Here is a 223,781-nt window from a genome sequence, read left to right on the forward strand (position 1 = left end):
CGGCGACGCCGCGTTCATCGGCTACACCTCCGGCTCCACCGGCCGGCCCAAGGGCGTGGTGCTGAGCCACTCGGCCATCGCGCACTTCATCGCCGGCGGCGGCTACTGCCCCGTCGGCCCCGGGGACCGCGTCGCCCACGTCGCCAGCCCCGCCTTCGACCCCGTCACCTTCGAGGTGTGGAACACCCTGGCGTCCGGAGCGACGGTGGTCGTCCTGCCCGCCGTGGCCGAGGTGCCGTTGGAGGAGTGGACCGACAACCTGGCGAGGCACCGGATCGACGTCATGTTCCTCACCACCGCCCTGGTCGACCTGGTGCACCGCACCGCACCCGGCGCCTTCGCGCCGCTGCGCGTCCTGCTCTTCGGCGGGGAGGCGGTCGACCCGGAGATGGTCCGGGGCCTGTGCGCCGTCCGTCCCCCCGGACAGGTGCTGCACGTCTACGGCCCGACCGAGGCCACCACCTTCACCAGTTCCTTCCGCTGCGACGCCGGGAACCTCGACGGGCTCGACCGGATACCGATCGGCTTCCCGCTCCCGCACACCACCGTCGCGGTGCTCGGCCCCGACCTCGCACCGGTGCCGCCCGGCGAGCCCGGCGAGCTGTGCATCGGCGGCCCCCGCCTCGCGACCGGCTACCTCGGCCAACCCGGGCTCACCGAGGAGAGGTTCGTGCTGCTGCCGGACGGTGAGCGGGTCTACCGCAGCGGGGACCTGGTGCGCCGGCGCGCCGACGGGGCGCTGGAGTTCCTCGGGCGCCGGGACCGTCAGGTCAAACTGCGCGGCTTCCGCATCGAGCCGGAGGAGGTGGAACGCGCCCTGCTGGCCACCGGACTGCTCGACGCGGCCGTGGTCGAGAAGACCGGCGAAGGCCCGGACGCCCGTCTCGTCGGGTTCGTCGTGCCGGCGGGGCGGACGGCCGGGCCGGCCGGGCCCCTCCCGCAGGCGCTCGCCCGGGAACTGCGCCGCCACGTGCCGCACTACATGGTGCCGACCTCCTGGCACGTCGCCGCCGCGCTGCCCGTCACCGCCAACGGCAAGGTCGACCGGGCCGCACTGCTCGCCCGCCTGCGCGACCCCGACCAGGCCGTGGGCGCTCCGCACTGACCGTCCGCCGCACTGAACGGCTGCCGCACTGCCCCTTCGCCGCACCCGACCGCCGCCGACCGCCGCCGCCACCGACCGCTGGAGTCCACCGATGGGCGAGAACATCACCGCCACGTACCTCGAACAGTTCCGCTCGGCCGTCGCCGACCACCCGGGCGTCCTCCCCGTCACGGGGGCGCAGCGCCGCTTCCTGACGATCCGCCGGCTCGCCCGCGACGTTCCGCCGCTGCTGGTCCCGCTGTACTTCCGGTTCCCGCGCGGCACCGTCGACCCGGACCTGCTGCGCTCGGCGGCCGCACGGCTCGCGGCCCGGCACCCGGTGCTGCGCACGCGGTTCGACACCGCGGCCGACCTGCCCGTCCAGCGGCTCACCGAGCCCCGGGGTGCGGTCCACCGGGTGACGGCCGGGCCCGGCGAGACCACCGACGGGGCGCTGCGGCGGGCCCTGCGCAACTGGAGCCCCGACGGCCCGCCGCTGCGGCTGTTCCTGGCCGCCGCGGAGGCCGAACCGGAGCTGGAGACGCTGGCCGTGGTCGTGGACCACGCCGCCTGCGACGAACAGTCGCTGGGGCTGATCACCGAGGGCCTCGGCCGCGCCTACCGGGAGCGGACCGATCCGCGGGAGGTGCTGGCCGCCACCGGCGCGTCGGACGCCGAGGCGTACCGGGACGCGGTGGAACGGCAGCTCGCCGTCGAACGCGCCGCCTCCGGGCCGGGCTCGCTCGCCCACTGGGCGGGCCGGCTGGCGGAGCTGGTGCCCACCGGCGTCGCCGCCCGGCGGGCCGCCGCCGACCCCGGGCGGGCGGACGCCGTCGCCGGGCTGCTCCGGCACCGCAGGCCGGCGCCCGCCGAGGAGGCCGGCATCGCCCTCTTCCCCGCCGTGCTCGGCGCGACGGCCGCGGCGGTCACCGCGGTCACGGGGGGTCGCCGGGGCGGCCGGTGCCCCCGGCGGCGCGACCCCGAGCGTGGGCTACCCGTGGGGCGGTCGGCCCCCGGGCGCCGCCCCCGTCCTGGGCTGCTTCCTCAACACGGTGCTCTGCGTGGCCCCCTGCGGCGCGGACCCGGACGACCTCACCGACCGCTGGTGGGACGACCTCGACCACGCCGACACCCCGCTGGACGAGGTCCTGCGGCTCGCGCGGCTCCGCGGCCCCGCCCGGCACGCGCTGTTCGACGCGCTGGTGGCGCAGGAGGACGCCACCCGGCGCCCGCCGCTGGAACTGGGCGGCGTCGAGGGCCTGGAGACCCACCGGGAGGCCCTGGCCCTCCAGACCCCCCTGGCGGTGGCCGTCACGCGCGGCGCCACCGACCTGCTGGTGCGGCTGGGGTGGCAGCCCGGGCTCGTCGATCGGGCGGCGGCGCACTCCGGCTTCGACGCGCTGCGCAGCACCCTCGCCGCCCACCTGGACCGTTCCCCCGACCCCTGCGCACCCGCGCCCTGAACCGCCGACCGAAACCACCGACCGACCCACCGCCGGCACGATCCGCTCGATCCGAACGACCACAAGGAAGGCACCATGGCACAGCAGAGCACCACGCCACCGGAAGGCCCCGTCTACGCGCTCTCCCCGTCCCAGGAGATCGTGTGGCTGCACGAGCAGCTGCTCCCCGGCAGCCGCGCCTACAACTCCACCGCGGCCATCGAGCTGCGCGGCGAGCTGGACGTCCGGGCGCTGCTGGACAGTTGGGAGGAGGTGCTGCGCCGGCACCCCGGGCTCCGGCTGGAGCTCGTCGACCGGGAGGGCGGTCTGCCGGGCCAGCGGGTCAGCGCGAACAGCGTGCCCCGCTTCCGCGAGGTCGACCTCTCGGCGGCCGAGGACCCGGAGGCCGAGTTCGCCGCCCTGGTCCGCTCGGAGGCCGACACGCCGCTGGACACGTACGCCGCGCCGCTGGTGCGCTGGTGCCTGGTGCGGATGGGCCCGGACCACCACCGGCTGGTCCACGTCGAGCACCACCTCGTGCACGACGGCCGGTCCTGGGTGATCGCGCTGCGCGACCTGTTCACCCTCTACCGCTGCCGGCTGCTCGGCACGGAGCCCGTGCTGCCGCGGCCGCGCGGCTACCAGGAGCACCTCCAGGAGTCGGCCCGCACCGCCGACCTGGCGAAGAGCCTGCAGTACTGGCAGGAGGAACTGCGCGGCGCCGCCCACGAGATCGCCCTCCCCGGCCTCGGCCGGCCCGGGGCCGAGCGCCGCCACCACGGCGCCCAGCTGCGCCAGGCCCTCGACCGGCGGCTCGTGGAACGGCTGCACGACCACTGCGCGACCTCCGGGCACACCGCGTTCACGACGCTGCTCACGCTGTTCGCCGAACTGCTGCGCCGGCACAGCGGCCGGGACGACCTCGTGGTCGGCACGGCCACCGCCAACCGCGGGCCGGGCTGGGAGGAGAGCGTCGGCATGTTCGTGAACACCATCCCGCTGCGCCTGCGGCCGGACCCGGCCGGCCCGGCCGACGAGGCGGTGGACGAGGTCACCGACGTGCTGATGCGCGGCCTGCCCCACCAGGAGGTGCCGGTGCAGGAGCTCACCAAGGCGCTGGGCCTGCACACCGACGGCGCCCGCAACCCGATGTTCAACGTCATGTTCAACGCCCACGACACCCCCCTGCCGGTGATCGACGTGCCGGGCCTGGAGGTGTCGCTCGACGAGGCGTTCACCGCGGGGACCACCCGGAGCTTCGACCTCGACGTGGTCCTGATCCCCCACGAACGCACCATCGGCGCGGACGGTTCCCGCCCGGGGAGCGGGATGACGGCGGTGTGGGACTACGACGCCGACGTGTTCCCCGAGGAGTCGATCCGGCTGCTCGCCGCCAGGTTCGAGGAACTGCTGGAGAGCTATCTGGCCCGCCCCGGCGCCCGGCTGGCCTCGCTGGCCGCCGACTCCACCGCGGCCGCCGTCGCGGCCGCCGCCGGGTCCCGCGCCGTCGGGTCCGCGGACCCCTCGGACGACCGGGTCGCCGCCCTGGACCCGTCCCGGCGGGACGGCACGGCCACCGCGCTCGTCAGCGGGGCACTGACCTGGACGTACGCCGACCTCGACCGCGAGGTGACCGCCCTGGCCGACCGGTTGACCCGCGCGGGCGTCACGGCGGGCCGCCCGGTGGCGGTCGTGCTGCCCCGGGGCGCCGGGAGCGTGGTGGCGCTGCTGGCCTGCCTGCGCACCGGAGCGGTGTACGCGCCGCTGTCGCCGGACGACCCGCGCGACCGGCTGGCCCTGCTGCTCGACCGGCTGCGGCCGGCCCTGGTGCTGGCCACCGCGGACAGCGCCCTCGGCCTGCCCGTCCAGGGCCCGCCGGTGGGCCTGCTGGACGCCGCCGAGTTCCCGGCCGCCGCTCCCGGCCGGTCCGTCGAGGACGCGGCCTACGTCATCCACACCTCCGGCTCGACCGGCACCCCGAAGCCGGTGGCGGTCCCCCGCCGCGCGCTGGACACCTACCTGGCCGGCATGGGCGAGCGGCTCGCCCTCACGGCCGCGGACCGGGTGCTGGTGTTCGCCAGGCCCTCCTTCGACCAGAACCTGGAGGACGTGCTCGTCACCCTCGCTGCCGGCGCGGCGCTCGTCCTCCCGCAGCGCGAGGTGCCCACCGCCGACGAGCTGGTCGCGGTGCTCGCCGGCCGGCGGGTGACCGTCGCCAACCTGCCGGCCAGCTACTTCCTGTCCGTCCGGGGCGAGTTGGCCGCGGCACGGCGCGACGGCAGGTGGCAGCCGACGACCGTGGTGGTCGGCGGCGAACGGCTGCCCGTCGACGCGCTGGCCGACTGGGCGCACCCCGGCACCAGGCTGCTCAACGCCTACGGCGTCACCGAGGCCACCGTCACCTCGGTGACCCACACCGTCACCGCCGACGACCTGGTCCGCGGCGGCGACACCCCGCTGGGCACGGAGATCGACGGCACCCGGGTCCTCGTGCTGGACACCGGCCTCGACCCCCTGCCGGACGGCGCCGTCGGTGAACTGGCCATCGCCGGAGGCACCCTGGCGACCGGCTACCTCGACGACGAGCGGACCACCGCGGAGCGCTTCGTCACCCTGCCGGCCCTGGGCGGGCGACGGGTCTACCGCACCGGGGACCGCGGCTACCGCGACCCGGCCGGGCGGATCCACTTCCTGGGCCGCCGGGACAACCAGGTGAAGCTGCGGGGGCACCGGATCGAACCGGAGGAGATCGAGGCGGCGGCCTCCGCCGAACTGGGCGGCCGCTCCTGCGCCGTCGTCCTGCACGACGACCCGGTGGCCGGCCCCGTCCTGACCGGCTTCGTGGCCACGGACGGCCCGCTCGACGAGCGCGCCCTGCACCGGGCCCTGGCCGGCCGGCTGCCGGCGCCGTTCCTGCCCGCCCGGTGGATCGCCCGGGCCTCCCTGCCCACCCTGCCCGGCGGGAAGCCGGACCGGGCCCGGCTGGCCGCGCTGGCGGCCACGGCCGCGCCGGCCGGGCCCGCCGCCCAGGCCACCGGCACCGGCACCGGCCCCGGCACGCAGGACGGCACCGGCTTCACGGGTCCGGGCGAGTCCCTGCTCGCCGAGGGGTGGCGCGCGGTCCTCGGCCACGACCGGTTCACCGCCGACTCGCACTTCTTCCAGGTCGGCGGGCACTCCCTGCTCGCCGCCCAGCTCGTCGCCTGGCTGGAACCCAGGCTGGGCCATCGGCCGCCGCTGCGCACGGTCTTCCGCAACCCGGTCCTCGCGGACCAGGCCCGGGCCCTGGAGGTGGCCGCGTGATGCCGCAGCCCTCCTCCGTGCTGGAACGCAGGCACCACGAGATCACCGCCAGCTTCGAGTCCTTCGTGCGGCGCGAACTGGTGCCGCTGGCCGCCGAGATCCCCGAACCCGTGGACGGCCCGCCCCGGGACCTGCGCGACTACGTCCGCAGGCGGTCCGCCACCCTGGGCTTCTACGGCGCCGAGTACCCCGAGTCCATGGGCGGCGCCGGGATGCCGGTCACCGCCCTGGTGCAGCTCCACCACGCCGCCGGGGCGAGCGGCTGCCCGCTCGCCCCGTACGCCCTGGCCGGGCCGGACGGCCCCAGCTGGCTGCTGACGCACGGCACCGCCCGGCAGATCGAGGAGTACCTCGTCCCGATGGTGCGCGGGGAGAAGCTGCGCTGCCTCGCGATGACCGAGCCCGGCTCCGGCTCCGACGCGTTCGCGATGTCGACCAAGGCCCGGTGGGACGGCGACGACTGGGTGCTGAACGGGCGCAAGACCTTCGTCAGCAACGCCGGACACGCCGACTACGCCATCGTCGTCGCCGACGTGACGGACGGTCCCACCGGGCACGGCGGCGCCACCGCGTTCGTCATGCCGCTCGACCACCCGGGGCTGCGGCGCGGCCAGCAGTACGCCGGCATGGCCGGGGAACCGCTGTTCGAGCTGGTCCTCGACGAGGCGCGGCTGCCGATGGCCGCGGTGGTCGGCGAGTCGGAGGGCATCGGCTCGGCGGTGGAGTACGCCATGGACAGCCTCGCCTACGGGCGGCTGCTGGTCGCCGCCCAGTGCAACGGCATCGCGGAGTTCGCGCTGCGCGAGGCCGTCGGATTCGCCCGGGAACGGCGGGCGTTCGGCCAGGTCATCGGCGGCTACCAGCACGTGCAGGAGCACCTCGTCACCGCCCGGGCAGGCGTGGAGACCGCCAAGCTGCTCACCCTGGCCTGCGCCGAACTGGTCGACGAGGGACTGGAGAGCGGGGGAGAACGCCGCCCTCGCCAAGCTGGTCGCCACCGAGGTCGCCGTGGACGTCGTCGACCGGGCCCTGCAGGTGCACGGAGCCACCGGCTACGTGCGCGGCCACCCCCTGGAGTACCTGTACCGCCACATCCGCATGATGACGATCATCGAAGGGACCTCCGAGGTCCAGAAGGTGATCATCGCTCGCTCCATGGGGCTGGGATGAACGCCCCCGAGACCGGAGGAACCGTGAACCACCGCACACCGGCGACGCCCCGGCGGGCGACCGCCGACCTCAGCATCGTCACCAGCGACCCGGCCGCCGCCGGGCCGGCGCTCCCCGACGCGGCCGACCCCGTGCTCGCCGCCTTCGACGCCTGGGCGCGGCTCGCCCCGGACACCGTGGCCGTGGACGAGCACGGCACCCGGTGGTCCTACGCGCAGATCGGCGCCGCGGCCACCGAGCTGGCCGACGCCCTGCGGCAGCGGGTGCGCCCCGGCGACGTGGTGGGCATGTGCCTGGAACGCTCCGCGCTGCTGGTGGCCGCCACGGTCGCGCTCGCCCGGCTGGGCGCGGTCCAGGTCCTGCTCGGCCCGCGGCCCGCCCCGGGGCGGCTGACCGCGCTCGCCGGGAGCCTGCGCCTCGGCTGCCTGCTGGGCGACCCGGGGGACGGGCTGCCGGCGGACCGCCGTTCGGTCGAGGTGTCCGGGCCCGGCGGGGACGGCGCCACGCGACGGCTGGACGTACGGGTGCCCGTGCCCGGGCCGGGCCCGGAGCCCGCCACCGGCCCCGCGGACCTCCCGTCCGGCACCGGCCCCGCGGACCTCCCTCCGGGCGCCCGGTACGCCGTGCTGACCTCCGGATCGACCGGGGCGCCGAAGGTCGTGCTGGTCGGCGCCCGGTCCCTCGCCCGGGCCGTCGGCTGGTACCGCGGCCGGTCCGGGCTGCGGCCCGGCGAGCGGCAGGGCCTCTTCATGAGCACCGCCTTCGACGCGCACTTCCTGGAGTTGTGGGGCGGGCTGGCCTCGGGCGCCACCCTGGTGGTGGCCCCCGAGGAGGCGCGCAGCGACCCGGCCGCGCTCACCGACTGGTGGCAGCGGTCCCGGCTCACCGCCGCGCTGCTGCCCACCCCGCTCGCGGAGACCGTGCTCGACCGGCCCTGGCCGCCGGGACTGCCGCTGCGCTACCTGTGCATCGGCGGCGACCGGCTCCGGCGCTGGCCGGGGCCCGACGTGACCGCCAGGGCCGACAACGTCTACGGCCCGTCCGAGACCACCATCGCGGCGACCTTCCACCCGCTCGACGGGGAGCCGGCGGACGACCGGTCCGGTCCGCCGCCGATCGGCCGCCCGCTGGGCGGGGCCCGCGCCTTCGTCACCGACGCGGACGGGACGGTCCTCGGCCGCGGCACACCGGGCGAGTTGTGGATCGCGGGACCGACCCTCGCCCTGGGCTACCTCGACCGGGAGCTCACCGGCCGGCGCTTCCCGGCCGCACCGGAGGAAGCCGGCGGCGGCCGGGCGTACCGGACCGGCGACCGGGCGGTGATGCGCGCGGACGGCGTCCTGGAGTTCCTCGGCCGGGTGGACGACCAGCTCAAGATCAGCGGCGTCCGGATCGAGCCGGCCGAGGTCGAGGGTGCCCTGGAGCGCGACGCGCGGGTGAGCCGGGCCGCCGTCGCCTCGCCCGGCGGCGGACGGCTGCTGGCCTTCGTCCTGCCCGCGCCCGGCGCCCGTCCGGACGAGGCGGAGCTGCTGGCGCTGGCCGCGGAGTGGCTGCCCGCGCAGGCCGTGCCCTCCCGGGTCCGGCTGCTGGACGAACTCCCGTACGACGCCAACGGGAAGGTCGACCGGGCGACGCTGCTGGCCGAGGACGAGCGGCGCTGCGCGGTCGAGGCGGAAGCCGCCGAGGCGGCGGAGCAGCTCCCGGACGACCGGGCGTCGGCCACCCGGCGGCGGGTGCTGGAGCACTGCCGCGCCCTGCTGGGCAATCCGGCGCTGATGCCGCACGACAACTTCATCCGGGCCGGCGGAACCTCGATCGACATCGCCCGGCTGCTCGCGGCCCTGGAGCGGGACACCGGGGTCCGGCTCCGGGCGGCGCGGGTCATGCGCCAGCCGGACCTCGCCGCGGTCGCCGCGATGCTCGACGCCGCCGTGTCCGACGCCGCGTCCGACGCCGGGACCGCCGACCGGGACCGCCGACCGGTCCTGACCGCGACCACCCGTCAGGAAGGGGAAGACCGTGAGTGAGACCAGGCAGGACGTCTGGTACAGCTGGAACGACGCGAGTACGGAACACGGGGCGGAGCACGACGGGCACGAGGAGCACGGCGGCAGCGGTACGGGCCTCGTCTTCGACGAGACCCTCCGGGACGGCCTCCAGGCACCGCACGTCCGCAACCCGACGCCGGAGCAGAAGCTCGGCTTCCTGGAGCACATGGTCCGCTCCGGCATCCGGTGCGCGGACCTCGGGTTCCCCGGCTCGGACCCGGCGGCGGCCGAGGAGTGCACGGCCCTGGCCCGGCACATCGCCACCGCCGGCCTCGACCTGGTCCCCGGCTTCGCGGGGCGCACCCACCCGGCGGACATCGGCGCGATCTGCGAGGTGGGCCAGCGGGCCGGGATCGGCGTCGAGGCGTACGCCTTCATCGGCGTCAGCCCCATCCGGCAGTACGTGGAGGACTGGGACCCCGGGCTGATCGAGCGCGCGATCCGCACGGCGGCCGCCGAATGCGCCCGCGGCGGGGCGGAGTTCGTCCTCGTCCTGGAGGACACCGTCCGCTGCACCCCGCAGGTGCTCGCCGGCGTGTACGACGTCGCCGTGGAGACCGGCGTGCGGCGGCTGACGCTGTGCGACACGGTGGGAGCCGCCGTCCCCCGGGGCACGGCGGCCCTGATCCGCTGGACCCGGCGCTACTTCGCCCAGCGCGGCCACACCGTGGACCTCGAATGGCACGGGCACAACGACCGGGGCCTGGCCCTGGTGAACTCGCTCGTCGCGCTGTCCCTCGGCTGTGCCCGGGTGCACGGCACCGTCCTCGGCGTCGGCGAGCGGGCCGGCAACGCGTCGCTCGACCAGATCATCGTCAACCACCGCCTGGACGACGGGCACCCGTACGACCTGAGGGCGCTGCGCGGGTACGTCGAGCACGCGGCCCCACTGCTCGGCGTCGAGATCCCGCGGAACTACCCGGGCATGGGCCGCGACGTCTTCAAGACCAGCGCCGGGGTGCACGCCTCCGCGATCCTCAAGGCCCACCGCAAGGGCGACGAGGCGCTGAAGGACGGCGTCTACGCGGGCGTCCCGGCCCGGCTGCTCGGCCGGGAGCAGGAGGTGCTGGTGGACGCGGCCTCCGGCGCGAGCAGCGTCAAGTACTGGCTGACCACGCACGGTTACCCGGCGGAGGACTCCGACGTGGTCAAGAGGGTGCTGGAGCTGGCCAAGACGCGCCGCACCCCGCTCACCGACGAAGAGATAGGACGGGTCATTGCGACGGGCCACTGACGGGACGCCGACCGCGTCCCCCCGCACGATCGCGTTGCACGGGAACGTGCTGGTCCTCACCGAGGACCCGGAACTGGTCGCCGGGCAGCTGGCCGGCGAGGGCGGACCGACGCCGCAGCGGCTCCTGCGCGAGCCGCTGCGCAACAACGTCTCGACCGACGAGATCATCCCCGGCTGGTGCTGCTTCTGGTACGACGAACGGCTCGGCGACTTCGCGTACCTGGGCCTGCGGGACCGGCGGTTCGGCGAGGGCGCGGTGAAGGCCTTCGCCCCGCAGATCATCGTCAGCGGGGAGGCCAAGGGCTGCGGATCCTCCCGGGAGCACGCGGTGTACGCGGAGAAGTACGCCGGGACGGAGCTGGTCTTCGCCCGCTCCTTCGAACGGATCTACCAGCAGAACTGCCGCAACGTCGGCATCGTCACCTGCGAGGACTTCGACCTCCTCGCCGCCCTGCTGGCCGGGGAGGAACTGCCGCTGGCGGCCTTCACCGGGAGCGCCAACGACGTCGAGCGCGCCGTCATCGACCTCGGCGGGCTGTTCGGCTTCCACCGCCGGACGGCGGACGGGCACGGCACCGGGCCGCTGCCCGCGTTCGCCGGGAGCCGGCCGCTGAACATCGTCGAGAAGATCCTCCAGAGCCGCCTCGCGCCCCGGAACCCGGCGCCGGCCGGCGGCACCGTCCGAGCCGGCGAGTCGTACTTCGTGCGGACGGACGTCAGGTTCTCCCACGAGTACGTGACGCCGATGGCCGCCGGCATGTTCACCCGGGAGTTCGGGGCGGACGCCCCGCTCGCCGACCCGGACTCCTGCTACTTCTTCCAGGACCACCTGTCGCTCGCGGACCAGGTGGTGGCCCGCCGGCCGGGCGGAGCGGACCTGGTCGGCCGGATCCACGACCTCGGTCGCCGGCAGCTGGAGTTCGCCACGGCCGCCGGCGGCCACTTCGTCGGCCCCGCCGCCACCGGCGGGGGCAGCCGGGCGATCTGCCACAACCACATCGTGGAGCACGTCGCCCGGCCCGGGGACGTGATCATCGGCACGGACAGCCACACCTGCACCGCGGGCGCGGTCGGAGCCCTCGCGTTCGGCGTCGGCGCGACCGACATCGCGAGCGCCTGGTACAGCCGGGAGACCCTGGTGAAGGTGCCGGAGGTCCTGCGGATCGAGCTCACCGGGCGGCTGCCGGAGGGCGTGTGCGCCAAGGACCTCATGCTGGGCCTGCTGGCGCACCCGATGGTCGAGGGCAGCCGGACGCTGGGCAGGGTCCTGCTGTTCACCGGTCCGGGATGCGCCGGGCTGAACACCGACGAGCGCGCCACGCTGTGCAACATGGCCGTGGAGGCCGGCGCGATGACCGCGCTGTTCGAACCGGACGAGGTGACGCGCGAGTTCCTGGCCGGGCGCCCGGGGGCGCCGGTCACCGACGGGGAGGTCCCCGGCGGGCCGGTCCTCGACGGGCCGCTCCTCGCCTCCGACGAGGGGGCCCGCTACAGCGCGGTGGTGGCCGTCGAGCTGGCGGGTATCGAGCCGATGGTGGCGCTGCCCGGGGACCCGCGCAACGCCGTCCCGCTCGGCTCGGTGCGCGAGCCCGTCCCGGTGGACAAGGTGTACGGCGGCTCGTGCACCGGCGGCAAGGCGTACGACATGGACATGTACGCCCAGGTGTTCGCGCTGGCCCGGGACCGGGGACTGACGGTGCCGCCGGGGGTGGAGGCGTACATCCAGGTCGGCAGCGAGTCGGTGATGAGGTACGCCGTCGACCGCGGGTACACCGACCTGTTCGCGGCCGTCGGGGTGCAGGTGCTGCCACCGTCCTGCGGGGCGTGCATCAACGCCGGCCCCGGCGTCTCCGAGCGGGCGGACCAGGTCACCGTCAGCGCCCAGAACCGCAACTTCCCCGGGCGTTCCGGGCCGGGCCGGGTCTACCTCGCGTCGCCGTACGTGGTGGCCGCCACGGCGATCGCCGGACGCCTCAGCTCCGTCGAGGCCCTGTTCGGCGACTCCGTCGGGGCGCAGCTCGGCCCGGAGCCGCGGTCATGAGGATCGCGGTGGTGCCCGGCGACGGGATCGGCAAGGAGGTCGTCCCGGCGACCCTGCCCGCCCTGACGGCGGTCAGCGAGGCGTTCGGCCTCGGCCTCACCTACGACGTCCTCGACTGGGGCGCGGACCGCTGGCTGGCCACCGGCGTCGGCCTGCCGCCCGGGGCGCTCGACCGCCTCTCCCGGGACTACGGCGCCGTCTACCTGGGGGCGCTCGGCGACCCGCGCATCCCCGACATGGCCCACGGCCGGGACATCCTGCTCGGGCTGCGCCGGGGCCTCGACCTCTGCGTCAACCACCGGCCCATCGTGCTGGAGCACGGGGTCGTCGACCTCTACCGCGAGAACACCCAGGGGCTCTACGCGGGCGTCGGCGGGTCGGTCGCCCGCTCGGGGGCCGTCACGGTGGCGATCGACGAGTGCGTCTACACCCGGGAGACCGTCGAGTCGTTCGTCCGCTACTGCCTGGCCCGGCTGCACGCCGCGGGACGGCGCCGGGCCACCCTGGTGCACAAGTCCAACGCGGTGCCGAACACCGGGCGCCTGTGGCAGGACGTCTTCCGCCGGGAGCTCCGCGCCTTCCCCGGCCTGGCCGGCTCCGAGGAGTACGCGGACTCGTTCTGCTACCACCTGGTGCGCGACCCGAGCCGGTACGAGGGGGTGCTCGCTCCCAACCTCTTCGGGGACGTCATCAGCGACATCGGCGCCGCCCTGGCCGGCGGGCTCGGCCTCGCGCCGAGCGCCAGCATCTGCCCGGACACCGGGTTCGCCCTGTTCGAACCCGTCCACGGCAGCGCCCCCGACATCGCCGGGACGGGGACGGCCAACCCGTACGGCGCGGCGATGTCCCTGGTCCTGCTGCTGGAGCACGCCGGCCACCGGGCCGCGGCCGAGGTGTTCCGCTCCTGCCTGGTGGAGGCCGCCGCCGGACCGGCGGCGACGCCCGACCTCGGCGGCGGCGGAACCACCCGGCAGTTCATGGCCGAGGTGACGGCGCTGCTCGAACGGCGCCTGCCGGCCGCACCGCCCGCGGTCGCCGGCCCGGGCACCGACTGAACGACGGAACGACTGAACGACTGAACAACCGGATGACGGAACGACCGTACGACGATCGGAGAGTCATGACACCCCCCTCGGCCCGCGTGCCGCCGCCCGCCCTGGTGGAGCCGCCCGTCCTGGCCGGCGGATCGGCCATCCACGAGGCCCTCGCCCTCACCGGCAGGCCCGACGTGATCTCCTTCGCCGGCGGACTCCCCGCCACGGAACTGATCGACGCCGACAACCTGCGCGCCGCCTACGACCGGGTGCTGAGCGAGTCCCCGGGCCGGGCCCTGCAGTACGCCGGCTCGGACGGCGACCCCGGGCTGCGCGCGGCGATCGCGGCCCGGCTCTCCCGGCAGGGCCTGCCGACCCGCCCGGACGACCTGCTGATCACCACCGGGGCGCAGCAGGCCCTGGCCCTGCTGGCCACCACGCTGCTGCGCCCCGGGGACGTGGTGGCCGTGGAGGACCCCACCTACCTCGCGGCCCTGCAGTGCTTCGCCTACACGGGCGCGAAGGTGGTGCCCGTCCCCTCGGACGACGGGGGGATCGTCGTCGAGGCGCTGGAGCGGGTGGTGGCCACCGCGCGGCCCAAGCTGCTCTACCTCGTCCCCACCTTCCGGAACCCGACGGGGCAGACCATGGCGGGAGGCCGCCGGAGGGAGGTGGCACGCCTCGCGGCGGAGCACGGGTTCCGGATCGTGGAGGACGACCCGTACGGCGAACTGCGCTTCCGCGGCGCCCCGGTGCCGTGGATCGCCGCGCAGCCGGAGGCGGCGGACCGGACCGCTCTGCTGGGCAGCCTGTCCAAGACGATCGCACCGGGCCTGCGGCTGGGCTGGCTCCGCGCACCGGGGACGCTGCGCCGCGCCTGCCTGTTGGCGAAGCAGGCGCTCGACCTGCACTCCTCGACCGTCGACCAGGCCGCCGCCGCGCGGTACCTGGCGGACCACGACCTGGACGCGCACCTGGTGTCGGTCCGCGCGGCGTACCGGGAGCGCTGTGCGACGCTGCTGGCCGCACTCCCGCGGGTGCTGCCCGCGGGCAGCACCTGGAGCCGGCCGGACGGCGGGATGTTCGTCTGGGCCCGGCTGCCGACCGGTCACGACACCGGTGCGCTGCTGCGCGACGCCGTCGCCAAGGGGGTCGCCTACCTGCCGGGCGCACCCTTCCACGCCGGTCCCGCGGACCCGGGGACGATGCGGCTGTCCTTCGCCGCCCACCGCCCAGAGGTGATCGAGGAGGGCGTCGGCCGGCTCGCCGACGTGCTCGCCGGCACGGGCTGAGCCGCGTCCCCGTCCCCGTCCCCGTCCTGTCCCGTCCCGTCCCCGTTCCCTGACCGCGCCCCGCCCGGGCGCCGGAGCCACCGGACCACCGAACCCCCGCTCCCCCACCGCCCGAGTCGCGGCGGGGGGCCGGGGGTTCGGTGTCCGACGCGCGCGGCGTGTGACGCGCGGCGTGTGACGCGCGCTGACGGAGGGCCGTCGTGCCGACTGACGCACCGGCACCCGGGCGGCAGGGAAACGTCACTGTTCGGACACAGGGGGGCTCCTAGTGTGCGGAACACGCGGTGCCGGAGGACGCATCCCGGCACCCGCCCGCCCACCATGTGACAGGGGACCGGAATGACTCACCGACCGACGGCCACCATGACCGGCGAGGCCACCGTGCGCGGCACGGCCCGCCTGCGCCGCGCGACCACCACGACCGTCACGACCACCACGGCCGCCACCGCCACCACCCGCGGCGCGACCGCGACCCGGTCGGACCTCCTCGGCGTGATCATGAGAGAGCACCGGGACGCCCTCCTGGCCTACGCGGAGCGGATGACCGGGGACCACGGGCTCGCCGAGGACATCGTCCAGGAGACCGCCGTGCGCGCCTGGCGGAACATCGACCGCCTCGTCGGCCTGGAGGGTTCGGTGCGCGGGTGGCTCTTCACCGTCACCCGGCACCTGGTGATCGACTCGGTCCGCCGGCCGCACGCCCGTCGGGAGGTGGTGGGCTGCTCGCACGAGGAGCCGTCCGTACGGCGCGAGGCCGCCGACGCGGTGCGCGACGGCACCGAGTCGGTGCACGACGTGCTGCTGGCCCGGCTGTTGCTGCGGCGGCTGTCGCCGGAGCACCGCGCCGTCCTGGTCCACATCTACCTGTGCGACCGCACCATCCAGGAGACCGCCGGCATCCTCGGGGTACCGCTCGGGACGGTGAAGTCCCGTCAGCACCACGCGTTGCGCAAGTTACGGGCCGTGGCCGGGCCCAGGGCCGCCTGAACCGACGCCCGCCGGAGGGTCAGGGCGCCGCGAACCGGGCGCCCGACTCCAGCGCGGTGGTGAGGCGTCGGCGCAGGGCGGCCGCTCCGGGGCCCCCGCCCGCCTCCCGCAGGAGCGCCGCCAGGGCGGGCCGCTCGGCCGCGATCCACCGGGCGGCGCCCGTCCGGTCGTCGAACCGCTGGGGGCGGACCCCGGCCCGCGGGGGCGGCAGCGGCACACCACTGCCGCCGTCCCCGTCGCGGTCGCTGCCGCGGTCACCGTCGCCTTGCGGCACGAGCAGGGCGGCCGCGGCGGCCGCGCTGTGCAGGTAGTACTCGGACAGCCGGGCCCGGGCCTCGGCCAGGGCGTCGTCCCCGTCCACGCAGTGGGCCAGTTCCGCCGCGCGACCGCGCAGCAGCCCGTGGCAGGCGTACCGGCCGGGAACCCGTTCCACCGCCATGCTGCGGTCCACGAGTTCGGCCAGGTGCACCCGGGCCGACCACGGATGAGTACCGGTCAGACTGGTGACGACGGGCAGCGAGAAGTCCGGCCCCGGATACAGGCTGAGCAGCCGGAACAGGGCCGCCGCGCCACTGCTCAGCGTGTCGTAGCTGCGGGAGAAGACGCTGCGGAGGTCGGTGCGGGCGTCGTGGCTGGAGAAGGCCACCAGGCTGTCCCGGTTGTCGCGGAGCTCCTGGGCGAGCGCGCCGAGCGGGAAGTCCGGGCGCGTCAGGGCGCGGGCGGCGACCACGGCCAGGGCCAGCGGGAGCCCGCCGCACAGGCCGACGATCTCCTCCGCCGCCGCCCGCGCCTCCGCGACCCGGTCCGCGCCCAACCGGTGTTCGAGCAGTTCCAGGCCCTCCGGCCCGGTCATCGGAGCCAGCGCCAGCAGCCGGGCGTCGTCGGTGACGGCCAGCCCCTCCAGTCGGCTGCGACTGGTCACGACCGTCAGGGATCCCGGGGCGCCGGACAGCAGCGGACGCACCTGCTCGCAGTCCCTGGCGTCGTCCAGGACGATCAGCAGCCGACGGCCGGCCAGCGTCCGGCGGTAGCGCGCGCCCAGTTCGGCCGTGCTCGCGGGCGCCGGGTCCGGGCGGGCGCCGAGCGCGCCGAGCACCTCGGTCATCGCGGCGGCGGGGGTGAGCGGCGGCTGCGCGCTGTGGTGGCCCCGGAGGTCGACGTGGATCTGCCCGTCGGGGAAGCGCCCGGCGACCAGGTGCGCCCAGTGCAGGGCCAGCGTCGACTTTCCCACGCCGGCCATCCCGCAGACGGCCACGGTGGTGGGCGCCGGGGCCTGTCCGCCCTCCGGGGTGAGCGCCTCCAGGCAGTGGTCCAGGACCGGACGGCGGCCCGCGAAGGGCAGGTGCACCGGGGGCAGTTGGGCGGGCCGCACCACCGGACCGGCGGCCCGCTCCGGCCCGTCCGCCGGCCGTACGGCCTGCCGGCGCAGCACCTGCTGCCGGGCGGCACGCAGACCGGGCCCCGGCTCGACCCCCAGTTCGTCGGCCAGGGTGCGCCGGATGCTCTCGAACTGCTGGAGCGCCTCGACCTGACGGCCGGTCGCGGCCAGCGCGGCGACGATCCGGGAGTGCAGCGCCTCGTCGAAGGGGTGGCAGTCGACGGCCCGGCGCAGCGCCGTCAGGACCTCGTCGGTCAGCGCGGGCGCCGAGGCGAGGACCACGTCGGCGGCCTCCTTGGCGGTCGCGACGTACTCGTGCCCCGCCGCGGTGAACAGCGGGTGCTGCGCCACGGGCGTGCCGGCGGCGATGGTCGGCCCGTGCCACAGGCCCAGTGCCGCCACGAAGTCCTGCGCGCCCCGTTCGGCGGCGCCGGCCCGGACGGCCTGCTGCGCCTGCGCGCGCAGGGCGCGGAAGCGGAGCAGGTCCGAGGCGGAGGTGTCCACCAGCAGCCGGTACCCGTCCGCGGCCCGCACCAGGTGCTCCGCCTCGGTGCGGCTGCGCAGGCCCGGCTCCAGGGTCCTTCGCAGCGCGCCGATGTGACGGTGCACCACGTTGACGGCGCTGGGCGGCGGATCGTCGTCCCAGAGGATGTCCACGGCCTCGCTCAGGGTGATCGGCCCGGGCGCCCGGAGCAGCAGCAGTGCGAGCAGCGCCAGGCGCTTGGGAGGCCCCAGTTCCAGTTCCGTGGTGCCGCGGGTGGCCCGCACGGCGCCGAGGATCGAGTAGCGAACCGGTGCGTCCATCTCGGGTTGACCTCGCAGTCCTTCCGCGTCCCGCCGGGGTGAGCAGCGGCCCCCTCCATAACCATTCTGGGGGGTTATTCATTCGTGACCGTCTCACCCCCCGGTGCCCACTGTCAAGCCGCCCCCGTCGCCGGCGTCCGCCCCGGGCCAACGGCGGAGCGCGCTCGGGGACCCGGGCCGCCGAACCCTCGTTGTTGCGAGGTGCCACGACCGCCGGACGGGCCCGAGGATGGCGGTGGCGGCTCCCGACCGAGTGCCGCCGACCGGAAGAGGGGGAAAGACGTGGGCAACCGCGTTCGCGTCCGGTGGCGGTCCGGGCTACTGGCCGTCGTCCTGGGACTCGTGCTCACGGCGTTCGCCGCCGGAACGGGAACCGCCGCCGGAACGGGAGCCGGAACGGCCGCCGCCCAGCCGGCGCCGCCGCTGTTCCAGATGCCGTTCCCGTGCGGGACGACCTGGGAGCTGGACACCTACGGCGAGGAGCACAGCCCGGCGCTGGACATCGTGGTGGAGCACAACACCGGGTCCGACGGCCTGCCGGTGCTGGCCTCCGCGGCGGGCACGGTGGCCGCCACCTACTGGGACGACGGCTCGGGCAACACCGTCCAGATCAGCCACGGCAACGGCTGGTTCACCGCGTACTACCACCTGATGGACGACCCGGCCACGTTCGTGAAGAAGGGCGATCCGGTGCTGCCCTCGACCCGGATCGGCCGGATCGGCAGCACCGGCGGCACCGACTGGGCGCACCTGCACTACGAGCAGCGCTACGCGGCGACGGGCGACTTCACCTACGAGAAGGACCGGGTGCCGGTGCGCTTCGACGGCGTGGAGTACAGCGGCCTGAACCGGCACTGGCCGAGCGTCACCAGCCGCAACTGCACCGGCGGCCCGGCCCCGGCCTGGCAGGACTGTCCGACCGGCCAGGTCTGCTTCTACTCCGGCCCCGACGGCACCGGCACGGTCTGCCGCTCGGCCGTCGACGATCCCGCCAGCACGTGCGGGCTGCGCCGGTCGTACTTCAACAACGGGACGGAGCAGCCGGGCTACGACCACGTCCAGGTGTCGTTCCGCGAGGGCGGTGGCCAGTGCCTGCACTTCGGCTGGGCGGAGGGCCGGGGCAACTTCCCGGACGGCGGCCGGACGGTCGACGCCTTCCGCTGGCGCGGCGAATGCTGAGCCGGCGCTCCGCCGGCAGGACGCCTCCGTACCGGTGGTGACCGATCGTTACGAGAACGTTTGGTTCCGCTCGCTACCCTTTCCCCGCACCGCAGACGGGGGAAGGGAAGCGGCATGTACAGCATCATCGTGGTGCCCGGGCCCGGCATGGCTCCGGGCGACCGGTTCCACCTGGCACCGGGGCAGACCCTCCGATTCGGCCGGGCCGCCGCGGCGGACGGAGCACCCGGCCTGGGCATCCCGCACAGCGGCGTCTCGCGCACCGCCGGCGAGATCGGCGCCACCGGCACGTACTGGACGCTCAGCAACCTCAGCCGCACCTCCACCTACGTCGTGGAGAACCCGGAGGGCGCGGGCGAGCACATCAAGGTCGCACCGGGCCGGCTGGCCGCGCCCGTCCCGTTCGAGTTCGCCCGGGTGGTCCTGCCCGCCGGGTCCGAGCTGCTCGCCCTCGACGTCTGGGCGCCGCGCCACGACTACGCCGACCGGGACGCGCCGGCCGGGTGGGACACCTCCGGCGGCCTCGGCGGCGAACCCACCCTGCTGGCGTTCCCGCTCGACCACTCCAAGCGGTACTTCCTGGTGCTCACCGCACTCTGCGAGCCCAGGCTGCGCGGCGATCCGCACGCCCCGGCGCCCACCGTCGACCAGGTCGTCGAGCGGCTCCGGCCGCTCTGGCCGTCCGCCAACCGCGCCGCCGTCCAGTGGAACATCGACTACCTGGCCGTCAAGCTGCGCCTCAAACCGGCCCCGGACACCGCGATCTCCGGTCCGCGCCTGGTCGGCAAGAAGGACGCGCTGGCCTCCCTCGCCCTGCGTTTCGACCTGGTCCGCGAGGACGACCTCGCCCTCCTCGCCCCCGGGACCGCGCGGCGAGCCTGCCGCCCGGGCCCTGCGGGGCGCTGACCGTCCCCGAGGGCCACCGGATCGGCGCGTGGCGGGTCGGCCGTCTGCTCGGCAACGGCGCCTTCGGCAGTGTGTACCCGGCCCGCCGGGCCCTCCCGCGAGCCGGCCTGCCGTCGCGCGCCGCGCTCAATTCTGCCCACCGGCGCCTGACGGACCGGCGGGCCCCCCGGGGCGATCGGCCAGGTCGAAGGTCGTGATCGTCCGGAACGCGTGGCTCGGTCCGCGGTACGGGCCCCGGTGGTAGCCGAGGGCCGTCCTCCTGCCGGTCAGCCGTCGGCGGTGACCGTGCCGGTCACCGCCGACGGTGTCGGGCAGCGGCTCGTCGCGCTGCTCACCCAGGGGTCCGGAGCGGTCAGAGGCCCCTGGTGTCGGTCGGTGCCGCCTCACCGAGCACGGCGAGGGTCAGCACCTTGCCGGAGATGCCCCAGCCGCCGTCGGCGACCTCCTCGACCAGCACCATGGTGTTGTTCCGGGCGCGCTCGCCGTAGAGCTCGACGTACAGCTCGGTGACGCGGGTGACGATCTCCTCCTTCTGCTCCGGGGTGAGGGTCTTCTCGGGGACCTTGAAGTTCGCGAAAGGCATGGCCGGCTGTTCCTGCTCTCAAGGGGACGTCATGGAAGGGGATGAGCACCGCTGACTCCAGTGGTGGACGCGGCAGGGCCGCGGTCCCGCCGCCGCCCTGCTGCGACCTCAACGATCGGCCGGTCCCCCGTCCCCAGCCAGGGTGGCGTCCACCCAGGGGGTGCCACCCCCTGGCTACGGCCCGGCGCGCACGCGACCATCAAGGGGTGAACCTTCCAGAACTCGGCGCCTTCCTCCGGACGCGCCGTGACCGCATCCGCCCCGCCGAGGTCGGTCTCTCCCCAGGCCCGCGCCGGCGCGTTCCCGGGCTGCGCCGAGAGGAGGTCGCCCAGCTGGCAGGGCTGTCAGCCGACTACTACACCGAGCTGGAACGCGGTGGTGGAAAGCACCGCGTACAGCCCTCGACCCAGACCCTGGCCGCCCTGGCCCGGGCTCTGCGTCTGAACGGCGACGAGCGCGACCACCTGTTCCGCCTGGCCGAACGGCCGATCCCGCCGTCGGCCCACGGGCCGTCGGCACACGTGCAGCCCGCGTTCCTCGGACTCCTGGACAGGCTGTCCGACACCCCGGCGCGCGTCATCACCGACCTGCACGAAACCCTGGTGGAGAACGACCTGGCGCTGGCCCTGCTCGGCGCGTCCCCGGCACACCGCGGCCCGGCGGCGAGCTTCGTGTACCGCTGGTTCACCGATCCGCAGGCACGCGAGAGGTACCCGCTCGAGGACCACCCGCACCACTCCCGGGTGTTCGTGGCCGACCTCCACGCGGCGGCCGCCCGACGCGGCAGGGACGCGGAGGTCACGAAGATGGTCGCCGTGCTGTGCCACCGGAGCCCGGAGTTCGCGGCCCTCTGGAACACCCGTGACGTCGCGGTGCGCCGCATGGACCACAAGAGGATCGTCCACCCCGCGCTCGGCGTCATCGAACTCGACTGCTACAGCCTCCTCAGCGAGGACGGACGCCAACGCCTGCTGTGGTTCACCGCACCGCCCGGAAGCCGGGGTGCCGAACAGCTGGAACTGCTGTCCGTCATCGGGACCCAGGACCTCGGCGTCACCGGGGACCCGGCCCCGGAGAGGGTGCCCGCGGCCGAGTCCGGACCGCAGCGCTGACCCGCGCCGGAGACAGGGGGCCGTGTCTCGTACTGCGGGTGCGCCGACGTCCCCACCGGTGCATCGGTCATCCCCTGTCAGCGCATGCCTCCGCCTCCGCCAGGTACCGTGCCACCGGCCCCAGCGTCAGCAGCCCGCTCGCCCCGCCCGCGTGTTCGGTGCGGGCGGCGCGCAGGGCTGCGGCCGCGCGGGCGGCGACCGGGCGCTCGCCGAGGCGGGCGGCGGCGTGGGCGGTCAGGCACCAGAGCGCTTCCTGCATGTGGTCGGGGGGTGGTACGGGCGCCGAGGTGAGGGCGGTCCGGGCGTCCTCGGCGCGGTCGCGGGCGAGCAGCACCAGCGGCTGGGTCCAGGAGCGGTAGGGGCCCCAGTCGAGAGCGGGGTCGGTGGGTGCGGGACGGCCGTGCAGGAGGCGAAGGCCCAGGAGGGCGAGGGCGAACAGGCCCCGGTGCAGTCCCGGCATGCCCGCCGTCGCGGCGAGGGCGTCCTCGGCGGCGCGGTAGTGCGCCGCGGCGGTGGCGGCGGTCGGTCCGCCCGGTTCGGTGCTGCGGGCGGCCGTGGCCCGGGCCCGGAACCAGGCGGTGAGGACGGGGACGAGGGAGGCCTCGGTGCTGACGGCGAGCCGCTCGGCGGCCTCGGCGTGTGCGGTCGCGGCGTCGAGGTCGCCGAGGGCGGAGGCGGACTGCAGGCGGATGAGCCGGCCGAGCACGGCGAAGTTCGGCAGTTCGTGCCGGGTGGCCAGGTCGAGGATCTCGGCGCCGGTCACGTCCCGGGCCGCCGCGAGCCCGGGCCGGGTGAAGGACTGGAGGAACACGCCGTTGAGGGCGAACACCAGCAGCGCCGGGTCACTCAGTTCCCGGGCCAGTGCCTCCGCTTCGCGCGCCGCCCGTGCGGCGCGGGTGAGCGCGGTGCCGGACAGATCGGCGCTGCGGCTCTCGACCGCGACGGTGGCCAGCAGGCGGGCGCGCAGTTCGGCGGGGCCGCCGGGGCCGAGCGCGGTGAGCGTGCGCTCGGCCGCCTCCACCACGGCGCGGGACTGCTCGGGGTCGTCGGCCCGGCTCCAGAGGGCGGGCACGTCGTAGGCGCCGATGACGCGGGCGGTCAGGGCGACGTCTCCGGTGCGCTCCGCCGCCTGGACGGCGGCGAGGCGGTCGCGCCGCGAGTGGACGAGGGCGTCGCCCCCCGCCAGGGCCAGGGTGCGGGCCAGCTCGACGGTGGTGCGCGGGCCGAAGCGGGTGGCGGTGGTCCACACGGTGCGCGGGGGCTGGAGCGTCGTGGCCCCGTGGAGGATGTCCGTCTCCAGGCGCCGCAGGTCGGGGCCGGGGTCGAGCCCGAGCTGGTCCACCAGCATCGTGCGGGCGCGGCGGAGGGTGGCCAGCGCGTCCGCCTGACGGCCCGCCCGGTGCAGTGCGCGGGCCAGCAGTCCCCAGGCCGGCTCGCGCCAGGGGTGTTCGGTGACGTGGGCGCCGAGTTCGGCGACGAGCTCGGCCCCTGAACCCGCGTCGAGCAGGAGGAGGGCGCGCACTTCCGTCGCCTCCAGCCGCAGTTCCTCCAAGCGGGTCTGCTCGCGCCGGGCCCACGCGGAGCCGGTGACGTCGGCGTAGGCGGGGCCGCGCCAGGCCCCGAGGGCCGCTTCGAGGTCGGTCAGCGCATCGGGCGCGCTCCTGGCGCGGGCCAGGGCGTCCTCGAACCGGTGGGCGTCCACGTGGTCACGTGGCAGGCGCAGCGCGTAGCCGGGGCCTTCGGTGACGAGGACGCGCGGTGGGGTGCGGGGTGGCCGCTCGGGTTCGAGGGCGCGGCGCAGCGCGGCGACGAACGTGCGCAACGCCCCGACGGCGCGGTCCGGCGGCTCGGCCCACAGGTCGTCGACGAGGGTGTCGGTGGCGACCATCCGTCCCTCGGCGGCGACGAGCCGGGCGAGCACCTCGCGGTGGCGGGGCCCGCCGAGGTCGACCGGGGTGCCGTCGTCGTGGAAGGCCCGCACGGCACCGAGTACGTCGATTCGCATGCCTTCCATCTTCCGCGTCACGGGACCGCGACGTCGACGCGTACTGATCGGCTGCTGATCGCCGTCGCCCATGCTCGTTCCGTCAGTCCTCGGACCGGGGCTTTCGCCGGTCCGACCCCAGGAAGGAACCCTTCATGACGCTCGCCATTCCCGGCTTCGACCGTCTCCGCCTGCCCGGTGCGGACGGCGTGGAGCTCGCCGCCTCCGTCGGCGGCAGCGGCAGCCCGGTCGTGCTGCTGCACGGCTTCCCCCAGACCCACCTGATGTGGCGGCACGTCGCCGAGCGGCTCGCCGAGGAGCACACGGTGATCTGCCCGGACCTGCGCGGCTACGGCGCCAGCGACAAGCCGGCGGCCACCGGACCCGAGGTGTACTCCAAGCGCACCATGGCCGCCGACGTCGTGGCCCTGGCGGCGGCGCTCGGCCACGAGCGCTTCGCCCTCGTCGGCCACGACCGCGGCGCCCTGGTCGCCTTCCGGGCGGGCCTGGACCACCCGGAGACCGTCACCCACCTGGGCATCCTCGACGTCGTGCCGACGCTCGACATGTGGAACGTGCTCCACGGCGTCCCGGCGGCGGTCGGCTACCACCTCTTCCTGATGGCGCAGCCGCCGGGGCTGCCGGAGACGATGATCGCCAACAGCGCGGACGCGTTCTTCGGCTCGTTCCTCGACGCCTGGGCGAACGACCCGGCCGCCGTGCCGGCGGAGGTGCGCGCCGAGTACCTGCGGGCGAGCGCCGCGGCGGTGCCGTCGATCGTCGCGGACTACCGGGCCTCGGCGGGCGTCGACGTCCTGCACGACCAGGCGGACCTGGACGCCGGGTCGCAGCTGGCGATGCCCGTGACCGTGGTCCAGCAGGACTGGGGCGCCCAGCTGGGCTACGACGCCGCCGCGGTGTGGCGGGCGTGGGCGCCGGACCTCGACCACCGGCTGACCCGGGCGGGGCACTTCATGGCCGAGGAGGCGCCTGACGAGATCACGGAGGCGATCCGCGACCTGCTGGTTCGCTGATCCCTCCACCCGGGCCGCGGGAAGCGGCGGGCGAGCCGAGCGCCCCCGGCGCCGGACGGGCACTGGACGGGCGCCGCGATCCGGCGATCCGGGTGGACGAGGGGCCGAGGCGTGGGCGGGGCGGGGCGGCCGGTGGGCGCCCCGCCCCGCCCCGCCCACGCGGTCAGGCCATCTCGACGTAGCGGTGGACCCGGTCGAAGCGCCGGGCCGCCGCGTCCTGGCGGCGGATCACCCAGTGGGCCGTGCCGGAGTCCAGTTCCGTGACGTCGTCGCCGCACCTCCAGGTGGCCAGGAGGCACCAGTCGTCGGCGCCGTCTCCGGGAGCCGTGCCGCCGTGCTCGGAGGGGCCGGCCTCCTGGGGATCACGGGCGTCGTGGACGGGGTCGTTCTGGGGCGAGACCGGATGGCCGCCGATCTGCAGGTCCCAGGGAGGACGGTGGCCGCCGCCGTGCGCCCAGGCGTCGGCGAGCTCGTCGGCGAGTTCGAACTGCTCGTCCTCGGGGAACTCGCCCCATCGGTCGAGGGCGAAGCTCTCCGGCATCGGCGCGCTCGGCTGGTGCCACACGGTGCGGAGTTCCCGCGGCCGGTACGGCCCGCGCGCGCCGTGTTCGCCGTGTTCGACGGGGCTCGGGGCTGTCGGGGTACCGGCGGGGACGTACAGCACCGCGTCGGGCACCTGCCGCCCGATGCCCTGCACCTCCACGCCGGAGAAGAGGAGCAGGTGGCCGTCGGCGGGCAGCGGGAGGCCGGTCGCGCCCGGCGGGAGGGCGGCGAGGTCGACGGAGGCCACGAAGGGCTCGGACGGCCTCGGCACGCCGTGCGGCAGCAGCGGTTCGCCGCCGATCCGGGCCACGACGGGACCGTCACCGCCCTCCGCCAGGTACACCGCCGGACGGGCGATGCGGATCCATTCCTCCACCTCCTCCGACGGCAGGCCGTGGGATGCCGCCTCGGCCCGGAAGCGGTTCGCTCTGTCCATGCTCGCGTCGGTCACCGGGCGGTCCTGACGGGCTTGAGGAGGGGCAGTGGCACGGGTCGAACTCCCTTGCAGACACGGAGGTTTGGCTTCGACAGCCCCGACGGCCCCGATGGCCGCGAGGCGTGGGGCATGGGGCGGGCGGGGCCGCCCGTCGATCATGCAGTGGGGCACCCGTCCGACGCGATAGGGCTTGCCATTCTGGCAAGCTCGCCGGACGAGCGGTGGAGCGGTACGGCCGGAAGGAGCGGGACAGGTGGCAGTCGACGACGTGGACGGCACGCTGGCCACGATGGGGCCCCGGTTGCGGGCCGCGCGCGAGCACCACGGGCTGACGCTCACCGGGGTCAGCCTCACGACCGGCATCTCGGCCAGCACGCTGTCCCGGATCGAGACCGGTCGGCGCAGACCCACCCTGGAGGTGCTGCTGCAGCTGTCGAAGGAGTACGGCGTCTCCCTGGACGAGCTGGCCGGCACCGAGCCCGCTCCGGCGGCCGAGCCGCGCGCCAGGGCGCCGCTGAGCTTCGGCGACGACAAGACGGTGCTGCCGCTGACCCGGTACGTCGGCGGCCTGCACGCCCACAAGCACGTCCTGCCCGCCGTCGAGGGCCCGCCCGCGCGGCCCCGTCAGCTCTCCCACGACGGCCACGAGTGGCTCTGCGTCCTGTACGGGCGGCTGTGGCTCGCCCTCGGCGACCAGGACCTCGTCCTGGTCGCCGGGGACGTCGCGGAGTTCGACACCCGCACCCCGCACGGAGTGGCGAACGCCGGCCCCGGCGGCCCGGTCGAGTACCTGGTCATGTTCGGACCGCAGGGCGAGCGGCTGCGGCAGCGCACCCCACCGGCCCCCGCTCGCTGGACCGGTGACCGGAAGGCGGCTGCGCGGTGACGGCCCGCAGCGCGGTGCGAGCCGGCGGCCGGCGGCGGCGGGCAACGGCCTCCCGGCCCGCCGCCGTGCGGCGCGCGACGGGCCGGGAGGGGCGGCACCGGGCCGACGTCAGTCCTTGTGCCGGAAGGACGCCTTCTCCACGGCCTCGGTGTCGGCGCGGAAGCGGGACCACGTACCGGGGTCGAGTTCGAGGGCGTCGAGGAGGTACGCGGTGACGGCGTCGGCGACGAGGGCGACCCGGTCGGCGTCCGGGTCGGTGGTCTCGCTCACGGCCTCCCCGGCGATGCCGCCCAGGGTGTGCTCTCCGCCGGGGACCACGAGGAGGCGCTTGGGAGCGGGGCTGAGGTCGAAGGCGTCGAGGAACCAGTCCGGTCCCCGCGTGGACATCCTCGACTGGTCCCTGTCGCCCGCGATGACGAGCGCCGGCGTGGTCATGGTGGAGTAGTCCGGCCTCATGAACGGCAGGTGCTCGACGGCGAACGGCGTGAGCGAGTCGCCCGTGCCGGTCGCCGCGATGAGCACGCCCGCCTTCACTCCGCCGTGGGAGAAGTCCTCGCCCGCGACGCCCTGGGCGTCGAACACCCGGGCGCCCAGCAGGGCGCCGACGGTCTGGGCGCCCCAGGAGTGTCCGACGAGGGCGACCCTCGTCCGGTCGGCACGGTCGATCAGGTCGCCCGCCTCGGCCAGGACGGCGTCGAGGTGGTCCAGCACGCCGTGGAGATCGGCGATGCGCACCCGCCAGATTGTGCCGAAACGCGGATCGTCGAAACCTATCGCGTTGCGGCGCGAGTCCAGGTGGGTCGGCTGCACGACGACGAAGCCGGCGGCGGCCCATCGGTCGACCAGCGGCTGGTAGCCGTCCATCGACCACGCGTTGCCGTGGGAGAACACGATGACCGGCAGGTCGCGGCCCTCGGCCGGTGCCGTCACCTTGACCTGCAGGGGCACCGCCCGCTCACCGACGGGGACGGTGACGGGCTTGATCGCGACGGTCTTCTTCGGGTTCTTCGGGGAGTGGGCAGGAGGGAACATGTGCGGACTTCCTGTCGGCGAGGCGCGTGCCGCATACTTGGCGGAACGACGTTCCGCTCACCGTAGCGGAACAATGTTCCGCGAACCAGGGGTGAGATGTGTCCGGACCGACCGGCTCCAGAGCGGCGGGCGCCCAGCGCACCCGTCAGTCCTTGCTCGCGGCCGCCGCGCAGGTGTTCGTCGAGCAGGGCGTCCAGGCGCCCATCCGTGACATCGCCGGCCGGGCCGGAGTGGGCCTGGGCACCGTGTACCGCCACTTCCCCTCCCGGGCGGAGCTGGTCGTCGCCGTCTACCGGCACCAGGTGGACGAGTGCGCCCAGCTCGCCACCGACCTCGCGGGGTCGCCGAGGCCGGGCGAGGCCCTGTCGCGGTGGATGGACGCGTTCGTGGAGTTCCTGGTCACGAAGCACGGACTGGGGGCGGCACTCCAGTCCGAGGACCCCAGCCTGCAGAGCCTGCACTCCCTGATGCTCGACACGCTCGTCCCCGCCTGCGCCTCGCTCCTCGACGCCGCCAAGGCCCGGGGCGAACTGGACCCGGACGTCACCGCGTACACCCTGATGCGAGCGGTCGGCAACCTGTGCATCCTGGGCCCGGGATACGACCGCGAGCACGCCCGGACCATGGTCGCCCGACTCCTCGCCGGCTGCCGGACGGCCCCGCCCCCGGACGGCCCCGCGGCGGCCTGACGACGCAGACCCCTCACTCCGGACGGCCGGCTGCCGACCGCTCGCGGTGGTGTCGGTGATCTGTACGGCGCGCCCACCGACCAGGACCGCCCCGGGGACGCTCGTGCTGCGCTCCTCGCAACCAACCGTGAGTTGTCAGCCTTCTCGGTACCCGTCACCGCCGCACAGCCGGTGCAGGGCCGCGCGGCTCTCGTCGTCCGCGGCGCGGTAGACCAGAAGCCGCAGCTCCGGGTCCTCCAGCGGGAGCAGTACCTCGAAGTCGACGGCGATCGTCCCCACGGCCGGGTGCCGCAGCAGCTTGCGGCCGCGACCGTTGACCCGGACCTCCCGCTCGGCCCGGAGTCGGGCGAACTCCTCGTCCTGCGCGGTGTATTCGGCGATCATCCCGGCCAGCGCCCGGTCCTCCGCCGCGGGTGCCGCCGGAGCCACAACCTCGCCCTGGGCACCCTCACCGAACGCAGCCTCGGCGTGGCCGGGGTGGTCCGGGAGGTGGCCGGCGAGCTGGGGCACACCCCGGCCCAGGTGGCGCTGGCCTGGACGCTGCGGAAGCCGGGCGTGACGAGCACGCTGCTCGGCGCCCGCACGCCCGCCCAGTTGGAGGACAACCCGGGCGCCCTGACGGTCGAGCTGACCGACGCCCAACTGGCCCGGCTCGACGCGGCGGGCGCGATCGCCCCCGGCCAGCCGCACGAGCTGCCGGCGAGCGAGCCCATCCGCCGGGTGACCACGGGCGACCTGCGGATCGAGACCTGCCGCTGAACCGGCCCCGCCGGCGGCGGGAGCCGGAGTCCGGAGCCGCGGTCGGCTCACCGTCCGGGCGAGCCACGTCCGGATCGCTTCCGCGTCGGTGACGGTTGTCAGCTGCCCCAGCACTGCCAGGCGGCCCCGCGGGCGCGGGGAGGACGGGCGGGCTCAGGGCGTGCCGGCGCACAGCGAGTGCTCGACCAGCACCGTGGCCGCCCGCTCCTGCGCCACGATGTGCTCCAGGGAGTCGCCCCGCGCCTCCGACATCGACACCACCGCGCTGCGCCGCCCGTCTCCGGTCACGCCGTTGAGGGTGATGTAGCCGCCGTCGCCGCCCTCGTGGCTCCAGTACGTCCCCTGCTCGACGCCACCGCAGACCAGCGGGATCCCGACCAGACCGAGCCCGTACCGGGTGCCCTTCGGCCACATCGCGGCGGCCTGCGGGTTCCCGGAGACGTCGACGCCGTCCTTCATCGCGGCCAGCTGCCGGGCTGGCAGCAGCCGGCCCGAGAGCAGCGCCCGGAAGAAGGCGTTCTCGTCGCGGGTGGTCGTCACCCAGGACAGCTCGGTGGCCACCGGGACCTGCACGGTGACGTCCTTCTCGGCACCGGGGCCGTAGAACTCGTAGGCCCGGGCGTGCGGGCGGGGCAGGGTGGCGGAGGTGCCCGTCCAGCGGGTGTCACGCAGGCCGAGGGGGCGCAGGATCCGATTCTGGACCTCCTGGTGGGCGGGGCGGCCGGTGGCCCGCTCGACGACCAGGGCAAGCATGACGTAGCCGCTGTTGGAGTAGCTCCAGCCCGTCACCGGCTTCTGGGTCACGGCGCGGTCCACCAACTGCCGCGAGGTGTAGCGGTCGAAGCGCTGCTCCTCGTACTCCTGCGCGGTGCGGTACCCGGGCAGCCCGGCGTCGGAGATGCCGCCGGTGTGCCGGAGCAGGTCGCGCAGGGTGATCCGGGCCGGGTCGTGGCCCTCACCCCAGGCGAGGTACGGCAGCCACCGGGCCACCGGGTCGTCCAGCGACAGCCGGCCCTCGGCCTCCAACTGCAGGACCACAGTGGCGATCAGTGTCTTGGAGGTGCTGGCCATCCGGAAGAAGCCGTCGGGGTGCACCGGGCGCGCGGTGGTCAGGTCAGCGGTCCCGGCGGTGGCCACCGACTCCCGGTCGTCCGGGCCGACCGTACGGGCCTGGACGCCGCTGATGCCCAGGGCGTGGATCGCCGCCACGTCGCGGTTCAACTGCTCCTCTGCGGAAGGGACATGGGTGGGCCGAGCGGTAGCGGCCGTGGCGGTGGCGGCGTTCGCGACGAGCAGGACGGCGGCACCGGCCGCCACCGCCAGACGCCCGCGGCGCTTCGTGCGGAGGTTCGAGGTCATGCCCGCACGCTAACCAGCGCCGACGCCCGACGGGGCGTTCTCGGGTTCACCTCAGGGAGAATTGGGGGTTCTGGCCGCGCGTTCGTGAAAGGCGGTCTGTGGGCGCCGGCGACGAGGACAACGTCGGACTGTTCTGCCTGGCGGATCCGGAGAGGCACCAGCTGGCCGGCGCTTGCGGACCAGGTCCGTGAAGGCCCGCGGCCGCCGGATACCACGACCGTGTCATCCCGTGCTGCACGCTGTGCCGATGCCTTGAGCAGCACCAGCGCCTCGGATCCGGACGGGGCTGCTGGATGAGCTGCTCGACTGCTTCGGGCAGCCGAGGTCCTGTCCGGAGCCGGCCGGACGTTCGCGTCCGGCCGAGCGGCACTCAGCCCGGCCCTGGCCGGCCTGCCGGAGGAGTCGTCGTGCCGCTCGGCCGGACGACGACCACCGGACAGAACGCGTGCTCGACGCACCTGTGGCTCGTCGACCCGAGCAGTCCGCCGGTGAAACCACCGTGCCCGTGACTGCCGACGACGACCAGGTCTGCCTCACGGGACTGCTCCACCAGCACCTCGGCGGCATTGCCCGGCAGCACGGTCTGCCGCACCGGTACCGGCGGCGTGCCGGCGAGCGCCTCCGCGACCGCTCCGGCGAGGGCCTCGCGCGCGGCCTCCTCATGGCCGGCGTCCTTCGCGTGCAGCATCCAGTCGTACATGGTCGCCGGCTGCCAGCAAGCCACCGCGTCCACAGCTCCACCCGTCAGACGCGCCATGCCGATCGCCCAGCTCAGCGCCCGGACCGAGGATGGCGAGCCGTCGACCCCGACGATGATTCGATGTTCTCGATCGGACTGCCCGTCCATCCGTCTCACCACCTGCCGTGCCCGACGCCGGTGCCGGCCCACCCGGGCCGCTCCACTTCCTCCAGTCTCCCCCGACAGCGGCAGGTAGCGCTTCCTCCAGGACCGTGAACGAGTCCGGCCCGCGGCCTTCCGGCACCGGTTCAGCCGTCTTCGGCGTGACGCTCGATGTCTTCGACGCCGCAGGGGCTGCCGGCCCTCACCCAGCGCAGGCACAGGACAGCACCGAGCGACGTGGTGCGATCAGGGAGAGCGCGCCGCTGGGATCTTGGTGTAGCCAGTACCACCTTCAAGACGGAAGCCCGCATGATCGAGCGGCGCGGCGGGGCCGGGCAGGATCGTGCCCGTGAACACCACCTCGAACCGTAGGCGCCGTACCAGCGCCGTCGCCGTCCTGGGTCTCGCCGCATCAGTGGCCGCGACCGGCACCGGACTCGCCGCCACGACCCTGCCGTCCGCCGTCCACACGACCGTCGCCACGGCTGCCACGACGCCCCCGCGGTCCTTCCAGGGCACGCTCCCCGCGCCGACCGGCCCCTATGCCGCCGGCGAGGACGTCATCCACCTCACCGACGCGAGCCGTCCCGACCCGTGGGTGCCGTCTTCCGGCCCCCGCCAACTGACCGTCACGATGGTCTACCCGGCCGTCCCCGGGACCGGGACTCCGGCCCCCTACATGACCCTCGCCGAGGCAGCCGGAATCCTCCGGCGGCAGAACGTGCCGGCGAGCTCCGGCGTCACCCCCCAGGCCCTTGCCGGCGTCACCACCCACGCCTCCGACGGCGCGCGGCCGCGGAGCGGCAAGTATCCGCTGGTGGTCCTCTCACCCGCGTACGAGAACCCGCGCATGACGCTCACCTCGCTCGCGACCGACCTGGCCAGTCACGGCTACGTCGTCGCGCTCGTCGGCCACACCTACGAGGACAGCGGCGAGACGCTGGCGGACGGCCGGACGCCGCCGTGCGCGATCTGCGATGGGCCGGCGGGGCTCGACTTCGACTCCGTCGCCGCCAGCCGTGCGCTGGACGTGTCCTTCGTGATCGACCGGTTGACGCACGGCAGTACCGCGTGGCGCCTGGCACACCTCATCGACAAGCACGGGATCGGCATGGCCGGACACTCCCTCGGCGGAGCGGCGGCCGCCGCCACGATGATCGCCGACCCGCGAGTACGAGCCGGAGTGAACATGGACGGCACCTTCCACCCGGACCCGATGCCCGGCCGGATCAACCGGCCGTTCCTCATGCTGGGTACGGCCGCCAACACCGATTGGGAGCACCCTTGGGCCGCCCTCGGCGGCTACAAGAAGTGGCTGACGGTCGCCGGCGCCGACCACTTCAGCTTCTCCGACCTGGACCTGCTTCAGGAGCAGGCCGGGTTCCCGACACCGCCCCTCTCCTCGGAACGCGGGGTGGTGATCACCCGCAAGTACGTGACAGCTTTCTTCGACCGGACGCTGAAGGGGCTCCGCAGTCCGCTTCTGGACGGCCCCTCGCCGAACGATCCGGAAGTGATCTTCCAGCACTAGCCGGGCGCCGGCGGCAAGGCCTGCTCACCCGACTCCTCGCCGGCTGCCGGACGGAGCGGCCGAGGCAGCCAGGATGAGCGCCACCGAGCGGCGGACGGCCCTGCCTTCCGGGGCATGCGACAACGCGGCACCCTTCGGTTCCGCTCGGCCGCACTCGGTGTGATCCGCCGGCTGCCTCCACCACAGGGCCCGTCGTCACCGCAAAGCCGTTGCCAACAAGCTTCCTGACCAGCTGTCACATATCGCGGCCCTGTCCGGTCAGTCCGGTGGAACGTGGCGAGTGTGCCACGTTGTCCCATCACCGAGGGCACCGGAGGTCTGGACGTTGTGCTGACAAGAACCCGCCGGAGCGGGATCACGAAACCTTTGCTGGCGTTCGTGATCGCCGCTCTCACCGTCGCCGCCACCTGGGTCGGGACGCAACCCGCCGAGGCGGACACCGGGCCCGGCTTCTGGAGGTACCTGCACACCAAGATCATCGCCGACGCCTCGTCGGACATCTCCGGCGAGAGCGAGTACAAGGAGATCGTCAACCTCATCCGCCGGGCGGCGGGGCACCCGTTCGACGGCGACATCCAGGAGATCCAGGAGCACGCGGGCGGGCTCATCGTCCTCGAACTGGAGGGCGACCTGAACGAGCACCGGGGCACGCTGCTCATCAACCCGCACTCGCTCTACATCGCGGGTTTCGCGACCGCCCACAATTACTACTACTACTTCAGGGACGCGGCCCCCACCGTCATCCAGGAGATCCGGGACCTGGCCGTGTCGCAGCACGGCCATGCCGTCGAGCTGCCCATGAACGGCTCGTGGAACGAGTGGGAGCAGCGGATCGCCGACTCGGGCGTCGGGCTGCAACGGAACTTCAACGCCGCGGACTTCGGCAGTGCCGGCTGGCAGCTCTGGCGGTTCCCGCCCGGGCCGGTGCAGAGCCTCGACATCCCGTCGATCGCGGAGTCCATGCGCACCCTGTCCGCCGCCTACGAGCTGGGCGTGCGGTGGACCAGCTTCCGTGACGACGTCGCCCAGGCCATGGGCCGCACGACGTACCAGACCAGGGTCCCGGTCTACGACGAGCGGGCCTTCGAGGTCCGCCGGGCCTGGGCGCGGTGGACCAACTGGGCCGAGCGGTACGCGGTCTGGTGGCGCAACCACCGGGCCGCGCAGGCTTCCACTCCGCTCCCGGAGAGGATCGACATCGGCCCGATCAACGGGACGCTGAACACCCTGGGCGACCTCCACCGGGAGGTCCGGATGACGGTGTACCTCAAGGGGGCCCACTGAGGCGCCGGAGACGGAGCCCGGCCGGAGGCGAACTCGCCTCCGGCCGGGCTCCGTCGCGCCGCGGGCACGCGGCGGCGGGCGGCCGCTACTCCCGCCCCTGGGTGTTCGTGAGGATGCGCAGCGCGGAAGCCAGGTCGGAGACGGTGCGCAGCGTGCCGTTCACGGGCCCCAGGGTGACGGGGAAGGGCAGGGCGTCACCGCCCGCCGTACGGTCGTTCGCCAGGAAGGGGATGTTGGGCAGCGTGTCGTTGCTGATCTTCTCCCAGTTGGCGCGCAGCTCCCGGGTGCGGTTGTCCATGACGACCGCCGAGGAGGTGCTGTTGGCGAGGGCGTCGCCCATCCGGTCACGGAAGAGGGTGTAGTGGGAGGCCTGCGCGTAGGCCGGGCTGAGGGTGAGCAGGTACTGGGCGGTCTGCGGGAGGAAGCGGTCGATGTACTCCGGCTCCGGCGAGCCGCCCAGCGAGGAGGCCGCGTCGCGGAAGGACCGGGTGCCGATGCCGGTGGGGGCGGTCAGGCCACCGCTGGTGGCCGCGGTGTACCAGGCGTCGAACGATCCGGACAGGTGTGTCTGGTAGGTGCGCGAGCCGATGTTCCCGGCGTACCTCTTCATCTCCTCGACCATGGCGGGGTTGGCGTCGCTGAAGTAGAAGACGACCTCGTTGCGGGCGTGGAAGCCGGTGAGGTACCCGCTGTGGGGATTGAGGAACAGGGTGACGAGCCGGGCGCCCGTGTGGTCGCGGAGGTCGATCCCGATGATGCCGTCGGTGTCCGCCTGGCTGAGCCGGATGTCGCCGCGGACCGTCGGGCCGGCCATCCAGTTGCGGATCTGGGTGACCACGGAGAAGTACCGGTCCCGGCCGGCGGATCCGCCGGGGTGGGCGGGGTCGTCGTCGAGTCTGTGGATGACCCAGGTCACCTTGTCCGGAGGGACGGCCGAGGTGGCCGGCGGGGCGCCGGGGGCGGTGAGGGCGAGGGCGGCGGTGAGGGCCGCGGCGGCCGGGCGTACGGTCCGTCGTGTGGTGGGTTTCGGTTTCACATCCAACTGACAGGCCAGAGCCCGTGATTGTGACGGCCGCCGTCGGTGCGGGCTGGGTGCCGGGGCCGCGGTCTGTCACACCGGGCGGCCCTGTCCGGTCATCTGTGTGGTCGCCGGCGGCCGGTGCTCGCGGTGGCCGGCCGCACGCGGCCGGGTCCGGACTTCGAAGGGCCGCCGCCGAACTGACCACGTCCCGGCCCTCCGCCACGGCGGCTGGGCCCTTCCAGCAGGAGGCACCACACCATGCGACGCCGGAACTTCCTGCGGCTCTCGGCCGCCCTGCCCCTCGCCGGCCCCGTGACGGCGGCGGACCGCGCGCTGGCGGCCCCGGCCGACGTGCTGCCCGGCCGGGCCGCGGTCGTGGAGAGCGTGCGCCGGGTCAACGACCACTGGATCAACGGCCACGGCGATCCCGGCGACAACCGCTGGGCCAGGGCCACCTACTTCGGCGGCACCATGGCCGCCTACCGGCTGACCGGCGAGCCGCGCTACCTCGCCTACGCCGAGTCCTGGGCGGAGAAGCACGACTACGGCCTCGCCGGCGGGGTGGCCACCCGGCACGCCGACGACCACAACGCCGGCCAGGTGTACCTGGACATCCACGAGGTGCGCGGCGGGGAGGAGCGGATCGCGGACATCGAGGCCTCCCTGCACCGGATGGTCCACACCGACCGGCCCGAGAAGGACGACGACTGGTGGTGGGTGGACGCCCTGCACATGGCGATGCCCCCGATGGCCCGGCTCGGCGCGCTGCGCGGCGACAGCGCGTACTGGGCGAAGATGTACGCGCTGTACGACCACACCAAGCGGGTGCGGGGCGGCGGGCTGTACGACTACACCCACGAGCTCTGGTACCGCGACGAGACCTGGTCCCCCGGCGGCGGCGGGCGGCTGTCGCCAAACGGCAGGCCGGTGTTCTGGTCCCGGGGCAACGGGTGGGCCTACGCCGCCCACGCCAAGGTGCTGGCCGTCCTGCCGTCCACCGACCGGCGGGCGCCCGAGTACCGGTGGAACATGCAGGGGATGAGCCGCGCCCTGCTGGCCCGGCAGCGCCCGGACGGCTTCTGGAACCCGTCCCTGGCCGACCCCGGGCACCTGCCCGGCCGGGAGTCGAGCGGGACCGCCCTGTTCTGCTTCGGCCTGGCCCACGCCATCCGCACCGGCGTGATCGACCGGGCCACCTATCTGCCCGTCCTCGCCAGGGGCTGGAACGCGCTCGTGCGGGACGCCGTGCACCCGGACGGGAGGCTGGGCTGGGTCCAGGGCATCGGGGACCGCCCCGAGTCGAGCCGGCCGATCACCTACGAGAGCACCGCCGACTTCGGGGTCGGCGCCTTCCTGCTGGCCGGCTCGCAGGTCGCCCGACTGGCCTCGTGACCGCGCCGGGTGGCGGGCCGCGCGGGGCGCCAAGGCGGGCTACCGGGCGGCGGCCGGGGCCAGGAACTCCTCCAGGGAGCCGACGTCGCCGGTCCTGGCCGCCGCGAGGAAGACCTCCAGCAGCCGCCGGTGCTCCCCCGCGTCCGCCCTCCCCCGCCGGCCGGCCGCGAGGCGGCGGCGGGCCCGGCTGGCGATCTGGCGGACGTTGACGGCGCTGAGGCGCAGCATGCCGGCGAGGTCGGTGTAGGTGTACTCGAAGGCCTCGCGCAGGACGTACACCGCCCGCTCGGCGGGCGTGAGCGTCTCCAGGACCAGCAGCAGGGCGAGTTCGACCTCCTCGGCCTGCTGCACGCCGGCCTCGGGGTCGGCCGCGGGGTCGACGCAGTCGGGCAGCCAGGGGCCGATGGAGGTCTGGCGGCGCGAGCGGGCGGACTGGGCCACGTTGATGGCCAGCCGGGTGGTGGCGCGCGACAGGAAGGCCACCGGGCTGACCACGGCCGTGCGGTCGGTGTTCTGCCAGCGCAGCCACACGTCCTGGACCACGTCCTCCGCCTCGGCCGCGCTGCCCAGCATCCGGTAGGCGATGCCGAAGAGGTGCGGCCGCAGGCCCTCGAAGACGGCCGCGGCCTCCTCCAGGGCGCCGTCCCCGGCGGCCGGCCGGGGGGCCGCCCACGTCCCCGACTGCTCTGCGGACTGTTCTTCGCACTCGGTCACCACGGCTCCGTTCGACACCCGGCATCGGTCGATGCCCTGGTGGACACGCTGCCGTCCGGACCCGTCCCGGGGCGCCGGGGAAATCCCCGGTCCACCCCCGGGTGTCCCCCGGGGCCTTCGGCGCCCCGGCCGTCAGGGGCCGGCCAGCACCGCGCGGAGCTTGTTGCGCGAGGTGACGTCGAGCTTGGTGAAGACCTTGCCCAGGTGCCATTCCACGGTGCGCGGGCTGATGAACAGTTCGGCGCCTATCTCCGCGTTCGTCATGCCGTCGGCGGCCAGCCGGGCGATCTGCCCCTCCTGGGCGGTGAGGGCCTCGCGGAGGTCGCCCGCCTCGGCCGGACGGTGCCGTACCGTCTCGCCGGTGGCCAGGAGTTCGCGCCGCGCGCGCTCGGCGAAGGCGCGGGCGCCGAAGCGCTGCAGCATCGCGTGGGCGGTGCGCAGGTGCTCGCGCGCGTCGGCCCGCCGGTTCTCACGGCGCAGCCACTCGCCGTACACCAGGTGGGCGCGGGCGAGGTCGACGGCGATCCGGCCGCGTCCGAGGCGCTCGACGGCCTCCCGGTGCAGCCGTTCGGCGGCCGGGCCCTCGCTCACCAGGGCCCTGGAGCGGGCCAGCACGCCCAGGGCCCAGTCCGTACCGCCGGCCTCGGCGCGTTCCGCCAGCCGGCGCAGGGACGTGCCGGCCGCCTCGGGGGCACCGGCCCGTACGGCCGCCTCGACGTGCTCGGCGAGGGCGGACCCGACGAGCGCCAGGTCCTCGTACGCCACGGCCCGTTCGGCCTGCTCCAGGGCCTCCCGGTAGTGGCCGAGGCCGTTGTACAGCACCGCGAGGAGATAGTGCTCGGCGCCGATCGCCCGCCCCTCGCCCCACGAGGTCGCCTCCGCGACGCCGCTGCGGATCGTCTCCGCGGCCTGCTCGCCCTCGCCGCGCCAGGCCGTGAGCAGGATCGAGGGGTAGCCCACCGGCGAGTGGCCGGTCGCCTCCCCGAGGGTGGCGGCCTCCTCGACGAGCGCCGCGGCGAGGTCGAAGTCGCCGGTGTGCACGGACAGGACGGCCCGGTACCCCAGCGCCAGCGGCAGGAAGTTGAGGGCGCCGCTCTCGCGGGCCGCCCTGACCGCCCGCTCGGTCAGCCGGTGCCACGTCTCGTCGTCCCAGATCTCTCCGGCGACCAGCCAGGTCAGCCAGAGCCAGCGCATGGCGTCGCCGCCCTCGTACGCGGCGGCCTGCCGGAACGCGCCCAGCGCCGACCTCAGCAGTGGCCCCCCGGCGGCGCAGCCGTCGGCGAACCAGGCCACCAGGCCGTCCAGGAGCAGGTCGGTGGGCCGCGCCGGACGTGGTGCGGGCGGTGCCGTGCGGGCGGCCTCGGCGACCTCCCGCACGCCGGTGCGGTCCGCCAGGCGTCCGGCGTAGACCGCCGATCCGATGGCGTCGAGGTAGGCCTCGCGGGCGTGCGCGTCGCCGGTCCGGGCCAGTCGGCCGGCCGCGTCGAGCAGCAGGGGCAGCGCCTCGCCGCCGCGCCTGCGCGCCAGCACCAACTGGGCGCGCAGCCGGGTCAGTCGGGCGTGCTGCGCCTCGTCCGGCCGGCTCAGCTCGGCGGCGGCGAGGAGTTCGAGCGCGGCGTCGGGGGAACCGGCGTCGAACGCGGCCCGGGCAGCGGCCTCGGCCCGGGCTCCGCGCCGGATCGGGTCGGGCGTCAGCTCGGTCGCCCGTCTCAGGAACGCCGCCGCCGCGGCGATCCCGCCGCGGGCCTGGGCCCGGCCGGCCGAGCGCTCCAGCTCGCCCGCCAGGGCCTCGTCGGGTCCGAGGGCCGCGTGGGCGCGGTGCCAGGCCCGGCGGTCGGAGTCGACGTCGGGGTCGGTCGCCTCGGCCAGTGCGCGGTGGACGTCCCGGCGCACGGTGGGGTCGGCGGCGCGGTAGGCCGCCGAGCGCACCAGCGGGTGGTGGAATCGGACCCGGGTGCCGAACTCGACCAGTCCGGCCGCTTCGACGGCTCCCGCGGCGTCCGCGTCGATGCCGAGCCGCTCGGCGACCCGGCGCAGCAGCGGCACGTCGCCCACCGGGTCCGCGGCCGCCGCCAGCAGCAGCCGCTGGGCGGCGGCCGGCAGCGATCCGATGCGCCGCAGGTAGGTCTGCTCGATCTGGCCGGCCAGCGGGCGGGCGTCCGGGCGCCCGAAGCCGCCGGCCAGTTCGGCGGCGGTCAGTCCCCTGGTCAGCTCCAGCAGAGCCAGCGGGTTGCCGCTGGTCTCGGCGACGATGCGGTCCCTGACCCGCTCGTCCAGCCGGCCGGGGACCAGCGATTCCAGCAGCGCCCGTGCGTCGTCCTCGCGCAGCCCCCGGACGACGGTCTCGGGCAGCCCGCGGAAGGGGTCGCCGTCCGCGGCGGGCGCCGAGGCGCGCACCGCGAACACCAGCGCCACCCGCTCGGCGAGCAGCCGACGGGCGACGAAGGCCAGGGTCTGGACGGAGACCCGGTCGAGCCACTGGGCGTCGTCCACGGCACAGACCAGCGGTTCGTCCTCCGCGGCCTCGGCCAGCAGGCTGAGCACCGCCAGGCCGACCAGGAAGCGGTCCGGCGCGCTGCCCGCGCTCAGTCCGAACGCGACGGCCAGGGCGTCGCGTTGCGGGCCGGGGATGCGGTCGAGGCGGTCCGTCAGGGGCACGCACAGCTGGTGCAGTCCGGCGAAGGGCAGCTCCATCTCGGACTCGACGCCGACGACCCGCAGGATCCGGCACCCCGTCGCGCCGCCCACCAGGTGCTCCAGCAGGGCGGACTTGCCGACTCCGGGCTCGCCGCGCAGCACCAGCACCTGGCCCCGGCCCGTCCGGACGCCGGCGATCACCCGGTCCAGCGCTCCGCATTCGCTCCGCCGGCCGCGCAGCGCGGGCAGCCCGCGCGGGTCGCGCGACCCGCGCCGAGGGGCGCCGCCCGCCATCCACCACCACCATGCCGTTCAAGGTTCGGCCCTGATCGGCTCGGGCCGTCCTCATCATGCATCAGCTCGCGTGGACGAACAAACGGTGCGCCGGTTGCTCTGCTGGGGCGGCGCCGTGAGGCACCGTCACCGCGCCGCGAAGGCGTCGGTTCCGGGGGCTCGTCTGCCCGATCCGGGTGCGCCGCCCAGTGCGCCTCGACGGCCGCTACGACCTCGTCCGGCTCCTGCAGTGGCGTCCTCCTCCGGCCGCGTACTCATCCGGCCGGGCGCGGAGCGCGGAGGTGGGCGCGTTGTTCGAGCTCCTCCTCGGAGACGAGTTCGAGCATGGGCTTGCCGGGGGCGCAGAGCATGGTCACCACGAACCGGGTCCGCGCGTCGGCGAGCGCGTTGCCGTCCTGGTAGTGGATGGCGTCGCCGCCCGGCTCCCAGAAGGTGCCGCCGGCCTCCACCACCCGCTCGGGCTCGCCCTCCAGCTCGAAGCGGACCGCGCCCTCGACCACGTACCCGAAGGCGGGGCCGGAGTGGCGGTGCGGCGGGGTGCCCGGGTCGCCCGGCTCCCACTCGATCCGCACGGTCATCGCGGACGCTCCCTCGGGGATGGTCAGCGGCCCTGCGTCCTGCAGCATCCGGGCCGCGGTCGTCCAGCTCGCCGACGACGCCGGGTCGCCTGCCGTGTGCGGGTGTCCTGCGTGGTGGTCCGACACTGTCGTGCGCCTTCCGTCCGTCGCCCGGTACCGGGCGGGGTGCTTCTCCCCCGCCCTTCGGCAGTGTTGACCGGGCACCGTGTGGATGTGTGACACGTGGGGAGCGCCGCGGGTGTCACAGCACCGTAGGGACCACGCGGGCCTGGCCCGGTACGCCGACGGCCGTCACGCTCGCCCGGTGGGCCGTCCGGGCGAGGACGGACGGAGTTCGGAATTCTTCCGGCCTGCCGTCACAACCATCGCGGCAGCCCGGTCTTTACCTGGTGAGGACCCAGAACCGCGAACGTCTCGAGAGGATTCCCCCCATGAAGGTCGTAGTCATCGGCGGCACCGGACTGATCGGATCGAAGCTGGTCGCCGGCCTCGGCGAACAGGGCCACGAGGCGGTGGCGGCCGCGCCGAGCACGGGCGTCGACACGCTGACCGGTGCGGGCCTCGCCGAAGTGCTCGACGGCGCCCGGGTCGTCGTCGACGTGTCCAACTCCCCCTCGTTCGCGGACGACGCCGTGATGGAGTTCTTCCGCACCTCGACGGCCAACCTCCTCAAGGCCGGGGCCGAGGCCGGTGTCGCCCATCACGTCGCCCTGTCGGTGGTCGGCACCGAACGCCTCCAGGCGAGCGGCTACTTCCGGGCCAAGCAGGCGCAGGAGGAGCTGATCGAGGCGTCCGGGCTGCCCTACTCCATCGTGCACGCCACCCAGTTCTTCGAGTTCGTGCGAGGCATCGCCGCCGAGGCCACCGACGGCGACACCGTGCGCCTCGCCCCGGTCGGGATCCGTCCCGTCCTCTCCGACGACGTGGCTGCCGCCGTGGGTCGTACGGCCGTCGGTTCCCCCGTCAACGGCGTGGTCGAGGTGGCCGGTCCCGACACCTTCCGGCTGGACGAACTCGTCCGCGAGACCCTGGCCGCCGACGGCGACCGGCGCACCGTGGTGACCGACCCGCACGCCGAGTACTTCGGCAGCGGGTTGCGGGAGACCACACTGCTGCCCGGCCCCGGCGCGCACATCGCCGGGGCGCGCTTCGCCGACTGGCTCGCCCGGTCCCGGCCGTGACGTCCCCTGACCCCTGCCCCCTGACCCCTGCCCCTCCGGCCCTTCCTGGCCCGCCGACACAGGACGCGTGACGACCACCGTCCCGGGAACCCCGCCCGCCCTCGCGGATCTCCCGTTCCCTCTCTCTGTCCCTCCTCCTCCACGGCCAACGCGCCACCTGACGCACCGCACCGCTACGGCGCACCGCACCGCTACGGCGTGACCGGCCGCCCGAGCAGCCGGCACGCCTCCGTCCGCAGCCGGAACCAGCCGCCGACGAGGACGATCGCGGCCGCGCCGAGTGCCCCGGCGGTGTAGCCGATGAGGGCGAACAGCGGGTGTTCGGCGAGTTCGCCCGTCTTCGGGCTCATCCACATGCCGACCCGCGTGCCGTCCGGATGCGAGTCGCCCGCCAGCCTCCCGGTGCGCTCGTCGCCGTTGAAGGTCCAGTGGTAGAGGCAGGCGACGTGGTCGAAGCCGACGGTGTCGTTTTCGTGGAACGAGCTCTCCGTCCGGCACTCGGTGACGGTCGCGGTGACCGCCTGCGGGGTGCGCACCCAGTCCCGGACCCCGCTCGCGGCTAAGTCGGCCGCCGAGGCGCCGAGCCAGAGCGTGAGGATCAGCAGGGCCGTCCCCACGGTGGGGAGCGGAGTCCCGTCGCCGTCCCGGATCCCGAACGAGGCGGCCACCGCCACCACCAGCCCGACGGCGCCGGTGATCCAGAGCGGGAGGAGGGGCAGTGGTGCCAGCGTCGATCCCCACGACCAGAAGAGCAGTGCCCCGCTGACCGCGCAGGTGAGCGCCGCCCCCACGGTCAGGGCGCGCCAGAACACCTGCCGGCCCCGGGACGTCTCCTCCATCCCGGTGTTGCCGGCCTTGTCCGTCATGTCACCCTCCCCGCTCCGGAACGCCTCGCCCCCTGCCTACCCCGATGTTCCCCGAGCGGCTCCGGTTCCCGGTCAGCGGGAGACCGCCGGCCCGTACCGCACTCCGATCGGCCGCTCGCTCAACTCCCAGAGCCGGCGCCCGGTTCCGTCGTCGGCCGCGGCGGGCGCGAGCTCGACCCGGGCCGGTGCGCCGCCACGCTCGCCGGCCTCACGTCCGCCACCGCGTCGCCGAAACCGCCCACGGCCCCGAAGCTCCTGGAACCGGCCGAACGAACGGCCCGAAACCCCGGCGGATCAGTTGCGTCGGGCGCACGCGGAACCGTCGTTCCGAGACAGAAGTCGGCCCCTGAACCACCACCATGGGACACCACATGGCACCCGGAGAAGAGGACGAGCCGTCGGTGTCGCAGTCAGCCGTGGTGGACGATGACCGCCATGCCCCAACCGACTGCGGCGAGGACCACGGCGAAGCACAGGGCGGCGACGGTACGGCCGATCGGACCGGCGGCGAGGCGTCCTGTGGTCGGCTTGCCCGGCCGGCTCGGCGGGTTGAGGGCACGTACACCGACCGCGAACAGCGCGGGCAGGCCGGCGCCGGCGAGCAGCCCTACCACGATGATCTTCCAGAGTGCGTTCAGATTGATCCAGGAGTTCACCGGGTCACCTCGCCCGTGGGGGTCGCGGGACGACTGAACCCGTCCACGCGGCGTTGACGTTCTCCGGGGTGACGGCCGGATGGCGCGAGGCGGCGTAGAAGGCGATCGAGGCGAGGATCAGCAGGACGAAGATCACCACCACACCGGCGGTGCCTCCGACGCCGTTCGCGATCCAGTAGGCGACGGCGCCGACCACCGCCGCGGCCGGGAGGGTGATCAGCCAGGCCGCCACCATCCGGCGGGCGATGCGCCAGCGCACCTCGGCGCCCTTCTTCCCCACTCCGGAGCCGAGGATCGACCCGGTGGCCACGTGGGTGGTGGAGAGCGAGTAGCCGAAGTCGGTGGAGGCGAGGATGACGGCGGCCGAGGCCGATTCGGAGGCCATCCCCTGCGGTGCCTCGATCTCGACCAGGCCCTTGCCCAGCGCCCGGATGACCCGCCAGCCGCCGGTGTAGGTGCCCAGGGCGATCGCGACGGCGCAGGAGGCGATCACCCAATCCGGGGCCTTCGCTCCGGCGTGCAGCGTGCCGTTGGCGATCAGCGCCAGGGTGATGACACCCATCGTCTTCTGGGCGTCGTTGGTGCCGTGCGCAAGCGAGACCATGCAGGCCGAACCGACCTGGCCCGCCCTGAAGCCGCGCCGGCGCGGACCGTCGGACACGTCGCGGGTGAGGCGGTAGACCAGGTAGGTGCCGAGCGCGGCGATCGCGCCGGCGATGACCGGCGACAGGGCGGCCGGGACGATCACCTTGGCGACCAGGCCGTGCCACTTCACGGCCGAGCCGCCGGCTGCCGCCATGGTCGCACCGACCACGCCACCGATCAGCGCGTGCGAGGAACTGGAGGGGATCCCGAGGAACCAGGTGGTGAGGTTCCACAGGATGCTGCCGGTCAGGCCCACCATGACGACCGTCAGGGTCACCTGGTGGCTGTCGACCAAGCCGCCGGCGATGGTCGCGGCGACCGCGGTCGACAGGAACGCCCCGACCAGGTTCAGCACCGCCGACACCGCGACCGCGACACGCGGTGGGAGGGCCCCGGTCACGATCGAGGTCGCCATCGCGTTACCGGTGTCGTGGAACCCGTTGGTGAAGTCGAATCCCAGCGCGGTGGCGACCACCAGCGCCAGAACCACGTCGTCGCCCATCACGGACCGAACGTAGCCGTCCACCCCGCCCACCCGAGTCCGCGACACTCGCACGGGCCAGCCCTCACGAGGCACCATCCGATCGGACCAGCACCTACCGGACGCCAACGGGATCCCGACCTCCGCGCCGACCCGAACGATGCGATCGTCGCTGACGAGCCGACCGGGCACAGCTCCCGTACAGGCGGGCCGATGACTGCACCAGCAGCCCGCCAAGACCGCCTCCGAGTACGACGGCCCTGGACAGACCGCCGACGCATGTCGCCGAACGGTTGACACCAAGGATGGCCGGGCACGCAGGTGAACACGGGTCCTCCCGGACCGGATCGAGCCCTGCCGATGCCGTGGCCTGCGGCCGGCGCGGACTCCTCGGCTGTCGCGGCGCGGTTCGCCCCGGGCTGGTGGATGGACACGAACCCGTTGTACCGTGTCATCCATACGATGACAATGATCCAGTCAGCGAAAGGGTGACGGCATGGACACCCAGGACACCGGCCCGGCCGGGGTGGGGCCGATCTCGTTCCTGGCCGCCGCCGCCGCGCTGGGCATGATGGACGCCGTCGCCCGCACCGCCCGGCACGCGCCCCCGGACGACACAGGCCAGAGCGATCCACAACAGGCCCTTTCCGCAATCCTGTTGCTGCGTCACCTTCGCGAGGAACTGGCCGGCTGGGAGACCGGCCTGATCGAGACCGCCCGCAGTGCCGGCGCCACCTGGGCCGATCTCGCGGCGCCGCTGGGAGTCCGGAGCCGCCAGGCTGCCGAGCGCCGCTACCTCCGCATGCGGCCCCACACGGATGTCGGCACCGAGGCGGGACGCACCGGCGAGCAACGCGTCCAGGCCACGCGCGACCGGCGCGCCGCCGACCGCGCGGTGACGACGTGGGCCCGGGACAATGCCGCCGACCTGCGCCGCCTCGCCGGACAGATCGGAGCTCTGGACGGCGTCAGCGCGCAGGCGGCCCCCGCTGTGGAGCGGCTCCTGGACGCGCTCGGCCACCACGACCCCGCCCGCCTGCTCGCCCCGCTCGCCGAAACCCGGCCCCTCCTGGAGGCGGAGCACCCGAAGATCGCGGACCGCCTCGATCAGCTCGCCGCGCAAGCCGACCAGCTTCGCACTGACAGTGACCGGCGCCGCCACACGCCCCCCGTCGACCGGTGACCACCCGGGTCGGCCGTGCGACACGACCGTCCGGCCCCCGAAGGCCCGTTCGAACATGTCCCGCCACGTGCACACGAAGGAGACGCATCCCGTGTCCAACCCCGCCCAGACCCTGGAGTTCCAGGCGGAAACCCGCCAGCTGCTGCAGCTGGTGATCCACTCGATCTACTCGAACAAGGACATCTTCCTGCGCGAGCTGATCTCCAACGCCTCCGACGCCCTCGACAAGCTCCGCCTGGAATCCCTCACCGATGCCGACCTCGAAGTCGACACCTCGGACCTCCACATCACGCTGGAGCTCGACCGGGACGCCCGCACCCTGACGGTGCGGGACAACGGCATCGGCATGACGCGTGACGACGTGGTCGACCTGATCGGCACCATCGCCAAGTCCGGCACCGCCAGCCTGCTGGCCAAGATCAAGGAGGCCAAGGACGCGGACGCGGCGCAGAGCCTGATCGGGCAGTTCGGCGTCGGCTTCTACTCGGCGTTCATGGTCGCCGACAAGGTCACCCTGCACACCCGCCGCGCCGGCACCGAGCAGGGCACCGTGTGGGAGTCCGACGGTGAGGGGACCTACACGATCGCGGAGGCCGACGGCCTGCCGGTGGGCACCTCGGTCACGCTGCACCTCAAACCGGCGGACGGCGAGGACGGGGTCGGTGACTACCTCGCGGCGTGGAAGGTCCGCCAGATCGTCAAGCAGTACTCGGACTTCATCCGCTGGCCCATCCGCATGGCGGCCACGACCGTCGGCGCGGACGCCGAACCCGGCGCCGCGGACGGGGCCTCCGGTGAGCCGCAGACGCTGAACTCCATGAAGGCGCTGTGGGCCCGCCCCCGTTCGGAGGTGACCGAGGCCGAGTACAGTGAGTTCTACCAGCAGATCAGCCACGACTGGCAGGCCCCGGTCGAGACCATCCACATGCGCGCCGAGGGCACCTTCGAGTACGAGGCGCTGCTGTTCATCCCGGCCCACGCGCCGTTCGACCTGTTCTCCCGGGACGCCAAGCGGGGCGTGCAGCTGTACGTCAAGCGGGTGTTCATCATGGACGACTGCGACGCGCTGATGCCGAACTACCTGCGCTTCGTCAAGGGCGTCGTCGACGCCCACGACCTCTCCCTCAACGTCTCCCGGGAGATCCTGCAGCACGACCGCCAGATCACCGCGGTGCGCCGGCGCCTGGTCAAGAAGGTGCTCGCCGCTCTCAAGGACATGCAGACCAAGAACGGCGAGACCTACGCGAAGGTGTGGGAGCAGTTCGGCCGGGTCCTCAAGGAGGGCCTGATCGAGGACCGGGACAACACCGACGCGCTGCTGGGACTGGTCAGCGTCGCCTCCACCGCTGACGCGGAGAAGCCGACCACCCTGCACGAGTACGTCGCGCGGATGAAGGACGGCCAGGACGCCATCTACTACCTGACCGGCGAGAACCGCCAGATGGTCGAGAACTCCCCGCACATGGAGGCCTTCACCGCCAAGGGCTACGAGGTCCTGATCCTCACCGACCCCGTCGACGAGGTCTGGACCGACCAGGTCCCCGCCTTCGACGGCCACCGCTTCCAGTCCATCGCGAAGGGCCAGGTCGACCTCGACGACGACGCCGACGGGGAAGGCACTGACGGAACGGAGAAGGCTCAGCGCGAGCAGGACTTCGCCGACCTCACCGCCTGGCTCCAGACCTCGCTGGCCGCGCACGTCAAGCAGGTTCGTCTCTCGTCCCGCCTGACCACCTCCGCGGCGTGTCTGGTCGGCGACGCACAGGACCTGACCCCGACCCTGGAGAAGATGTACCGGGCCATGGGCCAGGAACTCCCGCCCGTGAAGCGGATCCTGGAGCTCAACCCCACCCACCCCCTGATCATCGCCCTGCGCCGGGCACACGGGGCGAACGCCGACGACCCGGCGCTCGCCGAACTCGCCGAACTCGTTCACGGCAGCGCCCTGATCGCGGAAGGCGGTGACCTGCCCGACCCCGCCCGCTTCACCCGCCTGCTGACCGATCGTCTCACCCACGCCCTGTGACCCCCCGCGGGGTGCGTCAGGCCGGGCGCCAACCGTCCGGCCTGACGCACCCCGCACCGCATCCGGCCGTCCCCGCGCGATGCGCCCCCGGGGAGGGCAGGGGGCGACGCCTCCGTGGACGGTGCCGCGCCGGCGAGGTCCGCCGTGCGGCGCGGTGCACGGCCGGCCCGGCCCGGGCAGGGCAGGCGCAGTGCCCGACCCTCATCCGTCGATGTTCCCGAGCGGGCGACCCTGACTCGGTTCAGCGGTGTTCGGGGTTCTCGAAGTCGAAGCGGCAGCCCGCGTCCCACTCGGAGCGCTGGTTGCCGTGGGCGGGGATGCCGCCGGCGTCCTTGAGCATGCGGGCGAGGTGGAGCTGGTTCCAGGTCATGAAGGTGGTGTTGCGGTTGGTGAAGTCGTTCTCCGGCCCGCCCGATCCCTCGTCGAGGTAGGACGGCCCGGGGCCCGCCTCGCCGACCCAGCCCGCGTCGGCCTGCGGCGGGATGGTGTAGCCCAGGTGCTGGAGGCTGTAGAGGACGTTCATCGCGCAGTGCTTGGCGCCGTCCTCGTTACCGGTGATCAGGCAGCCGCCGACGCGGCCGTAGTAGGCGTACTGGCCCTCGGAGTTGAGGATCGACGAGCAGGCGTAGAGCCGCTCGATGACCTTCTTCATCACCGACGAGTTGTCTCCCAGCCACACGGGCCCGGCCAGGGTGAGGATGTCGGCGGCCATCACCTGGGAGTAGATCACCGGCCACTCGTCGGTCTCCCAGCCGTGTTCGGTCATGTCCGGCCAGACGCCCGTCGCGATGTCGAGGTCGACGGCGCGCAGGACGTCGACCGCGACGCCCTGGCGTTCCAGGATGCCGGTGGAGATGTCGATCAGGCCCTGGGTGTGGCTGCGTTCGGGGGAGCGCTTGAGGGTGCAGTTGATCACCAGGGCGCGGAGGTCGCGGTAGGACGGGGCGGTGTCGGGCATCGGTGATGGGGTCCTGGTCCGGGGGTGGGCGCTTGAGGCGGCGGTCAGGCCTGGGGCGCGCGGCGGATGATGAGCATGTCCTGGGTGTGGCCGATGGCGTAGCCGCCGGCGGGGAGGGCGAAGTGGTCCTGGACGTAGGCGGCCAGGGCCGCGCGGGTGGGGCGGGGGTCGAGGGTGGCCAGGTCGGCGACGTTGACCATGAACTCGGCGACGTCCACCGCCTCGGCGAGGTCGGGCGCGCGGTAGTGGAGGTCGAGGGTCTCGAGGGCGTAGTCGTGCTCGGGGTGGCGCTGCCGCAGGTGGTCGGCGAGGGGCCTGAGGTCGTAGCGGGCGCCGGTGAAGTGCGCGGCCATCCGCATGCAGGGGCTCTCCGGGTTCTGGAGCACGACCAGGAGGGTGCCGCCGGGGGCCGTCCAGTCCAGGGCGCGGGACACGGTGGCCGGCCAGTCCGCCTCGGGCACGTAGTAGAGCACGTGGGAGAGGTGGACGAGGTCGCCCTGCTCCGGCGGGTGGACCCGGTCGAGCGGCTCCGGGAGGACGAGTGCGTCGGGGCAGGCGGCGCCGAGCTTCTCGCGCATCGAGGGGCTGGGTTCCACCGCGATCGTGCGGTCGAAGAGGCGGCTCAGGTACGCGGTGGTGCGGCCGTCGCCCGCGCCGAGGTCCAGTAGGACCCTGCGGTGCGGCAGGGCGGCCGCGATCTCGCCCAGCCGGGCGTGGGTGACGGGCTTCTCGTCCGTCCCGGCCAGGAACAGTTCGAACGCCCGGCGGTAGTCGGCGCTCGCCACGTCCAGCACCCGGACCGGGTCCGCGTCCTTCGTCCTGGTCTCCACCGGTGGCCTCCCCTGTTGACGGCGTGTCGGGTCGCGCCATTGCACCGCACGGGCGCGGCGCGGGGGTGCAGGGACGTTCCTGCCCGCGTGTCGTCCGTGCCGCCGTGCGCCCGGAGGCGAGGGCTTCGGAGGCGCGGCGATTAATCGGTGGCCCGGGCTGCGCGACCGCTCCCACAGTGTCCGCCTGATCAAGAACGCCCAGGGAGCCGGACATGCGTGTGCACTACCCCCGGACGCCGCATCTGCCCTGGTCACCGGGCGCGGCGGCGGACGACGTACGGACCGGGGACCTGTCCGCGCTGGCCGGCGCCGAGGTCGTCGTCACCGAGAAGCTGGACGGCGAGAACACCACGCTCTACCGCGACGGCCTGCACGCCCGCTCGCTGGACTCCGCCCACCACCCCTCCCGCGCCTGGGTGAAGGGCCTCCAGGGCCGGATCGCCCCGCGCATCCCCGACGGCTGGCGGATCTGCGGCGAGAACCTGTTCGCCCGGCACTCGATCCCGTACACCGACCTGGAGAGCTGGTTCTACGGCTTCTCGGTCTGGACGGGCGGGCCCGACGGCCAGGACCACTGCCTGGACTGGGACGACACCGTCCGTTTCCTGCGCCGCCTCGGCATCCCCACCCCCCGGGTGCTGTGGCGCGGCCGCTACGACGAACGGGCCCTGCGCGCCCTGCGGTTGGACCTCGACCGGCAGGAGGGGTACGTGGTGCGGACCGTCCGGGGCTTCCCCCGGGCCGGGTTCGGCGAGCGGGTCGCCAAGTGGGTCCGCCCGCGGCACGTGCGCACCGACACCCACTGGATGCACGCCGCGGTGGTGGAGAACGGGCTCGGCCCGAGCGCCGCGCTCTGGGCCGTACGCTCGGGTGCGCTGCCCGAACTCCCGGCCCTCGCGGCCGCCCTGGGTGTTCCCGAACTCACCTGTCCGCCCGAGGAGTTGGCCGAGGTGTCGGCCCGGCTGGACGAGCTGGGCCGGGGCGGGGACGCCCGGCTGGCCGGTGTGCTCGCCACCGCATTGCGCACCGACCGCCGCCAGTCGCTGGCCCCGCGGCTGGCCGGACCGCTCGGCCTGCCGCTCGCCCGGCGGGTCGCCGACCTGGTCGGACTGCACCTCGCCCTCCACCGGCCGTACCCGGACGAGGAGCGCCGCGCCGGACTGGTCCGGCTGTCCGCCGCCGCCGACCTCGGGGTGCTGCACGCCCTCGCCGCGACCACCGCCCCCGGACGGGCGGAGCGCGAGCAGGTCGCCTGGTCGGCGCTGTACGCCGAGGACGCCGGGCTGCTCGACGAGGCGCCGCTCGCCCGGCTGCGGGCCGGGCTGCGCGAAGCCCTGGCCGACCTGGACCGCGACGCCGCCGACCGATGCTGGGCCCAGGCCCGCGAGGCGTACGCGCTCGGCCGGATCGCCACCGCCGAGGAGGCCGTGGCGGCCACCTGGCGCTGGCGCGACGGCCGCTTCCCCCGGCTGGTCCACCTGTGCGGCCCGTCCGGCAGCGGCAAGAGCAGCTTCGCCGCCGGGCTCACCGGCGTGGCCGCCCGGATCAGCCTGGACGACCTGCGCGCCGCCCGGGGCTCGCGCGCCGACCAGCGCGACAACGCCGACGTGCTGCGCCAGGGGCTGGCCCGGCTGGACGCCGCCCTGGCGACCGCCGGCGGCCTCGGAGGTGCGGGCACGGGCACGAGCGGCGCCGGTACCGGCCCCGAAACCCGCACCCGCACCGGCCCCGGCATAGGCACCGGCACAGGCGCCAACCCCGGCACCGTCGTCTGGGACGCCACCTCGCTCAACCGCCAGCAGCGCTCCCACGTCCACGCCGTCGCGCAGGGCCGCGACGCCCTGGTCACCCAGGTGGTGCTGGTGGTCGGCGAGGACGAGCTGCTGCGCCGCAACGCCGTTCGGCCGCACCCGGTGCCCGCCGAGGTGCTCACCGCACAGCTGCACCGCTTCGGCCCGCCCTACCCCGGCCAGGCGCACCGCACCTGGTACGTCGGCCCCGGTGGCACCGTGGAGGACACGGCGGGCACGCTCGACGGAGAGGAGGACTGATGCGCCCCATCGAACAGATCTGCCAGCGCATCCGCTGGGACGCCCGCTTCGACCCGGCCCGGTTCACCCTGGGCGTGCGCCAACGCGACGACCGCACCGAGCGGGTATCCCTGGAAGGCTTCGCGGCCTCCGGCGAGATCCCCTGGCACCGGGTGTACTGGGTCGAGGCCGACGGCGTGCGGGTCTGGGACCGCGCCTCGGGCGTCGACCTGCTCGACAGCACCGAGGCCGGGCGCCGCACCGCACCGCCCCGGCTGCCGGCGCCCTTCTTCACCGCGACCACCCCGTACGCCTGGCACCCTGACGACGGCTGGCGGCCCACCGACACTGCCTCCGCCTCCGCTACCGCCGTCGCCGCCGGCGCCCGGGACGTCCCGACGGCCACCGGCCTGCGCGTGGTCACCTGGAACACCCTGTGGGACCGCTACGACGCCGACCGGATCGCCACCGCCCGGCGCCGCCCGCTGCTGCTCGCCGCGCTGGAGGCCGCCGACGCCGACGTCATCGCGCTCCAGGAGGTCGAGCCCGCCCTGGTCGCCCTGCTGCTGGCCGCCCGCTGGGTCCGCGCCGGGTACACCCTCGGCACCGACCCCCTCGGGCCCGAGGTCGGCGACCACGGCCTGCTGCTGCTCAGCCGGCTGCCGGTGCTGGCGGCCGGGCGGCACGCGCTCGGCCCGCACAAGGCCGTCACCGCGCTCTCGCTACGGACCGCCGGCGCCCCGCTGACCGTCGCCGCCGTCCACCTCAGCAGCGACCACTCGGCGGACGGCGCCGACCGTCGCCGGGCCGAACTCGCCCTGCTGGCTGAGGGGTTGTCGGGAGTCGAGGGCGAGCTGCTGCTGCTCGGGGACTTTAACGACGGCCGTTCCGGCCCGTCCGGCCCGGCCGCCGCACTCGGCCTGCGGGACGCCTGGAGCCAGGCGCACGGACCGGCCGACGACACCCCGACCTTCGACCCGAGGGCCAACCCGCTCGCCGCGGTCTCCTCGCTGACCGGCCGCCCGGGCCGACTGGACCGCGTCCTGCACCGCGCCGACGGCACCCGCGTCACCGCGGCCGCCCTGCTCGGCGACCGCCCGGCCGAGGACGGGCTCTTCCCCTCCGACCACTACGGCGTGGCCGTCGACCTCCTCCTCGACAGCGACGGCACCGACGGCACCGACAGCCTCGCAGGCCTCGCAGACCTCCACGGTGAGGGCCGCATCACCGGAATCCCGGACGCCCTCGACGCCCCACCCACCGCCCGCACCGCCGTCGCCTGGCTGCCGCCCGAGGAGCTGTGGCCGCCGATCCAGCGGCTGCGCGAGGCGTACGACCCGCAGCTGCGCCGCTGGCCCCCGCACGTCAACCTGCTGTTCGGCTTCGTCCCGGAGGCCGAGTTCGACCGCGCCCTGCCACTGCTGGGCGCGGCCGCCGCCGAGGTGGCGCCGTTCACCGCGCGGCTGGACGGCGTCCACACCTTCGGGCACCGCGAGGACGCCACCCTCTGGCTGGACCCGGCCGCCGCCTCCCCCGCGCCCTGGGCGGCGCTGCGGCACGCGCTGGAGCGCCGTTTCCCCCGCTGCCGCGGCTGGGCGGAGGGCTTCACCCCGCATCTGACCCTCGGGCGCAGCGACGACCCCCAGCGTGCGGCCGCCGACTGCGCGACCCGGCTCACCGGGGCCTCCGCCCGGGTCGGCGAGCTGGTGGTGCTCTCCCGCCGGGGCTCCGAGCCGATGCGGCCGCGTGCGGTGGTCTCGCTGGGGACGGGCGAGGTGCGGGCGGTGTCCGAGCCACCGATCACCTCGCCGGCCCCGGAGTCCGCTCAACGCGCCTCTGCCGCGCGGCTGTTGGCTCGGCGCATCGCGGCGGCCCTGCCCGACGGCGTGGTGCACACCGTCGGCTCCCGCCGGCTGGGCTGCCAGCTGGACGGCGCCGACCTGGACCTGGTGGCGGCGCTGCGCGGCCCCGCCGACCTACCCGACGTCCGCGCCCGGCTGGCGGCCGCACTGCCGGAGGCCCGAGGACTGCGCGAGGTGCGCGGCGCCCGGGTGCCGGGGCTGCGGCTGACGGCCGACGGCCTGGCGGTCGACCTCGTGGTGGTCTTCACCGGCACCCTCGACCCGTCCCAAGCCGTGGACCGCCGTGCGGAGTTGGGCGAGGCGGCGGCCGTCGCGCTGAGCGCCGTCACGGACGCCGAGGCGATCCTGACCGCGCTCGGCGACCGGCACGCCCGCTTCGTCCGACTGGCGCGCCAGGTCAAGGCCTGGGCGCGGGCGCACGGCCTGGACTCCGCGCCGTTCGGCCAACTGCCCTCGCTGGCCTGGTCGGTGCTGGCCGCCCGGACCGTCCTGGACGCGACCGGCGTTCCCGAGGAGGACCTCTTCCGGCGGTTCACCGAGACCTGGGCGACCTGGGACTGGCGCCGGCCCGCCGCCCTCTCCGCCGAGCCCGCGGCTCTCCCTTCGGGCCCGCTCACCGTCCTCACCCCTTCCGCCCCGGTCCGCAGCTGCACCACCCAGGTCAGCGCCGACACCCGGGACCTGCTCACCGAGGAGCTCTACCACGCCTGGGAGCTGGCCACCGAGGCCTCGGAAGCCGCCGAGGTCGCCGGGCCCGGTGAGGCCGCCGGATCCCCCTGGCCCGCCCTGCTCGCGGCTCCCCCACTGCACCGTCGGCACGCCGCCTGGGCCGTGGTGAGCACCGACGAGGAGTCACTCGGCGTCGTCCGGGGCCGCATCCGCGCCCTGCTGAGCGCGCTGGAGGACGCCGGGGCCATCCGGCTGCACGCCTGGCCCCACCCGTACCGGACCGCCGACGGCCGCCTCCACCTCCCGATCGGCCTCGGCCCCGCACCGCTCTCCGCCGACCGGCTCGCCCCGCTCGCCAAGGCCTGGTCCCGCACCCTGCCGGGCGTCCGGGTCGAGCACGTCGACGGCGGCGCCGTCCCCACGCCGGCCCGCTGACCCTCCCCTGCCCCCGGCCCCGGCCGGATCACCCCGCCCCGCCGCACCACCCCAAACAGCCGAACCGCCCCGATCAGCCGAACCGCCCCTGCCCATCGGACTCTTCTGGACAATCGCCCCCGAAATTTGCCACGGTGAGGACCAGCGGCCCAGCCATCGATCATGCGGCCGAAGCCCCATGGGAGTTCCCCCGTGCCCTCCGCCGACTTCCCCGTCTTCTACCTCGGGCAGAGCGTGTTCTCCGACCCCGGGGCCCATCTGCCCCGCTATGCCGATCTCCCCAAGGATGCGAGCCAACTCGCCCGGATCGCCCGGAACCTGATCATCCATCGCCTCGAAGGGCGACTGTTCCACCACTCCATCCCCGCGAACCGGCTCCACCACGACGCCGAGACGCGCTACCTCGACGACATCCTGGACCTGATCACCGGCCGCGACCCGGCCCCGCTCCACCATCCGCGGGCGCCCGCCGACCGCTTCGTCGGAGTCTGCCGGGACCTGGCGCTGCTGCACTGCTCCTTCCTCCGCCATGTCGGCATCCCGGCCCGGCTGCGCTGCGGCTTCGCCGACTACCTCGGCCCGGACGGCTTCCACGGCGACCACGTGGCCACCGAGTACTGGGACGACCGGCGCGGCTGGCTGCTCGCCGACCCGCAGCTGGCCGATCCGAGGGTCGCCTCCGCCTGGCGGGTGGACTTCGACCCGATGGACGTCCCGCGCGACCGCTTCCTGGTCGCCGGCCGGGCCTGGCGCACGATCCGCTCCGGCCGGGCCGCCGCCGGCTCCTTCGGCGTCCACCCGCCGGAGGAGGGCCCGCTCAACGGCGAGTGGTTCGTCGCCCACTCCACCCGGCTCGACCTCGCCGCCCTCAACAAGGTCGAGACGCTGCTCTGGGACACCTGGGGCACCGGGTCCACCAACACGCCCCACGCCCCGTACGACGAGGTCGCCCACCTGACCGTCGGCGCGATCGACCTCCCCGCCGTCCGCCGCCTCTTCACCGAGCACGACGCCCTGCGCACCCCGAAGACCGTCCTCTCCCTGGCACCGTTCAACGGCCCCCGCGAAGTCACCCTGCGCTGACGCCCGCCCCGGGCACACAGGCCGTACGGCGCCGGGCCCCGAACCGGCCGCCGACCTGGCCGCTGGACGGCGGCCAGGTCGGCGGCCCGACACCGGGCGTGGAGTCCGTCCGGTCACCGGCAGCTCAGTGGGGACAGTTGCGCGCTACTTGATCAGGTGAAAATCGGGGTGCCGCAACCACGCCTGTAGGAACTCGACGTCTCCGACGTGGCGGACGTACCGCCCTCCGCCGCCGGTGTCATAGGAGACCACGGCGAGATTCCCCGGAAGCGCTGACGCGAATTCGCTCGCCCGGGCCGGCACCGCGTCGGGTCCCGTGCCGCCTCCCACAGGGGGATGACCGCTCAGGAGGCCGTCGAAGTCGATCAGCGCATCGAGACGGCGGGCGAGTGCGAGCGTCAGGTGGCCGAGCAGCATGTGGTTCGTCGGCCCCGAGCAGCCCGCGCCCACCACCACTCCCTGCAAGCCACAGTCCGACCGCCGGTCCCGCCACAGCGCCCCCCAGAGGCTCGTGGCCCAGGTGCCACCGGAGCCGGTTCTACCAGAACCCGGCGGCGGGGCGCCTGGTCATTTCGGGTCACCACCCCGCTGCCCGGACACGGTGGGGTAACTCGTGGTATCCGGGCCCACCCCGCCCACCCGCCTGTCCCCGTAGCACCGCTCCGAGATCCCCCGTCGAGACGTGGGAGCGGGGCCCGTGGCGGCCGCCGCGGCGGTGTGTCAGTAGCCGATGGTGAAGCGGCGTTGGACGAAGCGGGGCAGTTCCGCCTCGTCGACCAGGGCGACGGCGGCGTCCTCCGCGGAGATGCGGCTGCGGCCGTCGGCGTCCCGGACCGCCTGGTCGCCGCCGATCCGGAATCGGCCGGTGCGCTCGCCGGGGGCGATCTCCTCGGCGGGGCTGAAGTAGGTCCAGAGCCGGTTCGACGTGCGCAGGACGTTCAGGCCGTCCCGGGCTCCGCGCGCCGCGGCCGCGTACTCGCGGGGCAGCCCGAGCTGGTCGAGGGTCTCGTGCATCCGGTCGACGTCGTCGGCGAGGACCACTCCGGGCGCCGTCTCCAGACTGCCGGCCCCGCCGATCACGATGAGCCGGGTCCTGGGGTGGCTCTCCAGGGCCTTGACCAGCGCCCGGGCCGCGACGGAATGGACCGTGGGGTCGGCTATGGACCGCCGCACGGTGTCCGCGAGGTCCTTGGCCGCGTTGCCCGGTTGGAACCCGCTGATCAGCACGTCCAGGCCGGGCAGGATCGCGGCGATGCTCGCGGGGTCGAGGACGTCGACGCCGGCCCAGGTGACGTTCGCTCGGCTCTCGTCGATCTGCGAGGCGTCGCGGCTGAGTGCCGTGACGTGGTGCCCGCGGCCGAGCGCCTCCGTGACGACCCGGCTGCCGATGGTGCCGGTGGCACCGATCACTCCGATGTGCATGGTTCTCCCCTTGTTCATGCCCGGACGTACTGGCTGCCGCCATCCTCCTGGACGGCGCGTCAAAACTATATGCCGTATAGTTTAGATACGCCAAGCAATAGCGTGACGCTGTAGACTCCGCGCATGGCGAGCACCGGGACCAGGGGACGGCGTGAGCGGCTTCGGGCCGAGACGACCGCCGAAATCAAGGGCGTGGCACTGGAGTTGATGGCCTCGGGAGGCCCCGGGGCGATCACGCTGCGCGCCATCGCCCGCGAGATGGGCATGACCCCCAACGCCATCTACGGCTACTTCGCCACCCGCGACGACCTGGTCACCACGCTCATCGACGACGTGTACACCTCGCTCGCCGACACGGTGGACGCCGCCTGGGACGCCACTCCCGCCTCGGATCCGGCCGACCGGATCCGGGCGTGGGCGCACGCCTTCCGCGGCTGGGCGCTCGCCAACCCCGAGGGCTTCCGCCTCGTCTACGGCGACCCGGTGCCCGGTTACGTCGCCCCCGAGGGCGGCGCCGCCCCGGATGCCGCACAGCGGGTCTGCACCGCCCTGACCGGCCTCGCCGTCGCGGCCTGGCCGCACGCCGAACGCCTCTACGCGGACAGCGACTTCCAGTGGTCCGACTTCGACGCCGGCCTCCTCGACAAGGTCCGCCCCGCCTTCCCCCACCTCCCCCCGGCCGGCGTGGCCCTGGCCCTGCGCATCTGGGGCCACCTCCACGGCCTGGTGTCGCTGGAGATCTACGGCCACCTGCGCAACCAGACCACCAGCCCGGAGAAGCTCTTCCACGAGGAACTGACCCAGCTCGTCGCCTCGTTGGGCATCGCGCCGAAGCGCTGACAGCCGTCGGCCCCGCCGAGCCGACGGGGCCGTGGATGCCGGGCGGCCGGGGCCGTGGATGCCGGGCGGCCGGGGCCGTGGATGCCGGGCGGCGGCATCGCGGCCGATCCGCGTCATCTCCGCTCGGCGATGACCGAGCCCTCCGGTCAGTCGATGCCTTCGATGATGCGGAAGTCGCGTTCGACTGCGCCGGAGAGGACCACCAGCGCCTTCCGGTACGCCTCGCTCTCGTAGGCCGCGACGGCCTGTTCGAAGCTGTCGAACTCGATCAGAATGACGCGTTGCGTGGTGCCGGCTTCATGGGCGACGACTCGGCCGCCGCGGGACAGGAGCCGCCCACCCCCGGCCCGGACGGCCGGACCGGCCAGCTTGTCGTAGGCACTCAGCCTCTCAGGGTCGGAAACGGCGTGGTAGACGCTGACCCAGTAACCCTTGGGCATGGAACCTCCTGCGTTCGGTCGGACGTGTCCGACGTCGATTCGACCCTCGGATCGCTCGCTCCCGGCGACGGGGCACCGAGCATGGTGAGGCCGTGCTGATGCGGCCTGGTTCGACGCCGCCACCCGCGGCCGCCGGTTCGCTCCTCCGGCAAGGCCTTCCTCAGCACCCCGGGCGCCTTCGCGCCCCCGAGCTGGGACGCGACCTTCGCGGCGAGAGATACATAAAAGATTCATATAAATATCGTATGCTTCACCCATGAGCCGTCAAGATCCCACTCGTGGCGCATCCGCTGCGATCGGGTCGGCCCTCTACGGGCTGGCCACCAGGACCGTGAGACGCCTTCCGCGCGACATGAGCGTCACGTCCGCCGCCACCCTGGCCACCCTGCACCGGACCGGCCCGCGGCGCATCACCGACCTGGCCGCGACCGAGGGTGTCACCCAGCCCGCGATGACCACGCTGGTCCGGGTGATGGAGGAGTCCGGACTGGTCGAGCGGAGGGGCGATCCGTCCGACAGGCGGGTCACCCTGGTGTGCCTGACCGAGGCCGGCGCGTCGTACGTCCGGACGCGGCACCAGGCGGGGGTCGACGCGTTCGCGCGGCTGATCGACGAACTGCCCGACGACGACGTCGAGTCCCTGGTGGCGGCGCTTCCGGCGCTGGCGCACCTGGCGGAGCTGGAAGACCGGGACCGCGGGGGACCGAAGCGGTGACGGGGCGCACCCCGGAGCGCTCCGACGAGCGGTCGCTGAGCGCCGCCCTGCTGTTCGTCGCCCTGGTCGTGGCGGCGGTCGCCAGCCTCGGGGCGCCGCTGATCACCCGCGTGGCGACCACCTTCCACGTCCCGCTCGACGGCGCGCAGTGGACGCTGACCGTCGCCCTGCTGAGCGGCGCCGTCGCCACGCCCGTCCTCGGCCGGCTCGGAGCCGGCCCGCACCGACGGGCCACGATCCTCGCCACGCTGGCGATCGTCGTGGTCGGCAGTGCGCTCACCGTGCTCCCGCTGCCGTTCGCAGGGCTGCTCATCGGCAGGGCGGCCCAGGGCGTCGGGCTCGGTCTGACGGCGCTGATGATGGGCGTGGCCCGGGACCACCTCCCCGAGGAGCGCGGCACGGCGACGATCGCCCTGATCTCGGTGGTCTCGATCATCGGCGCCGGGGTCGGCTACCCGCTCACCGCACTGCTCGCCGAGATCGGCGGCGTACGGGCCGCCTACGGCTTCGGCCTGGTCGTCACCGCGGCCGCCCTCCTGACCGCGTGGCGCTCCATACCCGCGGCTCCCGAGGGCCGCGCCGCCCACGTGACCGTGGCCGGCGCGCTCGTCCTCGCGGGTGGGCTGTCCCTCGTCCTGTTCCTGGCCGGCCAGCGGAGCCCGTGGAGCCGTCACCTCGCCGTGGCGGCGGGCCTCGCCGTCGTCGCCGTGCTGCTGCTGTGCGTCTGGACCGCCTCCGAACTGCGCAGCGAGACGCCCCTGGTCGATGTCCGGGCGGTGCGGCACCCGGCGGTCGCCGGAGCGAACATCGCCATGTTCGTCGGCGGGAGCGGCATGTACCTCCTGCTCACGCTCGTCACCCGGTACGCGCAGACGCCGCACAGCGCCGGCTACGGCTTCGGGCTGACCACCTTCGTCGCCGGACTGGTCCTCGTCCCGTTCTCGGTGCTGGGATTCGTCGCCGGCAGGCTCACGCCCCGGGTTCGGGCGCTGGTCGACGCACCGGTGGTCCTGGCCGGCAGCGCCGTCGTCGTCGGCGGCGGGTTCGTCATCTTCTCCGCGGCCCGGTCGAACCCGGCCGAACTGCTCCTCGCGATGGGTGTGCTGGGCTTCGGCGTCGGCAGTTTCTCAGCCGCCATGCCCGACGTCATCCTGGCCGTCACGCCCGCGAGCGAGACGTCGAGCGCGATGGGCTTCAACTACGTCGTCCGCAACGTCGGGTACTCCCTGGGCAGTGCGACAGGCGGCCTGGTCCTGGCCGGCGGAACCGACACCGGTCATCTCTTCCCGGACGACCACGCCTACACCACCGCCGCGCTGCTCGGCATCGCCGCGATGGCGGTCACCGCCCTGAGCGCCCTCGCCGTCGCCCGCCGACGCCCGCCCGAGAGCAACCCGACCGCGACCACGACCACGACCACGACCACGACCAGCGTGCCGGGTCACGGCCGGTCGAGCCGATGACCGGCTCGCGGGCCAGGGTGACGGCCCGTCGCCCTGGCCCGCGTCGGGGAGACATATCGACGAGTCGACGAGACTGACCCGAAAATCTGAAATTTTTATTGCGCAATTTTTCCTGCGGACCTATCGTCGTCGCATGCCCGAGAGCCCCCGGCCCGACCGGATCACCGACCTGACCCGTCTGAAGGCGTTCACCAACCCCCTGCGGGTGCGGCTCTACCGGCTGCTCTACGCCGCCGGGAGCGCGACCGCCTCGCAGCTCGGCGCCCAGGTCGGCGAGGCTCCGTCGCTGGTCAGCTACCACCTGCGCAAGCTCGCCGAGCAGGGCTTCGTCACCGAGGCCGCCGGCCGGAGCGGCGACGGCCGGGAGCGGTGGTGGCAGGTCTCCTCCGAGGAGGGCTGGGGCTTCCGGGAGTCCGACCTCGCCGGGACGCCCGAGGGCGCGGCCGCCGTCGACGCGGTGACCAGGGGCCTGGTCGAATCCCGCTCCGCCCAGTACCGCGCCTACCTCGACCAGAGCTCCGCCTGGGGCAGGGAGTGGACCGACGCGGCCTTCGGCGCGGAGTGGCTGCTCGACCTCACGGCCACCGAACTCGCCGAGATGGAGCAGGAGTTGCAGGCCCTCTCGCGGCGCTGGCGGGAGCGCGGCAAGGCGGCCAGGGCGGCCGGCGACACCGTGGGCCGCGAGCACGTCTCCGTCCACCTGTACGGGTTCCCCTTCCGCCCCTGACACGGGCACCCCGTGTCCCCGACCGCCGGAGTCCCCAATGGCCCTCGCGGAGCCGACCCTCCCCGACCGCACCGCCACGCCGCCCGCCCACCGCGACGGCAACGTGCTGCGCTGGCTCACCGCCCACACCGCCTCGCTGATCGGCGACGGCGTGTACTTCGCCGCCCTCGGCTGGTCCGCCCAGCGGTCCGCCGGCCCCGCCGAGGTCGGCCTGGTCATGGCCGCCGGCGCCGCCCCGCGCGCCCTGCTCATGCTCGGCGGCGGCGTGCTGGCCGACCGGCTCGACCCGCGCCGGGTGGTCCTCGGCAGCGACGCCGTGCGCTGTCTGCTCATCCTCTCGGTGGCCGCCGCCATCGCCCTGACCGCGCCCGCGCTCTGGCTGCTGGTCGCGGTGGCGCTGGTCTTCGGCGCCGTGGACGCGCTGTTCGTCCCCGCCGTGGGTGCTCTCCCGCCCCGGATCACCACCCCCGACCAACTGGCCCGGGTCACCGGCCTACGCTCGCTGTCGATGCGCCTCGGCCAGATCGCCGGACCGCCGCTCGGCGGCCTGGCCATGGGCCTGGGCGGCCCGGCCGCCGCCTTCGGCGTCGCGGGCCTGCTGTTCGCGCTCTCCCTGCCGCTCCTGTTCTCCGTCCGGATCGGCCCGATCGACCGCACCGCCCAGGACGGCGCCCAGGACGGCACCTCGCACGACGCCCCGCGAAGCGCCCCGCACGACGGCCCGGTACGCCGCCCGGGCACCGCGCGCGCCGACCTCCTCGACGGGCTGCGCTACATCCGCCACCACCGCCTGATCGGCCCGCTGGTCGCGGCCGGGGCGGTCTGCGAACTCGGCCTCACCGGCACCCTCAACGTCGGCATGGTGCTCCTCAACGCCGAACGCGGCTGGGGCCCGTCCGGCTACGGCTGGATCGTCGGCTGCTTCGGCGCCGGGGCCGCCGCGAGTGCCGCGCTGCTCGCCGTCGCCGGGCGGCTGCCCAGGGCCGGCCTCACCATGGCCGGCACCCTGCTGGCCGCCAGCGTCGGCGCGGCGGCCATGGCACTGGTCCCGCAGCTGTGGACCGCCGCCGTCCTCGCCGCCCTGGTCGGGCTGAGCGCGGGCGTCTTCGGCAGCCTGGACAGCACCCTCATCCAGACCGCCGCCGACCCCACCTACCTGGGCCGGGTCACCTCCGTCACGATGCTGACCATGGTCGGCCTCGCCCCGCTCGGCTACCCGCTGGTCGGCGCCGCCGTCGCCACCTGGGGCACCGCCCCGGTCTTCGTCGGCTGCGGCGCCCTCTCCTGCCTCGGCGCCGCGCTCGCGCTCGCCTCCCCCGCCGTGCGCCGCGCCGAACTCCCCCGCGCCGCCGGCAACTGAGCCCCCGCCCGGCAGCCGCGCGGCACGCCGGTCACCAGGCGACCGGGAGCGCCTCGACGCCGTAGACCGTCGAGCCCTCGCGGAAGCGCAGCTCGGCGTCGGGGACGGCGAGCCGCAGGCCGGGGAAGCGCCGCAGCAGCGCCGGCAGGGCGACCTTCAGCTCCAGCCGGGCCAGTTGCTGCCCCAGGCACTGATGGGCGCCGAAGCCGAAGGACAGCTGGGCGACCGGACGGCGGCGCAGGTCGAGGTCGTCCGGGCGCTCGGGGACGAGGCCGGGGTCCCGGTTCGCGGTCAGCGGGGAGAGCAGGACGTGCTCGCCCTCGGCGATCCGGTGGCCGTTGACGTCGACGTCGGCCACGGCCGTGCGCAGCAGCGGTGCGGGGATGGCGAGATGGCGCAGCAGTTCCTCCACGGCCGTGCCGGTGACCTCGGGGTCGTCGCGGAGGGCGGCGAGCTGTTCCGGGTGGCGGAGCAGCGCCAGCACGCTCAGGGCGAGCATGGTCGCGGTGGTCTCGTGCCCGCCGACCAGCAGGGTGGTGCCGAAGCCGATGAGTTCGTCGTCGGTGAGCTCCGCGCCGTGCTGCCGCACCACCGCGCCCAGGACGCCCTCGCCGGGGGTGGCCCGGTTGCGGGCGACGATGTCCGCCATGGCGGTGTTCAACTCGTCTGAGGCGGCGACGAGTTGATCGGCGTCGGCGGTGCCGTCCATGATCACCTGGGAGCAGCGCTGGAACATCGCCCTGGTGCCGTACGGGACGTCGAGCAGTTCGCAGATCGCCAGCGAGGGGATGGGCAGGGCGAACGCCTGGACCAGGTCGACCACCGGGCCCCGCTCCGCCATGGCGTCGAGGTGGTCGGCGACGATCGTCTCGATCGCGGGGCGCAGCCGTTCGACCTGACGGACGGTGAAGCTGCCGGTGAGCATCCGGCGCAGCCGGGTGTGCTCCGGGCCGCTGTAGGCGGGCAGGAAGCCGGGGTGGTTGAACAGGGTGCGCGGCAGCGAGGGGTCGATGCCGTTTCCCGTCACCAGGCGGTCGTCCGCGAAGGCGGCCCGGACGTCGGCGTACCTGGTGAGGACGACGGCCTCGATCCCGCCGTGCACCGGGTGGGAGACCCGCAGCCGCGGCAGGCCGTCCTCCTCGCGCATCCGGCGGAGGTCCGGCGACGGGTCGAACGGGCAGCCGCGGTCCCGTTCGGAGGCGACGAAGGACGCCGAGCGGTGTTCGGGCATGGTGCTGGCTCCTCAGCTGGATCGGTCCCGGGAACGCGGTCATGGTGCGGGCCCGGGAACGCGGTCGTGGTATGGATGCGGGAACGCGGTCGCGGTACGGACGGCGGCGCTCTACCCGTGGTACCGGGTGGAGGCGTGGTGCCAGTCGAAGGCGCCGCGGATGGTGGTCTGCAGCGCCTCCGTGCAGTAGCGCCGCAGCAGGTCGCGCTCGGCCGGGTCCAGGTGGCCCGTCGCCGTGGAGCCGAGCAGGGCCCGGTGGGCGCCGGTGAACAGCTCCAGGGCCTCGCCGCGGCGGCGCGCGGCCCCGGCGACGGCCTCGGGGCGGGAGAGCCCGTGTTCCCGTTCCAGGCAGAGCACCAGGTTGTTCTGCTCCCCCTGGGCCGCGTCCTTCGCCAGGGAGACGATGTCGTTGTCGCAGATGATGAAGGTCTTCGTCATCTCGCGCATGACCGACAGGTGCGGCAGCGCGTACAGGTGGTCCGGCAGGACGCACGAGGACAGCCGCTCGGCGAGGTCGACGACCGGCGCCACCCCGATGGTGTGCCGCCGGACCCTCAGGTAGGCACTCAGCGTCAGGGGCGTGCCGGACCGCCGGCTGCGCGCCTCGTGGACGTGGTGGTCCAGGTAGGACGACCAGTGGGCCGCCGATCGCTGGATCCAGTCCCCGGGCATGTCCTGGCAGCTGCGCCGCCGCATGTCGGCGAAGGCGGCGGCCAGCGGCAGCGGCGACGCCTCGCCGGTGACGCCCTCCTTGACCAGCCCGACGAGGTTGCGGACCCGCTCCGGCTCCCCGCCCCACTGTTCGTCGAGCGCGTCGTCGAACAGGAAGTACCAGCTCTGCTGGTCGACGCCGATGTCCAGTTCGCTCCCGGTCGCGTTCGGGTAGAACATGGCCGCGATCAGCGGGAACTGGCCCTTGAGGTGGTGGGCCCGCTCGGCTTCCGTGGCCAGGAAGCCGAAGGACTCGGGCCAGGCGAGGTGGCGGTCGTGGGCGGCCCGGAAGTCCGGGCTGATCCGGCGCGGGAAGGGCACGGTGTCGAGGGCCGGTGCCTCCGCGTCCTGGGAGAGGGGCTCTGCCGTCGATGTCATGGGGTGGCGCACCTCCGGGGAACGGGGCCGGTTCAGTCGGCAGGCCAGGGTGAGACGCGCATGGGCAGCGCGTTGGGCCGGATCAGCGCGTGGACCACCGGCCGGACCCGGTGCCCCGCGACCGGCCGCGGCCGCCACCGCGAGACGATCGAACGGAGGACGACCAGCATCTCGGTCATCGCGAAGTGGTCCCCGATGCACTTCCGGTTGCCCAGGGCGAACGGGACGTAGGCGCCCGGTGGCAGGTCCTTCTCGGGGCGGTCGAGCCACCGGTCCGGATCGAACCGCAGCGGGTCCGGGTAGTAGGCCGGGTCCCGGTGCATCGTCAGGGCGCTGTAGATCAGTTCGGCTCCGCGCGGCAGGTCGACGCCGCGGACCCGCACCGGTTCCAGGGCCCGCCGCATGAGCAGCCAACTGGGCTGGTGCAGCCGGAGCACCTCCCGGAGGAAGCGTTCGGTGAACGGGAGCGTCGCCGCGGCGGGCAGGGCGCCGACGGGCAGCGCGTCGCACTCGGCCTTGATCCGTTCGGTGAGTTCCGGGCGCCGGCCGATCTCGTGGAGCGCCCAGGCGAGGGTGGTGGACGTGGTCTCGGCGCCGGCCATGAGCAGCGAGAGCAGCTCGTCGCGGGCCTCCACGTCGCTCATCCCCCGCGGGTTGCCCGGGGTGCCGGCGAACATGATCGACAGCAGGTCGCCGTGGCCCGCACCGCCCCGCCGCTCCGGCCCCTCCGACCCCGCCTGTTCGGCCTGCTCGGCCTGCCGGGCCTGCCGGACGGCGGTGTCCGCGAGTTCGCGCAGCGCCGCGGCCGCGGCCAGGTACCTGCGGTGCCCCAGCAGGGGCGAGGACGCGATCGGCGCGGGCAGCACGGTGCCCACGAAGACGCCGCGCATCACCGTGGTCAGCTGCTCGGCGACGCGTTCCCCCAGTTCGGCGACGGCCGCGGCACCGTCCGGGCGTTCGGTGCTGAACAGGGTCGCCACGAGCATGACGGTCATCATCCGGCGCAGCACCAGGTCCATCGGGACCACCTCGCCGGGGCGCCAGGCCGACACCTGCTCCTCGGCGATGTCGGTCATCGTGCCGACGCACCCGGCGATGGTGTCCCGGTGGAAGGCGGGTTGCAGCACGCGCCGTTGGCGGAGGTGGAAATCCCGCTCGGAGGTGATGATGCCGTTCCCGATGAAAGGCCGGGCGACGTCGAACAGCAGTCCTTTGCCGAACTTCCTGCTCTGTGTCAGGAGAACCTCGTGGACGGCCTCCGGAGAGTTCAGGACGTACACCGGGCGATTCCCGAGGAATATCCTGACGATGTCGCCCTGCGCGCGGATGGACTGCAGGAACCCCACCCGCTGGACGGCCAGTCGCGGCAGGTGGCCGAGCAGTGGAATGCGCCCCGGCGCCACGGGCGCCGTCCCGGGAGCGGTGGTGGAACGCATGAGCCCTGCACCTCCCTGAGGTTTCGGATCGAAAACCCGACCGACAATGGAACATTCGCTCGTTCGTGGTGCACGGTGATCATCGTTCGCCACCTCCGGAGAGGTCAAGGGAGCGGCTGAAAATGCACCGCCGGAGTGGTTTTGAGCCGAACGGCGAGAATTCCCCCCACCTCGCCGAGCGTTTCAGGCCACCCGATCCGGATTGGACCGGGACTCCGGCCGGCCCGGCGGATAGCCTCGGGCCCACCGCCCAGTCGATCACCGGAGAAGCGCCATGCACCCCCAACTCGCCGCCGATCTCGGCCGGTTGCCCGAACTGCTGGAGGAGACCCGGCAGCGGGCGCTCGCCTTCCTGGCGGGCCTCGACGAGCGGCCGGTGGTCCATCGGCCCGCCGCCGACGCGGCCGAACCAGCTGCCCCCGTACCCCCCATGCCCGGGCCATCGGCCCTGGTGCCACCCGTCCCCGCACCGCTCCCCGAGGAGGGCGGCGGGATACCGGCCGCCCTGGCGGAGTTCACCGAGCGCTGGGAGCCGCGACTGTCGGCCAGCGCCGGGCCGCGCTACTTCGGGTTCGTGACCGGCGGGGCGACACCGGCGGCGCTCGCGGGCGACTGGCTGACCTCGGTCGTGGACCAGAACTCCAACTCCGCCCTGGACCCTGCCGGTCAGCAGCTGGAGCGGGAGACGGTCGGCTGGCTGCGCGAGTTGTTCGGGCTCTCGGCGGCGCACCACGGCACCTTCGTGAGCGGCGCCACGATGTCCAACACGGTGGGGCTGGCGGTCGCCCGCGAGTGGCTGGGCGAGCGACTCGGCGTGGACGTCGCCGAGGACGGGGTCGGCGCGCTGGGGCGGGTCCGGGTGCTGTCGGGCAGTGCGCACTCCAGCATCGCCAAGGCGCTGTCGGTGCTGGGCCTGGGCCGTACGGCGCTGCGGACGGTGCCCGTCCTGCCGGGCCGGGAGGCGGTGGACGTGGCCGCGCTGGAGCGGGCGCTGGCCGAGGCGGACGGGCCGTGCGTGGTGGTGGCCAACGCCGGGACGGTCAACACCGTCGACTTCGACGACCTGCGCGCGATCGCCGCGCTGCGCGAGCGGTACGGGTTCTGGCTGCACGTGGACGCCGCGTTCGGCGCCTTCGCCGCGCTGTCGCCGGAGCACGAACGGCTGGTGGCGGGCCTGGACCTCGCCGACTCGGTCTGCGTCGACCTGCACAAGTGGCTCAACGTGCCGTACGACAGCGCCGTACAGTTCACCCGCCGGCCGGACCTCCAGGCCAGGGTCTTCCAGAACGCCGCCGCCTACCTCGGCCCGCTGAGCGAGCACCCCGACCTGGTCCACCTCACGCCGGAGAACTCCCACCGGCTGCGCGCCCTCGCGGCCTGGTTCACCCTGCGGGCGTACGGCCGCGCCGGGCACCGGGAGATCGTGGAGCGCTGCGTCTCCGGCGCCCGGACGCTCGGCGGGCACGTCGCCCGGATCGACGGCCTGGAGTTGCTCGCCCCGGTGCGGCTGAACGTGGTCTGCTTCTCGCTGACCGCGGACCCGACCCCGGAGCGGCTGGCCGCGCTCGCCGCCGAGCTGGCCGACGAGGCCTTCCTCACCCCCACCCGCTACGCGGGGCGGCCCGCCCTGCGCGCGGCGTTCAGCAACTGGCGCACCACCGGGGCGGACGTCCGGCGGACGGCGGAGGCGCTGGCCCGGGCCGTCCGGAAGCTGACGGCCTGAGCACCGGGGCGGGGCCGCCGCCGGTCGACTCCGGCCGTGGTCCCCGTTCCCCTGACCCCGACCCCGGCCCGACCCCGGCCCCGGTCGTCGCCCTTCGGCCACTGCCCCGACCGTCCGGGATCACGGGTGCGCGCCGTCCCCGTAGACGCCGCCCGCCCGGTCGGTCAGGCCCGCCATGAACTCCGCGTGGGCGAGGTTCATGAACGGCAGCGGTGGTTTCCCGACGCTCCCGCACCGGCGCGCCCGGCCGTGCCGTCATGCGGGGCCTCCCTCGCCCAACACGCGGGCCGGACCTTGCCCTCACACCGGTGTGAGGGCCGATGATGCTGCCATGACCGCCACTCCTTTCGACCCGTACGCGCTGCTCGAACAGAGCCGGCTCGGCATCCTCGCCACCATCAAGGCGGACGGCCGGCCGCAGCTCTCCCCCGTCATGCCGTTCTACGACCGCGCGGCGAACGCCATCCTGATCTCCACCCGGGACGGGCTGGCCAAGACCGCCAACCTGCGCCGGGACCCGCGGGCCAGCCTGGAGGTGACCGGGCCGGACGGCCGCTCCTGGGCCACCGCCGAGGGCGTGGCCGCCCTGACCGGGCCGGGCACCGACCCCGACGGGCCGGAGGTCGAGGCGCTGGTGGACTACTACCGCCGCGCCGCCGGCGAGCACCCGGACTGGGCGGAGTACCGCGAGGTGATGGTCTCCGACCGCCGGGTGCTCCTCACCATCCCGGTCGACCACGTGTACGGCACCCACATCTGATCGTCGGACCGAACCGGGCCGGCCGGGGCGCAACGGCCCGGCCGCCTTCACGCCCCGGCCCGTCGGCCCGGCCGCCGGTTCCGGGACCGGCGGCCGGGCCTCCGCCTCCGCCTCCGCTCCGGAGGCGAACTCCCGTCGGCAGCGGGGCGGTTCAGCCCAGCGTCGCCGTGACGACGGTGGCGTCCAGGTCCTCGTGCCAGCTCTCCACCGCCGCCAGCCCGGCCTCCCGGGTCACCGCGAGGGCCGTCGGCGCCTGCCGTTCGCTGGTCTCGAACAGCAGCGCCCCGTCGGGCGCCAGCCACTCCGGTGCCTCGGCGACCACCCGCCGCAGCACGTCCAGCCCGTCCGATCCGCCGTCCAGGGCGGGCCGGGCCTCGTGCAGCCGCGCCTCCGGCGGCAGCAGGCCGAGGTCGTCGGTCGGCACGTACGGGACGTTGGCGATCAGCACGTCCACCCGGCCGCGCAGCTCCGCGGGCACGGCGGTGAACAGGTCGCCCTCGAAGACCCCCGCCGCGGCGCCGGCCAGGTTGCGGCGGGCGCAGCGGACGGCGCCGGGATCGATGTCGGCCGCGTAGAGCTCGACCGGGTGCGCGGCCGCGGCGGCCACCGCCGCGCCCAGCGCGCCGCTGCCGCAGCACAGGTCGAGCACCACCGCGCCCGGGGCGGTCAGCGCGGTGGCGGTGGCGGCCAGGAACTCGCTGCGGCGGCGCGGGACGAAGACGCCCGGGTCGACGGCGATCCGCAGCCCGGCGAACTCGGCCCAGCCGACGACGTGTTCGAGCGGCCGGCCGTCGGCGCGGGAGCGGACCATCACGGCCAGGTCGGCGGGCGTGGCGGCGGCGGAGAGCAGGATCCGCGCCTCGTCCTCGGCGAAGACGCACCCGGCGGCGCGCAGCCGGGAGACCACCAAGGAACGGAGGGAAACGGAGGAGAAGACCGACAAGAGAACCCCTTGGGGAAAAGACGGGAAGCTGATGACTCCGTCAGGGCTCCCGCCAGGGCCGGCACCGCGTCGGCGCGCCGTCCGCGCTATGCGCGTGAGGCGCCCACGCGGCCGCGCTCCGGGAGCACCCGCTCGGACATTCCGGTAATGGGTCTCACCTCCCTGAGTCGCGGTCACAATCGGCTCCGGCAACCCTACCGCATCGCCGCCCGGGGACGGCCGGACGGATTTCGATGGGCCCCATGAGCCCGGCGAGCCCCCGGTGCGGCCGGTGGCGCACCGGGGCTCCGGCTCTCCCGCTCCGTCATCGAGCCCTCGACGGACCCACTGACAGTGCCACGTTGACAACGGACCGTAGCGCCCGAGCACGTGATCCCGCCGACCGTCCCGCACGCGCGGGCAGCTCACCGGCACCGCTCCGGTCTCACGCCGCCTGCGCGGCCGGGGGCCGGGTGCGGTACCCGGCGGCCGTGCCCGGGGGCACCAGGCAGGGCAGCAGCCACTCCCAAAGGGCGCCGACCCGGCGGGCGCGTTCCTCGGTGGGGCAGCCGTCGGCGAACACCACCTCCAGCCCGCAGGCGGCGGTCATCACCAGGGTCTCCGGGCCGAGGCCGTCCGAGCGGTCGCGCAGCTCGCCCGCGCGCCGGGCGCCGACCAGCAGGGCGCGCACCTCCCCGGCCCAGACGCCGTGGAAGCCCCGCAGCTCGGCCAGGGCCCGGTGCTCGGGATCGAGCGCGGCGGACCCAGCCACGGCGAGCCCGGCCGCGACCGCCCTGGCCGTACCCGGCGCCTGCCAGCCGGCGTCCTCGCGGCCGAGGCGGAAGGCCGCCCGGATCACCGGGTCCGTCCCGAGCGCGTCGACCAGCCAGTACCCGGCGTCGATCAGCCCCTGGAGCGGGGAGGAGGCGGCCCGCAGCTCCGCGCAGGCCGACCGCAGTGCGCCCTCGGCCTGGCCGGACACCGCCCCGGCCAGATCCTCCTTGGAGGCGAAGTGGAAGTACAGCGCCCCCTTCGTCACCCCGGCGGCCGCGGCGATCTCGCCGAGCGTGGCCCCGGCGTAGCCGCGACGGTCGAACAGCGCCGCCCCCGCCACCACCAGCCGCCCGCGTGTCCGTTCCGACCTCTCCTGAACCACCCGTCCCACCACCCCTCACGACGACAAGCAGGTTCCGACCGGTCCGCGACCGCCCCACGACGGGCGCCGCGGCCTCCGACCGCCGTCCGGGTCCGGTTCCGCCGACGCGGCGCCGACCCGGACGACCGGCCGGTTCAGCCCGCCCGGCTGAGCCTGGCCGCCGCCGATCCGGCGGCCAGCCCGGCGGGTTCGCGCTCCGCGCGCTCCGGCCCGGCGAGCAGGATGGAGCGCTGGAGCCGGCGCAGCGCGACCGAGGGCTCCATGCCCAACTCCCCCACCAGGGTGTTCCGCAGGCGCTGGTAGGCCTGCAGCGCCTCGCCCCGGCGGCCGGAGCGGTGCAGGGCCACCATGTACTGGCCGTGCAGGCTCTCGTGGGTGCGGTAGCGATCCACGAGCACGGTGAGTTCGGCGAGCAGCACCCGGTGCCGCCCCAGCCGCAGGTCGGCCTCGATCCGCTGGTCCAGCGCGCAGAGCCGGGTCTCCTCCAACCGCCTTGCCTCGACGGCCAGTTGGCCGCCGACCGGGACGTCCGCGAAGGCCGGCCCGCGCCACAGCGCGAGCGCCTCGCCGAGCAGCCGGGCGGCCTCCGGATAGTCCTCGCCGTCCATCGCCCGGTAGCCCGTTCCGGCCAGCCGCTCGAACTCCCGCAGGTCCGTCGGTCCGCCGCCGCTGTTGAGCGTGTAGCCGCCCGGCGAGGTCATCAGGACGTCCTTGGCGCCGGACACCCCCCGCGCCGCACCGGCCGCGACCAGCGCCCGGTCGATCAGCTCGCGCACCTGGAGCACGTACGTCTGCACGGTGGTGCGTGCGCTGCGCGGCGGACGGCCGGACCACAGCTCGTCGGCCAGCATCCCGGCCGACACCACCTGGTCCGCCCTCAGCGCCAGGAGTCCCAGCACCTGCCGCGGCTTCGGCGCCGACGGCACCACCGAGACCCCGCACACCCGGACGTCCAGCGCCCCGAGCACCCGAATCTCCACGATGACCACCCCAATCACACGGAACGCCGCAGTCCGTTCGCCGCGGCCGGCACCCGGGCCGACACCCTGGGTCAACTGGCACCCAGTCAAAAACAGGACGCGCGGTTTGTCAATACAAAACCGAACGTGCTGTTTGTTTCTGGCGATGACACAGCTGGTCACCAGGACACGACTTCCACTACCCTCCGTGACCGGTTCCGCGCAAACCAAAGGCGGCGCCGGACCGCCGTGGTCCCGTCGCCGCCCGTCAGCCCTCACCCGCCCGGATTCCCCTGACGGGGAGGGCCGGTAACCCTCCGTCAGCCCACCCCGACCTCCGCCTGCGCCTCGGCGCGCGCGGGACCGCCCGCTCCACCGTCCACGCCGCCGCCCTCCGCGGTCGCCCGCGCCGCCGCGGCCTCGGCCACCACCTCCGCCCCCCGGGTCGGCCCCATCCGCAGCGAACCGAGCACGCCCGGCACCGCGATGCTCGGCATCAGGTGCTGGTAGAGCCCGGACACCCGCGACTCCAGGTCCGCCCGGCCGCAGAGCTTCTGGGACTGGATCTGCACCCCGGTCCACGCGGCGACGAGCAGCCACGCGGTGTCCTCCGGCACGACGTGCGGGAGCAGCTCGCCGCGCTCGCCGGCCGCGACCAGCAGCGCCTCGAACCGGTTGATCCAGCCGGGGATCGCGCCGCCGCCGAGATCGTCGAAGAAGTCCTGGCCGAGCGAGAGCCGGGCGCCCGCGCTGAGCAGCGGGTCACGCGGCATCAGGTACGCCACCACCATCCCGGTGTCCACGAACTCCTGGAGCTTGCAGCTCCGTTCGGGAACTCCGTCCTGGACGAACTGCTCCTCCACCACGCCCTGCGCCAGATCGCGCTTCGAGGCGAAATGGAAATACACCGCACCCCGCGTCACACCGGCCCGGGAGACCACCTCGCCGATGGTCGCGCCCTCGTACCCGAACTCGTCGAAGACCGAGGCTGCCGCCTCCAGGATCAGTCGACGTGTCCGGAGCGCCCGCTCCTGCCGTACCACCGAAAACCACCCGCCCTGAGCTCCCGGAAAACAAAACCAAACACCCCGTATCTTAGCTGCGCCCCACCCGCGACCGACAAGACGATGTCGAGGAATCCCGCCGACCACTCCGCGATCCCACAACCCGTCAAGGCCCATCGCCCCCTTGGCGAGCAATCGCCTCGACCGTCCCGGCGGTTCCGTCTCCGACCGGTCCGCCTTCACCGCCGGAAAACCGAACGAACGGTTTCCTCCAGGCGTTCGTCACCCTACACATCCGACCTCCCGGGCGGGCCGGGCGTTGCACCGGATCGGGCGGGATTCCCCGATGGAAGCGGGTGCGGACGGGCCTCCGGCTGGGCGGGGGGTGCTGACGACGGGCAACCGGCCCGGTTCCGGCCCCGGCTCCCCCTGCGGCGGGGCACGGCGCAGCGGGCGGCCCGACGCCGGACCACCCGCCGATGTTCTGACACCCGGCCTCTGACGCCCGGCACTCGGGAGGACCGGCGCGTGAGAAGTCGGCCGGGCCGACTTCTCACGCAGCGGCCGCCGTCCTCGCCGGGTCGCACCGCGCGGGGCACGTGGCGCGGCCCGGACCGAGGACGCCCGGTCAGGCCGAGATGCCGCAGTACTGCTGCTGCTTGCCGATCGCGCGGTAGACGCAGTCGGCCGTCTCCACCAGCTTCAGGACCGCCTCGCGGTTGCGGCTGGTCTCGCGGCCGATCACCTCGTCGGGCGGGTAGAAGCCGCCGCTGCCGCTCGGGCCGGGGTACATCTCGAAGGTGTAGGCGAAGATCCGCTGGGCGCCCCACAGCCAGTCGTCGATCGCCCCGTCGGTGATGTAGAGGTCGCTCGACTGCTCGGGCGTGTAGCCGTTGGTGGCGGCCATGCCGCGGCCGAGGGCGGCGAAGGTGTTGTACTCGTCGGCGCTCATGCCGGTGGCGGTGTCGGCGGTGGTCCAGCCGAACGGCCAGAGCACCAGTTCGCTGTAGGTGTGGAAGTCGATGGCGGCGGTGATCTGCTGCTTGCCGCCGACGATCCGGCTGCGGACGAAGTCCGCGACCACCTTGGTCTCCTTGGCGGACTCCGGCGCGCTGCCCCGGTAGGTCTCGCTGGAGGTGGAGCCGGAGGAGCCGCCGCAGCAGCCCCACTTGTAGTTCCAGTTGCGGTTGAGGTCGGTGCCGACGCTGTTGCTGCCGGTGTTCGGCTGGCGGTCCTTGCGCCAGCTGCGGTAGCGGCCGGTCGCGATGTCGTACTCGCCGCCGTCCGGGTTGAGGTCGGGGACCACCCAGATCTCGCGGCTGTCGACGGCGTTGGCGATCCGGCTGTCGGTGGCGTACTTGTCACCGAACTCGTGCAGCAGGTAGAGCGACATCTCGACGGTGAGGTGCTCGCGGGCGTGCTGGTGGGCGGTGAACAGCACCTCGGGCTCGTCCTCGTCGGTGCCGACGTTGTCGCTGATCTTCACCGCGGTGATCGGCCGCCCCTCGTACGAGGTGCCGATGACGCGCTTGCTCATGATGTCCGGGTGCGCGGCGACCACCGCGTCGATGTCGGCGGTGGCCTCGGCGAAGTTGTGGTACCCGGAGTCGGCCTGCGGGAAGTCGTACAGCGACCCGACCAGGCCCTCGTCGCCGGCCTCGGCGCCGTAGCGGGGGCCGGGCAGGGCGACCGGCGACCAGCCCAGCACGCGCAGTCGCGCGGCCTCGGCGGGGGTCGCGGTGACCACCACCGCGTCGGGCAGCACGGCGTCGACGGACGCGCCGGTGGCGGCGACGGCGGTGCGCTCGGCGACGGTGCGGGGGCCGTCGAGCCGGTACTGCCGTGCGGAGTCGGAAGCGGTGCCGATGGTGGTGTCGGCGGTGGCGGGCGACGGTGCCGGCGGTCGGTCGGCGGAGGCGGCCTGGGCGGTGAGCGGGGTGGCGAGGGCGAGAGCCAGCAGCACGGCGGTGGCTGCGGCGGGCTTCCCTCGGCGGGGCAGTCGCATGACTGTCCTCCTGTGGTGGTCCGTGGGGGCGGAACGGTGGAGGAGTTGCGGCGCGCGCCAGCTTGATGGTCCGTCAGTGCCATGTGTTCGTCAATACATCGGGGAAGGCGGAGCGCGGCAGCAGGACGGCGCGCACGGCTCAGGAGTCCGGCCCCGTCCCGCAGGTCGCCAGGCTGCACCAGCGCCGCCGGCCGCTCGCGTCCAGAAAGAGCCAGCCGCAGCCGCTGCTGGGGCAGCGCCGGATGGTGAACCGGCGCGGGTCGGCGAGCAGTTCACCGGCCGCGCGGGCGGCGGCGTACAGCGGCAGCCGCAGGCCGGCCGTCGGTGGCAGCCGCCAGTGCGCCAGGCCGTCCCCGCTGCGGGTGAAGACCGCGGACCGGCCGGCCTCCTGCACCACCGCCGCCACCGCGCCGAAGGCGGCGCCGTCCTGCGGGTCGGTCAGGCAGCCGTAGAGGGCCGAGCGGAACGCACGGGCGTCGGCGAGCACCGCGGCGGCCTCCTCGGGCCGTTCGGCCGCCCGGCGGAGCAGCGCCTGGACGACCGGTTCGTCGGCGAGGTCGTGGTGGCCGGCCCAGACCGCGAGCGCCGGGTAGCCGCGCAGCCAGTCCGACCCGGCGGCCGGCGCGGCGCCCCAGCCGGCGTAGGTGTTGCAGAACTCCAGCGCCGGGTGGCCGCCCGCGCTCCACGGCAGCCACTGGTCGCCGACCCGCACCGCGTACAGCGGCGCCGGAGGGCGGTCCAGCCTGGGGTCGGCCCGCAGGATCCGGTCGTGCAGGGCGGCGAGTTCGGCGCCGGGCTCGACGCCGAGGCCGTCGACCAGCACGCGCCGGGTCCGGCGGTAGAGGGCGAGCGCCTCGACCTGCCGGCCGGCCCGGTAGAGGGCGGTCATCAGGGCGAGGACGAGGCGCTCGCGGGAGAGGAGGTCGTCGGCGGGAGAGCCGGTCGGCAGGGAGCCGTCGACGGGAGAGCCGGTCAGCGTGGAGCCGTCGACGGCGGGTGCCCCGGCCCAGGGCGCGGTCAGATCGGCGAGCACCTGCTCGTGCCGGCCCATGGCCAGCAGGATCTCGGCCCGCTGCTCCAGGGCGGACAGCCGCAGCTCGGCCAGTCGACGGCCCAGCCGTCCGCGCAGTTCGTCGTCCACGACGTCCGCGAGCAGCGGCCCGCGCCAGAGCGCGAGCGCCCGGTCGTGGCAGCGCAGCCGTTCGCCGGGGTCTCCGGTGGCGGCCGCCCGGGCGGTCAGTTCGAGGAACTCCCGTACGTCCACGGCGTGTTGGCCGGGCACCAGGGCGTACCCACGGTGCCGGGTCTCGATCACCACCGCGTACGGGCGCAGTCGGGCCCGCAGCCGTCCGACGTAGGTGTGGACGGTGCCGCGGGCCGAGCCGGGCGGGTTGCCGTTCCACAGCAGGTCGATCAGCCGGTCGGTGGTGACGACCCGGCCGTCCTCCAGCAGCAGGACGGCCAGCAGGCACCGCTCCTGGCGGCGGCTGCCGCCGAGGACGGACTCACCCTCGTGGTCGGCCTCGAACGACCCGAGCAGTCGGAACTCCATGGCGGGCCACCCTAGCCAGGGCCCGGGCCTGTCCTCGAACGCGCGTCCGCGGGGCCGCGCCGGGTTCCCGGGCGGCGAGGGCCGGGGCGCGTGGTGAGAATCCGGTCAGGGGTGCCTGCCACGCTGGGCCTCCGCACGCCGCCCGACACCTCACCAGAAGGACCGATCATGCGACGAATCCTGTCCTCCGCCGCGTCCACCGCGCTGGCCGCCGTCACCGCGCTCGCCCTGACCGGCCTGGCGGCCGCCCCGGCGGGCGCCGCGTCCGGCCCGCCCGGCTCCTCCGAAGCGGCCGGGGCAGCCGGGGCGTCCGGAGCGGCCGGGGCCGGCAGCGGTCAGGACGGCTGGGAGCCGTCGCCCACGCCGACGTACGACCTCCCGGCCGGCTCCCGCTGCGACTTCCCCGTGCACATGGCGGCCGTGGTGGACGAGGTGGAGCGGCGGGTCCTGGAGTACGCCCCCGACGGCACCACCGTGCGACGCGCCGCCTTCCGCGGCGCCCTCGTCCTGCGGATCACCAACACCACCACCGGCGCCTGGTACGACGCGGACGCCGGCGGCCGGTCCGTCGTCGACTACCGGCCGGACGGCTCCCAGACCTGGTACGCCCACGGCCCGGTCCTGCTCGGCGTCGGCCCGGGCGCCGGCAACCTGCCGCGCGACCTCTACACCGTCGACGGCGTCTACACCATCGACATCGGTGCCACCGGCTACCGGACGCTGACCATCAAGCACGGCTCCGCCGAACCGCTCTGCGCGAAGATCGCCTGACCACGCCGCGCGTACGGCGGGGACGCACCTCCCGGGCCGTGGGCGCCCCGGCCGCGCCGGGTCGGCCGACTACCCCGTCCGGCGCAGCGCGCCGCGCGGCGCCGGCGGGGGGCTGCGATCTTCGGAGGGCACCCGGCCTCGCCCGACCGCCGGGTCCCGTCGTCCCGAGACCGTGGAGGCCCGGATGTGGCAGACGCCCCCCGCCCCCGTCAGTGGTGAGTGGCTCCCGGTACTGGACATGCCGGCGCCCGGCCCGCAGAACCGCTGGACGGTGCTGCTGCGCGCGCTGCTGCTGATCCCCCAGTTCGTGGTGGTGTGGGTGCTGTCGGTGGTGGCGTTCCTCGTCACCGTCATCGGCTGGTTCGGCGCGCTGGTGCTCGGCCGGCTGCCCGGCTTCGCGGCGGACTACCTCACCGCGTTCGTCCCGTACGAGACCCGCGTCACCGCGTACCTGATGCTCACCGTGGACCGCTACCCGCCGTTCCGCTTCGAGGTGCCCGACCACCCGGTGCGGGTGGGGCTGCGGCCGGGCGAACTGAACCGGCTGGCCGTGCTGTTCCGCGTCTTCCTGGTCATCCCGGCCTCGATCGTGCAGGGCCTGGCGTACGCGGGGTGGTGGCTCGTGTCGTTCGTCCTCTGGCTGGTGGTGCTGGTCCTGGGCCGGATGCCGCGGCCACTGTACGAGGCGACGACCGCGATCCTGCGCTACCGGCTGCGCTACACCGCCTACCTGCTGATGCTCTCGTCCGCCTACCCCAAGCGGCTGTTCGGCGACGAGCCGGGGAGCGAGCCGGGCGGCCCGGTGTCGGCCACCCGCCCGCTGGTCCTGAGCGGCGCCGGGCGCGGTCTGCTCGTGCTCTTCCTGATCCTCGGCCTGGTCTCCTGGGCGACGGGCTCGATCACCGCCTCGGTGAACTCGGACGACGGCGACTACGACTACGACGACACCACCGGCCCGGCCCGGAACGTCGTCGCGCCCCTGGTGCCGGGCCCCGCAGGCCAGGAGACCCGGGGCCCGCTCGGCGGTTCGTGAGGCCCGTCCGGCCGTCGGGGTCGTCCGTACCGGCACCCTCGCCGCCGGCCCGACGCCGTCAGCTGGGAGGATGCCGGTATGACCTCCCCGCTCCGCGTCCGCCACGTCCTCGGTGACCGCCCGTTCGCCGAGGCCGGCCGGCCCGTCCTCGCCGTGCCGGACGAGGGGCGCGGTCTGCTCGCCGTCGCCGGCGAACGCGGGTTCGCCGGGACGGCGACGGTGGGCGTGTACGGCACGGGGGACCTCGGCTGCCGGGCCGTGCTCCGGACGCGTTTCCCGGTGCGCGCGCTGGCCTTCCACCCCGGTGCGCCCCTGGTGGCCGTCGGCACCGGCAGGTACGACGGCGGCTACCTCTTCGAGGGCGAGCTGCTCCTGCTCGACTGGGAGACGGGGGCGACCACCTCGCTCATCGAGGACCACTTCGGCCGCGAGGTCCTCGGGCTGAGCTGGCTCGACGACCGGACCCTGCGCGTGCTGATGGCCCCGCCCGACGACCGCAAGGACCGGAAGGCGCACGTCGAGGGCCACGTCGCCGTGGTGCGGCGGCCCGACTGGCGCGCCGTCGCACCCCGTTCGCTCACCGCCGCCGACCTGGCCGGCCCCCGGGTCCCGGCCCCGCGCCCCGACGGAAGCGACGACGCCCACCGGGCGCTGTCCGCCCTGAGCCCGGACTGGGAGCCCCGGCGGCACGTCCTCGCCGTCGAGGAACTGCCGGACGGCGCGGTCCTGGCCACCCTCGCCCAGGACGAGGACGACCCCGAGCGGCCCGGGTGCACCGCCCTCCCCGACGGCCTGCTGATCGGGCACCGGCCCGTGGACGACGTCGACCCGCAGGACCGTCTGCGGATCCGGCACGCCGGCCGGGACTACGTCACCGAGGCCCCACCGGCCCGCCGGGGCTCGGAGCCGCGCCGGCTCTCGGTGCGCCCAGCCGGGGGCCTGGGCGTCCGGCCCCTGTTCCCGCTCTCCTGGGAGCCCGGGGAGACCCACCTTCCCGGGCCCGGTGCGGAGGCCGACGACGGCGACCTGGTGCACGCCGGCACCGTCCACCACGGCCACGGGCTGCGGCCCGGTGGCTCCTTCGTCGTCCGCCGCTCGGGCACCGACGGGACACCCCGCTGGATCTTCCGGACCGACCACGTCGCCACCGATCTCGACACCGACCCGGACACCGCGTACCTCGGCTACCGCAACGGCGACGTCCTGGCCCTCGACCTGCACACCGGCGCCCCGCGCTGGCGCCACCGGCTGACCGTCGCCGGTGTCCCCGTCATCCCGACGGCCCTGACCGCCACCGGCCCCGGCCGCCTGCTCGTCGGTACGGCCGACGGCCGGGTGCTGGACTGCGCGACCGCGTAGGCCCCGCCGGGGACGGTCGGTGGGGGGTCACTGGGGGCGTCGGTACGGGCGCTGGGGTGTTACGCGAGGGCGGTGTCGGGGATCCAGGAGCCGTGGATCGTGGCGGGCACCCGGCGCGGGAGGTGGACGGTGGCGACCGGCGGGAGGGTGAGGTCGGAGGCGTCGAGGACGAGCAGCTTCGAGGCGTTCAGGTTCAGGTCGCCGACGACGGTGAGCAGCCAGCCGGCGTCCTCGTCGGTGTCCGGGCGGTCGTCGGCGGGGACGAACACTGCCTCGCTGGGCAGCTGCCCGGTGCCGACCGGGCGCAGCCGGCGCTCGCCGGTGCGGCGGTCGTACTTGACCAGGGCGTGGTTGCCGACACCCTGGTCGTCGGGGAAGGACAGCGCGTACTGGTAGCGGTGCTCGCGGCCGAGGAACGCCTCGTTGATGGTCGGGAACTCCACGGTGAGGTCGTCGGTCTGCTCCTCGCGGACCCGCCCGGCCGCCAGGTCCACGATCCAACGGCGGCTGCGCGAGCCGGAGTTGGGCTCGGCGCCGCGGTCGGGGGCGCCGACCCACCAGTTCCACGAGCGCTGCCAGCCGTCCCGGCCGACCGACGGGCCCTCGACGACGATCCGCCCGGCGGCGTCCTCGTAGGCGTTGGCGAGGTGCATCGCGAAGCCGGCCTCGACCGGGAACCAGCGGACCTCGGCGGCCCGGCCCGCGCCGCGCGGCATGACGCCGAGCCGGGCCGGCCGGCCGTCGTCCCAGCCGTACGGGATGCCCGAGTGGTCGGCCGGGTCGAAGGTGACCGATCCCTCCAGGAAGACCACGTGGTGCTCGGTGATCGCGAAGTCGTGCTTGAGCGCGGCGCTCGCGCCGGGCACCTCCTGGCTGGTGAGCACGGTGCCGTCGGGCGAGGAGACGTGGTGGACCAGGTACGGCGGGAACGGCGAGGAGGCGAAGAAGTGCAGTTCGCCGGTGGCCGGGTCCTCCTTGGGGTGGGCGGTCATCGCCGAGGTGAGCCGGCCGTTCCAGTCGTGGGCGCCGACGGTCTCCAACTCGGCGGTGAGCTCGAAGGGGAGGGCGGACTCGCAGAGGGCGAGCAGGCGGCCGCCGTGCTCGATGACGTGGGTGCCGGCGGTGGAGGCGGTCAGGTCGGGACCGTGCTCGGTGAGGTACGGGGCGCCGTCGAGGGCGGGCGTCCTCACCCAGCGGTTGCGGTACCACTCGGCGCGGCCGTCGCGGAGCCGGATGCCGTGCACCATGCCGCTGCCCTTGAACCAGTGGGTGGGGGTGATGCCGGGCTTGGGGTTGTGGCTGTTGCGGATCAGCCGGCCGGTCAGCTCGGGCGGAAGGTGGCCCTCGACGGTCAGTTCGGTGGCGGTGAGCTCGTCGGCGACGGGGGCGTAGTGGCCGGTCAGGTAGGGCTTGGGGGTGGCGTCGGCGCTCATGGGAGGGGTCCTTCCGGGAACGGTTCGGGGTAAGGCCGGGGCGGGGTTCAACGGGCGGGTTCAGCGGGCGGGGCTCGGCGAACCGGGTTCAGCGGGCGCGGGTCAGCCGGCCGGGTTCAGCGGGCGGTGGCCGCGAGGTGCGCGCTCTCGGCGGTGGCCCTGAGGTGGTCCAGCCAGCGCTCCAGGGACTCCCGCAGTGCCTGTTCCAGCGCCTCCGGCATGGCCTCGACGGCCGGTCCGCTCCAGGACTCCTCGGTGCGGACGGTCACCCGGCCGTCGCCGGCGGGCTCGAAGGACCAGACGTGGACCCCCTCGACGCCGTTGGCCGGGCCGCCCCAGACGATCCGGCGGCCGGGGACGAGTTCGCGAACGGTCGAGGTGATGTCCAGGCCGTGGGTGCGCCAGCCGAAGGAGGCGCCGGGGCCGGTGAGCGGGCCGCCGTCGAGGCGGGCCTGCTCGATGTCAGGGTTCCACCGCGGCCAGGCCTCGACGTCGGTGTGCAGGGCCCAGACGAGGGCGGGCGGGGCGTCGACGGTGGTGGCGAGCCGGACGATGACGGGGGCGGTGGTGTCGATGGTCTGGGTGGACATGGAGCGGTCTCCCTGGTGATGGGTCGGGGTGTGGGCGCAACCTTGAAATGATGAGTGGTTAACCACTCACACTCGCGCCCGAAAGAAACGGCGGTGGCGTTCGGCCCGTCGCGTACGCGCGGACCTCCCGCCCCGCCGGGGTGGGTGGGCTGGACAGCGGTGGTCAGTAGTGGGTGATGCCGGCCGCGAGGGTCCGCGTCCACGGTGCGTCGACCTCGTCGGCGCCCATCGAGACCAGCAGGTGGCAGAGCATCCCGGTGGCGAAGAAGCCCTGGACCTGCGACTCCGCCGCGCCCGAGGCGCCCCGCACGTACTCGACCAGCCGGGCGTACCCCTGCCGGACCGCCTCCCGGACGGCCGACTCGGAGACCGCCGCCGCCTGGGCGTGCAGCTGGACCAGCATCAGGTCGTTGTCGGTGATCAGCTTGGCGTAGGCGTCCCCCATGGACTCCAGGACCGCCTCCGGCGAACTCCCCCTCGCCTCCGCCGCACCGCGCTCCAGACTCCCCCGGACCCGCACGAAGCAGTGCTCCACCACCGCCACGAACAGGGCCTCCTTGCTCGGGAAGAGCCGGTACACGTACGCCTGCGAGATGCCGGCGGCCTTCGCCACCTCCGTGGTGGTGGTGCCGAAGTACCCCCGCGCGGCGAACGCCCCGATCGCGGTGCGCAGCACCGTCTCGCGACGCTCCTCGGCGGTGGACAGCTGCCGGGGTCGTTCCTTCTGCATGTGAGTACTCAACCACTCACACCTTGCCGCCGTCAACACCCGCTTGTCCCGAACCATCGACGCGGAGCAGCCGACCGGCGTCACGCGGCAGCGGCCGGGGCGCCGCCGCCGTGGCGGTGGAGGTAAGCCAGGACGGCGCGGACCCGGCGGTGGCCGCTGTCGCCGGCCGAGCTACCAGGCATTCCCCTCGGGCGAACGCGCCGACGTCACCGAGCAGTTCGTCCCCGACCTCGGCGGCTACGTCTCCACCACGGCGGACGTCAACCGTTTCCTCCAGGGGCTGCTGGGCGGCAGGCTGCTGCCCCCGGCGCGCCTGGCCGAGATGCAGGACACCGTCCCGGTCGACCGGCGTGTCGAGGCGTTCTGGCCCGGCGGACGCTACGGCCTCGGCCCGGTCAGCCGCCCGCTGACCTGCGGCGGCAGCCACTGGAGCCACGAGGGAGGCGAAGCCGGCCACCTCACCCCGAACGGCGCCACCGCCGACGGCGGCCGCGCCGTCACCGTCTCCCTGTCCACCACCTCCAGCGACCCCGGAGGTCGTACGCCGCGCGCCTCCCGGCGGCCTCCTCACTTCCCCGAACATTTCCTCAACCGATCGGTTGAATACGGCCGGCGGCCGGCGTAGCGTTGTTCTCAACCGATCGGTTGAATGGGAACAGAGGTGAGCGGTGGCCGTCGACCAGCTGTCCCGGGCGTTCGTCGCGCTGGCGGATCCGACCCGGCGGGACATCGTCGCCCGGCTGGCGATCCGGGACGCGAGCGTCGGCGAACTGGCCGAGTCCTACGCGATGTCCCTGCAGGCCGTCTCCAAGCACCTGAAGGTGCTGGAGGAGGCGGGACTGGTGAGCCGCAGCCGGGACGGACAGCGACGGCCGTGCCATCTGGAGCCGCAGGTGTTCGACTTGATGACGAGCTGGATCGAGCGGTACCGGCGCCAGGCGGAGGAGCGGTTCGGCCGACTGGACGCCCTGCTCGCCGACCTGGGCGACGAGGAACGCGCCGGACCGGCCCCGGACACCGGCCACACCGAAGAGAACCACCGACCCGAGCAGAGCGAAGGAGCCCCGTCATGACCTCCACCACCGGCCCCGAGACCCGCATCGAGGCGGACCCCGAGCTGCCCACCATCCGGATCGTCCGCGAGTTCGACGCGCCGCGGGAGCGGGTGTTCCGGGCCTGGATCGATCCCGAGCTGGTCGTGCGCTGGCTCGGCCCGAAGGACCTCGACATGAAGATCGACACCTGGGACGGGCGGACGGGCGGGCACTACCGCTACTCGGCGCACCGCGACGGCCAGGAGATCGCGGCCTTCTACGGCTCCTTCCACGAGGTCCGGCCGGCCGACCGGCTGGTGCAGACCTTCACCTACGAGGGCGTTCCGGACGGCGTCTCGCTGGAGACCGCCACCTTCGAGCCCGCCGGGGAGGGCCGCACCCGCGTCACCGTGCTGTCGGTGGTCGACAGCCTGGCGGCCCGGGACGCCATCCTGGCCAGCGGCATGGAGCACGGCGTGGTCGAGGGCTACCAGCAGCTGGACGCCCTGCTCGCCGACTCCTGACCGGCCCGACGGAACCGGCCCGGCCCCGCCCGGGCCGGTCCGACGCGGTCCAGTCCGATCGCGCCGAATCCGGGGAAGCGGCACAGCCCCCGTCCCCACCTCGCGCACCGCGGGTCGGTGCTGAGTGGCCGTCAGGCCGCTTACCGGTGAACTCCCTTCCGCCTACGGACCCGTGCGTCCGCGATTCACCGTTGCGGGTGATGGCGGACCGACCCGTCGGAGCGGAATCCTGGTGCGAGCGCCCGGCACCACGCCCCGCGCGCCCGCCCACCTCCAGCACCGGGAGGCACCGCCATGGAGCCCCAACCGTCCGACCGCGACCAGGCCTGCGGAGTCCGTCGGCGCCGCATGCTCGGCCTCGCACTCGGAGCGGGCCTCGTGCCCGCGCTCGGCCCGGCCACCCAGGCGGCGTCCGATTCCGCGCCCGAGCAGGCCCGGTCGCTGCCGGCCGCCGCACTGGGCCGACGGGTCGCCGACGTGGCCGCGAGCCAGCTCGGCGTGCCGTACGCCTGGGGCGGCGGCGACCGGCTGGGCGCGAGCCTCGGCTTCTGCGACGAGGAGAACGGCTGGCTGAACGGCGAGTGCATGGGCGAGAAGACGGTCGGCTTCGACTGCAGCGGCCTGTCGCTCTACTGCTGGTACCGGGCCAGCCACGGCACCGTCGAGCTCGGCCACTACACCGTCGCGCAGTTCAACCTCAGCGCGCCCGTACCGCGCGACGCGCTCGCCCCGGGCGACCTGCTGTTCTTCTCCCGCCCCGACGCTCCGCTGCACCACGTCGGGATCCATGTCGGCGAGGGCGCGATGATCCACGCCGAGCGGACGGGCACCCTGGTCGCCCGGGTCGACAACGTGCTCGACGTCCCGCGCTGGGCGGGCGAGTTCGCCGGTGCCCGCCGCCCGGGGCCACCCCCCGCCTGACACCACGGCCCCGGGGCGGCCCGCCCCCGGGGAGAGCCCCGAACCCGCCCCCGGGGAGAGCTCCGAACCCGCCGCCGGGGGGCGACCGGCCCGCGTACGGTCACAGACCGCCGCGCCACTCCCCCATCCCCCGGTGCACCCGCAGCAGCAGGTCCTGCAGCAGCCGCCGCTCCCGCGCGTCCAGCGGCGCGAGCACCTCGTCCTGCACCGCCCGTGCCTGCGCGTCCAGTTCGGCGAGCAGCGCCCGCCCGGCGTCGGTGACGGAGACCGAGACCCGCCGCCGGTCGGCCTGGTCCCTGGCGCGCTCGACGTACCCGGCGGCGGCGAGCTGGTCGGCGACCTTGGCCAGGTCGCTCGGGTCGATGGCCAGCCGCCGCACCAGGTCCCGCTGGGCCTGCGGGCCGAAGTCGGCGAGCGCGGCCAGCACCGCCATGTCCCAGAGCCGCAGGCCGCGTTCGGCCAACCGCTCGGCGAGCCGGCCGCGCGCCGCCTTGCCGAGCCGGGAGAGCAGGTAGGTGCTGAGGTCCAGCAGGGTCGGGGGAAGCTCAGCGGCGGGCAGCGGCGCCGGGTGCGCGTTCCCCGGGTACGGGTTCTCGGAGGCCATGGCGGCAGTCTAGGGTCTCTCCCTATAGTGGGTGCCGACCCACTAATTCGGAAACCGCCCTTCCCTGCCAGGAGTTCGCTCGTGGACGCCCTGTACTCCCGCCTGCTCGTCACCCGCTTCGCCGAGTGCTTCGCCTTCTACCGCGCCGTCCTCCCGCCACTGACCGGCGCCGCCCTGGCCAAGGGCGCGCCCGAGGGCCCGTACGCCAGTTGGGACCTCGCCGACCAGACCCTCCTGGCGCTCTTCGACCGCTCCGCGATGGCCGCCACCCTCGGCACCGCCGAGCTGCCTGCCTACGCCGCACCCGCCCAGGACGCCGCGATGCTGGTGCTCCGGGTGGACGACGTGGACGCCGCCCTCGACCTCTGCCTGCGCCACGGCGGCACCCCGGCCGGCGCGGCGGCCGACCGCCCGGAGTGGGGCCCCACCCTGCGCAGCGCCCATCTGCGCGACCCGGACGGCCGCTTGGTCGAGCTCCAGTCCTACTGACCGGCCCGCGCCGCACCGGGGCTCGGCGCCCCGGCCTGAGCTACTCCATCGACGGCGAGGGTCGGCCCGGCAACCCCGAGGCCTCGAACCCGCCGCCGCCCTGCGCGAGTCGGTCGACCCGGAAGTCCGACGAGCAGGCCCGCCCGAGCGCCTGCGACGCGGCGTCGGCGCCGGGAACGTGCCCGAGCACCGCGGCGCAGTACTGGACAACGGGGCTGGGTAGCGGGCGCAGCTCGGCCGAGCCGGCCGGAGTGGCGGCCACCGCCCCGGCGAGGGCCAGACAGCAGGCCAGGACGGGAGCGGCGAAGCCGCGGGGGATGCGCATCGGGGGTACCTCCGTACGGGTGGGGACAGCGGGCGGCCGTGGTCCCGGCCGCCCGGCCCATTCGACGGGCGGCCGCCACCCACGGCCCGGCCGACACACCGCGCGCCGCACTAGTCGTACCGACGCCGTCGGCGCGGCGGCCGACGGTCCCGCCGGCCGATCCCGCCGACGGCCGTCCGCGCCGGTGGCGTCGGCCGACCGCTTCCACCGCAGGGCCCGACGTTCAGGCCGCCGGGGAGGCGGCCTCCGCCCACAGCTCCGCGTCGCACGCCGCCACCAGCGCACCGATCCGTTCCCACGCCTCCTCGGCCGGCAGCGGCTCCAGCCGTCGGCCGTCCCGCAGCCGCAGCGCGACCCGGTCGTCCACGGCCTCCTTCGCCCCGATCACCGCCTGGTAGGGCACCAGCCGGGCCTCGCGGATCCGGGCACCGAGACTGCCGTGCTCGGGGCCGGCCACCTCGGCGCGCAGCCCGAGGTCCAGGCAGCGCTGCCGGAACCGTTCGGCCTGCGGCAGCTCGGCGTCCGAAACCGGCAGCAGCACGACCTGGACGGGCGCGAGCCAGGCCGGGAACGCGCCGCCGTACAGCTCGATCAGGTGGGCGACCACCCGCTCGACGCTGCCGATCACGCTGCGGTGCACCATCACCGGCCGGTGCTTGGCGCCGTCCGCGCCGATGTAGTGCAGGTTGAACCGCTCGGGCTGGTGGAAGTCGATCTGCACGGTCGAGAGGGTGAACTCGCGCCCGGCACCGTCGGCGATCTGCACGTCGATCTTGGGACCGTAGAACGCGGCCTCGCCCTCCGCCGCCTCGAACGGCACCCCGGACCGTTCCAGCACCTCGGTGAGCAGCGCGACGGCCCGCTCCCAGAGCGCCGGGTCCGCCACGTACTTGCCGCCCGCGCCGGGCAGCGAGAGGCGGTAGCGGACGGGCACGACGCCCAGCGCCCGGTGCGCCTCGCGGATCAGCTCCAGGGCGGCGACGGCCTCGTCGGCCGCCTGCTCCGGGGTGCAGAAGACGTGGGCGTCGTTCAGCTGGATCGCCCGGACCCTGGTCAGTCCGCCCAGCACCCCGGACAGCTCGGAGCGGTACATACCGCCCAACTCGGCCATGCGCAGCGGGAGTTCCCGGTAGCTGTGCGGGCGGGAGCGGTAGATCAGGGCGTGGTGCGGACAGAGGCTGGGGCGCAGCACCATCTCCTCGGAGCCCAGTTCCATGGGTGGGAACATGTCCTCGCGGTAGTGCGCCCAGTGGCCGGAGATCTCGTACAGCTCGCGCTTGCCGAGGACCGGGGAGTAGACGTGGCGGTAGCCGGCCCGGCGTTCACGGCCGCGGATGAACTCCTCCAGGGAGTGCCGGATCGCGGCGCCGTCGGGGAGCCAGTACGGCAGGCCGGAGCCCATCAGCGGGTCGGTGTCGAACAGGTCGAGTTCGCGGCCGAGCTTGCGGTGGTCGTGCGCCGGGTGGGCCTGCGCCTGGGCGGCGTGGCCGTGCGGCCGGCGGTCGTTCGGCTGGCGGTCGTTCGGCTGATGGTGGTTCGACTGGTGCTCGTGCATGAGGGTGGTCTCCACTCGGTCTGCGGGGCGAGTGGGTCCGGGAACCGCGAAGCCCCGGGGCACTCGGCCCCGGGGCTTCGGACTAGGTCAGCAGTCAGCGCGCCGGGACTCTCTCCGGCGTCGTCGTGGCGAGTGCAGCGCGCTTCATGCGTTCCACGGTAACAGCTCCGCGCCGCCCGCGGTGATCTTTTTCCGGTCCGGAGTCCGGCGGCTCAGTGGAGCGTGACGCACCCGCGTGCGGCGAGCGCCGCCAGCAGCCGGGCCGACGGCCGTACCTCGTTCCACCGCAGGTCCAGCTTCTCCAGTGCGGGCAGCGCGCCCGAGTCGGCCAGCCAGTCGGGCAGTTCGGTGATCCGGTTGCCGCGCAGGTCGAGGCGGCGCAGCCGCGGAAGCCCGGCGAGCACGGCCGGCAGTTCGGTGAGGGCGTTCTCCCGGAGTTCCAGCTCGCGCAGCTCGGCCAGCCGGCTGACGGAGTCCGGCAGGGCGGTCAACTCGTTTCCGCGCAACCACAGTTCGCGCAGCGCGCCGAGCTCGCCGATCGACTCCGGCAGCGCGGCGAGCCGGTTGTGCTGGGCGCGCAGCTCGACCAGCGAGGCCAGGCCGCCGACGGCGGACGGGAGTTCGTTGAGCCGGTTCTCGCCCACGTTGAGGTAGCGCAGCGCGGAGAGCCGTCCGATCGCCTCGGGCAGGGCGGTCAGCTCGTTGTCGTGCAGGTAGAGGAAGTCCCCGAGCCCGGTGAGGCCGCAGAGCTCGACAGGGAGTTCGGCGAGCCGGTTGTGGCCGAGGTCGAGGGTCCGCAGCCCGGTCAACCGGCCGATGCCGGAAGGGAGTTCTCGGATGCCGGTGTCGGCGAGGATGAGCACGGTCAGCTCGGTGCGGTCCCACACCTCGGCCGGCACCTCGTCGAGCGGTCGGCGCCAGAGGTTCAGCGTCACGTCCGCCGTGCTCCGCCCGTCCGCACTTCCCGTCACCTCGGTCATGCCCGCACCCCTCTCCGACGAATGTCCGGATCACCGTACGCACCCGGGCCGCCGGCCGGCACCCCGACACCCGGACGCCCGGGCGCGGTCCGCTCAGCGGGCGCCGGCGTGGAACAGCCCGTCCACGACCTGGTGGAGGAGCTCCTCCGGGAACTCGGCGAGTTCACCGCGGGCCTCCTCGGTCAGCCGCATCGCGGTGGCGCCCTCGTGCAGGATCACCAGCAGCCGGGCGAGGTCGCGCGGACGGACCTTTGAGGTGTGGTCCGGCGTCGCCTCGATCAGCTCCACCAGCCCGTCGACCAGCCGCGCCTCGTGCTCGGCGAGGCTGCGGGCGACCTCCGGGTGGCGGGCCGCGTGCAGGGTGAACTCCATGGAGAGCAGGAACCAGCCCTCGTCCTCCCGCCGCCGCCCGGCCAGCTCGCGCAGCAGCCGGGACGGGACGTCCTGGCCCGGCCCGGCGTCCGCGAAGGCGGCCCGCAGGTCGGCGAGCAGCCGGTCGATCTGCTGGTCGTAGAGGGCGAGGAACAGCTCTTCCTTGTCCTGGTAGTTGGAGTAGAACGCACCGCGGGTCAGCCCGGCGCGGGCGACGATGTCGCGGATCGAGGTGGCGTGGAAGCCGTGTTCGGTGAACAGGGCGAGGGCGCTGTCGTTGAGGGCGGCGACGGTCAGCGGGCGCCGCTTCGTGGGTGACTTGGGCACGAACTGCGGTCCTCGGGTCTCGTTCCTGGCTCGACGGTGCCGCCGGGCGGCCCGGCCCAGTCTACGGGCGGGCCGAGGAGCACGGACACGGCGTCGAAGACGGCACGCACCAGCTCGACGGCGCGCGTCGGGGTCGTGGCGTCGCTCGTCGCCGTGCCGCGCGCGAGCCCTTCGCGCAACCGCAGGCCGGGCGCGAGTCCGGCGGCGAGTCCGGCGGCGAGTAGCCCCTCGGCGACGGCCCGCTCCGACGCCGCCTCAGGCGGCCGCTGCGCCGTCTGCCGGACCGTCCGCCGGGCCGTAGTCGTAGAAACCGCGCCCGGTCTTGACGCCGAGCCGGCCGTCCCCGACGTACTCCGCCAGGAGCTCGCGGGGGCCGGCGGGCAGGCCGGGGCGCTCGGCGGCGTAGTGCTGCTCGATGTCGAGCACGACGTCCAGGCCGACCTGGTCCATCGCGCGGAACGGGCCGCCGCGCAGGCCGGTGTTGACGGACCACATGGCGTCCACCTCCTCGGCCGTGGCGACGCCCTCGGCGACCACGGCGAGGGACTCGCGCTTGATGGCCGCCCAGATGCGGTTGAAGATGAAGCCGGTGCTCTCCTTGCGCGCCTCGAACGGGAAGAGGCCGTGGCGCGGGAGTTCGGCCAGCAGCAGGTCGATGACGGCCCGGTCGGTGCGGCCGCTGGACATCACGTCCACCGCGTTCTGGGTGGGCGGCATGTAGAAGTGGATGTTGACCAGGCGCTCCGGCTCGCGCACGCAGTCGACGAAGCCACTGGTCGGGTAGGACGAGGAGTTGCTGCCGAGGACGGCGTCCGGGTCGGCGGTCCGGTCCAGGTCGGCGAAGACCCGCCGCTTGAGCTCCGGGCGCTCGGGCACCGCCTCGATCACCAGCCAGGCGCCGCGCAGCGCCTCGGCGAGGTCGTCGCTGACGGCGACGGTGCCCGGCTCTCCCCCGCCGACCGCGGCGGCGACGGCGGGCAGCTGCTCCTCGACGTAGTCGCGGGCGGCCGCGAGCTGCTCGGCCGAGGGGTCGTAGATGCGGACCTGCCCGCCGCCGGTGGCGAACATCAGGGCGATGCGGCGCCCGAGGGTGCCGGCTCCGACGACGGCGACGGGCCGGCCGGTGGGGTTGGGAACGGTGAACGGCATCGAGATCACTTCCTTGGCTGTGCTGCGCTCCGAGAGCCGTGTCGCACGGCGGATCCCGCGCGTTTGCACCACGGGCTCCATCGGATGCATGGTGTATCCGATACATATGGTATCCGTTTGAGGAGACCAAGCAACCCGCCGCCGCGAAGGAGCCCCCGATGCGCCCCGACCAGGTCGTCCGCCACGCCACCACCCCGCTGACCGTCCCCCTCTACCCGCCCCGCGCCACCCGCTTCACCGACCGCGAGTACCTGAACGTCGTCTACCGGACCGACCCCGAGGCGCTGCGCGCGGTCGTCCCCGAACCGCTGGAGGTCGACGAGCCGCTGGTCCGCTTCGAGGTCATGCGGATGGGCGAGGTGGACGGCTTCGGGCCGTACGTCGAGGCCGGGCAGGTCGTCCCGGTCCGGTACGGGGACGAGGAGGGCGAGTACCTGCACGCCATGTACCTCGACAACTTCGCCGCCACCGCCGCCGGCCGGGAGCTGAGCGCCTACCCCAAGGTGATGGGCACCCCCCGCCTCTTCACCGAGGCCGGCGCCCTGGTCGGCACCCTCGACCACGGCAGCCAGCGGGTCGCCACCGCGACCATGGCCTACAAGTGGCAACCGCTGGACCCGGCCGAGGCGCGCGAGCAGATCACCGTGCCCACGTACGGGGTGAAGATCGTCCCCGACTACGCCGGCGGCCTGCGGGTCTGCGACCTGGTCCGCACCCGGATCACCGACGTCACCGTCAAGGAGGCCTGGACCGGCCCCGCCCGCCTCCAGCTCTCCGCGCACGTCATGGCGCCGCTGGCGGACCTGCCGGTCCTGGAGGTCGTCTCGGCCAGCCACATCGTCACCGACCTCACCCTCTCCCCCGCCACGCCCGTCCACGACTACCTGGCGGAGCAGCGCCACGCGGCCTGACGCGGCGGCTCGCGAACGACTCCGAACGAAGGGCGGCTGACCGCCGAAACGGCACCGCCCCGGCCCGCCCCCGCGGTCGAGGACCCGCGAAGGACGAACCGGAGCGGTGAAGCCGGCAGAGGGCAGTCGCTCAGCCGAGTTTCGGCGCCACGGCGGCCGGCCCGTGCGCCGCGGCCGCCCCCTGGCCGGCCCCGCAGAAGGCCTGCTCCAGGAAGCCCGCCTCCGCCTGCAACTGCGCCACGATCTGCGTCCCGTCGCCGCGCTGGGTGACCGACAGCGACACCTGCCGGTCGCCCGAGCCCCACAGCTGGGTGCTGTAGCCGGGCACCGAGCCGTCGTGCCCGTAGACCTGGCCGCAGGAGAGCTGCCAGGCGGCCAGCCCGAGCCCGTAGCCCAGCTGTGTCGGCACCCCCTCGACCTCGATCGGGGTGGTCGTGGTCATCTCCTTCAGCAGCGCCGGCGGCAGCAGCCGGCCGCCCAGCAGGGCCTTCTCGAAGCGGTTCAGGTCACCCAGGGTGGAGATCAGCTCGCCGGCCGAGTTCGCCCAGGTGACGCTCGCCACCGTGACGTCCCGGTCGCTGCCGTCCTCCGGGGCCGGGCCCTCGGGCACCGTCCAGTAGCCGTGCGCGTGCGGACCCCGAATGCCGGTGGCGGAGCCCGGGAAGTAGGTGCCGTTCAGGCCGAGCGGGCGCAGGATGCGCGCGGTGATCTCCTGGGCGTAGCCGCGGCCGGTCACCTTCTCGATGATCATGCCGAGCAGGGTGTAGTTGACGTTGGAGTAGCCGAACCCGGCGCCCGGCGGGAAGTTGGGCGCGTGCGCCACCGAGGCGGCCACCACCTGGGCCGGGGTGACGGACCGGGTCAGGCCGCCCTGGTCCAGCCAGTCGCGGAGGGCCGCCGGGTCCTCCAGGTCGGGGAACACCCCGCCCTTCTCGTTGGTGGAGTCCCAGAGTCCGGAGCTGTGGTTGAGCAGCTGGCGGACGGTGATGTGCCCGCCGTTCGGGACCAGTCCGGGCAGGTACCGCTCGATCGCCTCGTCCAGGCCGACCCGCCGCTCCCCGACCAGCTGGAGCACCGTGGTGGCGGTGAACATCTTGGTGACGCTCCCGGCCCGGAACCGTCCGTCCGCGCGGACCGGCGCGCCGGTGGCGAGGTCGGAGACGCCGGACGCCCCGCGCCAGGCCCCGTTCCCGTCCCTGACCTCCGCGATCGCCCCGACCGCTCCGGCCTCGGTCAGCGCCCGCAGCGCCGCCGCCCGCGGATCGCCGGATCCCGGCCGTCCGCCCGCGGCCTCGGCCGCACCCGCCGCGCCGGCCGAGACCACCGACCCGGCCAGTGCCAGACAGACCGCCCCCACCAGCGCGGAAACCGTACGACGTGCCATGCGACCCCACCTTCGCCGTCGGCGAGCAGCTCCTCGCCCGTGCCGCCCAGCCTCGCCGCACCGCTGACGGCCGGTCATCCTCCGCCGGGAGGAGCCGGCCGTACACCCGGCAACGGAGGGCGTCCGCCGGAAGACGGAGGCCCTGCGGCGGGCGCGGCTACCGGGCCGGGGCCGGGCGGACCGGGTGCTTGCTCAGGATGGACACCCGGTTGAAGGCGTTGATGGCGATCGACACCCAGACCACCGCGGAGATCTCCTCGTCGCTCAGCACCGCGCGCGCCACGCCGTACGCGGCCTCCTGGAGCGCCGCGTCCGCCGGGGCGGTGGTCGCCTCGGCCAGCCCGAGCGCGGCCCGCTCGCGGTCGCTGAACACCTCGGTGTCGCGCCAGGCCGGGAGCACGCCCAGGCGCTGGCTGGTCTCGCCCTCGCGGATCGCGGCCCTGGTGTGGACGTGCAGGCAGTAGGCGCAGCCGTTGATCTGCGAGACGCGCAGGTTGACCAGCTCGATCAGCCGGCGGTCCAGCCCGGCCTCGGCCGCGACCTCGCGGGCCGCCTCGGCGGCGGCCAGCAGCGCCTGGTACGCCTTGGGACTCTGCTTGTCGACGAACACCCGCCGGTCCGCCGGAACCACCGTCACGTCACTCACCTGGACTCCTTAGGCTGATCATGCTGTCGCCCGCCACTCTGCCATGGCATGATAGTTGAATATAGAACTAATTAACACCTGGGAGGGCCCACCGTGAGCACCGCCGAGACCGACCTCGTCCCGACGCCCGCCGCCGACCCGCGCGTGGAGGTCCTTCCCGCCCGGGACGTACCGCTCGGCGGCCCGCGCGCGATGACCGTACGCCGTACCCTGCCGCAGCGCTCCCGCAGCATGATCGGCGCCTGGTGCTTCGTCGACCACTACGGACCCGACGACGTCGCGAGCACCGGCGGCATGGACGTCGCCCCGCACCCGCACACCGGGCTGCAGACCGTGAGCTGGCTGTTCACCGGCGAGATCGAGCACCGGGACAGCCTCGGCGTGCACGCCTACGTCCGGCCGGGCGAGGTCAACCTGATGACCTCCGGCCACGGCATCGCCCACTCCGAGGTCTCCACCCCGGCCACCACCGTCCTGCACGGCGTACAGCTGTGGGTCGCCCTCCCCGAGGAGCACCGGCAAACCGCACGCGACTTCCGCCACCACGCGCCCCGCCCGGTCGCCCTCGACGGCGGCGAGGCCCGGGTCTTCCTCGGCACCCTCGCCGGCGACACCTCCCCCGTCCCCACCTTCACCCCGCTGCTCGGCGCCGAACTGACCCTGCGCCCGCGGGCCACCGTCACCCTCGACGTCGACCCCGCCTTCGAACACGGCCTGCTCGTCGACAGCGGCGACGTCCGCCTCCTCGACACCCCGCTGCGCCCCGCCGACCTCGGCTACGTCGCCCCCGGCCGCACCACGCTCACCCTCACCAACACCGGCCCGACCGACGCCCGGCTGGTCCTCCTCGGCGGCACGCCCTTCGAGGAGCAGATCGTCATGTGGTGGAACTTCATCGGGCGCACCCACGAGGACATCGCCCGGGCCCGGGCCGACTGGCAGGCCGCCGACGACCGCTTCGGCGCGGTCGAGGGCTACCCGGGCGACCGCCTCCCCGCCCCGGAGCTCCCCGGCACCCCCCTCAAGCCGCGCGGCAACGCGCGCTGACCTGGCGTTCGCCAATCGGGGGTGCGGCGGCCGGGCCCGCCGCACCCGCGGGCCGGCGCCGCCCTCCGCCCACCCGAAGCGCCCGTGCCGAGCTCGCCGCCCCCGGCCACCCGCTCACCGACACCCTCCGCCGATGCCGTCACCCATGGCCTGCATCCTGGCCAGGACCGAGACGCCCGCGCATGTCGGCGTCTGAAGCGCGGTGCGGGAGATCGGGGTTGAGCAGGCAGGGCCGGATGGCCCCTGTCCGCTCACACCCTTGGGCACCACGCCTTAGCCGCCTGTGGAGGGCGGGCTCATTCCTCGTCCACGAATTCGTGGCTCTGGCGGCGATAGGGGCCGGAAACGGCGGCGAGGCGGTTCGGCGGCCAGAAGTCGGAACGCTCGCTCAGACTCAACTCGCCGTCCTGGCGAACCAGCCAGACGTCTTCGTAGTCGAGGTGCAGGACCGCGTCGCCGGGGACCTGCGCGAGGAGGGCGTCGGCCAGGCGGGCCATGTCGTCCTGCTGGCCGGAGGCGTCGGTGTCCTTGCCCAGTCGGAACGCGACCGAGACGGTCGGGGTGAAGACGCGGCCGCCGATCTGCGGGTCCCCCCACGGGGTGGGCTTGCGGGGGGTGACCCGGACCCAGGTGCCGTACGCCGTGACCGCGCCGTCCCCGACCAGCGCGTCAACGGTTGCGGGGGTGTCGAAGAGCCGCACCGACGGGGCGATGTCGGCGAGCTTCTGGGCGACCTGGGCCGTGGTCCACGGGGTCACCAACTCGAGGCTGTAGGAGATTGCCATGTCTTGTCCTTCTGCTGTTCTACGGGTAGAGGGAGACCACGTTGCCGGACTTGTCGATCACGGTGACCTCCTTCAGTCCCTCAATGGGCCAGTCGTTCAGCTGCTTGCGCATGGCGGCCACGTCGACCTCGCTGTCGGACAGGTTCAGAACGATACGATCCGCCTGTCCTTCGTCCACCTTCTTCTGGATCCCGGTGGCGATGGAGCGGGGGTTCTTCGCGGTGGGCGCGTAGCAGTCCATCACTTCGCCCTCGACCCGGTAGTCGGGGTTCTTGGTCGTACCGGCCACGTTGGGGTTCTGCTCGACCTTGTAGCCGTTCTTCGCCAGGATGTCGGCCGACTCGTTCTCGCGGGTGAACGCGCGCACGGTGGTCGGGTCCGCGTTCTTGGGGATGTTGGTGACCCGGCCCTCGGGCGTGGCGTTCGGGTCGGCGGCCTTGGAGGGCTGGGTCCGCATGTCCGGCGCGCTGCTCCCGCCGCCGCCACCCTCGCCCTCCATGTGGACCCGGTCGGGCCCCATCGCGTCCTGGGCAATCTGGGTCGCGCCGACACCGGCGATGCCGAGGCCGGTGGCGATGACGCCGGCCGAGGCGACGTTGACGGGCACGCCGATGACGGCGCCAACGCCCGTCAGGTCGAGCCCGACGCCCAGCACCTCGCCGCCGGCGCCGAGCGTCGCGAGGGCGAGACCGCCCGCGATCTCCAGGGACGCGCCGGGGTCGTGGAGCATCGCGTTGCCGATGGAGGCCAGGTCCTCGACGGCGACCGTGCCGACGTCCTTGAGGAAGTCCCCGGCGTCGGAGAGGAAGTCACCGACCTTGTCCAGCCAGCCCGGTTCCTCCGGGGCCTTGTCACGACCCTTGGCGATGGTGTCGGCCGTGGTGTCACCCACGGTCTTGACCTGGCTCCTCGCGTTGCTCAGCGTGTGCTGCGCGGCCGACCTGGTGCTGTCGCCGGGATCGGTGAACGGCAGTTCGTGACCGGCGTTCTTCTCCGCCGTCTCGTGGTCGGACTTGGCCTTGGCGCTCGCGGCCTGGCCCTCGTTCCACTGCCGGATCGCGTCCGAGGCCTGCCCCTGGGCCCAGACCAGGGTCGCCTGATACGTGGTGAGGGCGGTGGCGGCGGCGTGGAAGCAGTCGCCCGCCTCCAGCCACTTCTGCGGCTCGCCCTCGAACGCGTCGCGGAACGCGTCACCGGCCTTCCCCGACCATCCCTCGGTGGTGTCGATCCGCTTGAGGCCCTCGCCGGTCGAGTGCAGGGTGTCGCCGTAGCTCTTCAGCCAGGCGGCGGCCGATGCGATCGCGTCCGGGTCACCCGGGACGAGGTCCTTCGGGTCGGACGTCTCTCCGAGTTCCTTCGCCATCACTTCGCCCCCGGGTCTTCGCCGTGGTCGCTGCTGGCGGTGCCGTGCATGTGCCCGGCGAGCTGCCCCTCGAGCTGCGCGTAGGCCTTCACGCTCGCGTTGAGGCGCTGGGACACCTGGGTGGCGTCCTTCCCCAGGTTCTCCACACCGATCTCCCAGCGGGTGCAGAACTTTTCGAGGACGTCGGCCAGATGGTCGTGGCCGATGTCCTCCTTCTTGGGGTCGAGGTCGCTGACCTTCTTGAACTGCAACTTCGCCAAGGTGTTGGTGATGCCCGACGCCGCCTTGTCCAGCGCGCCGAGATCGACCTTGAATCCCTCAGCCATCCGCTATCCCCCATGCCCATTCGATCACGTTCAGATCAATGGACGTCAGGACGGCGGATCCGGTTCTCCATGTCGCAGGTCAGGCCGATCAACCCGATCCAGGTGCGAACTCTTCGAACAACAGTGCTGACCTGCGGCGAACGCGGACGCCATCCAGCAGGAACGACCCTGGTTCCCGCAGGGGGACGGACGTCGTCCCCAGGCCCGCGCCGAGGCATCCCCAAGCGCCGTGCCCCGACCGACCGACATCGACAGCGAGCCAGTTGCCGGGCCGACCAGCCGCCTTCGAGCTCACCGAGTCGCTCGCCGAGCTGACTCAGAGCGTCGATGTGCTGGCCACCATGGCCGGCCTGCCCGACTCCGGCGCGTCCGCCACTCCCGGCGAGACGCCCGGCCTCTGCCTCCAGGCCCTGCTCGCCGCCCCGGACTTCACCGAGGCGTGCATGGAGATCATCAGGGCCCTGACCGAGGACGCCCACGACCTCCTCAAGGAGTCGGTCAGCCTCCTACGCCTCGGCGGCGACGGGCCCGACAGTCTGCCCACCCTGGTCCGTTCCCTCGTCTCCCGGATGGAGACGACCGAGTGAACCCGCACGACGACCAGTACGCGCAGCAGACCCCTCCCATGACCGCCGCCGACGCGGCGCGCGTGAAGAGCGTCCTGCTCCGGACCTCCCCGAGTGGACCACACACGTCGTCCACACGATCGCCAAGTACGGCCCGGAGATGCGCGTACGCGACATCTCCCGCCACCCGGCTCCTCGCCCAGCCGTACGTCAGCAAGCGCCTCGCCGGAACCGGCGGAGAACGGTGGAAATCGAACGAATTCATTGACGGCCGGTCTTTGTATGATCGCTTCGACGGGGCTTCAGCGCTGGACCGAGTCCGACAAGGACGGTTGGTCCCCGATGAGCGCCGGACACGACCGCGCGGCGCAGGCTCGGCCTCGCCGCGGCCGTGTCGCGGAGTCGACGCCCCGCACCGTGTAGTCGTCGATGGGGGAACCAGACGTGAGTACGCCTGCGGCCAACGGGCAGTTCAGTCTCAACGGCCAGGCCATGAACGGTGCGGTGGCGGCGTTGAACGGGATGGCGCTGAACAACCCGACCGTCGGCGGGGTCGCCGACGAGTCGACGAACGCCGCCGCGACGGCGCACAGCGGCTGGGACACCGCGGGGGCGCTGCGGGCGACACTCGCCGAGTGGCACGAGCAGGTCGGCCAGTTGACGGGGCGGCTGCATCAGAACAGTGCGGCGATGGAGCAGACCACCTTGAACTACCACAGCACCAACATCTCCATCGCCGACACGCTGAAGCTGAAGGAGAACTGAGCGGTGCTGGGATACGAGGACGTGCTCAAGGCGGACCCCGGCACGCTCGCCGCCGCGGCGGCCAAGTGGCGCGAGATGGCGCAGAAGTTCCACACCATGGAGAGCGACTTCGACCAGAAGGTGCTCTCGGTGACCCGCAACGGGCTGTGGACCGGCGGCACCGCAAGTATGGCGAACTTCCAACTGGCCATCACCAAGGGGCAGATCACCGCCGCCCAGGTCGAGGCGAACGCCGTCGCGTCGCTGCTCGACGACGCGAAGTCGGACTTCGAGGCCGCCCAGAAGCAGGTCCGCGACGCCGCGGACGGCGCCGTCAAGGACGGCTTCAAGGTCACCGGCACCGGCGTCGCCGTCCTGGACACCAGCACGATGGACAAGGCGACCCTGAACGCCCTGCACCACGACCGCGAGGCCCAGGACGCCTACAACGAAGCCGCGGCCAAGTGGACCAAGGCCATCGAGGCCGGCCTGCAGGCGGCGACCGACGCCGACACGCGGGCCGCGACCGCCCTGCGCAGCGCGTCGAAGGCGGGCAGCCCGGACAACACCTTCAACGGCCAGGCCGTCGGCGGTGGCGACGCCGCCGACGCCCAGCGCGCGGCCGCGCTCGCCACCCGGATCGACGGCCTCGGTCCGCAGGAGCGGGACCAGCTGGCGAACCTCATGAAGGCGAACGCCGACAGCCCGCAGTTCTCCCAGACGCTGCTGGACAAGCTCGGCCCTGGCGGCATGCTGAAGCTCGCGCAGCAGCTCGACTCCCCCGGCGACGACGGAGGGAAGAAGGCCGCCTACCCGAGCCTGCGAACGGACCTGACCCGGGCGCTCGCCTCCGCCACCCGGGACCCGGACAGCGACTTCTACAAGAAGTGGCGCGCGGACATGAAGGGCGCCGGGGACAAGAACTACGGCTCCAACACTCAGCCGGTGTACGGCTACCAGATCCTCACCACCATGATGACCAAGGGCAGTGGGAAGTACTCCACGCCCTTCCTCACCGACCTCGCCGACGACATCACCGCCACCGAGAAGGACCACCAAGGTCTCTGGAGCTACAAGGCCAACCACACCGGCACCGCGCTCGGCGCCGACCCGCTGGACAACGTCCTGACCGTGAGATGCCGGACCCACTGGCGCAGAGCGGCCTGGCCGCCGCGATCGAGGCCGCCACCACCGGCGAGCCGGCCGGCAGCCCCCACGACGGCAAGCACACCGAAGCGCAGGCCCGGGTCATGCACGACACCGTCGTCACCCTGGACGAGGGCCAGGGCGGCGACAAGATCAAGGACACGCTGCGCCGGCCGCTCGCCAACGCCCTCGCCGACTACGTCGGGGACACCCACGAGCTGCTCAACGGGCGCAACGACGTCTACGGTGCCCACACCGGGCACGACTCGGTCTGGAAGGACGGCGAAACCGTGCGGATGGCCGTCGGCCAGGACAGCCTGGTCCGGGTCATGCGCGGGCTCTCGGACGACCCTGCCGCGTACGGTGCGCTGCACCAGGCGGAGACCGGACAGATCGCCCAGGATCTCGCCGCCCTCGGACCGCACCCCGACCGTGACGCGGTGAAGGACGTGATGGGCAAGGGTGCGGCCGCGCTCGGCGTCTACGACGCCATCCGCGCCGATGCGGCGATGGACATGCGCGACGACAAGAACGCGCAGGCGGACTGGAAGGCCAAGATCCTCTACCACACCGTCGGGGCCCCCATCACGCCGATTCCCGGAGTCGGCGACGCCGCGCAGCGCCTGGTCGACACCTGGACCTACGAAGTCAGCCTGAACGAGAAGAACCAGAACAACGCCGAGGCCAACGCCAAGATCTCGGACACCTACCTGGACGGCACCAAGCAGATGTCCGACCTGGTCGGCATCTGGGCCCGTGACCGTGGCATCAGCCCGGAGGACCACATGATCAACGGACTCCAGGACGACGTCCTGAACACCCGCAACCGCAGCAGCGACGTCGCCGGCCGCTACCTCGGTCGAGGCAACGCCTGATGGCGGCCGCCCGCACCTACCGCCGCACCGCCGCCGTCGTCGCCCTGGCGGTGGCGGCCGCGGTCGGCCTGGGCCTCTGGTGGACACTCGGCCGCGACGACCCCGACCGCGACTGCGCCGGTCTGCGCAGTGACGACCGCGTCCGCACGGTGCTCGGCTCCGCCTGGCGGTCCGACATGGCGTGCACCGACCTGGCCGAGGGCCTGCGCCGAGCCACCACGGGTGGCCAGCCGGGTGCCCACACCCTGGAGCAGGCCCGCGCCATGCGCGCTGTCGTCCTCGCGCTGGCCGACAGCAAGGACCACCACGTCCATCCGGACGTCCGCCGCCCCCTCGCCGAAGCCCTCGCCGGCTACGCACCCGACACCCACGCCGTACTGGCGCTGGTCGACGACACGTACAACGCGCACAGGGACGCCTGGCAGGATGATCAGGGTGTCCACTTCTCCGTCCGGCAAAGGGAGTTGGTCCAGGCACTGCGCGGCCTCTCGGAGGACCCGACCGCCTACGCCATCCTGCGCACCGCCGACCTGCGAAGGGCCGCCGCCGGCTTCGCCGCGGTCAAGGCGACCCCGCCCGATGCCGAGCTGGAGAACGCGGTCGGGCTCGCCGCCATGCCCGCCGGAGCGTACGACGCGATCGCCGACGACGTGGTGCGCGAGCGCGGCGCCGACGCCCGACGCGCTTGGGAGAGTGAAGCGCTGAACCGCCTCCGGGCCTCCAAGGCCGACCCGGTGCCGGACTACTCCACCGATCCGGCCGGCCACCTGACGGCTGCCTGCCTCGAAAGGGTCGACCCGACCGGCGCCAGCCTCTTCGTCCAGCTCCAGGACCAGACCGTCCGGTTGCTCAACCGGTGGTCGGCGTCCTCGGGCGCGAACCTCGACCAGCACAAGCTGGGTGTTCTCGGAGACCGGGCGCTGAACACCGCCCACACCGGATCCCAGGAGGCGAAGAAGGCCCTCACGCCGTAGCCTCCCCGACCCCGGTCGTAGATGTCCTGGACGTCTTCGGGGCGGGCGCTGGAGTCGTGGGTGACCTGGGCGATCAGCGTCGGCACGGCATGTGAGTGGAGACGCCGCCCCGGCGATCCCCTCGGCTCCAGCGCCCACCACCTGCCCCCCCGTCCTCGCCCCACGCCCAGAACTCCGGCGTACTGGAGGACTGGTGGCACATGCGGAGAGCGGGTCTGCGGCTGCGCCACCGTGCCACCGACTCCGTCCCGGTCATCACCGCGCTCCTGGACACGCTCGCCGGGACCGGGCTCGTCACGGTCTGGGCCACTGCCGGGCAGGACCTCACCCGACTGGCTCGCGACGGCCGCCTCACCCGCGGACTGCGCGCCGTCCTCGCCCCACCTGTCGCTCCTCCACGTCAACCGCGCCGGACTGTCGATCGATCACCAATCCGCCACCGCAACACGCGCGTTGGAGACCGGTGGGCTACCTCTTCACCCCCGGGCTGTACACCGACGCCCACGCGGCCGGCTGGCGGCGGCTGACGGACGCGGTCCACGCCGAGGGCGGCCGCGTCTTCGTCCAGCTGCAGCACTGCGGACGCGTCTCCCACTCGAGCCTGCTGGACGGGCACCCGCCCGTCGCGCCCTCCGCGCTCGCACCCGCCGGGAGAACAGCGTCAACTCGATGTCCGACTCCGACCCGCAGAGCCACTTCGCGTATTTTCTCGAACAGCTGAGCCCGCGCGGTCTGGCGTACGCGCACGTCCTGGAAGGCGACATGACGGCGACGACCACAGCGCTCGACTACCGCGCACTGCGGGACGGCTTCGCCGGCGCGTTCATCACCGACAACGGCTACGACCTCGCCCGCGCCCAGGCCGCCGTCGACGCCGGGGACGCCGACCTGATCGCCTTCGGCACACCCTTCCTGGCCAACCCGGACCTCGTCCGCCGCTACCGGGAGAACCTGCCGCTCACCGCTCCCGATCCCGCCACCTTCTACGGCGGAGGAGCGGCCGGCTACACGGACTACCCGTTCCACCAGGAAGACGGAGCCCAGGCGTAGCCCTCGCGACTGCGAGCACTCCCAGCCCGGCCCCTCGCCCCCTCAGGACACCGTTGGGCTGCGACGCTCAACGAGGACGACGTCGCGCCAGCGCCCGCCGTGCTTGCCGAGTCGCTCGCGGGTGCCGACCACGCGGAACCCCGCCCTGGCGTGGAGGGCGAGGCTGGCGGTGTTCTCCGGGAAGATGCCGGACTGCACGGTCCAGACGCCTGCCGCGTCGGTGGACGCCAGCAGTGCGATCAGCAGCGCCAGGCCCACGCCCCGGCCACGGGTTCCGGGCCGAACGTAGACGGAGTGCTCGACCACCCCGGCGTACGCGCACCGGTCGGAGACCGGAACCACCGCGGCCCAGCCCAGGACCCGGCCGTCGCCATCGACGGCGACCAGGCGGTGCTCCGGGAGCCGGGACGCGTCGAACGCCTCCCAAGACGGCGCGGTGGTCTCGAAGGTGGCGTCGCCGTCGTCGATCCCGGCCTGATAGATCGCCAGCACCTGCTCGGCGTGCTCGGGGAGCATCCCGATGACGGCCACCTCGTTGGCGGTCATGCGGCGGCCTCGATGCCGAGCTCGGCGAGCAGGCCCCGGATGCGCTGCTCGATCTGGTCGCGGATCGGCCGGACGGCGTCGACGCCCTGGCCGGCCGGGTCCTCCAGGCTCCAGTCCAGGTACCGCTTGCCGGGGAAGTACGGGCAGGCGTCGCCACAGCCCATGGTGATCACCACGTCGGACGCCTGCACCGCCTCGACGGTCAGCACCTTCGGCACCTCGGCGGAGATGTCGATGCCGACCTCGGCCAGGGCCTCGACCACGGCCGGGTTCACCGTGTCGGCCGGGGCGGAGCCGGCCGAGCGGGCCTCGACCCGCTCGCCGCCGAGGCGGGTCAGGAAGGCGGCGGCCATCTGGGAGCGGCCGGCGTTGTGCACGCAGACGAAGAGTACGGACGGGACGGCGGGAGAGCTCACGGGTTCTTCCTTCGGCAGGAGCGAGGCGGTGGTCAGCGGCTGGAGACGGCGGTGGGGTGGTACTCGCCGTGCGGGACCACGACGTCCTCGACGGCGGGCGTGGGACGGCCGAACAACACGGCGACCAGGGCGATGCCGACGGCCAGGCCGACGAGCTGGGCGGCGACGAACGGCAGCACGGAGGTCGGGGCGATGCCGGCGAAGGTGTCGGTGAACGCCCGGCCGATCGTCACGGCCGGGTTGGCGAAGGACGTGCTGGAGGTGAACCAGTAGGCGGCGCCGATGTAGGAGGCGACCGCGACCGGCGTGAAATGCGCGCGGCCGACGCGGGCCAGCCCGAAGATCAGCAGGATCAGCCCGGCGGTGGCCACGATCTCGCCCAACCACAGGTGCGGGGCCCAGCGGGCGTGGGTGGACCAGGCGACGAGCGGCTCGGCGAACATCGCGTCCGCCAGGACCGCCCCGCCGATCGCCCCCGCGATCTGCGCGGGCACGTAGGCGGCGACCTCCCGCGCGGTCGGGCCTTCGCCACCGCGATATCCGGTCCACCAGGCGGCCAGGGTGACGGCCGGGTTGAAGTGCGCGCCGGAGACCGGGCCGAGCAGAGCGATCAGCACGCCGAGGCCGAAGACGGTGGTCAGGGAGTTGGCCAGCAGCTGGACGCCGACGTCCTGGGACAGCTTGGTGGCCTGGATGCCGGAGCCGACCACGACGGCGACCAGCGCGCCGGTCCCGACGAACTCGACCGCCGCCCGTCTCCCGAGCGGAGCCATCTTCGTCATCTCGCGTCTCCCACCGCTGCGGCGGCCGTGTCGGCTGGGGCCTGAAGCAGGGAGGAGAGCTTGGCCAGGGCGGCAGGCAGCACCCAGTAGTAGACCCAGGTGCCGCGCCGCTCGGAGCCGACCAGTCCGGCCTCGCGCAGCACCTTCAGGTGGTGGGAGATCGTCGGCTGGGAGACGTCGAACGGGCCGATCAGGTCGCAGACGCACGCCTCGCCGCCCTCGTGCGAGGCGATCAGTGACAGCAGCCTCAGCCGCACCGGGTCGGACAGCGCCTTGAACACCTTCGCCAGGTCGGCAGCGGCCTTTTCCCCGAGCGGCTCGCGGACCATCGGCGAGCAGCACGCCACCGCCTCGTCCTGGCCGAGCACTGGCACTTCGAGATTCGACATACGTCTATGTTGACAGCCATCTAATCTGCGAGGCAAGCTCACTGTATCGACAGATGTCGAAACAAGACCTCGGATCGGGGAGACCGCCATGTCCCGTGTTCAGCTCGCCCTGCGCGTGGCCGACCTCGAAGGCTCCATCACCTTCTACTCCAAGCTCTTCAACGCCGAGCCCGCCAAGCGCCGCCCCGGCTACGCGAACTTCGCCATCACCGAGCCCCCGCTCAAGCTCGTCCTCATCGAGGGCGAGGCCGGCGAGGACACCCGACTGGACCACCTCGGTGTCGAGGTCGCCTCCACCGAGCACGTCGCCGCCGCCACCACCCGTCTCAAGGACGCGGGCCTCGCCACCTTCGAGGAGAACGACACCTCCTGCTGCTACGCGCTGCAGGACAAGGTGTGGGTCCACGGCCCCGGCAAGGAACCGTGGGAGGTCTACGTCGTGAAGGCCGACGCCGGCACCCTCGCCAAGGCCGACGCCGCGCCGGACGCCTGCTGCGGCACCACCGCCTGCCGCACCCCCGACGAACAGACCATCGATCCCGCCCAGAGCCCGGCTGAAAGAACGTTTCATCCCGGCGAAGGTGTTCGCTGAGCCGATCGTGCCCTGGACGGGCAACGCGGCGGAAGGTGTTGACGGTTCGTGGGTCGAGGTCCATGTGGCGCAGGACAAGTTGACACCGGCCTCCCCCGGACGCCCCGTCACGTCCGGCGCCCGGCACCACCTGGCCTGAGATCCGTGCTCCCGCCGAAGCGGGCGGAGGCATGCAGCCACGGGCGGGCGGCCACGGGCGGCCGGAGGCAGGTCAGGAGTCGAGCCGGAGCACCTGGCCCGGCAGCAGCAGGTCGGGGTCGCCGCCGACCGTGTCACGGTTGAGGGCGTGCAGGGCGGGCCATCCGCCGGGGAAGCCGGCCTCCTCGGCGATGGCACTGAGGGTGTCCCCCTCCTCCACCGTCCAGGTGTCGTCCGAACCCGGGGCGAAGTCCCGGCCACCGCTGCTCCCGGTGCCCGACGGGCGCGCGGGTACGGCGTGGGCGTGCGGGCGGGCCTGCACCGGACGGTGGCCGCGGGCACCGGCCGCGGGACGGCCGGCGGGGCGCTCGGCGCCCCTGGCCAGCCGGGCACCGCATGCCGGCCACGGCGCCAGGCCCCGCCGCTCGGCGAGGTGCTCGGCCACGGCGATCTGCTGTTCCCGCGTCGCCCGGTCCGCGCGCGGCGCGTAGGCGAGCCCGCCGTTGGCACGCCAGGTCGCCGCGTCGAACTGCAGGCCCCCGTAGTAGCCGTTCCCCGTGTTGGCGCCCCACCGGCCGCCGCTCTCGCAGCGGGCCAGCGCGTCCCAGTCCGTACCCGTGCCCGTGCTCCCGCCTGCCGGCGCTCCGGCCGCGGGCGGCGCTCCCAGGGCGCCGAACACCGTGGCGAGGAGGAGGGCGGGCAGGAGGACGGCGAACAGACGGCGCACGGACGCGGGCACGGACGCGGGCACGAAGGACATGGAAGCTCCACAGCTCGGGGACAAGGACCCGGACGCCGAAGCGCCGGCCCGCTATCCCTCCCACCTGAGGACGGTCTGCCCGCCGGCCGGGCCGTTCCTCCTCCGAGCGGCGGCCCGACGCCACTCCAATGCCAGCCGGCGGGGGGAGACGCGCCGAGGAGAGCGACGACGCCCGCGGGCGTGGTGGCGGTGCCGAGGGGGACCGGGCTCCCCCTGCGAGGTGACCGCCGGTAGGCTGCCCGCCATGGGCACGTTCGAGGCAGTCAACGAGGTCGTCCGCGAAGCGGAGAGCCAGCTCACCGAGGGCACCTGGAAACTCGTCCCCAGGGACTCGTCGCTCGCGGCGCAGACCGCCGAAGCCCTGCGGGAGGCCGTCGGTCCCGCCGACGCGCAGCAGCGACTGCCACGGATCGACCGGCTCGCCGCCCTGCGCGAGGCCGTCGCCACCCTCGCCCTGACCGTCGCCCGCACCCACGGCAACCTCGCCTGGTTCCTCGCCCGGTGCGCCAGCGCCCTCACCCCGGTGCTGCACTGGCGCGCCCTCGACGCGCCGGAAGGCCGCACCTTCGGCACGGTCCTGCCCGGTACTGAGGAGCTCGCCGACGCCGAAGCCGCCGTTCGCCGCCTCGCGGCGATGCTCGCCCGCATCGACCAGGCCACCTGACCACTCGACCGGGCCGCGAAGCCGAGAGGTGGTCCGGCCGGCGAAGGCTCCCCCCTTCTCCGGCCGGGTCACCCCGCGGATGCGCCCGGGTCACCTCTCGGACGGGCGGTACGGTCTAGTCAACCCGGTTCAGAGCTTCTCCAGCCTCCGGGCGGCCGCCTTCAACGACCGGCCGCGGCGCAGCTCGCCCGCCCAGGGGTCGTCGCCCTCCAGGCGCTCACCGATGGTGGCGATGGTCCAGCGCTGCGGGGTGAGGTCGGGGTCGTCCAGTTCGCTCCAGCTCAGCGGGGTGGCGATCGGGGCGCCGGGCAGGGCGCGGACGGCGTAGGGGTGACGGCGGTCTGGCCGTAGGCGTTGCGCTGGGTGTCGAGGTAGAGCCGGCCCCTGCGGGCCTGTTTGCGCGCGGCGGTGGTGAGTTCGTCGGGGTGCCGGTCGGCGAGCAGGTCGGCCAGGTCGCGGGCGAAGGTGCGGACGTCGTCGAAGGGGGCGCGGTGGTCGAGCGGGACCAGCACGTGCAGGCCGCGCGAGCCGGTGGTCATCAGGGCAGCGGGCAGGTCGAGTTCGTCGAGCAGCTCGTGCAGCCGGGCGGCGGCCCGCCGGACCGACTCGAAGTCCTCTCCGGAAGGGTCGAGGTCGAGGACCAGCAGGTCGGGGTGGTCGGGCCGGTCGGCCTTCGACAGCCAGCGGTGCGGGGTGATGCACGCCTGGTCGACCAGGTAGAGCAGCGTGGCGAGGTCGTCGCAGACCGGGTAGCCGACGGTGCCGCCCTCCTTGGGCAGTTCGGCGCGGTGGATCCAGTCCGGGAAGTAGTCGGGGGTGTCCTTCTGCATGAAGCGCCCGTCGCCGATGCCGTCGGGGTGGCGCTCCAGCATCAGCGGGCGTCCGCGCAGGTGCGGCAGGATGCGCCGGCCGGCCCGGCGGTAGTAGTCGGCGAGGTCGGCCTTGGTGATGCCGTCCCCGGGGAACAACTCCTTCTCCGCCCGCTTGATCTCGACGGTCCGGCCGCTCACGCGGATGTCGGTGGTGGTCATGGCGTGCCTCGCTCGCGGGTCATCCGTCGCTCTCCTCGGCGGCGACCTGCTTGAGGGTCCGTCCGCTGCGTGCCGAGCGGGCCCGCCGGGGGTCGGTCGTGGCGGCACCTGCGCTGCTGTGTCCGCGCCGGACCAGCAGCCATGCCTCCCGTTGCCCGTCGCCCTCCCGGAACCGGGTGAGCGCCCAGTCGCCGTGCAGCTTGTGGCCGTCCAGCCGGAACGAGGCGTGGCCGTGGGCGAGTGCCTCGGCGAACGGGATCTCGTGTCCGCGCTTGTCCGTGCTGCGGTTCCGGTAGCTGCCCTCGTCCCAGATGATCACGGTGCCGGCGCCGTACTCGCCCTCCGCGATGGTCCCCTCGAAGTCGCGGTACCCCAGGGGGTGGTCCTCGGTGGGCACGGCCAGGCGTTTGTCGTGCGGGTCGCCGGACGGGCCCTTGGGGATCGACCAGGACTTGAGGACGCCGTCGACCTCCAGGCGGAAGTCGAAGTGCATGGTGCTGGCGTCGTGGATCTGCACCACGAAGGCGGGCTCCCCGCCGACCCGGGGGCCGCCCTCGCCGCTGGGCTCACGGGTCTTACGGAAGTCCCGTTTCCGACGGTACTCCGCCAGCGTGTCCGCTCCGGGCATCGCCCTTCCTCCTCCCGGCTCCGCTCCGGCGCCTACCCTGCCGAAGTCGTCCGACACGTTCGACGTGACGGCGCGGATCCGGGACGGCGCAGCCCGGTGGGGCACCCGCCTCCCGCGAGGACCCGACGCCGAAGTCTTCGAACTCCGCGGCGGACAGCGCGAGTTCCGCACCAACCCGCAGCCTCTTCCCCCGCTCCTCGGCGCGTGTCCGGGTGCTCAGGTGACCGGCGCGGGAGCGGGCCCCGGCCCGGGCAGCGGCCCGGGCTCCGGGCGAGGCTCCGGCCTCGGCGCGGGCGGCGGCGGGTCGGGTTCCAGCGGAGGCGGCCCGGGCGGCACCGGATCCGGACCACCGGGCGCGGGTACCGGCCCGGGCAAGGGGCCCGGCGCCGGGCCCGGCCCTGGAACCGGTGTGGGGCTGGGCGGTACCGGATCGTTCGGTGGGGTTCCCACGATCAATGCTCCTCGTGACTTGGACGGGCACGTTCCGGAGGTCCGGCTACCCGGCCTTCGGGAGGCGACACCTCCGGCAGCACACGGCGTCGACCGCCAGACCTGACCGTCAGACCTGGCCGGCCGGCCTGACCGTCAGACCTGACCGACCGGCCTGTCGACCGGGCATCGATTACTACTCAACAAGTTGATTAGTATGCTCCGCAGGTGCAGGCGCCCGCCTCCCCGTCCACTCCTCGTTCTGGAGCCCCCGTGTCCCCAGCTCACCCGTTCGCGGTGCTGCGCAGCCGGCCCTTGTGGGTCGGCACCGGCGCCATCCTCGGCGTCGTCGCGGTGCTGTTCTCGCTCTTCTACGTAGGAGCGAACCTCAATCCCTCCGGGTCGCTGCGCGGCCTGCCGGTCGGGCTGGTCAACGCCGACCGCGGCGCCACCGCCGACGGCCGGCAGGTCAACCTCGGCGAGCAGGCCGTGGCGGCGATCACCGCCGAGGCGCCGGGCCACCGGGAGGTGTCCTGGCAGGTCCTGGACCTGCCGGAGGCCCGGAAGCGGCTCGCGTCCGGCCGGCTCTACGGCGCGCTGGTCGTCCCCGACGGCTTCACCGCGTCCGTCGGGGCGCTCGGCGCGCCTTCGGCGGCACCGGATACCGGGCGGCCTGCGCTGACGGTGCTGACGAACCCGTCGGCGGGCAGCATGGGCTCCAGCATGGCGAGCCGCATCACCCAGCAGGCCGCGCACAACGTCTCGGTGACGGTCGGCTCGCAGCTGGCGCAGCGCGCGCAGGCGCTGGGCGGGCAGCCGGGCGCGGCCGAACGGCTGCTGTGGGCGGACCCGGTGGCGGTGCGGGTGCAGGACGGCCATCCGTTGAAGTCGCACAGCGGCATGGGGCTGAGCGCGTTCTACTACGCGCTGGTGCTGGTGGTGTGCGGGATGCTGGGCGCGAACGTGGTCAACAGCCAGGTCGACGTGGCGCTCGGCTACGCGCACAGCGACGTCGGTCCGTGGCGGCGGCGCCTTCCGCTGCTCCGCTCGTCCCGGGTGCAGACGCTGGCGGTCGGCAGTGTGCTGATCGTCGGATTGTCGGTGGTGACGGCCACGCTGGCGCTGGCCTGCGCGGTCGGTGTCCTGGGGATGGACGCCCCGCACCTGGCGCTGCTGTGGCTGTACTCGGCGGCCACCGTGGCCACCGTGGGGCTGGGGGCCCTCGCGCTGCTGGCCGTGTTCGGGACGCCCGGGATGCTGCTGGTGACGATGGTGTTCATCGCGATGGCGGTGCCGACCGCGGGCGCGTCGACCCCCGTGGAGGCGCTGCCCGGCTTCTACCGGTTCCTGGCCGGGTTCGAGCCGCTGCGGCAGATCACCGGCGGCATGCGCGCGATCCTCTACTACGACGCGCAGGCGGGCGCGGGCCTGGCCCGCGGCTGGGCGATGACGGGGCTCGGCCTGGTCGGGGCGCTGGCCTTCGGGTTCGGCGCGACCCGCTTCTACGACCGGCGGGGCCTGCACCGCGAGCACCCTCCGGCGGCGGGCGAGACGGCGCTCCGGGCGGTGCCGTCGGCGTGAGGCCCGCGGGGCCCGCCCGGCGAACAGACCGAGCGGGCCCCGGGTCGTTCACCGGTGGAGGGCGTCGATCCCGGTACCGGGGCCGGTCACCGCCCGGCCGCCGCCTCGGCCGCGATCCGCTCGAACTGGGCGCCCATCGCCGCGGCCAGCGCCTGCGCGGCGGACAGCGGGCGCACCATCACCGTGAAGTCGTCGATCAGCCCGTCCTCGTCGACGTGCAGGAAGTCGCAGCCCTGGATCTGCTTCCCGTCGACGGTCGCGGTGAACACGAGCGCGTGGTCGCGCCCGCCCGGGTCGGCGATCTCGCGGACGTAGGTGAAGTCCTCGAAGACGCGCATCACGCCGCGCAGGATCGCCGCGGTGATCGCCTTGCCCGGGTACGGCTTGACGGCGACCGGGCTGGTGAAGACCACGTCCTCGGCCAGCAGGGCGGCCATGGCCTCGTGGTCGCGGTCCTCGACGGCCTTGCGGAAGGGGTGCATGGGACGCTCCGTCTATAGCAATGAAGTTGACTAGGTGCGTCGGCGAGTATGCGCGGGGGCGCAGCGGCATGTCCAGAGCCCGCGCACCGATGCTCGAATCAACCCGATCCCAACTTGCGATTAGTCGCTTTGTTGACTAGACAATCAGGTGCTACGTTGACCGCATGGCTCTGCGGAACGCACTGATGGCAGCCCTCCTGGAGGGCGAGGCCTCGGGGTACGACCTGGCGAAGAGCTTCGACGCCTCGGTCGCCAACTTCTGGATGGCCACCCCTCAGCAGCTCTACCGCGAACTCGAGCGCATGGAGGCGGACGGGCTGATCGCCGCCCGCGTCGTCCAGCAGGAGAAGCGCCCCAACAAGCGCCTGTTCTCCCTCACCGACGCCGGCCTCGCCGCGGTCCACGCCTACACCACCGAACTCCCCAGCAAGCCCAGCACCATCCGCGACGAACTCCTCGTCAAGGTCCAGAGCGTCGACGCCGGCGACGCCGCGGCCGTCCGCGCCGCCATCGCCGAACGGATGGACTGGGCCCGCGCCAAACTCGCCCGCTACGAACGCCTCCAGGCCAAACTGCTCGACGGCCGCACCGAGGACCAGCACCTCGCCCGGGCCGAGCACATCGGCCCCTACCTCACCCTCCTGCGCGGCATGGCCTTCGAACGGGAGAACCTCGCCTGGGGCGAGACCGCCCTGCGCACCCTCGACCTGCGGTCAGCCACCAACGGCGACCGCCGCGCCCAGGCGCGCACCCGCTAGGAGCCATGGACGTGAATCGGGAGCCGGTCAGCCGCCGCGAGCGCCCCGCGAAGCCCGCTCTGACCCGGCGCGGCATCGTGGAGTCGGCCGTGCGGATCATGCGCGCCGAGGGGCTGGAGAAGGTGACCATGCGCCGGCTCGCCCAGGAGCTGGACACCGGCCCCGCCTCCTTGTACGTCTACGTGGCCAACACCGCGGAACTGCACGCGGCCGTCCTGGACGCGCTCCTCGGGGAGGTCGACCTGGACGCCCCGGGGGCGGGAGAGGGCTGGCGGGAGCGGCTCCTCGCGGTGCTCGCCTCCTACACCCGCGTCCTGTTCGAGCATCCGCAGCTCGCCCGCTCGGCCCTGGTGGCCCGCCCCAGCGGCGAGAACTATTTGCGCCTGGTCGAACGCGTCCTCGGCCTGCTGTCCGGCAGCGGCGCGCCCCGGGAGCAGGTGGCCTGGGGTGTGGACAACCTGCTGCTGCACGCCACGGCCACCGCCGCCGAGCACGGCACCCAGCAGCGCGACCCCGCCTCGCGCGAGGACTGGAACGCGCTGACGCAGGCCGTGCGCGCCGCGGACGAGACGACCCACCCGATGATCAACGCGCACATGCCGGCCCTGCTCGCCGGGACCGCCGAGGACCGTCTGACCTGGGGCTTCGACGTCCTGGTCAACGGCATCACCCACACTCCCCTACCGCGCACCGCCGACTGAGCACCTCCGTCGGTCCGGCCCCGGGTGCTGCACCCCGGGGCCTTTTCGCATGCGCAGGCGCGACGAACTTGTTCGCGACGAACATGTTCGTTACGTTGGAAGGGCCGGACCGCGGCGTCCGGCGGCGCAGCCGGGCAGGGGCGAAGCCCCCGTCCGGTCAACGCCCGGCACCACGAGTTTCCGGAGGCATCCATGAACAGCCACTTCCCCGTCGCGATCATCGGCGGCGGCCTGGGCGGCCTGACCGCCGCCCGGGTGCTGCACCTCCACGGCATCCAGGCGGCCGTCTTCGATCTGGAGGCGTCCGCCAAAACCCGCACCCAGGGCGGGATGCTCGACATCCACGAGGACAGCGGCCAGCAGGCCCTGCGCGCCGCCGGCCTCCACGACGACTTCCTCAAGCTCGTCCACCCGGGCGGCCAGGCCGTGCGCCTGCTCGGCCCGGACGGCACGGTCCACGTGGCCGAGGAGGACGACGCCACCGGCGGCCGGCCCGAGGTGGACCGCGGCGACCTTCGCGGCCTCCTCCTGGACTCCCTGCCCGACGGCACCGTCCACTGGGGCAGGAAGGTCACGGGCGCCCGCCCGCTGGGCGGCGGACGCCACGAGGTGTCCTTCGCCGACGGCTCCGCCCTCACCACCGACCTGCTGATCGGAGCCGACGGCGCCTGGTCGCGGATCAGGCCGCTGCTCTCCGACGCCACCCCCGCCTACACCGGCATCTCCTTCGTCGAGACCGACCTCTTCGACGCCGACACCCGCCACCCGCGCAGTGCCGCCGTCGTCGGCGGCGGGTTCTTCCTCTGCCTCGGCGGCCGGAGCGGCTTCCTCGCCCACCGGGAGACCGACGGGAGCCTGCACGTCTACACCGCGCTCAGGGCCGCCGAGGACTGGCTGGACACCATCGACTTCGGTGACGGCGACGCCGCCAAGGCCGCCGTGCTGGCCCGCTTCGAGGGCTGGCACGAGGACCTGCGGGCCCTCGTCGCCGACGCCGACACCATCACCCCGCGCCGCATCCACGCCCTGCCGGTCGGACACCGCTGGGACCGCGTCCCCGGTGTGACCCTGCTCGGCGACGCCGCCCACCTGATGTCCCCGTTCGCCGGGGAGGGCGCCAACCTCGCCATGCTCGACGGCGCCGAACTCGCCCGGGCCGTCGCCACCCACCCCGGCGACCCGGAGGCAGCCCTCACCGCCTACGAGAACGCCCTGTTCCCGCGCAGCGAGGCCTCGGCCGCCGAGTCCGCCGCCAGCCTGGACACCATGTTCGGCGACGACGGCCTGGAGAGGATGACCGCCTTCTTCACCACCGCACCGGCCGACGCGTGACCGCCCCTCGCCGCAGCGGGGGTTCCTCGCCGAACAGCGCGGTGGTGGGCGGCCCCTGCGGCTGACAAGCTGGGAACAGGGCATGACGACCGGAATCTCCGGCCGTGTGCGGGGAGGTCCCCCTCCAGCACCACTCGATCGATAGGAAGCCCGATGATCGGCGTGCTCGTGACTTTCACCCGGACCGACAAGTTCGACCTCTCCGCTGTCGCAAAGATCGCCGGCGAACTCCGAGGACCGTTCGAAGGCATGGCCGGCCTTCGCTTCAAGAGCTTCATGCTCGACGAAGACGGCCTCCACGCAAGGAACTTCTACGTATGGGATGACGAGGACAAAGCCCGTTCCTTCTTCACGGAGGAGCTCGTCGACAAGGTGACGGGGATCTACGGCGCCCCGCCCACGATCGAATTCCTCGACATCGTGGCGTTCGTCGACAACTCCGGCACCTGATTCCCGGGGGCGCGTCGTCGCGGACTCGGTCAGCGCCCCAGGACGCTCGGCGGAGCAGATGTCGCGTGCTGGACGTGCGTCGTCCTCCGGCGCGGTCGTCCTCCGGTTCCTTCCGTACGGATCAGGCCGCGACGGGGGTGAGGTCCGCGCGGCCGAACAGGAGCGCGTAGCCGCGGGGGAGGTGGGCGAGGAGGCGCTCGGTGAGGTGGTCGCCGGCGAGGTCGGCGACGGCCGTGAGCGTGCAGGAGGTGTGCCAGCGGGCGCTAGCGAGCGTGGTGTTGAGGTTGTGGGCGACGGCTTCGACGAAGGCCGGGGCGGTGACGGGGCGGTCGAGGGGGATCTGGGCGACGAGCTTCGCGCGGGCGCGTTCGGGCAGGGCGGCGGCGAGGTCGCACCGTTCGTCGCCGGTGAGCTGCGAGCCGAGGATGCCGAGGACGGTGTCGAGGACGCGTTCGGCTTCCCCGTCGTCGGCGTAGCGGCCGAGAACGCGGAGCTGCTGGATCAGGCGGCGGTACCGGGTCATGGCGGGTGGCCTCCGGGACGGGTCGCCGCGCCGCCGCGACTCGCGGGACGCGACGTCGCGGCGGCGCGGGGCGGGGTGATCAGGGGCGTCGGCCGAGGTCGGGGCGGCCGAAGAGGGTGTCGTAGCCGGGCGGCAGCTGGAGCAGAACCTGCTCCATGAGCTCGTCACCGGCGGCGTCGGCGACGGTGGACAGGACGGCACCGATGTCCCACAGCGCCGTGGATTCGGTGGCGCCCTCTATCCAGGCCGCGGTGGCGCGCACGAACCGCTCGGGGGTGAGCGGTTCGGCGGCCTGCAGGGGGTTGAGCAGGACCAGGGCGAGGGTCTCGGGCAGTCGGGCCGCGAGCTGGGCGCGCACGGTGCCGGCCAGATGGGCGCCGAGCAGCGCGAGGATGACGCGGGCACAGCGTTCGGCTTCGGCAGGCGTGTCGTACTCGCCGCGTTCCCGGACCTGGTCCAAGAACGCCTCCCAGCGGATCGCCACAGCGCTCTCCTTTCTCGTGGGACGAGCTTTCTCTCGGGACGAGTCCGGCCGGTGGCCGCCGGCTCACGGGGTCAGGCTGGCGCCGGTGAGCTTGAGGAGTCGGGCCACGGGGTGGCCGATGCCGCGCAGGACGAGGCGTCGGCCCCGGCGCTCGGCCAGCTCGCGGGCCCGGATCACGGCGTTCAGGCCCGCGCAGTCCATGAAGGTGACCTCCGACAGGTCGAGCACCACCTCCCGGTGCCGGGCGAGTGCGCGTTCCACCTCACGGTGGAGGCGCGGGCCGGTGTCGAGGTCGATCTCGCCGCACGCCCGGACCGTGAACGGGTTCACCGTGGTGGCCATCGCAGTGCTCGCTGTCCGTCGGCCCGCGCTGCGGGGCCAGGGGTCACCCGGCTCGCGGCCGGGCCAGGGGTGTACGGGAGGAGCGCGTTCCGTGCCGCCGCCCGGGGGGATCAGCGGCGGCACGGAACGGTCTCGGGGAGGGGTCAGGCCTGGATCTGCTTGCGACCGCCGCTGTGGCTGATCGCGATCTTGCGGGGCTTGGCCTTCTCGGCGACCGGGATCTTCAGGGTCAGCACGCCGGAGTCGTAGTCGGCGCTGATCCCTTCCGGGTCGAGGGTGTCGGAGAGCATGACCTGCCGGGAGAAGACTCCGAGCGGGCGCTCGGAGAGCTCCCACTTCACGCCCTCGCCCTCCTGGCGCGGACGGCGCTCGGCCTTGACGGTCAGCATGTTCCGTTCGACGTCGATGTCGATCGCCTGCGGGTCCACCCCGGGCAGGTCGAAGCAGATCACGTACTCGTCGCCGGTCCGGTAGGCGTCCAGCGGCATCGGGGTCGGCCGCGACCAGGTGCCGGTCGTGTTCAGGAACTGCTGGGTCAGCCGGTCCAGCTCGCGGAACGGGTCAGTGCGCATCAGCATCGCGAAACACCTCCACTGATCGATGGGTGCCAGTGCGCTTCACCTGTCTTTGTTGTAGCACGTCATCCATCCGATGACAAATGCTGCGTGTCATCCGTAGAATGACGCCATGAGTACCAAGCCACCGCCCGCATCCGGTCCCGAGCCGGTCTCCTTCCTGGCCGCCGCCGCGGCGCTCGCCGCCATAGACGACGCGGTCCGCTCCGCCCACGCACCCGGCGCCGCGCCCGACACCTCGCCGTGGGACGCCCCGCAGGACGGGGCCGGGCAGGCGCTGGCCGCCCTGGTGCTCCTGCGCGAGCTGCGCGCGCAGCTCGCGGACTGGGAGGCCCCGCTGGTCGAGGCCGCGCGGGCGGGCGGCGCGACCTGGGCCGATCTCGCCCGCCCCATGGGCGTCGCCAGCCGCCAGGCCGCCGAGAACCGCTACCTGCGCCTGCGACCCGCCCGCAGCACCGCCGACACCGGCGCCGAGCGGGTGAAGGCGGTCCGCGACCGCCGGGCCGCCGACCGAGCCGTCACCGCCTGGGCGCGCGACAACGCCGCCGAACTGCGCGTCCTGGCGGCCCGGATCACCGCTGCCGGCCTCGGCGCCCGCGCCCGGAGCGCCCAGAGCGCCCTGACCACCGCCCTCGGCCGGGCCGACGCCGCCGATCTCATCGAGCCCCTCGCCGACATCCGCCCCCACCTCGGCCCCGACCACGACGACCTCGCCAACGACCTCGATGCCCTCACCCACCGCACCGACCAGCTCCGTGACGCCAGCAACCGCCGACGCGCCTGACGCCGCCGACCAGGACGGGTGGCAGGCGATCCTGGACCGGATCGGCGCCCTCGAAGCGCGCGTCCACGCCGTGGGAAGCGAGGTCACCGCAGCGCTCGACGCGCACCTCGCCCGACTCGACGCCCTGCGCCACCGGCTCGCGCAGCCCAGCTGGCCCGGTACCGGGGAGTAGAGCCCGGAACGGGTCCCTGCCGGGGCCTCGCATCGGCGGGTGGGCGGCGGCACGAAGCGGTCCCACCGCGCCGGTCGGGTGGACGGCGGCCCCGGTCAGGCGACGAAGATCATGGCGACGAGCATGACCGACACGGCCACGGCGATCGCCACGATCACCACCGCGGGCCAGATGCCCCAGGCCGTGCGCAGTTCCTCGGGTTCGGGGTGGGAGATGCCCGACGTGCCGCCCTCGGCCGGTGGGGTGTCCCCGCCGGGCAGGGCGCCGTGCTCGTCCAGCGCCGGAGTGCGGTCCGGGTCGGGGTCAGGTGTGGTCATGGTGCATCCCGGAAAGTGTGGGCTTCGATTGCCGGGCGGCTGCCCCGGGCCGAGGGGCGGAAACGTCACACCCGCCCGCCGTACGGTCGGGCGGTCCCCGTCGGTCGGCGCCGTGCCGTCCGGTCAGTGCGGGCTGACCGCCTCGGCCCGGGCCTGCAGGGCGGCGTCGATGCCGCGCAGGAACTCGTCGAGGTCGCCGGGGTTGCGCGAGGTCACCAGGCGCCAGTCGTTGGTGTCGTCCGTGACCAGCGGCTCGTCCGTCCAGGTGGCGCCCGCGTTGGCGAGGTCCGTGCGCAGCGACGGGTAGGAGGTGAGCCGCTTGCCGTAGGCGACCCCGGCTTCGACCAGGAGCCAGGGGCCGTGGCAGATGGCGGCGACGGGCCGCCCCGAGGTGGTGAAGGCGACCACCGTGTCGACGGCGGGCTGCCGGAGCCGGAGGGTGTCCGCGTTGATGGTGCCGCCCGGGATGAGCAGCAGGTCGTAGCCGGTGGCGTCGACCTCGTCGAGGGTCAGTGTCGGGCGCACCGTCTCGCCGGGGTCCTTGTCCCCGACCAGGGTGCGGATCTCGCCCCGTTCGGGGGCGGCGATGTCGACCTGGATGCCGTTCTCGCGCAGGTGCCGGACGGGGACGAGCAGTTCGTCCTGCTCGACGCCGTAGTTCGTCACGATCGCCAGGACCTTGCCGTGCCGGTTCATGGCTCCTCCTGTTCGGGTCGGTTCGCTCGGGGCGCGCACACGCACCCCGAGCGCTGCGGGTACCCGCCGCGCTCCCGGCCATGCCGGATTCACCGGCCCGATCCGGATCGTCACGGGATGCGAGCGACCGCCGCGCCGGGGCGACGCCCGCCGCATCCCGTCCCCGTCCGCCGCACCGAGCCCGACGAGCAGCCCGACGAGGCCCCGCCGCCGACGCCCGGCCGGGCGCCTCAGGCGGATTCGTCCGGGCCTGTCGTCAGGGCCGGTCGGTCTTCCACTCGCGGGCGAGCGTCGCGTAGACGTACTCGCTCCCCCAGCGCTCGCCGTCGAGGTCGTTCTCGACGAGGTGCGCCTCCCGGCGCATGCCGAGGCGCTCGCACACGCGCACCGACCCGGTGTTGAGTACGTCGAGGCGGGCGAAGAGCCGGTGGACGCCCAGTTCGGCGAAGGCCCGTCCGGCGGTCGCGCGCGCCGCCTCGGTGGCGTAACCCCGGCCGCCGTACGCCGGGTTGAAGGTCCAGCCGATCTCGGCCTGGCGCGCCGCCGTACTCGCGAGCTTCAGGGTGATCTCGCCGACGACCTTCGCCTCGCCGACCGGGCAGACGGCAACCGCCAGGGCGTCGCCGTCCTGGGCCCACTCCGTGCCGGCCGCGCGGCGCTCCAGGCTCTGCACGCACTGGTCCCGGGTGAGCGGAGGCCGGTAGAGGTAGCGGGCGACCTCGGGGAGGCGCTGGAACTCGTACAGGTCGTCGAGGTCGTCCGGCGTGAACAGGCGTAGGAGGAGCCGTTCGGTCTTGATGGGCAGCGAGAGCATGGTCATCGATCCGGTGTTTCTCCCCCGGGGCCACCCGCCGGTCGACGCGACCGGACCGCGGAGCCCCCAACGACTCGTCCTGGACAACAACGCCGTTCTAGACCCTCGCCACCAGCCGCGCAATCGAATTTCACGCGGCCGTGGACCGGAGGCCCCGGGACGGGACCGGGGCCGCTCCGTGCCGCCGGGAAGCCCGAACGGGTCCACGGTCCCGACCCGCCGCGGCGGCTGGCCCCGTCGGGTGATCCCGGAGCGCGGGTGCCGCGTCGGCCGGTCGATGGCTCGCATAGTCGGACCGTCACACCCGCCGATCATGGGACGAGCCGATGATGCGATTCCCGCGCCGAGAGATCCTCACAGCCGCCACCGCCCTGCTGCTCACCCTCGCGGGGTGCGGGGCACCCCGGGCCCGGCAGGCCGTACCGTCGCCGCCGCGGGATCCCGCCACCACGGCCACACCGACCCCGCCGGGGCCGCGGGCGTTCACCCTGGTCGCGACCGGGGACGTGCTGCCGCACACCGAGATCATCCGGCAGGCCCAGGAGGACGCCGGGGGCGACGGCTACGACTTCGCCCGGATGCTCGCCGGGATCAAGCCCGTCGTCGCCGCCGCCGACCTGGCCATCTGCCACATGGAGACGGTGTACGGCGCCGACGGCGGGCCCTTCACCGGCTACCCGTCGTTCAAGTCGCCCCCGCAGGTGGCCCGGGCGCTCAGGGACACCGGCTACACCGCCTGCGACACGGCCTCGAACCACACCCTCGACGACGGGCCGGACGGCATCCGGCGCACGCTCGACGCCATGGACGCCGTCGGCCTGAAGCACACGGGATCCGCCCGCACCCCCGACGAGGCCGGCCGCCCCGCGCTGTTCACGGCAGGCGGCGCCACGGTGGCCCAACTCGCCTACACCTACGGCACCAACGGCATCCCGCTGCCGAAGGAGCGCCCCTGGGCGGTCAACCTCATCGACCGGGAGCGGATCCTCACCGACGCCAGAGCCGCCCGGGAGCAGGGGGCGGACGTGGTGGTGGTCAGCCTCCACTGGGGCACCGAGTGGCAGGACGCCCCGGACGGGCAGCAGCTCCCCCTCGCCCGCGAGCTGGCCGCCGGGCAGGGCCCCGGCCGGCCCGACATCGATCTGGTGATCGGCACCCACGCCCACATCCCGCAGGCCTACGAGAAGATCGACGACACCTGGATCGTCTACGGCCTGGGCGACCAGCTCGCCGGACACATGTTCAACCCCACCGGCGCGGAGGACCCGCGGGGGAACTGGAGCTCCATCGCCCGCTTCACCTTCTCGCCGCCCGCCGGGCCCGGGCAGCGCTGGGCCGTCACCAGGGCCGAGTTCGTCCCCCAGCTGACCGACCTCGGTCCGCCCTACCGCGTCCTCGACCTGACCGAGGCCGTCCGCCGCGAGCCGGGCCGCGGCGACTACGCCCGGGCCGTCGACCACATCCGGTCGGTCGTGCTGAGCCGGGGCGGCGGCGCGGCAGGACTGACCATGGCTCGCTGAGCGCCCGCGGCACGGTTTCCACGACTGCCCGGGCGGAAGCCGAATCCTTTTCCCCCGCCGGTGTCTCTTACAGGTCGGAGTCGTGGGCGGCGCGCCGCCGTCCCGCACCGTCGGCACGCGCCTGCGGGTGCCGCCCGCGCTCCCCCTGTTCCGCGATCGACAGAACACCGAGAGGCCCTCGTGACCATCACCCCGTCCCCGTCCCCGTCCCCCCGTTCGCCCCGAGGAGTGCTGCTGGTGCACGGCGCGTGGCACACCGGCCGTGCCTGGGACGGCGTCGCGGCCGGGCTGCGGGCACGCGGCGTCGCCGTGGCCGTCGCCGAGCTGCACCGCGGGTCGCTGGCGGCCGACATAGCCACGGCCGAGAGCGCGCTGGACCGGCTGACCGACGGCGGCCCCGCCGTCGTGTGCGGCCACTCCTACGGCGGCGCCGTCATCACCGGCCTTCCACCGCACAAGGTCGACCACCTCGTCTACCTCGCCGCGATGATGCCCGACCAGGGCGAGACCGCCCTCGGCCTGCTCGCCAGTGCACCGCCCACCGACCTGACCACCAGCATGGTCGGCGACCTTGCCGGGACCACGACGATCGACCCCGAGGCCGCGGGACGGCTCTTCCACTCCCAACTCGGCGAGGAGGAACGCGCCCGCCACGCCGCCGGACTCGTCCCCCAGCTGATGGCCCCCGCCCACCAGCCGACGACCAGCGCCGCCTGGCACCACCGGCCCAGCAGCTACGTGGTCTGCACCGAGGACCGCGCCATGCACCCGGACCTGCAACGCCGGTTCGCCGCCCGCGCGACCCACGTGCTCACCTGGCACAGCGACCACGGGGTCTTCGCGTCCCACCAGGAGGAGACCGTCGGGCTGCTCCACCGGCTGGCCACCGCCGGCCGCCCCACCCCGGCCGGCGCGCCGAGTGCGTAGGCCCGGGGACACCAGGTGGACTCGACGGGGCCCGAGGACTGGCCCCGACCCCGCTACGGGGCGAGGGTGGCCCGGCGGGGTGCCCGGCGGCGGCCGGCGGCGCCCGGGTTGTCGCGGCCCGCGGCGGACCGCGGGTCGCCCCCGGTGGGGGCGGGGCGGTTGCGGCGGGGGCCGCTCCCGAAGGGGCTGCGGCGCGGCCGCTCGATGACCGGGTCGGGGATCACGGTGGGGATGCCGGTGGGCACCCGGGCGCCGGTGATCCGGGCCAGGTCCTCGTCGCCGGCGCTGACCCTGGTGGTGACGGGCGTGATGGCGGCCGTCGCCATCAGGCGGGTCATCGCGCGGCGCTGGTTGGGCAGCACCAGCGTGACGACGGTGCCGGACTCGCCCGCGCGGGCGGTGCGGCCGCTGCGGTGGAGGTAGTCCTTGTGGTCGGCGGGCGGGTCGAGGTTGACGACCAGGTCGAGGCCGTCGACGTGGATGCCGCGGGCGGCGACGTTGGTCGCGATCAACGCGGTCACCTGACCGGTGCGGAACTGCTCCAGGGTGCGGGTGCGCTGGGGCTGGGACTTGCCGCCGTGCAGGGCCGCGGCCTTCACCCCGTTCGCGAGCAGGTCGTCCACCAGGCGGTCGGCGCCGTCCTTGGTCTCGGTGAACATGATCACCCTGCCGTCGCGGGACGCGATGTGGGCGATCGTGGCGTTCTTGTCGAAGTTCTGCACGTGCAGCACGTGGTGCTCCATGGTGCTGACCGCCCCGGCGGACGGGTCCACCGAGTGGGTGACCGGGTCCTTGAGGAACCGCCGCACCAGGCGGTCGACGTTGCGGTCCAGGGTGGCGGAGAACAGCATGGTCTGGCCGCCCTCGGCGACCTGGTCGAGGAGCTCGGTGACGTGCGGCAGGAAGCCCATGTCGGCCATCTGGTCGGCCTCGTCGAGCACGGTGACGCCGACCCCGTCCAGCTGACAGTCGCCGCGCTGGATCAGGTCCTTGAGCCGGCCGGGGGTGGCGACCACGACCTCCGCCCCGCGGTTCAGCAGCCACGCCTGGCGGCTCATCGACGTCCCGCCCACCACGGTCGCCATCCGCAGGCGCACCGCGTGGGCGAAGGGGCTGAGGGCGTCGGTGACCTGCTGCGCGAGCTCGCGGGTGGGGACCAGCACGAGGGCCAGCGGGCGGCGCGGCTCGGCCCGCTGCCCGGCGGTGCGGGCCAGCACGGCGAGGCCGAACGCGATGGTCTTGCCGGAGCCGGTGCGGCCCCGGCCGAGGACGTCGCGGCCGGCCAGCGAGTTCGGCAGGGTCTCGGCCTGGATGGGGAACGGCGCGGTGACGCCCCGGCGGGCCAGCACCGGCAGCAGCGCCTTCGGCATGTCGAGCTCGTCGAACGACTCGGCGGCCGGCAGGGCCGGGGTGGTGCTCACGGGCATCGCGAACTCGCCCGACGGGGACGGGCCCCGGCCGGCGCCACGGCCGGACGAGCGCCGGCCTCCGGCGGGCCTGGCGCTGTGGAAGGAGTTGCCGCCGGAGTGGGAGCCGGCGTTCCGGTACGGGGAGCGAGTGGGACGGTTCATGCGGGAGACCTTCCTCGGGGCGGCGCGTCACGAGGAAGGCTCCGTGGCGCTGGGCGCCGGCGGAGACCGCAAGGGAACGGGCCGGAAGTGTGACGGTCGGAGCGTGGACGGTGGAACCGTGCGGCACGTCACCTACGGTCGGCGCTCACCGCACCGGGCGGGAGCGGGAGCCTCGAAGCCGTGCGATGTCACGGCAGGGCGCCGGTCCGGACGCGACGCCGTGCGTCTCGCGTGGGGACGGGCGCCGGTGGCGGAGCCGGGGCCTGAACGGCCGGGGGGTGCGCCGTGGCGCAATGCCGAGGGGCCCGCACCAGGCGTGTGTGCGCGGTGCGGGCCCCTCGCTGCTTGGCGGGTGCCGTGGCAGGAATTACAGCGGGCGAATGTTCTCGGCCTGCGGGCCCTTCTGGCCCTGGGTGACGTCGAACTCGACCTTCTGGCCCTCGAGCAGCTCACGGAAGCCGTTGGCGTTGATGTTCGAGTAGTGGGCGAAGACGTCGGGGCCGCCACCGTCCTGCTCGATGAAGCCGAAGCCCTTTTCCGAGTTGAACCACTTCACGGTGCCATTAGCCATTAAGAAATCTCCTTCAAGGGGCTGTCCGACGCGTGCACAGCGCACGCATCGAGTCGCCGCGGGAAGCACCCACCCGGGAAGAGCCGGGAAAGAAAAAATGCGCCTGCGAAATACATCAGCAGGCGCACACAAAGTTCATGGGAACCACTACTGCAACTAAAACGACTCTAGCAGGCCCGAGCACGTTGTGGGCGGATATTTCCGCGCCGGTTTCGGACGAGGCGTCCCCCGGGGCCACCGGCCGGAGCCGTCACGGGCGTCAACGCCGCCTGGCGGCAGGCTGGTTGGCGCGTCGACGGGGTCGGCGCCGCGGGCCCCGAAGGAGGATCCCGTCGGGCCCGGCGCGGCCGGCCCTCACCCCGCCGGAGCAGCGCGGGTGACCACGCCGCGCGCCGGTGCCGTCCAGCGGCGTACCGGCCGGGACCTGCGGCGTTGCGGCCCCGCTCGAACCCGAGTGCGTCGAAGGGGTCCGCTGCGGCGATTTCCGGCCCATACTGGCAGGGATGAAAAATTTCGCAGCAGTCCGCCGCCCCCTGCCGCACAGCCCCTTCAAGGCCCCGCCGGAGGCGCCCCTCAAGCACTTCGCCGTCGGCGACCGGGTCACCCATGACAGGTACGGCCTGGGCCGGGTCATCGGCGTCGAGGGGGACGGCGACACCGCCGTGCTCGTCGACTTCGGCTCGCAGCAGGCCCGCGTCACCCCGCCGTACAGCGCGATGTTCGCGCTCTGACCCGGACGCTCCCGGCTCCTCCGCCCGTGGTGCGCACGCCGCACGGGCGGAGCGGCCGGTGAGTGGCGCGCCTGGTGGCGCCGTCGGGCGGCGGCCGGAGGCCGCCCGGGGAAGTCCGTGCGGGCAGCGTCCGGCGGGCACTATCCTCAAGTCCATGTCGAACCCTGATGGGCTGCTCGTCGACATCGCCGCGATGGTGGAGTCCGAGCACAGCACCCAGATGCCCCTGACCGTGGTCGTCCCCGGGGCGGTCATCACCGGCCGGCTGGCACCGGAGAGCCTGTGGAACGAAAGGGTGGCCGAAGTCCTCGCCACCTCGGACTTCCTGAAGCCCTTCGCCGCACTGTTCGCGGCGCCCGCGAACGCCGCCGGTGGAGCGGCACGCGACGAAGCGGTGCCGCCCGACTCACGGCCGACCCACCTGCACCTGCACGTCGCCCGCATCCTGCAGGGCAGCTACGGCCTGCCCCACACCGGGGGCATGTACCGGATCGCCATTGCCGACATCAGTTGCTGGACGGTGGGAGACCTCAGCTACTCCGACCAGTGACACACCGCCCGTGAAGGGTCGAGCGGGCCGACGGTCCGCTCGACCCCCGCCCCCACGGCGCCCAGGGCCGCTCCTGCCCGAACGCCGGCCGCCACCCCGGCCTCCTGCACTCCCGCTGACGACCTCCGCGCCGCGCACTTCACGTGCGCGGCGCGTCCGTACCCAGGGGTGCGGCACCGGTCCCCCACGGGAAGGGGTGCCCGGCCCCCCGGTGTCAGGCCGCCTCGCCGCTGCGCCGCCGCTCCGAGCCGTCCCCCGTCCATCCGTACGGTCGGCCGGCGACGCGCCGGTCAAGCGCGCGAGCAGCGGGCACCGCCGCCGCACCGACCGGGCGTTAGCATCCACACAGCCGCGGCCGCACGGCCCGGACCACGCGGAACGGAAGGCGGAGACCACCATGGGAATCGAGATCCAGGTCGAACCCCTGGGCGACCACGAGCACCTGGTCCGGGTGCGCGAGGGCGCCGCCGAGGCGGAGACCCGGATCCGGGTCACCGACGGCGTCCTCGACCAGCCGCAGGTCACCGGCGCCGAGGAGACCAGGATCGTCCACGAGACGGTGGCCTTCCTGGTCGAGCGCCAGCCGGTGATCGACATCCCGCCCATGATCGACCTGGACGACCTCGCCGACGCCTACGGCACCTCCTACCTGGACGACCTCGGACGCCGCCTCACCGCGCAGTGAGCCACCGCGGCCGTCAGCCGACCGGTCGGTGCGGCACCCGGCCGGAGTGCCGGGGCCGGATCGGGGCGGCCCGTACGGTCCCGGCCCGTGCTGCCGCCGGCCGGGCCGTCACGGCTGCTCCCCCGCCCGCAGTTCGGTGGCGATCTGACGCCGGCCGGCGACCAGCGTCTCCGCCACCACCCCGAGCCCGACCAGCAGGGCCAGGCCCGCGGTGGGCAGCAGCACCGGCAGCAGCGTGGGGGTGACGCCGTCCCCGACCGGGGCTCCGACCAGCGTCGAGATGTCGAAGGCGCCGCCCAGCAGGACGACCGCCGCGGCCGCGACCAGGCCGCCGCCGACGGCCGCCGCCAGGGTCTGCGGCAGCGACTCGGCGAGGATCAGCGCCAGCCCCTGCCGGGGCCGCAGGCCCATGGTACGCAGCCGGGCGAGCACCGCCGTACGGTCCGGCGCGGCCCGCAGCAGCGTCAGCAGCACGGCGAGCAGGGCGAATCCGGCTCCGGCGGCGGCCGCGTACCAGAACAGCCGCTCGGTGGCGTGCTGCAGCGGGTCGTCGCCGAGCGCGGCGGCGGTCTCCCGGCTGCTGTGCACCTGGTAGCCGGCGGGCAGCCCGTGGGTGTCCTTGCCGACGGCCGTGGCGTCGTCGGCGATCAGCTTGGCCAGTCCGACCGGCCGGGCCCCGCTGGTGTCCCGCAGGACCGTCCTGACCCGGTCGGGGTCGACGTCGCCGAGGGCGAACCACTTGTTCGCCCGCCTGGTGCCCGGCAGTCGTTCCCAGGTGGGGCCGGCGGGGACGACGACGAAGGGCTTGCCCGGATCCGGCAGCGCGGGGGTGGCGGTGACGAGGCCGGCGACGGCGAGGTGCACGTCGTTGCCGTTGGGCGTGCGCACCTCGGCCGGCCCCGCGGCCAGGCGCCCGGCCAGGTCTCGGCTGACCAGGGCGGGCACCGGGGTGTCCCGGCCGCCGGACGTCCCAGCCAGTTTCGCCGGGTCGAACTCGCCGACTCCCAGGGCCCGGGCGATCTCGGCGTACGCCGTCGGCTCGTCCACCACCACCAGGTAGGCCTCGGTGTAGCTCTGGTCGGCGCCGAAGAAGCGGGCCCTGGTCTCGATCCAGGCCCCGGTCGAGGCCCGCACGCCCGGCAGGGCGGCGGCGGCCTCGGTGAACGACTCGGTCAGGGTGGCGTAGTCCGGCAGGGAGACGCCGATGTCCCCGCCCGTGGTGATGCGCGCGGCACGGGTCCGCACGTGGTCGACGCTGTCGAGCACGGTGGCGCCGAAGCCGGTCGTGGTGACGGCGATCAGCAGGGCGAGCAGCGGCAGCACGGCGGGCTTGCGGCGGCCCGAGCCGTCGCGGGCGGCCCGGGCGAGGCCGAGGAAGCCGATCAGGCCGCGGCCCCGGCCGGCGAGGGCGGCCAGCCGGCCGACCGCCACCGGTTCCACCCGGGCCAGCACCAGCCCGCCGGTGACGGCGAGCAGGAGCGGGGCGGCGACCAGCAGCGGGTCCACCCCGGCCCCGTGGCCGATGCCGCGGCGCCGGACCTCCGCCACGGCCGCGACGGTGACCGCCAGGACGGCGAGTTCGCCGACCAGCCGGCGTCGGCCGCCGGCCGGCCGCCGTCGGGACCACTCCCGGGCCGCGCGCACCGGAAAGGCCAGCAGCGCGATCAGGGTCGCGACCAGGGCCGCCGGCACCGCGCGGTCCCACCTGGCCGTGGGCAGCAGCACCAGGGCGAGGGCCGTGCCGAGTACGGCGGCGGGCAGGACGGTGACCGCGCCCTCGGCGGTCAGCCGTAGCACCACCCCGGTGCGGGAGCCGCCGCGAGCCTTGAGCAGCCGGAGCTCGGCGGCGCGCCGGTCGGCGGTGAGCGCGGCGGCCAGCAGCAGCACCACGGTGGCGACGCCCGCGACGCCCGCCGGGCCGATCGCGCTGAGCGGCAGCGAGGCCCGGTAGCGCTCGTCCGCCCGGGTGAGGATCTCGGGCAGGCCCGAGGTGGTGTGCAGGTCGGCGCGTTTGGTCCGGTCGATCAGGGCGGTGGCGTCCTGCCCGGCCAGGACGGAGCTGATGACGCCGCGGGTGCGGTCGAGCCGGTCGGCGTGCAGCGAGGCGGGGTCGACGGGCAGCCGCCAGAAGTTCTCGGCGTTGGGGCCCCAGCGGAGCAGCGCGGGCAGGCTGTCGCCGGCGACGAACCCGCTGGTCGTCCAGTGCTCGTGGTCGGGTCTGGCGTTCAGGCAGGCGCGGGCCGGGCAGCCGAGGTCGTCCCAGAACGGGTCCTGGGGGTCGTTGACCTGGTAGAGGCCGACCACCACGGTGGTCCGCGCGGCGCCGGAGCCCTCGACGCCGTTGTCGATGACGTCGCCGAGCTTGATGCCGATGGTCTCGGCGGCCTTCCCGCTGACCACGATCGGCAGCGGACCGCCGACGGCGCCGGGGGTCGGCCAGGTGCCGGCGGTGAGGGTGGCCCGGGCGGCCAGGTCGTGCAGGTAGAGCAGGCTGAGGGCCGGGTAGGGCTCCTTGTCCGAGATGTGGGCGTACCCCGGATTGGCCATGTGGTGCTCGCCCAGCGCGCGGGCACCGAAGGCCTGGCCCGACGGAGCGAGTGTCAGCCGCCGGCCGACCTGCTCGACGAGCTGCCGCTGCACCTGGTCGAGTCCGTCGGCGGTGTCGTCGTCCCGCGTCCTGGAAGTGGTGTGCAGGCTGGTCGGGTTGACGCCCTTCTGCCGGACGAAGTCCTGAAGCGCGGCGTCCGCGCCCCGGTCCGCGACGCGGGGGAAGGCCGCCGCCAGGAAGACGGTGACGAACGCGAGGACCGCCATGAGCAGTGCGGCCGACGGGTTCGCCCGCAGCCGGGTGCGGACCCAGGGCGCGGGGCGGTGGGCGCGCGCGGGGCCGGACGGGGGCGCCGGCTCGGGGGCGGGCACGCGGGTGCCGGCCTGGGTGGTCACATCTCCTCCACGTGGCGCGGCCGGTCGGCCGCGTCCCGACAGCGGCGCCCTGCGGTGAAGGCCGCCGATCCGATCCGGGCGGACATCGGCCGCGGACGGACCGCACGGGCACACCGGCACAGTGATCACCGGCATTCGATCACCGGATAGCGGACGATGCTGTCAGATTCGAACGGCGGACGGAAGGGATTCGCGCGAATCACCTGAGCGACGGCCGGTATTCCGGGAGCGGCCCCCGGAATACCGTGCACACGTCACAACTTCGGCTCCACTCAACCCCGTTGACCTGGGATCTCGCTTTCCTGAATTCCCCCGCCGGGATGCTGAACCGGGAAGCCGCCGCATCCGTTTGCGCACCGAGCCCGTACCGGCTCGCCGGCGGTTCCGGTCGCCTCCACTCCGCGGCGAGGAGCGCCCCCGCACCCGGGGAGTGCCGGGAGCGGGGGCGCCTGGTGGTGGAGTGCGGCCCGGTCAGCTCCGGGTGGCCACGAGCTGGCTGGAGCCGTCCGGCAGGCCGGCGATGGCGGCGCGCTGGGCCGGGAAGGTGCTCGCGCCGTACGGGCCCTGGACCGCGGCGAAGCCGGACCAGCTGCCGTTGGAGAAGCGGGTCTCGTGGTGGATGTTGCCGTCGTTGGCGATCACCGCCACCTGGGACGAACCGTCCGGCAGACCGGCGATGGCGACCGTCCGCGCGGCCAGGGTGGGCGTGCCGTTGCCGGGGAGCGCGGCGAAACCGGACCAGTTCCCGTCGGCGAAGCGGGACTCGTGGTAGACGTTCGCGTCGCCGCCGATCACCAGGACCTGCGAGGAGCCGCCCGGCAGACCGGCGATGGCCACCCGCTGGCCCGCCATCCGCGGGCTGTTCACCCCGGGCAGCGGGGCGAAGCCGCTCCAACTGCCGTCGGAGAAGCGGGTCTCGTGGTAGACGTTGCCGTCGTTGCCGATCGCGAGGACCTGGGCGGAGCCGTCGGGCATACCGGCGATGGCGACGTCCGCGGCCCCCATGGTCGAGGTGCCGACGCCGGGGAGCGCGCCGTAGCCGGACCAGCTGCCGTCGGCGAAGCGGGTGCGGTGGTAGACGTTGCCGTCGGCGCCGACGGCCAGCACCTGGGAGGAGCCGTCCGGCAGGCCCGCGATGCCGACCCGGCTGGGCCGCGACGCCGGCGTGCCGTCGTCGGGCAGCGCGGCGAAGCCGCTCCAACTGCCGCCCGCGGCGCGGACGCCGTGGTACAGCCGGCCATCCAAGCCGATGCCCAGCTCCTGCGAGGAGCCGCCCGGCAGGCCGGCGATCGCGGCCTCCGAGCCGCGGAACACGCCCGCTCCGCCCGTCAGCGGGCTGAAGCCGGGCCAGGCGCCCGAGCTCTGGCGCACGCCGAGGAAGAACGCGGAGGTCTGGGACGGCGGGGCGGCGGTCAGCTGGATGTCGAGGTAGTCCTGGTCGATCCCGATCGAGTAGCCGCCCCAGGTCTCCGGGTTCTGCGGCGAGGCGTACTGGTGGGCACGCTGGTGGTTGGACCAGTAGCCGGCGGGTATCGCCGGATCCTCGGTGTCCTCCCTGCCGTTCCAGTTGGCGCTGAAGACGGCGTCGGGCATGGTGTAGGCGCTGTTGCCGGCGTTGGCGACCAGGTCCTTGATGCCGGAGGAAGAACTGCTGTAGACGCCGGAGTTGTAGCCCCAGGCGTGCAGTTCGTTGGTCCAGGCGGTGAGGAAGCCGAGGGCCGCGGCCGAGTACTGCGGGGTGGTGTACGCCTCCATGTCGTAGTAGAGGATCGTGCCGGGGCCGAAGCCGAGGGCCTGGGCCTGGCTCACCGCGTCGTCGGCGGCGTTGGCGCCCTCCGTGGCGGGGTAGACGATCTTCGGGGCCTGCACGCCGACGTACAGCGGCATGAAGGCCCAGCCCGCGGCCTGCTGCTGCTGGACCCACGAGGCCGTCAGGTTCGGCTGGGCGCAGGCCCGCTTGGCACCGCCGATGTAGATGCCGATCGCCCGGTACGGGGAGGAGGTCATCCACGCGTTCATCGCGGCGGCGGAGGGCGCGGTGCAGGCGTCGAACCCCTTGCCGGTGTAGTTCGTCGCCGACGCGGGTATCGACGCCACCGCCGAGGGCGCGGCCGGTGCGGCCGGTGCGGCCGGTGCGGCCGGTGCGGTCACGGCCTGGCCGGACGGCGCGGCCGCGGCGGCGGTTCCGGCGGTCGTGGACCGCGGGGCGGGGGCCGCCGGGGATCCGGCGGGTGCCGGCTCCGGACGGTGCGCCGGCGCGGGGGTGAGCCCGGCGCCGGTGACGGTCCGCCGCACCAGCGGCTGGTCCGTCTCGTACGTCCCGGTCACGGCGACGACGCCGTCGTTCGCCCGTATCGTCCGCGCGACGGGGTTGGAGCCCTCCCGGTCCGGTACGGCGCCCGCGGCGGGCTCGACCAGCAGTGCCTCGGTACGGCCGATCAACCGCGGCGGGCAGACCTGCTGTTCGCCCGGGTGGCCGAGGTACACCGCGTGCTGGTCGAAGCGGACGCAGGCCTGCGGGTCCGCGGCCAGGTCCACCACCGGCCAGGCCGCGGGCACCCGGAACACGCGGCCCTGGTACGTCACCGCCTTGGTGTCCTGACCACCGGCGGGAGCTGCTACGGCGGAGCCTGCGGCGGCGGGCGCCGCCACGAGCACGGCCACCGCGACGGCCGCGGCGCTCCGGAGCGCTGTCATTGGGGACTTCACCCAGATCTCTCCTGACGTGACGAAGGCCGCGCGCCGAGGAGTCGGCGCGCGGCGTCGGTCACGATATCCACGCCGCCGACGGGGGCCGCCACGGGCCCCACCACCCCCGGCCGAACAGCCTGACCCATCGTCAACGGTCGCTGCGGGACGGTCCCTGCACCCGCTCACCCCGCCAGCCGCAGCGGCACCCACTGCGCACCTCAGCCGCCCGAGGACCGTCCGCACCGTTGTAGAGCCACCAGGTGGTGCGCCCGTCCGGCAACGGCGCCGGGTCACTGCCATCCGCCAGCACCGCAGCCGGGAAACCCTGCTGGCGCCCGCTCTCGTGAACCCATGGCATGCCGCGCCCCTCGCGCTTCCCCGGAGTACGGCGCCAGGGTTCTCAGCCCGTGACGCACTGCCAAGGTCGCACAACGGCTGCCGCGACCCCCAACTCACGACGGCGCGCAGTCATTCGGATGATCTCCCTCCACCGCTGCTCGGCGGATGCGGCGCAGACGCGAATCCCGATCAGAGCGCCGCCGCCACCGCCGCCGCGACGAACAGCACCTGCAGCGCGGTGCGTGCCGGCAGCGGGGTGACCGGCTTGCCGGCGAGGGTGCCGCCGGTGCGGGCGGCGTACACGTTGGCGGGGAACATCGCCAGCATCAGCAGGGCGAGCCCGACGGCGGCGTAGGGGGCGAGCGGCGGGACGAGCAGCCCGGCGGCGCCGGCCAGTTCCAGGACGCCGGTGAGCGTGACCAGCAGCGCAGGGCGGGGCAGGGCCGGCGGGACCATCGCGACGAAGTCGCGCCGGAAGGCGGGCAGGAAGTGCGGCACGCCGGTGGTGAGGAACATCAGGGCGAGGGCACCGCGGACGGCCGGCTGCCAGGCGTCGAGGGAGTCGACGGCGACAAGTCCGAGCAGGCGGAGGACGGCGAAGCCGCCGAGGAGGGCGATGAGCGGGGCCATGGGGACACTCCAACTTGTCACTGGAAAGATAATCTTGCCACTGACAAGATTCGCGCGGGCAAGCAATCTTGTCAATGCCTAGATATGCTCGTGGGGTCGTCGACGAGAGGGATGAACCATGGGCAGGGCCGAGAGCTACCACCACGGGAACCTGCGCAGGGCGGTGCTGGACGCCGCGCTGGAGGCGATCGCGGAGTCGGGGCCGTCGGGGTGGAGCCTGCGGGAGCTGGCGCGCCGGGCGGAGGTGTCGCACGCCGCTCCGGCGCACCACTTCGGGGACAAGGCGGGGGTGCTGACGGCGGTGGCGGCCGAGGGCTTCGCGCTGTTCGCGGACGCCCTGGAGCGGGCGGCGGGGGATCCGTACGGCTCGGGTGTGGCGTACGTGCGGTTCGCAGTGGACCACCGGGCGTACTTCGAGGTGATGTTCCGCCCGGAGCTCTACCGGGCGGACGACCCGGAGATGGCCGCGGCCCGGGACCGGGCGGGGGCGGTGCTGGCGGCGAGCGGCCGGAAACTGTCACGCGGGAAGGGGACCGACCGGGCGACGACGATCGCCGCGTGGTCGGTCGCGCACGGCTTCGCGAGCCTGTGGCTGAACGGCGCGCTGCCGGAGAGCCGGGACGGCGGAGAGGTGGAGGAACTGGCCCGGGAGGTGCTGCGGGTGATGTTCCGGGGCGCGGAGTAGGAGGTCGGCGGCCTGACCGACTCCTGCCGGTGCGCTCACGACCGGGTCCCTCGCCTCGGCTTCCCACCGCCGTCATCAGCCCCGTTCCGGGCGGCCCCCCGTCCCGCAGCGGCGTTCCAGGAAGCGGCGAACGCGCAGGTCAGGGCCCATTTCGTCGTTCCAACGTCCCGGATCACCCGGCGGCGCTGGCGGGCGGGACGGATGCCGGGGCAGTCTGCGGTCCGGCGGCAGGCTCGCCGCCTCCCCACCGATCCCAGAAGGAAGCCCTCGTATGCGCACCTCGAACCGGCGCCCGCTCGCCGTCCTCGCGGCCACGGTCGGACTGCTCGCCGCGGCGGCCGGCCCGGCCGCCGCCGTCCACGGCGGGTCGGACACCACGACCAGGTCCCACCCCTTCGTCGTGGCCCTGGAGACCGCCTCCGGCGAGCAGTGGTGCACGGGCGCGCTGATCGCGCCGACCAAGGTGCTCACCGCGGGCCACTGCGTCGCCGAGGCGGCCGACCCGCGCTCCCTGCGGGTCATCACCGGGCGGACCGACCTGACCGGCTCCGGCGGCCAGGTCCGCCGGGTGAAGGACTACCGGTTGGACCCGCGGTACACCGCCGGCTTGGAGCACGACTCCGCCGTCCTCACCCTGGACCGGCCGCTGCCGCAGCGGCCGGTCCGGGTGGCGGGGCAGCGGGACGCGGCGCTCTACCGGTACGGCCGCACGGCCACGCTGTTGGGGTTCGGACGCACCGGCTCGGACGGCCCGGGCACCCACCTCAAGCAGGCCGTGCTGACGCTGGCCCCGCCGGCCTCCTGCGACCCGTTCACCTGGCCCGACGACTCGCCCCTGCTCAAGGTCTGCGGCCTCCCCCGGGCCGGCACGACGGACAGCGTCTGCAAGGGGGACTCGGGTGGCCCGCTGCTGGTCGGCGGCGTGGTGATCGGCGTGGTCTCCACCGGCAACAAGTACTGCGACACCCAGCACCCGGTCTCGGTGTTCACCCGGGCCACCGACGTCCCCGCGGAGCTGCTGTCCTGACCAGGGCCTCCCCGTGCCTGCGGCCGCCCGCCGTCAGGGGCGGCCTCCGGCGCGCTCGGCGGGTCCGGCCGGGGAAGCGCAGAGCGCGCCTAGGGTGTCGCGGAGGGTCTGTTCGAAGAAGGGCTCGGGGTCGGCGAGGGTGAAGTCGAGGTGGCCGAAGGCCTCCAGCGCGACGAGGCCGTAGATCCGGGTCCACGCCTGGACGAAGGCGGCCAGCACCGGTAGCGGGACGGGCTCGGCGAGGTGTTCGCGCAGGTCGTCGAACTGGGCCCACCACGACGGGGCCGGGTCCGGGCCGGCCGTCGGGCGGATGACGCCCTCGCGCCACAGCCGGACCATCAGGCCGAGGAAGACCTGGCCGAAGCGCCAGCCGGCGTCGTGGGCGGGGTCCGCGGGCGCGGTGCCGGCATCGGGGACCGGCTTGCCGAAGATCAGGGTGAACTCGGCGCGGTGGGCGAGCGCCCAGTGGCGCAGCGCGCGGGCGGCGTCGGCGAGGCGTTCCGGGGTCGGGGCGTCGGGGCGGTGGTCGCGGGCGGCTTCCAGCCCGGCGGCGAGGTCGAGGTAGAGGTCGGCGACGACGGCCTGGACCAGGGCGCGGTGGTCGGGGAAGTAGCGGCAGACGCCGGGGGCGGTCATGCCGACCGCCCGGGCGGTGGCGCGCAGGGTGAGCGCCGTGGGGCCCTCCTCGGCGAGGAGGGTGCGCGCCGCGGCGACGATCTCGGCGGCGGTCCGCTCGCGCTGGCGCTCGCGTCGGGTGGGCGGCTTCTCGGGCATCCGGTCTCCCCGGCTTGACTTTGTTAACGATGTCAGCTTTAGCTTACACCGTCAGCACTTCGACGGTGGCGCGGCCGGCCCGGCCGCCACCCCGTCGCGACCTCAGGGGGATTCGTCCGATGTACATGATCGTTCTCGGCTACTCGTTCACCACCCGGTGGCTGGCGCTGTCCCGGCCCGAGCGCAACCACCTGCGCGAGACCCACCTCGCCCCGCTGGTCGCGAAGTACGCGGACCGGGTACGGACGCGCTTCTTCGACGCGGAGGCCTTCCAGACCCGCTTCACCGACTTCGCCCTGCTGGAGACCGAGGACCTGACGGCCTACTACCACCTCGTCGAGGAGCTGCGGGACACCCCGCTGATCCACCAGGGCTACCTCGAGTTCAAGGACGTCGTGCTGGGCATCGAGGACGGCTACCAGCACTTCGAGCGTCGCGCCCTGACGGAGCAGGCCGCATGATCACGGACGCCGCCGCGCCCGCGGGCCGTCCGCGACACGGCCGGCGGCCGGTCGCGGCTCCCGCGGGCGCCGACCCGCGGGAGCCGGACCGGGGTGTCAGGAACGATCGAACAGGGTGACCACGCTCCGCGGTGCCTCCGGGCCGAAGAAGACCTCCAGGTTCCGCTCCGAGCGACGGGCGGCGTCGCCGCCGCGCACGAACAGCCGCTCCTCGTAGGCGGCGAGCGCGACCTCGGTATCGGGCTGCCCGACCAACTCGCCCGCCAGGTCCGCGCCGTCGTACATGGCGAGGTTCGCACCCTCGCCGGCGAAGGGCGACATCAGATGCGCGGCGTCGCCGACGAGCGTCACACCGGGCACCCTGTCCCAGGTGAGCCCGACGGGCAGGGCGTAGATGGGTCGGAGCCACGGTTCCGTGTCGCTCTGCGTCACGAAGGCGGTGAGCAGCGGCGACCAGCCGTCGAACTGGTCCGCGAGTCGACGGAGGCCGGCGGACGGGTCGCCGAAGTCGATCGACCTCATCCACTCCTCGGGCTTGTTCAGCGCCACGTATCCGCGCACGCGCCCGTCGGCGTGGCGATGCGCGATGATGCCCCTGCCCGGCGCGACGGCCATCAGCGTGCCACTGCCGGTCTCGGCCACGCTCGCCCGGCCGCCCCGGCCGCCCCGGGCGAAGGCGATCTCGATGAAGCAGGTTCCGCTGTAGACGGGCTCGGCGGGGGTGAGCAGCGGACGCACCTTCGACCAGGCACCGTCCGCGCCGATGACGAGGTCGGCGCGCACGGCGGGACCCTGCGCGAAGGTGAGGTCGTAACCGCCGCCCACCCCGGGCCGGATCGAGGCGAGCTTGTGACCCCACCTGATCGTCCCGGGCGCCAGCGAGTCGATGAGCAGGCGCCGCAGTTCGCCCCGATCCACCTCCGGACGGGCCGAACCGGGGTCCGCGGGCAGGTCGAACAGGATCGTGCCGTGGCGGTCCACCACGCGCTTGGCATCCTCGCCCGGGCGGACCAGCGTGAGGAACTCGTCGTACAGACCGGCTGCGCGGAGCGCGACCTGTCCGGTCTCCACCTGGATGTCGAGCAGGCCGCCCTGCGTTCGGGCCTTCGCCGAAGCCTCACCCTCGTAGATCGTCGCGGCGACGCCGTGGGCCTGGAGCACCCGCGCGAGCGTCAGCCCGCCCAGTCCTGCTCCGACGATCGCGATGGTCTTCCGCATGCTGCGCTCCTCCGTTGGCCGGCACGCGCCGGCGATGGTCAGCGCCGGGAGCGGACGGGACGCCCGCTCTCGGCGAGGAGACGCTCACCGATCAGAACCATCTGCATCGATGTACGAGCGATGTCCGGCGGGTGGTCCGCAGAACATCGGTTTTCGCGACCTCGTGACTATAGCCCGGCCACCAGGGCGACAGCGCGACGCGACCGTGCCGGACGACGGACCCCGGACCAGGCCACCGCGCGGATCACCGGGCGGCTTCACCGGTCGAGCAGCAGGGCCGGCAGCGGACGGGCGGTCGCCTGCGCGGCGGGCCGGGTCAGGTGCAGGGCGGTGTGGAAGAGGCCGTCGGTCTCCTTGCCGCGGGGATCGTCGCCGGCCGCGGCCACCGCGGCGACGGCGTAGCGCTGTTCGTCGGCGTCGGTGAAGCGCCGCTGCGGGTAGGTGCGGGAGGTGTCCCGCTCCGTGGTCAGGCCCAGCGGGGCCAGCCCGTCGGCGATGTCCCGGTAGGAGACCGTACGCAGCACGAAGGCGGCCACCCAAGGCGGTTCCCGCCGGCCTTCCAGCAGCGGGCGGAAGGTGCGGGCGGACAGGAAGCTCGCCCCGCCGGTCAGGGTGATCAGCCGGGTGCCGCGGGTGGCCCGGTACAACTCCGGGCTCGGCGCGTCCGTCTCCAGGTTCTCGACGAACCCCGCGTCGAGCAGGCCGGCGGCGAGGCCGTAGGCGACGGCCGGCGCGGAGATGTCGAGGCCGATGACGGGCACGGCGTCCGGTCGACGGCGCTCTGCGAAGAACTTCCGGTCCGACTCGATCAGTTCGTCGGTCGTCAGCCGGACGATCCGCGGCGAGGTGTAGCGGTCGTAGAGCTCCTCCAGCGTGACCCGGTGGTTGAGCAGGGCCGCGTTGATGCCGTACGAGCAGCAGACGTCCAGGACCGTGGCCCCCGGCTCGTGGTCCTGGCGGCCCGCCGGGCGCCCGGGAGGTCCGGGCAGGCCCGCCAGGGGCAGCAGGCCGCGGAAGACGCTCTGGGCGTGATGGGGTATCTGGTACTCCAGCGCTCCCAGGACGCCGAAGTACGACCGGGGGTCCGGTCGGCCGTAGAGGTCGTCGAACCGGGTCATCCGCATCGGCGTACCCGGGGTGTGCTCGTCGCCGGCCGCGCTCATCAGGACACCTCCTCATTCCGATGGAACATCCATAACGCGCTGTCCGCCGGTTGGGAAGGGTGCCGATCCGGCCACCCGTACGGCCGCCGGGGCGGTCAGCCGGGCAGCGCGGCGTCCCGCTCCGTACCCTCCATCGCGCCGTCCACCGCGTTCTCCACCGGGGCCGGCGCCGGGACCGGTGCCGCCCGCCCGGGCACCCCGCGCCAGGCGCGGGCGGCCAGGAGGCCGGAGGCCAGGGCGAGGGTGCCGAGCGCGGCGGAGGCCGCGGTGAGGCCGAGGGCCGCCCCGAGCCAGCCGGCCAGCGGGTAGGTGAGCAGCCAGCACCCGTGGGAGAGCGAGAACTGGGCGGCGAAGACCGCCGGGAGGTCCTCCCTGGCCACCGAGTCGCGCAGCACGCGGCCGGTCGGGGTGAGGATCAGCGAGCCGACCGCGCCGAAGGCGGCCCAGACGGCGAGCAGGACGGGCCAGTGCCAGGCGCCCGGCCCGGCGGCCGTGAGCGCGGCGAGCAGGGCGAACAGGCCGACGATCCCGAAGGCCGCCGGGATCATCACGATCCGGTCCGGCAGCCGGTCGAGCACCCGGGGCAGCAGCAGGGCCACGGCCATCGACCCGGCCCCGTAGGCGCCGAGCGCGACCGGGACGTCGGTGGCGGGCCGGCCGAGCTGGCCGCGGACGTAGACGACCGTGTTGACGATCACCATGGCACTGCCGGCGGCCGCCGCGAGGTCCAGGGCGAGCATCGCGCGCAGCCGGGGCACGGCGAGGAACAGCCGGGTGCCGCGGACGGACCTGGCGAGCACGCCCCCGCCCGCTTCCACCCGCTCCGGCCGGACCGGTTTGGGCAGGACGGCGGAGAGCACCAGGGCGGCGGAGGCGAGGAACCCGGCGGCGGTGCCCCAGAACAGCCAGTTGTAGCTGATCAGGGCGAGCAGGGCGGCCGCGAGCGCCGGGCTGACCAGGCTCTCGGTGTCGTAGGCGAGCCGGGACAGCGACAGGGCGCGGGTGTACGCCCGCTCCTCGGGCAGCACCTCGGGGATCACCGACTGGAAGGCCGGGGTGAAGGCCGCCGAGGCGCACTGCAGGACGAAGATCAGGACGTAGACCTGCCACACCTCCGCCACGAAGGGCAGGGTGAGGGCGACGGCGGCCCGGATGAGGTCGGAGGCGGCCATCAGGCGCCGGCGCGGGATGCGGTGGGCCAGCGCGGTGACCACCGGCGCGATGCCGACGTACGCGAGCATCTTGATCGCCAGCGCGGTGCCGAGCACCGATCCGGCGTCCGCTCCGGCGAGGTCGTACGCGAGGAGGCCGAGCGCCACCGTGGCGAGGCCGGTGCCCACCAGGGCGACGGTCTGGGCGGCGAACAGGTGCAGGTAGGTGCGGTTGCGCAGCACTGACAGCATGAGGGACCCCCGCTCGGACGGGCGCGGCAGGACGACACGACCAGGATAGGTCAACATGTGCACGCATGTGCACGTGTTGAGGAAAGAACGGCCCGCACCCCGGAGGGCACGGGCCGGGAGGAACGGGTCAGTCGTGCGGCGGGAGTCCGCCGATCTGGTGGTCGGCGACGCTCAGCGCCTCGTCGACCAACCGGCGCAGATGGCCGTGGCGCAGCGCGTAGACGACGCGCCGGCCGTCCTTGCGGGCGGTGACCAGGCCGGCCAGCCGGAGCTTGCCGAGGTGCTGGCTGACCGAGGTCCGGGGGGCTCCGGCCGCCTCGGTGAGCGTGGTCACGTCGGCCTCGCCGGCGCTCAGCCGCTGGAGCAGCGCGAGCCGGGTGCGGTCCGCGAGCAGCGCCAGGATGCCGGCCGCGGCCTCCAGCCGCTCGTCGTCCCGACGCTCCTGCGCATGGTGCGCACCTGATACCTGAAGGCTGCCGCTCATGGCGCCATCGTAGGGCCCCGGCGTCCCGGCGCGCCGTCCGGGCCGTCCGGACCGTGACAGCGCTTCGGCCGGTCCGGCTGACAGACCGGACCGGCCGAAGCGCCGGGCAGCGCCGGCCCGACGCGCCCGGCCGGAGGGGCCGCTGTGGACTCCTCCGGCCGGGTCATCGGATCAGGCGTTCGCGCCCCACAGGGCGCCCGGGACGGCGGTGTGACGCAGAGTCTGCCGCCACTCGTCACCCGGCGGGCAGGGGGTGGGCGGACACGGCGGCGGCGGGCACTCCTGCCGGTCCTCGACCGTGATCGCCACGCACGGGCAGTCCTCGGTCAGCTCGACCGTGCTCACCGCGGGCTGCGACAGCTCGTACCCGGGCGGCGCCGCGGTCTCCTGCCAGTAGTACGTGCCCAGCGGCAGACCCTCCGCGGAGCAGACGCCCGACGCGGGGGTCACGCACGGCGAGCCCACGGCGGTGTCCGGGTTGGCCCCGGTGGTCTGCAGGCCGGCCACGCCGTTGGTCTCGTGCCACAGCTGGAAGGTCGCCCCCGCCAGCGGGTGGCCGGTGTCGGCGTCGACCTTGGTGACGGAGGTGGAGCCGGTCGGAACGACCGTCTTCACGTCCTTGACGGTGACCTGGACGTCCGGCCGGCGTACGTCGAGGATGACGGTGGTCACCGCGGGCCGCGGCAGCTCGTAGCCGGGCGGCGCCGCGGTCTCCTGCCAGTAGTACACGCCCAGCGCGAGGTCGTCGGCGGAGCAGACACCCGTGGCCGGGGTGACGCAGGGCGCGCCGACCTTGGTGTCCGGGACGGCCCCGATGGTCTGCAGGCCGGGGACACCGTTGGTCTCGCGCCACAGCTGGAAGGTCGCCCCCGCCAGCGGGCGGCCGGTCTCGGCGTCGACCTTGGTGACGGAGGTGGAACCGGTCGGAACGACCGACTTCACGTCCTTGACGGTGACCCTGACGTTCTGCCCTTCGGTGTCCAGCACCACGGTCGTCACGTTGACCGCGGGCAGGTCGTAGCCGGACGGAGCGTCGGTCTCCTGCCAGTAGTACGTGCCCAGCGGCAGGCCGCTCGCCGAGCAGACGCCCGACGCCGGGGTCACGCACGGCGAGCCCACGGCCGTGTCCGGGTTGGCCCCGGTGGTCTGCAGACCCGGAACGCCGTTGGTCTCGCGCCACAGCTGGAACGTCGCCCCCGCCAGCGGCTGCCCCGTGACCGAGTCGACCTTGGTGACGGTGGTCGCGGCGACCGGAACGCTGGTCTTGGCATCCTGGACGGTCACCGGGACGTTCTGCCCGTTCGCGTCCAGCACCACGGTGGTCACGTTGACCGCGGGCAGGTCGTACCCGGGCGGCGCCACGGTCTCCTGCCAGTAGTACGTGCCGAGCGGCAGGCCGTCGGCGGAGCACACGCCCGTGGCCGGGGTCACGCACGGCGAGCCCACGGCCGTGTCCGGGTTCGCGCCGGTGGTCTGCAGCCCGGGGACACCGTTGGTCTCGCGCCACAGCTGGAAGACGGCGCCGGCCAGCGGGCGGCCGGTCCCGGCGTCGACCTTGGTGACGGAGGTGGAACCGGTCGGGACGACCGTCCTCACGTCCCTGACGGTGACCCTGACGTTCTGCCCGTTCGTGTCCAGCACCACGGCGGTCACGGGCTGCTGCGGCAGGTCGTACCCGGCCGGAGCGTCGGTCTCCTGCCAGTAGTAGGTGCCCAGCGGCAGGCCCTCAGCGGAGCAGACGCCCGACGCGGGGGTCACGCACGGCGAACCCACGGCGGTGTCCGGGTTCGCCCCTGTGGTCTGCAGACCGGCCACGCCGTTGGTCTCGTGCCACAGCTGGAACGTCGCCCCCGCCAGCGGCTGCCCCGTGACCGAGTCGACCTTGGTGACGGTGGTCGCGGCGACCGGAGCGCTGGTCTTGGTGTCCTGGACGGTGACCGGGACGGTCTCCCCGTTCGCGTCCAGCACCACGGTGGTCACGTTGAGCTCGGGCAGGTCGTAGCCGTTGGGGGCCGAGACCTCCTGCCAGTAGTACGTGCCCAGCGGCAGACCGCTCGCCGAGCAGACGCCCGACGCCGGGGTCACGCACGGCGAACCCACGGCGGTGTCCGGGTTCGCCCCGGTGGTCTGCAGACCGGCCACGCCGTTGGTCTCGTGCCACAGCTGGAAGGTCGCCCCCGCCAGCGGCTGCGAGGTCGCGGAGTCGACCTTCGTCACGCTGGTGGACCCGGTCTCGATCACCGGGCTCAGGGTGTCCCTGACGGTGACCGGCACGTTCTGCCCGCCGGTGCTGAGCACCACGGTCGTCACCGGGGGCTGCGGCAGGTCGTAGCCGGGAGGAGCCGCGGTCTCCTCCCAGTAGTAGGTGCCCAGCGGAAGGTCGGCCACGGAGCAGACGCCGTCCGCCCCGGTGGTGCACGGGGCACCGACCTTGGTGTCCGGGTCGGCCCCCGAGGTCTGCAGGCCGGGGACGTCGTTGGTCTCACGCCACAGCTGGAAGACCGCGCCCGCCAGCGGCTGCGAGGTGACGGAGTCGACCTTCGTCACACTGGTCGAGCCGGTGGGCGCCGGCGGGGTGCCGCACTCCGGGAGGTCGCCGTTGAAGGGATAGGCGTGGAACTCGGTACCGGTCATCCCGGAGCCCGAGTTGTGCAGCAGCGAACCGGTGGTGAAGAACCGTCCGTTCAGGCCGGGCAGGTTCATGGTGGCGGTGCTGGCCGGGTTGCCGACCAGCACGCTGCCCTGGAACTGCCCGGAGCCCGTGAGGGTGACGGTCGTCGCGGTGGGGAAGTTCCACAGCAGGCGCTCGCGCAGCTGGTTCCAGGGGTCGTTGTCCACCAGGCTGCCGCTGTAGGTGTTGATGGTGCGGGCGCCACCCACGAGGTTGACCAGCACCGTGGCGTTCGCGGGGATGCCGGCGAACGCGATGCCCTGGGTGCCGCCTCCGTTCCCGACCAGGTCGAAGTCGACGTTGAAGACCTGGAGGGCGGAGGTGCCGTCACCGGTGAACAGGGTCTGGTAGCCCTGGTTGACGGCGGTCCCGGTGGCGGGGCGTGGCGTGCCGACCCCGGCGTAGCACTCGCTCGCCGTCTGCAGCTGGCCGCGCAGCGGCGTGTAGGCGGCCACGGCCTGCGGGTCCTGGACCTTCGTGCCGGTGATGTTGCCCGTGGCGGTGCCCGCGTAGCGGACCACGCCCCCGTCCGCCAGCAGGGTCTGCCCCGGGGCGATGGTGACGTTGCCGCCGGCGGTGAGGAAGTCGGCGCCGTCCGGCGGGGGGACGCGGGAGCCCACGCCGACGATGCCGATGTTGTACACCGAGCTGACGCCGGCCGCCTTGTTCTGGTCGAAGTTGCCGAGGGTCACCACGTGGCCCTCGGCCTCCGCGGCCGAACCCCTGACGTTGAAGTCGCCGCCGACGAAGATGTTCACGCCGGCGTCGCGTCCGGCGAAGGGGCCGTTGTTGATCGGCGGGAACGTGGCCGGACAGTCCGCGCCCAGGCAGGGACCGAGCCCTCCGGGCAGGCCGGCCGCGTGGGCGGCCGTCGGTGCGACGAGCGACATGCCGAAGGGGACGAGCGCCAGGGCCAGGGCGGAACCCATCGCCCTGCCGAGTCGGCGTCTCCAGGTCACGGCGGTCGCCGGATTCTGACTGGGCTTCACCTCAGTCCTTTCATCTGTGGATGCAGTACGGCCCTCGGAGTGTCCTGGGCCGCAGCGCCGGGCGACGGTGACACGCGAGCGGTTTCGCCTGAACGCCGCGCCGGTGCACCCGGTCGGCGGCACCGGGCCCGGTCCGTGCCCGCCGGGCCCGGTGCCGCCGACCGCCCGGGTCTGTGCACGCCCGCCCGCACCGGGCCGCCGCCGATCTCCTCGGCGGCTATCCGGGGTTCCCGCCCGCGGCGGGGGCGTCGAACTCGGCGAGGGTCTCGCGGGTGAAGCCGAAGAAGTACGTGGCCAGGAAGCCCGCGAGGTAGCCGGTCAGCAGCCCGCCTCCGTAGACGGCGGCGCCCGCGAGGAGTCCGTGCGAGTCGGCCAGCAGCGGGAACAGGGCCCAGCCGGAGGGCCCGATCGCGGTGGAGCCGACCGCGTCGCCGAGCTGGCCGGCCGCCCCGACGAAGGCGCCGCCCGCGGCGCCGCCGACGCAGGCGGTGACGAAGGGGCGCCCCAGCGGCAGGGTCACCCCGTAGACCAGGGGCTCGCCGACGCCGAGCAGGCCGGCCGGGAGGGCGGACCTGATGGTGGCCCGGAGGGAGGCGTTGCGCCGCAGCCTCAGGTAGACGGCCACCGCGCAGCCGACCTGCCCGGCGCCGGCCATGGCGAGGATCGGCAGCAGGACGGTGGAGCCCTGCTGCTGGATCAGGGTGGTGTGGATCGGGATCAGCGCCTGGTGCAGGCCGAGCATGACCAGCGGCAGGAAGAGGCCGCCGAGCACGAGCCCGGCGAGCAGGCCGCCGTGGGCGAGCAGCCAGGTGGCGCCGCGGCCGATGGCGGTGGAGACCTCCCCCGCGACGAACATCAGCCCGAACAGCGCGGCCAGCCCGCCGAGCAGGACGGTGACGGTGGGGGTGACCAGCACGTCCAGGGCGGCGGGCACCAGCCGGCGGGTCCAGCGCTCCAGGTGGACCGCCAGCAGCGCGGCGCCGAGCGCCCCGACCACCCCGCCCTGCCCGGGGGTGAGGTGGTGCCCGAAGGCCTCCACCTTGGCGACCCCGGCGTAGACGATCACACTCGCCACGGCCCCGCCGAGCACGGGTGTGCCGCCGAACTCCTTCGCCGTGTTGTAGCCGACGAAGACGGCGATCAGGGACATGAACCCGGAGGAGACCGGGCCCAGCGCGGTGACCAGCGCCGGTGCCCAGCCGAGGTTGGCGAGGGCGCCGGAGAGGCCGGCGACGATGCCGCAGCCGATCAGGGCGGGGATCAGCGGGACGAAGATGTTCGCGATCCGGCGCAGCGCCAGTTTCACCGGGGTGGCGTTGCGCTGCCGGGCCTCGGCCCGGAGGCGCTCGCCGCGCCCGGCGAGCGCCTCGGCGGTGGTGGCGTCCCGGACCTCCGGCGCGGCCGCTTCCCCCGTTCCGGCCGCTCCCGCCGGTGCGGCGGCGGGCTCCAGGAGGCGGCGCAGCTGCCCGGTGACCCCGGCGACCGCGGCGGGCCCGAGCACGATCTGGTAGGTGTCGTCCTCGACCGTGCCCAGGACCGCCGGCAGCGCCCGCAGCGCGTCGGTGTCGACCAGGGAGCGGTCCGTCAGGCCCAGCCGCAGCCGGGTCATGCAGTGGGCGACCGAGTGGATGTTGGCGGCGCCACCGACCAGCGGGAGGATCGCCTCGGCCACGGCGCGGTTCTTCTCGTCCGACATGCCGGGGGGCGTACCCGGGTGCTCCCCGGGCTCAACCGCCGGCGTGCGCGGCGGTGCCGAGCCGGGCGGCCGTCGCCGGGGGGCGGGCGGCACCGTCCGCCCGGTCCGCGAGCGGGTCGTCCTCGGCCCGCATGGTGCGCACCCGGTGCACGTACCGGTCGATCAGGTGGCGCAGCACGCTGACGGTGGCGGCGACGTCCGGCTCGGGGACGCCGTCCAGCGCCCCGGCGAGTCCGGCGATGTTGGCCTGTTTCAGGCGGTCGAGCAGTTCCCGTCCGTCGGGGGTGATGGCCACCTGGCGGGCCCGCCGGTCCAACTCGTCCTGGCTGCGTTCCACCAGCTGCTGGCCCTGGAGGCGGTCGATCTGCCGGGTCACGTGGGAGGGCTTGACCATCAGGCGGTCGGCCAGGTCGCTCACCCGGCTGGCCCCCGCGCCCTCGGCGAGCGCGCGCAGCAGGTAGACGTCCGAGCGGTTGGCGGTGATGCCGGCCCGCGCGGTGCGGCGCTCGTGCTCCTGGGACCGCGTCAGCAGGTAGGTCAGCGTGGCCAGTACGTCCTCCAGGCCGTCCAGCCCCTCCGGCGGGGAGGCGGTGGTCCGGGCGTCTTCGGCGTCTTCTTCGTCCGACATGGGGGAACTGTAGCGATCGGGTGCCGACGGCGGTCCGGACGGGGAAGCATGGCCGGATTCCGGACAGATTCGGCCGACACCCGGTACGCCCTTTCGCCACCACGGAACGCGAGTTAGCGTGACGTTCAGTTAGTTGCTTTGGGCACGTAATGACGCCCGGCCCAACTCCCGGAAGGGGATTCACCGATGGCCACCACCGAGAGGACCCCGCGCTTCACCCACCCCGCCGCCCGCGGCACCTGCCCGTTCGACCCGCCGCCCGCGTACGGGCAGGCCCGACAGGAGGAGCCGGTCAGCCGCGTCTCCCTGTGGGACGGCTCCACCAGCTGGCTGGTCACCCGCCACGAGGACATCAAGGCGGTCCTCTCCGACCCCCGGTTCAGCTCCGACTCCACCCGGCCCGGCTTCCCGTTCATCAGCGCGGGCGCCCGGCAGCTGAACACCGGCCGGCCCACCATCATCCGGATGGACGAGCCCGAGCACTCCCGCTACCGCCGGATGCTGACCGGCGAGTTCATGATCAAGAAGGTCGAGGCGCTGCGCCCCGAGGTCCAGCGGATCGCCGACGACCTGCTGGACCGGATGACCGAGGGCCGCTCGCACGCCGACCTGGTCCGCGAGTTCGCCCTGCCGCTGCCCTCCCTGGTGATCTGCCTGCTGCTCGGCGTCCCCTACCGGGACCACGACTTCTTCCAGGAGCGCAGCCGCGTCCTGCTGCACCGCTCCGCCACCCCCGAGCAGGTCACCGCCGCCCAGGCCGAGCTGGTCGACTACCTGGTCGACCTCACCGAGGCCAAGCGCGCCCGGCCCGACGACGGCATCCTCAGCCGCCTGCTGGAGCGCGGCGAGCTGAGCACCGAGGAGATCGGCTCGATGGGCCGGCTGCTGCTGATCGCCGGACACGAGACCACCGCGAACATGACCGCGCTCTCCGTCCTCGCCCTGCTGCGCAACCCCGACCAGCTCGACCACCTGCGCGAGCACCCCGAGTCCGTGCCCGGCGCGGTCGAGGAGCTGCTGCGCTACCTGACCATCGTGCACTCCGGCCTGTCCCGGGTCGCCACCGAGGACGTCGACCTGGACGGCGTGCGGATCAGGGCGGGCGAGGGCGTCGTCTGCATGGTCAACACCGCCAACCGGGACGAGCGCGAGTTCCCCGGTGGCGACGAGCTCGACCTGACCCGCGACGCCCGCCGCCACCTGGCCTTCGGCTTCGGCGGCCACCAGTGCCTGGGACAGCCGCTGGCCCGGCTGGAGCTGCAGATCGCGCTGGCCACCGTCCTGCGGCGGCTGCCCCGGCTGCGCCTGGCCGTCCCGTTCGAGGAGATCCGCTTCCGCGGCGAGATGCTCGTCTACGGCGTCCACGAGCTGCCGGTCACCTGGTGACCGGCTCCCCCCGCTGACCGTCCCCACCACACCGACCCACCTGCCCCGCGGCGGAGTTCGCGACCGCCGGGGCACCCGTTCCGAAGGGAAGACCATGCTCGTCCGGATCGACCAGGAGAAGTGCTGCGGCGCCGGGCACTGTGTGCTCGCCGCCCCCGACGTCTTCGACCAGCGCGACGAGGACGGCATCGTCGTCCTGCTCGACGCCGAACCGCCCACCGGGCTCCACCAGGCCGTCCGGGACGCCGCCGCGGTCTGCCCGGCCTCGGCGATCAGCCTGGAGCAGGTGTGACCGCACTGCGGGACGTGGCCGTGGTCGGCGCCGGCGCGGCCGGGCTGCACGCCGCCGAGGCACTGCGCCGCTCCGGCTACGACGGCCGCCTCACCCTGATCGGGGCCGAGCCGGAGCCGCCGTACGACCGGCCGCCGCTGTCCAAGCACTTGCTCGGCGGGGAGTGGCAGCCCGACCGCCTGGCCCTGCGCGGCCCCGAGGCGCTGGACGGGCTCCGGCTCGACCTGCGCCTCGGGGTCCGCGCCGAGCGGCTGGACCGCCGGGAACGCACCGTGCGGCTCTCGGACGGCCGGCGGGTGCGCTGCGACGCCGTCGTCGTCGCCACCGGGGTCCGCCCGCGCCGGCTCCCCGGCGCCGACGCGCCCCGGCCCGGGGCGCACGTGCTGCGCACCCTCGCCGACGCCCTCGCCCTGCGCGAGGAACTGCGCGCGGGCGTACGGCTGTTGGTGGTCGGCGGCGGGCTGCTGGGCGCCGAGGCGGCGGCCACCGCCGTCGGGCTCGGCGCCGAGGTGACCTGGCTGACCTCCACCGCCACACCGCTGGCCGCCGTCCTGGGCGCCGAGACGGCCGCGCTGCTGACCGGCCTGCACCGCGCGCACGGGGTGCGGCTCCACCGGGGCGTGGCCACCGCGCTGCTCGAACGGTGCGGCCGGGCCGTCGGCGTCCGGCTGGCCGACGGCTCCGAACTGACCGCCGACGCCGTGCTGATGGCCGTCGGCTCGGAGCCGGCCACCGAGTGGCTGGCCGACAGCGGCGTCCCGCTGGACGACGGCGTGGTCTGCGACGCCTACTGCGCCGCCGGCCCCGGCGTCTGGGCGGCCGGGGACGCCGCCTCCTGGCCCGACCCGCGAACCGGCCGCCACCGGCGCCTCGAACAGCGCACCAACGCGACCGAGCAGGCGATGCACGCGGCCCGGAACCTGCTGGCCGGGCCGGACGGCGCCCGGACGGCCTACCGGCCGGTCCCCTACCTGTGGACCGACCAGTACGGGCTGCGGGTCCAGGTGTTCGGCCGGCCCGGCGGCGCGCAGCGGTTCGAGGTGGTCGACGGCAGCCTGGCGGAGCACCGCTTCGCGGCCGTCTGCGTCCGGGACGGACTGGTCACCGGCGCGGTGGGGATCGCCTCCGCCCGGGCGCTGCGCGGGCTGCGCGCCCAGGTGGCGGCGCACGGTCCGTGGCCGCCCGAGCCCACCTGAGGCTCCGGGCGGGTATGGACCGGGCAGCTGCGGTCCGCCCGCCAACCGGGCGAGGCGGCGGGCGGTCCGGCATGGTGCGCGGGCCGCGGGACGGCCGGGCCCGGAGACTGGTGGCCCGCAGCCGGCCAGGGGAGAGCGCACATGGACGACCGCAGCCGCCGAGCCGCCCCGGGGCCCGCGGCCCCCGTCCCCGCCCCCGTCCCGGCGGCACGCTCCCGGGCCGGGGTCCTGGGCACCGCGCTGGCCGCCGTACTGGCCTTCTCGCTCTCCTCCGGCACGTGGCAGTGGTTCTCCGCCTACATCGGGCTGACCCTCCTGGCGGTGGTCCTGTCCTCCACCCACCCGCCGACCCGCGCGACGGACGCCGGTGCCGGCTACGCCCGGAACCTGGCTGCCTACGCGCTGGTCGTCGGGCTGAGCGCGGCCCTCGCCCTGGCCCCCGCGATGCAGCGCTGGTCCTGGCTGTTCCCGATGCCGGGCACCCGCCGCACCTGCCCCCACCTGGGCGACTACGCGCGGCTGCAGGCGCAGTCCGCCCTCGGCGACCTGGCCGCCCGGGACGGCGCCGCGCTCGCCACCGCGCAGGACGAACAGGCCCGGCTCGCCGTCGCCGGCTGCCTGTCCGCCACCACCACGCTCTGGCTGCCGGTGTACGCACTGGGCGCCGCCCTGCTGGTGGCACTCGTCGTCCGGCTGCTGGACCGGTCCCGTCCGCTGACGGGGTGACGGCCGGCGCGGCCGCCGAGCTGCTACGCCTGCCCGGGCCAGGGCACCGAGGTCTCGACCCCGGCGGTGTAGTCGACGCCGGGGACGTCCCAGCCGTACAGCTGCCGGAACTGGTTGTAGAACCAGGCGGCCCCGGCCGGGTCGGCGCCCAGCGCGGCCGCCGGGTCGGCCCACAGTTCCCGCACCCGGTCCTGCACGCCGGGGTCCAGCTCCCAGCCGTCCAGGCGGATGCGGCCCTGCGCGTCCAGGACCAGCTCCTTCGCGCCGGTCAGCTGCTCCCACAGGTCCACGGCCTGGTCGTCGGTGGTGCGCCAGCCGTCCTCGCCGAGGACGTTGCGCAGCAGCGAGGTGTACAGGGCGATGGAGGGGATGGCGGTGGACGCCTGGGTGACGGCCGCGCCGGCGACGACGGTGAATGCCCGGCCGCGGTCGGCGAGCAGCCCGGTCTGCAGCTCACGGGCGGTGGCCTCCAGGTGCTCCTTGGCGGCGCCGATCGTGCCCTGCCGGTAGACCGGCGCGGTGATCTCGGAGCCGACGTAGGACAGGGCCACGGTGGTGAAGCCGGGGCCGAGCAGGTCCTCCTCGGCCAGCGCCCGCACCCACAGCCGCCAGTCCTCGCCGCCCATCACCTTGACGGTCGCCGCCCGCTCGGCCTCGTCGGCCGGGGTGAGGTCGACGGTGCCGATCTGCGGGGCCCCGTCGTCGAACAGCAGGGACGGCGAGGTGTACGGGGCGCCGAGCGGCTTGATCACCGAGTGGTGGACCTCGCCGGTGGCCGGGTCGGTGCGCCGGGGCGAGGCGAGCGAGTAGACCAGGTAGTCGACCTTGCCGTAGCGCTCGGTGAGGAGCTTGAGCACCTCGGCGCGGGTGGCGTCCGCGTAGGCGTCGGCGTTGACGAAGGTGAAGTCACCGCCGTCGCGCTCGACCAGGGCCGAGGTCGCGGCGGTGCGGTACCAGCCGGCGGTGGCGGTGCGCCGTTCGGTGGCGGCGGCCTCGAAGCCGACGCCGATGCCGCGGATGCCCTGGCGGCGCAGCCCGGCGAGCAGGAGCGCCTGGCCGTATCCGGCGCTGGCGCCGAGGATCAGGGCGACCGGGGCCCGGTCGGCCGGTGCCGCGGGCTCGATGCGCTGCCACTGGCGGTCGACGGTGGCTCCGCTGCCGGTGGGGTGGGAGTTGACGATCAGGTAGCCCCGCTGCTTGGGGGTGATCTGCTGGTTGCTCACGCGGTGGCGCCCTCTCCGATCCGAAGATCGTGATCTTGGTGTCGTTCGTCCGGAGCCTATCCGCGTCGACGGGCGCGGCCTTTGCCACGCCGTCACGGAAGATCCGGCCAGCGCTTGTGGGAGGTCGTCATTGCGGCGCGGTCCCGCTTCGGCTATCCCGACGGCCGGTCAGCCGGTCAGCCGCCGGGGAGCCCGGGCGGTCGAGCCGCCGGAGCCCGGCGGTTCTTGATCGTCGTCATCCCGCGATGATGCCCCGGCCGACCGGACGGCGCCGCCTCCGCGCCGCTCCGCCGACGAACTGCCCGTCCGCACAACCGAGTTGTGGAGATTGCGTGCCCGTCGACTGTGTCCCGGTGCACCGGGTAGGCGCCGGTGAGGGTCTCCGGACCGCCGGGGACCGGCGCCACGGCCACAGGAGGATCTTTCGATGCAGATGCCCGTCCACCCGATGCCCGTCACCTTCCCCCACAGCCCGCTGCCCGACGTCCCGGTCACCGCGGAGCTGCGGTTCGACCCCGACCTCCCCTACGCGGCCTGCCTGGCGTTCCCCCTGACGCCCTGCGAGTGCGCACCGTCCGAGGCCCAGGTGTGCTGGTACTTCAGCCGGGAGCTGCTGAACGAGGGCCGGCACGCGCCGACCGGCAGCGGCGACGTCCTGGTGAGCCCGGGCCACGAGGGCGAGGTCCTGATAACCCTGCGCGGGCCCGACGGCGGGCAGGCCGTCCTCAGCGCGCCGGAGGGGGAGGTCTCCGCGTTCCTGTCGGACTCCTTCCTGCTGGTGCCGGCCGGCACGGAGTCCGAGCACCTGGACGTGGACGCCGCGCTCGCCCGGCTGCTCGACGAGGACTGACCGCCCGGTCGACCGGCCCGCGCCGCACGGGCCGACCCCGCCGTTGCGCCGTTGGAGTGCTCTGCCCCCGCCCGCCACGGCAACCGCGGTGCTCGGCCGCCCCGCGCGCCGCGAGGCCCACTAGGTTCCTGCCGTGGACGAAACCAGGGCTTCGAGCAGGCGCCGGCCGTCCGCCGGCGAGCGCGTCACGGCCGGTCTGGACCGGCGGCTGCCGGTCATCGAGGCGGGCCGGGAGCTGCTGCGCAAGGTCTTCCCGGACCACTGGTCCTTCCTGCTCGGCGAACTCGCGCTGTACAGCTTCGTGGTGCTGCTGCTGACCGGCGTCTACCTGACGCTCTTCTTCCAGCCGAGCATGGACGAGGTCGTCTACCGGGGCGCCTACCTGCCGCTCAGCGGCGTACGGGTGTCCGAGGCGTACGCGTCCACCCTGCGGATCAGCTTCGAGGTGCGGGGCGGACTGATGATCCGCCAGATCCACCACTGGTCGGCCCTGCTGTTCGCCTCCGCGATCGGCGTGCACCTGCTGCGGGTGTTCTTCACCGGGGCGTTCCGCCGCCCGCGCGAACTCAACTGGGTGATCGGGGTGACGCTGTTCAGCCTCGCGCTGCTGGAGGGGTTCTCCGGCTACTCGCTGCCGGACGACACCCTCTCCGGCACCGGCCTGCGGATCGCCGAGGGCGTGCTGCTCTCGGTGCCGCTGGTCGGCACCTACCTCACCCTGTTCGCCTTCGGCGGCGAGTTCCCCGGGCACGAGATCATCCCCCGGCTGTTCACCGTGCACGTGCTCCTGGTCCCCGGCCTGCTGCTGGCCCTGGTCGGGGCGCACCTGACGCTGGTGGTGGTGCTGAAGCACACCCACTGGGCCGCCCCCGGCCGCACCAACCGCAACGTGGTGGGGATGCCGTTCTTCCCCCAGTTCCTGACCCGCACGGTGGGCCTGCTGTTCGCGGTGGGCGGCGTGATGGCGCTGTCGGCGTTCCTCGCCGAGGTCAACCCGATCTGGCGGTACGGCTCCTACCGCCCCGACGTGGTCGCGACGGGCGCCCAGCCGGACTGGTACATCGGCTTCATCGAGGGGGCGCTGCGGCTGATGCCGGCCGCGGAGACCAGGGTGCTCGGGCACACCGTGTCGTGGAACGTCTTCCTGCCCGCCCTGGTGGTGCCCGGCCTGCTGTTCGCGGCGCTGTACGCCTACCCCTTCGTCGAACGGTGGCTCGACCCCGGCGGCGGCGAGCACCACCTGTGCGACCGTCCGCGCAACCGGCCCACCCGTACCGCCCTGGGCGCCGCCGGGGTCACCGTCTACGCGGTGCTCCTGGTCGCCGGCGGCAACGACGTGATCGCGTACGCCTTCGAGGTCTCCGTCAACGCGCTCACCGTGGCGCTGCGGGCGGCGCTGGTCGTGCTGCCGCCGGTGGTCTTCGTGCTCACCCGGCGGCTCTGCCTGGCCCTGCAAGCCCGGGACCGCGCCCGGCTGCTGGACGGCGACGAGACCGGCCGGATCGACCAGTCCCACGACGGCGGCTTCACCGGCCACCACCGCCCGGTGCCCGCCGCCGAGCGGTACGTGCTGCTGGCGCGCGCCGCGACGGACCCGGTGACCGCACCCGAGGGAGCGCCCCGGCACCGGCGGGTACGCGCCGCGGCCAGTTCCTGGTTCCACCGCGACCGGGTCGAACTGCCCTCCACCGAGCGGGAGTCGGCGCACATCGCGGCCGTCCTCACCGCCCCGGCCCACCCCGCTCCGCCGGCCGCCCGGCCGCCCGGGCCCGTCCCGGGCGGCCCGCTCCGGCGGCTGCTGCGCCGCCTCAGCCCGCGCCGTGGTCGCGGTACTGGAAGATGAAGCCGGCCACCGAGAGCGCGAGCACCAGGGCGCCGACGACGATCAGCCACCGGGCGAACACCAGCCCCAGCGCGAAGACCGTCACGCCGACCGCCGCGAGGACCGGGTAGCCGCTGCGGGCCGGGAAGAACCCCACCGGCCCGGCGGCCTCCGCGATCTCGGCCTCCTCGCGGTCCTGCGCCCGGCCGCCGCCCAGCCGCTGGTGCTGGACGAACCAGAACAGCGCGACCAGGCCGGACATCAGGAACGCCACCGTCAGGATCGCCTTGCCGGCCGGCTCCTGCGCCCAGAAGCCGTAGACCAGCCCGGTCACCGCGAAGAACGCCGTCATGACGGCGAACAGCCACCCCTCCGCCTTCACCGCCCGCTCCCCCGCTCACCGCTGCGGCCCTGCGGCACCCCGGCGGCGCCGCCCGACGACTCCTCCGGGGGCACCTCCGGATGGTGCAGGTCGAAGGCCGGCGACTCGGAGCGGATCCGGGGCAGCGCGTGGAAGTTGTGCGACGGCGGCGGGCAGGACGTCGCCCACTCCAGCGACCGGCCCCAGCCCCACGGGTCGTCCTCGGCGACCTTCTCCCCGTACCGGGTGGTCCGCCAGACGTTGTAGAAGAACGGCAGGTTGGAGACCCCGAGCAGGAACGAGCCGATCGAGGCGCACACGTTCAGTGTGGTGAAGCCGTCGGCCGGCAGGTAGCTCGCGTAGCGGCGCGGCATCCCCTGGGCGCCCAGCCAGTGCATCACCAGAAAGGTGCTCTGGAAGCCCACGAACAGGATCCAGAAGTGCACCTTCCCCAGCCTCTCGTCGAGCATCTTCCCGGTGAGCTTCGGCCACCAGAAGTAGAAGCCCCCGAAGGTCGCGAAGACGACCGTGCCGAACAGCACGTAGTGCAGGTGGGCCACCACGAAGTAACTGTCGGTGACGTGGAAGTCGATCGGCGGCGCGGCCAGCAGCACCCCGCTCAGCCCGCCGAACAGGAAGGTCACCATGAAGCCGATCGACCAGAGCATCGGGGTCTCGAAGGACAGCGAGCCGTTCCACATCGTCCCGACCCAGTTGAAGAACTTCACCCCGGTGGGCACCGCGATCAGGAAGGACATCATCGAGAAGAACGGCAGCAGCACGTGGCCGGTGACGAACATGTGGTGCGCCCACACCGACATGGACAGCGCGGTGATGGCGATCGTCGCGCCGATCATGCCGTAGTAGCCGAACACCGGCTTGCGGCTGAACACCGGGATGATCTCGGTGACGATGCCGAAGAACGGGATCGCGACGATGTAGACCTCGGGGTGGCCGAAGAACCAGAAGAGGTGCTGCCACAGCAGCGCCCCGCCGTTCGCCGCGTCGAAGGCGTGCGCACCGAACTTGCGGTCCGCCTCCAGGCAGAGCAGCGCGGCGGTCAGCACCGGGAAGGCCAGCAGCACCATGACCGAGGTGAACAGCACGTTCCAGGTGAAGATCGGCATCCGGAACAGCGTCATGCCCGGCGCCCGCAGGCAGGTGATGGTGGTGATGAAGTTGACCGAGCCCAGGATGGTGCCGAGGCCGGCCACCACCAGGCCGAGCGCCCACAGGTCCCCGCCCGGCCCGGGCGAGAACAGCGGCCCGTTCAGCGGCGCGTACGCGAACCAGCCGAAGGAGGGCGCGCCCCCGGTGGTGAGGAAGCCGCTCAGCACCATCAGCCCGCCCAGCAGGAAGGCCCAGTAGGTGAAGGCGTTCAGCCGGGGGAAGGCGACGTCCGGCGAGCCGATCTGCAGCGGCATGATCGCGTTGGCGAACCCGGCGAAGGTCGGGGTGGCGAACAGCAGCAGCATGATCGTGCCGTGCATGGTGAACAGCTGGTTGTACCGCTCGTTCGACAGCAGCCCGGTGTCCGGCCCCATCAGCTGGGCCCGCATCAGCAGCGCCATCACGCCCCCGGCCAGGAAGAAGCCGAAGGCCGTCACCAGGTACAGGTTCCCGATGACCTTGTGGTCCGTGGTGAACAGCCAGCGCAGCAGCGTGCCGCCCTGCCGGACGCGCGCCCGGGTGCGGTGCTGCGCCCGGGGCGGCGCGGTGGACGAAGCGCTCATGGAACCTCCGCAGCGGAGCCGGTGACGCCCCCCGGTCGCGGCGCCGATCCCCTCCCCGGCCCAAGCGGAGGGCCCGCCCTCGCACGCCATCGCCGACCCTAGCGGCGGCGGCCCGGGCCGCCGGGGCGCCACGCGGTACGGGCCCGCGCCCGGGTGCGGCGCCGCGCCCGGGCGGCGCCGTCCGCGGGCGGCGGGCTCAGCGCTCCCGCAGGTCCGGGACCACCTCGCGCAGGCGCTCGGCGCCGATCGCGCCCGCCCGCAGCAGCACCGGCACCTCACCGGTGACGTCCACGATCGAGGAGGGCACGGCGGCCGCGGTCGGGCCCCCGTCGAGGTAGACGGCGACCGAGTCGCCGAGCATGCCCTGGGCGGCGTCGCAGTCCTGCGGGGAGTCGTGCCCGGTCAGGTTCGCGCTGGAGACCGCCAACGGCCCGGTGGCGTTGAGCAGTTCGATGGCGACCGGGTGCGCGGGCATCCGCACCGCGACCGTCCCGTTGGTCTCGCCGAGGTCGAGGTCGACCGACTCCAGGTGGCGGGCGACCACGGTCAGCCCGCCCGGCCAGAACTCCTTGACCAGGTTCCGCGCGCGCTCCGTCACCTCGACCAGCCCGTCGAGGGCCTCCGGGGAGCCGACCAGCACCGGCGAGGGCATGTTCCGCCCCCGGCCCTTGGCCCGCAGCAGGCGGTCGACGGCCTGCGGCACGAAGGCGTCCGCGCCCACGCCGTACACGGTGTCCGTGGGCAGCACGACCAGCTCACCGCGGCGCACCGCGGCCACGGCCTCGCGCAGCCCGGCTGCGCGCTCGGACGGGTCCGAGCAGTCAAATCGACGAGTCATCAGGGTCTCCACCGGCGGGCCGCCGGCCCGCCCCGTTCCTCCGGCCCGGCCACCTCTCCGGCCGGACACGACCTGGTCAGCCTACCCGCCCCGGCGGGCGGTGACGGGCGGACGTAGGTTGCGGACATGACCAGTGACGAGACGGTCCCGGCGGTGGGGGTGCGGCCGCTGGACGAGGTGTTCGCCGCGATCGACAAGGTCAACCGGCGCCCCCGGCCCTGGAGCGGCTTCGAGCACGGCGTGCTCGGCGCCTACCGGTGGGCCGCCGGCGCCCAGGTCGCGGCGCCGGTCACCGCCGCCGCGACGGCCGGCGCCACCGGCCCGGGCCACGCCCAGCTGCTGGCGGAGTGCCAGGCCGCCGCCGTCCATCTCCACCGGGTCCGCACCCAGGGCGCGGACCACAGCTATGTGCTCGGCGTCCACCGGGCACTGGCCTGGCTCTGCGGACTGCACGAGGACCGCCCCTGAGCGGGGCGGTCCAGGTGCGTCGAACGGCCGGCGCACGCCGCTGAGCAGCGGTTGAGCGCGGTCAGTAGTAGTGGCGGCGGCCGCCGACGGCGTGCCCGAGAGCTCCGGCGACCCACAGGACCAGACCGATGGCGACCAGCACGATGCCGATGGTCCACAGGATCGAGATTCCGGTGACGAAACCGATGATGAGCAGGATGACACCGAGGACTATCACGAGGGTCTCCAGGGTTGACGGGTGGACGAGGGGGCTGTTCGACGGGGCGGCCCTCGTCGGCTCGTACCCGCCGGGACCGTCTCCGGGGAGCGGGACCGGCCTCCTCCGGCCCGTTCTCCACACCCACGCGTGTACCGCGCCGCCGCCGGGGCAAACGCGCTCGCCACTCACCCGTCAGCGCCGGTGGCGGCCGCGCCGGCGGCGGCGCGGTGCGACGACCACCCGGGGCGCGGGCAGGAAGAGCCGGGCCAGCTCGCGGCCCAGGTTGACGCCGATGGCGAGGGCCATGGCCATCGCGCCGGCCCGCCCGATGCCGCTCAGTCCGACCTCGGGTTCGCCCCGGACGAAGGCGAGCATCCCGAAGTACAGCACCGAGCCGGGCAGCAGCGGGCCGAGCGCGGCGGTGATGTGCGGCAGCGCCGAGCTGCCCCGGCAACGCGCCATGAGCTGGCCGGACAGTCCGACCAGCCCCGCCGCCAGACCGGTGGCCAGGATCGGCTCGCCGCCCGCGTTCACCAGCACCCCGTACGTGGTCCAACCCGCCGCGCTGTTCAGCAGGACCGCCGGCAGCGTGCCCGGCTCGGTGTTCAGCAGCACCGCGAACGCCACGGTCAGGAGCACCGCGGCGGCGAGTTGCAGCGGGGGGTTCACCGCCCCGTGCGGCACGTCCTGGGCGGCGAGGTCGGCACCGTTGTTGACGCCGACGTAGAGCACCGTCATCACCCCGATCACCACCCCGGCCATCAGGTACAGCGCTTCGAGCAGCCGGGCGGCCGCGGTGAGGTAGAAGCCCGCCAGGCCCTCCTGGACCGCCGCCACCAGGGGCCACCCCGGCAGCACCGCGTACAGTCCTCCGGTGATCACCACCGATCCGCGCAGGTGCAGCCCGTTGAACGACAGCAGGATGCCGATCACGGCGGCCGGCACCGCGGCCACCACGAACTGGTAGAAGGCCGGGAAGTCGTGGCGCGCCACCAGCGCCGAGAGCCGCTCGCCCGTCAACGCGGCGACGAGGGCGCTCGCGAAGACCAGCCAGGCCCGGGCGTCGGCCCGGCCGCCGATCAGCAGGGTGGCGGCCCCGGCCATCCCGCCCCAGCAGAGCACGTACAGCCGCCCGGAGTAGCGGTGGCTGCGCCTGCGCGCCGCCGTGAGGCGGCCGTGCGCCTCGGGGACGGCCATCCCGCGCACGGTGATCTCGGTGACCAGCCGGAAGACGGCGGCCAGCCGCGCGTAGTCGACGGCCGGGCGGCGGACAGAGCACTCGGCCGTCAGCGAGGGCTCCGACGGGCCGGGCTGGTACGAGATCGCCACCCGGGTGAAGGTGACCTGCGGGTCGCAGGGGTGGAGCCGGTAGGCGTGGGCGACGGCGAGCATGGCGGCCTCGACGTCCTCCGCCGCCTCGCCGCTGGCCAGCAGCAGTTCGCCGACCAGCAGCGCGAGGTCCAGCACCTGCGCCGGCTCCACACCGGCCGGCGGCTCGGCGCCGATCGCGTCCGGTGCGGGCTGCCGGTCGGCCGTCGGGGTGCGCAGCAGCGGCAGCATCATGTCGGGCCAGGGCGCCGGGGTGCCGTCACCGTCCGCACCGGGCCGGGCTCCGGTCTCGCGCTCCCCGGGCGCGGGGGCCTGGGGCGGCACCCGTCCGGGCCGGGCGGGGTGTCCGTCCGGGCCGGCGGGCGCGCCGAGCTGCTCGTGTTCCGTCATCGCGACTCCCTGACCCCACCCCCTCCGTCAACAACGTGCAGCCGTTCAACTACCCCGAGTGATGCTGCGGCGAACGCGCCACACCCGGCACACCCGTCCGAACCGGAGCACGACCGGCCGTACACGCCCCACCGCCCCGCGCGTGCCGATCCCGGGGGGCGGGCCGGCCGGGCCGGCGGGGTCCCGGCCGGGGCACGGCCGGGTCGCGGGCGGGGCACTGGCGGGTCGCGGGCGGGGCACTGGCGGGGCGAGGCCGGCTCCGGCCGCCGGATTCACGGCGGCGACGGAGGGTAGACGCGCCTGCGCAAGGACCCCGAACCAGAAAGGGAGGCGTCGGTCATGCCGCGAGGATCCAGCCCCAAGCGGGAGCGCCAGTACGAGCACATCAAGGACAGCGCGCTCGACCGGGGCGAGAGTGAGAAGCGGGCCAAGGAGATCGCCGCCAGGACGGTGAACAAGGAGCGCGCGCGGCACGGCGAGTCGAAGACCACCAGCCGCAGTTCGACCCATGACATGTCCTCCGGCCGGCGCGGCGGACAGCGCTCGCACCAGGGCTCCCAGGGCCCGACCTACGACCAGCTGTACAACGAGGCCAAGCAGCGCAACGTCAAGGGCCGCTCGAAGATGAACAAGCGCCAGCTGGCCGACGCGCTCGGCCACTGACCGGGCGCGCTCCTCCGAGGAGGTGCCTCGATGACCGTCCCGATGCCCCCGGACCCGGACACCCGGCCGATCCCCCGGCCCGACCCCGACCCCGTGCCGGGGCCGGGCGAGCCGGACCCGGCGCCGCCGCCGATCCCGCCCTTCCCACCGCCGGAGCCGTTCCCGGACACCGATCCGGCGCCGCTTCCGCAGCCGCACCCCGGACAGTCCTGACCGGGCCGCCCGGGGCGCCCGGCCGCACCGGTGGGCGCCCCGGACCGCGGTGGTGGGCGCGCCGGTCAGAACCGCGGTGCCAGCAGGCTGTCCAGTTCGGCCTCGAAGAGCAGTTCGGGCCGGAAGCCCATGCCGGTGAAGTGCCCGGCGAGTTCCAGTGACAGCACGCCGTGCAGCCGGGTCCAGAAGACCAGGAAGCGGTGGAGCACCTCGGGCGGGGCCGGCTGCTCGCCCGCCCAGTCCCGGTGGCCCAGCAGATGGGTGGCGAACGGCGCCGCCCCGGCCTCCGGCCCGGCCGGGGCGAGCGCCGCGCAGGCGTCGACCAGCGTCCGCATGACCTCGTCGGCGACGGCGGTGGTGTCCGCGGGGGCGTGGTAGCCCGGCACGGGGGTGCCGTAGACCAGGAAGTACCGCTGGGGGTCGGCCAGCGCCCAGCCGCGCAGGGCACGGGCGAGCCCGGACAGGTCGGCGCCACCGGCGGCGGCCGCGCCCAGGGTGTCGGCGAGGCTGCGGTACGCGTCCCGGACGAGTTCGGTGATCAGCTCGTCGCGCCCGGCGAAGTACCGGTAGAGCGCGGGGCCGCTCAGGCCCATCCGCTTGGCGATCGCGTTGACGGAGAGCGCCGAGGCGCCCGCCGTGGCGATCTGCTCCCAGGCGTGCGCCTTGATCTCTTCGCGTACCTGCGAGCGGTAGCGCTCGCGCGGGGTCTCCGCGCCCGTTCCGTCCGTCCTCGCCATCGGCGTCCGTCCGCTCCCCAGGTCACCCGAATAGATGCTCACGCTTCCGTTAGAAGGTATCACGGAACCTGTTGACCGCTCAGGCCGCGCCGAGTTACAACTTCTAACGACGGCGTGAGCATCTAGCTCGCGGCGACCGTGCCGTCCCGACGGCCGACAGATGAATGGGGAGTTCCATGTCCGCCAGCCGCAGCACCGGCCTGCGCACCGCCCTGCTGACCGTCCCGCTCGTCCTCGGCCTGCTCGGCGCCGCCGCCGCGCCGGCCGGGGCCGCCACCGCCCACCGCCCCGGCTCCTCGCTCACCTGCCGCGGGGCGGGCGTCGACCCCGAGGCCCGCGTCCGCCACCGGACCGAGGCCGTGATCCACGCGCCGCTGCGGACCGTCTGGCGACTGCAGACCGACGTGGAGCGCTGGCCCGCCTGGCAGGCCCCGGTGCTGAGCGCCGAGCGCCTCGACAGCGGCCCGCTGCACCCGGGTTCGGCGTTCCACTGGACCACCCCGCTGCCGCCGAACCCGGCGTCGACCGACCCCGTCCTGGAGATCACCTCCACCGTCCGGCAGCTGCGGCCCGGCTCCTGCGTCCGGTGGACCGGCCCGGCGGCCGCGACCGGGCTGCGGATCGACGGCGTCCACGTGTGGACCTTCACCGAGGTCCCGGGCGGTGTCCTGGTGCGCACCGAGGAGACCCACACCGGGCCCCAGGTCGACGCGAACGTCCCCGCCGCCACCGACATCCTCCGCCAGGGGCTCGAAGGCTGGCTGCGGGACCTGAAGGCCGCCGCCGAGACCGGCGTGCGGTAGGCCGCCGCCCGAACCGGCGCTTCGGGCCCGCGCATGGAAGCGCGCCGCCCGGGCAGACGCCGTGCGGGGCGGACGTCGCCCCGTCGACCGAGAGGAGGCACCCCTCGTGGGTACCGACGACAAGCTGCGCAACATGGCGGAGAAGGCGAGCGGCAAGGTCAAGGAAGCCGCCGGCAAGGCCACCGACGACCGCTCGACCGAACTCAAGGGCAAGGCCGAGCAGGCGAAGAGCGACCTGAAGCAGGCCGCGGAGAAGGTCAAGGACGCGGGCAAGCACTGACCGGGCGCCCGGCGGTCGTCCCCGGACGGCTGCCGGGTGTCCCCGTCTTCCCAGCGCACCCGGCAGAGGAGTTGAACCCCCATGACCGACCAGAACGAACCCGTCCCGAGGGATCCTCCGACCCCGGTCGAGACCCCCGAGTCCCGGATGACGGGCGAGGGCTCGCCGCCGCCCGAGCACGAGGAGCGGAAGGGGCCGCGGGACGGCCCCGAGTACGAGACCACCGAGCCCGCCCACGACCCGGATCCGCACGAGCCGCCGGACTGAGCGACTCCCCCCGCGCCGGCCACTCGGTGGGACCGGCGGCCACGGCCGCCGGTCCCACCGGCCGCGCGCCCGGTCAGGGGGCGAGCAGCCCCTGCCGGCCCGCGTAGGCCGCGAGGCCCTCGGCCGTCGCGCCTGCCCAGCCGAGGTAGCCGTCCGGCCGGACCAGGAACACGCCGGTGCCGTACGCCCGGTAGTCCGGGATGCGGACCACCGGCGCGGTGACGGCCGGCAACGGGGCGTCCGTGCCGACGGTGAGCAGCGTCCAGTGCGGGCCGCGGAAGGCGTCGAACAGCCGGGTGCCGCCCCGGCGGCCGTCCGGGGCTCGGTCGCCGGCCCGCAGCGCGTCCGCCGGGAGGTCCGGACGGGTCTCCACGGAGAGCGCGGACTCCCGGTAGCCGAGGTCGAGTTGCTGGGTCGCCCGGCCGCGGCGCTGCTCGCCGCGGTGGACCCGGGTGGACAGCTCCAGCATCGCCGCCGCGTTGGCGCGGCGCTCCTCCTCGTAGCTGTCGAGCAGGCCCGCCTCCGCCCGGCCGGCCAGCACGGCGGCCAGCTTCCAGCCCAGGTTGTAGGCGTCCTGGACGCTGGTGTTCAGGCCCTGCCCGCCGGCCGGCGAGTGGACGTGCGCGGCGTCGCCGGCGAGGAACACCCGGCCCGCGCGGAAGCGGTCCGCGAGCGCCGCGCGCGGGCGGAACTCGGAGCTCCAGCGCAGTTCGGTGACCTGCTCGGCGGCCAGGTGGGTGCGGGCCGCGACCACCTCGCGCAGCCCGTCGAGGGTGAGGTCGACGGCCGCGCCCTCCGGGAACTGGGCGACCAGTTGGAAGTCCTCGGTGCCGCCGAGCGGGCAGATCGCCAGCAGCCCGTCCTCCGCCTGGAAGACGTGCCAGTGGTCGCGGCCCAGTCCGTCGACCCGGACGTCCGCGACCAGCATAGGGCTCGGGTCGACGGTCTCACCGGTCATCCCGATGCCGAGCAGCCGCCGCACCGTCGAGCGCCCGCCGTCCGCCGCGACGAGGTACCGCGCCCGGACCGGGCCGCCTTCGGCGAACTCGGCGGTCACGCCCTCCTCGTCCTGCGTCAGGCCGACCAGCTCGCGCCCGAACGCGACCTCGCCGCCCAGCTCGCGCAGCCGCTCGTGCAGCACCTGCTGGGTGCGCCACTGGGGCAGCATCAGGGTCTCGGTGTACGGCTCGGCCTCGGAGGCCTCGGTCGGGTCGTACATGGTGCGCTCGCCCTGCGGTTCGCCGTCCCGCCAGAACAGGTTGGGCGGGTAGTGCCCCGCCACCGCGCGGACCCGGTCGAGCACGCCGAAGTCGTCGAGCACCTCCAGCGTGCGCGGCTGGAGCCCCTTGCCGCGCGAGCCGGGGAAGAGTTCCGCGCCGCGCTCGACCACCAGGGCGGCGGCGCCATGCCGGGCGAGGTCCAGCGCCAGGGCGAGCCCGGTGGGCCCGGCGCCGATGATCAGGACGTCCGTGTGCATGCCGCGAGAAGCCACGGCAACCCCCTTAACGTTGTTAAGTAGCCGTTGCCCCCAGCGTGCACTTAACGGCGTTAAACTGTCAACCGTGACCCCGCAGAGAACCCCCAAGCTCGACCGCGCCCAGGTCGTCGACACCGCGCTGAACCTGCTGAACGAGGCCGGCCTGGACGGCCTGACGCTGCGCGCCATCGCCGCCCGGCTCGACGTCAAGGCACCCGCGCTGTACTGGCACTTCAAGGACAAACAGGCACTGCTGGACGAGATGGCGACCGAGATGCTGCGCCGGCTGACCAGTCGGGTCGGCGAAGGCCGCGCGGAGGGCGACTGGCGGCAGGGCTACCTGGCGACCATGCGCGCCCTGCGCACCGAGCTGCTGCGCTACCGCGACGGCGCGAAGGTCTACAGCGGCGCCCGGTTCACCGACACCGGCTACGCGGCCGGGCTGGACGCCTCGCTGCGCCTGCTGGTGGAGGCCGGCTTCACCCCGGCGGCCGCCGCCCGGGCCTGGCAGACCGCGTACAGCTACACCATCGGCTACGTCATCGAGGAGCAGGCGATGGGCCCCAACCCCTTCGACGGCGGCGAGGGCTACGACGTGGACGCCCGCGCCGAACGCCTGGCCGCCCACCCGCTGGCCGCCGAGTCGGGCCGGGTGATGTTCCAGGACTTCGACGAGGGCTTCGAGCAGGGCCTGGCGGCGGTGCTGGCCGGGGTCGAGGCCACCCTGCTGCGCTGACGGCGTCCGCGCGCCGGCAGCGCCTCCCGCCGGTGCGCCGCCCCGGGGTGCGTACGCGCGCGGACCGGCCGTAGAACGGAAGGGGACGGCAGCGGTCGGCGCCTGTCGCCGAGGCTCAGGAGGTGGCTGCGATGGGACTTCCCCTGGCGGCCGGGCACGTGCTGGTGACGCTCGGCGAGGGCCCGCAGGAGTCGGCGGAAGCCGTGCTCGACGCGTTGGAGGCCGTCTTCCCGACCCACACCGGGCGCGGCCGGACGATGCACGGCAACGTCTGGGAGGATCCGGCCACCCTCACCTCGGAGGGCGTCCGGGTGGTGGCCGAGCCCCGGATCACCCGCGCCCCCGCCCATCCGGCACCGAGCCCGTCGGTGCGCCTCTCCCAGTCCTTCGACGCCCACCGGGCGGGTTCGCCGGCGCCGCCGGTCACCGTGCCCGGTGGACTCGCCGCGGACCTGCTCGGCGGCCCCGCGGAGGTCGAGCGGGTGCTCGACGCCCTCGCCGGGCTCTGCCGGACGCACGAGGAGGGCCGCGAGCCGCGGGGGCCGCAACTGGCGGTGCGGCTGCGGCTCGGCGAGCACGGGTGAGCACCCTGCGGGCGTGTGCCGGCACCGCACCGGGGTAGGCGCGTCGGCGGAACACCACCGGCCGACTTCACTCGGGGGCCGTCATGGCCGTACAACGCAGACCCGGCACGCAGCGCGGGGGCATGGCCCGTCGCGCGGGCGGCGAGCGCCACGACTTCCCGCACGCCCCGCAGGGCCCCGGCCGGACGACGCCGCAGCTCCGGCCGCAGGAGACGGTGCGCCGGGGCACCGAGCCGGTGACCGCCCGATCGGGACGGCGGTCTTCGCCGTGCTGGCCGCCCTGGCCGACCCGGGCCCCGCCCCCAACCAGGGGACCTACGCCTTCTTCGCCGCCCTGTGCGCCGGGTTCGCCGGCCTCGCCGCGCTCGACCTGCTGGTGATCCGGCGCCGCCTGGCCGCCGGCCAGGGCCGTGACCGGGCCGACGCCCGGGGGGCCGCCGGCTCGGCGAGCCGGACCCGCGGGCGGCCGGGCGCCGACCGACGGGAGTGAGCGGGGCGTCCGCCGCTCCGGCTCCCGTGCTCTTCACTCTTCGGCCGTCCGGCTGCGGGCTTCCGCGGGCGCGGCCGTTTCCGCGGCGTCCCGACGGGCAGGCGCCACCCCGCAGCAGACCCCGTCCCAGAGCCGAGGAGGGCACCATGACCCGGAAGATCAAGGAGATCATGACGCCGGCCCCGGTCACCGTTCCCCGGCTCGCCTCCGTGCGCGACACGGCCCGCTGGATGCGCGACGCCGCCATCGGGGACGTCCTGGTGGTGGGCGACGACGACGAGGTGTGCGGGCTGGTGACCGACCGGGACCTGGTGGTCCGGGTCCTGGCGGCGGGCAAGGACCCGGACAGCACCCGGACCGGCGACGTGTGCAGCTCCGAGCTGGTCGACGTCGGCCCGGACGACGACGTCGCGCACGCCGTGGAACTCATGCGACGCCATGCCCTGCGTCGCCTCCCGGTGCTGGAGGACGGACGGGCGGTGGGCGTCGTCTCGCTCGGTGACCTCGCGACGGACCGGGACGTCGAGGCGGCCAGCCTGGGCTCCGCGCTCGCCGACATCAGCGCCGCCGCGCCCGACTCCTGACCGGTTGCCGCCCCGCCCCCCGACGAGACGAGTCACTCGGGAACCCGCGGGGTGACTCCCGATCCCTCGTTCCCCAAGCCCCACCGGCTCACAACCATCCCACCGGGTCTGGCCCGGTGGCCGTTCGGCAGGCCCCGGGTTTGCATGGAGTCACCGAGCCCCCTGCGATCCGGAGGTAGCGCCGTGTACGAGATGTGGGCCGAGCACGACCCGGCGGTGACCCCGCCCGCCGTGGTGTGGCACGTGGTGGCGAAGGACGACGCGAGCTCCTCGCTGTGCGGGCGGTTCCTGGAACCCTCCCAACGCGTCGTCCCGGCAGCCGACGGCACCGGCGCGGCCGGGCCGGACCGGTACTGCGACCCGTGCCTGGTCACCGTGCGCGAGGCCTTGGCGGCCAGCGCGCGGTGACCGTCCGTCGCCACGTCCCCCCTCGTCTCCCTGTCCTTCTCTTCTCCACCGCCCTCGTTCCGGCGCGCCTCACCGGCGCGCCCTCACGGCAGCGGCACCGCCGTCAGGCACGGGTGCCGGCTGTTGCAGCTTCCGGGAGTCGCCAGGACGGTGGCGACCCCTCCGGTGATCTCCACCCGCAGACCGCCGTCCGAACTCTCCCAGACCGGGCCCCCGCCGGGCCCGAGGTTCTGGGTCTCGTGCACCACCACGACGGACGGTGGAGCGTGCCCGCCGATCGGACCGGGGAGCGTCACCGCGTAGCGGCGGGTGAGGCTTCTCATCTCGGCCTCCTTCTCTCCCCACCCTGCGCCATCGATTCTCCCCCGATCCGACCGCTCGTACACGGAGGACCATCGTCATTCCGGGGGGAGGCCGGACTCCGTCTCGCGTCTTCCCCGAACCGGAGCGCTTACACACCGAGGAACCGAGAATCCTGGTGCCGCGACGGTGGGGCCCGGCGGCGCCGGGAGCGAACCCCCGGGGGCACGGATGACCGGGCCGTGAGAGGGAACCCGGCCGATCCCGAGGAGGCCGCGCCGTGGGAGTGAACGGCGCCGGACCGGACCGGCGTGCCGTGCCGCTGGGCAGCCGCCGCCCCCGGGTACCGGCGCGCCGGACCAGGGCGGGGGCACCGGCCCCGGGCCGGGCTCCGTCCGGGGAGCACGTCCCCTCCGGGCTGCGGACGGCCGCCGGCTACACCTGGCGGCTGGCGCTGCTCGGGCTCGCCGTCTACCTGGTCGTCGACGTCCTCGCCCGGCTCGAACTGCCGGTCGTCGCGCTGTTCGTGGCGCTCGTCATCACCTCCGTACTGCGCCCGCTGGTCGACCTGCTGGCCCGGGTGACGCCCCGCTCGCTCGCCGTCCTGATCGCCCTCCTCTGCACCGTCGCGGTCGTCGGCGGAGTGCTGACGCTGGTCGGCACGACCGTCGCCGACGAGTGGACCCGGCTGGGCAACGAGCTGCGCGGCGGCCTGTCCCGGATCGACCGCTGGCTCACCGGCGCACCCTTCCACCTGCGTCCCGGCACCGTCACCGATCTCCGGGCCAAGATCGGCGACTTCATCGCGTCCCACCGCTCCACGCTGCTCAGCACCGCCCTCAGCGGCGCCGGACGGATCGTCGAGCTGGTCACCGGGCTGGCGCTCGCGGTGTTCTGCTCGGTGTTCTTCCTGCACTCCGGCGACCGGATGTGGTCCTGGGCGCAGGACCAGCTGCCGGTCCGGACCGGCTCGGCCTGGGACCGCGTCGGCCGAGCCGCCTGGCGCACCTTCGCGGGCTACACCCGGGGCGTGCTGATCGTCGCGGCCTCCAACGCCGTGCTGGTGGGCATCGCGCTGGCCGTCCTGCGGGTGCCGCTGGTCATGCCGCTGATGGTGCTGGAGTTCGTGGCGACCCTCGTCCCGCTGGTCGGTTCCCCGATCGCCCTGGCGATCGCCTCCGTGGTCGCGCTCGCCGCCCGCGGCCCGGTGGTCGCCCTACTGGTGCTCGCGCTGATCGTGGTCATCGGCCAGATCGAGGGCCACCTGCTGCATCCGCTGGTGCTCGGCTGGTCCGTCCGCATCCACCCGGTGGTGATCGCCGTGTCGGTGGCCGGCGGCGCGGTGCTGGCGGGGGTCCTGGGCGCGGTGGTGGCGGTGCCGGTGGTGGCGGTCGGCTGGGCGGTGCTCGGCGAGCTGCGCAACCGGGGCGGCCCCGGCGGCTCAGCGCCGCAGCCCCCGGCGGCTCAGCGCCGCAGCCCCCGGCGGCGGGCGATCAGCCTGGCCGTCGAAAGGACGAAGGTCGGGGCCCAGACCAGGGCGAAGGCCGTCAGCGAGGCGGTTGAGTGCGCGTTGGCGCTGACCAGCAGCAGGCCGGCCGACAGCGCCAGCAGCACCGACAGCACGGAGGCCGGCACCCGCACGGCGGCTCCCAGGACGCGGTCCGACCACCAGCCGGGCCGGCCCCGCATGGTGCGCATCGCGCGGTCGAGCCGTCCGTCCGTCCGCAGGTCGTCCTCGATCTCCACCAGGATCCGCAGCTCCCGGCGGGAGAGCCCGGGCCCGTCCATGGCCGCCACCTCCGGTCCCCCGTGCACAGGCGGCTGCCCGGCCCGGGCGGTCCGTAACACGGGCCGGGCCCACGGGGACGGGGCTGGTCCTCACCCCCGGTGACCTGGCAGGATTCCCGCTGACCTGTGCCGACGGCGCCCCCGTGACGCTCCGCCGGCACGCCCCGCGACCGAAAGGCCACCCCGTGACCACTCCCAGCACCGTCGTCGTCGAGCCGGCGGACGAGCGGAACCGGTACGAGATCTCCGTCGACGGCCGGCTCGCCGGCTTCACCGAGTACCGGGACCACGAGGAGCAGCGCGTCTTCTTCCACACCGAGGTCGACGAGGCCTTCGCCGGCCAGGGCCTCGCCTCGCGACTGGTGCAGGAGGCGCTGACGGACGTCCGCGCGGCCGGGAAGCGGATCGTGCCGATCTGCCCGTACGTCGCCAAGTTCCTGCTGAAGCACGAGGAGTTCGCCGACATCGCCGACCCGGTCACCCCTGAGGTCAAGGGCTGGCTGCGCAGCCAGCTGTACTGACCGGCGCTCTCCTGACCGGCGCTCTCCTGACCGGAGCTTTCCTGACCGATGCTTTCCCGGGCCGGGCCGGGCCCGGCCCGCGGCTGGTCCGCCCGGCCCTCCGAGGTGGGGCCGTTGGGCCCTGTCCGCGCGGCCGGGGGGGCCGGAATCCTGGTCGCCGGTACGCGCGAGGTCGGGAGCGGAAGGGCCTGAGGATGGGCGAGTTGGTCACGGTGAGGGCGTTCGAGGGGCTGACCGGCGAGGTCCTGGCCGAGGCACGGGCCCGGGTGGCCGCCGCCGCGGCCGCTGCGGGGGTGGGGACGCTGGTGGAGGCCCTGCGGGTCCGGTTCGCCGCCGTGGCCGGGGGCGTGCTGGCGCAGGTGAACGCCGAGGTGGACGGCCGCCGGATCCGCGTCCAGGAGGCCGCGGCCGGACTCGGCGACTCGCTCGACCGGGTGAGTGACGCGCTGCGCGGCAGGATCGGGGCCGTCACCGGGGCCTGGACACCGCGCCCCTGGCCGGGCCACCGCGCGGCGGCCCGCACCGGTCCGGACGGCGGGGCCGTCCGCGAGCCGCGGGTCGTCCGGCGCAAGGAGCCCTCGCTGGTGTGGTGCTCGCCGGAGGCCGCCGCCCGGACCATGGACGCGATGGACTACGACATCCACCTGTTCACCGATCCGGCGACCGAGACCGACGCCGTGGTCTACCGGGTCGGACCGACCGGCTACCGCCTCGCCCGTACCGTCCCGGCCGGCCCGGCGGGCCGCCGGACCTCGCCGATCACCCTCAGCCCGTACGGCGCTCCGCGGCTGACGGAGGCGCAGGCCGTCGACCGGCTGGCGGGCGCGGAGCTGCCGTTCCTGTTCTTCTCGCACCCGGTCAGCGGGCGGGGCCGGGTGCTCTACCGCCGCTTCGACGGCCGGCTCGGCCTGATCGGCGGGCGCGCCTGACGAGCCCTCACCGGAACGCCGCCGCGCCCCCGCCGGGCAGTCGCTCGGCGGGGGCGCGGCGCGCGCGAGGCGCGGCGTACACGAGGCGCGGCGTACACGAGGCGCGGTGTGCGCACGCGGATCGGCGTGCGCGCGGGGATCGGCGCGTCACATGTTGATCATGTGCCCGGCGAGGCCGTGGATGGCCTCCTTGACCGCCTCGCCCAGGGTCGGGTGGGCGTGCACGTTGCGGGCGACCTCGTGGACGGTCAGGTCCCACTGCTGGGCCAGCGTCAGCTCCGGCAGCAGCTCGGTGACCTCGGGGCCGATCAGGTGGGCGCCGAGCAGCTCGCCGTGCGTGTTGTCGCTGATGACCTTGACGAAGCCGATCGGGTGGCCGAGGCCGTGCGCCTTGCCGTTGGCGGTGAACGGGAACTTGGCGACCTTGACGTCGTAGCCCAGGTCGCGGGCCTGCGCCTCGGTGTAGCCGAAGGAGGCGATCTGCGGCTGGCAGTAGGTGGCGCGCGGGATCATGGCGAAGTCGACCTCCATGGTCTCCGCCCCGCCGATGGTCTCGGCGGCGATCACGGCCATCGTCTCGGCGGCGTGCGCGAGCATCAGCTTGGCGGTCACGTCGCCGATCGCGAAGATGTGCTCGACGCTGGTGCGGCCGCGGCCGTCCACCGCGATCGCGTTGCGGTCGGTGAGCTTGACGCCGGTGTTCTCCAGGCCGTAGCCGTTGACCCGCGGCGCGAAGCCGATCGCCTGGAGCACCTTGTCGGCCTCCAGCACCTGCTGCCGGCCGTCCTTGGTGACGGTGACCCGGACCTTGGCGTTCGGGTCGCTGTCGTCGATCGACTCGACCCGGGTGGAGGTCAGCACCTCGATGCCCAGCTTGCGGTACTGCTTGGCCAGTTCGGTGGAGACCTCGACGTCCTCCAGCGGCACCATGCGGTCCAGGAACTCGACGATGGTGACCTTCACGCCGTAGTTGTGCAGCACGTAGGCGAACTCGACGCCGATCGCGCCGGCGCCCGCGATGATGATGCTCTCCGGCAGCTGCTCGGTGAGGATCTGCTCCTCGTAGGTGACCACGCGCTCGCTCAGGCTGGTGCCCGGCAGCAGTCGGGTGGTGGCGCCGGCGGCGATGACGCAGTGGTCGAAGGTGACGACCTCGAATCCGCCGCCGCTCAGCGCGACCTGGAGGGTGTGGTCGTCGACGAAGGTGCCCCAGCCGTCGTACTCGGTGATGCCGTTCTTCTTCATCAGGTAGTGGACGCCCTTGACCCGGCCGTCGGCCACCGAGCGGCTGCGCCGGAAGGCCTCGCCGAAGTCGAAGGTCACCTGGCCCTCGACCTTGATGCCGAAGGTCTTGGCCTCCTTGGTGAAGATGTGGGCGAGCTCGGCGTTGCGCAGCAGGGCCTTGGAGGGGATGCAGCCGACGTTGAGGCAGACGCCGCCCCAGTACTTGGCCTCGATGACCGCGACCTTCAGGCCCAGCTGGGCCGAGCGGACGGCGGCGGTGTAACCGCCGGGGCCCGCGCCCAGGACGACGACGTCGTAGTGCGTGCTCATGTTGCTGACTCCTCCGAGGATGTCACCGTGTCGTGATCTCGGTCCCATGGTGTCAGGACCGGGCTCGGCGCACCCACCGGGTCTCGGCCGATGCGCTCCGCGCGGCACCGTACCGGCCCGGGGCCGGATTTGTCAGTGGCCTCCGCTACGGTGACCGCACCCGTGGCCACCAGGGGCGATGACGGAGGGAGGTCGCGCTTGGCTAGGGCGCGGACGGAGCGGTCGGGTACGGCGGTCGGGTGGGCCCGCCGGGCCGGGAGCGGCGGCGGGCCCACCCGGGCGTCAGGCCGTCACGCCCTGGGAGCGGCCGGCGCTCGTGCCGCCGGCCCCCGCCGCGTCGGTGCCGGGCGCCGCCTTCGCGGCCGGGCGCTGGGCCGGGACGGGCCGGCGGAGCGAGGAGAGGTCCCAGGCGTAGGTGCCGACGGCGTTCGCGATCACGTCGATGTTGACGTCGAAGGCGCCCATGTCGATGTTGCCCAGGTCGTCGCAGGCCTTGTGGTAGCACGGGTCGTAGGCGACGCCGGCCGTGCCTCCGTAACGGGCCTCCTGCTCCGGGGACTTGACCTTCTCGGCGCCGGTGTCGGTGCCGCCGGCCGGGATGCCCGCGTCGATGAACGGACCGTAGTCGGAGCGGCCGTCGAAGGCGGTCGGGTCGTGCGGCAGGCCCCGGCCGTCCAGATAGCCGTTGATGTCCCGCTCCAGCTGCGCCGAGCCCTCGGGGCCCGCCTCGCCGCCGAGGCTGCCGGAGCCGTTGTAGACGAACTGCGCGTAGTTGGGGGATGCGATCATGTCGAAGTTGAGGTAGAGACCGATCTGCTTCTTCTCCGCGTCGGAGAGGGAGTTCACGTATTTCTCGGCACCCTTGAGGCCGAACTCCTCGGCCGACCACCAGGCGAACCTGACCTTGTTCTTCACCGGGTGGGCACTGAGGTTCTTCGCGACCTCCAGGATGCCGGCCGAGCCGGAGCCGTTGTCGTTGATGCCCGGCCCCTCGGGGACGGAGTCGAGGTGCGCGCCGACCATCACGGTGTGGTCGGGGTCGCCGCCGCGGGTCTCGGCGAGCACGTTCCAGGTCTTGCGCGGCTCCATGAAGGTGCGGATGTCCAGGTTCACCCGGACGGGCCCGGCGGCTGCCTCGGCGGCCAGGGCCTCGCCCGCGGCCCTGGTGATCCCGCCGGTCGGGATCCTCCCGGCGGTCGGCTCGCCGAGCGTCCCGTTGAGGTTCCCGTCGGTGTTGTTGTAGATGATCGCGCCGGTCGCGCCCACGGCGGCCGCGGCGGCCTGCTTCTCGGCGAAGCTGCACCCGCCGCGCCGGATCAGGGCGATCTTGCCGGTGAAAGCGCCCGCCGGGTAGTCGGCGGGCGTGCAGCCGGTGGTGGCGCCGACCGGAGCGACCGCCAGGTCCGCGGCCAGCCCCGCCTCCGGGCCGCTCACCGAGTAGGTCATGGCGATCACCGGCACCGACTCGGCCTGCGGGGAGATCACGTCGAGGCGCTCGGAGCGGGCCTCGAAGAACGTGTAGACGAACTCCTGCTTGGACACCTTGAGTCCGGCCCGCCGGGCCTGCTCGTAGACGTACTGCGCGGACTGGTCGTGTCCCGTCGAACCGGCCACCCGGGTACCGCCGTTGCGGTCCGCGATCAGCTGGAGCGCGGCCAGCGTGGCCCGGGCGTCCCGGGCGCTGCTCGTCTGGACCAGCCGGGAGGCCAGCTTGGCGCCCTTGCGCGCCGGGTCCGGGTCGGCCGAGGCGGTGCCCGCGCCGGCCAGCAGCAGCGGGGTGACCAGAGAGGCGACGGTCAGGGCGGCGCCCGCGCCACGCCGGGTGACGGCGATTCGCGGGCGCCCTGGGGAGGCGGTGCGGTCGAGCGGGGTGGAACGGTCGAGCGGGGAGGTGGGGCGACGGGTGCGCAGCATCAAGGCAGCTCCTTCCGACGGGCCGTGAGGTCACGATTGGACATGATCGGAATCGCGTTGCCAAGCCTTTACGCACACCCGCGGGATGCGGTCCGCGGCGCGCGCGGCGATATTGGAGGAGTGGGGGCGTCTCATCCAGGAGTGTGACCAGATGTCCATGATGGATAAGCTCAAGAACCTGCTGAAGGGCCACGAGGAGCAGGCCGACAAGGCCGTCGACAGGGCGGGCGACACCGTCGACCAGCGCACCCAGGGCAAGTACAGCGGTCAGGTGGACGCCGCCCAGGAGCAGCTGAAGAACCAGTTCCGCGACCAGCCGCCGTCCCAGCAGTAGCGGGCAGCGGCAGCGGGATCCGTGAGGCGCCGCACCCGGCGCCGTCCGACCGGCTCACCGCCCCGGTCCGGCCGCCCGGCCGGGCCGGGGTCAGCCTTGCCGGGGTTCAGCCCTTCCGGGGTTCAGCCCTGCCGGGCCCGGGGGCCGCCGGGCCGGGGCGGTCGTGGACGCCTTCCCGGTCGTGGCCGCTCTTCTCGGCGTCGTCGTTCGCACCGCCGTCGTTCGCCCCGCCGTTCTCACCGCGGTTCGCGCCGCAGTTCTCGCAGGGCCCCGGGCCGGATCGCTCGCGCAGCCGCCCGCACTCCGGGCACACCCGGTCCAGCCAGCAGGCCGGCTCGCCGCCTTCGTCCATACGGCCGATTCTGTCCGGAGCACTCCCGGGTGCGCGAGTAGACACTGTCTACGCCGCCTGGTAGACAGTGTCTATGACCGAACAGGAACGGGACCTGCGGGCCCGGCTGGTGGCGGCGGGCGTCGAGTTGGTGGCCGAGGGCGGCGTCCAGGCGCTCGGCCTGCGCGAGATCGCCCGCCGCGCCGGGGTCTCGCACGGCGCGCCCCGCCGCTACTTCCCCACCCACCGCGAGCTGCTCGGGGCCGTCGCCCAGCAGGGCTTCGGCAGGCTCACCGACACCCTCGCGGGCGCCGACGCCCTCTCCGCCACCACCGGCGCCGACGCGCGCACCCGTCTCGACGCGCTCGCCCGCGCCTACCTGGGCTTCGCGGCCGCCAACCCCGGCATGTTCGAGCTGATGTTCCGTCACGACCTGCTGGAGGGCAGCGGCGTCGAACTGCGCCGCACCACCGTGCCGCTGTTCCTGACCTTCGTCGGACTGGTCTCCGAGGTGCTCCCGCAGTCCGACGATCCGGCCGCCGCCACCGCCGCCCTCTGGTCCAACCTGCACGGCCTCGCCCAGCTGCGGACCTGGGGCAGCCTGCGGCTCATCACCGGCGACGACTCCGTCGAGCCGCTGCTGCGCGTCACGCTCGACGCCCACCTCGGCCCGGCCGCCCGGTGAGGCCGCAGCACCGCCGGGGGCTCGCCCTGACCGCGAGCATCACCGGGGCCATCCTGGTCGCCGTCGACGGCACCGCGCTGACCGTCGCCCGGCCCGCCCTCCAGCACGACCTGCACGCCTCGGTCGCGGCCGTCCAGTGGGCCAGCACCGGCTACCTGGTCACCGTCGCCGCCCTGCTGGTCTTCGCGGGCCGGCTGGGCGACCGCTACGGGCACCGGCGGGTCTTCACGCTCGGCGTCGCCGGCTTCGCCGCCAGCTCGCTCGGGATCGCCCTGGCTCCCGGTATCGGCTGGGTCGTCGCGCTGCGCGTCCTCCAGGGCGTGGCGGGCGCGCTGCTGCAACCGGCCACCCTCGGCATGCTGCGCGCCGCCTGGCCCGCCGACCGGCTCTCCGGGCCGATCGCGATCCGCACCGCCGCCATCGGGCTCGCGGCGGCGGCCGGGCCGCTGGTCGGCGGGGCGCTGACCGCCCACTTCGGCTGGCGGTCGGTCTTCGTGCTGGGCCTGCTGCCCGCCGCGGCCGCCCTCCTGGCGGCCCTCGCGGTGCCGACCGGGCCGGTGCCGACGGGGCCGGAGTCGCCCGGGCAGGAGTCGCCCGGGACCGGTCGGGCGGAGGCCGGCGCCCGTGGCTCCGGGCTCGACCTGCCCGGCGCGGCGCTGCTCGCGCTCGCGCTGGCCTGTGTGGTGCAGAGCCTGGTGGCGCTGCCGGAGGCCGGCTGGTCGGCCGGACCGCTGCTCGGCCTCGCCGCGGCCGGGGGCCTCGCCCTGGTCCTGGTCCGGCACGAACGCCGGACCGCCGACCCGCTGCTGCCGCCCGCGCTGCTGCGTTCGGCGGCGGTCGCACCGCCGCTCGTCGTCCTGCTCGCGGCCTCGGCGGCGCTCCAGGGCGCGCTCTTCCCGGCCGTCTACTACCTCCAGGACGTGCTCGGGCTCGACCCCTTGCAGAGCGCCCTGCGGGCGGTGCCGCTCGCGGCGGCGATGATCCTCGCGGCGACCGGCTCCCCCTGGCTGGCGAAGCGCCACGGCGAACGGGCGGTGGTGCTGTCGGGGATGGCGCTGGTCACCGCGGGGGCGCTGCTCACCGCCGGGCTCGGGCCCGACTCCGGGACGGTCGCGATCGGCGGCTGCTTCGCGCTGCTCGGCACCGGCTTCGGCGCGGTGATGGCCACCGCCACCGCGGTGCTGGTCCGGGGCGCGTCCGCCGGCCGGGCCGGGGTCGCGGGCGGCCTGCAGCAGACCGTGCTGAACATCGGGCCGGCGCTGGGCATCGCCCTGGCCACCACCGCCGCCGGCCGTACGGATCCCGGCGCGGCGCTCGCGCCTGCGGCGCTGGCCATGGCGGCGGTGGCCGGCGCCGGGACGCTGCTCGCCGCGCGGCTGCCCGGCCGGGCGGCGGCGACCGGCCGGACGGCCGGTCAAGCCGGTCAGGCCGGTCAGGCCGGTCAGGCCGGTCAGGCCGGTCAGGCCGGTCAGGCCGTGCCCGGACGGCCGGGGTCCGTCGATCGTCCGTGAGCAACGGACCTGCCGTCCGGCCCCGGTGACGCCGCCGACCGCACCTCCGCCCGCCGGTCCAGCGGCGCCTCGGTCGTCCGCGGTGGGTCCAGCCGGTTACCGTCCGCGCGGTACACCGGCGGGGCCCTCCGGCCGACGAATACCCGCTGGTGCCGGTGGCGTTCGACCTCGGCGAGGTGCCGCACCCCGGCGCAGCCAGGTCATCGTGGACGGCGGGCGGAGGCCGGGCCTTCCGGGGCGGGCGTGGCCCGTTGGAGGTCCGACCGGCTCTCCGGCGTGGCGCGTTCAGGCGCGTGCGCGGGCGGGGTCGGTCGGCCGCCCGGGCCGGGTGCCATCGGCCCGACTCCGGCCCGCCGCTCTGCTCGCCCCGCTCTCCCCGCTCGAACTCCGCGCCCGTGTCAGAGTGATGATCAACGCGAGCTGGACGGCGGCGCCCACGGCCGGTCCGAGCCACACGCCCGTCACGCCCATCGGCCCGGACAGGGCTGCCGAGGCGGCGAGTTGGGCACCGAGCCCGAGCAGGACGGACACCACCAGCGGTCGGCCTACGCCCGCCGCCTGGTGCACCCCGCCGACGGCCACCACCAGGGCGTACGGCAGCAGGTAGAGCGCCGCCGCGCGCAGGAAGCCCACGGACTGCGCGGCCACCGCCCGGTCCGCCGTGAACAGCGCGGTCAGCGGGCCGGCGAGCGTCGCGGACAGCACCGCCGCCACCGCGCCGAGCAGTGCGGCCAGGCGGGCGGTGGCGCGCCGCAGGGTGCCCAGCGCGGCGCCCTCCCCCGCGCCGGTCAGCCGGGCGGCCTCGATCGCCGCGGCCTGGCGCAGGGCGTAGAAGGCCATGGTGACGACCAGCAGGACGCGGTAGCCGACGCCGTAACCGGCCACCGCCGCGACGCCGAAGCCCGCGACCAGGGCGAGTTGGGCGGTTCCGACGGCCATCCGGGCGGTGAAGTCCAGGCCGAACGGCGCGCCCGCGCGCAGGATCCGGGCCGCCGCCGGGCCCACTCCCCCGGTTTCGCCGACGGCCTGCTGCCGCGGCTGCCCGCGGTGCCGGCGTCGCCGCAGTCGCAGGGTGGCGGCGAGGGCGATCGCCCGGGAGAGGGCCAGGGCGAGTGCCGCACCCGGCACGCCGAGGGCGGGCAGCGGCCCGGGGCCGAGGATGAGCAGCGGGTCGAGGAGGAGCAGCAGGGCGTTGGAGAGCAGGGCGATCCGCATCGGCGTGCGGGTGTCGCCCGCGCCCTTGAACAGTTCGTCGGCGACGCGCTGGCCGAAGAAGAGCGCGAAGGCCGGGAACGCGACGGTGAGGTACTCGGCGGCCTGCGCGGCGGCCTCGCCGTCCAGGAAGGCGCCGGCCAGCCGGTCGCGCAGCAGGAAGCCGGGGACGGCGAGCAGCACGCTACCCGTGACGCAGAGCCGGCGGGCCGCCCGGACGGTGCGGGCGGCGTCGGCGTGGTCGCCCGCGCCGAGGGCGTGGGAGAGCCGGACACTGGTGCCGGAGCCGACCACCAGCACCAGTCCGAGCAGCAGGTTCTCGACGGTGCCGGCCAGCGTCACGGCGGCGACCGCGGCTCCGCCGAGTCCGGCCACCCAGAGGGTGCCGATCACCGAGGCGACCACCCCCGACAGCAGCTCCGCGTACACCGGTACCGCCAACGCCGTGAGTCGGCGCACCTGCCCCCGCATGATGTCTCCCCTTCGCGCCCGTGGCGCTCTCGCCTCGTGGGTGTCCTCGGCTTGGCCTGGCTTGGCTTGGCCTGGCTTGCCGCGACTCGGCCTGGCTCGGCCTGCGACCTGCCTCGAATAGAGATACATCGTTTCGAGGCACATCGACAAGAGGTAACATGAGCGCTCCTGCAGGCGCACTCCGACCGAAGGGCTCCAGCCGTGTTGACGCTCGCGATCCTCGGCTTCCTGTACGACCAGCCGCTGCACGGCTACGAGCTCAAGTCCCGGATCACCGGGCTGACCGGCCACGTCCGGCCGGTGAGCGACGGCGCGCTCTACCCCGCCATCGCCCGGCTGGAGAAGGCCGGACTGCTGCACCGCCGCACCGAACCGGGCAGCGGCGCGGCGCCGCGGCAGACGCTGGAGCTGACGGCGCAGGGACGGGCCGAGCTGCTGCGCCGGCTGGCCGATCCGGAGCAGGCCGAGATCACCGACCAGATCCGCTTCTTCACCGTCACCACCTTCCTGCACCACCTCGCCGATCCGCCCGGGCAGGCCGCCGTCCTCCGCCGCCGACTGGACTTCCTGGACGCGCCGAGCAGCTTCTTCTACGACGGAGCGGGGCAGCCGGTGACCGCCGAGCGCGAGCCGAACCCCTTCCGGCGCGGGATGCTGCTGGTCGCCCGGGCCTCCACGGCGGCCGAGCGGGCCTGGCTGACCGACACCATCGCGGAGCTCGAACGACCGTCGGGGTGAACCGCCCGGAGACCCTCCACGCGCCGACGGTTTCCCAGCCCTCGGAACGCTAGGCCGACCAGGCGAATCGAGAGCGGAAACGAAGGTCCGCGCCCCTGCCGAACAGCAGGGCGACGAATCGGATTCGGGCCGCCGCACACCTGGTTCGCTCCGGCCCCGGCGTCGCTAAGATGATCCGCCTCACGTCCTCGGCATCCCCCTCCGCGACGTGACCCGCCACCGCGCCCCGCCGTCCCCCTGGAGGCCGCCGTGCCCGTTCCCGAGACCGCGGCCGAGGCCGCGACCCCCTCCGCGCCGCTGAAGCGGGACGACATCCCCGGCTGGTTCTTCAGCCTCGACCGGGCCGCCTTCAGCCACCTGCTGGCCGCCCAGAGCGCGGCCGGCGTCACCGGCGACATCCTGGAGCTCGGCAGCTACCTGGGCCGCAGCGCGGTCCTGCTCGGCGACCACCTGCGGCCGGGCGAGCGGCTGACGGTCTGCGACCTGTTCGACTCCGAGGCGGGCGACGCCGAGAACGCCGCCGAGATGGACATGTCCTACCGCAGGACCCTCACCCGCAGCGCCTTCGAGGCCAACTACCTCGCCTTCCACCGCGAGCTGCCCGAGATAGTGCAGGCCCCCACCTCGGTCCTGGCCGACGGCCGCATCCGGGCGGACAGCTGCCGCTTCGTCCACATCGACGCCTCCCACCTCTACGAGCACGTCGCCGGGGACATCGCCGTGGCCCGCGCCGCGCTCGCCGGGAACGGCCTGGTCGCCCTGGACGACTACCGCTCCGAGCACACCCCGGGCGTCTCCGCCGCGGTCTGGGAAGCGGTCTTCACCGGCGGGCTGCGGCCGGTCCTGCTCACCCCGATGAAGTTCTACGGCACCTGGGGCGACGCCGCGGCCCCCCAGGCGGTCCTGCGGGAGCGCGACTGGCGGGCCGAGGGGTACACCATCGACGAGGACACCATCGCCGGCGCCCGGGTGCTGCGCCTCAACTACCAGGTCAAGGCCCCGGTCCAGCGCTCCACACCGCGCCGGATCGCGCTGGAGCTGCTGCCCCCGGTCGCGACCAAGGCCACCCGCCGGATGCTCCGGACGCTGCGCGAGCGCCGCGCCGCGCCCCCGGTACCGAGCGCCTGACCCCTCGTCGGCGCCCGTCCCGCACGCGTCCCGTGCGGGACGGGCGCCGACGCCGTCCTCGCCCCGCACGCCCGGCGCACCCGCGCGCCTGCGGGTGCGCCGGGCCGCGCACCCCTGCCCGATCGCCGTTCCGCCGCCGAGTAGCCGCCGAGTCACCTTGTCGGCCGATAACCATATTTCGGGGCTTTCTTATTGTCTCTGCCGTTTCACCCTAACGAGGGAACCTCCTTTAAAGATTTGCCCACGGAACATTAAAGGGCGCATAGTGATGACACCTCAGTTCGGTCTGATGAACACCAAGTTCAGGCAAAGTCATCCCCAGCAAGGAGAAGACCTTGTTCCACGGAAACACGGCATCGGACAGCCCCGGGCAGCGGCTGCGCGCGGAGATCGCGGGCCCGGGGACCACGCCGTTGATCGGCGTCTACGACATGTACTCGGCCTCCATCGCGGCCGAGCACTACGACGGCATGTTCGTCTCCGGCTTCGGCTTCGCGGCCTCCTACTACGGGCTGCCCGACATCGGCTTCATCGCCTGGCCCGACATGGTGGGCTTCGTCGAGCGGCTGCGCGGGGCCTTCCCCCGGCACCACCTGCTGGTCGACATCGACGACGGCTACGTCGATCCGGAGGTGGCCTGCCACGTCGTGCGCAGGCTCGAACGGATCGGCGCGTCGGGCGTGATCCTGGAGGACCAGAAGCGGCCGCGCCGCTGCGGGCACGCGGACGGCAAGATCGTGCTCCCGCTGGAGGAGTACCTGGAGAAACTGGAGCTCGTCCTCGACAACCGGACGGACCTGGTGGTGGTCGCGCGCACCGACGCCACCGAGGAGGACGACATCCTGCGCCGCGCCCGGGCGCTCGCCGCCACCGACGCCGACGTGGTGCTGGTGGACGGCGTGCGCAGCGAGGAGTGGATCCGCCGGATCCGCCGGGTGGTCGGCGACAAGCCGCTGCTGTTCAACCAGATCGCGGGCGGCAAGTCGCCCCGGCTGTCGCTCTCGGAGCTGTCGGACCTGGGAGTGGACGTGGCCATCTACAGCACGCCGTGCCTGTTCGCCGCGCACCGGGCGATGGACGAGGCGCTGGCCGGGCTGAAGGACGCCGACGGGCGGCTGCCGGCTCCGGCCGGTGGCCGGGGCCAGGTCGGGGTGCGGGAGTCCACCGAGTTGCTGGAGCGGAACATCTCGCGCTCCCGCGGGCTGATGGCGGTGACGGCGTGAGCGCCGGGCTGCGCGGGCCCGCCCCGCCCTCACCGGCCGCCGCCCTGCGGGCCACCGCCCTGGGGCTGGCCGTGGCCTGCGCGCTGCTCGCGGCCGCTGCGGCGCCCGCGGCGGCCGGCGGCTCGCTGATCACGGTCGTGGACAACTCGCACGCCGACTCCTGGCTGGAGGTCGACCGCACGGCCAACCTCCAGAACGGCAGCGGTTCGGCGGGCAGCGACCACGACGGCGCCGGCTCGCTGGTGGGCGGTCTGCTCGGGCCGGGTTCCTCCTCCGGGCCCTCGCTCCGCCCGGCGACGGGAGGCGGCCCGTGACCGACCGCCTGGCGCGCCCGGAGCAGCCACCAGGGCTCCGGGCGCGCGGGGAGCGGGCGCCCGGGGAGCAGTCATCCGGGGGTCAGATGTCCGGGCCCGGCGCCCGGGCGCATCGCGGTCCCGGGCCCCGGCCCCGCGGGCTGCTGCCGCGCTGGCTGGACCCGTACATGGCGGCGCTGGCCGGGACGGTCGGGCTGGCCGCGCTGTTCCCGGCCTCGGGCACCTCGGCGCGGGTCGCCGGGGTGGGCTGCGACGTCGCGGTAGCGTTGCTGTTCTTCCTCTACGGCGCCCGGCTCTCCACCCGCGAGACGCTGGCCGGGCTGCGCCACCTGCGGTTGCACGGGCTGGTACTGGCCGCCACCTTCGTCCTCTTCCCGCTGCTCGGCGTGGCGACGGCGCTGCTCACGCCCGTCCCGCTGACCGGGCAGTTGCAGACCGGGGTGCTGTTCCTCTGTCTGGTGCCCTCGACGGTGCAGTCCTCGGTGGCGCTCACCGGCGCCGCCGGGGGCAACGTCCCGGCGGCGATCTGCGCGGGCACCTACTCCAGCCTCGCCGGCCTGCTGCTGACGCCGCTGCTGGCCGCCTGGCTGCTGGGTTCGCACACCCAGCTGGCCGCCGACGGGCTGCTGCGGATCGGTCTCCAGTTGCTCGCGCCGTTCCTGCTCGGGCAGTTGCTGCGGCCGTGGCTCGGCGGTCCGCTGTCCCGGCACAAACGGGTGCTCACCCCGGTGGACCGCGGCTCGATCCTGCTGGTCGTCTACACGGCGTTCAGCGCGGCGATGTCCCAGGGCATCTGGGGTCTGGCCACCCCCCTCGCACTGCTCGGGCTGCTCGCGGTCCTGCTCGCCCTGCTGGCCGCCGCCCTGGCGGCCACCGGGCTCGGCGCGCGGCTGCTGGGGCTCGACCGGGCGGCCGCCATCGCGGCGGTGCTGTGCGGGTCGCAGAAGAGCCTGGCCAACGGGCTGCCGATGGCCACCGTCCTGTTCGGGGCCCAAGCCGGGCTGATGGTGCTGCCGCTGATGCTCTACCACCAGCTCCAGCTGATCGTCGGCACCGTCCTGGCCGGCCGCTGGTCGCGGGCGCCCTCGGCCGATGGAGCGCCCGACCCGGCGCCGGCCGCGCTCACCGGTCCGGGCGCTCCGCCGGCGCCCGGCTGATCCTCAGGCGCAGCCCGGCCAGGGCCGCGGGTCGGCCGCCGCCCTCAGCCCCCTTCGGCAGGAGTGCTGAGGGCGGTGGCCGGGAGGATGAGCAGTTGCCCGGTGCAGGGCAGGGCGGAGCAGATCCTCCCGTGGGCGGCGTCCCGCCGCACGGCGGTGCCGCCCGGGACGAAGAACGGGGCCGTCATCGGACGTAGTAGGCCCGGTTGTGGGCGGCGACCGGCGGGGACTGGTAGGTCCAGACCCCGGCGGCCGGGGCTTCGGCAATCAGGTGGGCGAGGTCTCGAGCGGACTCCTCGGCGGGGTTGCCGAGGTCGAGCCGGACGCGCTCGGCGGTGCGGTCGTCCAGGGCGTAGTAGCGGTAGGGCTGGTAGACGTTGAGCGGTGCGGCCAGCAGCTTGCCCTCGTCGTCGGTGGCGTAGCCGGTGATCGGGGTGTTGTTGACCGGCTCGGGGGTGAGGCCGACCAGGCTGACGTCCAGGGCGAGGAGTTCCTCGTCGTGGCGGCTCAGTCCGTCCTCCCCCAGGGTGGCCCGGCGGCAGGAGACCGACCAGCGTTCGCGCGCCTCGGGCGCGTTGAGGGAGGGCAGGGCGGTCTCGAACCACCCCGGGTGCCTGGGCTCGGCGTACAGCCGGCGCCCGGCGTCGATGGCGAGCGGGTTGTCGCAGAGCACGTGCAGCCGGGCGCTGCCGAGTAACTTGGTCTGGTCCCAGCCCCGGGCGTACTGGCCGTAGTCGACCACCGGCATCCGCTCCTCGGCGAAGACCGGGTGGGCGATCAGGTTGATCTCCAGCTCCTGGGTGATGCCGCCGCCGTCCGGGTACTGGGCGAAGTACAGCCGGTAGTTGAGCGAGACGCAGGCCCCGCCGTCGAAGGCCGCGACGGTCAACCCGGGGTGGCGCTTGGCGAGCAGTCCGCGCGCCCGGCCGTGGTCGACCAGGTAGTCGACGCCGATGGTGTGCAGCGCGCCGTAGTGGAAGGGCAAGTGGTACGGCTCCGGGACGGGCGGTAGTGGCAGGCCGGTCATGAGGGCTCCATGAGGTCTTGCGTGGCCCCGGAGGGCCGGAGGTGGCTGATGTGGCTGCGCCTTCAGGGGCTCCCTCGACGTGGCCGTTCGGCTCTCCGAGCGCCCTGACCCCTGGCCCCCGACCGCTGAGTGAGATCCGCGTTCCGGCCGCTGCTCATGGAGCTGACGGCGGAGTGTTCCCCAGGCCGACGCGTGCCGGTTCGGCGTGCGTCCCGCCGGGCGTTCAGCTGCCCTCGCCGGCGGTGTCCGGTGCGGCGGCGCCGGGAGGGGCGGCGCGGAAGGTCCGCCAGACCAGTCCTTGGTCACGGGCGCGGGCGGAGGAGGGCGCCTCGCCGGGCCAGGCGCCGACGTACCAGAGGTGGACCAAGGCGTGCCCGTCGCGCACCCGGTGGGCCAGCGTGGTGCGGTGGTGCTCGTCCGCCATCCCGGTGGAGCGCAGCTCGGGCACGTCGAAGCCGGTCAGCTCGGCGCAGACGCGCAGGAACTCGTCCAGGTCGGCCAGGGCGTCGACGTACCTGTTGGCGACGGGGTCCCAGCGCTCCGCCAGGTCGTAGTCGGCCGGGCGGTCGTCGGACACGGGCACGCGGGCACCCCCATGATCGGCAACGGGCGGCCGAGGCATGACAGGCCGTTCGGCACGGTGGTCCGTACGGCGCGACAGGCCCCACAACACGGCGGGCCCGGAGCGTCGGTCTCCGCCGAACGGTCCGGCCTGCCACCGCGATCCTGCCGCCCACCACCACCCCCGGAAACGCGTTGCGCGAATCTGCCCGGACTTCGTCGGCCCCTGCCCGGCCAGCCTCCCACTGTGGTCACCCGGCGTCCGTTTCCGGTCGGCCCAGTGCCCGGACCCCAGCCAGGACGTCCAGGCCCAGTTCCGGGTCGGCGTCCTCGGGCAGGCTGACGGACAGCCGGGTGACCAGGCCCGTGTACCGGCGGTGGATCTCCCGGGCGACCTCCTCGACCGGACCGCAGACCGCGAAGGCGTCGAACACCTCGTCGTCGATCAGGGCGGCCATCTCCGCCCAGCGCCCGCGCACCGAGTGGGCGTGCAGCTCCTCCTGGAGCCCCTCCCAGCCGTGCTGCGCCAGCACCGGGCGGTAGGCCGGCGTGGAGGCGTAGAACGCCAGCCGCTCCCGGGTGGCCGCCCGGTTGGCCGCCAACTCCTCCTCGGTGCGGCCGGTGGCGGTGAGCACGTTGCCGACGATCTCGAACGGCCGCTCCGTCCACCCGGCCCCCTCCGCCTCGGCCCGGGCCCGCTCCTCGGTCAGTCCGGGCAGCACCTGCTCGGTCAGGTAGGCAGTGGAGGTGAACGGGTGGCTCAGGAAGCCGTCGGCCACCGCCCCGGCGGTCCTGGTCATCAGCGGCCCGACGCCGGCCAGCAGGATGCGCGGCACCCCGGACGGGACCGGGTCCGGCGAGAACACCGGCGTCATCACCGTGTGGGTGTAGAACTCCCCCCGGAAGCGCAGCCGTTCACCGGTCTGCCAGCTGTGCCAGATCGCCCGCACCGCGTGGACGTACTCGCGCATCCGGGCGGCCGGGCGGTCCCAGGGCATCCCGAAGCGCTTCTCGATGTGCGGCTTGACCTGCGAGCCCAGTCCGATGACGGCCCGTCCGCCGGAGGCCGCGTGCAGCCCCCAGGCCTGGTAGGCGAGCGTCATCGGGGTCCGGGCGAAGGCCACCGCGATGCCGGTGGCCAGTTCGATCGACGCGGTGCGGTCGGCCGCCCGGGCGAGCTGGAGGAACGGGTCGTACGCGGTCTCGGCGACCACCAGCCGGTCCATGCCCCGGCGTTCGGCCCGCTCGGCGGCGTCCAGGATGCCCGCCGGGTGTCCTGAGGCGGTGGCGTCGAGGCGGAGGGCGGCGGGTCGGTCCATGGCGGTGCTCCTGGTCGCGGGCGGCGGTGTCACCCGGGTAGCCTGCCATGCCCCGGTACCGCGAACAGCCGGTCCAGGTGCCGGTCGACGGCGGTGAGGACGGCGGCGGGCTCGACCACGCCCAGCTCCAGCAGGGTGGTGAACCCGGTGAGCGCGAGCAGCAGGTCGGTCTCCACCACCGGGTCGCGGTCGGCCGCCAGGTACCCGTCCGCGACGGCCTGCCGGACCACCTGCTCGACCATCGCCCGCCCCTGGAGCAGGCCGCCGCGCGCCCGCGCGTGGACCTCCTCGTCGTGCAGCGCCTCCAGCACGTAGGCGGCGCTCATCCGGCTGGTCGCCCGTGCGTCGGCGTGCAGCGGCAGCAGTTCGACCAGCATCACCCGCAGCACCTCGCGCGGGTGCGGCCGTTCACCGAGCGCCGCCATCGCCCGGCCGACCCGCAGCCCGCTCTGCTCGCCGGCGAAGTCCATCGCGAAGGCGAGCATCTGCGCCCGGGAGCCGAAGTAGTGCTGGAGCTGCCCGAGCGAGATGCCGGCCTCCTGCGCGACCTCGCGCATCGTCAGGTGCGTGGCGCCGCGCCGCTCCACGACCCGCCACAGCGCGCGGGCGATCGTCTCCCGGCGTTCCCGGTGGTCGACCTGCTTCGGCATGGACGGCGGCTCCTCGGACTCGCTCCGCGCGGTGGCGGACTCTTTTCCATACGCTTGACATAATACATCTGACCTATAACGTGGGAAGCCTTCCGAGGGAGGAGCGTCCCCATGTCAGAGCAACCCGTCGTCCGCACCACCGAGGGGCTCGTCCGCGGCCGCTGGGAGCCGCGGCGCGGCCAGGACCAGCGGAGCGGCCAGGAGCAGCGGCAACCGGAACGGCAGCGGGAGGGCCGGGATCTCGCGGTCTTCCGCGGCCTCCGCTACGCCCAGCCGCCCGTCGGGGCGCTGCGCTTCGCCGCCCCGGTCGAGCCCGAGTCCTGGGACGGCGTCCGCGAGGCGGCCGCCTTCGGGCCCGTCGTCCCGCAGTCCGGGCCGATGCCCACCGGGGCCGGCCAGGCCTCCGAGGACACCGACTGGCTGACGCTCAACGTCTGCACGCCCGATCCGGGCACGGCCGGGCTGCCGGTCCTGGTGTGGATCCACGGCGGCGGCTACATGTCCGGGGCCTCCGCCGACCCGCTGTACGACCCGACCGCCCTGGCCTCCGCCGGGCTGGTCGTGGTGACCGTCAACTACCGCGTGGGCGCCGAGGGCTTCGCGCTGCTGGAGGGTGCCCCGGCCAACCGGGCCTTCCTGGACCAGGTCGCCGCCCTGCGCTGGGTGCGGCGCAACATCGCCCGGTTCGGCGGGGACCCGGACCTGGTGACCGTCGCCGGGCAGTCCGCGGGCGCCGGGTCGGTCGCCGCCCTGCTGGTGATGGACGCGGCCCGCGGCCTGTTCCGGCGGGCCGTGGCCCACAGCGTGCCGGGCACCCACTGCACCCCCGCGCTGGCCGCCGAGGTCACCGCCGAGCTCGCGAAGCTGGTCGGCGCGGCCCCCACCGCCGCCGCGCTGGCCGAGGTGCACCCGTGGCGCCTGGCCTCGGCGGTCACCGAGCTCGGCGCCGCGCTGCCGGAGCACCTCGCGCGCTGGGGCCGGCTGGCGCAGAGCGGCATCGCCACCGTCCCGGTGGTCGACGGAGAGGTGCTGCCCGGCTCGCCGTGGTCGGCGCTCACCGACGGCGTCGAACTGCTGGTCGGCCACACCCGGGACGAGTTCCGGCCGTTCAGCGTCCTCAGCGGCCGGCACGGCAGCTTCACCGAGGAGGAGGCCCGGCTCGCGCTGCAGCTGTCCGCCCCGCCGCCGGACGGGCCGGACGCCTACCGGACCGCCTTCCCGGGGGCGACGCCGTCCGAGCTCCTCGAGGCCGTCAACTCCGACGCCCTGTTCCGGGTGCCGTCCCTGCGCCTGGCCGAGGCCAACGCGGCGGCCGGCGGCACCTCGTACCTCTTCGAGCTCGCGCTGACCGCCCCCGCCCTCGGCGGCGTCTTCGGCGCCTGCCACGGTCTCGACGTGCCGCTGGCCTTCGGCAGCCTGGACAGTCCGATGGCGCGGCAGGTCCTCGGCGACCAGCCGCCGGAGGAGGTGGTCCGGCTCTCGGCGGAACTGCGGGAGGCCTGGGTCCGGTTCGCCACCACCGGCGACCCGGGGTGGCCCGCCTTCGATCCGGACGGGCAGCTCACCCGGGTCCTGGACGCCCGCTCGGAGACCGTCCGCTACCCGGAGCAGGCCACCCGCCGGATCTGGGCCGGGCACCCGCTCACCGCCTACGACCTGCGCTGACGGCGGTCGCGCGGCAGGGGCGCGCGCGTCGGCGGCCCTGCCGGCTCGGACGGCAATCCCTGACGGGCGGGCGACGGGACCAACCCCGCGTCGCCCGCCCGTCCGGGAGCAGCCGTCGCCCGCCCGTCGGATGGAGCCGTCGCCCGGCCGCTACGAGGCCGAGGCGTTCAGCAGCTTCAGCAGCTCGGTGGCCACCAGGGCCGAGGACGCCGGGTTCTGACCGGTCACCAGGTTGCGGTCGACGACCGAGTGCGGCGCCCAGGGCTCGCCCTCCTCGAAGTCCACGCCCAGCTCGACCAGCCGGTCCTGGAGCAGCCACGGCGCCCGGTCGGCCAGGCCGGCCTGGGTCTCCTCGGCGTTGGTGAAGCCGGTCACCCGGTACCCGGCGAAGGGCGAGCCGCCGTCCTCGGACCGCGCGGCGAGCAGCGCGGCCGGGCCGTGGCAGACCACTCCGAGCGGGCGCCCGGATGCGAGCGCCCGGTTGAGCAGCCGGCCGGAGTCGGGGTCGACCGCCAGGTCCTCCATCGGGCCGTGGCCGCCGGGGTAGAACACCACGTCGTAGTCGGCCGGGTCGACCTCGGCCAGCACCAGGGGCTGCCGGAACTCGGCGATCTTCTCCAGCTCCTCGGCCATCGCCGGGTCGGTCAGGCTGGCCCCGTCGGCGACCGGGACGACGCCGGCCGGGGTGGCGACGGTGACCCGGTGGCCGGCCTCGGTGAAGGCGCGGTACGGGACGACCGCCTCCTCCGCCCAGAAGCCGGTCGGGTGCGCGGTGCCGTCGTTCAGGGTCCAGAACCTCGCGCCGGTCAGGACGAACAGGATGTCGGCCATGGGATGTGCCTCCAGGGGTGCCGCGGTCCGTGCCGCGACGGTCCGCCGCGGCGCTCACGGCGTCGACGCTAGACGCGCCCGGCCCGCGCGAACCAATGGGCCACGCGATGCGAGGCATCGGGATCCCGATACCTCACCCGGACCGTCCAGCCATCGGAATCCCGTAGGCTCGTCCGCATGAGCGATCGGCCGACCACCGGCTCCGGCCCGCTGGACCTCAACCAGCTGCGGACCTTCCTCGCCGTGCACCGGGCCGGCTCCTTCACCGCGGCCGGGCACCTGCTGGGCCTGTCGCAGTCCACGGTGACCGCGCAGATCCGGGCGCTGGAGCAGCGGCTCGGCCGGGAGCTGTTCGAACGCCGGGCGCGCGGGGTCAGCCCGCTGCCGTACGCCGACGACCTCGCCACCCGCCTCGCGGTGCCGCTGGACCAGCTCGCGGGTGTCGCCGACGGGCGCGGCGGGGGCGTGCCGGAGCCGGTCCACCTCGCCGGGCCCGCCGAGTTCCTCGGCACCGTCCTGCTGGCGGAGCTGGCCCCGCTGGTCGCGCAGGGCGTCCAGCTGCGGGTGACCGCCGGGCTGACCGACCCGCTGCTGGCGGAGCTGCGGGCCGGGCGGCACGACCTGGTGGTCGCCACCCGGCGTCCGCGCGGCCGGACGCTGCTCGCCGAACCGCTGGCCGACGAGGAGTTCGTCCTGGTCGCGGCCCCGGTCTGGGCCGAGCGGCTGGCCGGCCGCGAGCTGCCCGGCGCGCTGGCCGAGGTCCCGCTGCTCAGCTACGCCGAGGACCTGCCGATCGCCCGCCGCTACTGGCGACACGTGTTCGACCGGCGGCTGCACGCCCGGGCCGCGATCACCGTGCCGGACCTGCGGGCGGTGCTCTCGGCGGTGACCGCGGGCGCGGGCTGGAGCGTGCTGCCCGGCTACCTGTGCCGGGCCGAACTCGCCTCCGGGGCCCTGCGGCTGCTGCACGAGCCGGCCGATCCGCCGATCAACACCGCCTACCTGGTCCGCCGCCCGGCCGGCTCGGCCAACCCGCACGTGGCCCTGGTCCGCGAACGGCTGCTGGCCGCGGCCCGCGCCTGGGGCTGACCGGCCGCGCGCGAGCCCGGGCCCCGTCCTCACACCGCCAGGTCCCGCCGTTCCAGCAGCCGGAAGGCCGCCGCCATCCCGAGCAGCCCCACCCCGAGCAGCACTCCGAAGGCCGCCCACGGGACCCCGCCGTGGCCGAGCACGTCGCCCGGCGCGTAGTAGTGGAACGGGCTGAGGTAGCGCAGCGGCCTGGCCGGGGACCAGGCCAGCGCGACGAAGTTGAGCGCGAAGCCGACCGCGCCGATGGCGACGGCCGCGCCGATCACGTGGGCCCGCCGCCGGCTGAGCGCGGAGATCGCCAGCACCGGTCCGGTCAGGCAGAACGCGAGGGCGCAGCCGAGCAGTCCGGCGGTGAACACCGCGCTCACCGGGACGGCCGCGCGCAGCCGCGCGGAGAACGCCACCCCGAGCGTGAGGGTCAGGGTGGCGGCGGCGTTGAGCAGCACGGTGGCGGCGACCAGGGCGCCGGTCCGCTCGGCGAGCAGCCGGCGGCGGGAGACCGGGCGGGTCATCAGCAGCTCGATGGTGCCGGACTCGACGTCGGCGGCGACGGCGGCGGCGCCCAGCGAGCCGATCACGGTGAGCTGGAGGGCGATCCAGAACGGGTGGGTGAGCCCGGCGCCGAGCAGGCCGGGGTAGCTGGCGATGGAGACGTCGCCGTTGGAGCCGCTGAAGGCCCTGAACGCGCCGGGCGGGTTGCGGCGGGCGCCGAACAGCTCGCCGGACGGGACGGTCCCGGCGATCACCACGATGAGGGTCTCGAAGACGACCATGCCGAAGAGCAGCGAGAGCAGCATCCGGCGGCGCCGGTGCAGGGCGAGCCAGACCAGCGGGAGGCGGGGGTCGACGGTGCCCGGGTTCACGGCCGCCCCTCCGGTTCCGGCCGGCGGCCGCCGCCGGGCGCATCTCCGGCGTCGGCGGGGTCCTCGGTGCCGGGCGGCTCTCCGGCCCCGCCGGGGTCCTCGGCGGGGCCGGACCGGTAGAGGTCGAGGAAGGCCTCGTCCAGGCCGGCCTCCTCCACCGTCAGGTCGGCCACCGGTTGGTCGGCGAGCAGGGTGCGCACCGCCGCGACCACCTCGTCCGGTGGCACCAGCAGCTCGACCGGCCTCGACCGAGACGTCCAGCCCTTCGATGCCGACGGTGTCGCCGTAGCGCTTGGTGAGCGAGCGCAGTTCGATCACCGGGCCGGCCGCGGTGCCCCGGCGGTCCACGGTTCCGTCCGGGTTGCCCGGCATGACGACCTCCTGTGGCGGGTGCGCTTCGGCGACGGCTGCGCTCCGGCGGTGGACCGGTCCGCTGACGGACGCCGGCCCGGTGACGGTTCCGGTCCACTGACGGACGCGGGCCGGTCAACGGTTGCGGTCCCCCGACGGACGCCGTCCGGTGTCGGACGGCGTCCGACATCCAAGCGCGCCCGGCCGGGCGAGTCGAGGGACGCGCCCGGACCGGTGCGGCGAACTCACCCCTTGCACACGCCCAGCGGCACCAGCCGGGCGACCTGCCGGGCGAGGCCGGCGGCCTCGGTGACGGCGGCCACCTCGTCGACGTCCTTGTACGCCTCCGGCGTCTCCTCGGCCAGGGCCCGCCAGGAGGCCGGCCGCACCGCGACCCCCCGCGCCTCCAGCTCGCTCTTCAGCCGCTCGCCGCGCACGGTGCGCAGCGCCTGGTGGCGGCTCAGCACCCGCCCGGCGCCGTGGCAGGCGGAGCGGAAGGCCTCGTTGCCGGGCAGGCCGACCATGACGTACGAGGCGGTGCCCATGGTGCCCGGGACCAGCACCGGCTGCCCGGCCTGCGCCAGGTCGTCGGGCAGGTCGGGGTCGCCGGGCGGCAGCGCCCGGGTGGCGCCCTTGCGGTGCACGCACAGCGTCCGGGGCTCGCCGTCCACCTCGTGGGTCTCCAGCTTGGCGAGGTTGTGCGAGACGTCGTAGACCAGCTCCAGTCCGACGCCGAGCGCGGTGGCGAAGGCCCGGCGGGCCGCTTCGGAGAGCAGCTGCCGGTTGGCCCGGCCGTAGTTGGCGGCGGCGGTCATGGCGCCCAGGTAGGCGCGGCCGCGCGGGGAGTCGACCGGGGTGCAGGCGAGCTGGCGGTCCGGGAGTTCGATGTGGTGGCGGTGCAGCTCGCGGTCCATGGCGCGGACGTGGTCGGTGCAGATCTGGTGGCCGAGGCCGCGCGAGCCGCAGTGGATCATGACGCAGACCTGGCCGGGCCGCAGTCCGAAGGCGGCGGCGGTCGGCGCGTCGTGCACCCGGTCCACGGCCTGCACCTCCAGGAAGTGGTTGGCCGAGCCGAGGCTGCCGACCTGCTGCAGCCCGCGCTCGACGGCCCGGGTGCTCACCTCGCCGGGGGCCGCCCCGGCCAGCACGCCGCGGTCCTCGCAGCGTTCCAGGTCGCGCGGCACGCCGTGGCCGTGCTCCACGGCGTAGCGGGCGCCGCCGAGCAGCAGGTCGTCCAGTTCCTCCGGTCCGGACAGCTGCCACAGGCCGCCGCGGCCCAGGCCGCGCGGGACGGTGCGGTCCAGCAGGTCCATCAGCCGGCCGATCCGTTCCGGGTCGAGTTCGTCCCGGCTGATTCCGGCCGCCAGCAGCCGGACCCCGCAGGAGATGTCGAAGCCGACCCCGCCGGGCGAGACCACCCCGCCCCGCTCGACGTCGGTGGCGGCGACCCCGCCGATCGGGAAGCCGTAGCCCCAGTGGACGTCGGGCATCGCGTAGGAGGCGCGGACGATCCCGGGCAGCGTGGCCACGTTCGCCACCTGCTCCAGCGCCTTGTCCCCGGCGGCCTGCGGCAGCAGCGCACCGTTCGCGAACACCACGCCGGGCACCCGCATCGGCGGGCGCTGCTCGATCCGCCAGCGGTGCCGGCCCGCCTCGACCAGTGCGATCTCCACCTTCGCTCACCCCGTTCCCGCGGCTCCGGTCCGCTGCGCTCGGGCCGGGCTCAGACGTCCACGGTGACCCGGCAGGTCCAGCCGTCCGGCCCGGCGCCGAGGTGCAGGTCGTGCAGGGAGACGGCCTTCGGCACCGCGCCGACCAGTTCGGCCGTGGCGGCGTCGGCCATCCGGAAGCGGACCGTCACCCGGCGGGCGCCGTCCCGGCCCTCGATCGGGCCGACGGCGACCTCCACCGGCAGTTCGCCGTCGGCGTCCATCCGGTAGACGACCTCCTCCAGGACGCCCGCGAGCAGGTCCGGGTGGCTCGCCGCGAGGACGGTGCAGTCGCGCTCGCCGACGGGCCGCGCCTCGGCGAGGTCGGCGAAGCTGCCGACGACGGCCTGCACCAGCTCGCCGATGCAGCCCTCGGCCGTCGGCGCCCAGGCCTCGACCCGCAGGTCGGCCGTGTGCGGCACGCTCCGGTGGCCGCCGGCGGACCGGCCCGCGGGCTGCTGTCCGTCCACGACCGACGCCTCCCGCACCCGTTGCCGTCCCTCCCCTCCAGCGTCGTCCCGCGGACCGCCCGGGGGCAAGTGCGGCCGGCTACTCCGACACGGAGGCCAGGTAGGCGGCGGTCAGCTCGGGGGTGGCCAGCCAGGCGGCGTGGTCGCTCGGCTCGGCGTAGGTGTTGGCGAGCCGGCGGCCGACCTCGGGGTGGTCGGCGGCGGCCGCGAACACGGATTGGACGTGCTCCGGGACGGTCAGCATCGCGGTAGTGAACTCCACGCTGTGACGGGCCTGTTGCTGCCAGAACCGCTCGGCGGTGCGGCACATCCAGTCGGCCGTGAACGGGGCGTCGCCGTGTTCGACGACGGCCCGGTGGTAGGCCTCGGCGGCCCGGGCGGCGTTGTTGGCGCCCTGCCCGGTGATCGGGTCGGTGACCACCACCGCGTCGCCGAGGCCCAGCACGTGGACGGCGTCCACGCCCGAGCCGAGTTCCGCCACCGGGCGCCGGACCACCGGGGTGACCGCGCCGAACAGCCCGGCCCCGGCGTCGGTCGGCTCGGCCTCCGTCCAGAGCTCCGCCTCCCAGGGCAGGTACTCGCCCAACAGCTCGCGGATCCGGGCCAGTTGGACGTCCGGCGGCGGAGCGTCGCCGAACGCGTCCAGCGGACTGCCGGGCAGCGCCTCCCAGAGCAGGACGTCGCAGGGGCCGGAGAGGGTGAGCGCCGGCTGCAGGTACAGCTCGGCGAGGCCGGGCAGGGCGTTCATCCGGGCCCTCGGCCCGGCGGCCGGGTCCGGCGAGCCGACGCCGTGCGCGTACAGGCAGGACAGGGCCCGCTGCGGCCGGTCGAAGGGCGAGCGGGCGGCGTCGCGCTCGAAGATCCCGGACAGCGCGCCGCGCCCGGCCGCGACGACGGTCAGCTCGTGCCGGCGGGCCAGTTCGTGCAGCCCGTCGCGGTCCAGCGTGCGGTACTCGACCTCGCCGCCGCGCTCGGCCAGCAGCTCCAGCCAGCCGGCCAGCTTGAGTCGCTGGTCCACCGACTGGGCGGGCTCGTCCAGCGTCATGGTGTACTCCAGCGCCCGCACGCCCGGGGGCGCCGCCAGCACCGCCTCCACCGAGGAGACGGCCGGCGCCCGCTCCGCCCAGAGGTCCAGCCCGGCCGCCGCCTCGATCCGCAGCGCGGGGCCGAACATCGCCTGGGTGGACAGCACCCGGCCGCCGCGCAGCTGCTCCGGGGTGCGCTCGGCGACCAGGGTCACCCGGTACCCGTCCGCCACCAGGCCGAGCGCGAGTTGGAGGCCGGCCTGGCCCGCTCCGACAACGGCGATCCGGCGCACGGCTGCCTCCTGGTGGTCTGCTGACGGTCCGTCAAGCAGGCACAGTAGCCGAGCGGGCGCGCTCCGGGCACCGGCACGGGGCGGATCGCCCCGGAGGCGGGTTCGAAGGGCGGTGCGGTGTCCGGTGCGCGCCCCCGGCGGCCGGGCCCGGCCGGCGCCCGACCGGTCACCGGCCGGCTCAGCCGCGCAGGTGCGCGGTGAGCACCTCCACCACGTCCGTCGTCCGGTCGGCCAGGTAGAAGTGCCCGCCCGGGAAGACCCGCAGGTCGAAGGCGCCGGTGGTGTGCCGCTCCCACTGGCCGACCTGGTCGACGGTGGCGTGCGCGTCGGACTCCCCCGCCAGGGCGGTGATCGGCAGCGACACGGTCGCGTCCGGCGCACTGCGGTAGGTCTCCACGGCCGTGTAGTCGGCCCGCAGGCTCGGCAGGATCAGCTCGCGCAGCGCGGGCAGGGCGAGGACCCGGTCGTCCGTGCCGCCGAGCGCGGAGATCTCGGCGAGCAGTTCGTCGTCGGGCAGCTGGTGGACGGTGGTCGTCCGGGGCAGCGAGGGCGCGCGCCCGGCCGAGACGAACAGCCGGTCGGGCCCCTTCACGCCGTCGCGCTCGAAGCACCGGACCGTCTCGAAGGCGACGGCCGCGCCCATGCTGTGGCCGAAGAAGGTGAGCGGACGGTCCGTCCACTCCCGCAGCTCCCGGGCGAGCTGCTCGGCGAGCCCGGTCACCGAGCCGATCGTCGGCTCGGTGATGCGGTTCTGCCGGCCCGGGTACTGGACGGCGAGCACGTCGGCGTGCGGCGCCAGCGCGTTGGCGTACTCCAGGTAGTAGCTGGCCGAGCCGCCGGCGTGCGGGAAGATCACGATCCGGGCGGGCGCGGAGTCGGACGGGTTGAACCTGCGGAACCACGGATTCTCGACGACGGCGCTGCTGGACATGCGGGGTGCGACCTCTCTCCGTGACGGACTCTGCCAACCCCAGTCTGGCAGTGCCCGGCGGGCCGTGGGGGGCCGTTGTGACGATCATGGTCCGGGGTGGGCCGGTTCCCGTCTCACCGCCGCCTGACGGCATGCGCCCGGTCCGCCGGGCACGGGCCTGGCCCCGCCCCGACGTTCAGCCCGCGCCCCCGAAGCGCACCGCCTCGGCGCGGGAGCGGGAGACGGCGTCGAGCAGCAGGACGGACGAGGCCTCCGGCGTCGGCACCGGCCCGCCGGAGCGCACGTGCCGGGTGAAGGCGGCCAACAGCCGTTCCAGGCCCCGGTGGTGGCGGGCGAAGACCCCGGTGGAGGCGTACCGGCCGCGCGCCCGCTGGCCGTCCAGGGCGGTGGCGGCGCCGACGTCCAGCAGCACCAGGTGCAGTTCACGGCCCCGGCGGCCCGCCTCCCGGGCGAGCCAGCGCCGCATCCAGGCCCGGCTGCCGCAGTCGTGCACCAGCAGCGGCCCGCCGCCGCGCACCGAGGAGCGCAGCAGCCGGAAGTGCTCCAGCCGGGCCCACGGCCGGTACACCGCGTACGGCAGGGCGGCGGGCATCACCGCCTCGCAGGCCTCGTGCACCGTCCGCGGGTCCACGGCCCGGACGTCCGCCCCGGACCAGCGCCGCAGCAGCGTGCTCTTCCCGGCCCCCGGCAGCCCGGACACCACCACGACGGCGTCGGCCGGGTAGGCGGTGACGAACCCCGCCCCGGCCTCGCCCCGCAGATCGACCACGCCGCACGGCGCCACGACCGCGTCCACCATGCCGCCCACCAGCCCGAACCCCCGTTCACGTCCGACCGGGAACCCTAACAACAACGCCCGGCCACCGCTCACCCGCGCCCACCGGTGCCCGTGCGGCCGGGGCGGCCGCGGTGCGTCCGCGGGCCCGCCGTCCACTAGGCTGACGCACCGTCAGACAGGAGGGTGGGCCATGGCGGAGGCCGCTGCGACGTACACCGCGCAGGTGCTGGACGGGCTGGCGCGCGATCCGGGCCGGGTGGCGATCCGGGCCGGGGACGAGGCGTGGAGCGGGCGGCGGTGCCTGGACCTGGTGCACCGCACCGCCCGCGCGCTGGAGCGGGCCGGGCTCGGGCGCGGGGACGGCGTGACGGTGCTGGCCGGGAACCGGCCGGAGGCCCTGCTGGTGCGACTGGCCGCGAACCTGCTGGGCTGCCGGGTGGCGATGCCGTTCCCGGACGGGCCGGTGGCGGAGCAGGTGGCGCTGGCGGAGTTCGCCGGGACGTCCGCGCTGGTCTTCGACCCGGGCCGGTACGCGGCGGCGGCCGACGGGATCGCGCGGGCGGTGCCCTCGGCCGTCCTGCTCTCCCTGGGCCCGCCGCCGCCCGGGCTCGGCACCGACCTGCTGGACCTCGCCGCGGGCCTCTCCCCCGCCCCGTTCGAAGCCCGCTACCGGCCCGAGGACGTGATGGCGGTGCGCTTCACCGGCGGCACCACCGGGCGCCCGAAGGGGGTGCTGCGCCGCTTCGCCCGTCCGCCGCGCCCGCCGCTGCTGTCCGGGTCCGTCTTCCTGCTGTGCACCCCGCTCTGCCACGGCGGCGGCACCTCGGCGGACCTGGCCCTGGCCGCCGGCGGCACGGTGGTGATGCAGGACGAGTTCGACGCCGGCGCCGTGCTGGCCGCGGTCGAGCGGTACCGGGTGAGCCGGGTCTACCTGCCGCCGCACCTGCTGTACCGGCTGCTGGACCACCCGCTGCTGCCCACCACCGACACCGGCAGCCTGCGCCGGGTCGGCTACACCGGCTGCGCGCCCTCGCCGCGGCGCCTGGCCGAGGCGACCCGGCGGCTGGGCCGGGTGCTGCACCAGACCTACAGCCTGACGGAGTGCGGGCCGGTCACCCGGCTGGGCCCGGACGAGCACCTGGCGCCGCGCCTGCTGACCACCGCCGGCCGCCCGTACCCGGACACCGGACTGCTGATCCTGGACGAGGACGGCACGGAGCTGCCGCCGAACCGCACCGGGGAGATCTGCGTCCGGACGCCGACCGCGATGGCCGGCTACTGGCGCGAACCGGAGCTGACCGAGCGGGTGCTCCGGGGCGGCTGGCTGCACACCGGGGACCTGGGCAGCCTGGACGCGGCCGGCTATCTGACGGTGGCCGGGCGGCGGGACCCGATGGCCATCGTCGAGGGGCTCAATGTGTTCCCCCGCGAGATCGAGGAGCCGCTGCTCTCCCACCCGGAGGTCCGCGAGGCGGTGATGTTCACCACCACCGACCCGGACCGCCTGGAGCGGGTGCACGCCGCCGTCGCCCTCGCCCCCGGCTCGCGGCTGACGGCCGGGGAGCTGCAGCGGTGGGCCCGGGCGCGCGGCCTGGGCTCGTGCGCCCCCGACACGCTCCTGCTGCTTCCCGCGATCCCGCTGAACGGCCTCGGGAAGCCGGACCTCGGCTCCTTGAGGGCCCAGGTGGACGACGGGGCCGGACGAGCGCCCGCCACCGCAGGGGCGTGCGACACGGCGTGACGCGCCCCGCGAGTGCTTCGAGCGCCCACGCGGGCGGCCTCTTGTGCACCACCCGGCGGGAAGAACCGTCCGTGGACACTCGACCGTGCGGCCCGACCTGCCGATACCTCCCGGGCGGCGTCGCGCGCGTCGGTGTGGGCCGCACCGTTCCCCAGGAGGCACTACCTTGACCTGGCTACGCGTCCTGACCGCACTGGGCATCCTCGCCGTGGCGGCCAGTGCGCTGATCGTCTTCGCCCTCTGCACCGCCACCTCCCGCGGCGAGCGCGCCGCGCAGGAGGCGCCGCCCGACCTCCGTACGGACGCCGAGGGCAGCGGCCTCTTCCAGCGGACGGGCGGCGACGGCTGACCGTCCGGGGAGGCGGCGGCCGCCGCCTCCCCGTCCCGACCTGCCGACCCGGCCTGCCCGATCCCGGAGCGGCCCGGATCAGTGGCCCGCGATGTCGTCCGGCCGGACCTCGATGTGGTCGGCCGCGAGGTCCACCGCCACCCGGTGCTCCATGCCGAGCGACTCCAGGAACTTGACCGGCAGCTGCACCCGGCCGCCGCGGTCCAGCATCACGTACTCGCGCTCGTTCACCGACTCCTCGCCGTGCTCGTCCGTCACCGTGCGGCGCAGCACCTCGCTGGCGGTGCGCCCGTCCCGGATCGCGACCGTGCGGCGGACCTCGCCCGCGACCATCGGGTCGTGGGTGACGATCACGACGGTGGCGCCCAGTTCGCGGTTGACGGTCCGGAAGGACTCGAAGATGATCCCGGCGGTCTCCGAGTCCAGCTCGCCGGTGGGCTCGTCGGCGAGCAGCACCGGCGGGTTGTTGGCCATCCCGACCGCGATCGCCACCCGCTGCTGCTGACCGCCGGAGAGCTCGTGGGGCTTGCGGTGGGCCAGCTCGCCGATGTCCAGCGCCTCCAGCAGCTCGGCCACCCGGGCGGCCTGCCGCTTGGCCCCGCCGGCGCCCGAGCGGCCGCGCAGCTGCATCGGCAGCGCGATGTTCTCGGCCGCGGTGAGGAAGGGCAGCAGGTTGCGGGCGGTCTGCTGCCAGATGAAGCCGACCACCTCGCGCCGGTAGCGCAGCCGCTCCTTGACCGACATCTCCAGCAGGTCGCAGCCCGCCACGGTGGCGGTGCCGGCGGTCGGCACGTCCAGCCCGGCCAGGATGGTGAGCAGGGTGGACTTGCCGCTGCCCGAGGCGCCGACCAGGGCGACCAGGTCGCCCTGTCGGATGGTCAGTTCCAGGCCCTGGAGCGCCTGGACCTCGACCCCCTCCGCGCTGAAGATCCGGACCAGCCGGTCGCAGACGATGGCCGCGCCCTCGCCGTACGCCTTCGGCGAGGCGGCGGCCAGCGCCCGCTGCTGGAGCTCCTGGAGGCTGGGGGCCTCGGCGACCGTCCGCTCCTGGGGAGTGCTCTTCACCGCTCGTCTCCTGTCTCGACTGTCCGCTTCATCGCACCGTTCTCCACTGTCCTGGCGGCCGCGGGGCCCGGCACGGGCCGTGCACCGCTCCCGTCCGCCGGTCGCGGCCCTCCGTCCGCGTCACCGGCCGCCGCCGTTCCCGGCCTCATTGCCGCTCCCCCGCTCGCAGTTCGGTGGCGATCTGGCGCCGTCCGGCGACCAGTGTCTCCAGCACCACGCCGAGGCAGACCACCAGGGTCAGACCGGCGGTGGGCAGCAGCACCGGCAGCACCGCCGGGGCCAGGGTCTCGCCGACCGTGGCGCCGACCAGCGCCGAGAGGTCGAAGGCGCCCCCGAGCAGCGCGACCGCGGCCAGGGCGACCAGGCCGCCGCCGACGGCCGCCGCCAGGGTCTGCGGCAGCGACTCGGCGATGATCAGCGCCAGCCCCTGCCGGGGCCGCAGGCCCATGGTGCGCAGCCGGGCGAGCACCGCCGTACGGTCCGGCGCGGCCCGCAGCAGCGTCAGCAGCACGGCCAGCAGGGCGAATCCGGCGGCGGCGAAGCCCGCGTACCAGAACATCCGTCCGGCGGCGTGCTGCACCGGGTCGGCGGCCAGCTCGGCGATCTTCTCGCGGCTGCTGTGCACCGCGTAGCCGGGAGGCAGGCCGCCGGACGTCTTTCCGGCCGCCCTGGCCTCCTCGTCGACCAGTCGGGCGTGCTTGCCCAGGTTCACGCCGGTGGCGATGCCGCGCTCGATGAGCAGGGCGCGGACCCGGTCCGGGTCGACGTCGCCGACCGCGAACCACTTGTTCACCTTGCTCGCCCGCCTGAGCTCCGGCAGGCGCTCCGTGGCGGGGCCGGCCGGCACCACGACGAACGGCTTGCCGGGATCCGCCAGGGCGGGCGTGGCGGTGACGATCCCGGCGACGGCGGTGGCCAGCTGGCTCCCGGTGGGCGTGCGCACCTGCGGCGCACCCGCGGCCAGCCGGTCGGCCAGGTCCCGGCTGAACAGCGCGGGCACCGGGGCGTCCTGGCCGGCCGGCGCGGCGGCCAGCGCGGCCGGGTCGAACTCGCCGACCCCGGCGGTGCGGGAGATCTCCGCGTAGGCCTGGGGGTCGACCGTCACCAGGATGGCGTCGGTGCTGACCCGGTCGCCGCCGATGAAGGTGGCCCGCTCCTCGACCCAGGCGCCGGTCGCGGCCCGGACGCCGGGCAGCTCGCCGGCCGCCTTGGTGAAGGCCTCCGGCAGGCCGGCGTAGGTCGGGACGCTGACGGACACGTCGCCGCCGGTGGCGATGCGCGCGGCACGCGTCCGGGAGTGGTCCACCGTGTCGAGCACGGTGGCCCCGAAGCCGGTGGCCGTGACGGCGATCAGCAGGGCGAGCAGCGGCAGCGCGGAGGGCCGGCGCCGGCCCGAGTTGTCGCGGGCGGCCCGGACCAGGCCGAGGAAGCCGACCAGTCCGCGGCCGCGGCCGGCGAGTGCCGCCAGCCAGCCGACCACGACCGGCTCGATCCGGGCCAGCAGCAGGCCGCCGGAGACGGCGAGCAGCAGCGGGGCGGCCACCAGCAGCGGGTCCACGTCGCTGCCCGGGTGGCCGACGCCGCGACGGCGGACCTCGGCCACGGCGGCGGCGGTGACGCCCAGCACGGCGAGTTCGCCGATCACCCGGCGCCAGCCGCCGGCCGCCCGGGGACGCGCCCAGAGCAGCGCGGCCCGGGCCGGGAAGGCGAGGATCGCGAACAGGGTCACGGCGAGGGCGAGCAGCACCGAGTCGCCCCAGCGCGGGGTGGGCAGCAGCACCAGCGCGAGGGCCGTGCCGACCACCGCCGCGGGCAGCACCGTCACCGCGCCCTCGCCGAGCAGCCGCAGCAGCACTCCGCCGCGCGAGCCGCCGCGGGCCTGGAGCAACCGGATCTCGGCGGTGCGCCGGTCCGTGCTGAGCGCCGCGGCCAGGCAGAGCACGACGACCGCGACACCGGCGACCCCGGCGGGCCCGACGGCGCCCAGCGGGCCCGCGGCCCGGTAGCGGTCGGCGGCCCGGGCGAGGACGTCCGGCATCAGCGAGGTGGCGTGCAGGTCGGCCCGGAGGGTCGAGTCGACCAGGGCGGTCATGCCGGGGCCGGCCATGTACGAGCCGAGGGTCGCGCGGGTCCGGTCGAGCTGGTCGGCGCGCAGTGGACCGGGGTCCACGGGCAGCCGCCAGAAGTTCTGGCCGCTCCCGCCCCAGACGGACAGCGCGGGCAGGCTGCCGCCGTCGACGAAGCCGGTGGTCCAGTACCAGGCGGCGTCGCCCTTGAGGCCCAGGCAGGCCCTGGCCGGACAGCCGAGTCCCTCCCAGAACGGGTCCTGGGGGTCGTTGACCCGGTAGAGGCCGACCACGGTGGTGCGCAGCGTGAAGGGCCCGTCGGTGCCGCTCTCGATGACGTCGCCGACCTTGATGTTGATGGTCTCGGCGGCCTGCTGGCTCAGTGCGATCGGCAGCGGGCCGTCGGCCGGGGCGGGGCCCGGCCAGGTGCCCGCGGTCAGGGTCGTCCGGTCCGCGAGGCCGTGCAGGTAGTACAGGCCGAGGCCCGGCACGGCGTTGTCGGAGATCCGGGTGAACCCGGGGTTGAACATCTTGCGCTCGGTCTTGACCCGGGTGCCGTAGGTCTGGGCCGACGGCAGCAGTGGGAGGTCCCGTCCGATCCGCTGGTCCAGCTTCCGCTGGATCGCCTCCAGGTCCGCCCCGGTGTCGATCCGGGCCGTCTCGGCGGTGTACTCCAGGTTGGTCACGCCGGCGCCCAGGCTGCGGGTGAACTCCTGGAGCGCGGTGTCCGCGCCCCGGTCCGCGACGCGGGGGTAGGCCGACGCCAGGAACACGGTGACGAGGACGAGGGCCGCCGTGAGCAGCGCGGCCAGCGGCATCGCGCGCAGCCTGGTACGGACCCAGGGCGCGGGCCGGTGGGCACGCACGGGCCCGGACGCGGGCGCGGGCTCGGGGGTGGGCACGGTGGTGCCGGACTCGGTGGTCACATCTCCTCCACGTGGCGCAGCCGGGAGGCCACGTCCCGGCGCCGGCGTCCGAGCAGGAAGGCCGACAGCAGCGGGACGACGGCGATCGCGGCCGCGAACAGCAGCGCCTGACCGATCGGCAGCTCGACCAGGGCCTCGGGCAACGGGCGGCGGGCGGCCGGGGTGAGCACCACGAAGGGCACGATCAGCCGCACCAGCAGGGCGCCCAGGGCCAGACCGACGATCCCGCCGAGGCCGACCAGCACCGCGTTCTCGGCGGCGACGGTGCGGGTGACCTGCTTGCGCGGGGCGCCGAGGGCGAGCAGCAGCGCGGAGTCCCGGGAGCGCTCGTGGGCGGAGCCGGCCACGGCGGCCGCGAAGCCGATCGCGGCGAGGATCCCGGTGACGACGGCGATCGCCATCAGCGCGCTCTGCGGGGCGGCCCCGACCGGGTCGCCGAGGAGGCCGTCGGCGACCTCCTCGTAGAGCGCGAGGTCCTGGCTCCCGGGGGCGCCGCGCAGGGCGGCGGCGGTCTCGGCCGGGGCGCGGTCGCCCGGCCCGGTGGCGGGCAGCCACCACTCGGTGCGGGTGGGCAGGTTGCGGTCCTGGACGGACAGCACCCGGGCGACGGTGCCGAGGTCCATCACCAGGGCCCGGCGGCCGGCCACCGGCACGGCCTCGGCCGCGGCGGTCACCTTGACCGGGACGACGACCCCGCTGAACGGCACCTGGAGGGTGTCGCCGACCGACGCTCCGACGGCCTTCAGGTAGTCGCGGGTGGCGACGGCGCCGACGGTGGCCGGAGCGGCCGACCCGATCGAACCGGCCGGGGTCAGGACGGCGCGCACCGCGTCGCCGATGCCCCTGGCGGAGCGGTAGCGGACGGTGAACAGGCTGTCGGCGGCGGCCTTCTCGGAGTCGAGCGCGGCCACCGGCGAGGTCTCCGCGGCGGAGCGGGCCGCCGGGGGCTTCAGGCTCCAGGCGGCACCGGCCGGCACCGGGACGGCGGTCGACGGTCCGTCGGCGGACTCCGAGACGGCCAGGTTCCGCACGGTGACCTCGCCGGCGTCGTGGTCGCTGAAGGCGACGGTCGCGCCGACCACGGTCAGCGGAGCGGCGACCGAGCCCACCGGGGCGTCGACCAGCGCGCCGAGCCGGATCGAGGTGCGGACCTGGCCGTTCAGCGGGAGGTCGCCGAACGGGACCTTGTAGACCAGGCCGAACCGGTCGCGCAGCAGCAGCCGGACCTCGGGGTGGACGGGGTTGCGCCAGGCGGAGGCCTGCCCCGGCTGGCTCACCGCGATGTCGGCGTCGATCCGCAGCGGCCGGCCCGGCAGCGGGATGCCGGCCACGGCCGGTGCGGCGAGACTTCCGAACACCTCCGCGCCGGAGCGGCCGTCGATCAGGTCGGAGCGGACCGGGACGCGCTCCGCGAAGGCTGCGGCGTCCACGGCCAGCAGCTGGCCGGCGCCGCCCTGCAGCGGCTGCTCGTCGCGCACCACCGGGAGCACCCGGTCGCCGCCGGGCAGGCTGCCGAAGCGGCCGCCCTGGCCCATCAGGGAGTTGTGCGAGCCGGAGATCCGCAGGCCCCCGGCCGTGGTGAAGGCGGCCTGGTCGCGCTGGGAGGAGGTCCAGGTGGCGTGCTGGCCCAGTGCCAGGACACCGGTGGCCACGGCCATGACGAGCAGCAGTACCGGGCCGGTGGCCCGGCCGGGCCGGCGGGCCAGCTGCCAGCCGACCATGGCGGGGCCGAGGCCCCGGCCCCGAGCCGCCGCGCGGGCGCCGAGCCGGGCGACGAGCGGGAGCAGCCGCAGCACCACCAGGGTGCCGGCGCAGAGCGCGAGGGTCGGGGTGGCGACCAGCAGCAGGTCCACGTCGAGCCGGCCGCTGGAGTCGGGGGACAGCCCGCCGCCGTACTGGTCGAGCTGCTGGTAGGCGAGCGCGGCCAGGGCGAGCACGGCGAGGTCGCCGCCGTTGCGGGCGACGCCGGAGACGACGGCCTGGCGGCGGCCGGCCCGGCGGCGCAGGGCGGCGCCGAGGCCGCGCACCACGCTGGGCACGGTGGCCAGCAGGATGCAGGCGAACGCGCAGACCACGGCCACCGGCCAGAGCGACCAGCTGATGCCGGTGTCCAGGGCGATCTGCCGGGAGCTGCCGAGGCCGGCCAGCGCGCGGACCAGGACCGGGGTCAGCAGCGGCGCGAACACCGCCGCGGGCAGGGCCAGCAGCAGCGACTCCAGGGCGGTGAAGGAGCCGAGCCGGACGGCCGAGGCGCCGCGCGCGGCGAGCATCTCGTTCTCGGACTCCTGCCGCGCGGCGATCAGGTGGACGACCAGCAGCAGGGCCGCGGCGGCGAGCACCGCCAGCTGGAGGGCGCCGATCAGCAGGGTGGACCGGGCGACCACCATGCTGGCGGACAACTCGTTCATGATGTCCGGCAGTTCGGTCGACGCTCCGAGCGAGGCGGTGCGCCGCAGTTCCTCGGAGAGGGCCCGGGCGCGGTCGCCGACGGCCTGCGCGGTGGCCCGGTCGGTGCCGGAGAAGTCGGCGTCCAGCGACCAGCCGGCGCCGCTCTGGAGCAGGCCGGCCGTGGTGAAGGCGCTCCGGTCGACCATCATCGGCCCGAAGGTGGTGAAGCCGCCGACCTCGATCTCGTGGCCGCCGACCGGGTCGATCCGCCAGTACGGGGCGGTCGAGTCGGTGGCCCGGTAGACGCCGGTGATCCGGACGGTCAGCGGCTTGCCGTCGGTCCGGTCGACGATCCGGACCTCGGCGGGCAGGGCCTGCTCGGTCAGGCCGAGCCGGCGCAGCAGGCTCTGCGGGACGGCGGCCTCCGGGGCGGCGGACTGCACCGGCGCGGTGGCGGCGGCCGGCCAGGCGCCGGCCAGCAGTTGGACCCGGCCGCGGTCGAGGTCGGCGAGGACGGTGAGGTCGAGCGGGGCACCGGCGGCCTGGCCCGCGGGGGCGCCGCCCGTGGCGGTGCCGTTGGCGGGTGCGCCGTTGGGGGCACTGCCGTTGGCGGGTGCGCCGTCCGCGGCGGTGCCGGAGACCGGCAGGCCGTAGGAACGGCTGCGCGTCAGGCTGTCGGTGCGGACGGGCAGGTCGCCGAAGAGCTTCTGCCGGTAGGCGGCGACGGCCGCCTCGTCCTTGGTCCGCTGGTCGAGTCCGTGCTCACCGGTCACCGCCACCGTGGTCCGGGCGTGACCGGACCCTTGGAGCGCCTGTCGCAGGCCGGCCTCGCCGACGCTGCTGTTGAAGGCGACCAAGGCGGTCAGCACGGACGTGGTGATCAGCACCGCCGCCAGAACGGCGGCAGCCAGCGGCACTCGCCCGCGCAGTCGGCGCACGACGAAGCCGAGCATCAAGTTCCTCCCCCGGATTCACGGTCCCCGGTTGCATCCCGGGCCCCGCTCGTCGATCCGATCCGAGGACAACTCGGCCGCGGACGGACACATCGGGAGCACACCGGCGCATTGATCCCCGGCAATCGGTCGCCGGATAGCGGACGATGCTGTCAGATTCGATCCGGGAACGGAAGGGACTTGCGCGAATCAAGTAAGCAGTGAGCAAATTCCTTTCCTTGGTAGCATCCGGGCCGGGGATGCCCCCGCTTGAATGCCATGCACACTTCACAACTCCGGCTTCGGCGCACCCTTTTGACCCGGGAACCGCCTTCTCGGTTTCCGGCCCGGGAACGTGAACCGCCGGAGCAGTCATATCCGTAGAACCGGACGGGATCCGGATGGAACCGGGCCGCCACGCCGCCCACAGGGGGACGCCGCATGACGCAGCATCAGGCCGCCACTGTCGACACCACCACCCGGCCGATGGTGGCCGTGACCGACCTCCGCCGGAGCTTCGGCACCGGCGAGCGCGCCGTGCACGCCCTTCGCGGCGTCTCCTTCACCGTCGGTCGCGGCGAACTCGCCGCGCTCAAGGGCCGCTCCGGCTCCGGCAAGACCACCCTGCTCAACCTGGTCGGCGGCCTGGACACACCGACCGGCGGCACCATCGCGCTGGACGGCACCGACCTCGCCGGACTGGACGAGGACGGCCGGCTCGCCCTTCGGCGGGAGCGGATCGGGTTCGTCTTCCAGTCCTTCGGGCTGATCCCGATGCTCACCGCCGCCGAGAACGTCGGCGTGCCCATGCGGCTGCGCAAGGCCCCGGCCGCCGAGCGCGAGGAGCGCGCCCACGCCCTGCTCGCCCTGGTCGGCCTGGCCGACCACGCCAACCAGCGCCCCGGCGAGCTCTCCGGCGGCCAGCAGCAGCGCGTCGCCATCGCCCGTGCGCTGGCCAACGAGCCCAGCCTGATCATCGCCGACGAGCCGACCGGTCAGCTGGACTCCGAGACCGGCCGCTCGATCATGGAACTGCTGCGCGCCGTGGTGCGCAGCGAGGGCGTCACGGTGCTGGTCGCCACCCACGACCCGACGCTGATGGGGCTCGCCGACCGGGTGATCGAGGTCCGGGACGGACGGATCATCGAGGAGGCGGCGGAACAGGCCGCCTAGCGGAGCGGGCCCCGGGGTCGGTCACGGGCGTGGGGAGGCGGGGTGCCTCCCCACGCCCGCGGGGTGCCCTTCGCACGCCCGCGGGGTTCCCTCCGCACGCCTGCCGTTCATCCCCACGCCTGCGGCGCCTTCCCATGCCCGCGGGGCGCCGGCGGTGAGGACGGGCCCTGGGTCTCGGGCCGCCGCCGGGAGAATTCCCACCCCACCTGAGCCGCCCCCACCTTCCCGACCCCGGGAAAGCCGACGGCCCGCACGCCGACGCGGAGTTCCGGCCGTGGGAATCTCTTTGTCAACGGTGCGACAGTACGTCGTTCTCGGCGGGGCCGCCCCGCGGCGGCCTCCGGCTTCGCACCGGAATCCCATGGTCAGTGGCATGGGCCACGGTCGCCGACAACTCGCCGGATTCCACTCCGCCGGAGGTTCGACGGCGATCCACTGCCGCGTTCTCCGCGCATTTCCGACCCTCCGGGAACTCGTCCGCAGAAAACGGTCGTGGTGGCCGGCTGCGAAGCCGACCACCACGACCGTCACATCCGCCCCCGGGTCACCGGGGGCCGTTCCGTCAGACCGCCGGGAAGATCTCCGCGTCCGGCTTCAGCAGCTGGCCGGGCGCCGGCGCGGTGCCGTCCACCAGGTAGCGGGTGACCAGCTGGTTCAGCGCCTGGCTGCGGCCCACGGCGCAGTGCTCGATCGAGTCGACGCTGACCAGCACCGCGTTGCCGAGCTGCTGCTGCATCCGCTCGGCGAACTTGTACTGGGTGGCCGGGTCGTAGAGGTTCCCGATCACCATCACGGTGTTGGAGGTCTTCTTGTTCCACGGGCCGGAGAAGCGCTCGGCGTCCCGGGCCGGGGCCGGCCAGCTCGCGCACGCGGGCGCGTCGAAGGCCTGGTAGCGGCCGAAGGTCGGCATGTCCTTCTCCCACGCCTTGGCCGCGTTCGCGAACACCCGGTCGTTGGAGGGGTACGGCTTGTCCTGGCAGTTGACGGCCAGGTAGGAGTCGTCCGCGGTGTACTCGGAGTCCACCGGGGCCTCCCGCAGCGCCGCCCGCGGGACGTCCACCGAGAGCAGGTTGGCGTCCTCGTCCGAGACGTTCGCCTGCGGGGCCAGCAGGGCGGTCGCGGCCGGCTTCTGGAACACCTGGTAGGTGGCCTGCAGCGACTTGGCCAGCGGGGCAAGCTTGGCCTGCGAGTACAGGGCGCTGGCGACCTCGCCGGTGAAGCTGCTGAGGGTCACCTTGGAGCCGTTCGGCAGCGTGATCGGGCTGGTCCGCAGGTGGTCGCGGAGCTGGTCGAACTTGGCCCGGGTGTCGCCCTCGCCGAAGGCGCAGCGCGGGGCGCCGGCGGCCTGGCAGCGCTTGAGGAACTCGTCCAGGGCCAGCTCGAAGCCGTTCGCCCGCTGGCGGTCGTACTCCAGGCCGTTGTGCAGGCGCAGGTTCGGGTCGACGTTGCCGTCGACGATGATCGCGCGGACCTTGTTCGGGTACATGTTGGCGTACGTCGAACCGATCAGCGTGCCGTAGGAGAACCCGGCGAAGGTGAGCTGGGAGTCACCGACGGCGCGGCGCATCCGGTCGAGGTCGCGCACCACGTTGATGGTCGACATGTGCTCGATCAGCGGGCCGGCGTTCTTGCTGCACGCGTCGGTGTAGTCCTGGTCGGCGTCCAGCGTCTCGTTGATCTCGGCCTTGGTGACCGGCACGCCGACCATGCGGTTGTTGACCGCGTCGGCGTCCTCCTGGGTCTTGAAGCACTTGAGCGGGTTGCTCCGGGCCACGCCGCGCGGGTCGAAGCCGACCAGGTCGAACTTGGACTGCACCTCGGCGCCGAAGCGGCTGGTCGTCGCCCACAGGTAACCGCTGCCGCCCGGGCCGCCGGGGTTGAGGAACAGCGAGCCGATCCGCTTCGACGGGTCGCTCGCCCGCCGCCGCATCATGGCGATGCCGATCTTCTCACCCGACGGGTTGTCGTAGTCCAGCGGCACGGGGTACACGGCGCAGTCGTAGATACCGGGGTCCGGCTTGGTCGGATCCGGGTTGCACGGCGTCCAGGCGACGGGGTCGACCTTCGCCTCGAGCAGGCCCGGGGCCTGGTCGACGGGCGCCGCCGACGCGGCGACGGCGGTGCCGGTGACAAGTGCGAGAGCGCAGGTGACCGCTCCGGCCAGCGTGGATATGCGGGACAAGGAACCTCCTCGGTACTGAAAAGGGCGGCCCCAGCCTGTCAGCCGGAGATCTCCGTGTGAAGACCTGGGAGGGGCGCAAATCATCCGCCCGACACGGAAACCGTCGAGAAACATTCTGTGAATGAACCAACTTGACGGTTGATTTGATTTGATGGCGTGTCATCCGCGTCGCCGATCGGCCGCCGGTCGGCCGGGGGTGCGGAATCCCCGTGCCCGCACCCCGGGGGCTACCGCTATCGCGCGATCGGCCGCGACAGGTCGTCCTCGGCGACGACCTGGTAGACGGCGTTCAGGCTCGGCGGGCCGACCAGGTCCTTGATCCGCTCGAAGCGGCGCGCCTCGACCGGGGCCACCCGCTCCGTCCAGGCCTCGACGGACTCCGGGTCGTGGTCGCCCTCGATCAGCGCGATGGTGACGATCTCCCGCGAGTCCTCCAGCGCGGTGGCGCTGATCACCCGGGTGCGCGGGTCGTCCGGGAACACCTCGTCCGGGATCCATGCCTTGCGGAACTCCCCGTACTCCACACCCTCGTTGAGCTTGCGCACCATCACGGCGACGAGCTGCACGGCATCCTCCCCAGAGTTTTTCTTGCAGTGCAAGAAGTTGACGCCGAGTATTGTTTTCTTGCACTGCAAGACTTGTCAAGGCCCAAGCCGCACAGCCCCGGCCGGAGCACACCGGGGCGGAGGAGGAACCGATGCCGACCCGGCGCACCCGCCCGCGGACGGGACTGACCCGCGAGAAGGTCATCGACGCCGCGCTCGCCTACGTCGACGAGCACGGCCTCGCCGCGCTCTCCAACCGCAAACTCGGAGCGGCGCTCGGCGTCGAGGGCATGACGCTCTACTACTACGTCCCCAGCAAGGCCGCCCTGCTGGACGGCATGGTGGAGCGCCTGCTGGAGCTGTCGGCCGGGAGCCTGTTCACCGAACCCGAGGGCCCGTGGACGGCGGTCGTCGGGGAGTTCGCCGTCGAGCTGCGCCGGCTGCTGCTCGACCACCCCGCCATGCTCACCGTGCTGGCCACCCGCCCGGCCGCCACGCCGGCCTCCCTCGCCCTGCTGGAGCGCGGCATCGCGGTGCTCCACGAGGACGGCGTCCCGCTCGGCGACGCGCTCGACGTGCTCAACTCCGTCGTCCGGTGGACCATCGGGCACACACTGGGCGAGGTCGGCGAGACGCCCCACCACGAAGGCACCGAGCCCCGCCCGGAGGAGTTCGCCGCACTGGACCAGGAGGTCTACCCCCACCTGGCGCGGGCCTTCGCGACCGGCGAGGGCCTCGACTCCGAGCAGTGCTTCCGGCGCACGCTGCGCATCCTGCTGGCCGGGTACGCCGCCGAACTGGCGCACGCCCGAGCGGCCGGGGCCTGATCGGACGGCTCACAGCCGGCCGTCCCGCGGGACGGGGTCGGCCGACCCCGTCTCAGCCCGCGACCGCCTCCCGGAGGGCGGCCGCCACCAGCCCGTGGACCGCGTCGGCCCCGGGCTCGCCGCCACCCACCAGGTGCTCGAAGACCAGGCCGTCGATGCAGGCCAGCAACGTGGTGGTCCGTCCGTCCGGGTCGGCCACGCCCCGGTCCGCGAGGAACCCGCGGACGGCGGCGCGCCCGGCGTTCTCCCGGGGGACGAGGATCTCGCGCAGCTCGGGGTCGCGTACGCTCTCCACCGCGCAGGCGTACCGGGCGAGCGAGCGCCGCCGCCCGTCGCCGGACAGCCGTCGCCGCATCAACTCCCGGATCCCGTCCACCAGTTCCTCCGCCGAACGGACCGGCACCTGCTGCCCCATGGCGTGCAGCTCGCCCTGGTCCAGCTCCACCAGCCGCCGCACCAGCGCGGTGAGCAGCGCCTGCCTGGTCCGCAGGTAGGCCGAGGTGGTCCCGACCGGCAGCCCGGCCGCCGCGTCGACCGCCCGGTGGGTCAGTCCGCGCACGCCGAGGTCCGCCAGCACCCCGATCGCGGCGTCCGCCAACACCGTCCGCCGGTCCGGCCGTCCCGCATCGTCGCGCTTCTGGTCCTCGTGTCGCCGCATCCCCCCTTTCTACCGGGGCCGCGCCGTCCACCGCGCATCCCGTCGGACCGGCCCGGCCGCCGACCGCCGCCGGCCGCCGCACTGCCCGGGCGGCCCCGCCCCCACCCCCGTCCGCCCGTCGGCAGCCCCGTAGTACGCTCCTTCTACAGCTGTAGAAAGCAGCGCGGCGACACGGGAAGGACCGGGCATGAGCGGCAACAGCGCGGTGGTGGTCGGGGGCGGCATCGGCGGGCTGGCCGCCGCGATCGGGCTCCGGCTGGCGGGGTGGGACGTGACCGTGGTCGAGCGGGCGGCCGTCCTGGACGACGCGGGCGCCGGCATCTCCCTGGCCGCCAACGGGATGCGCGCGCTCGCCGCCCTGGGGGTCGGCGAGGCCGTCGAGGCGGCCGCCCGCCGCCAGTACACCGGCGGCACCCGGACCCCGGACGGCCGCCGGCTCGCCGCGATGGACGGCGCGGCCCTGGAACGCGAGCTGGGCGCACCGATCGTCGGCATCCCCCGCGCGGCGCTGCACCGCATCCTGCGCGAGGCGCTGCCCGCCAAGTCACTCGTCATCGGCACCGAGGTAGCCGAGGTGGACACCACCCGGCCGTTCCGGGTCCGGGTCGGCGTCGGCGGCACCACCCTGGAGGCCGACCTCCTGGTGGCGGCCGACGGCATCAACAGCCGGCTCCGGCGCCGCCTCTTCCCCGACCACCCCGGGCCGGTGTACAGCGGCTCGACGGTGCTGCGGGCGATCACCGAGCGCCCGATCGACGGGCTGAAGGCCGACTTCGAGCTGACCTGGGGCCACGGCGCGGAGTTCGGCCACATCGCCTTCCCGGACGGCACCGCCGAGTGGCACGCGGTCCTGAACGCCCCGGCCGGGGTCCGCTACCGGGACCCGCTGACCGAGGTCCGCCGACGCTTCGGGCGCTGGCACGAACCGATCCCCTCGCTGCTGGCCGCGACCCGGCCGGAGGCGGTGCTGCACCACGACGTCAACGCGCTGGCCACCCCGCTGCCGTCCTACGTCTCGGGCCGGATCGCCCTGCTCGGCGACGCGGCGCACGCCATGACGCCCCACCTCGGCCAGGGCGCCTGCCAGGCCCTGGAGGACGCGGTGACCCTGGCGGCGGCCCTCGCCGGGTCCCGGACGGTCGAGGGCGCGCTCGCCCACTACGACGCGGCCCGCCGCCCGCGCAGCCAGACCGTGGCCCGCGACGCCCGCCGGGCCGGCCGGATGGGCCAGCAGCTCGCCCACCCGCTGGCGGTCGGCCTGCGCAACGCCGCGATCCGGCTCACCCCGCCCGGCGCGATGGTCCGGTCCGCGCTGCGGCACGCCGACTGGACGCCGCCCCGGATCGCGCCGCGCGCCACCCTGGCGTAGGCCCGAGGCCCCGGCCCACTTGACCGGGAATCAGATTAGGCGCCATATTACTTCTCGTGACCCAGCAGCCCGAGAGCGGACCCACCGCCCCCAGCCTCGACCAGGCCCGCCGCCAGATCGCCCGCTACGGCCTCACGGCCGATCCGCAGGCGATCCTGGTCGCGGCCCGGCTGATGGCGGCGGGCGCCCGGATCGGCCAGGCCGGCGAGGTGCACTTCGGCCGCTTCGGCCTCTCCACCGGCCGCTACCGGCTGCTGGCGGACCTGGAGGACCACGGCGGCGAGAAGTCGCCCTCCCAGCTCGCGGCGAGCCTCGGCGTCTCCCGGGCGACGGTGACCGGCCTGGTCGACGGCCTGGAGCGGGAGGGCCTGGTGGCCCGCCGGCCGTCCACCGAGGACGGCCGCGGCAACGTGGTGATCCTCACCGCGCGCGGCGCCGACAGGCTGCGGGAACTGGCACCCGAGCACTTCGCCCGGATGCAGGCCCTGGTCGGCGGCCTCTCCGTCGAGGAGCGCGCCACCTTCCTGGAGCTGCTGGCCCGGGTGGTCGCGGGCATGGACGCGCTCACCGAGGACTGATCCGCACCGAGGCGGGCCGCCGGACGGCGGCCCGCCTCCTTTCAGCCCGGATAGTTAGGCACCTAAGCACAAATACTTAGGCACCTTAGCACCTATGAGAGGAAGCTCCGCCCATGAGCAAGAAGGCTCCCGGCGCTCCCCCGCCCTTCGTCCTGTGGCGCGAGGTCCTGGCCGCCTACGCCATGCCCGCCGCCACCGCCGGGGCCGGCGGAGCCCTCACCGGCCAACCGCAGCTGGTGACCGCCGCGCTCACCACCATCGGCGGCACCTCCGCCCTGGTGGCCGCCGCACTCGGCGCCGTGCTGCGCCGCCGCCCCGCCCGGAGCCGGCCCGCCCGGACCCCGCGCGCGCTCGCGGCCGCCGCCCTCGGCCTGTTCGCCGCGGCGCTCGGCCTGGCCGTCGGCCTCGCCGCCGGCCACTGGCTGCCGCAGCTCCCGGCCCTCGCCGACAGCCCGTGGCCGCGTCGGCTCCCGCTCGACCTGGCGGTCTCCTCGGCGATCGCCGCCACCATCACCACCTGGCGCTGGCGCGGCAGCCGCTCCGCCCGTACGGCTCAGCACCGGCTCCCCGCCGCACCCCGACCCGAAAGGCAGACGTCATGATCGTCATCATGGGCGCCGGTGGCGCCACCGGCGGCGCCACCCTGCGCAGCCTCGCCGCGCTCGGCGCGCCGACCCGCGCCCTCAGCCGCGACCCCGCCCGACTGGCCGCCGCACTGGACGGGCACACGCTCGCCCGGACCACCACCGCCCCGGCCGACGCCGCCGACCCGGCCTCCCTGCGCACGGCGTTCCGCGGCGCGCACCAGCTCCTCCTCACCATGGCCAACGGCCCGCAGCAGGTCCGGTACGAGCTGAACGCGATCGAGGCGGCGGTCGACTGCGGAGTGGAGCACATCGTCAAGGTCTCGGCGCCCGCCGCCGAGCCGGACTCCCCCGTCGCCGTCTCCCGCGGCCACCACCTGATCGAGGAGCGGCTTCGGCGCTCCGGCGTCACGGCGACCGTCCTGCGGCCGTACGCGTTCATGCAGAAGCTGCTGCTCCTGGCCCCCGGCATCGCCGCCGGGGTGGTGCACGGCGCGCTGGGGCAGGCGCGGTGCAACTACGTGGACGTCCGGGACGTCGGGGACGCCGCGGCCGAGGTGCTCACCCGCCCCGAACTGGCCGGCGGCAGCTATCCGCTCACCGGCGGACGGGCCTACAGCCACTCCGAGCTCACCGCGCTGCTGAGCGAGCTGCTCGGCCGGCCGGTCCGCTACCTCGACCTGAGCCCGGCCGAGCTGCACGCCCACCTGGTCGGCCGGGCCGGGATGCCGGACTGGCTGGCCACCCACGTGGTGGAGATCCAGCGGCTCGCGGTGGTCCGCGAGGAGACGCCGGACGACACCTTCCGCCGCCTCACCGGACGCGCCCCGCGCACCCTGGAGGCCTTCCTCGGCGAGAACCTGCACCGGTTCCGCTGACCGCCGGGCAGCACGGCGGGCCGGGTCTCCCGGACCGGACGGTTCGGCCCGGGAGACCCGGGAGACCCGGCCCGCCACCCGGAGGGAGCAGCACTCCGTGTGGCGTGGGTCACGGTCGGAAAATCAACCTGACGCTCCGTCAACTCCGCTGACGTCTCGTCACATCGATGACACGAAGCCTCAGTTGTCGGCTGACGTGACGTCAGATTCGGTCATTTCAGAGCCAGTTGGGCCGAGTTCCCGCTCCTGCCGGGTCGTCGGACCCGGGCTACCATCGGTCGGGTTGTCCGCTCCGGCCCCGGAGTGGGGTCACCCGATCAGGCGGTGCTCCCACCGCCCCAGGGGCCGGGCATCGGTCGGAACGGGGCGAGGACGAGGAGCGCACGGCTGCCATGACAGCTGAACCGAGCCACCCGGAGCTTTACGCCGCGCCACCGCAGGAGCCGGCCCCGCAGCAGCCGGCCCCGCAGCAGCCGGCGCCGCAGGCCGCGCCGAAGCAGCCGCTGCAGCCGGTGCAGCGGCAGCAGCCGCAGCAGGAACTCGCCCTGTTCCCCGGCCGCCCGGCCACCGCGCCGCGCACCCTGGTCGACGTGCTGGACGCCACCGTCCGCGCCCACCCCGACGAACCCGCCCTGGACGACGGCCGCACCGTGCTCAGCTACCGCGCGCTGGCCGCCGAGGTCGAGCAGCTGCGCCGCCGGCTGGCCGCCGCCGGGATCGGCCCCGGCGACCGGGTCGGCGTGCGCGTCCCCTCCGGCACCAACGACCTCTACGTCTCGATCCTCGCGGTGCTCGCCGCCGGGGCCGCGTACGTCCCGGTGGACGCCGAGGACCCGGACGAGCGCGCCGAGCTGGTCTTCGGCGAGGCCGCCGTCGCCGCCGTGCTCGGCACCGGGCGCGGCCTGACGACGACGGCCGAGCGCGCGCCCGCCCCGGAGCGCCGCCCCACGCCGGCCGACGACGCCTGGATCATCTTCACCTCCGGGTCGACCGGCAGGCCCAAGGGCGTGGCCGTCACCCACCGCAACGCCGCCGCCTTCGTGGACGCCGAGGCCGCGCTCTTCCTCCAGGAGGAGCCGATCGGCCCCGGCGACCGGGTGATGGCCGGCCTCTCGGTGGCCTTCGACGCCTCCTGCGAGGAGATGTGGCTGGCCTGGCGGCACGGCGCCTGCCTGGTACCGGTCCCCCGCTCCCAGGTGCGCAGCGGCGCCGACCTCGGCCCCTGGCTGGCCGAGCAGGAGATCACCGTCGTCTCCACCGTCCCGACGCTCGCCGCGCTGTGGCCGGCCGAGGCGCTCAACGAGGTGCGGCTGCTGATCTTCGGCGGCGAGGCCTGCCCGCCCGAACTGGTGCAGCGGCTGGTCACCGAGGGCCGCGAGGTGTGGAACACCTACGGCCCCACCGAGGCCACCGTGGTCGCCTGCGCCGCCCTGCTGACCGGCGAGGGCCCGGTGCGGATCGGCCTGCCGCTGGACGGCTGGGACCTCGCCGTGGTGGACGAGGCCGGCCGGCCGGTCGCGCCCGGCGGCACCGGGCAGCTGGTGATCGGCGGGGTCGGCCTGGCCCGCTACCTCGACCCGGAGAAGGACGCCGAGAAGTACGCGCCGCTGCCCTCGCTGGGCTGGGAACGCGCCTACCGCAGCGGCGACCTCGTCCAGGCCGACCCGGCCGGCCTGATGTTCCTCGGCCGCACCGACGAGCAGATCAAGCTGGGCGGCCGCCGGATCGAGCTGGGCGAGGTCGACGCGGCCCTGCAGGCCCTGCCCGGGGTGGCGGGCGCGGCCGCCGCCGTACGGACCGCGCGCGGCGGCAACCAGCTGCTGGTCGGCTACCTGGTGGTCCAGGAGGGCTTCGACCGCGAGCAGGCCGTCGAGCGGCTGCGCGCCGAGCTGCCCGCCGCCCTGGTGCCGCTGCTGGCGACCGTCGAGGCCCTGCCCACCCGGACCTCCGGCAAGGTCGACCGCAACGCCCTGCCCTGGCCGCTGCCCGAGCTGGAGACCGCCGGCCCGGGCGAGCAGCTCTACGGCACCGAGGCCTGGCTGGCCGAGCAGTGGTCGGAGATCCTCGGCGTCCGGGTCGGCGGCCCGCGCGACGACTTCTTCGCCATCGGCGGCGGCAGCCTGGCCGCCGCCCGGCTGACCACCCTGCTGCGCACCCGCTACCCGAGCGCGGCCGTGCTGGACGTCTACCAGCACCCGACACTGCGCAAGCTCGCCCGGCACCTGGAGCGCAGCGCCGGCGAGAGCACCGAGGCCCGCCCCGTCACCCTGGTGCCGACCCGGGCCAAGCTCCTCCAACTGTTCCTGCTGATCCCGCTGTTCACCGTCGTCGGGCTGCGCTGGACGGTGGCCCTGCTGGCCGCCGGGAACCTGCTCACCCACCTCGGCGACTACCCGTGGGCGCCCACCGCCTCCTGGTGGTGGGTCGGCGCGGGCGCGCTCGCGCTGTTCACCCCGCCGGGCCGGCTGGCCGTCGCGGCGGGCGGCGCCCGGCTGCTGCTGCGCGGCGTGCGCCCGGGCAGCCACCCGCGCGGCGGCTCCGTCCACCTGCGGCTGTGGACCGCCGAGCGGCTCGCCGAGCTGACCGGCGCGGACTCGCTGTCCGGCGCCTGGCTGGTGCGCTACGCCCGGGCGCTGGGCGCCAAGGTCGCGCCCGAGGTGGACCTGCACTCGCTGCCGCCGGTCACCGGGATGCTGAAGCTGGGCCGCGGCTGCGCGGTCGAGGCCGAGGTGGACCTGTGCGGCTACTGGCTGGACGGCGACCGGCTGCTGATCGGCCAGGTCAAGATCGGCTCCGGCGCCGTGGTCGGCACCCGCTCGACGCTGCTGCCCGGCGCCCGGGTCGGCAAGCGCGCCCGGGTGGCTGCCGGCTCCAGCGTCACCGGCCAGGTGCCGACCGGCCAGCGCTGGGGCGGCGCGCCCGCCGTCAAGCTGGGCCGCGCCGAGCGCGACTGGCCCGAGGAGCGTCCGGTCCGCCGGGCCCGCTGGGCCTCGCTGTACGGCGCCAGCGGTGCCGTGCTCGGCCTGCTCCCGGTTCCGCCCGCGCTCGCCGCGCTGGCCGTGCTGTCCCGGTTCGTCGACCAGGGCGCGGCCCTCGGCCCGGCGCTCGGCGGCGCGCTGCTCGGCCTGCTGCCCGCCACGTTGGCGTTCGGCGCGGTGTACGCGGCGCAGCTGGTGGTGCTGGTCCGGCTGCTGAGCATCGGTCTGGTGCCCGGGACGCACCCGCTGCACGGCCGGGTGGGCTGGCAGGCGTGGACCGTCACCCAGCTGATGGACCGGGCCCGCGAGGTGCTGTTCCCGCTCTACGCCGGCCTGGTCACGCCGCTGTGGCTGCGCGCCCTCGGGATGCGGGTCGGCCGGGGCGCGGAGGTGTCCACGGTGCTGGCGCTGCCCAGCCTGACGACGGTCGGCGACGGCGCGTTCCTGGCCGACGACACCCTGATGGCCCCGTACGAGCTGGGCGGCGGCTGGGTGCGGCTCGGCGAGGCGAAGGTCGGCGAGCGGGCGTTCCTCGGGAACTCGGGGATGACCGCGCCGGGCCGCGCGGTGCCCAAGCGCGGCCTGGTGGGCGTGCTGTCGGCGACCCCGGCGAAGGCGAAGAAGGGCGGCTCGTACCTGGGCATGCCGCCGATGCGGCTGCCGCGCTCCGCGGACCGGGCCGACCAGAGCCTGACCTACGAGCCGCCGGCCCGGCTGCTGTGGGCGCGCGGGCTGGTCGAACTGGGCCGGCTGGTGCCGGTGCTGGCCTCGGGGGCGCTGGGCCTGCTGACCGTGGCGGCGCTGTCCTGGCTGGCGGCCGGCTCGCCGCCGGCCGCCGCGCTGCTGTCGGGCCTGGTGCTGCTGGCCGCCGGTACGGTGGCCTGCCTGGTCGCGGTGGCGGCGAAGTGGCTGCTGGTCGGACGGTTCCGGGCGGTGGAGCACCCGCTGTGGAGCGGCTTCGTGTGGCGCAACGAGCTGGCGGACACCTTCGTGGAGATGCTGGCGGTGCCGTGGTTGGTCGGCGCGGTGCCGGGCACCCCGGTGCTCAACCTGTGGCTGCGCTCGCTCGGCGCGCACGTCGGGCACGGGGTCTGGTGCGAGAGCTACTGGCTGCCGGAGGCCGACCTCGTCACCCTCGGCGACGGGGTCACGATCAACCGGGGCTGCGTGGTGCAGACGCACCTCTTCCACGACCGGATCATGCGGATGGATACTGTGGTCCTCCGCGAGGGCGCCACCCTGGGCCCGGGCGGCATCGTGCTGCCCGGCAGCACGGTGGGCGCGCGCAGCACGCTGGGCCCGGCGTCGCTGGTGATGCGCGCCGAGTCCGTCCCCGCCGACACGCGGTGGCTGGGCAATCCGATCGAGGCGTGGCAGACCACGTCGTGACCACCTCCCCGTCCCCCCGTCCCGGCCCGCAGGAAGCGCACGTCCCCGTGAAGCCCAAGCACGTCCCGGCGGCCGCCGCCGCCCCGGACCCGTACTTCCCGAACAGCGGCGACCACCGCTACCGGGTGCACCGCTACGAGCTGGCGCTGGACTACCGGCCCGGACCCAACCGGCTGGCCGGCTCGGCCCGGCTGAGCGCGGTGGCGGACGCGGCGCTGGCGGAGTTCGCGCTCGACCTCGCCGAGTTCCGGATCGGGCGGGTGCTGGTCGACGGCCGGGCCGCCCGCTACACCCACCGCGCGGGGAAGTTGCGGATCCGCCCGGCCAGGGCGCTCGCGCCGGGCGCGGCGTTCACCGTCGAGGTGCACTACACCGGCAACCCGCGCCCGGTGCGCAGCCCGTGGGGCGGCCTGGGCTGGGAGGAGCTGACCGAGGGCGCGCTGGTGGCGAGCCAGCCGGTCGGCGCGCCGTCCTGGTTCCCGTGCAACGACCGGCCCGCCGACAAGGCCGCCTACCAGCTGGCGGTCACCACGCCGTCCCCGTTCACGGTGGTGGCCGGCGGCCGGCTGCTGACCCGCACCACCAGGGCCTCCAGCACCACTTGGGTGTACGAGCAGAGCGCGCCCACCCCGACGTACCTGGTGACGGTGTCGATCGGGAACTACCGGCCGGTGCCGCTGGCGGTGCGCCCGGCCGTGCCGCAGACCGGCTACGTGCCGGAGCGCCTGGCCGCCGCGTTCGCCCGGGACTTCGCCCGGCAGCCGGAGATGGCGGCGTACTTCGGCGACGTCTTCGGCCCGTACCCGTTCGGCGAGTACGCGGTGGTGGTCGCGGACGAGGAGCTGGACGTCCCGGTGGAGGCGCAGGGCGTCGCCACCTTCGGCACCAACCACCTGGGCGGCGGCTGGGAGCGCGAGCGGCTGATCGCCCACGAGCTGGCCCACCAGTGGTTCGGCAACAGCGTCACGATCGCCGACTGGCGGCACATCTGGCTCAACGAGGGCTTCGCCAAGTACGCGGAGTGGCTCTGGTCCGAGCACGCCGGCGGCCCGGGCGCGGCCGTGCACGCCGCCGCCGCGCACCGGCTGCTGGCCGGGCTGCCGCAGGACCTGCGGCTCGGCGACCCGGGCCGGAAGCTGATGTTCGACGACCGGCTGTACCAGCGCGGCGGGCTGGTGGTGCACGCGCTGCGGCGGGCCCTCGGCGAGGACGCCTTCTTCGCGATGCTGCGGGACTGGACCGGCGCCAACCGGCACGGCGTGGTCACCACCGCCGACCTGCGCGCGCACGCCGCCCGGTACACCGCCGTCCCGCTCGGCCCGCTGTTCGAGGCCTGGCTGGAGCGGCCGGAGCTGCCGGCGCTGCCGGACTGAGCGCGCCGGCCGGGCCGGTGTCTCCAGGACCGTCCGGGCTGGGGGCGCTCGGCAGGGGCACTCGGCAGGGGTGATCGGCCGGAGTGATCGGCCACGTTGTTCGCCCGGAGTGCTCGGCGGGTTATTCGGTCGGCCCCGGGGCCGGGTTGGGCTACTGTCCGTGCACATGTCGATGAGTCCAGAAGCCCACCTGACCGATCCGCCCCACGAGCTGCTGCCCGCCACCCGCCGCGCCCTGCTGCACCGGCTCGCCGTCGCCCAGTCCGAGGGACGCACGCCCTCGATGGTCGCCGGGGTGCTGCGCGACGGGCAGCCGGTGTGGAGCGGCGCCCGCAGCATGGTCGACGGGCACGCGCCGACCCCGGACGTCCAGTACCGGATCGGCTCGCTCACCAAGACCTTCGTCGCCGTCCTGGTGCTGCGGCTGCGAGACGAGGGCCTGCTCGACCTCGCCGACCCGCTCTCCCGCCACCTGCCCGGCACCCCCGCCGACGGGGCGACCGTCGCCCAGTTGCTCTCGCACTCCTCCGGCCTGACCGCCGAGACCCCCGCCCCCTGGTGGGAGCGGACCGAGGGCACGCTGCGCCCCGAACTCGGCGACCTCCTGGAGGCCGAGCGGCCGTCGAAGCACCCGACAGGGCGGGTGTTCCACTACTCCAACACCGGCTACGCGCTGCTCGGCGCGCTGGTGGAGAGGTTGCGCGGTGAGACCTGGGGCGAGGTGCTGCGCCGCGAGGTGCTCGCCCCGCTCGGCATGGACCGCACCACACTGCTCCCCGAGCACCCGCACGCCGGGGGCTTCGCCGTCCACCCCTGGGCCGACGTCATGCTCCCCGAGCCGCTCACCGACACCGGCCTGATGGGCCCGGCCGGCCAACTCTGGTCCACCGTCGCCGACCTGGCCCGCTGGGCGGCATTCCTGACGGCGGGCGACGACAAGGTGCTGTCCGCCCACACCCTCGCCGAGATGCGCCGCCCCGCCGTCGCCCCGGACGACACCGAGTGGGCCGGCGGCTACGGCCTCGGCCTGCAACTGCGCCGCCACGAGGGCCGGTTGCTGTACGGGCACACGGGCTCGATGCCCGGCTTCACCGCGGGCCTGTGGATCAGCGAGGCCGACGGCCTGGCCGCGTACGCCCTCTCCAACGCCACCAGCGGCGCCAGCGCCGCGTCGCTGGCCGCCCAGTTGATCACGCTCACCGCCGAGCTCGAACCCCGGCTGCCCGAACCGTGGCGCCCGCTGAGCGAGGTGGACGACGAGCTGCTGGAGCTCACCGGCCCCTGGTACTGGGGCGCCGCCCCGGCCGCCCTGCGGCTGCTGCCCGGGCGGGTGCTGGAGCTCACCCCGCTCACCGGCACCGGCCGGGGCTCGCGGTTCCTGCCCGAGCCGGACGGCACCTGGACCGGCGCGGAGAACTACTACGCGGGCGAGACCCTGCGGGTGGTCCGCCACCCCGACGGCACGGTCAGCCACCTCGACATCGGCTCCTTCGTCTACACCCGCGAGCCGTACGGACCGGCGGGCGCCGTCCCCGGCGGGGTCGACCCGGAGGGCTGGCGGGCCTTCTGAGCCGCGCGTCGCGACCGGCACCACAGCGGCGTGAAAGCAGCGGCGTGACGAGCGCGATCTGACAACCGCGAGGTGACGACGGGGGTGTGCGGCACGGCCGTACGCCCCCGTGGCGTCTGCTGTCCACCCTCGGCGGACGACCGCCCGGTGCCGGGCAGATGACCGCCGGGCCACGGGTGGTCCCATTCAACAGGTGCACATCTGCGATCCCCCGGGCCGCAACATAAATGCCAACCGGCTCGGAGAGACATACGGGGACCGGTTCGCGTCCATGCCCAACCGCCTGCGGACCGGGACGGTGCCCTGGCGATCCACGGCACCGCCGATCGTGCTGCCCTGGAGGGTCCGCCATGACCACCGTCCCCACGTACGCTCCGTCCGCAGTCGCCACCACCCACGACGCCCCGGCGGTCCCCACGCCCCGCCCCCGGCCCGCCGCCCCGGCCGCGTACACCGTCTCCCTCGCCCGCGACGAGGACGACGTGCGCGCCGCTCAGCGGCTGCGCCACCAGGTCTTCGGCGCCGAACTGGGCGCCGTGCTGCACAGCCCGGTCGCCGGTCTGGACGTCGACCCGTTCGACGAGTACTGCGACCACCTGCTGGTCCGCGAGGGCGAGCAGGGCGCCGTCGTCGGCACCTACCGGCTGCTGCGCCCCGAGGCCGCCCGCCGGGCCGGCCGGCTGTACTCCGACGGCGAGTTCGACCTCTCCGCGCTCGCGCCGCTCCGCCCCGGCCTGGTCGAGCTCGGGCGCTCCTGCATCCACCCGGACCACCGGGGCAACGGCGCCGTCATCAACCTGATGTGGGGCGGCATAGCGCGCTACCTCGCCGACACCGGCAACACCTGGGTCGGCGGCTGCTGCTCGATCGAGCTGGCGGACGGCGGCGCCACCGCGGCCCGGGTCTGGGACACCGTCAGCGCCAAGCACCTGGCGCCCGAGGAGTACCGGGTCGCCCCGCACCGCCGCTGGGACGCCACCGGGGTGGCCCGCGCCGAGCGGGGCGCGCTGCCGGCCCTGCTCCGCGGCTACCTGCGGCTCGGCGCCTGGGTCTGCGGCGAGCCCGCGTACGACCCGGACTTCGACTGCGCCGACCTGTACGTGCTGCTGTCGCTGGAGCGCACCGACCCCCGCTACCTGCGGCACTTCCTGTCCGGCGTACCCGCCTCGGGCGCCTCGTCATGAGCGTCTGGCTGCCCACGGCGACCTGCCGGCCCGAGACCTGCCTGGCCGAAGCCTCGCCGGAGGTCTCCCACCCCCGGCGGGCGCTGCGGCTGACGGCCTGTCTGGCCGCCGTGCTGGCGGGGATCGTGCTCAGCCTGCCGGTCCGGCTGTTCCCGGAACGGGCCCGGGACCGGCTGGTCCGGCTCTGGGCGCGGGTGGTGCTGCGCACCCTGGGGGTGACCGTCCACCTCACCGGGCCCGACGGACCGGAGTCCGGCGCGGGCCCGCGCGCGGGCGCGGGCGGCGGCGGCGCGGGCGGTGGCGGCGCGGGCGGTGGCGGCGCGGGCGGCGCGGGCGCGGGCGGCGCGGGCGCGGGCGGCGCGGGCGCGGGCGCCGGGGTGCTCGTGGTGGCCAACCACGTGTCCTGGCTGGACATACCGCTGCTCGCCGCCGGGCGGCCCGGCCGGTCGCTGGCCAAGACCGAGGTCCGGCAGTGGCCGGTGCTCGGCCCGCTGATCGCCTGGGGCGGCACCGTGTTCCTGGACCGCGACCGGCTGCGGACCCTGCCGGACACCGTAGCGGCGGTGGCCGAGGTGCTGCGCTCCGGGCACCCGGTGATCGTCTTCCCGGAGGGGTCGACCTGGTGCGGGCGGGAGAGCGGCCGCTTCCGGCCCGCGCTGTTCCAGGCCGCGGTGGAGGCTGGCGCCGACGTCCAGCCGGTGACGATCCGCTACCGGCTGGCGGACGGGCGGCCGACCAGTGTGCCCGCCTTCATCGGGGACGACGGGCTGCTCACCTCGCTCGCCCGGGTGGTCGCCGCCCGCGGGCTGGTCGCCGACGTGACCTTCCTGCCGCCGATACCGCCGCCCGGCCCGCAGCCCGGCCGGGCCGGAGCCCGGCGCGAGCTGGCCCGCACGGCGCAGGCGGCGGTCGAGGGCATCCGCTGACCGGCCGCCGGTGCGGCGGGCTGCGGCGGCGGGCTGCTGATGGGACGGACTGCTGCCGCGGCGGACTGCTGCCGCGGCGGACTGCGGACCGGCTCCTCACACGGTCCGGCAGGGCGGAGCGCCCCCGCCCACCCCGCCGGCCGCGGACGGGCCGCCTCGGGGTCCGACACCGGGGTAGGCTCCCCGGGTCCGCTCGTACGATCACGGAGGAGTCACCGATGCCCGAGCCGTATCCCCTCTACGAGCCGTACGCACAAGGCCTGTTGGATGTCGGCGACGGGCAGCTGATGCACTGGAACGCCTCCGGGAACCCGGCCGGAACGCCCGCCGTGGTGGTGCACGGCGGGCCCGGCTCCGGCCACAGCCCGGGCTCCCGGCGCCACTTCGACCCGGAGCGCTACCACCTCGTCCAGTTCGACCAGCGCGGCTGCGGGCTCAGCCTGCCGTCCGCCGCCGACCCGTCGACCAGCCTGGAGCACAACACCACCGCGCACCTGATCGCCGACATGGAGCGGCTGCGCGAGCACCTCGGCATCGACAAGTGGCTGCTGTACGGCGGCTCCTGGGGCTCCACGCTGATCCTCGCGTACGCCCAGGCCCACCCGGAGCGGGTCTCCGCGATCGTGATCTGCGGGGTCACCATGACCCGCCCGGAGGAGACCGACTGGCTCTACCGGGGCGTGGGCCGCTTCCTGCCCGGCGCCTGGGAGGAGTTCCGGGACTTCCTTCCGCCCGCCGACCGGGACGGGGACACCTCCGCCCTGCTCGCCGCGTACAGCCGGCTGCTCAACAGCACCGACGAGTCCGTCCGGCGGGCCGCCGCCAACGCCTGGGCCACCTGGGAGGACGCGGTCATCTCGCACGAGTCCCTGGGCAAGCCGAACGCGTACACCGACCGACCCTCCGACGCCCTGATGGCCTTCACCCGGATCACCGCGCACTACTTCTCGCACCAGGCCTTCCTGCCGGACGGCCAACTGCTGCGCGACGCCGGGCGGCTGGCCGGAATCCCCGGCGAACTGATCCACGGTCGGCTGGACCTCGGCGGACCGGTCGACACCGCCTGGCAGCTGGTCAAGGTCTGGCCGGACGCCCGACTGACGGTCATCGACGAGGCCGGGCACACCGGGAGCCCGCGGATGAGGGACGCCGTCCTGGCCGCGATCGAACGCTTCGCCTGATCGGCCATGAGCCCCGGGGCGGTTGGGCCTTCCGTACGAATGGTCCAGACCGAGGAAGGCCTACCATACGACGCATGATCGCCTATGCCCCAGCCGCCCTGTTCTTCCTGTTGTTC

At 74.5% G+C, this 223,781-nt stretch carries 210 protein-coding genes and 5 pseudogenes (1 of these 215 running past the window's edge); 112 read left to right on the forward strand and 103 right to left on the reverse strand.

From position 1 onward, the window contains the following. The 11 genes and pseudogenes from ACZ5GH_RS00005 to ACZ5GH_RS00055 all read left to right on the forward strand — a co-directional run. On the forward strand, positions 1-1,105 hold a 1,105-nt coding region (locus tag ACZ5GH_RS00005), incomplete at its 5' end, for an amino acid adenylation domain-containing protein (protein ID WP_464332988.1). 965 nt (positions 1,106-2,070) lie between these two features. Next, positions 2,071-2,547 (forward strand): hypothetical protein, encoded by a 477-nt coding sequence (locus ACZ5GH_RS00010; RefSeq protein ID WP_464332989.1) that lies wholly within the window; start codon positions 2,071-2,073, stop codon positions 2,545-2,547. A gap of 75 nt (positions 2,548-2,622) precedes the next feature. Continuing rightward, complete coding sequence (locus ACZ5GH_RS00015; RefSeq protein ID WP_464332990.1) at positions 2,623-5,829, forward strand: non-ribosomal peptide synthetase; 3,207 nt, start codon at positions 2,623-2,625, stop codon at positions 5,827-5,829. Then, positions 5,829-6,722 (forward strand): annotated as a pseudogene (locus ACZ5GH_RS00020) (acyl-CoA dehydrogenase family protein); the annotation flags it as partial. The gene ACZ5GH_RS00015 and the pseudogene ACZ5GH_RS00020, both read left to right, overlap by 1 nt. A 115-nt stretch (positions 6,723-6,837) precedes the next feature. Continuing rightward, positions 6,838-6,999, forward strand: coding sequence for an acyl-CoA dehydrogenase family protein (locus ACZ5GH_RS00025; protein ID WP_464336768.1), 162 nt, complete (start codon positions 6,838-6,840; stop codon positions 6,997-6,999). A 155-nt stretch (positions 7,000-7,154) separates the two neighbouring features. Further along, positions 7,155-9,026 (forward strand): annotated as a pseudogene (locus ACZ5GH_RS00030) (non-ribosomal peptide synthetase); the annotation flags it as partial. After that, positions 9,019-10,281 (forward strand): LeuA family protein, encoded by a 1,263-nt coding sequence (locus tag ACZ5GH_RS00035; RefSeq protein WP_464332991.1) that lies wholly within the window; start codon positions 9,019-9,021, stop codon positions 10,279-10,281. The pseudogene ACZ5GH_RS00030 and the gene ACZ5GH_RS00035, both read left to right, overlap by 8 nt. Positions 10,282-10,315: 34 nt before the next feature. Next, entirely contained in the window at positions 10,316-12,322 is a 2,007-nt protein-coding gene (locus tag ACZ5GH_RS00040) for an aconitase family protein (protein ID WP_464332992.1), read from the forward strand. Further along, positions 12,319-13,377 (forward strand): isocitrate/isopropylmalate family dehydrogenase, encoded by a 1,059-nt coding sequence (locus ACZ5GH_RS00045; RefSeq protein ID WP_464332993.1) that lies wholly within the window; start codon positions 12,319-12,321, stop codon positions 13,375-13,377. The genes ACZ5GH_RS00040 and ACZ5GH_RS00045 overlap by 4 nt, the downstream gene beginning before the upstream one ends. Positions 13,378-13,442: 65 nt before the next feature. Beyond that, on the forward strand, positions 13,443-14,648 hold the full coding sequence (locus ACZ5GH_RS00050; RefSeq protein WP_464332994.1) for an aminotransferase-like domain-containing protein: 1,206 nt from the start codon (positions 13,443-13,445) through the stop codon (positions 14,646-14,648). Between the two features lie 339 nt (positions 14,649-14,987). After that, a complete protein-coding gene (locus ACZ5GH_RS00055) occupies positions 14,988-15,635 on the forward strand; it encodes a sigma-70 family RNA polymerase sigma factor (protein ID WP_464332995.1) in 648 nt (215 codons plus the stop codon). A 19-nt stretch (positions 15,636-15,654) separates the two neighbouring features. Here ACZ5GH_RS00055 and ACZ5GH_RS00060 read toward each other — a convergent pair whose 3' ends face one another. After that, the gene (locus tag ACZ5GH_RS00060; protein WP_464332996.1) at positions 15,655-17,817 is read right to left on the reverse strand and encodes an AfsR/SARP family transcriptional regulator; all 2,163 of its coding nucleotides are present in this window, start codon (positions 17,815-17,817) and stop codon (positions 15,655-15,657) included. A 282-nt stretch (positions 17,818-18,099) separates the two neighbouring features. Between ACZ5GH_RS00060 and ACZ5GH_RS00065 the strand changes: the two genes are divergently transcribed. Beyond that, positions 18,100-18,996 (forward strand): peptidoglycan DD-metalloendopeptidase family protein, encoded by an 897-nt coding sequence (locus ACZ5GH_RS00065; RefSeq protein ID WP_464332997.1) that lies wholly within the window; start codon positions 18,100-18,102, stop codon positions 18,994-18,996. Between the two features lie 114 nt (positions 18,997-19,110). Further along, positions 19,111-19,902, forward strand: coding sequence for an FHA domain-containing protein (locus ACZ5GH_RS00070; protein ID WP_464332998.1), 792 nt, complete (start codon positions 19,111-19,113; stop codon positions 19,900-19,902). 352 nt (positions 19,903-20,254) lie between these two features. Here the strand turns inward: ACZ5GH_RS00070 and ACZ5GH_RS00075 are convergent, their stop codons facing one another. Further along, positions 20,255-20,485, reverse strand: a complete 231-nt coding sequence (locus ACZ5GH_RS00075) for a tautomerase family protein (protein ID WP_387756269.1) — start codon at positions 20,483-20,485, stop codon at positions 20,255-20,257. A gap of 206 nt (positions 20,486-20,691) precedes the next feature. On the opposite strand from ACZ5GH_RS00075, the gene ACZ5GH_RS00080 reads away from it, so the two are divergent. Continuing rightward, positions 20,692-21,597, forward strand: coding sequence for an MmyB family transcriptional regulator (locus ACZ5GH_RS00080; protein WP_464332999.1), 906 nt, complete (start codon positions 20,692-20,694; stop codon positions 21,595-21,597). Between the two features lie 67 nt (positions 21,598-21,664). Here the strand turns inward: ACZ5GH_RS00080 and ACZ5GH_RS00085 are convergent, their stop codons facing one another. Beyond that, positions 21,665-23,602, reverse strand: coding sequence for a BTAD domain-containing putative transcriptional regulator (locus ACZ5GH_RS00085; protein ID WP_464333000.1), 1,938 nt, complete (start codon positions 23,600-23,602; stop codon positions 21,665-21,667). Positions 23,603-23,736: 134 nt separating this feature from the next. Here ACZ5GH_RS00085 and ACZ5GH_RS00090 point away from each other — a divergent pair, with 134 nt between their 5' ends. Beyond that, entirely contained in the window at positions 23,737-24,615 is an 879-nt protein-coding gene (locus ACZ5GH_RS00090) for an alpha/beta fold hydrolase (protein WP_387756275.1), read from the forward strand. A 163-nt stretch (positions 24,616-24,778) separates the two neighbouring features. Here ACZ5GH_RS00090 and ACZ5GH_RS00095 read toward each other — a convergent pair whose 3' ends face one another. After that, positions 24,779-25,594 (reverse strand): DUF1963 domain-containing protein, encoded by an 816-nt coding sequence (locus ACZ5GH_RS00095; RefSeq protein ID WP_464333001.1) that lies wholly within the window; start codon positions 25,592-25,594, stop codon positions 24,779-24,781. A 253-nt stretch (positions 25,595-25,847) separates the two neighbouring features. On the opposite strand from ACZ5GH_RS00095, the gene ACZ5GH_RS00100 reads away from it, so the two are divergent. Next, the gene (locus tag ACZ5GH_RS00100; protein ID WP_464333002.1) at positions 25,848-26,480 is read left to right on the forward strand and encodes a helix-turn-helix domain-containing protein; all 633 of its coding nucleotides are present in this window, start codon (positions 25,848-25,850) and stop codon (positions 26,478-26,480) included. A gap of 108 nt (positions 26,481-26,588) precedes the next feature. Here ACZ5GH_RS00100 and ACZ5GH_RS00105 read toward each other — a convergent pair whose 3' ends face one another. Next, on the reverse strand, positions 26,589-27,512 hold the full coding sequence (locus ACZ5GH_RS00105) for an alpha/beta hydrolase family protein (protein WP_464333003.1): 924 nt from the start codon (positions 27,510-27,512) through the stop codon (positions 26,589-26,591). Between the two features lie 98 nt (positions 27,513-27,610). Here ACZ5GH_RS00105 and ACZ5GH_RS00110 point away from each other — a divergent pair, with 98 nt between their 5' ends. Further along, the gene (locus tag ACZ5GH_RS00110; protein WP_464333004.1) at positions 27,611-28,201 is read left to right on the forward strand and encodes a TetR/AcrR family transcriptional regulator; all 591 of its coding nucleotides are present in this window, start codon (positions 27,611-27,613) and stop codon (positions 28,199-28,201) included. A 135-nt stretch (positions 28,202-28,336) separates the two neighbouring features. On the opposite strand, the gene ACZ5GH_RS00115 is transcribed toward ACZ5GH_RS00110, so the two are convergent. Continuing rightward, a complete protein-coding gene (locus ACZ5GH_RS00115; RefSeq protein WP_464333005.1) occupies positions 28,337-28,630 on the reverse strand; it encodes an MmyB family transcriptional regulator in 294 nt (97 codons plus the stop codon). Between the two features lie 9 nt (positions 28,631-28,639). Between ACZ5GH_RS00115 and ACZ5GH_RS00120 the strand changes: the two genes are divergently transcribed. Continuing rightward, complete coding sequence (locus ACZ5GH_RS00120; RefSeq protein WP_464336769.1) at positions 28,640-28,960, forward strand: aldo/keto reductase; 321 nt, start codon at positions 28,640-28,642, stop codon at positions 28,958-28,960. Positions 28,961-29,113: 153 nt separating this feature from the next. On the opposite strand, the gene ACZ5GH_RS00125 is transcribed toward ACZ5GH_RS00120, so the two are convergent. Both ACZ5GH_RS00125 and ACZ5GH_RS00130 read right to left on the reverse strand, forming a co-directional pair. Continuing rightward, positions 29,114-30,319: a serine hydrolase domain-containing protein gene (locus ACZ5GH_RS00125; protein ID WP_387760874.1), complete on the reverse strand. Its 1,206-nt coding sequence runs from the start codon at positions 30,317-30,319 to the stop codon at positions 29,114-29,116. A gap of 370 nt (positions 30,320-30,689) precedes the next feature. Continuing rightward, a complete protein-coding gene (locus ACZ5GH_RS00130; protein WP_464333006.1) occupies positions 30,690-31,166 on the reverse strand; it encodes a universal stress protein in 477 nt (158 codons plus the stop codon). A gap of 343 nt (positions 31,167-31,509) precedes the next feature. Here ACZ5GH_RS00130 and ACZ5GH_RS00135 point away from each other — a divergent pair, with 343 nt between their 5' ends. Together ACZ5GH_RS00135 and ACZ5GH_RS00140 are read left to right on the forward strand one after the other, a co-directional pair. Continuing rightward, positions 31,510-32,691: an alpha/beta hydrolase family protein gene (locus tag ACZ5GH_RS00135; RefSeq protein WP_464333007.1), complete on the forward strand. Its 1,182-nt coding sequence runs from the start codon at positions 31,510-31,512 to the stop codon at positions 32,689-32,691. 378 nt (positions 32,692-33,069) lie between these two features. Beyond that, positions 33,070-33,975, forward strand: coding sequence for a ribosome-inactivating family protein (locus ACZ5GH_RS00140; RefSeq protein WP_464333008.1), 906 nt, complete (start codon positions 33,070-33,072; stop codon positions 33,973-33,975). Positions 33,976-34,060: 85 nt separating this feature from the next. On the opposite strand, the gene ACZ5GH_RS00145 is transcribed toward ACZ5GH_RS00140, so the two are convergent. Beyond that, on the reverse strand, positions 34,061-35,011 hold the full coding sequence (locus tag ACZ5GH_RS00145; protein ID WP_464333009.1) for a ribosome-inactivating family protein: 951 nt from the start codon (positions 35,009-35,011) through the stop codon (positions 34,061-34,063). A 243-nt stretch (positions 35,012-35,254) separates the two neighbouring features. On the opposite strand from ACZ5GH_RS00145, the gene ACZ5GH_RS00150 reads away from it, so the two are divergent. Then, positions 35,255-36,388, forward strand: coding sequence for a glycoside hydrolase family 88 protein (locus ACZ5GH_RS00150; RefSeq protein WP_464333010.1), 1,134 nt, complete (start codon positions 35,255-35,257; stop codon positions 36,386-36,388). Positions 36,389-36,436: 48 nt separating this feature from the next. Here ACZ5GH_RS00150 and ACZ5GH_RS00155 read toward each other — a convergent pair. From ACZ5GH_RS00155 to ACZ5GH_RS00165, 3 genes and pseudogenes are all read right to left on the reverse strand, one after another. Continuing rightward, positions 36,437-37,024, reverse strand: a pseudogene (locus tag ACZ5GH_RS00155) (sigma-70 family RNA polymerase sigma factor); the annotation flags it as partial. Between the two features lie 210 nt (positions 37,025-37,234). Then, positions 37,235-40,033: an ATP-binding protein gene (locus tag ACZ5GH_RS00160; protein ID WP_464333011.1), complete on the reverse strand. Its 2,799-nt coding sequence runs from the start codon at positions 40,031-40,033 to the stop codon at positions 37,235-37,237. A 254-nt stretch (positions 40,034-40,287) separates the two neighbouring features. Next, the gene (locus ACZ5GH_RS00165; RefSeq protein ID WP_464333012.1) at positions 40,288-40,659 is read right to left on the reverse strand and encodes a cupin domain-containing protein; all 372 of its coding nucleotides are present in this window, start codon (positions 40,657-40,659) and stop codon (positions 40,288-40,290) included. Between the two features lie 383 nt (positions 40,660-41,042). Between ACZ5GH_RS00165 and ACZ5GH_RS00170 the strand changes: the two genes are divergently transcribed. After that, positions 41,043-41,792, forward strand: a complete 750-nt coding sequence (locus ACZ5GH_RS00170) for an SDR family oxidoreductase (protein ID WP_387755690.1) — start codon at positions 41,043-41,045, stop codon at positions 41,790-41,792. A gap of 191 nt (positions 41,793-41,983) precedes the next feature. Here ACZ5GH_RS00170 and ACZ5GH_RS00175 read toward each other — a convergent pair whose 3' ends face one another. The 3 genes from ACZ5GH_RS00175 to ACZ5GH_RS00185 form a co-directional block, all read right to left on the reverse strand. Then, a complete protein-coding gene (locus ACZ5GH_RS00175) occupies positions 41,984-42,658 on the reverse strand; it encodes a hypothetical protein (RefSeq protein WP_464333013.1) in 675 nt (224 codons plus the stop codon). A 410-nt stretch (positions 42,659-43,068) separates the two neighbouring features. Further along, positions 43,069-43,314: a hypothetical protein gene (locus ACZ5GH_RS00180; protein WP_387755684.1), complete on the reverse strand. Its 246-nt coding sequence runs from the start codon at positions 43,312-43,314 to the stop codon at positions 43,069-43,071. A gap of 4 nt (positions 43,315-43,318) precedes the next feature. Then, the gene (locus ACZ5GH_RS00185; RefSeq protein ID WP_464336770.1) at positions 43,319-44,461 is read right to left on the reverse strand and encodes an anion permease; all 1,143 of its coding nucleotides are present in this window, start codon (positions 44,459-44,461) and stop codon (positions 43,319-43,321) included. A gap of 475 nt (positions 44,462-44,936) precedes the next feature. Between ACZ5GH_RS00185 and ACZ5GH_RS00190 the strand changes: the two genes are divergently transcribed. Both ACZ5GH_RS00190 and htpG read left to right on the forward strand, forming a co-directional pair. Further along, complete coding sequence (locus tag ACZ5GH_RS00190) at positions 44,937-45,623, forward strand: type III effector protein (protein ID WP_387755681.1); 687 nt, start codon at positions 44,937-44,939, stop codon at positions 45,621-45,623. Positions 45,624-45,678: 55 nt separating this feature from the next. Further along, the gene (gene htpG, locus ACZ5GH_RS00195) at positions 45,679-47,649 is read left to right on the forward strand and encodes a molecular chaperone HtpG (RefSeq protein WP_464333014.1); all 1,971 of its coding nucleotides are present in this window, start codon (positions 45,679-45,681) and stop codon (positions 47,647-47,649) included. A gap of 241 nt (positions 47,650-47,890) precedes the next feature. On the opposite strand, the gene ACZ5GH_RS00200 is transcribed toward htpG, so the two are convergent. Together ACZ5GH_RS00200 and ACZ5GH_RS00205 are read right to left on the reverse strand one after the other, a co-directional pair. Further along, positions 47,891-48,607 carry a flavodoxin family protein gene (locus ACZ5GH_RS00200; RefSeq protein WP_387755676.1) on the reverse strand — a complete coding sequence of 239 codons (717 nt, stop codon included), beginning with the start codon at positions 48,605-48,607 and terminating at the stop codon, positions 47,891-47,893. 44 nt (positions 48,608-48,651) lie between these two features. Continuing rightward, positions 48,652-49,437 (reverse strand): class I SAM-dependent methyltransferase, encoded by a 786-nt coding sequence (locus ACZ5GH_RS00205; RefSeq protein ID WP_387755674.1) that lies wholly within the window; start codon positions 49,435-49,437, stop codon positions 48,652-48,654. Positions 49,438-49,649: 212 nt separating this feature from the next. On the opposite strand from ACZ5GH_RS00205, the gene ACZ5GH_RS00210 reads away from it, so the two are divergent. The 3 genes from ACZ5GH_RS00210 (at position 49,650) to ACZ5GH_RS00220 (ending at position 55,516) form a co-directional block, all read left to right on the forward strand. After that, a complete protein-coding gene (locus tag ACZ5GH_RS00210; RefSeq protein ID WP_464333015.1) occupies positions 49,650-51,488 on the forward strand; it encodes an RNA ligase family protein in 1,839 nt (612 codons plus the stop codon). Next, positions 51,488-54,433: an RNA repair domain-containing protein gene (locus ACZ5GH_RS00215; protein ID WP_464333016.1), complete on the forward strand. Its 2,946-nt coding sequence runs from the start codon at positions 51,488-51,490 to the stop codon at positions 54,431-54,433. Before ACZ5GH_RS00210 ends, ACZ5GH_RS00215 begins: the two co-directional genes overlap by 1 nt. Before the next feature lie 162 nt (positions 54,434-54,595). Beyond that, positions 54,596-55,516: a transglutaminase-like domain-containing protein gene (locus ACZ5GH_RS00220; protein ID WP_464333017.1), complete on the forward strand. Its 921-nt coding sequence runs from the start codon at positions 54,596-54,598 to the stop codon at positions 55,514-55,516. A 144-nt stretch (positions 55,517-55,660) separates the two neighbouring features. On the opposite strand, the gene ACZ5GH_RS00225 is transcribed toward ACZ5GH_RS00220, so the two are convergent. Together ACZ5GH_RS00225 and ACZ5GH_RS00230 are read right to left on the reverse strand one after the other, a co-directional pair. Further along, positions 55,661-55,972 (reverse strand): DUF6368 family protein, encoded by a 312-nt coding sequence (locus ACZ5GH_RS00225; protein ID WP_464336771.1) that lies wholly within the window; start codon positions 55,970-55,972, stop codon positions 55,661-55,663. 264 nt (positions 55,973-56,236) lie between these two features. After that, positions 56,237-56,938, reverse strand: a complete 702-nt coding sequence (locus ACZ5GH_RS00230) for an NAD(P)-dependent oxidoreductase (RefSeq protein WP_464333018.1) — start codon at positions 56,936-56,938, stop codon at positions 56,237-56,239. A gap of 123 nt (positions 56,939-57,061) precedes the next feature. Between ACZ5GH_RS00230 and ACZ5GH_RS00235 the strand changes: the two genes are divergently transcribed. Then, complete coding sequence (locus ACZ5GH_RS00235; protein ID WP_464333019.1) at positions 57,062-57,778, forward strand: TetR/AcrR family transcriptional regulator; 717 nt, start codon at positions 57,062-57,064, stop codon at positions 57,776-57,778. Between the two features lie 146 nt (positions 57,779-57,924). Here the strand turns inward: ACZ5GH_RS00235 and ACZ5GH_RS00240 are convergent, their stop codons facing one another. Continuing rightward, positions 57,925-58,218 (reverse strand): DUF1330 domain-containing protein, encoded by a 294-nt coding sequence (locus tag ACZ5GH_RS00240; RefSeq protein ID WP_464333020.1) that lies wholly within the window; start codon positions 58,216-58,218, stop codon positions 57,925-57,927. 352 nt (positions 58,219-58,570) lie between these two features. Here ACZ5GH_RS00240 and ACZ5GH_RS00245 point away from each other — a divergent pair, with 352 nt between their 5' ends. The 4 genes from ACZ5GH_RS00245 to ACZ5GH_RS00260 all read left to right on the forward strand — a co-directional run bounded on the left by ACZ5GH_RS00245 (position 58,571) and on the right by ACZ5GH_RS00260 (position 62,483). Beyond that, on the forward strand, positions 58,571-58,933 hold the full coding sequence (locus ACZ5GH_RS00245; protein WP_464333021.1) for a MarR family winged helix-turn-helix transcriptional regulator: 363 nt from the start codon (positions 58,571-58,573) through the stop codon (positions 58,931-58,933). Continuing rightward, the gene (locus ACZ5GH_RS00250) at positions 58,930-60,396 is read left to right on the forward strand and encodes an MFS transporter (protein WP_464333022.1); all 1,467 of its coding nucleotides are present in this window, start codon (positions 58,930-58,932) and stop codon (positions 60,394-60,396) included. The genes ACZ5GH_RS00245 and ACZ5GH_RS00250 overlap by 4 nt, the downstream gene beginning before the upstream one ends. Positions 60,397-60,529: 133 nt before the next feature. Continuing rightward, positions 60,530-61,123 carry an ArsR/SmtB family transcription factor gene (locus ACZ5GH_RS00255; protein WP_464333023.1) on the forward strand — a complete coding sequence of 198 codons (594 nt, stop codon included), beginning with the start codon at positions 60,530-60,532 and terminating at the stop codon, positions 61,121-61,123. Between the two features lie 37 nt (positions 61,124-61,160). Then, entirely contained in the window at positions 61,161-62,483 is a 1,323-nt protein-coding gene (locus tag ACZ5GH_RS00260; protein ID WP_387755646.1) for an MFS transporter, read from the forward strand. 31 nt (positions 62,484-62,514) lie between these two features. Here the strand turns inward: ACZ5GH_RS00260 and ACZ5GH_RS00265 are convergent, their stop codons facing one another. The 3 genes from ACZ5GH_RS00265 to ACZ5GH_RS00275 form a co-directional block, all read right to left on the reverse strand. Beyond that, positions 62,515-63,714 (reverse strand): cytochrome P450, encoded by a 1,200-nt coding sequence (locus ACZ5GH_RS00265; RefSeq protein WP_464333024.1) that lies wholly within the window; start codon positions 63,712-63,714, stop codon positions 62,515-62,517. Between the two features lie 111 nt (positions 63,715-63,825). Beyond that, positions 63,826-64,803: a terpene synthase family protein gene (locus tag ACZ5GH_RS00270; protein WP_387755641.1), complete on the reverse strand. Its 978-nt coding sequence runs from the start codon at positions 64,801-64,803 to the stop codon at positions 63,826-63,828. 32 nt (positions 64,804-64,835) lie between these two features. Then, positions 64,836-66,239: a cytochrome P450 gene (locus ACZ5GH_RS00275; RefSeq protein WP_464333025.1), complete on the reverse strand. Its 1,404-nt coding sequence runs from the start codon at positions 66,237-66,239 to the stop codon at positions 64,836-64,838. 274 nt (positions 66,240-66,513) lie between these two features. Here ACZ5GH_RS00275 and ACZ5GH_RS00280 point away from each other — a divergent pair, with 274 nt between their 5' ends. Next, the gene (locus ACZ5GH_RS00280; protein ID WP_464333026.1) at positions 66,514-67,962 is read left to right on the forward strand and encodes a pyridoxal phosphate-dependent decarboxylase family protein; all 1,449 of its coding nucleotides are present in this window, start codon (positions 66,514-66,516) and stop codon (positions 67,960-67,962) included. A 331-nt stretch (positions 67,963-68,293) separates the two neighbouring features. Further along, positions 68,294-68,722: a PPOX class F420-dependent oxidoreductase gene (locus ACZ5GH_RS00285; RefSeq protein ID WP_387755632.1), complete on the forward strand. Its 429-nt coding sequence runs from the start codon at positions 68,294-68,296 to the stop codon at positions 68,720-68,722. A 151-nt stretch (positions 68,723-68,873) separates the two neighbouring features. Here the strand turns inward: ACZ5GH_RS00285 and ACZ5GH_RS00290 are convergent, their stop codons facing one another. The 6 genes from ACZ5GH_RS00290 to ACZ5GH_RS00315 all read right to left on the reverse strand — a co-directional run bounded on the left by ACZ5GH_RS00290 (position 68,874) and on the right by ACZ5GH_RS00315 (position 76,320). Further along, positions 68,874-69,632, reverse strand: a complete 759-nt coding sequence (locus ACZ5GH_RS00290; protein WP_464333027.1) for a putative protein N(5)-glutamine methyltransferase — start codon at positions 69,630-69,632, stop codon at positions 68,874-68,876. A gap of 457 nt (positions 69,633-70,089) precedes the next feature. After that, entirely contained in the window at positions 70,090-70,800 is a 711-nt protein-coding gene (locus tag ACZ5GH_RS00295; protein WP_387755626.1) for a TetR family transcriptional regulator, read from the reverse strand. 134 nt (positions 70,801-70,934) lie between these two features. After that, complete coding sequence (locus ACZ5GH_RS00300; protein ID WP_387755623.1) at positions 70,935-71,780, reverse strand: AfsR/SARP family transcriptional regulator; 846 nt, start codon at positions 71,778-71,780, stop codon at positions 70,935-70,937. A 299-nt stretch (positions 71,781-72,079) separates the two neighbouring features. Continuing rightward, a complete protein-coding gene (locus tag ACZ5GH_RS00305) occupies positions 72,080-72,802 on the reverse strand; it encodes a ScbR family autoregulator-binding transcription factor (RefSeq protein WP_387755621.1) in 723 nt (240 codons plus the stop codon). Positions 72,803-73,391: 589 nt separating this feature from the next. Next, complete coding sequence (locus ACZ5GH_RS00310) at positions 73,392-74,768, reverse strand: M14 family metallopeptidase (protein ID WP_464333028.1); 1,377 nt, start codon at positions 74,766-74,768, stop codon at positions 73,392-73,394. Positions 74,769-74,907: 139 nt separating this feature from the next. Further along, a complete protein-coding gene (locus ACZ5GH_RS00315; protein ID WP_464333029.1) occupies positions 74,908-76,320 on the reverse strand; it encodes a BTAD domain-containing putative transcriptional regulator in 1,413 nt (470 codons plus the stop codon). A 168-nt stretch (positions 76,321-76,488) separates the two neighbouring features. Here ACZ5GH_RS00315 and ACZ5GH_RS00320 point away from each other — a divergent pair, with 168 nt between their 5' ends. The 3 genes from ACZ5GH_RS00320 (at position 76,489) to ACZ5GH_RS00330 (ending at position 79,483) form a co-directional block, all read left to right on the forward strand. Further along, positions 76,489-77,091 carry a hypothetical protein gene (locus ACZ5GH_RS00320; RefSeq protein WP_464333030.1) on the forward strand — a complete coding sequence of 201 codons (603 nt, stop codon included), beginning with the start codon at positions 76,489-76,491 and terminating at the stop codon, positions 77,089-77,091. 184 nt (positions 77,092-77,275) lie between these two features. Beyond that, entirely contained in the window at positions 77,276-78,124 is an 849-nt protein-coding gene (locus ACZ5GH_RS00325; protein WP_387755611.1) for a DUF4389 domain-containing protein, read from the forward strand. 78 nt (positions 78,125-78,202) lie between these two features. Further along, positions 78,203-79,483 (forward strand): hypothetical protein, encoded by a 1,281-nt coding sequence (locus tag ACZ5GH_RS00330; protein ID WP_464333031.1) that lies wholly within the window; start codon positions 78,203-78,205, stop codon positions 79,481-79,483. A gap of 59 nt (positions 79,484-79,542) precedes the next feature. Here the strand turns inward: ACZ5GH_RS00330 and ACZ5GH_RS00335 are convergent, their stop codons facing one another. The 3 genes from ACZ5GH_RS00335 to ACZ5GH_RS00345 form a co-directional block, all read right to left on the reverse strand. Beyond that, positions 79,543-80,916, reverse strand: a complete 1,374-nt coding sequence (locus ACZ5GH_RS00335) for a carotenoid oxygenase family protein (RefSeq protein WP_464333032.1) — start codon at positions 80,914-80,916, stop codon at positions 79,543-79,545. Between the two features lie 116 nt (positions 80,917-81,032). Continuing rightward, complete coding sequence (locus ACZ5GH_RS00340; protein WP_464333033.1) at positions 81,033-81,506, reverse strand: SRPBCC family protein; 474 nt, start codon at positions 81,504-81,506, stop codon at positions 81,033-81,035. A 163-nt stretch (positions 81,507-81,669) separates the two neighbouring features. Beyond that, positions 81,670-82,236 carry a TetR/AcrR family transcriptional regulator gene (locus ACZ5GH_RS00345; RefSeq protein ID WP_387755603.1) on the reverse strand — a complete coding sequence of 189 codons (567 nt, stop codon included), beginning with the start codon at positions 82,234-82,236 and terminating at the stop codon, positions 81,670-81,672. 43 nt (positions 82,237-82,279) lie between these two features. Here ACZ5GH_RS00345 and ACZ5GH_RS00350 point away from each other — a divergent pair, with 43 nt between their 5' ends. The 4 genes from ACZ5GH_RS00350 to ACZ5GH_RS00365 all read left to right on the forward strand — a co-directional run bounded on the left by ACZ5GH_RS00350 (position 82,280) and on the right by ACZ5GH_RS00365 (position 84,715). Next, entirely contained in the window at positions 82,280-82,861 is a 582-nt protein-coding gene (locus ACZ5GH_RS00350; RefSeq protein ID WP_464333034.1) for a hypothetical protein, read from the forward strand. Positions 82,862-82,904: 43 nt separating this feature from the next. Continuing rightward, positions 82,905-83,309: an ArsR/SmtB family transcription factor gene (locus tag ACZ5GH_RS00355; protein ID WP_464333035.1), complete on the forward strand. Its 405-nt coding sequence runs from the start codon at positions 82,905-82,907 to the stop codon at positions 83,307-83,309. Further along, positions 83,306-83,794 (forward strand): SRPBCC family protein, encoded by a 489-nt coding sequence (locus ACZ5GH_RS00360; RefSeq protein ID WP_464333036.1) that lies wholly within the window; start codon positions 83,306-83,308, stop codon positions 83,792-83,794. The genes ACZ5GH_RS00355 and ACZ5GH_RS00360 overlap by 4 nt, the downstream gene beginning before the upstream one ends. A 294-nt stretch (positions 83,795-84,088) precedes the next feature. Then, the gene (locus ACZ5GH_RS00365; protein ID WP_464333037.1) at positions 84,089-84,715 is read left to right on the forward strand and encodes a C40 family peptidase; all 627 of its coding nucleotides are present in this window, start codon (positions 84,089-84,091) and stop codon (positions 84,713-84,715) included. Positions 84,716-84,815: 100 nt separating this feature from the next. On the opposite strand, the gene ACZ5GH_RS00370 is transcribed toward ACZ5GH_RS00365, so the two are convergent. Then, positions 84,816-85,319: a MarR family winged helix-turn-helix transcriptional regulator gene (locus ACZ5GH_RS00370; protein ID WP_464333038.1), complete on the reverse strand. Its 504-nt coding sequence runs from the start codon at positions 85,317-85,319 to the stop codon at positions 84,816-84,818. Between the two features lie 81 nt (positions 85,320-85,400). Between ACZ5GH_RS00370 and ACZ5GH_RS00375 the strand changes: the two genes are divergently transcribed. Beyond that, positions 85,401-85,808 (forward strand): VOC family protein, encoded by a 408-nt coding sequence (locus tag ACZ5GH_RS00375; protein ID WP_464333039.1) that lies wholly within the window; start codon positions 85,401-85,403, stop codon positions 85,806-85,808. A gap of 40 nt (positions 85,809-85,848) precedes the next feature. Here ACZ5GH_RS00375 and ACZ5GH_RS00380 read toward each other — a convergent pair whose 3' ends face one another. The 5 genes from ACZ5GH_RS00380 to ACZ5GH_RS00400 form a co-directional block, all read right to left on the reverse strand. Further along, positions 85,849-86,133, reverse strand: coding sequence for a hypothetical protein (locus tag ACZ5GH_RS00380; RefSeq protein ID WP_464333040.1), 285 nt, complete (start codon positions 86,131-86,133; stop codon positions 85,849-85,851). Between the two features lie 223 nt (positions 86,134-86,356). After that, positions 86,357-87,688, reverse strand: coding sequence for a threonine--tRNA ligase (gene thrS, locus ACZ5GH_RS00385; RefSeq protein WP_464333041.1), 1,332 nt, complete (start codon positions 87,686-87,688; stop codon positions 86,357-86,359). Positions 87,689-87,900: 212 nt separating this feature from the next. Next, entirely contained in the window at positions 87,901-88,668 is a 768-nt protein-coding gene (locus ACZ5GH_RS00390; protein WP_387755578.1) for a leucine-rich repeat domain-containing protein, read from the reverse strand. Between the two features lie 93 nt (positions 88,669-88,761). Next, entirely contained in the window at positions 88,762-89,367 is a 606-nt protein-coding gene (locus tag ACZ5GH_RS00395; protein ID WP_387755575.1) for a TetR/AcrR family transcriptional regulator, read from the reverse strand. A 255-nt stretch (positions 89,368-89,622) separates the two neighbouring features. Next, positions 89,623-90,516 carry a 3-hydroxyacyl-CoA dehydrogenase family protein gene (locus ACZ5GH_RS00400; RefSeq protein ID WP_464333042.1) on the reverse strand — a complete coding sequence of 298 codons (894 nt, stop codon included), beginning with the start codon at positions 90,514-90,516 and terminating at the stop codon, positions 89,623-89,625. 158 nt (positions 90,517-90,674) lie between these two features. Between ACZ5GH_RS00400 and ACZ5GH_RS00405 the strand changes: the two genes are divergently transcribed. Further along, positions 90,675-91,427, forward strand: a complete 753-nt coding sequence (locus ACZ5GH_RS00405) for an acetoacetate decarboxylase (protein WP_387755570.1) — start codon at positions 90,675-90,677, stop codon at positions 91,425-91,427. Between the two features lie 130 nt (positions 91,428-91,557). On the opposite strand, the gene ACZ5GH_RS00410 is transcribed toward ACZ5GH_RS00405, so the two are convergent. Next, the gene (locus ACZ5GH_RS00410) at positions 91,558-92,811 is read right to left on the reverse strand and encodes a serine hydrolase domain-containing protein (RefSeq protein WP_387755567.1); all 1,254 of its coding nucleotides are present in this window, start codon (positions 92,809-92,811) and stop codon (positions 91,558-91,560) included. Between the two features lie 157 nt (positions 92,812-92,968). Beyond that, positions 92,969-93,457: a carboxymuconolactone decarboxylase family protein gene (locus tag ACZ5GH_RS00415; protein ID WP_387755564.1), complete on the reverse strand. Its 489-nt coding sequence runs from the start codon at positions 93,455-93,457 to the stop codon at positions 92,969-92,971. A 93-nt stretch (positions 93,458-93,550) separates the two neighbouring features. On the opposite strand from ACZ5GH_RS00415, the gene ACZ5GH_RS00420 reads away from it, so the two are divergent. Beyond that, positions 93,551-94,504, forward strand: coding sequence for a pirin family protein (locus tag ACZ5GH_RS00420; RefSeq protein ID WP_464333043.1), 954 nt, complete (start codon positions 93,551-93,553; stop codon positions 94,502-94,504). 296 nt (positions 94,505-94,800) lie between these two features. Here the strand turns inward: ACZ5GH_RS00420 and ACZ5GH_RS00425 are convergent, their stop codons facing one another. The 3 genes from ACZ5GH_RS00425 to ACZ5GH_RS00435 are packed head-to-tail and all read right to left on the reverse strand — an operon-like array spanning position 94,801 to position 96,978. Continuing rightward, entirely contained in the window at positions 94,801-95,289 is a 489-nt protein-coding gene (locus ACZ5GH_RS00425) for a SitI3 family protein (protein WP_464333044.1), read from the reverse strand. Between the two features lie 19 nt (positions 95,290-95,308). Beyond that, positions 95,309-96,652 (reverse strand): putative T7SS-secreted protein, encoded by a 1,344-nt coding sequence (locus tag ACZ5GH_RS00430; RefSeq protein ID WP_464333045.1) that lies wholly within the window; start codon positions 96,650-96,652, stop codon positions 95,309-95,311. Then, a complete protein-coding gene (locus ACZ5GH_RS00435) occupies positions 96,652-96,978 on the reverse strand; it encodes a hypothetical protein (RefSeq protein ID WP_387755556.1) in 327 nt (108 codons plus the stop codon). Before ACZ5GH_RS00435 ends, ACZ5GH_RS00430 begins: the two co-directional genes overlap by 1 nt. Before the next feature lie 263 nt (positions 96,979-97,241). Here ACZ5GH_RS00435 and ACZ5GH_RS00440 point away from each other — a divergent pair, with 263 nt between their 5' ends. The 7 genes from ACZ5GH_RS00440 (at position 97,242) to ACZ5GH_RS00470 (ending at position 102,333) form a co-directional block, all read left to right on the forward strand. Beyond that, a complete protein-coding gene (locus ACZ5GH_RS00440; RefSeq protein WP_464333046.1) occupies positions 97,242-97,565 on the forward strand; it encodes a hypothetical protein in 324 nt (107 codons plus the stop codon). Positions 97,566-97,988: 423 nt separating this feature from the next. Beyond that, a complete protein-coding gene (locus tag ACZ5GH_RS00445) occupies positions 97,989-98,309 on the forward strand; it encodes a hypothetical protein (protein WP_464333047.1) in 321 nt (106 codons plus the stop codon). Positions 98,310-98,312: 3 nt separating this feature from the next. Further along, the gene (locus tag ACZ5GH_RS00450) at positions 98,313-99,878 is read left to right on the forward strand and encodes a hypothetical protein (RefSeq protein ID WP_464333048.1); all 1,566 of its coding nucleotides are present in this window, start codon (positions 98,313-98,315) and stop codon (positions 99,876-99,878) included. After that, on the forward strand, positions 99,875-100,309 hold the full coding sequence (locus tag ACZ5GH_RS00455) for a hypothetical protein (protein WP_464333049.1): 435 nt from the start codon (positions 99,875-99,877) through the stop codon (positions 100,307-100,309). Before ACZ5GH_RS00450 ends, ACZ5GH_RS00455 begins: the two co-directional genes overlap by 4 nt. Next, positions 100,309-101,283, forward strand: a complete 975-nt coding sequence (locus ACZ5GH_RS00460) for a hypothetical protein (RefSeq protein WP_464333050.1) — start codon at positions 100,309-100,311, stop codon at positions 101,281-101,283. Before ACZ5GH_RS00455 ends, ACZ5GH_RS00460 begins: the two co-directional genes overlap by 1 nt. 463 nt (positions 101,284-101,746) lie before the next feature. Next, positions 101,747-102,004: an oxidoreductase gene (locus ACZ5GH_RS00465; RefSeq protein ID WP_464333051.1), complete on the forward strand. Its 258-nt coding sequence runs from the start codon at positions 101,747-101,749 to the stop codon at positions 102,002-102,004. Further along, the gene (locus ACZ5GH_RS00470) at positions 101,953-102,333 is read left to right on the forward strand and encodes an oxidoreductase (RefSeq protein WP_464333052.1); all 381 of its coding nucleotides are present in this window, start codon (positions 101,953-101,955) and stop codon (positions 102,331-102,333) included. The genes ACZ5GH_RS00465 and ACZ5GH_RS00470 overlap by 52 nt, the downstream gene beginning before the upstream one ends. A gap of 42 nt (positions 102,334-102,375) precedes the next feature. Here the strand turns inward: ACZ5GH_RS00470 and ACZ5GH_RS00475 are convergent, their stop codons facing one another. Genes ACZ5GH_RS00475 through ACZ5GH_RS00490 form a run of 4 tightly spaced genes read right to left on the reverse strand, consistent with a single transcriptional unit; the run spans position 102,376 to position 104,466 of the window. Next, positions 102,376-102,879, reverse strand: a complete 504-nt coding sequence (locus tag ACZ5GH_RS00475; RefSeq protein WP_464333053.1) for an N-acetyltransferase family protein — start codon at positions 102,877-102,879, stop codon at positions 102,376-102,378. Beyond that, on the reverse strand, positions 102,876-103,295 hold the full coding sequence (locus ACZ5GH_RS00480; protein ID WP_464333054.1) for an arsenate reductase ArsC: 420 nt from the start codon (positions 103,293-103,295) through the stop codon (positions 102,876-102,878). The genes ACZ5GH_RS00475 and ACZ5GH_RS00480 overlap by 4 nt, the downstream gene beginning before the upstream one ends. A gap of 32 nt (positions 103,296-103,327) precedes the next feature. Continuing rightward, a complete protein-coding gene (locus ACZ5GH_RS00485; protein ID WP_464333055.1) occupies positions 103,328-104,077 on the reverse strand; it encodes an aquaporin in 750 nt (249 codons plus the stop codon). Next, a complete protein-coding gene (locus ACZ5GH_RS00490) occupies positions 104,074-104,466 on the reverse strand; it encodes an ArsR/SmtB family transcription factor (RefSeq protein ID WP_387755538.1) in 393 nt (130 codons plus the stop codon). The genes ACZ5GH_RS00485 and ACZ5GH_RS00490 overlap by 4 nt, the downstream gene beginning before the upstream one ends. 88 nt (positions 104,467-104,554) lie before the next feature. Here ACZ5GH_RS00490 and ACZ5GH_RS00495 point away from each other — a divergent pair, with 88 nt between their 5' ends. Continuing rightward, positions 104,555-105,058, forward strand: coding sequence for an ArsI/CadI family heavy metal resistance metalloenzyme (locus ACZ5GH_RS00495; RefSeq protein WP_464333056.1), 504 nt, complete (start codon positions 104,555-104,557; stop codon positions 105,056-105,058). 211 nt (positions 105,059-105,269) lie between these two features. Here ACZ5GH_RS00495 and ACZ5GH_RS00500 read toward each other — a convergent pair whose 3' ends face one another. Beyond that, entirely contained in the window at positions 105,270-105,956 is a 687-nt protein-coding gene (locus ACZ5GH_RS00500; RefSeq protein ID WP_464333057.1) for a transglycosylase family protein, read from the reverse strand. Between the two features lie 244 nt (positions 105,957-106,200). Here ACZ5GH_RS00500 and ACZ5GH_RS00505 point away from each other — a divergent pair, with 244 nt between their 5' ends. Beyond that, entirely contained in the window at positions 106,201-106,620 is a 420-nt protein-coding gene (locus ACZ5GH_RS00505) for a hypothetical protein (RefSeq protein WP_387755525.1), read from the forward strand. Positions 106,621-106,749: 129 nt separating this feature from the next. Here the strand turns inward: ACZ5GH_RS00505 and ligD are convergent. Both ligD and ACZ5GH_RS00515 read right to left on the reverse strand, forming a co-directional pair. Then, positions 106,750-107,651: pseudogene (gene ligD, locus ACZ5GH_RS00510) on the reverse strand (non-homologous end-joining DNA ligase). 19 nt (positions 107,652-107,670) lie between these two features. Then, positions 107,671-108,279: a DNA polymerase ligase N-terminal domain-containing protein gene (locus tag ACZ5GH_RS00515; RefSeq protein WP_464333058.1), complete on the reverse strand. Its 609-nt coding sequence runs from the start codon at positions 108,277-108,279 to the stop codon at positions 107,671-107,673. Between the two features lie 702 nt (positions 108,280-108,981). Between ACZ5GH_RS00515 and ACZ5GH_RS00520 the strand changes: the two genes are divergently transcribed. Beyond that, complete coding sequence (locus ACZ5GH_RS00520) at positions 108,982-110,289, forward strand: YhgE/Pip domain-containing protein (protein WP_387755518.1); 1,308 nt, start codon at positions 108,982-108,984, stop codon at positions 110,287-110,289. A gap of 86 nt (positions 110,290-110,375) precedes the next feature. Here the strand turns inward: ACZ5GH_RS00520 and ACZ5GH_RS00525 are convergent, their stop codons facing one another. Next, the gene (locus ACZ5GH_RS00525; protein WP_464333059.1) at positions 110,376-110,771 is read right to left on the reverse strand and encodes a nuclear transport factor 2 family protein; all 396 of its coding nucleotides are present in this window, start codon (positions 110,769-110,771) and stop codon (positions 110,376-110,378) included. Between the two features lie 164 nt (positions 110,772-110,935). On the opposite strand from ACZ5GH_RS00525, the gene ACZ5GH_RS00530 reads away from it, so the two are divergent. From ACZ5GH_RS00530 to ACZ5GH_RS00545, 4 genes are all read left to right on the forward strand, one after another. After that, positions 110,936-111,529: a PadR family transcriptional regulator gene (locus tag ACZ5GH_RS00530; protein ID WP_387755512.1), complete on the forward strand. Its 594-nt coding sequence runs from the start codon at positions 110,936-110,938 to the stop codon at positions 111,527-111,529. A gap of 5 nt (positions 111,530-111,534) precedes the next feature. Next, positions 111,535-112,230 (forward strand): TetR/AcrR family transcriptional regulator, encoded by a 696-nt coding sequence (locus tag ACZ5GH_RS00535; RefSeq protein WP_464333060.1) that lies wholly within the window; start codon positions 111,535-111,537, stop codon positions 112,228-112,230. A gap of 192 nt (positions 112,231-112,422) precedes the next feature. Then, a complete protein-coding gene (locus tag ACZ5GH_RS00540) occupies positions 112,423-113,562 on the forward strand; it encodes an FAD-dependent oxidoreductase (protein ID WP_387755506.1) in 1,140 nt (379 codons plus the stop codon). Between the two features lie 153 nt (positions 113,563-113,715). Continuing rightward, positions 113,716-114,012: a hypothetical protein gene (locus ACZ5GH_RS00545; RefSeq protein WP_387755503.1), complete on the forward strand. Its 297-nt coding sequence runs from the start codon at positions 113,716-113,718 to the stop codon at positions 114,010-114,012. Positions 114,013-114,133: 121 nt separating this feature from the next. Here ACZ5GH_RS00545 and ACZ5GH_RS00550 read toward each other — a convergent pair whose 3' ends face one another. The 4 genes from ACZ5GH_RS00550 to ACZ5GH_RS00565 all read right to left on the reverse strand — a co-directional run bounded on the left by ACZ5GH_RS00550 (position 114,134) and on the right by ACZ5GH_RS00565 (position 115,939). Further along, on the reverse strand, positions 114,134-114,535 hold the full coding sequence (locus tag ACZ5GH_RS00550) for a DUF2267 domain-containing protein (RefSeq protein WP_387755500.1): 402 nt from the start codon (positions 114,533-114,535) through the stop codon (positions 114,134-114,136). Positions 114,536-114,614: 79 nt separating this feature from the next. Further along, a complete protein-coding gene (locus tag ACZ5GH_RS00555; RefSeq protein WP_387755497.1) occupies positions 114,615-115,019 on the reverse strand; it encodes a DUF2267 domain-containing protein in 405 nt (134 codons plus the stop codon). 63 nt (positions 115,020-115,082) lie between these two features. Continuing rightward, positions 115,083-115,361, reverse strand: a complete 279-nt coding sequence (locus tag ACZ5GH_RS00560; protein ID WP_387755494.1) for an STAS domain-containing protein — start codon at positions 115,359-115,361, stop codon at positions 115,083-115,085. 143 nt (positions 115,362-115,504) lie between these two features. Beyond that, positions 115,505-115,939, reverse strand: coding sequence for an Hsp20/alpha crystallin family protein (locus ACZ5GH_RS00565; protein ID WP_387755491.1), 435 nt, complete (start codon positions 115,937-115,939; stop codon positions 115,505-115,507). A 109-nt stretch (positions 115,940-116,048) separates the two neighbouring features. On the opposite strand from ACZ5GH_RS00565, the gene ACZ5GH_RS00570 reads away from it, so the two are divergent. Beyond that, positions 116,049-116,720, forward strand: coding sequence for a hypothetical protein (locus tag ACZ5GH_RS00570; RefSeq protein WP_387755488.1), 672 nt, complete (start codon positions 116,049-116,051; stop codon positions 116,718-116,720). Next, the gene (locus tag ACZ5GH_RS00575) at positions 116,692-116,892 is read left to right on the forward strand and encodes a hypothetical protein (protein WP_387755485.1); all 201 of its coding nucleotides are present in this window, start codon (positions 116,692-116,694) and stop codon (positions 116,890-116,892) included. Before ACZ5GH_RS00570 ends, ACZ5GH_RS00575 begins: the two co-directional genes overlap by 29 nt. Before the next feature lie 95 nt (positions 116,893-116,987). On the opposite strand, the gene ACZ5GH_RS00580 is transcribed toward ACZ5GH_RS00575, so the two are convergent. The 3 genes from ACZ5GH_RS00580 to ACZ5GH_RS00590 all read right to left on the reverse strand — a co-directional run bounded on the left by ACZ5GH_RS00580 (position 116,988) and on the right by ACZ5GH_RS00590 (position 118,725). Beyond that, positions 116,988-117,209 carry a DUF6480 family protein gene (locus ACZ5GH_RS00580; protein ID WP_387755482.1) on the reverse strand — a complete coding sequence of 74 codons (222 nt, stop codon included), beginning with the start codon at positions 117,207-117,209 and terminating at the stop codon, positions 116,988-116,990. 123 nt (positions 117,210-117,332) lie between these two features. Continuing rightward, positions 117,333-117,905 carry a DJ-1/PfpI/YhbO family deglycase/protease gene (locus ACZ5GH_RS00585; RefSeq protein WP_387755479.1) on the reverse strand — a complete coding sequence of 191 codons (573 nt, stop codon included), beginning with the start codon at positions 117,903-117,905 and terminating at the stop codon, positions 117,333-117,335. Positions 117,906-118,161: 256 nt separating this feature from the next. Further along, positions 118,162-118,725: a GNAT family N-acetyltransferase gene (locus ACZ5GH_RS00590; RefSeq protein ID WP_464333061.1), complete on the reverse strand. Its 564-nt coding sequence runs from the start codon at positions 118,723-118,725 to the stop codon at positions 118,162-118,164. Between the two features lie 323 nt (positions 118,726-119,048). Here ACZ5GH_RS00590 and ACZ5GH_RS00595 point away from each other — a divergent pair, with 323 nt between their 5' ends. Next, positions 119,049-120,239, forward strand: coding sequence for a CapA family protein (locus ACZ5GH_RS00595; RefSeq protein WP_464336772.1), 1,191 nt, complete (start codon positions 119,049-119,051; stop codon positions 120,237-120,239). Positions 120,240-120,476: 237 nt separating this feature from the next. Continuing rightward, on the forward strand, positions 120,477-121,166 hold the full coding sequence (locus ACZ5GH_RS00600; protein WP_464333062.1) for an alpha/beta hydrolase: 690 nt from the start codon (positions 120,477-120,479) through the stop codon (positions 121,164-121,166). Positions 121,167-121,219: 53 nt separating this feature from the next. On the opposite strand, the gene ACZ5GH_RS00605 is transcribed toward ACZ5GH_RS00600, so the two are convergent. After that, the gene (locus ACZ5GH_RS00605; protein WP_464333063.1) at positions 121,220-122,737 is read right to left on the reverse strand and encodes a DEAD/DEAH box helicase; all 1,518 of its coding nucleotides are present in this window, start codon (positions 122,735-122,737) and stop codon (positions 121,220-121,222) included. Between the two features lie 367 nt (positions 122,738-123,104). Next, positions 123,105-123,308 carry a cold-shock protein gene (locus tag ACZ5GH_RS00610; RefSeq protein ID WP_030303996.1) on the reverse strand — a complete coding sequence of 68 codons (204 nt, stop codon included), beginning with the start codon at positions 123,306-123,308 and terminating at the stop codon, positions 123,105-123,107. A 503-nt stretch (positions 123,309-123,811) separates the two neighbouring features. Here ACZ5GH_RS00610 and ACZ5GH_RS00615 point away from each other — a divergent pair. The 3 genes from ACZ5GH_RS00615 (at position 123,812) to ACZ5GH_RS00625 (ending at position 125,274) form a co-directional block, all read left to right on the forward strand. Further along, positions 123,812-124,039: a hypothetical protein gene (locus ACZ5GH_RS00615; protein WP_387755465.1), complete on the forward strand. Its 228-nt coding sequence runs from the start codon at positions 123,812-123,814 to the stop codon at positions 124,037-124,039. Between the two features lie 154 nt (positions 124,040-124,193). Beyond that, complete coding sequence (locus tag ACZ5GH_RS00620) at positions 124,194-124,589, forward strand: hypothetical protein (RefSeq protein WP_387755462.1); 396 nt, start codon at positions 124,194-124,196, stop codon at positions 124,587-124,589. 397 nt (positions 124,590-124,986) lie between these two features. Continuing rightward, positions 124,987-125,274: a hypothetical protein gene (locus ACZ5GH_RS00625; RefSeq protein ID WP_387755459.1), complete on the forward strand. Its 288-nt coding sequence runs from the start codon at positions 124,987-124,989 to the stop codon at positions 125,272-125,274. A gap of 108 nt (positions 125,275-125,382) precedes the next feature. Here ACZ5GH_RS00625 and ACZ5GH_RS00630 read toward each other — a convergent pair whose 3' ends face one another. The 3 genes from ACZ5GH_RS00630 to ACZ5GH_RS00640 form a co-directional block, all read right to left on the reverse strand. Continuing rightward, positions 125,383-128,217 carry a hypothetical protein gene (locus tag ACZ5GH_RS00630; protein WP_464333064.1) on the reverse strand — a complete coding sequence of 945 codons (2,835 nt, stop codon included), beginning with the start codon at positions 128,215-128,217 and terminating at the stop codon, positions 125,383-125,385. Between the two features lie 471 nt (positions 128,218-128,688). Then, on the reverse strand, positions 128,689-130,914 hold the full coding sequence (locus ACZ5GH_RS00635; protein ID WP_464333065.1) for a glycoside hydrolase domain-containing protein: 2,226 nt from the start codon (positions 130,912-130,914) through the stop codon (positions 128,689-128,691). A 522-nt stretch (positions 130,915-131,436) separates the two neighbouring features. After that, positions 131,437-131,877: a DoxX family protein gene (locus tag ACZ5GH_RS00640; RefSeq protein WP_387755447.1), complete on the reverse strand. Its 441-nt coding sequence runs from the start codon at positions 131,875-131,877 to the stop codon at positions 131,437-131,439. A gap of 118 nt (positions 131,878-131,995) precedes the next feature. Here ACZ5GH_RS00640 and ACZ5GH_RS00645 point away from each other — a divergent pair, with 118 nt between their 5' ends. Together ACZ5GH_RS00645 and ACZ5GH_RS00650 are read left to right on the forward strand one after the other, a co-directional pair. Then, entirely contained in the window at positions 131,996-132,562 is a 567-nt protein-coding gene (locus tag ACZ5GH_RS00645) for a TetR/AcrR family transcriptional regulator (protein WP_387755444.1), read from the forward strand. 271 nt (positions 132,563-132,833) lie between these two features. Then, positions 132,834-133,589 carry a S1 family peptidase gene (locus ACZ5GH_RS00650; protein ID WP_464333066.1) on the forward strand — a complete coding sequence of 252 codons (756 nt, stop codon included), beginning with the start codon at positions 132,834-132,836 and terminating at the stop codon, positions 133,587-133,589. A gap of 33 nt (positions 133,590-133,622) precedes the next feature. Here the strand turns inward: ACZ5GH_RS00650 and ACZ5GH_RS00655 are convergent, their stop codons facing one another. Next, entirely contained in the window at positions 133,623-134,363 is a 741-nt protein-coding gene (locus ACZ5GH_RS00655) for a TetR/AcrR family transcriptional regulator (protein WP_387755439.1), read from the reverse strand. 119 nt (positions 134,364-134,482) lie between these two features. Here ACZ5GH_RS00655 and ACZ5GH_RS00660 point away from each other — a divergent pair, with 119 nt between their 5' ends. Further along, positions 134,483-134,824, forward strand: a complete 342-nt coding sequence (locus tag ACZ5GH_RS00660; protein WP_387755436.1) for a darcynin family protein — start codon at positions 134,483-134,485, stop codon at positions 134,822-134,824. A gap of 96 nt (positions 134,825-134,920) precedes the next feature. Here ACZ5GH_RS00660 and ACZ5GH_RS00665 read toward each other — a convergent pair whose 3' ends face one another. The 7 genes and pseudogenes from ACZ5GH_RS00665 to ACZ5GH_RS00695 form a co-directional block, all read right to left on the reverse strand. Beyond that, entirely contained in the window at positions 134,921-136,042 is a 1,122-nt protein-coding gene (locus tag ACZ5GH_RS00665; protein ID WP_464333067.1) for an FAD-dependent oxidoreductase, read from the reverse strand. A gap of 257 nt (positions 136,043-136,299) precedes the next feature. Then, complete coding sequence (locus tag ACZ5GH_RS00670; RefSeq protein WP_387755430.1) at positions 136,300-137,205, reverse strand: hypothetical protein; 906 nt, start codon at positions 137,203-137,205, stop codon at positions 136,300-136,302. 95 nt (positions 137,206-137,300) lie between these two features. Continuing rightward, positions 137,301-138,608, reverse strand: coding sequence for an MFS transporter (locus tag ACZ5GH_RS00675; RefSeq protein WP_464333068.1), 1,308 nt, complete (start codon positions 138,606-138,608; stop codon positions 137,301-137,303). Positions 138,609-138,735: 127 nt separating this feature from the next. Beyond that, positions 138,736-139,092, reverse strand: coding sequence for an ArsR/SmtB family transcription factor (locus ACZ5GH_RS00680; RefSeq protein WP_387755424.1), 357 nt, complete (start codon positions 139,090-139,092; stop codon positions 138,736-138,738). A gap of 171 nt (positions 139,093-139,263) precedes the next feature. Then, on the reverse strand, positions 139,264-142,692 hold the full coding sequence (locus tag ACZ5GH_RS00685; protein ID WP_464333069.1) for a SpaA isopeptide-forming pilin-related protein: 3,429 nt from the start codon (positions 142,690-142,692) through the stop codon (positions 139,264-139,266). 56 nt (positions 142,693-142,748) lie between these two features. After that, positions 142,749-144,448 (reverse strand): annotated as a pseudogene (locus ACZ5GH_RS00690) (PTS transporter subunit EIIC). Between the two features lie 31 nt (positions 144,449-144,479). After that, complete coding sequence (locus ACZ5GH_RS00695; RefSeq protein ID WP_464333070.1) at positions 144,480-145,076, reverse strand: MarR family winged helix-turn-helix transcriptional regulator; 597 nt, start codon at positions 145,074-145,076, stop codon at positions 144,480-144,482. A gap of 186 nt (positions 145,077-145,262) precedes the next feature. Here ACZ5GH_RS00695 and ACZ5GH_RS00700 point away from each other — a divergent pair, with 186 nt between their 5' ends. The 4 genes from ACZ5GH_RS00700 to ACZ5GH_RS00715 all read left to right on the forward strand — a co-directional run bounded on the left by ACZ5GH_RS00700 (position 145,263) and on the right by ACZ5GH_RS00715 (position 148,676). Then, complete coding sequence (locus tag ACZ5GH_RS00700; RefSeq protein ID WP_387755412.1) at positions 145,263-146,462, forward strand: cytochrome P450; 1,200 nt, start codon at positions 145,263-145,265, stop codon at positions 146,460-146,462. A 94-nt stretch (positions 146,463-146,556) separates the two neighbouring features. After that, positions 146,557-146,754, forward strand: a complete 198-nt coding sequence (locus tag ACZ5GH_RS00705; protein WP_387755409.1) for a ferredoxin — start codon at positions 146,557-146,559, stop codon at positions 146,752-146,754. After that, the gene (locus tag ACZ5GH_RS00710; protein ID WP_387755406.1) at positions 146,751-147,950 is read left to right on the forward strand and encodes an NAD(P)/FAD-dependent oxidoreductase; all 1,200 of its coding nucleotides are present in this window, start codon (positions 146,751-146,753) and stop codon (positions 147,948-147,950) included. Before ACZ5GH_RS00705 ends, ACZ5GH_RS00710 begins: the two co-directional genes overlap by 4 nt. A gap of 141 nt (positions 147,951-148,091) precedes the next feature. Continuing rightward, the gene (locus ACZ5GH_RS00715) at positions 148,092-148,676 is read left to right on the forward strand and encodes a hypothetical protein (RefSeq protein WP_387755403.1); all 585 of its coding nucleotides are present in this window, start codon (positions 148,092-148,094) and stop codon (positions 148,674-148,676) included. A 23-nt stretch (positions 148,677-148,699) separates the two neighbouring features. Here the strand turns inward: ACZ5GH_RS00715 and ACZ5GH_RS00720 are convergent, their stop codons facing one another. Further along, positions 148,700-149,899 (reverse strand): enoyl-[acyl-carrier-protein] reductase FabV, encoded by a 1,200-nt coding sequence (locus tag ACZ5GH_RS00720; RefSeq protein ID WP_387755400.1) that lies wholly within the window; start codon positions 149,897-149,899, stop codon positions 148,700-148,702. A 427-nt stretch (positions 149,900-150,326) separates the two neighbouring features. Here ACZ5GH_RS00720 and ACZ5GH_RS00725 point away from each other — a divergent pair, with 427 nt between their 5' ends. Both ACZ5GH_RS00725 and qcrB read left to right on the forward strand, forming a co-directional pair. Further along, the gene (locus ACZ5GH_RS00725) at positions 150,327-150,749 is read left to right on the forward strand and encodes an SsgA family sporulation/cell division regulator (protein WP_387755397.1); all 423 of its coding nucleotides are present in this window, start codon (positions 150,327-150,329) and stop codon (positions 150,747-150,749) included. Between the two features lie 133 nt (positions 150,750-150,882). After that, positions 150,883-152,592 carry a cytochrome bc1 complex cytochrome b subunit gene (gene qcrB / locus ACZ5GH_RS00730; RefSeq protein WP_464333071.1) on the forward strand — a complete coding sequence of 570 codons (1,710 nt, stop codon included), beginning with the start codon at positions 150,883-150,885 and terminating at the stop codon, positions 152,590-152,592. Here qcrB and ctaF read toward each other — a convergent pair. From ctaF to ACZ5GH_RS00745, 3 genes are all read right to left on the reverse strand, one after another. Then, positions 152,558-152,953, reverse strand: coding sequence for an aa3-type cytochrome oxidase subunit IV (ctaF, locus tag ACZ5GH_RS00735; protein WP_401115518.1), 396 nt, complete (start codon positions 152,951-152,953; stop codon positions 152,558-152,560). The genes qcrB and ctaF overlap by 35 nt on opposite strands. After that, the gene (gene ctaD, locus ACZ5GH_RS00740; RefSeq protein ID WP_464333072.1) at positions 152,950-154,665 is read right to left on the reverse strand and encodes an aa3-type cytochrome oxidase subunit I; all 1,716 of its coding nucleotides are present in this window, start codon (positions 154,663-154,665) and stop codon (positions 152,950-152,952) included. The genes ctaF and ctaD overlap by 4 nt, the downstream gene beginning before the upstream one ends. Positions 154,666-154,861: 196 nt before the next feature. Beyond that, positions 154,862-155,503, reverse strand: coding sequence for an L-threonylcarbamoyladenylate synthase (locus ACZ5GH_RS00745; RefSeq protein WP_387755387.1), 642 nt, complete (start codon positions 155,501-155,503; stop codon positions 154,862-154,864). 126 nt (positions 155,504-155,629) lie between these two features. Between ACZ5GH_RS00745 and ACZ5GH_RS00750 the strand changes: the two genes are divergently transcribed. Next, entirely contained in the window at positions 155,630-155,971 is a 342-nt protein-coding gene (locus tag ACZ5GH_RS00750) for a hypothetical protein (protein WP_464333073.1), read from the forward strand. A 61-nt stretch (positions 155,972-156,032) separates the two neighbouring features. Here the strand turns inward: ACZ5GH_RS00750 and ACZ5GH_RS00755 are convergent, their stop codons facing one another. Further along, on the reverse strand, positions 156,033-156,188 hold the full coding sequence (locus tag ACZ5GH_RS00755) for a DUF6131 family protein (RefSeq protein ID WP_359903176.1): 156 nt from the start codon (positions 156,186-156,188) through the stop codon (positions 156,033-156,035). A gap of 174 nt (positions 156,189-156,362) precedes the next feature. Continuing rightward, positions 156,363-157,889 carry a threonine/serine exporter family protein gene (locus ACZ5GH_RS00760; protein ID WP_387755381.1) on the reverse strand — a complete coding sequence of 509 codons (1,527 nt, stop codon included), beginning with the start codon at positions 157,887-157,889 and terminating at the stop codon, positions 156,363-156,365. A 339-nt stretch (positions 157,890-158,228) separates the two neighbouring features. On the opposite strand from ACZ5GH_RS00760, the gene ACZ5GH_RS00765 reads away from it, so the two are divergent. Further along, positions 158,229-158,552 carry a plasmid stabilization protein gene (locus ACZ5GH_RS00765; protein WP_464333074.1) on the forward strand — a complete coding sequence of 108 codons (324 nt, stop codon included), beginning with the start codon at positions 158,229-158,231 and terminating at the stop codon, positions 158,550-158,552. A gap of 278 nt (positions 158,553-158,830) precedes the next feature. Here the strand turns inward: ACZ5GH_RS00765 and ACZ5GH_RS00770 are convergent, their stop codons facing one another. Beyond that, the gene (locus ACZ5GH_RS00770; RefSeq protein ID WP_387755375.1) at positions 158,831-159,502 is read right to left on the reverse strand and encodes a TetR/AcrR family transcriptional regulator; all 672 of its coding nucleotides are present in this window, start codon (positions 159,500-159,502) and stop codon (positions 158,831-158,833) included. 176 nt (positions 159,503-159,678) lie between these two features. Between ACZ5GH_RS00770 and ACZ5GH_RS00775 the strand changes: the two genes are divergently transcribed. The 3 genes from ACZ5GH_RS00775 to ACZ5GH_RS00785 all read left to right on the forward strand — a co-directional run bounded on the left by ACZ5GH_RS00775 (position 159,679) and on the right by ACZ5GH_RS00785 (position 160,852). Further along, on the forward strand, positions 159,679-160,305 hold the full coding sequence (locus ACZ5GH_RS00775; protein ID WP_464333075.1) for an SRPBCC family protein: 627 nt from the start codon (positions 159,679-159,681) through the stop codon (positions 160,303-160,305). Between the two features lie 106 nt (positions 160,306-160,411). Beyond that, positions 160,412-160,585, forward strand: a complete 174-nt coding sequence (locus ACZ5GH_RS00780; protein WP_387755369.1) for a CsbD family protein — start codon at positions 160,412-160,414, stop codon at positions 160,583-160,585. A gap of 81 nt (positions 160,586-160,666) precedes the next feature. Beyond that, positions 160,667-160,852 carry a hypothetical protein gene (locus tag ACZ5GH_RS00785; protein WP_464333076.1) on the forward strand — a complete coding sequence of 62 codons (186 nt, stop codon included), beginning with the start codon at positions 160,667-160,669 and terminating at the stop codon, positions 160,850-160,852. A gap of 73 nt (positions 160,853-160,925) precedes the next feature. On the opposite strand, the gene ACZ5GH_RS00790 is transcribed toward ACZ5GH_RS00785, so the two are convergent. Then, positions 160,926-162,329: an FAD-dependent monooxygenase gene (locus ACZ5GH_RS00790; protein WP_464336773.1), complete on the reverse strand. Its 1,404-nt coding sequence runs from the start codon at positions 162,327-162,329 to the stop codon at positions 160,926-160,928. An 85-nt stretch (positions 162,330-162,414) separates the two neighbouring features. Here ACZ5GH_RS00790 and ACZ5GH_RS00795 point away from each other — a divergent pair, with 85 nt between their 5' ends. The 5 genes from ACZ5GH_RS00795 to ACZ5GH_RS00815 all read left to right on the forward strand — a co-directional run bounded on the left by ACZ5GH_RS00795 (position 162,415) and on the right by ACZ5GH_RS00815 (position 165,131). Then, positions 162,415-163,065 (forward strand): TetR/AcrR family transcriptional regulator C-terminal domain-containing protein, encoded by a 651-nt coding sequence (locus tag ACZ5GH_RS00795; RefSeq protein ID WP_464333077.1) that lies wholly within the window; start codon positions 162,415-162,417, stop codon positions 163,063-163,065. A 131-nt stretch (positions 163,066-163,196) separates the two neighbouring features. After that, on the forward strand, positions 163,197-163,649 hold the full coding sequence (locus ACZ5GH_RS00800; protein ID WP_387755363.1) for a hypothetical protein: 453 nt from the start codon (positions 163,197-163,199) through the stop codon (positions 163,647-163,649). A 268-nt stretch (positions 163,650-163,917) separates the two neighbouring features. Then, positions 163,918-164,139 (forward strand): hypothetical protein, encoded by a 222-nt coding sequence (locus ACZ5GH_RS00805; protein ID WP_464333078.1) that lies wholly within the window; start codon positions 163,918-163,920, stop codon positions 164,137-164,139. A gap of 146 nt (positions 164,140-164,285) precedes the next feature. Beyond that, the gene (locus tag ACZ5GH_RS00810; RefSeq protein WP_464333079.1) at positions 164,286-164,723 is read left to right on the forward strand and encodes a CBS domain-containing protein; all 438 of its coding nucleotides are present in this window, start codon (positions 164,286-164,288) and stop codon (positions 164,721-164,723) included. A 183-nt stretch (positions 164,724-164,906) separates the two neighbouring features. Further along, a complete protein-coding gene (locus ACZ5GH_RS00815) occupies positions 164,907-165,131 on the forward strand; it encodes a hypothetical protein (protein ID WP_387755354.1) in 225 nt (74 codons plus the stop codon). An 83-nt stretch (positions 165,132-165,214) separates the two neighbouring features. Here ACZ5GH_RS00815 and ACZ5GH_RS00820 read toward each other — a convergent pair whose 3' ends face one another. Beyond that, positions 165,215-165,454: a DUF6296 family protein gene (locus tag ACZ5GH_RS00820; protein ID WP_387755351.1), complete on the reverse strand. Its 240-nt coding sequence runs from the start codon at positions 165,452-165,454 to the stop codon at positions 165,215-165,217. A 257-nt stretch (positions 165,455-165,711) separates the two neighbouring features. Here ACZ5GH_RS00820 and ACZ5GH_RS00825 point away from each other — a divergent pair, with 257 nt between their 5' ends. From ACZ5GH_RS00825 to ACZ5GH_RS00835, 3 genes are all read left to right on the forward strand, one after another. Then, positions 165,712-167,322, forward strand: coding sequence for an AI-2E family transporter (locus tag ACZ5GH_RS00825; protein WP_464333080.1), 1,611 nt, complete (start codon positions 165,712-165,714; stop codon positions 167,320-167,322). A gap of 82 nt (positions 167,323-167,404) precedes the next feature. Continuing rightward, complete coding sequence (locus ACZ5GH_RS00830) at positions 167,405-167,740, forward strand: GNAT family N-acetyltransferase (protein ID WP_387755344.1); 336 nt, start codon at positions 167,405-167,407, stop codon at positions 167,738-167,740. Positions 167,741-167,934: 194 nt separating this feature from the next. Continuing rightward, positions 167,935-168,669: a sigma 54 modulation/S30EA ribosomal C-terminal domain-containing protein gene (locus ACZ5GH_RS00835; RefSeq protein WP_387755341.1), complete on the forward strand. Its 735-nt coding sequence runs from the start codon at positions 167,935-167,937 to the stop codon at positions 168,667-168,669. Between the two features lie 147 nt (positions 168,670-168,816). Here ACZ5GH_RS00835 and lpdA read toward each other — a convergent pair whose 3' ends face one another. Further along, positions 168,817-170,223 (reverse strand): dihydrolipoyl dehydrogenase, encoded by a 1,407-nt coding sequence (gene lpdA, locus ACZ5GH_RS00840; protein WP_387755338.1) that lies wholly within the window; start codon positions 170,221-170,223, stop codon positions 168,817-168,819. A 282-nt stretch (positions 170,224-170,505) separates the two neighbouring features. Further along, positions 170,506-172,137, reverse strand: a complete 1,632-nt coding sequence (locus tag ACZ5GH_RS00845; RefSeq protein WP_464333081.1) for a M28 family peptidase — start codon at positions 172,135-172,137, stop codon at positions 170,506-170,508. A gap of 151 nt (positions 172,138-172,288) precedes the next feature. Here ACZ5GH_RS00845 and ACZ5GH_RS00850 point away from each other — a divergent pair, with 151 nt between their 5' ends. After that, positions 172,289-172,471, forward strand: a complete 183-nt coding sequence (locus tag ACZ5GH_RS00850; RefSeq protein ID WP_387755332.1) for an antitoxin — start codon at positions 172,289-172,291, stop codon at positions 172,469-172,471. Between the two features lie 106 nt (positions 172,472-172,577). Here the strand turns inward: ACZ5GH_RS00850 and ACZ5GH_RS00855 are convergent, their stop codons facing one another. Further along, positions 172,578-172,823 (reverse strand): hypothetical protein, encoded by a 246-nt coding sequence (locus ACZ5GH_RS00855; RefSeq protein ID WP_464333082.1) that lies wholly within the window; start codon positions 172,821-172,823, stop codon positions 172,578-172,580. A gap of 73 nt (positions 172,824-172,896) precedes the next feature. Here ACZ5GH_RS00855 and ACZ5GH_RS00860 point away from each other — a divergent pair, with 73 nt between their 5' ends. Both ACZ5GH_RS00860 and ACZ5GH_RS00865 read left to right on the forward strand, forming a co-directional pair. Continuing rightward, positions 172,897-173,487, forward strand: coding sequence for a TetR/AcrR family transcriptional regulator (locus ACZ5GH_RS00860; protein WP_464333083.1), 591 nt, complete (start codon positions 172,897-172,899; stop codon positions 173,485-173,487). Continuing rightward, positions 173,484-174,998: an MFS transporter gene (locus ACZ5GH_RS00865; RefSeq protein ID WP_464333084.1), complete on the forward strand. Its 1,515-nt coding sequence runs from the start codon at positions 173,484-173,486 to the stop codon at positions 174,996-174,998. Before ACZ5GH_RS00860 ends, ACZ5GH_RS00865 begins: the two co-directional genes overlap by 4 nt. Positions 174,999-175,283: 285 nt before the next feature. Here ACZ5GH_RS00865 and ACZ5GH_RS00870 read toward each other — a convergent pair whose 3' ends face one another. Beyond that, positions 175,284-176,681, reverse strand: coding sequence for an MATE family efflux transporter (locus ACZ5GH_RS00870; protein ID WP_464333085.1), 1,398 nt, complete (start codon positions 176,679-176,681; stop codon positions 175,284-175,286). Positions 176,682-176,882: 201 nt separating this feature from the next. Here ACZ5GH_RS00870 and ACZ5GH_RS00875 point away from each other — a divergent pair, with 201 nt between their 5' ends. The 5 genes from ACZ5GH_RS00875 to ACZ5GH_RS00895 all read left to right on the forward strand — a co-directional run bounded on the left by ACZ5GH_RS00875 (position 176,883) and on the right by ACZ5GH_RS00895 (position 181,241). Continuing rightward, positions 176,883-177,419 (forward strand): PadR family transcriptional regulator, encoded by a 537-nt coding sequence (locus tag ACZ5GH_RS00875; protein WP_464333086.1) that lies wholly within the window; start codon positions 176,883-176,885, stop codon positions 177,417-177,419. 249 nt (positions 177,420-177,668) lie between these two features. After that, positions 177,669-178,547 carry a class I SAM-dependent methyltransferase gene (locus ACZ5GH_RS00880; RefSeq protein ID WP_464333087.1) on the forward strand — a complete coding sequence of 293 codons (879 nt, stop codon included), beginning with the start codon at positions 177,669-177,671 and terminating at the stop codon, positions 178,545-178,547. Positions 178,548-178,882: 335 nt separating this feature from the next. Continuing rightward, a complete protein-coding gene (locus tag ACZ5GH_RS00885; protein ID WP_464333088.1) occupies positions 178,883-179,770 on the forward strand; it encodes an isocitrate lyase/PEP mutase family protein in 888 nt (295 codons plus the stop codon). Next, positions 179,767-180,084: a hypothetical protein gene (locus ACZ5GH_RS00890; RefSeq protein WP_464333089.1), complete on the forward strand. Its 318-nt coding sequence runs from the start codon at positions 179,767-179,769 to the stop codon at positions 180,082-180,084. The genes ACZ5GH_RS00885 and ACZ5GH_RS00890 overlap by 4 nt, the downstream gene beginning before the upstream one ends. Positions 180,085-180,170: 86 nt before the next feature. Beyond that, complete coding sequence (locus tag ACZ5GH_RS00895) at positions 180,171-181,241, forward strand: bile acid:sodium symporter family protein (RefSeq protein ID WP_464333090.1); 1,071 nt, start codon at positions 180,171-180,173, stop codon at positions 181,239-181,241. A gap of 44 nt (positions 181,242-181,285) precedes the next feature. Here ACZ5GH_RS00895 and ACZ5GH_RS00900 read toward each other — a convergent pair whose 3' ends face one another. The 5 genes from ACZ5GH_RS00900 to ACZ5GH_RS00920 form a co-directional block, all read right to left on the reverse strand. Further along, complete coding sequence (locus tag ACZ5GH_RS00900; RefSeq protein ID WP_464333091.1) at positions 181,286-181,429, reverse strand: hypothetical protein; 144 nt, start codon at positions 181,427-181,429, stop codon at positions 181,286-181,288. Then, entirely contained in the window at positions 181,426-182,268 is an 843-nt protein-coding gene (locus ACZ5GH_RS00905) for a hypothetical protein (protein ID WP_387755303.1), read from the reverse strand. The genes ACZ5GH_RS00900 and ACZ5GH_RS00905 overlap by 4 nt, the downstream gene beginning before the upstream one ends. 223 nt (positions 182,269-182,491) lie before the next feature. Continuing rightward, a complete protein-coding gene (locus ACZ5GH_RS00910; RefSeq protein WP_387755300.1) occupies positions 182,492-182,851 on the reverse strand; it encodes a hypothetical protein in 360 nt (119 codons plus the stop codon). 229 nt (positions 182,852-183,080) lie between these two features. Continuing rightward, positions 183,081-184,148 (reverse strand): TIGR03617 family F420-dependent LLM class oxidoreductase, encoded by a 1,068-nt coding sequence (locus ACZ5GH_RS00915; RefSeq protein ID WP_387755298.1) that lies wholly within the window; start codon positions 184,146-184,148, stop codon positions 183,081-183,083. Positions 184,149-184,177: 29 nt separating this feature from the next. Beyond that, on the reverse strand, positions 184,178-184,798 hold the full coding sequence (locus tag ACZ5GH_RS00920) for a TetR/AcrR family transcriptional regulator (RefSeq protein WP_387755296.1): 621 nt from the start codon (positions 184,796-184,798) through the stop codon (positions 184,178-184,180). Positions 184,799-184,909: 111 nt separating this feature from the next. On the opposite strand from ACZ5GH_RS00920, the gene ACZ5GH_RS00925 reads away from it, so the two are divergent. Beyond that, a complete protein-coding gene (locus ACZ5GH_RS00925; RefSeq protein ID WP_464333092.1) occupies positions 184,910-186,463 on the forward strand; it encodes a carboxylesterase/lipase family protein in 1,554 nt (517 codons plus the stop codon). A gap of 150 nt (positions 186,464-186,613) precedes the next feature. Here the strand turns inward: ACZ5GH_RS00925 and ACZ5GH_RS00930 are convergent, their stop codons facing one another. Further along, complete coding sequence (locus ACZ5GH_RS00930; protein WP_387755290.1) at positions 186,614-187,294, reverse strand: type 1 glutamine amidotransferase domain-containing protein; 681 nt, start codon at positions 187,292-187,294, stop codon at positions 186,614-186,616. A gap of 177 nt (positions 187,295-187,471) precedes the next feature. Here ACZ5GH_RS00930 and ACZ5GH_RS00935 point away from each other — a divergent pair, with 177 nt between their 5' ends. Next, positions 187,472-188,383 carry a LysR family transcriptional regulator gene (locus ACZ5GH_RS00935; protein ID WP_387755288.1) on the forward strand — a complete coding sequence of 304 codons (912 nt, stop codon included), beginning with the start codon at positions 187,472-187,474 and terminating at the stop codon, positions 188,381-188,383. A gap of 29 nt (positions 188,384-188,412) precedes the next feature. Here ACZ5GH_RS00935 and ACZ5GH_RS00940 read toward each other — a convergent pair whose 3' ends face one another. The 7 genes from ACZ5GH_RS00940 to ACZ5GH_RS00970 form a co-directional block, all read right to left on the reverse strand. Beyond that, positions 188,413-189,246, reverse strand: coding sequence for an ABC transporter permease subunit (locus tag ACZ5GH_RS00940; RefSeq protein ID WP_464333093.1), 834 nt, complete (start codon positions 189,244-189,246; stop codon positions 188,413-188,415). Further along, the gene (locus ACZ5GH_RS00945) at positions 189,243-189,473 is read right to left on the reverse strand and encodes a hypothetical protein (RefSeq protein ID WP_464333094.1); all 231 of its coding nucleotides are present in this window, start codon (positions 189,471-189,473) and stop codon (positions 189,243-189,245) included. Before ACZ5GH_RS00945 ends, ACZ5GH_RS00940 begins: the two co-directional genes overlap by 4 nt. A gap of 369 nt (positions 189,474-189,842) precedes the next feature. Then, a complete protein-coding gene (locus ACZ5GH_RS00950) occupies positions 189,843-191,270 on the reverse strand; it encodes an RtcB family protein (RefSeq protein ID WP_464333095.1) in 1,428 nt (475 codons plus the stop codon). A gap of 50 nt (positions 191,271-191,320) precedes the next feature. Continuing rightward, the gene (locus ACZ5GH_RS00955) at positions 191,321-191,776 is read right to left on the reverse strand and encodes an archease (RefSeq protein WP_464333096.1); all 456 of its coding nucleotides are present in this window, start codon (positions 191,774-191,776) and stop codon (positions 191,321-191,323) included. A 79-nt stretch (positions 191,777-191,855) separates the two neighbouring features. Beyond that, complete coding sequence (locus ACZ5GH_RS00960; RefSeq protein WP_464333097.1) at positions 191,856-193,094, reverse strand: styrene monooxygenase/indole monooxygenase family protein; 1,239 nt, start codon at positions 193,092-193,094, stop codon at positions 191,856-191,858. A gap of 178 nt (positions 193,095-193,272) precedes the next feature. Then, positions 193,273-194,025: a thioesterase II family protein gene (locus ACZ5GH_RS00965; RefSeq protein ID WP_464333098.1), complete on the reverse strand. Its 753-nt coding sequence runs from the start codon at positions 194,023-194,025 to the stop codon at positions 193,273-193,275. 175 nt (positions 194,026-194,200) lie between these two features. Next, entirely contained in the window at positions 194,201-194,824 is a 624-nt protein-coding gene (locus ACZ5GH_RS00970; RefSeq protein ID WP_387755269.1) for an AAA family ATPase, read from the reverse strand. Positions 194,825-194,993: 169 nt separating this feature from the next. Between ACZ5GH_RS00970 and ACZ5GH_RS00975 the strand changes: the two genes are divergently transcribed. After that, entirely contained in the window at positions 194,994-196,544 is a 1,551-nt protein-coding gene (locus ACZ5GH_RS00975; protein WP_464333099.1) for an AMP-binding protein, read from the forward strand. A 166-nt stretch (positions 196,545-196,710) separates the two neighbouring features. Beyond that, positions 196,711-196,893, forward strand: coding sequence for a hypothetical protein (locus tag ACZ5GH_RS00980; RefSeq protein ID WP_387755263.1), 183 nt, complete (start codon positions 196,711-196,713; stop codon positions 196,891-196,893). Between the two features lie 78 nt (positions 196,894-196,971). On the opposite strand, the gene ACZ5GH_RS00985 is transcribed toward ACZ5GH_RS00980, so the two are convergent. The 3 genes from ACZ5GH_RS00985 to ACZ5GH_RS00995 form a co-directional block, all read right to left on the reverse strand. Continuing rightward, positions 196,972-197,958 carry an ABC transporter ATP-binding protein gene (locus ACZ5GH_RS00985; RefSeq protein WP_387755261.1) on the reverse strand — a complete coding sequence of 329 codons (987 nt, stop codon included), beginning with the start codon at positions 197,956-197,958 and terminating at the stop codon, positions 196,972-196,974. A gap of 145 nt (positions 197,959-198,103) precedes the next feature. Beyond that, positions 198,104-200,950 (reverse strand): hypothetical protein, encoded by a 2,847-nt coding sequence (locus ACZ5GH_RS00990; protein ID WP_387755259.1) that lies wholly within the window; start codon positions 200,948-200,950, stop codon positions 198,104-198,106. Beyond that, positions 200,947-204,291 (reverse strand): ABC transporter permease, encoded by a 3,345-nt coding sequence (locus tag ACZ5GH_RS00995; RefSeq protein ID WP_387755257.1) that lies wholly within the window; start codon positions 204,289-204,291, stop codon positions 200,947-200,949. Before ACZ5GH_RS00995 ends, ACZ5GH_RS00990 begins: the two co-directional genes overlap by 4 nt. A 420-nt stretch (positions 204,292-204,711) precedes the next feature. Between ACZ5GH_RS00995 and ACZ5GH_RS01000 the strand changes: the two genes are divergently transcribed. Then, entirely contained in the window at positions 204,712-205,443 is a 732-nt protein-coding gene (locus tag ACZ5GH_RS01000; RefSeq protein WP_387755254.1) for an ABC transporter ATP-binding protein, read from the forward strand. 562 nt (positions 205,444-206,005) lie between these two features. Here ACZ5GH_RS01000 and ACZ5GH_RS01005 read toward each other — a convergent pair. Beyond that, on the reverse strand, positions 206,006-207,625 hold the full coding sequence (locus ACZ5GH_RS01005; RefSeq protein WP_387755252.1) for an alpha/beta hydrolase: 1,620 nt from the start codon (positions 207,623-207,625) through the stop codon (positions 206,006-206,008). Between the two features lie 233 nt (positions 207,626-207,858). Continuing rightward, entirely contained in the window at positions 207,859-208,191 is a 333-nt protein-coding gene (locus tag ACZ5GH_RS01010; protein WP_387755249.1) for a hypothetical protein, read from the reverse strand. Between the two features lie 131 nt (positions 208,192-208,322). Here ACZ5GH_RS01010 and ACZ5GH_RS01015 point away from each other — a divergent pair, with 131 nt between their 5' ends. Beyond that, positions 208,323-208,997 (forward strand): TetR/AcrR family transcriptional regulator C-terminal domain-containing protein, encoded by a 675-nt coding sequence (locus ACZ5GH_RS01015; RefSeq protein WP_387755246.1) that lies wholly within the window; start codon positions 208,323-208,325, stop codon positions 208,995-208,997. Positions 208,998-209,049: 52 nt separating this feature from the next. Here ACZ5GH_RS01015 and ACZ5GH_RS01020 read toward each other — a convergent pair whose 3' ends face one another. Then, positions 209,050-209,655 (reverse strand): TetR/AcrR family transcriptional regulator, encoded by a 606-nt coding sequence (locus ACZ5GH_RS01020; protein WP_387755243.1) that lies wholly within the window; start codon positions 209,653-209,655, stop codon positions 209,050-209,052. A gap of 187 nt (positions 209,656-209,842) precedes the next feature. Here ACZ5GH_RS01020 and ACZ5GH_RS01025 point away from each other — a divergent pair, with 187 nt between their 5' ends. The 11 genes from ACZ5GH_RS01025 to ACZ5GH_RS01075 all read left to right on the forward strand — a co-directional run. Next, a complete protein-coding gene (locus ACZ5GH_RS01025; protein WP_464333100.1) occupies positions 209,843-211,024 on the forward strand; it encodes an FAD-dependent monooxygenase in 1,182 nt (393 codons plus the stop codon). Positions 211,025-211,080: 56 nt separating this feature from the next. Further along, entirely contained in the window at positions 211,081-211,602 is a 522-nt protein-coding gene (locus ACZ5GH_RS01030; RefSeq protein ID WP_387755239.1) for a MarR family winged helix-turn-helix transcriptional regulator, read from the forward strand. Positions 211,603-211,715: 113 nt separating this feature from the next. Further along, positions 211,716-212,204 (forward strand): hypothetical protein, encoded by a 489-nt coding sequence (locus tag ACZ5GH_RS01035; protein WP_387755236.1) that lies wholly within the window; start codon positions 211,716-211,718, stop codon positions 212,202-212,204. After that, the gene (locus ACZ5GH_RS01040) at positions 212,201-213,064 is read left to right on the forward strand and encodes an NmrA family NAD(P)-binding protein (protein ID WP_464333101.1); all 864 of its coding nucleotides are present in this window, start codon (positions 212,201-212,203) and stop codon (positions 213,062-213,064) included. Before ACZ5GH_RS01035 ends, ACZ5GH_RS01040 begins: the two co-directional genes overlap by 4 nt. Positions 213,065-213,456: 392 nt before the next feature. Then, positions 213,457-217,431, forward strand: a complete 3,975-nt coding sequence (locus ACZ5GH_RS01045) for a Pls/PosA family non-ribosomal peptide synthetase (protein WP_464333102.1) — start codon at positions 213,457-213,459, stop codon at positions 217,429-217,431. 47 nt (positions 217,432-217,478) lie between these two features. Then, on the forward strand, positions 217,479-218,804 hold the full coding sequence (locus ACZ5GH_RS01050; protein ID WP_464336774.1) for a M1 family metallopeptidase: 1,326 nt from the start codon (positions 217,479-217,481) through the stop codon (positions 218,802-218,804). A 166-nt stretch (positions 218,805-218,970) separates the two neighbouring features. Further along, a complete protein-coding gene (locus tag ACZ5GH_RS01055; protein ID WP_464333103.1) occupies positions 218,971-220,374 on the forward strand; it encodes a serine hydrolase domain-containing protein in 1,404 nt (467 codons plus the stop codon). A gap of 350 nt (positions 220,375-220,724) precedes the next feature. Next, on the forward strand, positions 220,725-221,558 hold the full coding sequence (locus ACZ5GH_RS01060; protein ID WP_464333104.1) for a GNAT family N-acetyltransferase: 834 nt from the start codon (positions 220,725-220,727) through the stop codon (positions 221,556-221,558). Next, a complete protein-coding gene (locus ACZ5GH_RS01065; protein WP_464333105.1) occupies positions 221,555-222,484 on the forward strand; it encodes a lysophospholipid acyltransferase family protein in 930 nt (309 codons plus the stop codon). The genes ACZ5GH_RS01060 and ACZ5GH_RS01065 overlap by 4 nt, the downstream gene beginning before the upstream one ends. Before the next feature lie 218 nt (positions 222,485-222,702). Then, on the forward strand, positions 222,703-223,665 hold the full coding sequence (pip, locus tag ACZ5GH_RS01070) for a prolyl aminopeptidase (protein ID WP_464333106.1): 963 nt from the start codon (positions 222,703-222,705) through the stop codon (positions 223,663-223,665). Positions 223,666-223,739: 74 nt separating this feature from the next. Beyond that, positions 223,740-223,781 carry the 5' end (the start) of a YdcF family protein gene (locus ACZ5GH_RS01075; RefSeq protein WP_387755217.1) on the forward strand. 957 nt of this gene lie beyond the right edge of the window, so only the first 42 of its 999 coding nucleotides appear in the window; the start codon lies at positions 223,740-223,742; its stop codon lies beyond the right edge, outside the window.

The sequence above is a fragment of the Kitasatospora sp. Xyl93 genome, from assembly GCF_055383135.1.

Coding starts and splice junctions, on each gene's coding strand:
- ACZ5GH_RS00015 (WP_464332990.1), top strand. CDS start 2,623: ATGGCACAGCAGAGCACCACGCCACCGGAAGGCCCCGTCTACGCGCTC.
- ACZ5GH_RS00045 (WP_464332993.1), top strand. CDS start 12,319: ATGAGGATCGCGGTGGTGCCCGGCGACGGGATCGGCAAGGAGGTCGTC.
- ACZ5GH_RS00050 (WP_464332994.1), top strand. CDS start 13,443: ATGACACCCCCCTCGGCCCGCGTGCCGCCGCCCGCCCTGGTGGAGCCG.
- ACZ5GH_RS00055 (WP_464332995.1), top strand. CDS start 14,988: ATGACTCACCGACCGACGGCCACCATGACCGGCGAGGCCACCGTGCGC.
- ACZ5GH_RS00060 (WP_464332996.1), bottom strand. CDS start 17,817: ATGGACGCACCGGTTCGCTACTCGATCCTCGGCGCCGTGCGGGCCACC.
- ACZ5GH_RS00070 (WP_464332998.1), top strand. CDS start 19,111: ATGTACAGCATCATCGTGGTGCCCGGGCCCGGCATGGCTCCGGGCGAC.
- ACZ5GH_RS00075 (WP_387756269.1), bottom strand. CDS start 20,485: ATGCCTTTCGCGAACTTCAAGGTCCCCGAGAAGACCCTCACCCCGGAG.
- ACZ5GH_RS00085 (WP_464333000.1), bottom strand. CDS start 23,602: ATGCGAATCGACGTACTCGGTGCCGTGCGGGCCTTCCACGACGACGGC.
- ACZ5GH_RS00090 (WP_387756275.1), top strand. CDS start 23,737: ATGACGCTCGCCATTCCCGGCTTCGACCGTCTCCGCCTGCCCGGTGCG.
- ACZ5GH_RS00095 (WP_464333001.1), bottom strand. CDS start 25,594: ATGGACAGAGCGAACCGCTTCCGGGCCGAGGCGGCATCCCACGGCCTG.
- ACZ5GH_RS00105 (WP_464333003.1), bottom strand. CDS start 27,512: ATGTTCCCTCCTGCCCACTCCCCGAAGAACCCGAAGAAGACCGTCGCG.
- ACZ5GH_RS00125 (WP_387760874.1), bottom strand. CDS start 30,319: ATGACCTCGAACCTCCGCACGAAGCGCCGCGGGCGTCTGGCGGTGGCG.
- ACZ5GH_RS00130 (WP_464333006.1), bottom strand. CDS start 31,166: ATGGACGGGCAGTCCGATCGAGAACATCGAATCATCGTCGGGGTCGAC.
- ACZ5GH_RS00150 (WP_464333010.1), top strand. CDS start 35,255: ATGCGACGCCGGAACTTCCTGCGGCTCTCGGCCGCCCTGCCCCTCGCC.
- ACZ5GH_RS00160 (WP_464333011.1), bottom strand. CDS start 40,033: ATGGCGGGCGGCGCCCCTCGGCGCGGGTCGCGCGACCCGCGCGGGCTG.
- ACZ5GH_RS00165 (WP_464333012.1), bottom strand. CDS start 40,659: ATGCTGCAGGACGCAGGGCCGCTGACCATCCCCGAGGGAGCGTCCGCG.
- ACZ5GH_RS00170 (WP_387755690.1), top strand. CDS start 41,043: ATGAAGGTCGTAGTCATCGGCGGCACCGGACTGATCGGATCGAAGCTG.
- ACZ5GH_RS00175 (WP_464333013.1), bottom strand. CDS start 42,658: ATGACGGACAAGGCCGGCAACACCGGGATGGAGGAGACGTCCCGGGGC.
- ACZ5GH_RS00185 (WP_464336770.1), bottom strand. CDS start 44,461: ATGGGCGACGACGTGGTTCTGGCGCTGGTGGTCGCCACCGCGCTGGGA.
- ACZ5GH_RS00190 (WP_387755681.1), top strand. CDS start 44,937: ATGGACACCCAGGACACCGGCCCGGCCGGGGTGGGGCCGATCTCGTTC.
- htpG (WP_464333014.1), top strand. CDS start 45,679: ATGTCCCGCCACGTGCACACGAAGGAGACGCATCCCGTGTCCAACCCC.
- ACZ5GH_RS00200 (WP_387755676.1), bottom strand. CDS start 48,607: ATGCCCGACACCGCCCCGTCCTACCGCGACCTCCGCGCCCTGGTGATC.
- ACZ5GH_RS00210 (WP_464333015.1), top strand. CDS start 49,650: ATGCGTGTGCACTACCCCCGGACGCCGCATCTGCCCTGGTCACCGGGC.
- ACZ5GH_RS00215 (WP_464333016.1), top strand. CDS start 51,488: ATGCGCCCCATCGAACAGATCTGCCAGCGCATCCGCTGGGACGCCCGC.
- ACZ5GH_RS00220 (WP_464333017.1), top strand. CDS start 54,596: ATGCGGCCGAAGCCCCATGGGAGTTCCCCCGTGCCCTCCGCCGACTTC.
- ACZ5GH_RS00230 (WP_464333018.1), bottom strand. CDS start 56,938: ATGCACATCGGAGTGATCGGTGCCACCGGCACCATCGGCAGCCGGGTC.
- ACZ5GH_RS00235 (WP_464333019.1), top strand. CDS start 57,062: ATGGCGAGCACCGGGACCAGGGGACGGCGTGAGCGGCTTCGGGCCGAG.
- ACZ5GH_RS00240 (WP_464333020.1), bottom strand. CDS start 58,218: ATGCCCAAGGGTTACTGGGTCAGCGTCTACCACGCCGTTTCCGACCCT.
- ACZ5GH_RS00245 (WP_464333021.1), top strand. CDS start 58,571: ATGAGCGTCACGTCCGCCGCCACCCTGGCCACCCTGCACCGGACCGGC.
- ACZ5GH_RS00255 (WP_464333023.1), top strand. CDS start 60,530: ATGCCCGAGAGCCCCCGGCCCGACCGGATCACCGACCTGACCCGTCTG.
- ACZ5GH_RS00260 (WP_387755646.1), top strand. CDS start 61,161: ATGGCCCTCGCGGAGCCGACCCTCCCCGACCGCACCGCCACGCCGCCC.
- ACZ5GH_RS00265 (WP_464333024.1), bottom strand. CDS start 63,714: ATGCCCGAACACCGCTCGGCGTCCTTCGTCGCCTCCGAACGGGACCGC.
- ACZ5GH_RS00270 (WP_387755641.1), bottom strand. CDS start 64,803: ATGACATCGACGGCAGAGCCCCTCTCCCAGGACGCGGAGGCACCGGCC.
- ACZ5GH_RS00275 (WP_464333025.1), bottom strand. CDS start 66,239: ATGCGTTCCACCACCGCTCCCGGGACGGCGCCCGTGGCGCCGGGGCGC.
- ACZ5GH_RS00280 (WP_464333026.1), top strand. CDS start 66,514: ATGCACCCCCAACTCGCCGCCGATCTCGGCCGGTTGCCCGAACTGCTG.
- ACZ5GH_RS00285 (WP_387755632.1), top strand. CDS start 68,294: ATGACCGCCACTCCTTTCGACCCGTACGCGCTGCTCGAACAGAGCCGG.
- ACZ5GH_RS00310 (WP_464333028.1), bottom strand. CDS start 74,768: ATGCGACTGCCCCGCCGAGGGAAGCCCGCCGCAGCCACCGCCGTGCTG.
- ACZ5GH_RS00315 (WP_464333029.1), bottom strand. CDS start 76,320: ATGGAGTTCCGACTGCTCGGGTCGTTCGAGGCCGACCACGAGGGTGAG.
- ACZ5GH_RS00320 (WP_464333030.1), top strand. CDS start 76,489: ATGCGACGAATCCTGTCCTCCGCCGCGTCCACCGCGCTGGCCGCCGTC.
- ACZ5GH_RS00325 (WP_387755611.1), top strand. CDS start 77,276: ATGTGGCAGACGCCCCCCGCCCCCGTCAGTGGTGAGTGGCTCCCGGTA.
- ACZ5GH_RS00330 (WP_464333031.1), top strand. CDS start 78,203: ATGACCTCCCCGCTCCGCGTCCGCCACGTCCTCGGTGACCGCCCGTTC.
- ACZ5GH_RS00335 (WP_464333032.1), bottom strand. CDS start 80,916: ATGAGCGCCGACGCCACCCCCAAGCCCTACCTGACCGGCCACTACGCC.
- ACZ5GH_RS00340 (WP_464333033.1), bottom strand. CDS start 81,506: ATGTCCACCCAGACCATCGACACCACCGCCCCCGTCATCGTCCGGCTC.
- ACZ5GH_RS00345 (WP_387755603.1), bottom strand. CDS start 82,236: ATGCAGAAGGAACGACCCCGGCAGCTGTCCACCGCCGAGGAGCGTCGC.
- ACZ5GH_RS00360 (WP_464333036.1), top strand. CDS start 83,306: ATGACCTCCACCACCGGCCCCGAGACCCGCATCGAGGCGGACCCCGAG.
- ACZ5GH_RS00365 (WP_464333037.1), top strand. CDS start 84,089: ATGGAGCCCCAACCGTCCGACCGCGACCAGGCCTGCGGAGTCCGTCGG.
- ACZ5GH_RS00370 (WP_464333038.1), bottom strand. CDS start 85,319: ATGGCCTCCGAGAACCCGTACCCGGGGAACGCGCACCCGGCGCCGCTG.
- ACZ5GH_RS00380 (WP_464333040.1), bottom strand. CDS start 86,133: ATGCGCATCCCCCGCGGCTTCGCCGCTCCCGTCCTGGCCTGCTGTCTG.
- thrS (WP_464333041.1), bottom strand. CDS start 87,688: ATGCACGAGCACCAGTCGAACCACCATCAGCCGAACGACCGCCAGCCG.
- ACZ5GH_RS00390 (WP_387755578.1), bottom strand. CDS start 88,668: ATGACCGAGGTGACGGGAAGTGCGGACGGGCGGAGCACGGCGGACGTG.
- ACZ5GH_RS00400 (WP_464333042.1), bottom strand. CDS start 90,516: ATGCCGTTCACCGTTCCCAACCCCACCGGCCGGCCCGTCGCCGTCGTC.
- ACZ5GH_RS00405 (WP_387755570.1), top strand. CDS start 90,675: ATGCGCCCCGACCAGGTCGTCCGCCACGCCACCACCCCGCTGACCGTC.
- ACZ5GH_RS00410 (WP_387755567.1), bottom strand. CDS start 92,811: ATGGCACGTCGTACGGTTTCCGCGCTGGTGGGGGCGGTCTGTCTGGCA.
- ACZ5GH_RS00425 (WP_464333044.1), bottom strand. CDS start 95,289: ATGGCAATCTCCTACAGCCTCGAGTTGGTGACCCCGTGGACCACGGCC.
- ACZ5GH_RS00430 (WP_464333045.1), bottom strand. CDS start 96,652: ATGGCGAAGGAACTCGGAGAGACGTCCGACCCGAAGGACCTCGTCCCG.
- ACZ5GH_RS00435 (WP_387755556.1), bottom strand. CDS start 96,978: ATGGCTGAGGGATTCAAGGTCGATCTCGGCGCGCTGGACAAGGCGGCG.
- ACZ5GH_RS00460 (WP_464333050.1), top strand. CDS start 100,309: ATGGCGGCCGCCCGCACCTACCGCCGCACCGCCGCCGTCGTCGCCCTG.
- ACZ5GH_RS00470 (WP_464333052.1), top strand. CDS start 101,953: ATGTCCGACTCCGACCCGCAGAGCCACTTCGCGTATTTTCTCGAACAG.
- ACZ5GH_RS00475 (WP_464333053.1), bottom strand. CDS start 102,879: ATGACCGCCAACGAGGTGGCCGTCATCGGGATGCTCCCCGAGCACGCC.
- ACZ5GH_RS00485 (WP_464333055.1), bottom strand. CDS start 104,077: ATGACGAAGATGGCTCCGCTCGGGAGACGGGCGGCGGTCGAGTTCGTC.
- ACZ5GH_RS00490 (WP_387755538.1), bottom strand. CDS start 104,466: ATGTCGAATCTCGAAGTGCCAGTGCTCGGCCAGGACGAGGCGGTGGCG.
- ACZ5GH_RS00495 (WP_464333056.1), top strand. CDS start 104,555: ATGTCCCGTGTTCAGCTCGCCCTGCGCGTGGCCGACCTCGAAGGCTCC.
- ACZ5GH_RS00500 (WP_464333057.1), bottom strand. CDS start 105,956: ATGTCCTTCGTGCCCGCGTCCGTGCCCGCGTCCGTGCGCCGTCTGTTC.
- ACZ5GH_RS00505 (WP_387755525.1), top strand. CDS start 106,201: ATGGGCACGTTCGAGGCAGTCAACGAGGTCGTCCGCGAAGCGGAGAGC.
- ACZ5GH_RS00515 (WP_464333058.1), bottom strand. CDS start 108,279: ATGCCCGGAGCGGACACGCTGGCGGAGTACCGTCGGAAACGGGACTTC.
- ACZ5GH_RS00525 (WP_464333059.1), bottom strand. CDS start 110,771: ATGCACCCCTTCCGCAAGGCCGTCGAGGACCGCGACCACGAGGCCATG.
- ACZ5GH_RS00530 (WP_387755512.1), top strand. CDS start 110,936: ATGGCTCTGCGGAACGCACTGATGGCAGCCCTCCTGGAGGGCGAGGCC.
- ACZ5GH_RS00535 (WP_464333060.1), top strand. CDS start 111,535: ATGGACGTGAATCGGGAGCCGGTCAGCCGCCGCGAGCGCCCCGCGAAG.
- ACZ5GH_RS00540 (WP_387755506.1), top strand. CDS start 112,423: ATGAACAGCCACTTCCCCGTCGCGATCATCGGCGGCGGCCTGGGCGGC.
- ACZ5GH_RS00545 (WP_387755503.1), top strand. CDS start 113,716: ATGATCGGCGTGCTCGTGACTTTCACCCGGACCGACAAGTTCGACCTC.
- ACZ5GH_RS00550 (WP_387755500.1), bottom strand. CDS start 114,535: ATGACCCGGTACCGCCGCCTGATCCAGCAGCTCCGCGTTCTCGGCCGC.
- ACZ5GH_RS00560 (WP_387755494.1), bottom strand. CDS start 115,361: ATGGCCACCACGGTGAACCCGTTCACGGTCCGGGCGTGCGGCGAGATC.
- ACZ5GH_RS00565 (WP_387755491.1), bottom strand. CDS start 115,939: ATGCTGATGCGCACTGACCCGTTCCGCGAGCTGGACCGGCTGACCCAG.
- ACZ5GH_RS00570 (WP_387755488.1), top strand. CDS start 116,049: ATGAGTACCAAGCCACCGCCCGCATCCGGTCCCGAGCCGGTCTCCTTC.
- ACZ5GH_RS00580 (WP_387755482.1), bottom strand. CDS start 117,209: ATGACCACACCTGACCCCGACCCGGACCGCACTCCGGCGCTGGACGAG.
- ACZ5GH_RS00585 (WP_387755479.1), bottom strand. CDS start 117,905: ATGAACCGGCACGGCAAGGTCCTGGCGATCGTGACGAACTACGGCGTC.
- ACZ5GH_RS00590 (WP_464333061.1), bottom strand. CDS start 118,725: ATGACCATGCTCTCGCTGCCCATCAAGACCGAACGGCTCCTCCTACGC.
- ACZ5GH_RS00595 (WP_464336772.1), top strand. CDS start 119,049: ATGCGATTCCCGCGCCGAGAGATCCTCACAGCCGCCACCGCCCTGCTG.
- ACZ5GH_RS00605 (WP_464333063.1), bottom strand. CDS start 122,737: ATGAACCGTCCCACTCGCTCCCCGTACCGGAACGCCGGCTCCCACTCC.
- ACZ5GH_RS00610 (WP_030303996.1), bottom strand. CDS start 123,308: ATGGCTAATGGCACCGTGAAGTGGTTCAACTCGGAAAAGGGCTTCGGC.
- ACZ5GH_RS00615 (WP_387755465.1), top strand. CDS start 123,812: ATGAAAAATTTCGCAGCAGTCCGCCGCCCCCTGCCGCACAGCCCCTTC.
- ACZ5GH_RS00620 (WP_387755462.1), top strand. CDS start 124,194: ATGTCGAACCCTGATGGGCTGCTCGTCGACATCGCCGCGATGGTGGAG.
- ACZ5GH_RS00625 (WP_387755459.1), top strand. CDS start 124,987: ATGGGAATCGAGATCCAGGTCGAACCCCTGGGCGACCACGAGCACCTG.
- ACZ5GH_RS00635 (WP_464333065.1), bottom strand. CDS start 130,914: ATGACAGCGCTCCGGAGCGCCGCGGCCGTCGCGGTGGCCGTGCTCGTG.
- ACZ5GH_RS00640 (WP_387755447.1), bottom strand. CDS start 131,877: ATGGCCCCGCTCATCGCCCTCCTCGGCGGCTTCGCCGTCCTCCGCCTG.
- ACZ5GH_RS00645 (WP_387755444.1), top strand. CDS start 131,996: ATGGGCAGGGCCGAGAGCTACCACCACGGGAACCTGCGCAGGGCGGTG.
- ACZ5GH_RS00650 (WP_464333066.1), top strand. CDS start 132,834: ATGCGCACCTCGAACCGGCGCCCGCTCGCCGTCCTCGCGGCCACGGTC.
- ACZ5GH_RS00655 (WP_387755439.1), bottom strand. CDS start 134,363: ATGCCCGAGAAGCCGCCCACCCGACGCGAGCGCCAGCGCGAGCGGACC.
- ACZ5GH_RS00660 (WP_387755436.1), top strand. CDS start 134,483: ATGTACATGATCGTTCTCGGCTACTCGTTCACCACCCGGTGGCTGGCG.
- ACZ5GH_RS00665 (WP_464333067.1), bottom strand. CDS start 136,042: ATGCGGAAGACCATCGCGATCGTCGGAGCAGGACTGGGCGGGCTGACG.
- ACZ5GH_RS00670 (WP_387755430.1), bottom strand. CDS start 137,205: ATGAGCGCGGCCGGCGACGAGCACACCCCGGGTACGCCGATGCGGATG.
- ACZ5GH_RS00675 (WP_464333068.1), bottom strand. CDS start 138,608: ATGCTGTCAGTGCTGCGCAACCGCACCTACCTGCACCTGTTCGCCGCC.
- ACZ5GH_RS00680 (WP_387755424.1), bottom strand. CDS start 139,092: ATGAGCGGCAGCCTTCAGGTATCAGGTGCGCACCATGCGCAGGAGCGT.
- ACZ5GH_RS00685 (WP_464333069.1), bottom strand. CDS start 142,692: ATGGGTTCCGCCCTGGCCCTGGCGCTCGTCCCCTTCGGCATGTCGCTC.
- ACZ5GH_RS00695 (WP_464333070.1), bottom strand. CDS start 145,076: ATGTCGGACGAAGAAGACGCCGAAGACGCCCGGACCACCGCCTCCCCG.
- ACZ5GH_RS00700 (WP_387755412.1), top strand. CDS start 145,263: ATGGCCACCACCGAGAGGACCCCGCGCTTCACCCACCCCGCCGCCCGC.
- ACZ5GH_RS00705 (WP_387755409.1), top strand. CDS start 146,557: ATGCTCGTCCGGATCGACCAGGAGAAGTGCTGCGGCGCCGGGCACTGT.
- ACZ5GH_RS00715 (WP_387755403.1), top strand. CDS start 148,092: ATGGACGACCGCAGCCGCCGAGCCGCCCCGGGGCCCGCGGCCCCCGTC.
- ACZ5GH_RS00725 (WP_387755397.1), top strand. CDS start 150,327: ATGCAGATGCCCGTCCACCCGATGCCCGTCACCTTCCCCCACAGCCCG.
- ctaD (WP_464333072.1), bottom strand. CDS start 154,665: ATGAGCGCTTCGTCCACCGCGCCGCCCCGGGCGCAGCACCGCACCCGG.
- ACZ5GH_RS00745 (WP_387755387.1), bottom strand. CDS start 155,503: ATGACTCGTCGATTTGACTGCTCGGACCCGTCCGAGCGCGCAGCCGGG.
- ACZ5GH_RS00750 (WP_464333073.1), top strand. CDS start 155,630: ATGACCAGTGACGAGACGGTCCCGGCGGTGGGGGTGCGGCCGCTGGAC.
- ACZ5GH_RS00760 (WP_387755381.1), bottom strand. CDS start 157,889: ATGACGGAACACGAGCAGCTCGGCGCGCCCGCCGGCCCGGACGGACAC.
- ACZ5GH_RS00765 (WP_464333074.1), top strand. CDS start 158,229: ATGCCGCGAGGATCCAGCCCCAAGCGGGAGCGCCAGTACGAGCACATC.
- ACZ5GH_RS00770 (WP_387755375.1), bottom strand. CDS start 159,502: ATGGCGAGGACGGACGGAACGGGCGCGGAGACCCCGCGCGAGCGCTAC.
- ACZ5GH_RS00775 (WP_464333075.1), top strand. CDS start 159,679: ATGTCCGCCAGCCGCAGCACCGGCCTGCGCACCGCCCTGCTGACCGTC.
- ACZ5GH_RS00785 (WP_464333076.1), top strand. CDS start 160,667: ATGACCGACCAGAACGAACCCGTCCCGAGGGATCCTCCGACCCCGGTC.
- ACZ5GH_RS00790 (WP_464336773.1), bottom strand. CDS start 162,329: ATGCACACGGACGTCCTGATCATCGGCGCCGGGCCCACCGGGCTCGCC.
- ACZ5GH_RS00800 (WP_387755363.1), top strand. CDS start 163,197: ATGGGACTTCCCCTGGCGGCCGGGCACGTGCTGGTGACGCTCGGCGAG.
- ACZ5GH_RS00810 (WP_464333079.1), top strand. CDS start 164,286: ATGACCCGGAAGATCAAGGAGATCATGACGCCGGCCCCGGTCACCGTT.
- ACZ5GH_RS00820 (WP_387755351.1), bottom strand. CDS start 165,454: ATGAGAAGCCTCACCCGCCGCTACGCGGTGACGCTCCCCGGTCCGATC.
- ACZ5GH_RS00835 (WP_387755341.1), top strand. CDS start 167,935: ATGGGCGAGTTGGTCACGGTGAGGGCGTTCGAGGGGCTGACCGGCGAG.
- lpdA (WP_387755338.1), bottom strand. CDS start 170,223: ATGAGCACGCACTACGACGTCGTCGTCCTGGGCGCGGGCCCCGGCGGT.
- ACZ5GH_RS00845 (WP_464333081.1), bottom strand. CDS start 172,137: ATGCTGCGCACCCGTCGCCCCACCTCCCCGCTCGACCGTTCCACCCCG.
- ACZ5GH_RS00850 (WP_387755332.1), top strand. CDS start 172,289: ATGTCCATGATGGATAAGCTCAAGAACCTGCTGAAGGGCCACGAGGAG.
- ACZ5GH_RS00855 (WP_464333082.1), bottom strand. CDS start 172,823: ATGGACGAAGGCGGCGAGCCGGCCTGCTGGCTGGACCGGGTGTGCCCG.
- ACZ5GH_RS00860 (WP_464333083.1), top strand. CDS start 172,897: ATGACCGAACAGGAACGGGACCTGCGGGCCCGGCTGGTGGCGGCGGGC.
- ACZ5GH_RS00870 (WP_464333085.1), bottom strand. CDS start 176,681: ATGCGGGGGCAGGTGCGCCGACTCACGGCGTTGGCGGTACCGGTGTAC.
- ACZ5GH_RS00895 (WP_464333090.1), top strand. CDS start 180,171: ATGTCCGGGCCCGGCGCCCGGGCGCATCGCGGTCCCGGGCCCCGGCCC.
- ACZ5GH_RS00900 (WP_464333091.1), bottom strand. CDS start 181,429: ATGACGGCCCCGTTCTTCGTCCCGGGCGGCACCGCCGTGCGGCGGGAC.
- ACZ5GH_RS00905 (WP_387755303.1), bottom strand. CDS start 182,268: ATGACCGGCCTGCCACTACCGCCCGTCCCGGAGCCGTACCACTTGCCC.
- ACZ5GH_RS00915 (WP_387755298.1), bottom strand. CDS start 184,148: ATGGACCGACCCGCCGCCCTCCGCCTCGACGCCACCGCCTCAGGACAC.
- ACZ5GH_RS00920 (WP_387755296.1), bottom strand. CDS start 184,798: ATGCCGAAGCAGGTCGACCACCGGGAACGCCGGGAGACGATCGCCCGC.
- ACZ5GH_RS00925 (WP_464333092.1), top strand. CDS start 184,910: ATGTCAGAGCAACCCGTCGTCCGCACCACCGAGGGGCTCGTCCGCGGC.
- ACZ5GH_RS00930 (WP_387755290.1), bottom strand. CDS start 187,294: ATGGCCGACATCCTGTTCGTCCTGACCGGCGCGAGGTTCTGGACCCTG.
- ACZ5GH_RS00935 (WP_387755288.1), top strand. CDS start 187,472: ATGAGCGATCGGCCGACCACCGGCTCCGGCCCGCTGGACCTCAACCAG.
- ACZ5GH_RS00965 (WP_464333098.1), bottom strand. CDS start 194,025: ATGTCCAGCAGCGCCGTCGTCGAGAATCCGTGGTTCCGCAGGTTCAAC.
- ACZ5GH_RS00970 (WP_387755269.1), bottom strand. CDS start 194,824: ATGGTGGACGCGGTCGTGGCGCCGTGCGGCGTGGTCGATCTGCGGGGC.
- ACZ5GH_RS00975 (WP_464333099.1), top strand. CDS start 194,994: ATGGCGGAGGCCGCTGCGACGTACACCGCGCAGGTGCTGGACGGGCTG.
- ACZ5GH_RS00995 (WP_387755257.1), bottom strand. CDS start 204,291: ATGCTCGGCTTCGTCGTGCGCCGACTGCGCGGGCGAGTGCCGCTGGCT.
- ACZ5GH_RS01000 (WP_387755254.1), top strand. CDS start 204,712: ATGACGCAGCATCAGGCCGCCACTGTCGACACCACCACCCGGCCGATG.
- ACZ5GH_RS01015 (WP_387755246.1), top strand. CDS start 208,323: ATGCCGACCCGGCGCACCCGCCCGCGGACGGGACTGACCCGCGAGAAG.
- ACZ5GH_RS01020 (WP_387755243.1), bottom strand. CDS start 209,655: ATGCGGCGACACGAGGACCAGAAGCGCGACGATGCGGGACGGCCGGAC.
- ACZ5GH_RS01025 (WP_464333100.1), top strand. CDS start 209,843: ATGAGCGGCAACAGCGCGGTGGTGGTCGGGGGCGGCATCGGCGGGCTG.
- ACZ5GH_RS01035 (WP_387755236.1), top strand. CDS start 211,716: ATGAGCAAGAAGGCTCCCGGCGCTCCCCCGCCCTTCGTCCTGTGGCGC.
- ACZ5GH_RS01040 (WP_464333101.1), top strand. CDS start 212,201: ATGATCGTCATCATGGGCGCCGGTGGCGCCACCGGCGGCGCCACCCTG.
- ACZ5GH_RS01045 (WP_464333102.1), top strand. CDS start 213,457: ATGACAGCTGAACCGAGCCACCCGGAGCTTTACGCCGCGCCACCGCAG.
- ACZ5GH_RS01055 (WP_464333103.1), top strand. CDS start 218,971: ATGTCGATGAGTCCAGAAGCCCACCTGACCGATCCGCCCCACGAGCTG.
- ACZ5GH_RS01060 (WP_464333104.1), top strand. CDS start 220,725: ATGACCACCGTCCCCACGTACGCTCCGTCCGCAGTCGCCACCACCCAC.
- ACZ5GH_RS01065 (WP_464333105.1), top strand. CDS start 221,555: ATGAGCGTCTGGCTGCCCACGGCGACCTGCCGGCCCGAGACCTGCCTG.
- pip (WP_464333106.1), top strand. CDS start 222,703: ATGCCCGAGCCGTATCCCCTCTACGAGCCGTACGCACAAGGCCTGTTG.